This window comes from Stutzerimonas sp. CXK-1 (genome assembly GCF_057738225.1).
The window spans coordinates 1,836,996-2,066,890 of the sequence record NZ_CM173217.1; the positions used below are offsets into that span (position 1 = coordinate 1,836,996).

The 229,895-nt window shown below is 65.1% G+C and carries 185 protein-coding genes, 3 tRNA genes and 1 pseudogene (2 of these 189 cut by a window edge); 95 read left to right on the forward strand and 94 right to left on the reverse strand.

Annotated elements, in window-relative coordinates; genetic code table 11:
- The 6 genes in view from fabI to AC0KXH_RS08730 are tightly spaced (at most 8 nt apart) and all read right to left on the reverse strand, a layout consistent with a single transcriptional unit that may run on beyond the window.
- Nucleotides 1-602: the 5' portion of an enoyl-ACP reductase FabI gene (gene fabI, locus AC0KXH_RS08705; protein WP_043219905.1), read on the reverse strand. It extends 193 nt beyond the left edge of the window; only the first 602 of its 795 coding nucleotides appear in the window; its start codon is at nt 600-602; its stop codon lies beyond the left edge, outside the window.
- Nucleotides 583-2,229 carry an ABC transporter ATP-binding protein gene (locus tag AC0KXH_RS08710; protein WP_488224506.1) on the reverse strand — a complete coding sequence of 549 codons (1,647 nt, stop codon included), beginning with the start codon at nt 2,227-2,229 and terminating at the stop codon, nt 583-585. Before AC0KXH_RS08710 ends, fabI begins: the two co-directional genes overlap by 20 nt.
- 1 nt (nt 2,230) lies before the next feature.
- Nucleotides 2,231-3,250 (reverse strand): ABC transporter permease, encoded by a 1,020-nt coding sequence (locus tag AC0KXH_RS08715; protein ID WP_043219910.1) that lies wholly within the window; start codon nt 3,248-3,250, stop codon nt 2,231-2,233.
- 1 nt (nt 3,251) lies between these two features.
- Nucleotides 3,252-4,325 carry a microcin C ABC transporter permease YejB gene (locus tag AC0KXH_RS08720; protein ID WP_041105780.1) on the reverse strand — a complete coding sequence of 358 codons (1,074 nt, stop codon included), beginning with the start codon at nt 4,323-4,325 and terminating at the stop codon, nt 3,252-3,254.
- Nucleotides 4,325-6,157, reverse strand: a complete 1,833-nt coding sequence (locus tag AC0KXH_RS08725; RefSeq protein ID WP_488224507.1) for an extracellular solute-binding protein — start codon at nt 6,155-6,157, stop codon at nt 4,325-4,327. The genes AC0KXH_RS08720 and AC0KXH_RS08725 overlap by 1 nt, the downstream gene beginning before the upstream one ends.
- Before the next feature lie 8 nt (nt 6,158-6,165).
- Nucleotides 6,166-7,992, reverse strand: a complete 1,827-nt coding sequence (locus AC0KXH_RS08730; RefSeq protein ID WP_041105887.1) for an extracellular solute-binding protein — start codon at nt 7,990-7,992, stop codon at nt 6,166-6,168.
- A gap of 142 nt (nt 7,993-8,134) precedes the next feature.
- Between AC0KXH_RS08730 and AC0KXH_RS08735 the strand changes: the two genes are divergently transcribed.
- Nucleotides 8,135-9,580 carry an HDOD domain-containing protein gene (locus AC0KXH_RS08735; RefSeq protein WP_200292522.1) on the forward strand — a complete coding sequence of 482 codons (1,446 nt, stop codon included), beginning with the start codon at nt 8,135-8,137 and terminating at the stop codon, nt 9,578-9,580.
- Nucleotides 9,581-9,590: 10 nt separating this feature from the next.
- On the opposite strand, the gene AC0KXH_RS08740 is transcribed toward AC0KXH_RS08735, so the two are convergent.
- Nucleotides 9,591-11,129 carry a lytic transglycosylase domain-containing protein gene (locus AC0KXH_RS08740; RefSeq protein WP_404718444.1) on the reverse strand — a complete coding sequence of 513 codons (1,539 nt, stop codon included), beginning with the start codon at nt 11,127-11,129 and terminating at the stop codon, nt 9,591-9,593.
- 99 nt (nt 11,130-11,228) lie between these two features.
- Complete coding sequence (gene gloB, locus AC0KXH_RS08745) at nt 11,229-12,008, reverse strand: hydroxyacylglutathione hydrolase (protein ID WP_488224508.1); 780 nt, start codon at nt 12,006-12,008, stop codon at nt 11,229-11,231.
- Between the two features lie 116 nt (nt 12,009-12,124).
- Here gloB and AC0KXH_RS08750 point away from each other — a divergent pair, with 116 nt between their 5' ends.
- The 8 genes from AC0KXH_RS08750 (at nt 12,125) to AC0KXH_RS08785 (ending at nt 17,829) form a co-directional block, all read left to right on the forward strand.
- On the forward strand, nt 12,125-12,880 hold the full coding sequence (locus AC0KXH_RS08750) for a class I SAM-dependent methyltransferase (protein ID WP_061337393.1): 756 nt from the start codon (nt 12,125-12,127) through the stop codon (nt 12,878-12,880).
- Nucleotides 12,881-12,925: 45 nt separating this feature from the next.
- On the forward strand, nt 12,926-13,381 hold the full coding sequence (gene rnhA, locus AC0KXH_RS08755; protein WP_041105771.1) for a ribonuclease HI: 456 nt from the start codon (nt 12,926-12,928) through the stop codon (nt 13,379-13,381).
- Between the two features lie 12 nt (nt 13,382-13,393).
- Nucleotides 13,394-14,119 carry a DNA polymerase III subunit epsilon gene (gene dnaQ, locus AC0KXH_RS08760; RefSeq protein WP_041105769.1) on the forward strand — a complete coding sequence of 242 codons (726 nt, stop codon included), beginning with the start codon at nt 13,394-13,396 and terminating at the stop codon, nt 14,117-14,119.
- A 390-nt stretch (nt 14,120-14,509) separates the two neighbouring features.
- The gene (gene gacA / locus AC0KXH_RS08765) at nt 14,510-15,154 is read left to right on the forward strand and encodes a response regulator transcription factor GacA (protein WP_041105885.1); all 645 of its coding nucleotides are present in this window, start codon (nt 14,510-14,512) and stop codon (nt 15,152-15,154) included.
- Nucleotides 15,154-16,977 carry an excinuclease ABC subunit UvrC gene (gene uvrC / locus AC0KXH_RS08770; protein WP_488224509.1) on the forward strand — a complete coding sequence of 608 codons (1,824 nt, stop codon included), beginning with the start codon at nt 15,154-15,156 and terminating at the stop codon, nt 16,975-16,977. Before gacA ends, uvrC begins: the two co-directional genes overlap by 1 nt.
- 33 nt (nt 16,978-17,010) lie before the next feature.
- Nucleotides 17,011-17,568 carry a CDP-diacylglycerol--glycerol-3-phosphate 3-phosphatidyltransferase gene (pgsA, locus tag AC0KXH_RS08775; RefSeq protein WP_043219927.1) on the forward strand — a complete coding sequence of 186 codons (558 nt, stop codon included), beginning with the start codon at nt 17,011-17,013 and terminating at the stop codon, nt 17,566-17,568.
- A 68-nt stretch (nt 17,569-17,636) separates the two neighbouring features.
- Nucleotides 17,637-17,712, forward strand: a tRNA-Gly gene (locus AC0KXH_RS08780).
- Nucleotides 17,713-17,755: 43 nt separating this feature from the next.
- Nucleotides 17,756-17,829 (forward strand) — tRNA-Cys (locus AC0KXH_RS08785).
- Between the two features lie 60 nt (nt 17,830-17,889).
- Here the strand turns inward: AC0KXH_RS08785 and AC0KXH_RS08790 are convergent.
- Nucleotides 17,890-18,084, reverse strand: a complete 195-nt coding sequence (locus AC0KXH_RS08790) for a PLDc N-terminal domain-containing protein (protein WP_165563517.1) — start codon at nt 18,082-18,084, stop codon at nt 17,890-17,892.
- Nucleotides 18,085-18,567: 483 nt separating this feature from the next.
- On the opposite strand from AC0KXH_RS08790, the gene AC0KXH_RS08795 reads away from it, so the two are divergent.
- On the forward strand, nt 18,568-18,774 hold the full coding sequence (locus AC0KXH_RS08795; protein ID WP_041105441.1) for a hypothetical protein: 207 nt from the start codon (nt 18,568-18,570) through the stop codon (nt 18,772-18,774).
- Between the two features lie 153 nt (nt 18,775-18,927).
- Complete coding sequence (locus AC0KXH_RS08800; RefSeq protein WP_488224510.1) at nt 18,928-20,118, forward strand: MFS transporter; 1,191 nt, start codon at nt 18,928-18,930, stop codon at nt 20,116-20,118.
- Nucleotides 20,119-20,164: 46 nt separating this feature from the next.
- On the opposite strand, the gene AC0KXH_RS08805 is transcribed toward AC0KXH_RS08800, so the two are convergent.
- Nucleotides 20,165-20,857, reverse strand: coding sequence for an RES family NAD+ phosphorylase (locus tag AC0KXH_RS08805; protein WP_061339595.1), 693 nt, complete (start codon nt 20,855-20,857; stop codon nt 20,165-20,167).
- Nucleotides 20,851-21,255 carry an antitoxin Xre-like helix-turn-helix domain-containing protein gene (locus tag AC0KXH_RS08810; RefSeq protein ID WP_488224511.1) on the reverse strand — a complete coding sequence of 135 codons (405 nt, stop codon included), beginning with the start codon at nt 21,253-21,255 and terminating at the stop codon, nt 20,851-20,853. Before AC0KXH_RS08810 ends, AC0KXH_RS08805 begins: the two co-directional genes overlap by 7 nt.
- Nucleotides 21,256-21,453: 198 nt before the next feature.
- Between AC0KXH_RS08810 and AC0KXH_RS08815 the strand changes: the two genes are divergently transcribed.
- Nucleotides 21,454-21,540: transfer RNA gene (locus tag AC0KXH_RS08815), tRNA-Leu, on the forward strand.
- Between the two features lie 119 nt (nt 21,541-21,659).
- Here the strand turns inward: AC0KXH_RS08815 and AC0KXH_RS08820 are convergent.
- From AC0KXH_RS08820 to AC0KXH_RS08835, 4 genes are all read right to left on the reverse strand, one after another.
- A complete protein-coding gene (locus AC0KXH_RS08820) occupies nt 21,660-23,909 on the reverse strand; it encodes an ATP-dependent DNA helicase (protein WP_488224512.1) in 2,250 nt (749 codons plus the stop codon).
- Between the two features lie 2 nt (nt 23,910-23,911).
- The gene (locus tag AC0KXH_RS08825; protein ID WP_488224513.1) at nt 23,912-25,543 is read right to left on the reverse strand and encodes a VRR-NUC domain-containing protein; all 1,632 of its coding nucleotides are present in this window, start codon (nt 25,541-25,543) and stop codon (nt 23,912-23,914) included.
- 136 nt (nt 25,544-25,679) lie between these two features.
- Entirely contained in the window at nt 25,680-27,068 is a 1,389-nt protein-coding gene (hemN, locus tag AC0KXH_RS08830) for an oxygen-independent coproporphyrinogen III oxidase (RefSeq protein WP_212543173.1), read from the reverse strand.
- Nucleotides 27,069-27,241: 173 nt separating this feature from the next.
- Nucleotides 27,242-28,867: a methyl-accepting chemotaxis protein gene (locus tag AC0KXH_RS08835; protein ID WP_488224514.1), complete on the reverse strand. Its 1,626-nt coding sequence runs from the start codon at nt 28,865-28,867 to the stop codon at nt 27,242-27,244.
- Nucleotides 28,868-29,386: 519 nt separating this feature from the next.
- Between AC0KXH_RS08835 and galU the strand changes: the two are divergent.
- Nucleotides 29,387-30,222, forward strand: a pseudogene (galU, locus tag AC0KXH_RS08840) (UTP--glucose-1-phosphate uridylyltransferase GalU).
- 51 nt (nt 30,223-30,273) lie between these two features.
- Here the strand turns inward: galU and AC0KXH_RS08845 are convergent.
- A complete protein-coding gene (locus tag AC0KXH_RS08845; protein ID WP_041105685.1) occupies nt 30,274-30,702 on the reverse strand; it encodes a VOC family protein in 429 nt (142 codons plus the stop codon).
- Between the two features lie 54 nt (nt 30,703-30,756).
- Between AC0KXH_RS08845 and gorA the strand changes: the two genes are divergently transcribed.
- Nucleotides 30,757-32,115, forward strand: coding sequence for a glutathione-disulfide reductase (gene gorA / locus AC0KXH_RS08850; RefSeq protein ID WP_061339589.1), 1,359 nt, complete (start codon nt 30,757-30,759; stop codon nt 32,113-32,115).
- A 47-nt stretch (nt 32,116-32,162) separates the two neighbouring features.
- Here gorA and AC0KXH_RS08855 read toward each other — a convergent pair whose 3' ends face one another.
- Entirely contained in the window at nt 32,163-32,654 is a 492-nt protein-coding gene (locus tag AC0KXH_RS08855; protein ID WP_041105683.1) for a copper chaperone PCu(A)C, read from the reverse strand.
- Nucleotides 32,655-32,753: 99 nt separating this feature from the next.
- Nucleotides 32,754-32,921: a hypothetical protein gene (locus AC0KXH_RS08860; protein ID WP_165563508.1), complete on the reverse strand. Its 168-nt coding sequence runs from the start codon at nt 32,919-32,921 to the stop codon at nt 32,754-32,756.
- A 251-nt stretch (nt 32,922-33,172) separates the two neighbouring features.
- Here AC0KXH_RS08860 and AC0KXH_RS08865 point away from each other — a divergent pair, with 251 nt between their 5' ends.
- The 3 genes from AC0KXH_RS08865 to glgB all read left to right on the forward strand — a co-directional run bounded on the left by AC0KXH_RS08865 (nt 33,173) and on the right by glgB (nt 40,840).
- On the forward strand, nt 33,173-35,185 hold the full coding sequence (locus tag AC0KXH_RS08865; protein ID WP_488224515.1) for an alpha-1,4-glucan--maltose-1-phosphate maltosyltransferase: 2,013 nt from the start codon (nt 33,173-33,175) through the stop codon (nt 35,183-35,185).
- A gap of 119 nt (nt 35,186-35,304) precedes the next feature.
- The gene (treS, locus tag AC0KXH_RS08870) at nt 35,305-38,631 is read left to right on the forward strand and encodes a maltose alpha-D-glucosyltransferase (RefSeq protein WP_488224516.1); all 3,327 of its coding nucleotides are present in this window, start codon (nt 35,305-35,307) and stop codon (nt 38,629-38,631) included.
- Entirely contained in the window at nt 38,624-40,840 is a 2,217-nt protein-coding gene (glgB, locus tag AC0KXH_RS08875) for a 1,4-alpha-glucan branching protein GlgB (RefSeq protein ID WP_488224517.1), read from the forward strand. The genes treS and glgB overlap by 8 nt, the downstream gene beginning before the upstream one ends.
- Here glgB and AC0KXH_RS08880 read toward each other — a convergent pair.
- From AC0KXH_RS08880 to pqqA (AC0KXH_RS08905), 6 genes are all read right to left on the reverse strand, one after another.
- Entirely contained in the window at nt 40,837-41,691 is an 855-nt protein-coding gene (locus AC0KXH_RS08880) for a dihydroorotate dehydrogenase (RefSeq protein WP_488224518.1), read from the reverse strand. The two genes, glgB and AC0KXH_RS08880, sit on opposite strands and share 4 nt — an antisense overlap.
- Nucleotides 41,684-42,784, reverse strand: coding sequence for a 3-phosphoserine/phosphohydroxythreonine transaminase (gene serC / locus AC0KXH_RS08885; RefSeq protein ID WP_488224519.1), 1,101 nt, complete (start codon nt 42,782-42,784; stop codon nt 41,684-41,686). The genes AC0KXH_RS08880 and serC overlap by 8 nt, the downstream gene beginning before the upstream one ends.
- Nucleotides 42,765-43,268, reverse strand: coding sequence for a urate hydroxylase PuuD (locus tag AC0KXH_RS08890; RefSeq protein WP_041105673.1), 504 nt, complete (start codon nt 43,266-43,268; stop codon nt 42,765-42,767). Before AC0KXH_RS08890 ends, serC begins: the two co-directional genes overlap by 20 nt.
- A 206-nt stretch (nt 43,269-43,474) precedes the next feature.
- Complete coding sequence (gene pqqE, locus AC0KXH_RS08895; protein WP_488224520.1) at nt 43,475-44,620, reverse strand: pyrroloquinoline quinone biosynthesis protein PqqE; 1,146 nt, start codon at nt 44,618-44,620, stop codon at nt 43,475-43,477.
- Complete coding sequence (gene pqqD / locus AC0KXH_RS08900; RefSeq protein ID WP_488224521.1) at nt 44,589-44,882, reverse strand: pyrroloquinoline quinone biosynthesis peptide chaperone PqqD; 294 nt, start codon at nt 44,880-44,882, stop codon at nt 44,589-44,591. The genes pqqE (AC0KXH_RS08895) and pqqD (AC0KXH_RS08900) overlap by 32 nt, the downstream gene beginning before the upstream one ends.
- 59 nt (nt 44,883-44,941) lie before the next feature.
- Nucleotides 44,942-45,016, reverse strand: a complete 75-nt coding sequence (pqqA, locus tag AC0KXH_RS08905; protein WP_074519857.1) for a pyrroloquinoline quinone precursor peptide PqqA — start codon at nt 45,014-45,016, stop codon at nt 44,942-44,944.
- Nucleotides 45,017-45,419: 403 nt separating this feature from the next.
- On the opposite strand from pqqA (AC0KXH_RS08905), the gene exaC reads away from it, so the two are divergent.
- From exaC to nudC, 14 genes are all read left to right on the forward strand, one after another.
- Entirely contained in the window at nt 45,420-46,940 is a 1,521-nt protein-coding gene (gene exaC, locus AC0KXH_RS08910) for an acetaldehyde dehydrogenase ExaC (protein ID WP_043219971.1), read from the forward strand.
- A 217-nt stretch (nt 46,941-47,157) separates the two neighbouring features.
- Complete coding sequence (locus AC0KXH_RS08915) at nt 47,158-48,276, forward strand: oxidoreductase (RefSeq protein WP_043219973.1); 1,119 nt, start codon at nt 47,158-47,160, stop codon at nt 48,274-48,276.
- Nucleotides 48,277-48,428: 152 nt separating this feature from the next.
- Nucleotides 48,429-48,500: a pyrroloquinoline quinone precursor peptide PqqA gene (pqqA, locus tag AC0KXH_RS08920; protein WP_003253598.1), complete on the forward strand. Its 72-nt coding sequence runs from the start codon at nt 48,429-48,431 to the stop codon at nt 48,498-48,500.
- Between the two features lie 53 nt (nt 48,501-48,553).
- Nucleotides 48,554-49,465 carry a pyrroloquinoline quinone biosynthesis protein PqqB gene (gene pqqB / locus AC0KXH_RS08925; RefSeq protein WP_488224522.1) on the forward strand — a complete coding sequence of 304 codons (912 nt, stop codon included), beginning with the start codon at nt 48,554-48,556 and terminating at the stop codon, nt 49,463-49,465.
- A gap of 30 nt (nt 49,466-49,495) precedes the next feature.
- Complete coding sequence (gene pqqC, locus AC0KXH_RS08930) at nt 49,496-50,251, forward strand: pyrroloquinoline-quinone synthase PqqC (protein WP_488224523.1); 756 nt, start codon at nt 49,496-49,498, stop codon at nt 50,249-50,251.
- 64 nt (nt 50,252-50,315) lie between these two features.
- Entirely contained in the window at nt 50,316-50,594 is a 279-nt protein-coding gene (gene pqqD, locus AC0KXH_RS08935; protein ID WP_041105664.1) for a pyrroloquinoline quinone biosynthesis peptide chaperone PqqD, read from the forward strand.
- Nucleotides 50,566-51,720, forward strand: coding sequence for a pyrroloquinoline quinone biosynthesis protein PqqE (pqqE, locus tag AC0KXH_RS08940; protein WP_041105662.1), 1,155 nt, complete (start codon nt 50,566-50,568; stop codon nt 51,718-51,720). The genes pqqD (AC0KXH_RS08935) and pqqE (AC0KXH_RS08940) overlap by 29 nt, the downstream gene beginning before the upstream one ends.
- A gap of 6 nt (nt 51,721-51,726) precedes the next feature.
- On the forward strand, nt 51,727-53,601 hold the full coding sequence (locus AC0KXH_RS08945) for an alpha/beta hydrolase family protein (RefSeq protein ID WP_488224524.1): 1,875 nt from the start codon (nt 51,727-51,729) through the stop codon (nt 53,599-53,601).
- Nucleotides 53,602-53,685: 84 nt separating this feature from the next.
- Nucleotides 53,686-54,849, forward strand: coding sequence for an alcohol dehydrogenase-like regulatory protein ErcA (ercA, locus tag AC0KXH_RS08950; protein WP_041105658.1), 1,164 nt, complete (start codon nt 53,686-53,688; stop codon nt 54,847-54,849).
- Nucleotides 54,833-56,515 (forward strand): PAS domain-containing hybrid sensor histidine kinase/response regulator, encoded by a 1,683-nt coding sequence (locus AC0KXH_RS08955; protein ID WP_488224525.1) that lies wholly within the window; start codon nt 54,833-54,835, stop codon nt 56,513-56,515. The genes ercA and AC0KXH_RS08955 overlap by 17 nt, the downstream gene beginning before the upstream one ends.
- A 90-nt stretch (nt 56,516-56,605) precedes the next feature.
- Nucleotides 56,606-58,855 (forward strand): Orn/Lys/Arg family decarboxylase, encoded by a 2,250-nt coding sequence (locus AC0KXH_RS08960; protein ID WP_043219989.1) that lies wholly within the window; start codon nt 56,606-56,608, stop codon nt 58,853-58,855.
- 193 nt (nt 58,856-59,048) lie between these two features.
- Complete coding sequence (locus tag AC0KXH_RS08965) at nt 59,049-59,861, forward strand: crotonase/enoyl-CoA hydratase family protein (RefSeq protein ID WP_312939181.1); 813 nt, start codon at nt 59,049-59,051, stop codon at nt 59,859-59,861.
- A gap of 37 nt (nt 59,862-59,898) precedes the next feature.
- Nucleotides 59,899-61,563 carry a FimL-related protein gene (locus tag AC0KXH_RS08970; RefSeq protein WP_165563495.1) on the forward strand — a complete coding sequence of 555 codons (1,665 nt, stop codon included), beginning with the start codon at nt 59,899-59,901 and terminating at the stop codon, nt 61,561-61,563.
- The gene (gene nudC, locus AC0KXH_RS08975; RefSeq protein WP_313327720.1) at nt 61,563-62,399 is read left to right on the forward strand and encodes an NAD(+) diphosphatase; all 837 of its coding nucleotides are present in this window, start codon (nt 61,563-61,565) and stop codon (nt 62,397-62,399) included. Before AC0KXH_RS08970 ends, nudC begins: the two co-directional genes overlap by 1 nt.
- Here nudC and AC0KXH_RS08980 read toward each other — a convergent pair.
- The gene (locus AC0KXH_RS08980) at nt 62,367-63,152 is read right to left on the reverse strand and encodes a TSUP family transporter (protein WP_488224526.1); all 786 of its coding nucleotides are present in this window, start codon (nt 63,150-63,152) and stop codon (nt 62,367-62,369) included. The two genes, nudC and AC0KXH_RS08980, sit on opposite strands and share 33 nt — an antisense overlap.
- A 220-nt stretch (nt 63,153-63,372) precedes the next feature.
- Between AC0KXH_RS08980 and AC0KXH_RS08985 the strand changes: the two genes are divergently transcribed.
- Entirely contained in the window at nt 63,373-64,029 is a 657-nt protein-coding gene (locus AC0KXH_RS08985) for a hypothetical protein (RefSeq protein WP_488224527.1), read from the forward strand.
- A 95-nt stretch (nt 64,030-64,124) separates the two neighbouring features.
- Here AC0KXH_RS08985 and AC0KXH_RS08990 read toward each other — a convergent pair whose 3' ends face one another.
- From AC0KXH_RS08990 to AC0KXH_RS09035, 10 genes are all read right to left on the reverse strand, one after another.
- Nucleotides 64,125-64,892 carry an SDR family oxidoreductase gene (locus AC0KXH_RS08990; RefSeq protein ID WP_043220004.1) on the reverse strand — a complete coding sequence of 256 codons (768 nt, stop codon included), beginning with the start codon at nt 64,890-64,892 and terminating at the stop codon, nt 64,125-64,127.
- Between the two features lie 56 nt (nt 64,893-64,948).
- A complete protein-coding gene (locus AC0KXH_RS08995; RefSeq protein WP_488224528.1) occupies nt 64,949-66,016 on the reverse strand; it encodes a phosphotransferase family protein in 1,068 nt (355 codons plus the stop codon).
- Between the two features lie 313 nt (nt 66,017-66,329).
- Nucleotides 66,330-66,830 carry a DUF934 domain-containing protein gene (locus AC0KXH_RS09000; protein ID WP_488224529.1) on the reverse strand — a complete coding sequence of 167 codons (501 nt, stop codon included), beginning with the start codon at nt 66,828-66,830 and terminating at the stop codon, nt 66,330-66,332.
- Entirely contained in the window at nt 66,814-68,472 is a 1,659-nt protein-coding gene (locus AC0KXH_RS09005) for a nitrite/sulfite reductase (RefSeq protein ID WP_488224530.1), read from the reverse strand. The genes AC0KXH_RS09000 and AC0KXH_RS09005 overlap by 17 nt, the downstream gene beginning before the upstream one ends.
- A 351-nt stretch (nt 68,473-68,823) precedes the next feature.
- The gene (locus AC0KXH_RS09010; RefSeq protein ID WP_165563489.1) at nt 68,824-69,039 is read right to left on the reverse strand and encodes a DUF2970 domain-containing protein; all 216 of its coding nucleotides are present in this window, start codon (nt 69,037-69,039) and stop codon (nt 68,824-68,826) included.
- 97 nt (nt 69,040-69,136) lie between these two features.
- Nucleotides 69,137-69,667 carry an Hsp20/alpha crystallin family protein gene (locus AC0KXH_RS09015; protein ID WP_043220013.1) on the reverse strand — a complete coding sequence of 177 codons (531 nt, stop codon included), beginning with the start codon at nt 69,665-69,667 and terminating at the stop codon, nt 69,137-69,139.
- 127 nt (nt 69,668-69,794) lie between these two features.
- The gene (locus AC0KXH_RS09020) at nt 69,795-70,247 is read right to left on the reverse strand and encodes a hypothetical protein (RefSeq protein ID WP_043220014.1); all 453 of its coding nucleotides are present in this window, start codon (nt 70,245-70,247) and stop codon (nt 69,795-69,797) included.
- Nucleotides 70,247-71,569, reverse strand: coding sequence for a leucine-rich repeat-containing protein kinase family protein (locus tag AC0KXH_RS09025; RefSeq protein WP_488224531.1), 1,323 nt, complete (start codon nt 71,567-71,569; stop codon nt 70,247-70,249). The genes AC0KXH_RS09020 and AC0KXH_RS09025 overlap by 1 nt, the downstream gene beginning before the upstream one ends.
- Before the next feature lie 46 nt (nt 71,570-71,615).
- Nucleotides 71,616-72,674, reverse strand: a complete 1,059-nt coding sequence (locus AC0KXH_RS09030; protein ID WP_213150611.1) for an RNA methyltransferase — start codon at nt 72,672-72,674, stop codon at nt 71,616-71,618.
- Nucleotides 72,675-72,727: 53 nt separating this feature from the next.
- Nucleotides 72,728-73,867, reverse strand: a complete 1,140-nt coding sequence (locus AC0KXH_RS09035; protein WP_488224532.1) for an MFS transporter — start codon at nt 73,865-73,867, stop codon at nt 72,728-72,730.
- A gap of 85 nt (nt 73,868-73,952) precedes the next feature.
- Here AC0KXH_RS09035 and AC0KXH_RS09040 point away from each other — a divergent pair, with 85 nt between their 5' ends.
- The 3 genes from AC0KXH_RS09040 to AC0KXH_RS09050 all read left to right on the forward strand — a co-directional run bounded on the left by AC0KXH_RS09040 (nt 73,953) and on the right by AC0KXH_RS09050 (nt 76,488).
- Nucleotides 73,953-74,249, forward strand: coding sequence for a DUF1883 domain-containing protein (locus AC0KXH_RS09040; protein WP_041105638.1), 297 nt, complete (start codon nt 73,953-73,955; stop codon nt 74,247-74,249).
- A gap of 96 nt (nt 74,250-74,345) precedes the next feature.
- On the forward strand, nt 74,346-75,263 hold the full coding sequence (locus AC0KXH_RS09045) for a DMT family transporter (protein WP_488224533.1): 918 nt from the start codon (nt 74,346-74,348) through the stop codon (nt 75,261-75,263).
- Nucleotides 75,264-75,378: 115 nt separating this feature from the next.
- Entirely contained in the window at nt 75,379-76,488 is a 1,110-nt protein-coding gene (locus AC0KXH_RS09050) for an acyltransferase family protein (protein WP_488224534.1), read from the forward strand.
- A gap of 3 nt (nt 76,489-76,491) precedes the next feature.
- Here AC0KXH_RS09050 and AC0KXH_RS09055 read toward each other — a convergent pair whose 3' ends face one another.
- Nucleotides 76,492-76,821: a DUF5629 family protein gene (locus tag AC0KXH_RS09055; RefSeq protein ID WP_488224535.1), complete on the reverse strand. Its 330-nt coding sequence runs from the start codon at nt 76,819-76,821 to the stop codon at nt 76,492-76,494.
- On the reverse strand, nt 76,818-80,510 hold the full coding sequence (metH, locus tag AC0KXH_RS09060) for a methionine synthase (RefSeq protein WP_488224536.1): 3,693 nt from the start codon (nt 80,508-80,510) through the stop codon (nt 76,818-76,820). The genes AC0KXH_RS09055 and metH overlap by 4 nt, the downstream gene beginning before the upstream one ends.
- A 165-nt stretch (nt 80,511-80,675) precedes the next feature.
- On the opposite strand from metH, the gene AC0KXH_RS09065 reads away from it, so the two are divergent.
- Both AC0KXH_RS09065 and nfuA read left to right on the forward strand, forming a co-directional pair.
- Nucleotides 80,676-82,949: a fatty acid cis/trans isomerase gene (locus AC0KXH_RS09065; protein ID WP_312762151.1), complete on the forward strand. Its 2,274-nt coding sequence runs from the start codon at nt 80,676-80,678 to the stop codon at nt 82,947-82,949.
- Nucleotides 82,950-83,044: 95 nt separating this feature from the next.
- Nucleotides 83,045-83,629, forward strand: a complete 585-nt coding sequence (gene nfuA, locus AC0KXH_RS09070; RefSeq protein ID WP_041105633.1) for a Fe-S biogenesis protein NfuA — start codon at nt 83,045-83,047, stop codon at nt 83,627-83,629.
- 56 nt (nt 83,630-83,685) lie between these two features.
- Here nfuA and AC0KXH_RS09075 read toward each other — a convergent pair whose 3' ends face one another.
- The 6 genes from AC0KXH_RS09075 to AC0KXH_RS09100 all read right to left on the reverse strand — a co-directional run bounded on the left by AC0KXH_RS09075 (nt 83,686) and on the right by AC0KXH_RS09100 (nt 88,483).
- Entirely contained in the window at nt 83,686-84,777 is a 1,092-nt protein-coding gene (locus AC0KXH_RS09075) for a DNA topoisomerase IB (protein ID WP_488224537.1), read from the reverse strand.
- Between the two features lie 32 nt (nt 84,778-84,809).
- The gene (locus AC0KXH_RS09080; protein ID WP_165563479.1) at nt 84,810-84,974 is read right to left on the reverse strand and encodes a hypothetical protein; all 165 of its coding nucleotides are present in this window, start codon (nt 84,972-84,974) and stop codon (nt 84,810-84,812) included.
- Between the two features lie 97 nt (nt 84,975-85,071).
- The gene (locus AC0KXH_RS09085) at nt 85,072-85,764 is read right to left on the reverse strand and encodes a DUF421 domain-containing protein (RefSeq protein WP_043220030.1); all 693 of its coding nucleotides are present in this window, start codon (nt 85,762-85,764) and stop codon (nt 85,072-85,074) included.
- Nucleotides 85,765-85,827: 63 nt separating this feature from the next.
- The gene (locus AC0KXH_RS09090; protein WP_043220032.1) at nt 85,828-86,109 is read right to left on the reverse strand and encodes a hypothetical protein; all 282 of its coding nucleotides are present in this window, start codon (nt 86,107-86,109) and stop codon (nt 85,828-85,830) included.
- A 129-nt stretch (nt 86,110-86,238) separates the two neighbouring features.
- Entirely contained in the window at nt 86,239-86,508 is a 270-nt protein-coding gene (locus AC0KXH_RS09095; RefSeq protein ID WP_041105629.1) for a hypothetical protein, read from the reverse strand.
- Between the two features lie 340 nt (nt 86,509-86,848).
- Nucleotides 86,849-88,483: a methyl-accepting chemotaxis protein gene (locus AC0KXH_RS09100; protein WP_488224600.1), complete on the reverse strand. Its 1,635-nt coding sequence runs from the start codon at nt 88,481-88,483 to the stop codon at nt 86,849-86,851.
- Between the two features lie 270 nt (nt 88,484-88,753).
- Here AC0KXH_RS09100 and AC0KXH_RS09105 point away from each other — a divergent pair, with 270 nt between their 5' ends.
- From AC0KXH_RS09105 to AC0KXH_RS09135, 7 genes are all read left to right on the forward strand, one after another.
- The gene (locus AC0KXH_RS09105; RefSeq protein WP_043220038.1) at nt 88,754-89,584 is read left to right on the forward strand and encodes an undecaprenyl-diphosphate phosphatase; all 831 of its coding nucleotides are present in this window, start codon (nt 88,754-88,756) and stop codon (nt 89,582-89,584) included.
- A 281-nt stretch (nt 89,585-89,865) separates the two neighbouring features.
- The gene (tig, locus tag AC0KXH_RS09110) at nt 89,866-91,176 is read left to right on the forward strand and encodes a trigger factor (protein WP_312380313.1); all 1,311 of its coding nucleotides are present in this window, start codon (nt 89,866-89,868) and stop codon (nt 91,174-91,176) included.
- Between the two features lie 89 nt (nt 91,177-91,265).
- A complete protein-coding gene (clpP, locus tag AC0KXH_RS09115) occupies nt 91,266-91,904 on the forward strand; it encodes an ATP-dependent Clp endopeptidase proteolytic subunit ClpP (RefSeq protein WP_041105625.1) in 639 nt (212 codons plus the stop codon).
- Between the two features lie 99 nt (nt 91,905-92,003).
- Nucleotides 92,004-93,284 carry an ATP-dependent Clp protease ATP-binding subunit ClpX gene (clpX, locus tag AC0KXH_RS09120; protein WP_043220042.1) on the forward strand — a complete coding sequence of 427 codons (1,281 nt, stop codon included), beginning with the start codon at nt 92,004-92,006 and terminating at the stop codon, nt 93,282-93,284.
- A gap of 128 nt (nt 93,285-93,412) precedes the next feature.
- Complete coding sequence (gene lon, locus AC0KXH_RS09125) at nt 93,413-95,809, forward strand: endopeptidase La (protein WP_043220045.1); 2,397 nt, start codon at nt 93,413-93,415, stop codon at nt 95,807-95,809.
- Nucleotides 95,810-95,941: 132 nt separating this feature from the next.
- Nucleotides 95,942-96,214 (forward strand): nucleoid-associated protein HU-beta, encoded by a 273-nt coding sequence (gene hupB, locus AC0KXH_RS09130; protein ID WP_003282502.1) that lies wholly within the window; start codon nt 95,942-95,944, stop codon nt 96,212-96,214.
- A 197-nt stretch (nt 96,215-96,411) separates the two neighbouring features.
- Nucleotides 96,412-98,265, forward strand: a complete 1,854-nt coding sequence (locus AC0KXH_RS09135) for a SurA N-terminal domain-containing protein (RefSeq protein WP_488224538.1) — start codon at nt 96,412-96,414, stop codon at nt 98,263-98,265.
- A gap of 112 nt (nt 98,266-98,377) precedes the next feature.
- On the opposite strand, the gene AC0KXH_RS09140 is transcribed toward AC0KXH_RS09135, so the two are convergent.
- The 3 genes from AC0KXH_RS09140 to AC0KXH_RS09150 all read right to left on the reverse strand — a co-directional run bounded on the left by AC0KXH_RS09140 (nt 98,378) and on the right by AC0KXH_RS09150 (nt 102,309).
- The gene (locus AC0KXH_RS09140; protein ID WP_061339564.1) at nt 98,378-99,967 is read right to left on the reverse strand and encodes an ABC-F family ATPase; all 1,590 of its coding nucleotides are present in this window, start codon (nt 99,965-99,967) and stop codon (nt 98,378-98,380) included.
- 407 nt (nt 99,968-100,374) lie between these two features.
- Nucleotides 100,375-101,385: an AraC family transcriptional regulator gene (locus tag AC0KXH_RS09145; protein ID WP_488224539.1), complete on the reverse strand. Its 1,011-nt coding sequence runs from the start codon at nt 101,383-101,385 to the stop codon at nt 100,375-100,377.
- A gap of 9 nt (nt 101,386-101,394) precedes the next feature.
- The gene (locus tag AC0KXH_RS09150; RefSeq protein ID WP_488224540.1) at nt 101,395-102,309 is read right to left on the reverse strand and encodes a GGDEF domain-containing protein; all 915 of its coding nucleotides are present in this window, start codon (nt 102,307-102,309) and stop codon (nt 101,395-101,397) included.
- Between the two features lie 1,125 nt (nt 102,310-103,434).
- On the opposite strand from AC0KXH_RS09150, the gene AC0KXH_RS09155 reads away from it, so the two are divergent.
- The 6 genes from AC0KXH_RS09155 (at nt 103,435) to AC0KXH_RS09180 (ending at nt 111,990) form a co-directional block, all read left to right on the forward strand.
- Nucleotides 103,435-105,918, forward strand: coding sequence for a TonB-dependent receptor (locus AC0KXH_RS09155; protein ID WP_488224541.1), 2,484 nt, complete (start codon nt 103,435-103,437; stop codon nt 105,916-105,918).
- Between the two features lie 76 nt (nt 105,919-105,994).
- Entirely contained in the window at nt 105,995-107,911 is a 1,917-nt protein-coding gene (locus AC0KXH_RS09160) for a phytase (RefSeq protein ID WP_488224542.1), read from the forward strand.
- 81 nt (nt 107,912-107,992) lie between these two features.
- Nucleotides 107,993-108,706, forward strand: a complete 714-nt coding sequence (gene tolQ, locus AC0KXH_RS09165) for a protein TolQ (protein ID WP_165563470.1) — start codon at nt 107,993-107,995, stop codon at nt 108,704-108,706.
- 13 nt (nt 108,707-108,719) lie between these two features.
- On the forward strand, nt 108,720-109,181 hold the full coding sequence (gene tolR, locus AC0KXH_RS09170) for a protein TolR (protein ID WP_213150600.1): 462 nt from the start codon (nt 108,720-108,722) through the stop codon (nt 109,179-109,181).
- Entirely contained in the window at nt 109,178-109,996 is an 819-nt protein-coding gene (locus AC0KXH_RS09175; RefSeq protein WP_488224543.1) for an energy transducer TonB, read from the forward strand. Before tolR ends, AC0KXH_RS09175 begins: the two co-directional genes overlap by 4 nt.
- Before the next feature lie 32 nt (nt 109,997-110,028).
- Nucleotides 110,029-111,990: a PhoX family protein gene (locus AC0KXH_RS09180; RefSeq protein ID WP_041105615.1), complete on the forward strand. Its 1,962-nt coding sequence runs from the start codon at nt 110,029-110,031 to the stop codon at nt 111,988-111,990.
- Between the two features lie 34 nt (nt 111,991-112,024).
- On the opposite strand, the gene AC0KXH_RS09185 is transcribed toward AC0KXH_RS09180, so the two are convergent.
- The gene (locus AC0KXH_RS09185; RefSeq protein WP_011913333.1) at nt 112,025-112,303 is read right to left on the reverse strand and encodes a peptidylprolyl isomerase; all 279 of its coding nucleotides are present in this window, start codon (nt 112,301-112,303) and stop codon (nt 112,025-112,027) included.
- Nucleotides 112,304-112,530: 227 nt separating this feature from the next.
- Between AC0KXH_RS09185 and AC0KXH_RS09190 the strand changes: the two genes are divergently transcribed.
- The 4 genes from AC0KXH_RS09190 to gntR are packed head-to-tail and all read left to right on the forward strand — an operon-like array spanning nt 112,531 to nt 117,073.
- Nucleotides 112,531-113,610 carry a gluconokinase, GntK/IdnK-type gene (locus AC0KXH_RS09190; protein ID WP_080773353.1) on the forward strand — a complete coding sequence of 360 codons (1,080 nt, stop codon included), beginning with the start codon at nt 112,531-112,533 and terminating at the stop codon, nt 113,608-113,610.
- Nucleotides 113,611-113,661: 51 nt separating this feature from the next.
- Complete coding sequence (locus AC0KXH_RS09195) at nt 113,662-114,939, forward strand: TRAP transporter large permease (RefSeq protein ID WP_041105613.1); 1,278 nt, start codon at nt 113,662-113,664, stop codon at nt 114,937-114,939.
- Nucleotides 114,940-114,979: 40 nt separating this feature from the next.
- The gene (locus tag AC0KXH_RS09200; RefSeq protein WP_488224544.1) at nt 114,980-115,996 is read left to right on the forward strand and encodes a TRAP transporter substrate-binding protein; all 1,017 of its coding nucleotides are present in this window, start codon (nt 114,980-114,982) and stop codon (nt 115,994-115,996) included.
- Between the two features lie 57 nt (nt 115,997-116,053).
- On the forward strand, nt 116,054-117,073 hold the full coding sequence (gene gntR, locus AC0KXH_RS09205; protein WP_488224545.1) for an HTH-type transcriptional regulator GntR: 1,020 nt from the start codon (nt 116,054-116,056) through the stop codon (nt 117,071-117,073).
- A 27-nt stretch (nt 117,074-117,100) separates the two neighbouring features.
- On the opposite strand, the gene AC0KXH_RS09210 is transcribed toward gntR, so the two are convergent.
- Complete coding sequence (locus AC0KXH_RS09210; protein WP_041105610.1) at nt 117,101-118,015, reverse strand: LysR family transcriptional regulator; 915 nt, start codon at nt 118,013-118,015, stop codon at nt 117,101-117,103.
- A 139-nt stretch (nt 118,016-118,154) separates the two neighbouring features.
- On the opposite strand from AC0KXH_RS09210, the gene AC0KXH_RS09215 reads away from it, so the two are divergent.
- Entirely contained in the window at nt 118,155-119,381 is a 1,227-nt protein-coding gene (locus AC0KXH_RS09215; RefSeq protein WP_041105609.1) for an acyl-CoA dehydrogenase, read from the forward strand.
- Between the two features lie 63 nt (nt 119,382-119,444).
- On the opposite strand, the gene AC0KXH_RS09220 is transcribed toward AC0KXH_RS09215, so the two are convergent.
- Nucleotides 119,445-120,821 carry a substrate-binding domain-containing protein gene (locus tag AC0KXH_RS09220; protein WP_488224546.1) on the reverse strand — a complete coding sequence of 459 codons (1,377 nt, stop codon included), beginning with the start codon at nt 120,819-120,821 and terminating at the stop codon, nt 119,445-119,447.
- Nucleotides 120,822-120,920: 99 nt separating this feature from the next.
- Entirely contained in the window at nt 120,921-121,733 is an 813-nt protein-coding gene (gene xthA, locus AC0KXH_RS09225) for an exodeoxyribonuclease III (protein ID WP_043220077.1), read from the reverse strand.
- Between the two features lie 174 nt (nt 121,734-121,907).
- On the opposite strand from xthA, the gene AC0KXH_RS09230 reads away from it, so the two are divergent.
- From AC0KXH_RS09230 to AC0KXH_RS09255, 6 genes are all read left to right on the forward strand, one after another.
- Complete coding sequence (locus tag AC0KXH_RS09230; protein WP_041105606.1) at nt 121,908-122,546, forward strand: GNAT family N-acetyltransferase; 639 nt, start codon at nt 121,908-121,910, stop codon at nt 122,544-122,546.
- 146 nt (nt 122,547-122,692) lie between these two features.
- A complete protein-coding gene (locus AC0KXH_RS09235; protein WP_488224547.1) occupies nt 122,693-124,417 on the forward strand; it encodes an autotransporter assembly complex protein TamA in 1,725 nt (574 codons plus the stop codon).
- Nucleotides 124,414-128,091, forward strand: a complete 3,678-nt coding sequence (locus tag AC0KXH_RS09240) for a translocation/assembly module TamB domain-containing protein (protein ID WP_488224548.1) — start codon at nt 124,414-124,416, stop codon at nt 128,089-128,091. Before AC0KXH_RS09235 ends, AC0KXH_RS09240 begins: the two co-directional genes overlap by 4 nt.
- A gap of 364 nt (nt 128,092-128,455) precedes the next feature.
- The gene (locus AC0KXH_RS09245) at nt 128,456-129,808 is read left to right on the forward strand and encodes an alanine/glycine:cation symporter family protein (RefSeq protein WP_200292430.1); all 1,353 of its coding nucleotides are present in this window, start codon (nt 128,456-128,458) and stop codon (nt 129,806-129,808) included.
- A gap of 69 nt (nt 129,809-129,877) precedes the next feature.
- Entirely contained in the window at nt 129,878-130,378 is a 501-nt protein-coding gene (tpx, locus tag AC0KXH_RS09250) for a thiol peroxidase (RefSeq protein ID WP_041105603.1), read from the forward strand.
- Between the two features lie 306 nt (nt 130,379-130,684).
- On the forward strand, nt 130,685-131,875 hold the full coding sequence (locus AC0KXH_RS09255) for an NAD(P)-dependent oxidoreductase (RefSeq protein ID WP_269262606.1): 1,191 nt from the start codon (nt 130,685-130,687) through the stop codon (nt 131,873-131,875).
- A gap of 111 nt (nt 131,876-131,986) precedes the next feature.
- On the opposite strand, the gene AC0KXH_RS09260 is transcribed toward AC0KXH_RS09255, so the two are convergent.
- A complete protein-coding gene (locus AC0KXH_RS09260) occupies nt 131,987-133,225 on the reverse strand; it encodes an ABC transporter substrate-binding protein (RefSeq protein ID WP_043220086.1) in 1,239 nt (412 codons plus the stop codon).
- 278 nt (nt 133,226-133,503) lie between these two features.
- Between AC0KXH_RS09260 and AC0KXH_RS09265 the strand changes: the two genes are divergently transcribed.
- Nucleotides 133,504-135,282: a PQQ-dependent methanol/ethanol family dehydrogenase gene (locus tag AC0KXH_RS09265; protein ID WP_488224549.1), complete on the forward strand. Its 1,779-nt coding sequence runs from the start codon at nt 133,504-133,506 to the stop codon at nt 135,280-135,282.
- A 46-nt stretch (nt 135,283-135,328) separates the two neighbouring features.
- On the opposite strand, the gene AC0KXH_RS09270 is transcribed toward AC0KXH_RS09265, so the two are convergent.
- The 6 genes from AC0KXH_RS09270 to AC0KXH_RS09295 all read right to left on the reverse strand — a co-directional run bounded on the left by AC0KXH_RS09270 (nt 135,329) and on the right by AC0KXH_RS09295 (nt 141,827).
- A complete protein-coding gene (locus tag AC0KXH_RS09270; RefSeq protein ID WP_212543465.1) occupies nt 135,329-136,357 on the reverse strand; it encodes a lysylphosphatidylglycerol synthase domain-containing protein in 1,029 nt (342 codons plus the stop codon).
- Complete coding sequence (gene clsB / locus AC0KXH_RS09275) at nt 136,354-137,595, reverse strand: cardiolipin synthase ClsB (protein WP_041105599.1); 1,242 nt, start codon at nt 137,593-137,595, stop codon at nt 136,354-136,356. Before clsB ends, AC0KXH_RS09270 begins: the two co-directional genes overlap by 4 nt.
- Nucleotides 137,592-138,392, reverse strand: a complete 801-nt coding sequence (locus tag AC0KXH_RS09280) for an endonuclease/exonuclease/phosphatase family protein (RefSeq protein WP_200628449.1) — start codon at nt 138,390-138,392, stop codon at nt 137,592-137,594. The genes clsB and AC0KXH_RS09280 overlap by 4 nt, the downstream gene beginning before the upstream one ends.
- The gene (locus AC0KXH_RS09285) at nt 138,389-139,309 is read right to left on the reverse strand and encodes a DUF72 domain-containing protein (RefSeq protein WP_488224550.1); all 921 of its coding nucleotides are present in this window, start codon (nt 139,307-139,309) and stop codon (nt 138,389-138,391) included. Before AC0KXH_RS09285 ends, AC0KXH_RS09280 begins: the two co-directional genes overlap by 4 nt.
- 18 nt (nt 139,310-139,327) lie before the next feature.
- The gene (locus AC0KXH_RS09290; protein ID WP_200292364.1) at nt 139,328-140,578 is read right to left on the reverse strand and encodes a zinc-dependent alcohol dehydrogenase; all 1,251 of its coding nucleotides are present in this window, start codon (nt 140,576-140,578) and stop codon (nt 139,328-139,330) included.
- Between the two features lie 331 nt (nt 140,579-140,909).
- Nucleotides 140,910-141,827 (reverse strand): LysR family transcriptional regulator, encoded by a 918-nt coding sequence (locus tag AC0KXH_RS09295; RefSeq protein WP_348691585.1) that lies wholly within the window; start codon nt 141,825-141,827, stop codon nt 140,910-140,912.
- A 104-nt stretch (nt 141,828-141,931) separates the two neighbouring features.
- On the opposite strand from AC0KXH_RS09295, the gene AC0KXH_RS09300 reads away from it, so the two are divergent.
- The 3 genes from AC0KXH_RS09300 to AC0KXH_RS09310 are packed head-to-tail and all read left to right on the forward strand — an operon-like array spanning nt 141,932 to nt 143,600.
- Nucleotides 141,932-142,747 (forward strand): DODA-type extradiol aromatic ring-opening family dioxygenase, encoded by an 816-nt coding sequence (locus AC0KXH_RS09300; protein WP_488224551.1) that lies wholly within the window; start codon nt 141,932-141,934, stop codon nt 142,745-142,747.
- Nucleotides 142,748-142,776: 29 nt separating this feature from the next.
- Nucleotides 142,777-143,082: a DUF2218 domain-containing protein gene (locus AC0KXH_RS09305; RefSeq protein ID WP_488224552.1), complete on the forward strand. Its 306-nt coding sequence runs from the start codon at nt 142,777-142,779 to the stop codon at nt 143,080-143,082.
- A complete protein-coding gene (locus AC0KXH_RS09310; RefSeq protein ID WP_312199638.1) occupies nt 143,079-143,600 on the forward strand; it encodes a cytochrome b in 522 nt (173 codons plus the stop codon). The genes AC0KXH_RS09305 and AC0KXH_RS09310 overlap by 4 nt, the downstream gene beginning before the upstream one ends.
- Nucleotides 143,601-143,608: 8 nt before the next feature.
- On the opposite strand, the gene AC0KXH_RS09315 is transcribed toward AC0KXH_RS09310, so the two are convergent.
- The 7 genes from AC0KXH_RS09315 to glgA form a co-directional block, all read right to left on the reverse strand.
- Complete coding sequence (locus AC0KXH_RS09315) at nt 143,609-144,478, reverse strand: M23 family metallopeptidase (RefSeq protein ID WP_041105592.1); 870 nt, start codon at nt 144,476-144,478, stop codon at nt 143,609-143,611.
- Between the two features lie 177 nt (nt 144,479-144,655).
- Entirely contained in the window at nt 144,656-146,812 is a 2,157-nt protein-coding gene (gene glgX, locus AC0KXH_RS09320) for a glycogen debranching protein GlgX (protein WP_488224553.1), read from the reverse strand.
- 69 nt (nt 146,813-146,881) lie between these two features.
- Nucleotides 146,882-147,226: a DUF2934 domain-containing protein gene (locus tag AC0KXH_RS09325; RefSeq protein ID WP_278468981.1), complete on the reverse strand. Its 345-nt coding sequence runs from the start codon at nt 147,224-147,226 to the stop codon at nt 146,882-146,884.
- Nucleotides 147,223-150,045: a malto-oligosyltrehalose synthase gene (locus tag AC0KXH_RS09330; RefSeq protein ID WP_488224554.1), complete on the reverse strand. Its 2,823-nt coding sequence runs from the start codon at nt 150,043-150,045 to the stop codon at nt 147,223-147,225. Before AC0KXH_RS09330 ends, AC0KXH_RS09325 begins: the two co-directional genes overlap by 4 nt.
- Nucleotides 150,046-152,118, reverse strand: coding sequence for a 4-alpha-glucanotransferase (malQ, locus tag AC0KXH_RS09335; protein ID WP_488224555.1), 2,073 nt, complete (start codon nt 152,116-152,118; stop codon nt 150,046-150,048).
- Nucleotides 152,115-153,881: a malto-oligosyltrehalose trehalohydrolase gene (gene treZ, locus AC0KXH_RS09340; RefSeq protein ID WP_488224556.1), complete on the reverse strand. Its 1,767-nt coding sequence runs from the start codon at nt 153,879-153,881 to the stop codon at nt 152,115-152,117. Before treZ ends, malQ begins: the two co-directional genes overlap by 4 nt.
- Before the next feature lie 8 nt (nt 153,882-153,889).
- Nucleotides 153,890-155,440 (reverse strand): glycogen synthase GlgA, encoded by a 1,551-nt coding sequence (gene glgA / locus AC0KXH_RS09345; RefSeq protein WP_488224557.1) that lies wholly within the window; start codon nt 155,438-155,440, stop codon nt 153,890-153,892.
- Nucleotides 155,441-155,725: 285 nt separating this feature from the next.
- Between glgA and AC0KXH_RS09350 the strand changes: the two genes are divergently transcribed.
- Entirely contained in the window at nt 155,726-156,226 is a 501-nt protein-coding gene (locus AC0KXH_RS09350; RefSeq protein WP_061339540.1) for a CinA family protein, read from the forward strand.
- A gap of 11 nt (nt 156,227-156,237) precedes the next feature.
- On the opposite strand, the gene AC0KXH_RS09355 is transcribed toward AC0KXH_RS09350, so the two are convergent.
- Entirely contained in the window at nt 156,238-157,350 is a 1,113-nt protein-coding gene (locus AC0KXH_RS09355; protein ID WP_488224601.1) for a mechanosensitive ion channel family protein, read from the reverse strand.
- Nucleotides 157,351-157,547: 197 nt separating this feature from the next.
- On the opposite strand from AC0KXH_RS09355, the gene AC0KXH_RS09360 reads away from it, so the two are divergent.
- On the forward strand, nt 157,548-158,078 hold the full coding sequence (locus AC0KXH_RS09360) for a ferritin-like domain-containing protein (RefSeq protein WP_041105584.1): 531 nt from the start codon (nt 157,548-157,550) through the stop codon (nt 158,076-158,078).
- Between the two features lie 91 nt (nt 158,079-158,169).
- Nucleotides 158,170-158,445, forward strand: a complete 276-nt coding sequence (locus tag AC0KXH_RS09365) for a DUF2061 domain-containing protein (protein WP_237145767.1) — start codon at nt 158,170-158,172, stop codon at nt 158,443-158,445.
- Between the two features lie 3 nt (nt 158,446-158,448).
- Here AC0KXH_RS09365 and AC0KXH_RS09370 read toward each other — a convergent pair whose 3' ends face one another.
- On the reverse strand, nt 158,449-158,718 hold the full coding sequence (locus AC0KXH_RS09370; RefSeq protein WP_212543454.1) for a DUF1652 domain-containing protein: 270 nt from the start codon (nt 158,716-158,718) through the stop codon (nt 158,449-158,451).
- 273 nt (nt 158,719-158,991) lie between these two features.
- Between AC0KXH_RS09370 and AC0KXH_RS09375 the strand changes: the two genes are divergently transcribed.
- The 3 genes from AC0KXH_RS09375 to AC0KXH_RS09385 all read left to right on the forward strand — a co-directional run bounded on the left by AC0KXH_RS09375 (nt 158,992) and on the right by AC0KXH_RS09385 (nt 163,064).
- Nucleotides 158,992-159,291 carry a hypothetical protein gene (locus tag AC0KXH_RS09375; RefSeq protein ID WP_269262527.1) on the forward strand — a complete coding sequence of 100 codons (300 nt, stop codon included), beginning with the start codon at nt 158,992-158,994 and terminating at the stop codon, nt 159,289-159,291.
- A gap of 18 nt (nt 159,292-159,309) precedes the next feature.
- Nucleotides 159,310-161,847 (forward strand): DNA ligase D, encoded by a 2,538-nt coding sequence (ligD, locus tag AC0KXH_RS09380; protein WP_488224558.1) that lies wholly within the window; start codon nt 159,310-159,312, stop codon nt 161,845-161,847.
- A gap of 167 nt (nt 161,848-162,014) precedes the next feature.
- A complete protein-coding gene (locus tag AC0KXH_RS09385) occupies nt 162,015-163,064 on the forward strand; it encodes a hypothetical protein (RefSeq protein WP_488224559.1) in 1,050 nt (349 codons plus the stop codon).
- Nucleotides 163,065-163,104: 40 nt separating this feature from the next.
- On the opposite strand, the gene AC0KXH_RS09390 is transcribed toward AC0KXH_RS09385, so the two are convergent.
- From AC0KXH_RS09390 to AC0KXH_RS09415, 6 genes are all read right to left on the reverse strand, one after another.
- Nucleotides 163,105-163,332 (reverse strand): DUF2790 domain-containing protein, encoded by a 228-nt coding sequence (locus tag AC0KXH_RS09390; RefSeq protein WP_043220128.1) that lies wholly within the window; start codon nt 163,330-163,332, stop codon nt 163,105-163,107.
- 199 nt (nt 163,333-163,531) lie between these two features.
- The gene (locus AC0KXH_RS09395; RefSeq protein WP_043220130.1) at nt 163,532-164,494 is read right to left on the reverse strand and encodes a LysR family transcriptional regulator; all 963 of its coding nucleotides are present in this window, start codon (nt 164,492-164,494) and stop codon (nt 163,532-163,534) included.
- A 44-nt stretch (nt 164,495-164,538) separates the two neighbouring features.
- Nucleotides 164,539-166,002 (reverse strand): efflux transporter outer membrane subunit, encoded by a 1,464-nt coding sequence (locus AC0KXH_RS09400; RefSeq protein WP_488224560.1) that lies wholly within the window; start codon nt 166,000-166,002, stop codon nt 164,539-164,541.
- A complete protein-coding gene (locus tag AC0KXH_RS09405; protein ID WP_041105455.1) occupies nt 165,999-166,904 on the reverse strand; it encodes an efflux RND transporter periplasmic adaptor subunit in 906 nt (301 codons plus the stop codon). Before AC0KXH_RS09405 ends, AC0KXH_RS09400 begins: the two co-directional genes overlap by 4 nt.
- A 1-nt stretch (nt 166,905) precedes the next feature.
- Nucleotides 166,906-167,109, reverse strand: a complete 204-nt coding sequence (locus tag AC0KXH_RS09410; protein WP_041105456.1) for a DUF1656 domain-containing protein — start codon at nt 167,107-167,109, stop codon at nt 166,906-166,908.
- On the reverse strand, nt 167,106-169,136 hold the full coding sequence (locus AC0KXH_RS09415; protein WP_052813413.1) for an FUSC family protein: 2,031 nt from the start codon (nt 169,134-169,136) through the stop codon (nt 167,106-167,108). The genes AC0KXH_RS09410 and AC0KXH_RS09415 overlap by 4 nt, the downstream gene beginning before the upstream one ends.
- Before the next feature lie 148 nt (nt 169,137-169,284).
- On the opposite strand from AC0KXH_RS09415, the gene AC0KXH_RS09420 reads away from it, so the two are divergent.
- From AC0KXH_RS09420 to AC0KXH_RS09440, 5 genes are all read left to right on the forward strand, one after another.
- The gene (locus AC0KXH_RS09420) at nt 169,285-170,172 is read left to right on the forward strand and encodes a helix-turn-helix domain-containing protein (RefSeq protein WP_488224561.1); all 888 of its coding nucleotides are present in this window, start codon (nt 169,285-169,287) and stop codon (nt 170,170-170,172) included.
- A gap of 91 nt (nt 170,173-170,263) precedes the next feature.
- Nucleotides 170,264-171,253 carry a GlxA family transcriptional regulator gene (locus AC0KXH_RS09425; protein ID WP_488224562.1) on the forward strand — a complete coding sequence of 330 codons (990 nt, stop codon included), beginning with the start codon at nt 170,264-170,266 and terminating at the stop codon, nt 171,251-171,253.
- A gap of 79 nt (nt 171,254-171,332) precedes the next feature.
- Nucleotides 171,333-172,517 (forward strand): MFS transporter, encoded by a 1,185-nt coding sequence (locus AC0KXH_RS09430; protein WP_488224563.1) that lies wholly within the window; start codon nt 171,333-171,335, stop codon nt 172,515-172,517.
- Between the two features lie 407 nt (nt 172,518-172,924).
- Nucleotides 172,925-174,328: a DegQ family serine endoprotease gene (locus AC0KXH_RS09435; RefSeq protein ID WP_041105460.1), complete on the forward strand. Its 1,404-nt coding sequence runs from the start codon at nt 172,925-172,927 to the stop codon at nt 174,326-174,328.
- A 128-nt stretch (nt 174,329-174,456) separates the two neighbouring features.
- The gene (locus AC0KXH_RS09440) at nt 174,457-175,236 is read left to right on the forward strand and encodes a helix-turn-helix domain-containing protein (protein ID WP_052264536.1); all 780 of its coding nucleotides are present in this window, start codon (nt 174,457-174,459) and stop codon (nt 175,234-175,236) included.
- 46 nt (nt 175,237-175,282) lie between these two features.
- Here AC0KXH_RS09440 and fdhE read toward each other — a convergent pair whose 3' ends face one another.
- The 8 genes from fdhE to AC0KXH_RS09480 all read right to left on the reverse strand — a co-directional run bounded on the left by fdhE (nt 175,283) and on the right by AC0KXH_RS09480 (nt 184,955).
- On the reverse strand, nt 175,283-176,221 hold the full coding sequence (gene fdhE, locus AC0KXH_RS09445) for a formate dehydrogenase accessory protein FdhE (RefSeq protein ID WP_488224564.1): 939 nt from the start codon (nt 176,219-176,221) through the stop codon (nt 175,283-175,285).
- On the reverse strand, nt 176,218-176,922 hold the full coding sequence (locus tag AC0KXH_RS09450) for a formate dehydrogenase subunit gamma (RefSeq protein ID WP_488224565.1): 705 nt from the start codon (nt 176,920-176,922) through the stop codon (nt 176,218-176,220). The genes fdhE and AC0KXH_RS09450 overlap by 4 nt, the downstream gene beginning before the upstream one ends.
- The gene (gene fdxH, locus AC0KXH_RS09455; protein WP_041105463.1) at nt 176,919-177,857 is read right to left on the reverse strand and encodes a formate dehydrogenase subunit beta; all 939 of its coding nucleotides are present in this window, start codon (nt 177,855-177,857) and stop codon (nt 176,919-176,921) included. Before fdxH ends, AC0KXH_RS09450 begins: the two co-directional genes overlap by 4 nt.
- A gap of 13 nt (nt 177,858-177,870) precedes the next feature.
- On the reverse strand, nt 177,871-180,936 hold the full coding sequence (gene fdnG / locus AC0KXH_RS09460; protein WP_312572052.1) for a formate dehydrogenase-N subunit alpha: 3,066 nt from the start codon (nt 180,934-180,936) through the stop codon (nt 177,871-177,873).
- A gap of 107 nt (nt 180,937-181,043) precedes the next feature.
- Nucleotides 181,044-181,964: a non-homologous end-joining DNA ligase gene (gene ligD / locus AC0KXH_RS09465; protein ID WP_488224566.1), complete on the reverse strand. Its 921-nt coding sequence runs from the start codon at nt 181,962-181,964 to the stop codon at nt 181,044-181,046.
- 18 nt (nt 181,965-181,982) lie between these two features.
- On the reverse strand, nt 181,983-182,933 hold the full coding sequence (gene ku / locus AC0KXH_RS09470) for a non-homologous end joining protein Ku (protein WP_061337244.1): 951 nt from the start codon (nt 182,931-182,933) through the stop codon (nt 181,983-181,985).
- Nucleotides 182,934-182,983: 50 nt separating this feature from the next.
- Entirely contained in the window at nt 182,984-183,838 is an 855-nt protein-coding gene (locus AC0KXH_RS09475; protein ID WP_488224567.1) for an SDR family oxidoreductase, read from the reverse strand.
- 100 nt (nt 183,839-183,938) lie between these two features.
- A complete protein-coding gene (locus tag AC0KXH_RS09480) occupies nt 183,939-184,955 on the reverse strand; it encodes a zinc-dependent alcohol dehydrogenase family protein (protein ID WP_488224568.1) in 1,017 nt (338 codons plus the stop codon).
- A gap of 252 nt (nt 184,956-185,207) precedes the next feature.
- On the opposite strand from AC0KXH_RS09480, the gene AC0KXH_RS09485 reads away from it, so the two are divergent.
- The 5 genes from AC0KXH_RS09485 (at nt 185,208) to AC0KXH_RS09505 (ending at nt 193,464) form a co-directional block, all read left to right on the forward strand.
- Complete coding sequence (locus AC0KXH_RS09485; protein WP_041105469.1) at nt 185,208-186,125, forward strand: LysR family transcriptional regulator; 918 nt, start codon at nt 185,208-185,210, stop codon at nt 186,123-186,125.
- A gap of 303 nt (nt 186,126-186,428) precedes the next feature.
- Entirely contained in the window at nt 186,429-187,658 is a 1,230-nt protein-coding gene (mexE, locus tag AC0KXH_RS09490; protein WP_488224569.1) for a multidrug efflux RND transporter periplasmic adaptor subunit MexE, read from the forward strand.
- A 95-nt stretch (nt 187,659-187,753) separates the two neighbouring features.
- Complete coding sequence (locus AC0KXH_RS09495; protein ID WP_312380241.1) at nt 187,754-190,924, forward strand: efflux RND transporter permease subunit; 3,171 nt, start codon at nt 187,754-187,756, stop codon at nt 190,922-190,924.
- A complete protein-coding gene (locus AC0KXH_RS09500; RefSeq protein ID WP_488224570.1) occupies nt 190,921-192,303 on the forward strand; it encodes an efflux transporter outer membrane subunit in 1,383 nt (460 codons plus the stop codon). The genes AC0KXH_RS09495 and AC0KXH_RS09500 overlap by 4 nt, the downstream gene beginning before the upstream one ends.
- 171 nt (nt 192,304-192,474) lie before the next feature.
- Nucleotides 192,475-193,464 carry a TRAP transporter substrate-binding protein gene (locus AC0KXH_RS09505; RefSeq protein ID WP_488224571.1) on the forward strand — a complete coding sequence of 330 codons (990 nt, stop codon included), beginning with the start codon at nt 192,475-192,477 and terminating at the stop codon, nt 193,462-193,464.
- Nucleotides 193,465-193,480: 16 nt separating this feature from the next.
- Here the strand turns inward: AC0KXH_RS09505 and AC0KXH_RS09510 are convergent, their stop codons facing one another.
- Genes AC0KXH_RS09510 through AC0KXH_RS09525 form a run of 4 tightly spaced genes read right to left on the reverse strand, consistent with a single transcriptional unit; the run spans nt 193,481 to nt 202,401 of the window.
- Nucleotides 193,481-194,956 (reverse strand): efflux transporter outer membrane subunit, encoded by a 1,476-nt coding sequence (locus AC0KXH_RS09510; RefSeq protein WP_312764281.1) that lies wholly within the window; start codon nt 194,954-194,956, stop codon nt 193,481-193,483.
- Nucleotides 194,953-198,057, reverse strand: coding sequence for an efflux RND transporter permease subunit (locus AC0KXH_RS09515; RefSeq protein ID WP_043220174.1), 3,105 nt, complete (start codon nt 198,055-198,057; stop codon nt 194,953-194,955). Before AC0KXH_RS09515 ends, AC0KXH_RS09510 begins: the two co-directional genes overlap by 4 nt.
- Before the next feature lie 28 nt (nt 198,058-198,085).
- Nucleotides 198,086-201,163 (reverse strand): MdtB/MuxB family multidrug efflux RND transporter permease subunit, encoded by a 3,078-nt coding sequence (locus AC0KXH_RS09520; RefSeq protein WP_488224572.1) that lies wholly within the window; start codon nt 201,161-201,163, stop codon nt 198,086-198,088.
- Entirely contained in the window at nt 201,160-202,401 is a 1,242-nt protein-coding gene (locus AC0KXH_RS09525; protein ID WP_488224573.1) for an MdtA/MuxA family multidrug efflux RND transporter periplasmic adaptor subunit, read from the reverse strand. The genes AC0KXH_RS09520 and AC0KXH_RS09525 overlap by 4 nt, the downstream gene beginning before the upstream one ends.
- Nucleotides 202,402-202,638: 237 nt before the next feature.
- On the opposite strand from AC0KXH_RS09525, the gene murJ reads away from it, so the two are divergent.
- Nucleotides 202,639-204,105: a murein biosynthesis integral membrane protein MurJ gene (gene murJ / locus AC0KXH_RS09530; protein WP_041105478.1), complete on the forward strand. Its 1,467-nt coding sequence runs from the start codon at nt 202,639-202,641 to the stop codon at nt 204,103-204,105.
- A 1-nt stretch (nt 204,106) separates the two neighbouring features.
- Here the strand turns inward: murJ and AC0KXH_RS09535 are convergent, their stop codons facing one another.
- The 4 genes from AC0KXH_RS09535 to pedF are packed head-to-tail and all read right to left on the reverse strand — an operon-like array spanning nt 204,107 to nt 207,217.
- Nucleotides 204,107-205,036, reverse strand: a complete 930-nt coding sequence (locus AC0KXH_RS09535) for a quinoprotein relay system zinc metallohydrolase 1 (RefSeq protein WP_213150567.1) — start codon at nt 205,034-205,036, stop codon at nt 204,107-204,109.
- Between the two features lie 48 nt (nt 205,037-205,084).
- The gene (locus AC0KXH_RS09540) at nt 205,085-205,834 is read right to left on the reverse strand and encodes a quinoprotein dehydrogenase-associated SoxYZ-like carrier (protein ID WP_437270803.1); all 750 of its coding nucleotides are present in this window, start codon (nt 205,832-205,834) and stop codon (nt 205,085-205,087) included.
- Between the two features lie 31 nt (nt 205,835-205,865).
- Nucleotides 205,866-206,774, reverse strand: a complete 909-nt coding sequence (locus AC0KXH_RS09545) for a substrate-binding periplasmic protein (RefSeq protein WP_173425366.1) — start codon at nt 206,772-206,774, stop codon at nt 205,866-205,868.
- Between the two features lie 5 nt (nt 206,775-206,779).
- Nucleotides 206,780-207,217 (reverse strand): cytochrome c-550 PedF, encoded by a 438-nt coding sequence (gene pedF, locus AC0KXH_RS09550; RefSeq protein WP_041105481.1) that lies wholly within the window; start codon nt 207,215-207,217, stop codon nt 206,780-206,782.
- A 309-nt stretch (nt 207,218-207,526) separates the two neighbouring features.
- Here pedF and exaA point away from each other — a divergent pair, with 309 nt between their 5' ends.
- The 5 genes from exaA (at nt 207,527) to AC0KXH_RS09575 (ending at nt 212,872) form a co-directional block, all read left to right on the forward strand.
- Nucleotides 207,527-209,398 (forward strand): quinoprotein ethanol dehydrogenase, encoded by a 1,872-nt coding sequence (gene exaA / locus AC0KXH_RS09555; RefSeq protein WP_041105482.1) that lies wholly within the window; start codon nt 207,527-207,529, stop codon nt 209,396-209,398.
- A gap of 165 nt (nt 209,399-209,563) precedes the next feature.
- Nucleotides 209,564-210,217, forward strand: coding sequence for a pentapeptide repeat-containing protein (locus tag AC0KXH_RS09560; protein WP_041105483.1), 654 nt, complete (start codon nt 209,564-209,566; stop codon nt 210,215-210,217).
- 91 nt (nt 210,218-210,308) lie between these two features.
- Complete coding sequence (locus AC0KXH_RS09565) at nt 210,309-210,773, forward strand: GNAT family N-acetyltransferase (protein ID WP_041105484.1); 465 nt, start codon at nt 210,309-210,311, stop codon at nt 210,771-210,773.
- Nucleotides 210,774-210,776: 3 nt separating this feature from the next.
- Nucleotides 210,777-211,424, forward strand: a complete 648-nt coding sequence (locus AC0KXH_RS09570; protein ID WP_488224574.1) for a 3'-5' exonuclease — start codon at nt 210,777-210,779, stop codon at nt 211,422-211,424.
- Between the two features lie 122 nt (nt 211,425-211,546).
- Nucleotides 211,547-212,872: a methyl-accepting chemotaxis protein gene (locus AC0KXH_RS09575; protein ID WP_043220188.1), complete on the forward strand. Its 1,326-nt coding sequence runs from the start codon at nt 211,547-211,549 to the stop codon at nt 212,870-212,872.
- Nucleotides 212,873-212,923: 51 nt separating this feature from the next.
- Here the strand turns inward: AC0KXH_RS09575 and AC0KXH_RS09580 are convergent, their stop codons facing one another.
- The 4 genes from AC0KXH_RS09580 to AC0KXH_RS09595 all read right to left on the reverse strand — a co-directional run bounded on the left by AC0KXH_RS09580 (nt 212,924) and on the right by AC0KXH_RS09595 (nt 217,989).
- A complete protein-coding gene (locus AC0KXH_RS09580) occupies nt 212,924-215,224 on the reverse strand; it encodes a TonB-dependent receptor (RefSeq protein WP_488224575.1) in 2,301 nt (766 codons plus the stop codon).
- A gap of 398 nt (nt 215,225-215,622) precedes the next feature.
- The gene (locus AC0KXH_RS09585) at nt 215,623-216,282 is read right to left on the reverse strand and encodes a response regulator (RefSeq protein WP_488224576.1); all 660 of its coding nucleotides are present in this window, start codon (nt 216,280-216,282) and stop codon (nt 215,623-215,625) included.
- Nucleotides 216,279-217,541 (reverse strand): sensor histidine kinase, encoded by a 1,263-nt coding sequence (locus AC0KXH_RS09590; protein WP_488224577.1) that lies wholly within the window; start codon nt 217,539-217,541, stop codon nt 216,279-216,281. The genes AC0KXH_RS09585 and AC0KXH_RS09590 overlap by 4 nt, the downstream gene beginning before the upstream one ends.
- 10 nt (nt 217,542-217,551) lie before the next feature.
- Entirely contained in the window at nt 217,552-217,989 is a 438-nt protein-coding gene (locus tag AC0KXH_RS09595) for a cupredoxin domain-containing protein (RefSeq protein WP_041105489.1), read from the reverse strand.
- A 403-nt stretch (nt 217,990-218,392) separates the two neighbouring features.
- On the opposite strand from AC0KXH_RS09595, the gene AC0KXH_RS09600 reads away from it, so the two are divergent.
- From AC0KXH_RS09600 to AC0KXH_RS09635, 8 genes are all read left to right on the forward strand, one after another.
- Nucleotides 218,393-220,561 (forward strand): methyl-accepting chemotaxis protein, encoded by a 2,169-nt coding sequence (locus AC0KXH_RS09600; protein WP_312571296.1) that lies wholly within the window; start codon nt 218,393-218,395, stop codon nt 220,559-220,561.
- A 174-nt stretch (nt 220,562-220,735) separates the two neighbouring features.
- Entirely contained in the window at nt 220,736-221,896 is a 1,161-nt protein-coding gene (locus AC0KXH_RS09605) for an ABC transporter substrate-binding protein (protein ID WP_312358820.1), read from the forward strand.
- Between the two features lie 23 nt (nt 221,897-221,919).
- Nucleotides 221,920-222,402, forward strand: coding sequence for a tetratricopeptide repeat protein (locus AC0KXH_RS09610; RefSeq protein WP_488224602.1), 483 nt, complete (start codon nt 221,920-221,922; stop codon nt 222,400-222,402).
- Between the two features lie 31 nt (nt 222,403-222,433).
- On the forward strand, nt 222,434-223,408 hold the full coding sequence (locus AC0KXH_RS09615; RefSeq protein ID WP_041105838.1) for a YVTN family beta-propeller repeat protein: 975 nt from the start codon (nt 222,434-222,436) through the stop codon (nt 223,406-223,408).
- A complete protein-coding gene (locus AC0KXH_RS09620) occupies nt 223,405-224,217 on the forward strand; it encodes an ABC transporter ATP-binding protein (protein WP_269262549.1) in 813 nt (270 codons plus the stop codon). Before AC0KXH_RS09615 ends, AC0KXH_RS09620 begins: the two co-directional genes overlap by 4 nt.
- Entirely contained in the window at nt 224,214-225,005 is a 792-nt protein-coding gene (locus AC0KXH_RS09625) for an ABC transporter permease (protein ID WP_041105491.1), read from the forward strand. Before AC0KXH_RS09620 ends, AC0KXH_RS09625 begins: the two co-directional genes overlap by 4 nt.
- Before the next feature lie 96 nt (nt 225,006-225,101).
- Complete coding sequence (locus AC0KXH_RS09630) at nt 225,102-225,674, forward strand: PQQ-dependent catabolism-associated CXXCW motif protein (RefSeq protein WP_488224578.1); 573 nt, start codon at nt 225,102-225,104, stop codon at nt 225,672-225,674.
- A gap of 33 nt (nt 225,675-225,707) precedes the next feature.
- Complete coding sequence (locus AC0KXH_RS09635) at nt 225,708-226,370, forward strand: response regulator transcription factor (RefSeq protein ID WP_041105493.1); 663 nt, start codon at nt 225,708-225,710, stop codon at nt 226,368-226,370.
- Nucleotides 226,371-226,449: 79 nt separating this feature from the next.
- Here the strand turns inward: AC0KXH_RS09635 and nahK are convergent, their stop codons facing one another.
- Both nahK and nosP read right to left on the reverse strand, forming a co-directional pair.
- The gene (nahK, locus tag AC0KXH_RS09640; protein ID WP_376748523.1) at nt 226,450-229,035 is read right to left on the reverse strand and encodes a hybrid sensor histidine kinase/response regulator NahK/ErcS'; all 2,586 of its coding nucleotides are present in this window, start codon (nt 229,033-229,035) and stop codon (nt 226,450-226,452) included.
- A protein-coding gene (gene nosP, locus AC0KXH_RS09645) for a nitric oxide-sensing protein NosP (RefSeq protein ID WP_041105495.1) crosses the window boundary here: on the reverse strand, nt 229,025-229,895 show its 3' portion. Its footprint extends 293 nt past the window's final position; the window shows 871 of its 1,164 coding nt (coding positions 294-1,164); the start codon falls outside the window, past its right edge; the stop codon is at nt 229,025-229,027. Before nosP ends, nahK begins: the two co-directional genes overlap by 11 nt.

The window sequence follows — 229,895 nt, forward strand, 5'->3', positions numbered from 1 at the left end:
GAGGCGGCCAGGGTGCGGATCGGGCCCGCGGAGATGCAGTTCACGCGGGTGCCTTCCGGGCCGAGGCTGCCGGCCAGGTAGCGTACGCCGGCTTCCAGCGAAGCCTTGGCCATGCCCATCACGTTGTAGTTCGGCATGGTGCGCTCGGCGCCCAGGTAGGAAAGGGTCAGCAGGCTGCCGTTGCGGCCTTTCATCATTTCGCGACCGGCCTTGGCCAGGGCGACGAAGCTGTAGGCGCTGATGTCGTGGGCGATCTTGAAGCCTTCGCGGGTGGTCACTTCGGTGAAGTCACCGTTGAGCTGGTCGCCCGGGGCGAAACCAACCGAGTGGACGATGCAGTCCAGGCCGTCCCACTTCTTGCCCAGCTCCTCGAAGACCCGCGCGATGTCTTCGTCGTTGGCCACGTCACAGGGGAAGCACAGGTCGGCGCTCGAGCCCCAGCCGGCGGCGAACTCTTCGACGCGGCCCTTGAGCTTCTCGTTCTGGTAGGTGAAGGCCAGCTCGGCACCTTCGCGGTGCATGGCGGCGGCGATGCCGGAGGCGATCGACAGTTTGCTGGCCACGCCTACGATCAGTACGCGCTTACCGGTTAGAAAACCCATGTGCTTTTCCCTCTTCTGGTTGTGCATCGGCTGCCGGGGCCAGAAAGGCCGACTCCAGCAGCTGTTGTGTATATGGATGTTGCGGGGCCGCGAATATTTCGCCTGCCACCCCCTGTTCCACGACCTGGCCCTGCTTGACCACCATCATCTGGTGGCTCAGCGCCCTGACCACCGCCAGGTCATGGCTGATGAACAGGTAGGTCAGGTCGTACTTCTGTTGTAGCGACCGCAATAGCTCGACCACTTGGCGCTGAACCGTTCGGTCGAGCGCCGAGGTGGGCTCGTCCAGCAGAATCAGCGCCGGTTTCAATACCAGCGCGCGCGCAATGGCGATGCGCTGCCGCTGCCCGCCGGAAAACTCGTGCGGGTAGCGGTGGCGGGTGTCCGGGTCGAGCCCGACTTCCACCAGCGCCTCGATGATCGCCGCTTCCTGCTCCTTGGCCGTTCCGATCCGGTGGATGCGCAGGCCCTCGCCGATGATCTGGCCCACCGACATGCGCGGGCTCAGGCTGCCGAACGGGTCCTGGAAAACCACCTGCATCTGCCGTCGCAGCGGGCGCACGTCCCGTTGTGACAGCCTGCTGAGCTCGTGCCCCTGGAAGCGTATCTCGCCACGGCTGCCGATCAGACGCAGGATTGCCAGCCCAAGGGTCGACTTTCCGGAACCGCTTTCGCCGACGATGCCGAGTGTCTGTCCCTTGGGCAGACTGAACGAGACGCCATCGACTGCCTTGACGTGGTCCACCGTCCTGCGCATGACCCCCTTCTTGATCGGGAACCAGACCCGCAGGTCGTTGACCTCCAGCAATGGCGGGCGCTGTTCGACGTCCACCGGACCACCGCTCGGCTCCGCCGCCAGCAGCTCCTGCGTGTATGGATGCTGCGGCGCGCGGAACAATTGCTCGCACGATGCCTGTTCGACGACGCGACCGCGCTGCATGACACATGCACGATGCGCGACGCGGCGAACCAGGTTGAGATCGTGGCTGATCAGCAGCAACGACATGCCCAGGCGCGCCTGCAGATCCTTCAGCAGCTCGAGAATCTTCAGTTGCACCGTTACGTCCAGCGCCGTGGTGGGTTCGTCGGCGATGAGCAGCTCCGGTTCGTTGGCCAGAGCCATGGCGATCATCACCCGCTGGCGCTGGCCACCCGACAGCTCGTGGGGATAGGCACGGAAGCGTTCGCGCGCGTTGGGAATGCCGACCAGCTCGAGCAGCTCGAGCGTGCGTGCACTGGCGGCACGGCCACGCAGGCCCTTGTGGATGCTGAGCACCTCATTGATCTGCTTGCCGACCGTGTGCAAGGGGTTGAGCGAGGTCATCGGCTCCTGGAAGACCATCGCGATGCGATTGCCGCGGATCGCACGCATGCGCTTTTCGTCAGCCTGCAACAGGTCCTCGCCATGAAAGAGGATCTGCCCGGCCGGGTGGCTCGCCAGTGGGTAGGGCAGCAGGCGCAGTATCGAATGCGCCGTGACCGACTTGCCCGAACCGCTCTCGCCGACCAGCGCCAGCGTCTCGCCCTTGCGAATGTCGAAGCTCACGCCTTCGACGACGCGCTGCCGGCTTTCGCCATGGCTGAATTCGACCGCGAGGTCGCGGATTTCAATCAGATTCTCGGCCATGTCACTTCCTTGGGTCGAAGGCATCGCGCGCCGCCTCGCCGATGAACACCAGCAGCGTCAGCATGACGGCCAGCACCACGAATGCGCTGATGCCGAGCCAGGGCGCCTGCAGGTTCGCCTTGCCCTGTGCCACCAGCTCTCCCAGCGAGGGAGCACCGGGTGGCAGCCCGAAGCCGAGAAAGTCGAGCGCGGTCAGCGTGCCGATCGCCCCGGTGAGGATGAACGGCATGAACGTCATGGTGGACACCATGGCGTTGGGCAGGATGTGGCGGAACATGATCGCGCCGTTGCGCATGCCCAGCGCCCGCGCCGCCCGCACATATTCGAGGTTGCGGCCGCGCAGGAACTCCGCACGCACCACGTCGACCAGGCTCATCCAGGAGAACAGCAGCATGATGCCCAGCAGCCACCAGAAGTTCGGTTGCACGAAGCTGGCCAGGATGATCAGCAGATAGAGCACCGGCAGCCCGGACCAGATTTCCAGTACCCGTTGCCCGACCAGGTCGACCCAGCCACCGTAGAAGCCCTGCAATGCCCCGGCAGCGACGCCGATCACCGAGCTGATCAACGTGAGCGTGAGCGCGAACAGCACCGAGATGCGGAACCCGTAGATCACTCGCGCCAGCACATCGCGGCCCTGGTCATCGGTACCCAGCCAGTTATCCCAGGACGGTGGCGCCGGCGCGGGGACCTGCAGGTCGTAATTGATGCTCGAATAGTCGAACGGGATCGGCGGCCAGATCATCCAGCCGTCTTTCTTGGCGATCAGCTTCTCGATGTAGGGGCTCTTGTAGTTGGCCTGCAGCGGGAACTCGCCGCCGAAGGTGGTCTCCGGATAGCGCTTGAAGACCGGGAAGTACCATTGCCCGTCGTAGCGCACCACGATCGGCTTGTCGTTGGCGATCAGCTCGGCGCCGAGGCTCAGCGTGAACAGCGCGACGAACAGCCAGAGCGACCACCAGCCGCGCTTGTGTGCCTTGAACAGCTCGAACCGGCGCTGATTGAGAGGGGACAGCTTCATTTCAGCCCTCCCGGCTTTCGAAGTCGATGCGCGGATCGACCAGGGTGTAGGTGAGGTCGCCGATCAGCTTGACGACCAGACCGAGCAAGGTGAACAGGAACAGCGTGCCGAACACCACCGGGTAGTCGCGGTTGATCGCTGCCTCGAAGCTCAGCAGGCCCAGACCGTCGAGCGAGAAGATCACTTCGATCAACAGCGAGCCCGTGAAGAACATGCCAATGAAGGCCGCCGGAAAGCCGGCGATGATGATCAGCATGGCGTTGCGGAAGACGTGACCATAGAGCACCCGATTCTTGCTCAAGCCCTTGGCGCGCGCGGTGATCACGTACTGTTTGTTGATCTCGTCGAGAAAGCTGTTCTTGGTCAGCAGCGTCAGTGTGGCGAAGTTGCCGATGACCAGCGCGGTGACTGGCAGCGCGAGATGCCAGAAATAGTCGAGGATCTTGCCGCCGAGCGTCAGGTCGTCGAAGTTGGCCGAGGTCAGGCCGCGCAGCGGGAACCAGTTCCAATAGCTGCCGCCGGCGAACAGCACGATCAGCAGAATCGCGAACAGAAACGCCGGGATCGCATAGCCGACGATGATCACCGAGCTGGTCCAGACATCGAAGCTGCTGCCGTGCCGGTTGGCCTTGGCGATACCGAGCGGAATGGACACCAGGTACATGATCAGCGTGCTCCACAGCCCCAGCGAGATCGATACCGGCATCTTTTCGAGAATCAGCTCGGTCACCTTGGCGTCTCGGAAGAAGCTCTCGCCGAAATCCAGCCGCGCGTAGTTGCTGAGCATCAGCCAGAAGCGTTCGGCCGGTGGCTTGTCGAATCCGTAGAGCCGCTCGATTTCGGCGATCAGCTCGGGATCCAGGCCTTGCGCGCCGCGGTAGTTGTTGCCGGCGGCGGCGACTTCCGAGCCACCGCCGGCGATACGGCTGGTCGCGCCTTCGAAGCCCTCGAGCTTGGCGATCGCCTGCTCGACCGGCCCGCCAGGCGCTGCCTGGATGATGATGAAGTTGATCAGCAGGATGCCGAACAGCGTCGGCACGATCAGCAGGAGACGTCGAACGATGTAGGCGAGCATCAGCGTTCCGACTCCGCGGGTGCCTGCGTCGGGGTGGCCGGGGCCGGTTCCTCGGGGCGCGTCCACCAGGTCATCAGGCCGATGTCCTGGCGTGGCGTCACTTGCGGGTGTGCCAGGTGGCTCCAATACGCCACGCGCCAGGTCTTGATGTGCCAGTTGGGTACGACGTAATGCCCCCAGAGCAATACGCGGTCGAGGGCTCGGGTATGGGTAATCAGCTCCTGGCGCGTGTCGGCGGCGATCAGTTGCTCGACCAGCGTGTCGATCGCCGGGTCTTTCAGACCGATGAAGTTGCGGCTGCCGGGGTTGTCGGCGCTGACCGAATGCCAGTACTCGCGCTGCTCGTTGCCCGGCGAGTTGGATTGGCCGAAGCCGCTGACGATCATGTCGAAGTCGCGCGAGCGCAGGCGGTTGACGTACTGCGAGACGTCTACCCGGCGAATTTCCAGCTCGATGCCGAGGTCGGCCAGGTTGCGTTTGTAGGGCAGCAGGACCCGCTCGAATTCGGACTGCACCAGGAGGAACTCGAGTTTCACTGGCTTGCCCTGGGCATCGACCATGCGGTCGTTCTCGACACGCCAGCCGGCCTCGGTGAGCAACTGATAGGCGCGTCGCTGCTGCTCGCGGATGATGCCGTTGCCGTCGGTGACCGGCAGCTCGAACGGCTTCTCGAAGACTTCGTCGGGAATCTGGCCGCGCAGCGGTTCGAGCACCGCGAGCTCATCCTTGCCGGGCAGACCGGAGGAGGCGAGCTCCGAGTTGTCGAAATAGCTGTGGGTACGGAAGTAGGCGCCGTTGAACAGCTGCCGGTTGGTCCATTCGAAGTCGAACAGCAATGCCAGCGCTTCGCGGACCCGCCGGTCCTGCAGCAGCGGACGGCGGATGTTGAAGATGAAGCCCTGCATGCCGGTGGGGTTGTAGTTCGGAATTTCTTCCTTGATCAGGCGACCTTCGTGCACGGCGGGAATGTCGTAGGCGGTTGCCCAGTTCTTTGCGCTGGTTTCCAGCCAGTAGTCGAACTGTCCGGCCTTGAATGCCTGGAGGGCGACGGTGTTGTCGCGGTAGTAGTCGAATACCAGCCGGTCGAAGTTGTAGAAGCCACGGTTCACGGCGAGGTCGCGTCCCCAGTAGTCCTCCACGCGCGCATAGCTGATCGAGCGGCCTGGCTGGACTCGCTCGACGCGATAGGGGCCGCTGCCGAGTGGCGGCTCCAGGCTGCCGGAAGTGAAGTCGCGCTCGGCCCACCAGTGCTTGGGCAGCACCGGCAGCTGGCCGAGGATCATCGGCAGCTCGCGGTTGCCGGCATGTTTGAAGTCGAAGCGAACCTGGCGCTTGCCTTCGACCACGACCCTGTCGACGTCCGCATAGTAGGCCCGGTATTGCGGTGCGCCCTGGCTGATCAGGGTCTCGAAGGTAAAGGCGACGTCCTCGGCGGTGACCGGCTGGCCATCGTGAAAGCGTGCCTCAGGGCGCAGATAGAAACGCACCCAGTCGTTTTTCGGGCCGCGCTCGATCTTCTCGGCGAGCAGCCCATAGACCGTGAAGGGTTCGTCGAGGCTGTTGGTGGTCAGCGTGTCATAGATCAGGCCGATGTCTTCGGCCGATACGCCCTTGTTGATGAAGGGGTTGAGCGAGTCGAAGCTGCCGAAACCGGCCTGCCGCAGGACGCCGCCCTTGGGGGCGTCAGGGTTGGCGTATTCGAAGTGCTTGAAGTTCGCCGGGTACTTGGGCGGTTCGTCGTACAGCGTGAGGGCATGACGGGGCGCGGCGCCTGCCAGCGTGCAGGCGCAGAGCAGGCCGAGCAAGGCGAACTGCTGGGCGAGTCGTTGCATGGGACGGTTCATTGAGCCTTCTCCAGGCCTTTCAGCCACCAGGCGCGCAGCCCCAGGGTGTAGGGCGGCGTGGTCTTGTAGGCGAAGCGGTTACGGTACGCCAGCCGATGATGGCCGATGTACCAGTTGGGAATGGTGTAATGGTTCCACAGCAGGATCCGATCGATCGCGCGCGTCACGGCGATCTGCTCGTCCCGGCTCTTGACGGCCAGCAGCTGGCTCAGCAGATCGTCGATCACTGGATTGGCGACGCCGGCGTAGTTGCGGCCGCCTTTGACGTCCACCTGGCTGGAATGGAAATACAGCCACTGCTCCTGACCCGGGCTCAGGCTCTGCGCCAGCGTGGTGAGAATCATGTCGTAGTCATATTGATCCAGGCGCTGCTTGTACTGCGATGCGTCGACCGTGCGCAGGTTCGCCTCGATGCCAACCCTCGCGAGGTTCTGGGCGTAAGGTTGCAGAATTCGCTCAAGGCGCGGGTTGACCAGCAGTATCTCGAAGCGCAGTGCCTCGCCGCGCTTGTTGCGCAACCCCGATTCGGTGAGCTTCCAGCCCGCATCGCGAAGCAGTTCGAGTGCCTGGCGCAGCGTCTTGCGCGGAATACCGTGGCCGGCGGTGCGGGGAAATTCGATCGGCTCGCTGAACAGTTCGGCAGGTAGTCGGTCCCGGTAGGCCGACAGGGCCAGCCACTCACCGCCCTCGGGCAGCCCGGTGGCGGCGAACTCGCTGTTGGGGTAGTAGCTTTCGCTACGCCGGTAGGCACCGTAGAAGAGGGCCCGGTTGGTCCATTCGAAGTCGAACAGCAGCCCCAGGGCCTGGCGGACACGGCGATCGTTGAAGATCGCGCGGCGGCTATTCATGAACAGCGCCTGGGTCTGAGTCGGGATCTGGTGCGGGATCTCGGCGCGAATCACATCGCCGCGCGTGACCGCGGGGAATTCATAAGCCGTCGCCCAGTTCTTCGCCTGGTGTTCGATATAAAAGTCGAACTCGCCGACCTTGAAGGCTTCGAAAGCGACGATGTCGTCGCGATAGAACTCCACTTCAACGCGATCGAAGTTGTACTTGCCACGGTTAACCGGCAGGTCCTTGCCCCACCAGTTCTTCACCCGCTCGAATACCAGGCGACGGCCGGGTACCACCTGGGCGATGCGATAGGGGCCGCTGCCCAGTGGCGGCTCGAACGTGGTGGCGCGGAAATCCTTGCCCTTCCAGTAGTGCTGCGGCAGCACCGGGAGTTCACCGAGGCGGCTGATCAGCAGGGGATCGGGGCGCTCGAAGACGAAGCGAATACGGTGACGGTTGAGAATATCGACCCGTTTGACGCCCTTGAGGTTGGTACGGAACTGCGGATGGCCTTCCTTGCGTAGCACGCGATAGGAAAACGCGACGTCATAGGCGGTGATTGCCTTGCCGTCGTGAAAGCGTGCCTCGTCCCGCAAGTTGAAGACCACCCAGCTGAAGTTATCGCTGTACTCCACGGACTCGGCGATCAGGCCGTAGCTGGAGGTGGGTTCGTCACCGGAGGGGTCGTAGATGCCACTACCGACCATCAGCGGCTCGTTCATCTCGCTGATGCCGTAGGCGAAGAAACCGGGGGTGGCGCTCGGACTGGTGCCCTTGAAGGTGTAAGGGTTGAGCGTGTCGAAGGTGCCGGAGGCCATCAGGCGTACCCGACCGCCCTTCGGCGCGCGCGGATTGACCCAGTCGAAGTGCGTGAAGCTCGAGGGATACTTGAGATTGCCGAACTGCGCATAGCCATGGCTCTGCGTGATGGTCGCCCAGACCGGCGGGCTGACCAGCAGGCAGCTGATTATCGCTAAAAGAAATCGCATCAGATGGAGGACCCGATCCATGGTGCTTTCAGGCTTTTCGGGTCGGTACAGTAACAGCTTGTCCGTGCTGGAAAAAGCGCGGGCTCCTCGGGCAAACTGAGGGTGATTTCATTGCGCCGCCATCGCGGCAAGGTGGCATTTCTTGCCCGTACATACCCAGGGTCTGCAATCGTGGATCGAGCGCCTCAACCAGTCCGAGTTGCCGGCGCTTGCCTCGGTCGTGACGGACCTCCAGCGCCTGACCCAGGCCGAGCACGCGTCGGTGCAGCAGCTCGCCGACGTGCTGTTGCGCGATGCGGCGCTGACTTCCAAGGTGCTGCGAGTGGCCAATAGCAGCTACTACAACCCCTCGCAGGAAGTGATCAAGACGATCTCCCGGGCGATCGTGCTGATCGGCTTCGACAACGTCCGTCTGATCAGCCTGTCGGTCAGCCTGGTCGACGGGCTGCTCGATCGCGCGCCGCGGCACCAGCTGCTGGAGCTGCTGGCGCGCTCCTTCCATGCGGCCGTGCAGGCGCGCAATCTGTCCGGTTACCTGATGTCGCGAAGCGAGGAAGAGGTCTTCATCGCGGCCTTGTTGTGCCATGTCGGAGAGCTTGCATTCTGGGGCTGTGGGGGCACGCAGGCCGATGAATTGGCCGAGGCCCTGGCGGTACCGGGTGTACTGGCGGACGAGGCTGTGCAACAGGTGCTTGGCACCAGCTTCCGTCAACTCACGCTGGGGCTGGTCAAAAGCTGGAGCCTCGGTGAACTGACGGCGCTGGCCCAGGGGGCGACAACGGTCCAGGACAGCCGCGCGCGGTCGGTGACGCTGGGTGTCAGGATCAGCGAGGCGGCGCTCGACGGCTGGGAGAGTCCGCGGATGGCCGCCTTGGCCGCCGAGTATGCCGATCTGGCCGGCATCAGCGAAGCAGACGCGCTGCAGCAGATCCTGGCCAGTGCCGACGAGGCCGTGCAGGTAGCCTCGACGTTCGGTGCGAGCAAGTTGTGCCGGTTGATCCCCAACACGGATCCGGAACAGATTCGTTTGCAACAGATGCAGCGACAGGCGGCGCTGCTGCAGCCCGATCTGCTGGTGCTGCAACAGGCGATGCAGGACCTGGGGCAGATGGCCTGTGCGGGCAGCGATGTCGCGCTGATCCTCGATGCGTTGCTAAAGGGGCTGCACCGGGGAGCGGGCCTGGAGCGCGTGATGGTGGTCGTGCTCGCCGACAAGCAGACGCGCTTTCGTGCACGGTGCGCCGTGGGGGAGGGTACGCAGAGCTGGCTCGAATCCTTCAGCCTGCCAGCCGAACAGCCGGAATTGCCGCATATCTTCAGTTATGTGCTGCGCCACCGTCAGCCGCTGTGGATGGGTGTGCCGGCCAGTTACAACCTGGCCGAGCTGGTCACCCAGCCGATTCGCCAACTGCTCGGCAACGGAATGTTCTTCGTTGCGCCGCTACTGGCGGGCACCCGGGAAATCGGCGTCATCTACGCCGACAGTCGGCTGTCCGGGCGGGCACTCAAGCACGAGCAGTTCGTCGCGTTTCAGCGTTTCGCCCAGCTGGCCGGGCGCTGCCTGGGCGCTTTGGCCGGTCGGGGTTGACCGGCGCTTCTCAGGGAAGATAGAGCGTCAGCAACTGACCGGGGCGCAGAATGCCTGTGCCGTGCGGGTTCCAGTTCTTCAGGCTGGCGATCTTGACGTTGAAGCGTCTGGCGATCTCGTACAGCGAATCGCCGCTGCGCACCTTGTAGTAGGTCGGCTTGCTCTTGGTGCCAGCCGCGGTTTTCTCTAGGAATAACGCCTGGCCCACCTTCAGCTGGCTGCCCGCCAGACCGTTCCATGCCTGCAGGTCGCGCACCGATACGCCCTGGCTCTTGGCGATATCCCAGAGGTTGTCGCCAGGCTTGACGCGGTAGCTGCGCGGCGTCGTCGCGCCGGAGCGGGCGGCCACGGCGTCCAGCAGGCGCGGCGTCGACCCGCTGGCACTGGGGATGGTCAGCGTCTGGCCGATACGAAGCGTGTTGCTGCGCAGACGGTTCACTTCCTTGAGCGTACGCACGCTGACCTGATGCCGGCCGGCGACTCCACTCAGGGTATCGCCCGGGCGAACCCGGTACTGCTGCCAGTCCACCAGATCCTGCGGCTTCATGCGCGCCAGGTTTGCCGCCAGCGTTTCCGCCTTGCTCAGCGGAACCAGCAGCTGCGGCGGGCCGTCGAGGGTGATCCGGCGCGTGAAGGCCGGGTTGAGCTGGATCAGCTCGTCCTCGTCGATGTCGGCCAGCTTGGCGACGCGGGCCAGGTCCATGCGCTGCTTGAGCGGGACGACTTCGAAATAGGGCTCGTTGGCGATCGGGCTCAGGCTGAGGCCGTAGGACTCGGGCGTCTTGATCAGCTGCGAAAGGGCGAGCAGCTTGGGTACGTAGTCACGCGTTTCGCTGGGCAGCGGCAGGTTCCAGTAGTCGGTCGGCAGGCCCAGCCGCTGATTACGCTCGATTGCCCGGCTGACCGTGCCTTCCCCGGCGTTGTAGGCGGCGAGGGCGAGCAGCCAGTCGCCGTTGAACAGGCCGTGCAGGTAATTGAGGTAGCGCAGGGCGGCGTTGGTCGAGGCGGTGATGTCGCGGCGCCCGTCGTACCAGTTGGTCTGCCGCAGATTGAAATGGCGTCCCGTCGAAGGGATGAATTGCCACAAGCCAACGGCATGCGCGGGCGAATAGGCGAACGGATCGTACGAACTCTCGATGACGGGCAGCAGGGCCAGCTCGAGCGGCATATTCTGCTCTTCGAGGCGTTCGACGATGTAATGAATGAACGGGCTGCCACGTTCGGTGGCGACTTCTACATTGGCCGGGCGGCTGGCGAACAGCAGGCGCTGCTGTTCGATGCGGGGATTACCGTCGACGTAGTCCTGCAGCTGGTAACCGTCGCGGATGCGCTCCCAGATGTCTTCATGGACTACGGGGCGGACGGTATCGCTCAACCAGATGGGATCGGCACGCTGGGTAACCTGACGACCGAGGCTCATATCGTCCTCGGCGTCGTGCCGGGCATTGCTCTGACAACCTGCCAGGGCGATGCACAGGGCCAGTGCAATGGCCCGGCCGGTAGTCACCAAGGCGTCTGGTTCGCAGCGTTTCCTGGGTTGTGGCGGCATGGGCGTGGCCTTCCGGGGCACAAAATTCGGGCGATTCTAGAAATGCCCTCCCGGGGGGTCAAGTTTGCCGGGTCGATTTCGGGATGTCGTCGACGCTGCTCAGAAGCGATCTTTCCAGCTTCGCAGGGCCGCGAATACCGCGACTTCCTCCTTCAGTTCGTGGCCCGCCTGTACGCTTGCCGAGCGGGCTACGGCGGTGTCCGCCGTGCGCAGGAAGGGGTTGGTCTGCTGCTCCAGTGCGAGGGTTGAAGGCAGGCTGCAGCGACCAGCCTCTCTCAGTTGGGAAACATCCTGAAACCGCTTTTCGATCGCCGGGTTGTCCGGCTCCACCGCACGGGCGAAGCGCAGATTACTGAGCGTGTACTCATGCGTGCAGAACACCTGCGTATGCTGCGGGAACGCAGCGAGTCGCGTCAGTGACTGGAACATCTGCTCTGGCGTACCTTCGAACAGGCGGCCGCAACCTGCGGCGAACAGGGTATCGCCACTGAACAGTACGGGTTGGTTGGGGTCTGCGTCGTAGTAGGCGATGTGTCCCAGCGTGTGACCGGGCACGGCGATGATGTGCAGATTGCGACCCAGCACTGCGACCTGATCGCCATCATCGAGCGCCATGTCTCGCCCGGGAATCTGCTCGTGGGCCGGGCCGAGCACTCGGGCACCGGTGCGTTCCTTGAGCGCCAGCACGCCACCGACATGGTCGTGATGGTGATGGGTGATCAGGATGTCGCTGAGTTGCCAGTCCGGATGCTGCTCCAGCCAGCGCAGCACGGGCTCGGCATCGCCGGGATCGACCGCGGCGCAGCGGCGCGAGGCGCTATCCTGCAGGAGCCAGATATAGTTGTCGGAGAAGGCGGGTAGGGCTTCGATGATGGGCATCTCGGGGTGCTCGCCAGACAGTGGACAAAGGCGCATGCTAGCAGCCCGGGGCGAAAGTTGAAGCCGCCCCGCATCTTGCGCAAGCTGTCCGCGTGAACCTGATACGGAGCCTTGCCATGACCGATCATTGCTGCACCAAAGCGCCCGATCAGGCGATGCGGATCGCCGAGTCCGCCAGGCTGTGGTTCGAAACGCCGCCGGGGCAGCAGTTGTTGCGCCAGGAGCAGCAGGCTCTGGAAGAGGCGCTGCAGCGCTGCTTTGGCAGTTATCTGGTGCATTGCGGCCCATTCGCCGGAGCGCCCTTGCAGGCGCAGAAGATCAAGCGCTGCGTTCGCCTCGGCGCACCAATGGACGGGGTCGAGATCCACTGCGACGAGCAGGCCTGGCCGATCGGTGAGCATGCGGCCGATGTGGTGGTCTTGCAGCACGCGCTGGATTTCTGCACCTCGCCACATGGCCTGCTGCGCGAAGCGGCGCGCAGCGTGAGGCCGGGGGGCCATCTGCTCATCCTCGGCGTGAATCCGTGGAGCCTATGGGGCGCCCGCCATCTGACCGCCCGTGACGGCTTTCGCCAGGCGCGCTGCATTCGCGCTTCGCGGGTCGGGGACTGGCTCAATCTGCTGGGGTTCGCGCTGGAGAATCGTCGCTTCGGGTGCTATTGTCCGCCGCTTTCCTCGAGCGACTGGCAGGCGCGACTGGCTCGTCTCGATCGGCTTGGTAATCGCTTGCAGGCCCCGGCCGGCGGCTTCTACTTGCTGATGGCGCGCAAGCTGATGATCGGGCTGCGGCCGCTGCGTCAGCAACGCCGAGAGCGCATGGGCAAGCTGTTGCCGATGCCGGTCGCCAAGGTCAGCCGTCGCAACGCCGAGTAGCCTTGCCGAGCGCACGCCTCGAACCCTTTGGACATACAGCATTTCATGAGTGACGACCTGGTCGAGATTTACACAGACGGTGCCTGCAAGGGTAATCCCGGCCCCGGTGGCTGGGGCGCCTTGCTGATTTACAAGGGCGTCAAGCGCGAGCTGTGGGGTGGCGAGGCGCAGACCACCAACAACCGCATGGAGCTGATGGCGGCGATCCGCGCGCTTGCCGAGCTCAAGCGACCCTGCAAGGTCCATCTTTGCACCGATTCGCAGTATGTGATGCAGGGTATCAACGACTGGCTGCCCAACTGGAAGAAGCGCGGCTGGAAAACAGCCAGCAAGCAACCGGTCAAGAATGCCGATCTGTGGCAACTGCTGGATGAGCAGGTGAATCGCCACGAAGTGACCTGGCAGTGGGTCAGGGGGCATACAGGCCATCCGGGCAACGAGCAGGCCGATCTGCTGGCTAACCGTGGTGTGGTTCAGGCCAAACGACAACCCATTGTGTAACGAGCGAGACCGATGCGCAGCGTAGTTCTGGATACCGAAACGACAGGCATGCCGGTGACCGATGGTCACCGTGTGATTGAAATCGGCTGCGTCGAGGTGATCGGCCGGCGTCTTACCGGGCGGCATTTCCATGTCTATCTGCAGCCTGATCGCGAGGTCGATGAGGGCGCAGTGGCGGTTCACGGGATCACCAACGAGTTTCTCGCTGACAAGCCGCGCTTCCGTGATGTCGCCGACGAGTTCTTCGAATTCATCCGCGACGCGCAGCTGGTGATTCACAACGCGGCGTTCGATATCGGCTTCATCAACAACGAGTTCGCCTTGCTCGGGCAGCGTGACCGCGCCGAGATCACCGACCACTGCACGGTGCTCGATACCCTGTTGATGGCGCGTGAGCGGCACCCGGGCCAGCGCAACAGCCTCGACGCGCTGTGCAAGCGCTATGGGGTCGATAACTCCGGCCGCGATCTGCACGGCGCCTTGTTGGACGCCGAGATTCTTGCCGACGTCTGGCTGACCATGACTGGCGGGCAGACCAACCTGTCCCTGGCTGGGGATGGTGCGGACAATGCCGGCGGTCGTCCCCAGCCCAGCCCGATCCGTCGTCTGCCGGCTGATCGTCAGCGCACGACCGTGCTGGCAGCCAGCGAACAGGAACTCGCCGCCCACGTGGCACGCCTTGCGGCAATCGAAAAGGCCGCTGGTGCGCCTGCCCTGTGGAGCCAGCTCGAGAGCTGACCACTCCCGCTTCCTCGAACAGGCGGCTACTGCATGGCATTGTGCTATCTTTGCCCGCCGTACGGCCTGGCACGTGCTGCGATGCATAACCGTTGACCAAGTCACCGCCCGGTTCGGCACAAATGCCGCTCGTCTTGTTCGGCGTGTGCTTCGTGCCGTCTGTCGGCTGAGCTATGGTTGTTGAGCGAATTTCCTACAGGCGCAATTGTGTAGGAGATCGCCCATGCCTGACGGCTCGCAGTGGTTATTGCGCCGCGCAATTCCCGGACGGGCGGCGTGTGCTTGCGTCGCCAGGGCGCAGGTGGCGGCCGATGTTTTTTGCTAAAGTTCGCGGCCTACGAAAAAGCCAGTAGCCAGCCAGCTTTGGTTCTGATTGACGAGGTGTTCTGCTTGATTAGAGTGCTGGTGGTCGACGACCACGATCTGGTGCGTACTGGTATTACCCGTATGTTGTCCGATATCGATGGCCTCTATGTGGTCGGTCAAGCGGACTCCGGCGAGGAGGCCATTCGCCGGGCGCGCGAGCTCAAACCGGACGTGGTCCTGATGGACCTGAAAATGCCTGGCATCGGCGGCCTGGAAGCCACTCGCAAGCTACTGCGTAGCAATCCGGACCTGAAGGTCATCGCGGTCACCATCTGTGAAGAGGACCCTTTCCCCACCCGTCTGCTGCAGGCGGGTGCCGCTGGATATCTGACCAAGGGCGCAGCGCTTGACGAGATGGTCAGGGCTATTCGCATGGTGTTCGCCGGCCAGCGCTACATCAGCCCGCAGATCGCTCAGCAGCTGGCGCTCAAGTCGTTCCAACCGCAGACCAGTGCTTCGCCGTTCGACCTGCTCTCCGAGCGTGAGATCCAGATCGCGCTGATGATTGCCAACTGCCAGAAGGTCCAGGCCATTTCCGACAAGCTCTGTCTTTCTCCCAAAACCGTGAACACCTATCGCTACCGCATCTTCGAGAAACTGGCGATCAGTAGTGATGTGGAGCTGGCGCTGCTGGCCGTCCGCCACGGCATGGTCGACACCGTCAACTGATGTCCGAGCGGTTCGATGCTTCAGCCTTCCTGGCCGCCTGCAGCGGGCGACCGGGCGTTTATCGAATGCTGGATGCCGACGGCAAGCTGCTCTATGTCGGCAAGGCAAAGAATCTCAAGAAGCGACTGGCGAGCTATTTCCGCAAGACCGGCCAGGCGCCCAAGACGGCTGCGCTGGTTGCGAAGATCGCCCAGGTCGAGACGACCATCACTGGCAATGAAACCGAGGCGCTGCTGCTCGAGCAGACGCTCATCAAGCAGTGGCGGCCGCCGTACAACATCCTGCTGCGTGACGACAAATCCTATCCCTATGTATTTCTTTCTGCAGGTAAATACCCGCGCTTGAGCATTCATCGCGGCGCGAAGAAGGAGCCGGGCCGCTATTTCGGGCCCTATCCCAGTGCCGGCGCGATTCGCGAGAGCCTTGGGCTGTTGCAGAAGGCATTCCTGGTGCGCCAGTGCGAAGACAGCTATTTCCGCAATCGCACGCGGCCCTGCCTGCAGTACCAGATCAAGCGTTGCAAGGCGCCCTGCGTGAATCTCGTCGCCCCGGAAGAATATGCCGAGGACGTCAGGCACTCGGTGATGTTTCTCGAGGGGCGCAGCAATGCGCTGGCCGAGGAGCTTTCGCGCAACATGGAGCAGGCGGCGCTGGCGCTGGATTTTGAGCGCGCTGCGCAGATTCGCGACCAGATCGGCATTTTGCGCCGTGTCCAGGATCAACAGAACATCGAGGGCGGCACCGGCAATGTCGACATCGTTGCGGCCAGTGTCAGCCCCGGCGGGGCTTGCGTACACCTGATCAGCGTGCGGGGCGGGCGAGTGCTCGGAAGCAAGAATTTCTTTCCGCAGGTGGCGATCGAGGAGAGCGTCGCTGACGTGTTGCTGGCATTCCTGGAGCAATATTATCTGGGCTCCGCCGAACGCGATTTGCCAGGCGAGCTGATCGTCAACGCCGCCCATGAGGATTATCCGACGTTCATTGCGGCTATCGCCGAGCTACGTGGCGCCGAGCTGAGCATCGTGCAGCGCGTCAGAGGAACGCGAGCGCGCTGGCAGCAGATGGCGCTGACCAATGCCGAGCAGGCACTGACTGCCCGGCTGGCCAACCGTCAGCACCTTTCGGCACGCTTCGAGGCGCTGGCCGATGCACTCGGGCTGGACGAGCCTCCACAGCGCCTGGAGTGCTTCGACATCAGCCATTCCAGTGGCGAGGCCACGGTGGCCTCCTGCGTGGTATTCGGCCCGGAGGGGCCGCTCAAGTCCGACTACCGACGGTTCAACATCGAAGGCGTAACGGCGGGCGATGACTATGCGGCGATGCATCAGGCGTTGTCGCGGCGCTTTCGCAAGGTGGCCGAGGGAGAGGGCAAGCGGCCGGATATCCTGCTGGTGGATGGCGGCAAGGGCCAGCTCAATATGGCGCGCGAGGTATTGGCCGAGCTTTCTCTGTCCGACCGGATCCTGCTCGGCGTGGCCAAGGGCGTCACTCGCAAGCCTGGCTTCGAGACGCTTTACTTGAACGATGTGGCTCACGAATTCACCCTGCCGGGCGACTCACCGGCACTGCACCTGATCCAGCAGATTCGTGACGAGGCGCATCGCTTCGCGATCACTGGGCACCGGGCTCGGCGAGGCAAGGCGCGGCGGACCTCCAGCCTCGAAGACGTGCCGGGGATCGGTCCGAAGCGGCGGCGAGAACTGCTCAAGCATTTTGGCGGTCTGCAGGAATTGTGCAGAGCCAGTGTCGACGAGATTTCCAAGGCACCGAGCATCAGCAAAAAGCTCGCCGAGTCGATTTATGCTGCGTTGCACAGTGAGTAGAATCAACGTCTTTTCCGCAGCTCAGTGGTACCGATGAATATTCCAAACCTGCTCACCGTACTGCGTGTACTGCTGATTCCCTTCTTCATACTGCTGTTCTATCTGCCGTTTCACTGGAGTTATCTGGCGGCAAGCGCGGTATTTACCGTGGCTGCGCTGACCGACTGGCTCGACGGTTATTTGGCGCGCCGGCTGCAGCAGAGTACGCCGTTCGGCGCCTTTCTCGATCCGGTGGCCGACAAGCTCATGGTGGCTGTGGCGCTGGTGTTGCTCGTGGGCGAGCATGCGAACCTGTGGCTGACTCTGCCTGCGGCGATCATCATCGGGCGGGAAATCGTCGTATCGGCGTTGCGTGAGTGGATGGCCGAACTCGGCGCCCGTGCGCAGGTGGCGGTTTCCAGCCTTGGAAAATGGAAGACGGCAGCGCAGATGGTGGCGCTCGTCATCCTGCTGGCCAACCCGCCAGCCCTTACCGTCTGGGTCGGCCTGGGGTACGCGTTGTTGATCGTCGCCGCGGCGTTGACGCTCTGGTCGATGGTCAACTACCTGGTAGCGGCCTGGCCGCATCTGAGCCCCTCCGAGAATAAATAAACTTTTTTTAATCAAGGGCTTGACGAGGCTTTGCGGAGCGCTACAATGGCGCCCGTCAACACGACAACGCGGGAATAGCTCAGTTGGTAGAGCACGACCTTGCCAAGGTCGGGGTCGCGAGTTCGAGTCTCGTTTCCCGCTCCAGTTTAAGGCGCGCCGCAGTTTAGATGCGGCGTGTGCGTTTTGAGGCCGGTTGGCAGAGTGGTTATGCAGCGGATTGCAAATCCGTGTACGCCGGTTCGATTCCGACATCGGCCTCCATATCAAGAGCCCCGCAGATGATGAATCTGCGGGGTTTTTTGTTTCTGGCGCTAAAGTGCCTCAGCGCAAGCGGCGCACGCCAACTATCAGCCAGAACAATAGGCCGAGCAGCGGAAACAGGGCGATGCCCAGTGCCCATATGGCTTTCGAGCCGACACTGCGTTCGCTCTTGAATACGCTGATGATGGCCAGAAGATCGAGGACGATCACCAGCACAGCACCGGCGATGGCCAGGTAAGTCGTCGTATCGGACATGCGCAGCTGCTCCTCTCAGGCTTTCTGCCTCAGGCCGTACATACATGCCTCGGGTTCCTTGGGCCGGTGCTGTTTGGCCGGTGAATGGCGCCGATGGGGCGAGCGGGTGGTGATCGCGCAGTCCCTCGAATTCGCCAGATGCTGGCTGTCACGGGCGGCTACCGGCTTCGGCTCGATGCAGCTTTTTCGGGCCCTGGGCCCAGGCTCACCGGGGATGATCCTCGGGCTCGGGACCGCTACCAATCCGGATCGTGGCCTGGCCGGAGTGGCTGAGTTCCGCCTGGCTCTGGCGTAACCCTGGACGACCGGGGCGGCGCTGGCGATTCTGCTGATGCGGACGCCTCCATTCGCAGCGGCTTTGTTGTGCGAGAGCCGCGTGACGTTCGTCGCCAGGCTCTAGCCGGCCGATAAGCGGGCATTTGCCGGGGCGTGGCGCTGGCATAATGCCAGTCCCCGCGAGTGCATCGCACAGGATGAATAGCCATGACCGTTGAGCGTTACTCCATCATTCTCGAGGCGCGTGACCAGACGCTGCTGTCGCGCGCCACGCGAGAAGAGGTCGAGCAGTTCTGGGACGAGCACGATGCGCTCTACTTCGGTTTGCGGATGGAAGCCGAAGCACCCGGGCATTGGCTGGTCTACGTGACCGAAGAGATTCCCGAGGACGAACGGCTTCCCTGCGAAGCCTGATCGCGGCTGGGCGGATATCTGCGCACATCGGCTATGGGCGGCGTGCCCGGTGATCGGTAAGCTGTGCGGTTTCTCGTCCATTCGGTCAAGAGTCGTTCTGACTTAGGCAACATTGCCTGGCTTGCCGGATATCGATGGCAGGTAGGCAAAACAATGCGATTGAAGTGGTCTGCGGTTCCCTGGGTGTGTTTCGCCATGTGCGTCGGCGTCATGGGGACCGCACTGATTTCGCCCTTGTACCCGCTCTATCAGACGCTGTGGTCGCTGCGCACCAGTGAGGTGTCGCTGCTCTATATCGTCTACATGCTCGGCGCGCTGGTAGGGCTGCTGTTCATGGGGCGCCTGGCCGATTCCCAGGGTTTTCGCCCGGTCATGCTTTTCGGGCTGGCGCTGGGCTGGGGCGGCACGCTGCTGTCGATGCTGTCATGGGATCTGGGCGCACTTGGCGCCGCTCGCTTCGCTGTGGGCCTGTCGTCGAGCCTCATCGTCACCAGTGCCTCGGTAGGGTTGATGCAGGTCTTGCGCACGCGCAGCCCTCAGTACGTTTCCACGCTGACCAGCTTTCTCCTCGCCTTTGGCTTCGGGCTCGGGCCGATCAGCGGCGGCCTGACGGCACAATGGCTGCCGCAGCCGCTTGTCACGACCTACATTCCGACCCTGCTGCTCGGGGTGTTGGCTATTTACGGTCTGCTCAAAGTGCATACGAATGAGCCTGGTGCTGCCGCAGCGTTTCGTTGGCAGGCACTGGCGCCGAGGCTGACCTGGCCGGAACGTCGCGATACCTTTGCCTTTGTCCTGACCTGTTGCTGCCCGTTCTTCGCGTTTGGTGTGTTTGGCTTGTACGCCTCGATGTCGCCGCTGTTCATCGACAAGATGCTGCCCTGGCATGGCCCTGCTGTCAGCGGTTGCTCAATCGGAGTGATCCTGATGATGTCGGCTGCGGTCCAGCTGCTCAGCGCCCGCCTGAGCCTGCATTGGTGCGGCTCGCTCGGTTTGCTCGCCGTGGTACTGAGCAACGCCTTGCTGGTATTCAATTTCCAGGCGATGTCGGTGGCGCTGTTCGCCGTTGGGGTGCTCGCTGCCGCCGTTGGCCACGGCCTGTGCCTGCTGGCCGGCATCAGCATGGTCAACCGCATCGCCAGCCCGGCGCAGCGCGCCGGATTGATCTCCACCTATCTGGTCAGCGGCTATGTCGGCAGCATCGCGCCACTGCTAGGCGCGGGCTGGCTGGCTGATCATTTTGGCCTGCAAGCCGCGATTACCGCACTGGGCCTGGGCGTGGTCGCCACTGCCTTGCCGGCAGGCGTGGCCTTTTTGCGCCATCCGCGCATGCGCAACGACTGAATCCATAGAGGCCAAGCGCCAGCGCGGGCAGCTTGCCGGCCTGTAGTCAAATGGCGCTGATCGCACTCACGCTGCAAATGCGTCCATTCCATACCATTTCGTAGTGGGCAGCCTGAATGATGGCTGTCACCGGTCGCGGCGTCATTAGCGCCCAGCAAGCGTGCCCCGGATGGCGCACCGAGTGATAAAACAGGCCCGGGCAACCCTCCTGCCTGGCCCGCCGGCCGAGCAGCCGGGCGTCGGTATAGTCGTCCGGGTCATAGATCGGGTCGCTGACGGGCAGGGCGGTGGCATCGAGCATGCCGGCTTCACCGAACTGGCAGGACAGCCCGCGAAAGACGAAGCGCTCGTAGCTCAGCCCATCGACTGCTGACCAATAACGATCCTGGTGGTAGCGCACTTCGGCGATGGCCGTCTCCATGGTATCGGCCAGGTAGAGCACGCCATAGGTGCCGTCGCTGAACCGCGAACCCGCCGGGTTGACGTGCGTAAAGGGCGCCGTCGCATAAGAACAGCCAGGAATACCGAAAGGAATCTCCTGGCGCGGAATCAGCTCGAGCTGGCCGATCTCGTTACGCAGCCGAGGGTTGGTCAGCGCCTGTAGTTGAAACAGCGTTTCGAACTCATCCGCGTCGGCAACGTCATCGAAAAGCGAGATCGGAGGAAACTTCGAGTTGACCAGCCGATAGGCTTGCCGCTGCGCAGGGCCTTTGCGCCGCAGCTGGTGCGGCGCTACCACTGGGCACCGCGCAGGCTGTCGATACGTCTAAATGCCTCATACAGGGAGATCATGTCACCCTGGGCCATGACCTCGAGTGGAGAGCGCCCATTGAAGAACTCGTTATGGTTCGGCAGCCGGGGAAAGCCGTAGACGTTGTCCGGATTGTCGAAGATCAGTCGCAACGCGGCGTGGATATTGAGGATGAAGCTGATGCGCTGCAGCTGATCCGGATCGAGACTGACCGACCAGTCTCGATTGTCCGCCCGGGCCCTTGCATAGGTGCTGCGGGAAATGCGCAGGATGCTGCAGGCCTGTTCGGTGGAGGCCTGCCATTTCTCGAGTACGTTCAGCGCGGCCCGAAGACCGGCCGCGCACTGGTCTTTGGAAAAGGTCGCTGGTTGTAAAATCGCTGACATGTGCCGTTCCTGTGTGTCCATGGATGCAAACATAGCAGATGTTGTATCTGAGGACAAAAAAGAAGGGCTCGATCGTTTACCGAAAAAGCGCCCCGAAGCCGGCGCTGCCGACTGCCAAGCGAAAGCCATACCCGTTCTGCCTCGCCGGTTGCGCCTGCGAGGGAGGCTGGTTATAGTCCTGCGCCCACCACGCATCCCGCCCGGATGGCGAAATTGGTATACGCAAGGGACTTAAAATCCCTCGTCCGAAAGGATATGCGGGTTCGACCCCCGCTCCGGGCACCAATACCCCTGCAAGATTCCGCATGCTTCGCCTGAGAGCCTTGTGCTCGGCGCGCGTCGAGCGTCGTTTTGCCCTATGCGCAGCCTTCCTCTGTTCGCGGTTGCTGTCGCAGCGTTCGTACTCAATCGATCAGCCACCACGACGGCAGCAGGCGCAGGCTTCTTGCTTGGGCGAAGCGGTCGTCGATCAGGTGGATCACGCCGCTATCTTCGGGCGTGCGGATCACTCGGCCGGCCGCCTGGATCACCTTCTGCATGCCCGGGAAGAAGTAGGCGTAGTCATAGCCGGCGCCGAAGCGTTTTTGCATGCGCGCCCTGATCTGCTCGTTGACCGGGTTCACCTGCGGCAGGCCGAGGGTGGCGATGAACGCGCCGATCAGGCGAGTGCCGGGCAGGTCGATGCCTTCGGCGAAAGCGCCGCCGAGCACGGCGAAGCCGATGCCGCGGCCGTCTTCGGTGAAGCGCTCGAGAAAGGCACTGCGGGCCGTCTCGTCCATGTGCCGGGTCTGCAGCCAGCAGGGAATGTCGGCGTGTAGTTGGCAGAACAGATCGGCGACCTGCTGCAAGTAATCGAAGCTGCTGAAAAACGCCAGATAATTACCCGGTCGTTCCCGGTACTGCCGTGCCATGCGCTCGACGATAGGGTCGAGCGAGGCCTGGCGGTCGGCAAAGCGCGTGGACACATCGCGTGCAAGATGCACCGCCAGTTGCTCGCCGCGGAACGGTGGCTCGACGTCGAGCCAGGCGTGCACGGCGGGGATACCGAGCGTGTCCTGGTAGAAGTGCCTTGGTGTCAGGGTTGCCGAGAACAGCACGGTCGAGCATGCCTGAGCTATGCGCGGTTCGAGGAAGGGGGCGGGAACGACATTGCGCAGGCACAGGCGCGACGCCCGCCGCTGGCCCTTGACGAGCAGTGTGCAGTCGATGAGCGAGTGATCGCCGAAGAGTTCGGCGATGCGGCAGAAGCGCATCGCCGAGAAACAGGCCTCGCGCAGTTCAATGCCCAGTGCATCGGGCTTTTCGCCGAGCAGTTCGGTGGCCTCTCCAACCAACTGTTGCAGCGCAGCCAGCAGCTTGGCGGGCAACGCCGGCAGTACGGTGTAATCGTGCAGTTGCTCGCGGTGGACCTCGTTCCAGCAGCGTCCGACCCTGCGCAACGCTTTCGCCAGCGGCGCCGGGGCCTGCCCGGCCAGCCCGCTGAACATGCGCTGGTCGAGCTCGGCACTGTACATGCCGCGAGCGCGTTCGAGCAGGTTGTGCGCTTCGTCCACCAACACGCCGACGCGCCATTCGTTGTCCTGCATCAGGCCGTGGAGCAGGGCGCTGAGGTCGAAGTAATAGTTGTAGTCACCGACGATCACGTCGGCCCAGCGGGCCATCTCCTGGCTGAGGTAGTAGGGGCAGACCTGGTGCGCCAGGGCAATCTCGCGCAGTGTCGCCTGGCACAGCGAGCCGCGGCGAACCGCCGCCAGCCGCGCCGCCGGGAGCCGGTCGTAGAAGCCGCTGGCCAACGGGCAGGACTCGCCGTGGCAGGCTTTGTCCGGGTGTTCGCAGCTTTTCTCCCGGGCGATCAGCTCCAGCACGCGCAGGGTCGGTACCTGAGCGCTTTCCAGACGAGCGAGTGCGTCCAGCGCCAGCGCGCGGCCAGAGGTTTTCGCCGCCAGGAAGTACAGCTTGTCCAGCGCTTGCCCGGGCATTGCCTTGAGCAGCGGAAACAGCGTGCCGAGCGTCTTGCCGATGCCGGTCGGAGCCTGCGCCAGCAAGGGCGTGGCGGTACAGGCAGACTTGTATACGGCTTCGGCGAGTTGCCGTTGGCCCTGGCGAAAGCTGGGGTAGGGGAAGCCAAGGGCAGCCAGCAGCCGATCGCGTGTTTGCCGGTGTTCCAGCTCCTGCTCGGCCCAGGCGAGAAAACGCTCGCATTGAGTTTCGAAGAATTCACGCAGCGCATCGGCGTCGTGATACTCGCTGAGAGTGGTCTCCTTCTGGGTGAGTATGTCGAAGTAGACGAGCGCCAGCTCGACGCCCGGTAGCTGGCGAGCCTGGCACAGCAGCCAGCCGTAGACCCTGGCCTGCGCCCAGTGCAGCTGACGATGATTGGCCGGTTGCCGCGCCAGATCGCCGCGGTAGGTCTTTATCTCTTCGAGGCGATTGCGCTTGGGGTCATAGCCGTCCGCGCGGCCACGCACCGTCAGGCTCCGGTAGCTGCCCTGCAAGGCGACTTCGCGCTCATAGCCGGCTGCGCGCCGGGACGTCACGCGCTGATGCCCGGCAATCCCCTCCTGCGCCGTTGGCGAAGGCGTGAAGCGAAGGTCGAGGTCGCCCTCCTTGGCGCTGAATTCGCACAGCGCACGCACCGCGACGCGGTAGGCCACGTTCAGTCCGCCCGCGTCACGTGGCAGACGCTGATTGGCAGCTCGTGCCGCAGGGCGTATTCGATCCAGCGCTGCTGGTTGTCTTGCAGCCGGTCCCCGGGCCCCTTGACCTCGATCATGCGATAGCGTCGCTCGGCCGGCCAGAACTGCACCAGGTCCGGAAGCCCGGAGCGGTTGCTCCGCACATCGGTGAGCATGCGCTGGAAGATCAGCTTGAGATGGTGCGGCGCGATGCATGTCAGCGCCTGCTCCAGCAGCTGTTCGCCGACTACGCCCCACGCCACGAAAGCGCTGTGGATGCCGGACTTCTCGCGATAGGTTCGCCAGATCCAGCTTCGATAGGCATCAGTGTCCAGACGCGCCAGGCATTGCCGGAAAAGCGCGGCTCGGCGCTGATAGAAGTCCGGCCGGTCCAGGTCCGCTGGCGCCCAGTGGAAGGGGTGGAAAAAGGCACCAGGTAGGGGGGCGAACAGGGCGTCCCAGCAGAGCAGGCCGAACAGTGAGCCGAGCAGGGCGTTCTCCACGTAATGCACGGGCGCCTGAGGCTGGCTCAAGTGGTCGCGCACCGCTTGCTCGACGCGGATGCCGTCCAGGGCCAGCCTGAGATCCAGCCGCTCGACGGTCGTGCGTCGTTGGCGCGGCGCTGGAGCTCGGCCCAGGCAGCGCTGCAGTCGGGGAATGATTCGCTGCAGGTGCTGCGCCTCCTGTTCGCTCTCCGGCGCGGCGGCCGCGCGCTCGGCAAGTTCGAGTGCCGCCTCGGGCTGATCGCAACGCTCGAGTACGCGGATGGCGCGTTCGCGCGCGCCCGCATTGGGGTTTTCGGTGTGAACACGCAAGGCTCCGGCCAGCTCGCCCTGGCGCTCCAGTTGCTGGCCGAGGCGCAGCAGCAGCTTGCCGCGCCGTGCTTCGAGCCAGGGATTGGTGAACGCCTCCCGCGGAATCGCTTCCAGCACGTCCGCCACTGGCTCGCCGCGCTCGAATGCCTCGCGACAGCGATGCAGATGCAGATAGGCATCGATGTCCTCGCGGCGGTGAAAGGCGCGAAAGGCCGGGGAAAAATCCACCTGCTCGTAGCGATAGATGCCCAGGTCGGCGAGCACGAATTCAGACCAGTCCTGGCGTAGATTGCCAAAGAACATCAGTCGCAGGCGCTCGCACCAGTCGCCGATGCATAGCTGGAAGACCCGATCGCCAAGTGCCGGACACCAGTCGCCCAAGGCGCGCTCGCCTGTCAGCCTTTCGCCCAGATGGTCGAACAGCTCGCTTTTGCGCATCCCGCTCATGCCGGTCAGGGCGAAGGCGCGCAAGAGCTCTGTTTTGTTCAGCAAGGCGAACAGCTGTGCGCCGCTCAACAAGGGTGCGGTGTCGAGCCAGCCGAGCGCGGCCAGCGGATCGGCTGCGGCGTGTGGGCAGCCGATCTCGGCGTAGTCGAGCTTGCTGGCGCGAAACAGCTCGCCCTTGCGCATGACCATTCGCACCAGCAGGGCACGTGAAGCTTTCGGCAGGTCGGCAAAGGCCGCGACAAAGGCGCGCTCGGCCTCGTCCAGCAGGTCACCGTGGCGCTGGAACACCCAGTCGAGCACCTGCTGGAAGTTGTCGAGGTAATAGAACGGATTCGGTAGGGATGCGCGCATGACACCGGGGACGCCAGGCCCCAACGACGACTGAATGGGGCTGGCTATTTATACAGGTCTCTGGCGCTTTGGCAATGCCCGGTCGATCAGCGGAGCAGTCGCTACCCCGATGCGTGAGCACCGGGGTAGCCCGGCCTCATACGGTCCGCGAGAAACGGCCTCGTTGTTCGCCGCCGAGGTAGGCGTCGAAGGCCATCGCCACGTTACGCATCATCAGCTGACCCTGCGGCATGAGCTCCAGTGCCTGGTCGGTGATGCGCACCAGGCCGTCGGCGACATGCTCGTCGAGCTTGGCCAGCGAGTCGGCGAAGTACTCGGTGAAGTGGATGCCGTGCCTCGCCTCGATCGCCGCGAAGTCGATCCGTCCATGGCACATCAGCGCAACGATCACGTCGCGACGGATGCGGTCATCCTCGCTCAGCTGATAGCCGCGGTGCACCGGCAGCAGGCCCTCGTTCAGGCGCGCGTAGTACTGCGAAAGCTCCTTGACGTTCTGGCTGTAGCTGTCGCCGACCTTGCCGATCGAAGAGATGCCCAGGCCGATGAGGTCGCAGTCGGCATGGGTCGAGTAGCCCTGGAAGTTGCGTTGCAGCGTGCCGTTGGCGCGCGCCAGGGCCAGCTCGTCATCCGGCAGCGAGAAGTGGTCCATGCCGATATAGACGTAGCCGGCGGCAGTCAGTCGGCGAATGGTCAGCTCGAGCAGCTCGAGCTTGCGCTCGGGCGGCGGCATGTCCTCGGGGCGGATGAGCTTCTGCGCGCGCACCAGCTCAGGCAGGTGTGCGTAGCTGTAGGCGGCGATGCGGTCCGGGCGCAGCGCGATGATCTTGTCCAGGGTCGTATCGAAGCTCTCCACCGTCTGCAGTGGCAGGCCGTAGATCAGGTCGACGCTGACCGACTTGAACTTGGCCGCGCGGGCGGCCTCGACCAGCTCGCGGGTCTGTTCCTCGCTCTGGATGCGGTTGACCGCCGCTTGCACTCTGGCGTCGAAATCCTGCACACCGAAGCTCAGACGGTTGAAGCCGAGTGCGCGCAATTCCTGGATCTGCTGCGGGCTGATGGTGCGCGGGTCGACCTCGAGGGAAAACTCGTGATCGTCGCTGTCGTCCATGTTGAACGCCTGGTGCAGCGTGGCCATCAGGTCGGCCAGCTGCTCGCTGCTCAGATAGGTCGGCGTGCCGCCGCCGAGGTGCAACTGGGTCAGTTTGCGCGAGCGGTCGAACAGGGCCGCCTGCATGGCAATCTCGCGCTTGAGGTAGTCGAGGTACTCGGCGGCCCGCTCGGTCTTGTGGGTGATGATCTTGTTGCAGGCGCAGTAGTAGCACAGGCTCTTGCAGAACGGGATGTGGATGTACACCGACAGCGGCTTGGGCGGCCTAGCCTCGTTGCTGGCGCGTGCGGCGTTGCGGTAATCATCGGCGGCGAAAGCCTGGTGAAACTGCGGGGCGGTCGGGTAGGACGTGTAGCGCGGGCCGGGGCGGTCGTACTTTTCAACCAGCGCGCGGTTGAACGTGGGGGTCTGGTCCATGGAAGCGGTTCACCTTCGAATGCTCTTCTTAAAGGCGGCGCGGTGCACGTAAGGCCGGCCGTTCGTCTAGGCGCGGATTATCACCGATCCGGCCGCATCGACCGACTGTTTCAGATCAAGAAGACCTGAGTTGGCGACCACCTGCAGTCCGGGTGGCCGCCAATCGCCTGGGCTCAGAGGCGGAACTGGCCGACCAGGCGCTTGAGCTCGGCGGCCAGCTGCACCAGTTCTTCGCTGATCTGCGAGGTCTGCGTGGCGTCGGCCGAGGTAGTGTCGGCGATCCGGCTGATGGTGGTGATGTTGCGGTTGATCTCTTCGGCGACCGCGCTCTGCTGCTCGGCGGCGGTGGCGATCTGCGTGTTCATCTCGTTGATCGTGCCCACCTCGTCGGCAATCGCGCCAAGGCTTTGCGCGGCGCGAGCCACGCAGTCCGAGCCGGAGCGCGCACGCGATTGCGCGGCGACCATCGCCTGTACGGCATTGCCGACGCCCTGCTGCAGCTGCTCGATCATGTGCTGAATTTCTTCGGTCGACTTCTGCGTACGCGAGGCCAGCGTGCGCACCTCGTCGGCGACCACGGCAAAGCCACGCCCCTGCTCGCCGGCGCGGGCCGCTTCGATGGCCGCGTTGAGGGCGAGCAGGTTGGTTTGTTCGGCGATGCCCTTGATCACGCCGACCACGGTGTCGATGCTGGCGCTGTCGGCTTCGAGCTGACGCACCACTTCGGCCGCCTTCTCGATGTCCTGGATCAACGTGTCGATGCCATCGAGCGCCTCGCTCGCAACACGCACGCCGGCCTTGGATTCGTTGTCCGCGCCGGTCGAGGCCGTGGCGGTCTGGCTGGCGTTGCGGGCGACTTCCTGCACCGTGGCGCTCATCTCGTTCATCGCCGAGGCGACCATGTCGGTCTCGCTGCGCTGTTCCATCACCGCGCCGAGGGTTTTCTCGGCCACGTTGGAAACCCGTCCCGAGACGTCGGTGAGCTGCTGGGTGACCGCCGCAACGGCCTCCAGGCTGCCGCGGAATTTGCCGATCATGCGATTGAAGGCCGTTGCCATGGCGCCGATTTCGTCGTGCGCGCCGACCGTCACGCTGCGGCTGAGGTCCTCGTCGCAGGTCATGGCTTCCATGGTGTGGCGCATGTCGGTGATGCGGCTGATGATCACCCGGCGCACGGTGTAGATCATCACCGCGACGCCGGCGAGCAGCAGGACCAGCTGTACGGCACCGAGCAGCTGCAGGTTGCGGTTGACCTGCTGGTCGAGTGCGTCGAGGTCGTAGGCGATGCGTACGGCGCCCATGACGCTGTCTTCCGGAACCTGATGGCAGCCCAGGCAGTTGGTGCCGCGATAGTCGCTGTGCGCGAGAATCGGGTTGATGACCGTCAGCACGCGGCGCCCGTCGTCCTGCTTGGTGACCTTGACGATGGCCTTGCCGGTCAAGGCTGCACGATCCAGCGCATCGACCGGCGCCTGGTGATCGAAGCCGGGGCCAAAGGTCTTGATCACCGGCTCGCCGCGGATGATGCGGGCGTCGATCACGCCTGGGCGCGCCAGCGCCTTCTTACGCAGGACTTCGCGCTGGGCCATGGTGCCGGTCAGCATCATGGTGTTGATGCTGTCGAAATAGGAGTCTGCCGCGTCCTTGGTCTGTTGCTCGACGACCTGCAGCACGAGTTTCTTTTCGGCGTCGGCGGCAACGAACAGGGAGGCCGACATGATCAATACCAGCACCGCCAGCAGCGCCAGGTTGATCTTGGTTTGAACGGACATTTGCCGGGAAGCGGAGGTACTGGTCATGGTTTTCCTTGGGTCCACTGCTGCGGGCGTGTGATCCGGCCGCTCGACCTGTTCTTGTAATTCGACGATTCGGCGCGCAGGCGACAGAGCTTGCCTTGTTCGCCCAAGCTATCGGCGCAAAGTCCCTGATCTTTAGGAGGTTTTACGCCCATCCAAAGTTGGATGGTGGCGATATGATATTGAAGCCCGCTCGCCAGGTAAGGGCGGCTTCGACCAATGGCCGACGCAAACGCGCTTGCCTTGATCCAGGTCAGCCGAGGCGGCGGTTTTCCAGCAAGGAGCAGTATTTTTTCGCAAGCGCGAGCGGCAGCATTTACAGCCGCCTGGACGGGACGTAGCTTTGCCGGCGCATCGGCGGGCATCGCCCTGGTGAGCCGGTCGGCTTGCGCCTGCGGGAGGGGCGCGAACCGGCGGGTGATTCGGTGGTCGTAGCCTCAGCGTCGGTTGCCTGCGCGGGCTTCCGAAGTTGCTGCTTTTGCGGGCAGTGCACCAACTGGAACCTTTCTATCAAGGACTCTCATGATCAAGAAATGCCTTTTCCCCGCAGCCGGTTACGGCACGCGTTTCCTTCCCGCGACCAAAGCAATGCCCAAGGAAATGCTGCCGGTGGTCAACAAGCCGCTGATCCAGTACGGCGTCGAAGAAGCCCTGGCCGCCGGCCTCAAGGAGATCGCCATGGTCACCGGGCGCGGCAAGCGTTCGCTCGAGGACCACTTCGACATCAGCTATGAGCTGGAACATCAGATCCGCAACACCGACAAGGAAAAGTACCTGGTCGGCATCCGCAAGCTGATCGATGAGTGCACCTTCTCCTACACCCGCCAGATCGAGATGAAGGGCCTGGGTCACGCAATTCTCAGCGGGCGCCCGCTGATCGGTGACCAGCCGTTCGCCGTGGTACTGGCCGACGACCTGTGCATCAACCTCGGTGGCGACCCGGTGCTGGCGCAGATGGTCAAGCTGTACAACCAGTTCCGCTGCTCGATCGTGGCGATTCAGGAAGTCCCGCCGGAGAAACCAGCAAGTATGGTGTGATCGCCGGCGAGATGATTCGCGACGATATTTTCCGCGTCAGCCACATGGTCGAAAAACCCAAGCCGGAAGACGCGCCGTCGAACCTGGCGATCATCGGCCGCTACATCCTGACGCCTGACATCTTCGACCTGATCGAGCAGACCGAGCCGGGCAAGGGCGGCGAGATCCAGATCACCGACGCGCTGATGAAACAGGCCCAGGACGGCTGCGTGCTGGCCTACAAGTTCAAGGGGCAGCGTTTCGACTGCGGTAGCGCCGAGGGCTACATCGAAGCGACCAACTTCTGCTACGAGAACTTCTACCAGACCGGCAAGTTCTGATCGCCTTGGCGATTTCTTGATCGATAAAGGGCTGCCGGCGGCGGCCCTTTTTCATTTTCCGACCGCTGCAAGCGCCTCGGCACCCGGCCCCAGCGGCTGGCCGTAGCTGAACTCGATGTAGTGGCCGGCCGGATCGCGCACGCCGCAGTAGTAGCCAACCGGGTAGGGCTCGTCGCGCGGTTCCCAGATCAGACAGCCGGCTTCGCGGGCCAGGTCGGCGATCGCATCCACTTCCGCCCGGCTGGCCAGGGCAAAGCCGAAATGGCTGTAATCGTCCGCCGCCAACTGGCGGTCGGTGCCGCCGGGCATGATGACAAAAATGAACTCGCGTTCGCGGCCGGGTTCGGCCATCCAGACGATGCGCGAGCCCTTGCCCGCGCGCTCGTGGAATACCTGCATCCCGCAGAAGCGCTGGTAGAAGGCGATGCAGGCGTCCAGGTCAGCGACGTGCAGGGCCAGATGGGTGAGGGTGGGGCGCATGCGAGGGACCTCCATGGAGGGTATGCTTTCGGTTCTCAAAGGAGACAACGACTCATGGCTTACGACTTCGATCTTTTTGTCATCGGTGCGGGCTCCGGTGGCGTGCGTGCGGCGCGCTTCGCAGCGGGCTACGGTGCCAGGGTGGCGGTGGCCGAAAGCCGCTATCTGGGCGGCACCTGCGTCAATGTCGGTTGCGTACCGAAGAAACTGCTGGTGTTCGGGGCTCACTATGCCGAAGACATCGGTCAGGCGCAGGGCTATGGCTGGACCATCGACGGCGCCACCTTCGACTGGTCGAGCCTGATCGCCAACAAGAACCAGGAGATCCAGCGCCTCAACGGCATCTACCGCAACCTGCTGGTCGACGGTGGCGTGAGCCTGTTCGAAGCACATGCGCGCCTGGTCGATGCCCATACCGTCGAGGTCGCCGGCCAGCGCTACAGCGCCGAGCACATCCTGGTGGCCACCGGTGGCTGGCCTTTCGTCCCCGAGATTCCCGGCCACGAGCATGCAATCACCTCCAATGAGGCGTTCTACCTGGAGCGACTGCCACGCCGCGTGCTGGTCGTCGGCGGGGGCTACATCGCGGTCGAATTCGCCTCGATCTTCCATGGCTGCGGCGCCGACACCAAGCTGCTCTATCGCGGCGAGCTGTTCCTGCGCGGTTTCGATGGTTCGCTACGCGATCACATCAAGGACGAGCTGATCAAGAAGGGAATGGACCTGCAGTTCAAGTCGGACATCGCCCGCATCGACAAGCTGGCCGATGGCAGCCTGCTGGCGACCTTGGAGGACGGTCGCACGCTGGAGGCCGACTGCATTTTCTATGCGACCGGCCGGCGGCCGATGCTCGACGGACTCGGGCTGGCCGAGCTGGGTATCGAACTCGACGAGCGTGGCTTCATCGCCGTCGACGAGGAATATCGGACGTCGGTGCCATCGGTGCTGGCCATCGGTGACGTCATCGGCCGGGTGCAACTGACACCGGTCGCCCTGGCCGAAGGCATGGCCGTCGCACGGCGGCTGTTCAAGCCGGAGGAATACCGCAAGGTCGATTACGCGTTGATTCCGACCGCGGTATTCAGCTTGCCGAACATGGCGACCGTTGGCCTGACCGAAGAGCAGGCGCGTGAGCGTGGCTACAAGGTCACTGTCTACGAGAGCCGTTTCCGCCCGATGAAACTGACCATGACGCAAAGCCTGGAGCGCAGCCTGATGAAGCTCGTGGTCGACGCCCAGACCGATCGTGTGCTCGGCTGCCATATGGTCGGGCCGGATGCCGGCGAGATCATGCAGGGGCTGGCTGTAGCGCTGAAGGCCGGAGCGACCAAGCGGGTGTTCGACGAAACGCTCGGGATCCACCCGACGGCGGCGGAGGAGTTCGTCACCATGCGCACGCCCGCGGCGATCTGAGGCGAGGGGGCGAGGCGGGCCGCTGCCGGGGCGGCCGCTCGCTTCCTTCAGTGATGGCTGTGAGCGCTGCCGGCCGGCGCGTTTTCCTGAATCGGCACCTCGACGGTCTGCTCCCCGGCATGCTCGAACTTCAGCGTGACCGGGAACCGCTCGCCGGCCACCAGCGGCTGTTTCAGGCCGAACAGCATGACGTGATAGCCGCCCGGCGCGAACGCGACGCTGCCGCCGGCGGGAACCTTGACCTCATCGACCTTCACCATGCGCATCACATCGCCTTCGTGCTTGTGCATATGCAACTCGGCACGCTCGGCGCGCGGCGTCTGGGCACCGACCAGGCGATCATCGGTCTGCCCCTGGTTCTGCAACTGGAAGTACACCGCGCCGGTCGGAGCGCTGGGCGGCATCGCGCGCGACCAGGGCTGGGTGATGGTTATCGAACCCTGCATGGCATGACCGGCATGCGCGTGGGATTCATCGGCAGCCGAGGCGGCCAGGCAAACCGCGCTCAGCGCGCCGGCGGTCAGAAGGCGAAGCAGCATGAGAACACTCCCGAAAAGATCGAAGCGCGAACCATAGCATGCGTTCAGCGCACTGGCGTTGACCTGCCGCAGCTGGCCTCCAGCCCTCGAATGAGCCGTTCAGCCCGGCTGCGTCTCCTCGTCCGGATCGCTGACGCTCTGGTTGCCGTACGGTGTTCCGGGCTTGTAGTCATCCAGCTCGTCGGCACAGGGCACTTGCGGAATGTCGCCCGGTTTGTCGTGCAGCACCGGGTCAGGTTGCGGTACATCGGGCTTGGGGTGAGTCATGCCGAAGGTCTCCTTCAAACTGGGCGAACTCCCGCAGTCTAGACGCTGCCCGGGGCAGCCGCCGGGTGTCGCCTGCAGCGCTCGCGCGCTCTGCGTCGCGCTGAACTTTCGCCACCTGACCGGCTCGGAATAGAGAGCCCGGACGATTGCCGGTCGGCCGGGCGCTCCATCGATCACGGATCCGTTTGCCGGCAGGAGGCGAGCGGGTCGGTGTGTCGTTCCGTCACGCCCAGCGCTTCAGGAGCCGTTCGATGACCGATGCCAAGCATTCTGCCTCCCTCCACCCACGACTCACCGAGGCCATGCGAATGCCACGTATCGCCATCGAGTCGAGCGAGCCGGTCATCGACGGCGGTCGCTTCGCGGCAAAAGGCATCGTTGGCCAGCCGGTCAGTGTGGCGAGCAAGATCTTTGCCGACGGTCACGACAAGCTCGCGGCGGCGGTGTGCTGGCGCATCAAGGGCGAGAGCAGCTGGCGGCGTGCGCGGCTCAAGGCGCTGGTCAATGACAGCTGGGAGGGCCACTTCACGCCGACCCAGGTCGCCAGTCATGAATTCATGATCGAAGCCTGGTGGGACGTTTTCGAATCGTATCGTTATGAGCTGTCGAAGAAACACGCCGCTGGTGTGCCGATCAGTGTCGAACTGGAGGAGGGCAAGCGCCATCTGCAGCGTGCCGTGGAACGTGCCCAGGGCGAAGTGCGCGCCGCGCTCAGCGATCTCTTGCATAGGCTCGAAACGGCTCATCTGGAAGACGAGCGGGTGTCGGTTTTGCTGGCCGAGGAAACCGCAGTGGCGATGGCCGCCGCCGACCCACGCGAGCACTGCAGTCGCAGCCCGGTCTATCCGTTGGAGGTCGAGCGAGTCAGGGGGCAGTTCGCCAGTTGGTACGAGCTGTTCCCCCGTTCGGAAACCGACGATCCCAGCCGCCACGGCACGTTCCGCGACGTGCACAAGCGCTTGCCATCGATTCGCGACATGGGGTTCGACGTGCTTTATTTCCCGCCGATCCATCCGATCGGGCGCAAGCACCGCAAGGGGCCGAACAACAGCCTCGAGGCGGGCCCCAGCGACCCCGGCAGTCCCTATGCGATAGGCAGCGAGGAGGGCGGTCACGATGCCATCCACCCGCAGCTGGGAACGCTCGAGGACTTCCGTGAGCTGGTTCGCGCAGCCGCCGAGCACGGCCTGGAAATCGCGCTTGATTTCGCCATTCAGTGCTCGCCAGATCACCCTTGGCTGACGGAGCACCCTGGCTGGTTCTCCTGGCGGCCGGACGGCACCATCAAATACGCCGAAAACCCGCCCAAGAAGTACCAGGACATCGTCAACGTCGACTTCTACGCCGAGGACGCCCTTCCGGGGCTCTGGCTGGCGCTGCGCGATGTGGTGTGGCACTGGGTCGAGCAGGGCGTGAAGATGTTCCGGGTCGACAACCCGCACACCAAGCCGCTGCCGTTCTGGGAATGGCTGATTGCCGATATCCGTGAGCGCGACCCGGATGTGATGTTTCTGTCCGAGGCCTTCACCCGCCCGGCGATGATGGCGCGGCTGGGCAAGGTAGGCTTTTCTCAGAGCTATACCTATTTCACCTGGCGCAACACCAAGGCCGAGTTGGCCGAGTATTTCGGCCAGCTGAACGAGCCGCCGTTGCGCGATTGCTACCGGCCGAATTTCTTCGTCAACACGCCGGACATCAATCCGTTCTTCCTGCAGGAGTCCGGGCGAGCGGGTTTTCTCATCCGCGCCGCGCTGGCCACCATGGGCTCGGGCTTGTGGGGCATGTATTCAGGCTTCGAGCTGTGTGAGGCAGCGGCGATTCCCGGCAAGGAGGAGTACCTGGATTCGGAGAAGTACCAGATTCGCCCGCGCGACTACCACGCGCCCGGCAACATCGTCGCCGAGATCGCCCAGCTCAATCGCATCCGCCGCCAGAATCCGGCGCTGCAGACGCACCTCGGCTTTCAGCCCTACCTGTGCTGGAACGACAACATCCTCTATTTCGGCAAGCGCACGGCCGACCGCTCCAACTTCATTCTCGTGGCGATCAGCCTCGATCCGCACAACGCTCAAGAAGCGCATTTCGAGCTGCCGCTCTGGGAACTGGGCCTGCGCGACGATGCCCAGACCCAGGGCGAAGACCTGATGAACGGCCACCGCTGGTCCTGGTATGGCAAGACGCAGTGGATGCGGATCGAGCCCTGGCATTTGCCCTTCGGGATCTGGCGGCTGACCGCCGAGCAGGTCGATCCAGACTTGAAGTGAATTCTAGGATAACAGCAAAAACGTAGATTATTCAGTTAGATATGAAGCAAACGTAAGACCGTTTATAGCCACTGAAATCGCGGTGGAAACGGCAGTGACGGCGAAAAAGGAACCGGAACATGGCGAAACCGCGCAAGCCCGCAGCCTTCATCAAGGACCCGCTCTGGTACAAGGACGCCGTGGTCTACCAGGTCCACCTGAAGTCCTTCTTCGACTCCAACAACGACGGCGTCGGCGACTTCGCCGGGCTGATCGACAAGCTCGACTACATCGCTGACCTGGGGGTCAACACCATCTGGCTCCTGCCGTTCTATCCCTCGCCGCGTCGCGACGACGGCTATGACATTGCCGAATACAAGAACGTCCACCCCGACTACGGCAGCATGGCCGACGCGCGGCGCTTCATCACCGAAGCGCACAAGCGTGGGCTGCGGGTGATCACCGAGCTGGTCATCAATCACACGTCCGATCAGCACCCCTGGTTCCAGCGCGCCCGCAAGGCGAAGAAGGGCTCGGCGGCGCGCAATTTCTACGTCTGGTCCGACACCGACGACAAGTACCAGGGCACGCGGATCATCTTTCTCGACACCGAGAAATCCAACTGGACCTGGGACCCGGTGGCCAAGCAGTACTTCTGGCACCGCTTCTATTCGCACCAGCCGGACCTGAACTTCGACAACCCGCAGGTGATGAAGGCGGTACTCGGCGTCATGCGCTACTGGCTCGACCTGGGCATCGACGGCCTGCGCCTGGATGCGATTCCGTACCTGGTCGAGCGTGACGGCACCAACAACGAGAACCTGCCCGAGACCCATGTGGTGCTCAAGCAGATCCGCGCGGAAATCGACGCCAACTACCCCGACCGCATGCTGCTGGCCGAGGCCAACCAGTGGCCCGAAGACACCCAGCTGTACTTCGGGGGGGAGAATGGCGGCCCCGGCGATGAGTGCCACATGGCCTTTCACTTCCCGCTGATGCCGCGCATGTACATGGCCATCGCTCAGGAAGACCGCTTCCCGATTACCGATATCCTGCGCCAGACGCCGGACATCCCGGACAACTGTCAGTGGGCGATCTTCCTGCGCAACCACGACGAACTCACCCTGGAAATGGTGACCGACAAGGAACGCGATTACCTCTGGAACTACTACGCGTCGGACAAGCGCGCGCGAATCAACCTTGGCATTCGCCGGCGCCTGGCACCGCTGCTCGAGCGCGACCGCCGGCGCATCGAGCTGCTCAACAGCCTGTTGCTGTCGATGCCCGGCACGCCGGTGATCTACTACGGCGACGAGATCGGCATGGGCGACAACATCTTTCTCGGCGATCGTGATGGCGTACGTACGCCCATGCAATGGTCGGTGGACCGCAACGGCGGCTTCTCGCGCGCCGACCCGCCGAGCCTGGTACTGCCGCCGATCATGGACCCGCTCTACGGTTACCAGACCATCAACGTCGAGGCGCAGCAGCGCGACCCGCATTCGCTGCTCAACTGGACGCGGCGCATGCTCGCCATTCGCAAGCAGTTCAAGGCGTTCGGGCGTGGCACGCTGAAGATGCTCGCGCCGAACAACCGGCGCATCCTCGCCTACCTGCGCGAGTTCACCGGCCCGGACGGGCAGACCGAAATCATCTTCTGCGTGGCCAACGTCTCGCGTTCGGCGCAGGCCGCCGAGCTGGAAATGTCCCAGTACGCCGGCATGGTGCCGGTCGAAATGCTCGGCGGCAGCGCTTTCCCGCCGATCGGCCAGCTGCCTTATCTGCTCACTCTGCCGCCGTATGGCTTCTACTGGTTCCAGCTGGCGACCAGCAATCAGATGCCCAGCTGGCATCAGGAGCCGGTGGAAACGATGCCGGACTTCCAGACGCTCGTGCTCAAGCGCCTGGACACCCTGAACAGCGCCTGCCGCAAGATCCTCGAAAGCGACTCGTTGCCGACCTATCTGCCGAAGCGGCGCTGGTTCGCCAGCAAGGACAGCGCCATCGACGCGGTGCACATCTGCTACGCGGTACCTTTCGGCGATCCGCAGCGGCCGGTGCTGCTCAGCGAGATCGAAGTCAGGAGCGGCGAACGCACCGATGTCTACCAGCTACCGTTCGGCTACCTGCCCGAGGCCGAGTTCGGTACGGCGTTGCCGCAGCAGTTGGCAATGGCGCGGGTTCGCCGCGGGCCTCAGGTGGGCCTGCTGACCGACGCCTTCACGCTGGACAAATTCATCTTCGCGGTCGTGCAGGGGCTACGCGACCAGCTCGTGCTCGACAGCGGAAACGGCGAGATTCGCTTCGTGCCGATGCGCCAGCTCGACGAGATCGAACTGCCGGCCGAACTGGAGGTGCGTTACCTGACCACCGAGCAGTCGAACAGCTCGGTGATCGTCTCCAACCTGGTGATGATCAAGCTGCTGCGGCGTGTGGCCGCGGGCGTGCATCCGGAGCTGGAGATGGGCAGCTTCCTCACCGAGCGCGGCTTCGCGCATATCTCGGCCATGCTCGGCCAGGTCAGCCGCGTCGATCAGCAGGGCAACCCCTATGCCCTGATGGTGGTACAGCGCTACCTGGACAACCAGGGCGACGCCTGGGAGTGGACGGTCAACACGCTCGACCGTGCCGTGCGCGACCAGCTGGCCGGCGGCGTTTCGCTGCACGAGAACCAGTACAGCGCGCTGGACGAACTGGAAGTCTTCAACCGTTTGCTCGGCCAGCGTCTCGGTGAAATGCACCGGGTTCTGGCCAGTGACACCGATGATGCCGCATTCGCCGCCGAGCCGACCGAGCAGGCGCAGGCCCGGGAGATCGGTGAATCGGTGCGCGAGCAGCTCGGCCGAGCGTTCGAATTGCTCGACAGCCGTCGGGGCGAGCTCGAGCGCAAGGACGCCGCGCTGGTCGACAAGCTGTTCGGGCAGCGCGAGGCGCTACTGAGCGAAGTCGATCGTCTGGCCATGCGCACGCTCGGCGGGCTGCGGATCCGCGTTCATGGTGACCTGCATCTGGGGCAGGTGCTGGTGGTGCAGGGCGACGCCTACTTCATCGACTTCGAGGGCGAGCCGGCCCGGCCGCTGGCGCTGCGCCGTGGCAAGTACAGCCCGTACAAGGATGTCGCGGGTATTCTGCGGTCGTTCGAATATGCCGCGGCGATGACCGTTCGCAATGCACAGGTCAGCGACAGCTCGGCCGAAGCCGGTCAGGCACGCCAGACCATCGCCGAACACTACGCGGCGAGCGCGCGCAAGGCGTTCCTCGACGGCTATTGCGAAGCGGTAACCGGAATCGGCCATGCTTGGCGGGACGCAGAGGGCGACACGGCGACGCTGACGCTATTCACCCTCGAGAAGACCGCGTACGAAGTGGCCTACGAGGCTGAGAATCGGCCCGCCTGGCTGTCGGTCCCCTTGCAGGGCCTGGCAGCGCTGGCTCACCAGCTTTGCAGAGGAGAGTCCAATGAGTGATCGTCCGGCCGTGACCATGCCCGGAGAAAACCTGCTGCCCAGCGATGCCGAGGTCGACGCGCTGGTCCGCGCCGAGCATGGCGATCCGTTCTCCATCCTGGGCCCGCACCCCGACGGCGATGGGCTGGTGATTCGTGCCTACCTGCCGAACGCACTCGGTGTCGAGGTGCTCGACCGTTCGGGGGGCACTGCACTGGGCAGCATGGAGCAGGGGCAGGTGCCGGGATTGTTCTTCATTCGTCTGGCCAATCCGCAACCCTACCTGTTGCGCATCCGCTGGGCTGGTGGGGAGCAGGTCACGGAGGACCCGTACAGCTTCGGGCCGCAGCTCGGCGAAATGGACATCTATCTGTTTGCCGAGGGTAATCATCGCCATCTGGGGCGGGCGTTCGGCGCCCAGCTGATGACGGTCGACGGTGTCGAAGGCGTACGCTTCGCGGTCTGGGCGCCGAATGCGCGGCGCGTCTCGGTGGTGGGCGATTTCAATGGTTGGGACGGGCGCCGCCATCCGATGCGGCTGCGCATTCCCGCAGGGGTCTGGGAGATCTTCATCCCCAGGCTCAGGCCTGGCGACCGCTACAAATACGAGATTCTCGGCCCCGGCGGCGTGCTCCCGCTGAAGGCCGATCCGGTGGCGCTGGCCACCGAGCTGCCACCGGGTACTGCCTCGGTGGTCGCTTCGCCACTGGACTACGAATGGCGAGACGACAGCTGGCTGCAGCAGCGCATGGTGCGCCAGAAGGTTGACCAGCCGATGAGCATCTACGAGGTGCACGCCGGCTCCTGGCGGCGCGAGGGCGGCGATGACGGGCGGCTCTACAACTGGCACGAGCTGGCCGAGCGGCTGATCCCTTACGTGGTCGAGATGGGCTTCACCCATATCGAGCTGATGCCGATCATGGAGCACCCGTTCGGCGGTTCCTGGGGCTACCAGCCGCTCTCGCAGTTCGCGCCGAGCGCCCGTTACGGCTCGGCGCACGATTTCGCCGCGTTCGTCGATGCCTGCCACTACGCCGGCATCGGCGTGATCCTCGACTGGGTGCCGGCGCATTTCCCCACCGACGCTCATGGCCTGGGCGACTTCGACGGCACCTCGCTGTACGAGTACGACCACCCGTTCGAAGGCTTCCATCAGGACTGGGACACCTACATCTACAACCTTGGGCGCACCGAGGTGCACGGCTTCATGCTGGCCTCGGCGTTGCACTGGCTGCGCGAGTTCCACGTCGATGGCCTGCGTGTGGATGCGGTCGCCTCAATGCTCTACCGCGACTATTCACGCAAGGAAGGCGAGTGGATTCCCAACCGCCACGGCGGACGGGAGAACCTCGAGGCCATCGAGTTCCTGCGTCACCTCAATGACGTCGTCGCCCTCGAGGCGCCCGGCGCGATGGTGATTGCCGAGGAGTCCACCGCGTTCCCGGGGGTCAGCAAACCGACCAGCGAAGGCGGCCTGGGCTTTGCGTACAAGTGGAACATGGGCTGGATGCACGACACCCTCAAGTACGTCGAGCAAGACCCGGTGCACCGTCAGTATCACCATGACGGCATGACCTTCGGGATGGTCTACGCCTACTCGGAACACTTCGTGCTGCCGATCTCCCATGACGAGGTGGTGCACGGCAAAGGGTCGCTGATCGACAAGATGCCGGGTGACCGTTGGCAGATGTTCGCCAACCTGCGCGCCTATCTCGCGTTCATGTGGACGCATCCGGGCAAGAAACTGCTGTTCATGGGTTGCGAATTCGGCCAGTGGCGCGAGTGGAGCCATGACCGCGAGCTCGACTGGTTCCTGCTGGACGAGCCGGACCACCGCGGCGCCCAGCAGATGCTGCGCGACCTCAACCGCCTGTACGGGCAGGAGCCGGCGCTGTACCAACTGGATGCCGACCCGCGCGGTTTCGAATGGCTGATCGGCGACGATCGGGCCAACAGCGTGTTCGCCTGGTTGCGGCGCAGCGCGGCTGGCGACCCCTTGCTGGTGGTGTGCAATTTCACCCCGGTGGTGCGGGAAAACTACCGGATCGGCGTGCCCCTGGAAGGGCGCTGGCAGGAGATTTTCAACAGCGATGCCGCCTGTTACGGCGGGTCGAATGTTGGGAATGGTGGCAGCCTGGGCGTCGAGGCGACGCCCAGCCACGGCCAGGCGGTTTCGCTGAACCTGACCCTGCCACCGCTTGGGGTGCTGATCTTCCGGCCAGAGGGCTAGCTGGCCGGTGCGCCCCCGGGCAGCAACGAACGGGCGATCCATGGGCCGCGGTGCAGCAGCGCGCTATGCAGCTGCACCAGGTCAGCTCCGGCGACCCGACGAGCCTGCACATGGGCGGCCGTCTGAATGCCGCCGACGGAAAGCAGCGCCATCTGCGGCCCGCAGATGGCCTTCAGGGCCGCGACCTGCGCACAGGCCTCGTACTGCGTGCTTGGTTGCTGCCAACGGCGATAGCGCGCGGCGGTCGCCGGTGGGCCGGGGTCATGCGCCGCGAGCAGGCCGTCGTAGCCTAAGGTCCGCAATCGCTCGGTCAGCTCGAGCGGCACCTCGCCCGGCACACAGCGCAGCTTGACCAGCAGCGGGACGTGTCGCCCGCTCTGCTCGCGCAGTCGATCGATCTGCTGACGCAGCATTCTGAGTACCTCGTGCAGCCGCGCTGGCTCAGCAAGCAGCGCGGCGCTAAGTGGACTCAGCAGGTTGAGCATCAGGTAGTCCGCCGCCTGCCAGGCGCGGGTGATTCCGTTGCGCAATGTCTCGGCGTCCGCCGCTACCGGCAACCCCAGATTGACACCCAGTACGGCATCGCCCGGCTGCGTGCGCCAGCGCGGCAACCTGGCGATGTCGAAGGTGCCGAGTTCGCTGGAGCCGAACCCCAGCCGGGCAGCGCCACGTCCCAGCTTGCCGTGCCTGTCGAAGCCGGCGGCGATGCCCAGCGGCGAAGGAAAGCTCAGCCCCATGACGCGAATGGCCTGGTGCCGCTGCGGCAGCGGGGCCAGTCGCGCCGCCAGGTAGGTCGCCCCATACAGTGTGCGGTGGGCCAGGCGTCGGAAGTCGATCGAGAGGTCAGGCATTGCGTTTCTCGAACGCACGCATGAACGAGACCAGCCGGGCGACGCCCTCCACTGGCATGGCGTTGTAGAGGCTGGCCCGCACGCCCCCCAGGGCGCTGTGACCTTGCAGGTTGTGCAGGCCGCTGCGTTCGGCCTGCTGCAGGAACGGCGCCAGGAGCGAGTCGTCGGTCAGTTCGAAGCAGACATTCACGGTTGAGCGATCCTCGTGGCGGATGGCGCAGCGGTAGAGCCCGCTGGCGTCGATGCAGTCATACAGCTGCCGGCTGCGCTCACGGCAGCGTTGCGCCATCGCCGTCACGCCACCACGCCCGGCGATCCAGTGCAGCATGCGATTGGTGCAATAGAGCGCAAGCGTGGGCGGAGTGTTGAAGCGGCTGTGCTGTTCGGCGAGCACCTGGTAACTGAAGGCGCTGGGCAGCCCCGCGCGTGGGGCATGGAGCAGGTCGCGCCGGATGATCAGCAGGCACAGCCCGGGCACTCCCAGGTTTTTCTGGGTGCTGGCGTAGATCATGCCAAAGCGCTCGACCGGGATCGGCCGGGTGAGCAGGTCCGAGGTCATGTCGGCTACCAGCGGCACCGCCAGCTCGGGAAAAGCCTGCATCTGCAGGCCGCTGCCGGTTTCGTTGCTGGTCACGTGGCAGTAGCCCGCATCGGCTGGCACCTGCCAATCCCGGCTCGGCGGCATGGCGGTGTAGCCGGTGGCCTCGCCGCTCGCGGCCAGCCTCGCCGGCGCGTGGCGGCAGGCTTCGATGAAGGCCTTGCGCGACCAGTGGCCGGTCACCAGGTAGGCCGCCGATTGCCCGGCGGCCAGGAGATTCAGCGGCAGCAGGCCGAACTGGGCGGAGGCGCCGCCCTGGGCGAACAGCACCTCATAGTCGGGCGGTATCGCCAGTAGCGTGCGCAGCAGCCCCTCGGTCTCCTCCATCAATTGGCGAAAGCCGGCGCCGGTGAAGGGCTGCTCGAGCAGCGGCACACCGCAGGCCGGCGCTTGGGTGAGCCAATCGGCCAGCTGCAGGCGCACCTCGGTCGGCAACATCGCCGGCCCGGCGGCGAAGTTGTAGCGCTCGGCGCGCTCAGAACAGATGCAGGCCATGACTGCCGGCCGCCATCGAAAGCAACAAGGGAAAGGACAGGATGGTGTTGCTGCGCGAGGAGAGAAAGGTGATCCGCGAGCAACGAACCCGCTCTTCGAGCGTCGCCGGGACAAAGCCAAGCAGCTTTTTCTGATGCGGCCAGAGCACCAGCCAGAGGTTGAGCAGCATCAGCGTACCGATCCAGGCGCCGAGGCCGATCACCGCCAGCGGCCCTTCGAGCAGCAGCGCATCGGGTAGCCAGCCGCGCTGCCAGAGCATGAACATGCCCGAGGCCCAGACGACCAGCGAGGCGTAGCGGAATATGCCGTGTTCACGTTTCATCCGCGCTTCCAGGTCGCGGTTCAGCGTGGCGACGTCGATTCCGTTCTGCAGCGGAACGAAGCGCGGGTTCTGTATGAAGTTGGCGTAGTTGTGGCCGACCCAGACGAGCGCAAAGAGCAGGTGCGCGTACCGGGCCAGTACGTCGAGCAGTGGCAGTTGCATCGGGCGCCTCCAGGGCGTTGGTCTGTCGAGGTCGGGCCGTCGGCGCATTCGATGCGCCTGGCCTGCGGGCTGTGTGGTTCGTGCATGCTGCCCGCCGGGTGCCGGCGTGCAGCCCCTTGGGTCAGGCCCGCTAGATCACCCAGCTCAACAGCAGGTAGCAGCCGAGCGTCAGCGCAAGACCGACGCTGACGGTTCCGCCGAACGAGTCATGGGGCAGTTTCAAGGTCTACCCCCTGGCTGGCGTGCCTTGCGATCAACTGGCCCGGCGCGCGCGTGGCATCCTCGGCGAGCTGTACGGCCTGCTGGATCAGCTGATGCCTGGGGGACTTGCTGCACGCCGGATCGGTGTTGGCGCCATTGCCGGTCAGCAGCAGGGCCTGGCAGCGGCAGCCGCCGAAGTCCTTTTCCTTTTCGTCACAGCTACGGCAGGGCTCTGGCATCCAGGCATCGCCACGGTAGAGATTGAAGACGGACGAGTCATGCCAGATCTGCTCGAGGCGCTGCTGGCGTACGTTGGGAAACTGGAGATCCTTGAAGTTGCTGGCCTGGGAGCAGGGCAGCACGTTGCCGTTCGGCGCGATGGTCACGTGGATCGCACCCCAGCCGTTCATGCAGGCCTTGGGCCGGCCCTCGTAATAGTCAGGGATGACGAAGAAGATGGTTAGCCGGTCGCCATAGCATTGCCGTGCTCGCTGCACCTCGGCTTCGGCGCCCTGCAGCTGCTCGCGCGTGGGCATCAGTTCGTCACGGTTGAGCAGGGCCCAGTTGTAGTACTGCACGTTGGCCAGCTCGACGTACTCGATTCCCAACTCGACGGCCAGCTCGATGATGTGCGGGATCTGGCCAATGTTCTGCCGGGTGATCGGCACGTTGAGCACCATGGGAAAGTCCAGCGACTTGATCAGTCGGGCCATGCGCAGCTTGCGTTCCCAGGCGTCGACTCCGGCCAGTTGGCGCGCCACGTTGCGGTCGGTGGACTGAAAACCGAGCTGGACGTGCCGCAGCCCGGCGGCTTTCAGGGCGTGCAGCCTGGCTTCGGTCAGGCCGATGCCGGAGGTGATCAGGTTGGTGTAGTAACCCATGCGATCGGCTTCGGCGACGAGGGTTTCCAGATCCTTGCGCAGGGTCGGTTCGCCACCGGAGAAACCGATCTGCATGGCGCCCATGGCGCGCGCCTGGGCCATCACGTCGATCCACTCCGCCGTGCTCAGTTCGTCCTGGCGATAGTCCGCGAAGTTGCGTGGGTTGCTGCAGAACACGCACTGCAGCGGGCATTGGTAGGTCAGCTCCAGCAGCACCCAGACCGGGTTGCCGCTGCCGTCAAGCCTTAGCTTTGATCCAGCCTTTGCCATGGGATACCTCCAGGAAGTTCAGGACGCCGGCCCTTACGGCCGCCGGGTCGGATGCGCTGTAGCTGTGCGCGAGCGATTCGATCAGCTCAGCCACCGTGGTCTTGCCGTCGCAGCGCTTGAGGATTTCGCCGCCGCTGGCGTTGAGCTTCACGATGCCCTCGGGGTAGAGCAGCACATGGGCCTGCTGCGATTCCTCCCAGCGAAACAGGAAAGGCGGGCGAATCTCGTAACGGGTGGTTGGCGATGGGGTTGTTGTTGTCATGGCCAGTTCCTCGTCTGACCGGCGCGGCGATGGCGTGGCGCCGCCGCGCCGGCGTGGGCTCAGCGAACGTAGACGTACGCGGTGACTTCGAAGCCCAGACGCAGGTCGCAGAACTCTGGATCGATCCACTGCATGGCGGTTCTCCTCTAGCGGTTTCAGGGGTGTGTCGCGGTGTCGCGTTTCGAAACTAAGCCGGGACTCTGCTCACCCTAATAGGACTTTTGGGTCGATTCCTTCGGCTGTTGGTCCTGGTTTTTCGCGGGCTCGGATTTATTTGCCGAGCGCGCTGCCAGGCTTGTCTGCGGTCAATGACAGGGCGGGTTTGGCGCCTAGCATGAGCGGTTTTTTTTCGCGTTTTCGCCGCGCTCGGAGGCCGCCGCGCCGCTGCGGCGAACCTTGGCATCTACTACCAAATGAGGAACCCATCGCTGCCATGGGGGCATACCTGGGCCTTCATGGCACTGCCTAAGATCGGTCCATGCCCTGTGCCCGCTGGCGCAGGCTCCACAAGCAGAAAGAAAGAGAGAGGCCGCATCCATGATCTACGCACAACCCGGTACGCCAGGCGCCGTCATTTCCTTCAAGCCGCGCTACGGCAACTACATCGGTGGTGAGTTTGTCCCGCCGGTCAAGGGTGAGTACTTCGTCAACACCTCGCCGGTAAACGGTGAAGTCATCGCCGAGTTTCCGCGTTCCGGTGCCGAAGACATCGAAAAGGCGCTGGATGCCGCCCACGCTGCTGCCGACGCCTGGGGACGCACCTCGGTTCAGGATCGCGCCAACATCCTGCTGAAGATTGCCGATCGCATCGAAGCCAACCTGGAAAAGCTCGCTGTCGCCGAAACCTGGGACAACGGCAAGGCCGTGCGCGAGACGCTGAATGCTGACGTGCCGCTGGCTGCCGACCACTTCCGCTACTTCGCCGGCTGCATCCGTGCGCAGGAAGGCAGCGCCGCTGAAATCAACGAGCACACCGCTGCCTACCATTTCCACGAGCCGCTGGGCGTGGTCGGCCAGATCATTCCGTGGAACTTCCCGCTGCTGATGGCCGCGTGGAAGCTGGCTCCGGCCCTGGCTGCCGGCAACTGCATCGTGCTCAAGCCGGCCGAGCAGACTCCGCTGTCGATCATGGTCCTGATCGAGGCCATCGGTGATCTGCTGCCGGCGGGCGTGCTGAACATCGTCCAGGGCTTCGGTCGTGAAGCCGGCCAGGCACTGGCGACCAGCACCCGCATCGCCAAGATCGCCTTCACCGGTTCGACCCCGGTGGGCTCGCACATCATGCGCTGCGCGGCCGAGAACATCATTCCGAGCACCGTGGAACTGGGCGGCAAGAGCCCGAACATCTTCTTCGACGACATCATGAATGCCGAGCCGGCCTTCATCGAGAAAGCCGCCGAAGGCCTGGTGCTGGCATTCTTCAACCAGGGCGAAGTGTGCACCTGCCCGTCGCGCGCGCTGATCCAGGAATCGATCTACGAGCCCTTCATGGAAGTGGTGATGAAGAAGATCAAGGCGATCAAGCGCGGCAACCCGCTGGATACCGACACCATGGTCGGCGCCCAGGCGTCCGAACAGCAGTTCGACAAGATTCTCTCGTACATGGAAATCGCCCAACAGGAAGGCGCGCAGATCCTCACCGGCGGCGCGGCCGAGAAGCTCGAAGGCGGCCTGGCCAGCGGTTATTACATCCAGCCGACCCTGATCAAGGGCGACAACAAGATGCGTGTGTTCCAGGAAGAGATCTTTGGCCCGGTGGTCGGCATCACGACCTTCAAGGACGAAGCCGAGGCCCTGGCCATCGCCAACGATACCGAGTTCGGCCTGGGTGCCGGCGTCTGGACCCGCGACATCAACCGTGCCTATCGCATGGGTCGTGGCATCAAGGCCGGCCGCGTCTGGACCAACTGCTACCACCTGTACCCGGCGCATGCCGCGTTCGGTGGCTACAAGAAGTCCGGCGTTGGCCGCGAAACCCACAAGATGATGCTCGACCACTATCAGCAGACCAAGAACCTGCTGGTCAGCTACGACATCAACCCGCTGGGTTTCTTCTGATCTGATCGGCCCGGCGCGTTCGCTCCAGCGCGCCGGTTATTTGCAAGCACCCAAGGTGCACGGCTGCCGTCGGCCTCCCTCCCATGCACCCGGCAGCTTTATTGCAACGCGGCTTCGGCCGCGTTCTTTTTTTTCAGCAGGTCCCCGGCCATCGCCCACGGCGAACTCGGCCCGCTTGGCGGTCTCTGAAAGGCATATCCCCCAGCAGGAATCCGATATGCCACGTCTTGCAGACCCATTCGCACTCAAGCACCTGACGCTGCGCAATCGCGCCGTGCTCGCGCCGATGACCCGTGTCAGCGCCGAACCCGACGGGCAGGCCAACGAGCTGATGCGCGACTATTACCAGTCCTTTGCCGAAGGCGGCTTTGCCATGCTGATCAGCGAAGGCACCTACACTGACACCGAGTACAGCCAGGGCTACTTCAACCAGCCAGGGCTGGCCACCGCCGCGCAGCGTGATAGCTGGAAGCCGGTGGTCGAGGCGGTGCACGAAGCGGGCGCGCTGTTCATCGCGCAGCTCATGCACGGCGGTGCGCAAACCCAGGGCAACATCCACCATGCGCGCCACGTCGGGCCCTCGGCCGTGCAGCCCGCGGGCCAGCAGTTGGCTTTTTACGGTGGTGAAGGGCCTTACTCCACGCCTGCCGAAATGAGCGAGGAGGAGATCCAGCAGGCCATAGAAGGCTTTGCCCAGGCTGCACTGCATGCACGCGACGCCGGTTTCGATGGGGTTGAGCTGCACGCGGCCAACGGCTATCTGCTGCATGAGTTTCTCAGCGTCGAGTTCAATCAGCGTAACGACCGCTGGGGCGGTGACTTCAAGGCCCGGCTGGCGCTGCCGCTTGCCGTCCTGCGACGCGTGCGCGAGGTGGTCGGCGAGCGTTTCGTGGTCGGCATGCGGTTATCGCAGGGCATGGTGACCGACGGCCGATTGAAGTGGGACGGCGGCATCGAGGAGGCGAAGATCCGCTTCGCGACGCTCGCCGATGCGGGGCTGGACTATCTGCACGTCACCGAGTACGACGCCGCCCAGCCAGCGTTCGGCGAAGGCCCGAGCCTGGCAGCCATTGCCAGCCGCTGCGTGCCGATACCGGTGATCGGCAACGGCGGCATCACCACCGGCGAGCAGGCTGATGCCTTGCTCGAGCGTGATGATGTGGCGCTGGTGGCCATCGGCAAGGCAGCGCTTGCGAACCACGACTGGCCCAGGCGCATCGAGGCCGGTGCCGGGCTGGCGAGCTTCGAGCAGGCGATGCTCCAGCCCATGGCGACGTTGACCAACGAGCTGGCCTGGCGCAATGCAAACGACCGTCCGGCCACGCTGCGTGCGTGAGCCGGTAGCTGTTCCGCCAGCGACAGGCGCTGTGACTTCAGCACTACCAATGCAGGCTGTTGTCTCCTTCCAAAGTACCATTCTGCTCATGCGGAACAGGGTGCTTAATGAGGTTGTCGGAATCGTCCGGCACAGAAAAAGAGGACCGACCCATGTGGACCAAACCCGCTTTCACTGACCTGCGTATTGGTTTCGAAGTGACCATGTATTTCGCCAATCGTTGATTGGCTGCGCCCCGGTCAGCCGGGGCTTTGCTTTTTTGAAGGGGAGCTGGCCTATGTTCGTACGGATTCTCGGATCTGCCGCTGGAGGCGGCTTCCCTCAGTGGAACTGCAACTGCGCCAACTGCTCCGGGGTGCGCAACGGCACGCTCCGCGCCCAGCCGCGCACCCAGTCGTCCATCGCCATCAGTGACGACGGGCAAAACTGGATTCTCTGCAACGCCTCGCCGGACATTCGTGCCCAGCTCGAGTCGTTTCCCGCGCTGCAACCGGCGCGTCGCCCACGCGATACGGCGATCGGCGCGATCATCCTGCTCGACAGTCAGATCGACCACACCACCGGCCTGCTGACCCTGCGCGAAGGGTGCCCGCACGAGGTGTGGTGTACCGAGATGGTCCATCAGGACCTGACCACCGGTTTCCCCCTGTTCAACATGCTTTCGCACTGGAATGGCGGGCTGCGCTGGAACCCCATCGGCCTGGAAGGGCAGTTCTCCATCGATTGCTGCCCGAATCTGCTGATCTCGCCGATTCCACTACGCAGCTCAGCGCCGCCCTATTCACCGCACCGCAACGATCCGCATCCGGGTGACAACATCGGGCTGCTGATCGAGGATCGCCGCAGCGGCGGGAGTCTGTTCTATGCGCCGGGGCTCGGCCAGGTGAGCGAGGCGCTGTGCGAGACCATGCGCGGCGCCGATTGCCTGCTGGTCGACGGTACGCTCTGGCGTGACGACGAGATGCAGGTGCGCGAGGTAGGCGACAAACTCGGCAGCGAGATGGGCCACCTGCCACAGAGCGGCCCGGGCGGCATGATCGAGGTGCTCGACCGCGTGCCGGGCAAGCGCAAGATCCTCATTCACATCAACAACACCAATCCGATCCTCGACGAGGATTCGGCCGAGCGCAGGATCCTCGACGAGCACGGCATCGAAGTCGCCTTCGATGGCATGGACATCGAGCTGTAGCACCAGACGAACCAGAAAAGGACTGCTTTCATGACGCTGCCGGCCATGAGCCCCACCGAATTCGAGCAGGCGCTGCGCGCCAAGGGCGACTTCTACCACATCCACCATCCGTACCATCGTGCGATGTACGAGGGGCGCGCCACGCGCGAGCAGATCCAGGGCTGGGTGGCCAACCGTTTCTACTACCAGGTGTGCATTCCGGTGAAGGATGCGGCGATCATGGCCAACTGCCCGGATCGCGCGACCCGGCGCGAGTGGATCCAGCGAATCATCGATCACGACGGTCGTCCCGGCGAGGAGGGTGGGATTGAGGCCTGGCTGCGTCTGGCCGAGTCCGTGGGGCTCGATCGCGAGCAGGTGCTGTCCGAAGAGCTGGTGCTGCCTGGCGTCCGTTTCGCAGTCGATGCCTATGTGAATTTCGCCCGTCGCGCCAGCTGGCAGGAGGCGGCCAGCAGCTCGCTCACCGAGCTGTTCGCGCCGACGATCCATCAGTCGCGGCTGGATGCCTGGCCACAGCATTACCCCTGGATCGACCCGGCCGGCTACGACTATTTCCGCAAGCGGCTCAAGGAAGCGCGGCGTGATGTCGAGCACGGCCTGCGTATCACGCTCGAGCACTATCGCACCCGCGAGGCGCAGGAGCGCATGCTCGAGATCCTGCAGTTCAAGCTCGACGTGCTCTGGAGCATGCTCGATGCCATGAGCATGGCCTATGAGCTGGACCGCCCGCCGTACCACACCGTGACCCGCGAGCGGGTCTGGCATCGTGGCATCGCCTTGCGATGACGAGGCCTGGACGTAGTGGAATGCAGATGCCGCCGTGCGTCATGCATCCCCGGAGAACGAATCGATGAGCGACGACATCCTGCTGAAGGTTCCGGCCTTGCGCCGCGGCTATCGCTTTCAGTTCGAGCCGGCCCAGGGCTGTCATGTGCTGCTGTACCCCGAGGGCATGATCAAGCTCAACGAGAGCGCCTCGGCAGTGCTCGAACTGGTCGATGGGGCGCGTACCGCAGGCGCCATCGTCGCCGAATTGCAGGCCCGGTTCCCCGAAGCCGAAGGGATCGAGGAAGACATTCTGGGCTTTCTGGAGGTTGCGCTTGAACGTTTCTGGATCGAGTTTCGCTAAGCCTGACGTGAGTGTCGGCCCGCCGATGTGGCTGCTGGCCGAGCTGACCTACCGCTGCCCACTGCAGTGCCCCTACTGTTCCAACCCGCTGGATTTCGCCGCGCATCAGCAAGAGCTCAGCACCGAGCAGTGGATCGAGGTGTTCCGCCAGGCGCGCGAGCTGGGCGCGGCCCAGCTGGGGTTTTCCGGGGGCGAGCCGCTGGTCCGCCAGGATCTGGTCGAGCTCATCGGTGCAGCCCGCGAACTCGGTTACTACACCAACCTCATCACCTCCGGCATCGGGCTGACCGAGGAGAAGATCGCCAGCTTCGCCGAGGCGGGGCTGGACCATATCCAGATCAGCTTCCAGGCCGCGGACGAGGAGGTGAACAATCTGCTCGCCGGTTCGAAGAAAGCCTTCGCCCAGAAGCTGGAGATGGCTCGTGCGGTCAAGCGCCACGGCTATCCGATGGTGCTCAATTTCGTCACCCATCGGCACAACATCGACAACATCGACAACATCATCCGCCTGTGCCTGGAGCTGGAAGCCGACTTCGTCGAGCTCGCCACCTGCCAGTTCTACGGCTGGGCGGAACTGAACCGCGCCGGGTTGTTGCCGAGCAAGGCCCAGCTGGTGCGCGCCGAGCAGATCACCAACGAGTGGCGTGAGCGGCTGGCTGCCGAAAAGCATCCATGCAAGCTGATCTTCGTCACGCCGGACTATTACGAGGAACGTCCTAAGGCCTGCATGAACGGGTGGGGTAACCTGTTCCTCGACATTACCCCCGACGGTACTGCGCTGCCGTGCCACAGCGCGCGTCAGCTGCCGGTGCAGTTTCCCAACGTGCGCGAACACAGCATCGAGCATATCTGGTACCACTCCTTTGGCTTCAACCGTTACCGGGGCGATGACTGGATGCCCGAGCCCTGTCGCAGCTGCGATGAGAAGGCCCGCGACTTCGGCGGCTGCCGCTGCCAGGCCTTCATGCTCACCGGCGACGCCGCCAATGCCGACCCGGTTTGCAGCAAGTCGGGCCAGCATGAGCTGATTCTCGCCGCGCGCCGCCAGGCCGAGGAGGCGCCCGAGCCGCTCGAGGGGCTGACCTGGCGCAACCCGCAGGCTTCGCAGCTGATCTGCAAGGGCTGAGGGCCGGTGCCGGCTGCGACGTTGCCGTACGGTGACTGGCCAAGCGCCTGGACGGCGCAACGTGCGGCCGAAGCCAGCCGCGACTTTGCCGAACTGTGCGCAGGGCACGGCGGGCTCTACTGGATCGACTACTGCCCGAGCGATTCGCGCTGCACGCTCTGGCATTGGCGCAGCGATGCAGCAGCGCGCTGTGTGACGCCGCGCGGTTTCTCCGTTCGCAGCCGGGTCTACGAGTATGGCGGCGGTGCCTTCTGCCTGCTGCCGCACCAGCTGGCCTTCGTCAACGAGGCCGATCAGCAGATCTGGTTACAGCCGGTGGACGACGCGGCTGCTCCCCCATGGCCGCTGACCTCTGCCGCCGAGCGGCGCTACGGCGATCTGCAGTACGACCCGCTGGCGGAGGCGGTTCTTGCGATAGAGGAGAGCCACGAAGCTGGCGTCGTGCGGCACCGCTTGGTCAGCATCGCAGTCGCTGGCGGGGCGCGACAGGTGGTTGCCGAAGACACGGACTTCTATTCGGCACCGACCCTCAGCCCGGATGGCCAGCGCCTGGCTTGGGTCGAATGGGATCGTCCGCATCAACCCTGGAGCCGGAGCCGGTTGCAGCTTGCGCAACGCAGCGACGGTCGATGGTGCGCTCCGCGCTGCCTGGCTGGCGCGAATCGCGTCGAGTCGGTTCAGCAACCGCGCTTCTCGGCTGACGGCGTACTCCATTGGCTGAGCGATCACTCCGGCTGGTGGCAGCCATGGCGCGAAACGGAGCGCGGGGCCCGCCAGCTGATCGAAGCGCCATATGACCACGCGCCAGCGCCCTGGCAACTGGCGACCCGCAGCTACCTGCCGCTGGGCCATGGCAAGCTGCTGCTCACCCGGCAGGTCGAAGGGTTCGGCCTGTTGCTCGAAGCGGATGGCGCCGGCACCCAGCGCCGCTTGGCCGAAGGCTTCAGCCGCTGTCGACAGCTGGCTGCCGACGCCGAACGCTTCTACTGCATTGCCGGCTCGCCGACGCGCCTGCCCGCCGTTCTGGCCATCGAACGACGCGATGGAACCGTGCGGGTCCTGGCCGGCGGCGCGTCGCCGCTGGCCGACGAAGACGTTTCCCGGCCGGAGCCGTTGGCTTTCGCCACAGCCAACGGCGAGACGGCCTACGCCTTTTTCTTCGCGCCCCGCAATCCTCGCTGCGCGGCGCCGAGCGGCACGCGACCGCCGCTGGTGATCTTTGTGCATGGCGGGCCTACCTCCGCCTGTTATCCGGTATTCGATCCACGCATCCAGTTCTGGACCCAACGTGGATTTGCCGTCGCCGACCTGAATTACCGTGGCAGCACCGGCTTTGGACGCGCCTACCGCCAGCGCTTGCACCTGTCTTGGGGAATAACCGATGTCGAAGATGCGCTGGCGCTGGTCGAGGCGCTGAGCATTCAGCAGCGGGTCGATCCGCAGCGGGTGTTCATCCGCGGTTCCAGCGCCGGCGGTTACACCGCGCTGTCGGCGCTGGCGGCATCGCACCGGTTTCGTGGCGGCGCCAGCCTTTACGGGGTGAGCGACCCGCGGGTGCTGCGCCGGGTGACACACAAGTTCGAGGGCGATTACCTGGACTGGCTGATCGGCGATCCTGAACAGCTGCCCGAGCGCTATCGCGCGCGCTCGCCGTTGCATCGGGCCGGAGATATCCGCAGTCCGGTGATTTTCTTTCAGGGTGGGCTGGACGCGGTGGTACTACCCGAGCAGACCGAGCGCATGGTCGCCGCACTCCAGGCGCAGGGGGTCGAGGTCGAGTACCGCCGCTATCCCGGCGAGCGGCACGGATTCCGTGACGCGGCCAACCTGGCCGATGCGCTGGAGCGGGAGTGGCGCTTCTACCTTCGTCTGCTGGCTTGACCGCTCGCCGTTCGGAGCATTGCATTAACCCCTCAATGCAGTAGGCTTTGCGTTGTTGTTACAAAAAATAAAAAGGCCGTAGTGATGAGCCCGAATATCAGCCTGCAGCGCAAGTTCGTCTCCCCGGAAATCGTATTTGGCGCAGGATGTCGCCACAGTGTCGGTACCTGTGCAGCCAACTTCGGCGCTCGCAAGGTACTGCTGGTGACCGATCCGGGCGTTCAGGCCGCGGGCTGGGTCGATGATGTACAGGCTGCGCTGGAACGTTCTGGCATCGAGCATTGCCTGTTCGCCCAGGTGTCGCCCAACCCGCGTTGCGAAGAGGTGATGCTGGGGGCCGAGCTCTATCGCAGCGAGGGCTGCAATGCGATCGTCGCGGTCGGCGGCGGCAGCCCGATGGATTGCGCCAAGGGCATCGGCATCGTCGCCGCACATGGTCGCCACATCAGCGAGTTCGAGGGCGTCGACATGCTGCGCGTGCCGAGCCCGCCGATCATCCTGATCCCCACGACGGCCGGTACCTCGGCAGATGTTTCGCAATTCGTCATCATCTCCAATCAACAGGAGCAGATGAAGTTTTCCATCGTCAGCAAGGCCGCGGTGCCGGATGTGTCGCTGATCGACCCGGAAACCACCCTGAGCATGTCGCCTTTCCTGTCGGCCTGTACCGGTATCGATGCACTCGTGCATGCGATCGAGGCGTTCGTCTCGACCGGCCATGGCCCGCTGACAGACCCGCATGCACTCGAGGCCATGCGCCTGATCGGCGGCAACCTGATCCGGATGATTGCCAACCCTGGCGATATCCAGCTGCGCGAGCAGGTCATGCTCGGCAGCATGCAAGCCGGCCTGGCGTTCTCCAATGCCATCCTCGGTGCCGTTCATGCCATGTCGCACAGCCTCGGCGGCTACCTGGACCTGCCTCACGGGCTATGCAATGCGGTGCTGGTCGAGCATGTGGTCGCCTTCAACTACGATGCCGCGCCGGAGCGTTTCAAGATCGTCGCCGAAACGCTGGGCATCGATACCCGCGGCCTGACCCAGCGGCAGGTTCGCGAGCGGCTGGTCAGCCATCTGATCGATTTCAAGCGCGCCGTGGGCTTCACCGAGAGCCTTTCGCTGCATGGCGTGAACCTGAGCGACATTCCGTTCCTTTCGCAACACGCGATGCGCGACCCGTGCATCCTCACCAATCCCCGCTCGTCGACTCAGCGCGACGTCGAGGTCGTTTATGCCGAAGCCCTCTGACGGCCAGCACGACGCTTTGGCGCAGTTGCTGGGGTTCGGCAGTCATTCGGCACGCAAGAGTCACTATCCGGAACTGCTGGCGCGCCTCGAGGAGCTCGAGGCCGAGCGCAATCGCTACAAGTGGCTGTTCGAGCATGCGGTCCATGGCATCTTCCAGGCCAACCTGCAGGAGGGTATTCGTGCGGCGAACCCGGCGCTGGCACGAATGCTCGGCTACGACACGCCGGAGCAGGCGCTCTGGGGGCTGACGGATCTGGCGCATCACCTGTTTCTGGGGGGCGAGGCCGAGCTGCGCACGATTCGCCAGATCCTGAGCAGCGAGCGGGCCCTGCTGGGGTACGAAACGCGGCTGCGCCGTCGCGACGGCAGTGCGATCGACGTGATCATGAACCTGCTGGTCAAGCCCGACGAGGACGGACTGGTAGAGGGATTTGTCGCCGACATCACCGAACGCAAGCTGGCGCAGTTGCGCCTGATACAGCTCAACGAGCAACTCGAGCAGCGTGTCGCCGAGCGAACCTGTGAGCTGCGCGAGGCGCGGGATGTGGCCGAGGCGGCCAATCGCAGCAAGGACAAGTACCTCGCCGCGGCGAGCCACGACCTGTTGCAACCACTGAACGCGGCGCGCCTGCTGATCTCCACGCTGCGCGAGCGGGCGCTGCCGGTGCCGGAGCAGACGCTGGTCGAGCGCGCCCATCAGGCGCTGGAAGGCGCCGAAGACCTGCTCACCGACCTGCTGGACATTTCCAAGCTGGACCAGTGCGCGATCAAACCGGACATCGACGCCTACCGGCTGGACGAAATCCTCCTGCCGCTGGCTTCGGAATTCCAGTCCGTGGCCGAGGCCGAGCAGCTGCAGCTGCGCTGCTTCGTGCCGACTTATGCGGTCTACAGCGACTTTCGCCTGCTGAGCCGAATCCTGCGCAACTTCCTGTCCAACGCCTGTCGCTATACCGATCAGGGGACGGTGCTGCTCGGCGCCCGGCGCCGTGGCGACTGTGTACGTATCGAGGTCTGGGACACCGGACGCGGCATCGCCACCGACCAGATCGGCGCCATTTTCCAGGAATTCAACCAGCTGGGCGTGCAGCGGGCCGCTGAACGCAAAGGTGTGGGGCTTGGCCTGGCGATCGTCGATCGGATCGCCAACATGCTCGACTATTCGCTGCAGGTGCGTTCGCAACCCGGGCGCGGATCGGTATTCAGCATCGACGTGCCGCTCGCGCCGCTGCCGGTCCGAGAGCAGCGCACCTCGGCGGCTGCGACGACGTTTGGCGATCCGCTGCCGGGTTGCCGGTTGCTCGTGCTGGACAACGAGTCCAGCATTCTGCTGAGCATGGCCGCGCTGCTCGGGCAGTGGGGCTGCTGCGTGCTCACCGCGGCCAACCTGGAGGAGGCGGTCGAGGCGCTTGGCGATGAGCCGCCTGCCGTCATCCTCGCCGACTATCACCTCGATCACGAGGTCACCGGCTGGGAAGTCGCGCAGGCGCTGCGCGAGCGTTTCGCCCGCGATATCCCCGTCGTGATGATCACCGCCGACCGCAGCGACGAGTGCCGCCAGGCCTTGCAGGGCTTCGGCGTTCCGGTGCTGAACAAGCCGGTCAAGGCCGGCAAGATGCGCTCGGTGTTGTCGCACCTGCTGGGTGAGGGTAAGGCAGGCGGCTGACCCGCCAGGCTTCGGGCTGGCGGTCGTCTGCCCCTACCGTTTTGGCGTGGGCGCTTCTACCCTGAGCCTAACCGTTCAGCTGGAGTCCCCATGTACAAAGAACTGAATTTCCCCGTGCTGATCGTCCATCGGGACGTCAAGGCCGATACGGTCGCCGGCGAGCGCATCCGTGGCATCGCCGCAGAGCTCGAGCAGGATGGCTTCAACATCCTGCCCACGGCGAGCTCGGCGGAAGGGCGCATCGTCGCCTCTACACATCATGGCCTGGCGTGCATCCTCGTCGCCGCGGAGGGCGCCGGAGAAAATCAGCGGTTGTTGCAAGACGTGGTCGAACTCATTCGTGTGGCCAGGCGCCGGGCACCGCAACTGCCGATCTTCGCCCTGGGCGAGCAGGTGACCATCGAGAACGCACCGGCCGAAGCCATGGCCGACCTCAACGAGCTGCGCGGACTGCTCTATCTGTACGAGGACACCGTGCCGTTTCTGGCACGCCAGGTGGCGCGCGCGGCACGCAACTACCTGAACGACCTGCTGCCGCCGTTCTTCCGCGCGCTGGTCCAGCACACCAGCGAATCGAACTACTCCTGGCACACGCCCGGTCACGGGGGGGGCGTGGCTTTCCGCAAGAGCCCGGTGGGGCAGGCCTTCCACCAGTTCTTCGGCGAGAACACCTTGCGCTCGGACCTTTCGGTCTCGGCGCCGGAACTCGGTTCGCTGCTCGATCACACCGGCCCGCTGGCCGCGGCAGAGGCGAGGGCGGCGCGCAACTTCGGCGCCGACCACACCTTCTTCGTGATCAATGGCACCTCAACGGCGAACAAGATTGTCTGGCATTCGATGGTGACCCGCGGCGACCTGGTGCTGGTCGATCGCAACTGTCACAAGTCGATCCTGCACTCGATCATCATGACCGGAGCCATCCCGCTCTATCTGACGCCGGCACGCAATGAGCTCGGCATCATCGGGCCGATTCCGCTGGAGGAGTTCAGCCAGGCTTCGATTCGCGCCAAGATCGAGGCCAACCCGCTGACGCGCGGGCGTGAGCCCAAGGTTCGGCTGGCTGTCGTGACCAACTCCACCTACGACGGGCTCTGCTACAACGCCAACCTGATCAAGAAAGCGCTGGGTGACAGCGTCGAAGGCCTACATTTCGACGAAGCCTGGTTCGCCTATGCGGCCTTCCACGAGTTCTATGACGGTCGCTACGGCATGGATACCCGCGAGCAGGGCCCGCTGATCTTCACCACCCATTCCACGCACAAGCTGCTCGCCGCCTTCAGCCAGGCGTCGATGATCCATGTGCTCGATAGCACCACCCGCCAGCTCGACCGGGATCGTTTCAACGAAGCGTTCATGATGCATATCTCGACCTCGCCGCAGTACGGCATTCTGGCGTCGCTGGACGTCGCCTCGGCGATGATGGAGGGGCCCGCCGGGCGCTCGCTGATCCAGGAGACCTTCGATGAGGCACTGAGCTTTCGCCGCGCGCTGGCGAACCTCGGTCAGCACATCGCACCGGGCGACTGGTGGTTCACGATCTGGCAATCGCCGCGCGCCGATGGTGCCGAGCAGCTGCACAGCCGGGACTGGCTGCTGGAGCCTGAAGCCGACTGGCACGGCTTCGGCGATGTCGCCGAGGACTATGTCCTGCTCGATCCCATCAAGGTCACGCTGGTCACGCCCGGGTTGACCGCCGCCGGGGCGTTGAGCGAGCGCGGCATTCCCGCAGCAGTCGTCAGCCGCTTCCTCTGGGAACGGGGGCTGGTCGTAGAAAAGACCGGGCTCTATTCGATCCTGGTGCTGTTTTCGATGGGCATCACCAAGGGTAAATGGAGCACGCTGCTGACCGAGCTGCTCGAGTTCAAGCGTCATTACGACGCCAACCTGCCGCTGTGCGAAGCACTGCCGTCGATTGCCAGCCAGGGGCGAGAGGCTTACGCCGGGATGGGGTTGCGCGACCTGTGCGATGCCTTGCACGCCTGCTATCGGGACAACGCTACGGCGCGGGCCATGCGGCGCATGTACACGACCCTGCCGGAGATCGCCATGACGCCGTCGGAGGCCTACGAGAAGCTGGTGCGCGGGGAGGTGGAGGCGGTCCCAATCGAGGCACTGGAGGGCCGCATCGCTGCCGTCATGCTGGTGCCGTATCCGCCGGGAATTCCGCTGATCATGCCGGGCGAGCGTTTCAGTGCGCAGACGCGTTCGATCATGGACTACCTTCGCTTCGCCCGCGAATTCGCCAGGCGCTTTCCGGGCTTCGACGCGGACGTGCACGGCCTGCAACACGACGGCGCCGCCGATGGGCTCGGCTACACGGTAGATTGCATCTGTCAGTGACGGCGCTTTTCTCTTCGAGCTCAGCGGTTTACGAGCGGTTTGGCGCGCAGCGCCGGTGTTGCGTGCCGTGTTTCACAACGTCCGCATCCACATTCACCCCCGCAGGCGGTGCTTGTTATAGTTGCGCGGCTTTAACGAGCCGTCGGCGGGCATTGTGCCGACGCTTCCTGCGCCGGCTGTCGAGGATGATAGCGTGAACGAATACAAAGCCTTTCGTGTCGAGTTGGCCGACAAAGTCGCTCAGGTCGTGATCGACCGCCCCGAGAAGATCAACGCGATGAACGCTGACTTCTGGGCCGAAATCATCGATGTATTTCGCTGGGTCGATGACACCGACGAGGTGCGGGTGGTCGTCCTCAGCGGGGCCGGGCCGCATTTCTCGTCCGGCATCGATCTGCAGCTGCTCGCCCAGGTCGGCGCCCAGCTCGGCAAGGACGTCGGCCGCAATGCCGAGCAGCTGCGGCGCAAGATCCTGTCGCTACAAGCTTCTTTCAATGCCGTGGACCACTGCCGCAAGCCGGTCATCGCCGCTATCCAGGGCTATTGCCTGGGCGGCGCCATCGACCTGATTTCTGCTTGTGACATGCGCTACTGCAGCGCCGACGCCCGCTTCTCGATCAAGGAGATCGACATGGGCATGGCTGCCGACGTCGGCACCCTGCAGCGTCTGCCACGCATCATCGGCGACGGCATGATGCGTGAGCTGGCCTACACCGGTCGCACGCTCGATGGTGCCGAGGCCCAGGCGATCGGCCTGGTCAACCGGGTCTATGAAAACCCGAAAGCGCTGATGGAAGGTGTGAACGAACTGGCCCGGCAGATTGCCGAGAAGTCGCCCCTGGCCATCCGCGGCACCAAGGAAATGATTCGCTACATGCGGGACCATCGCGTCGACGACGGCCTCGAATACATCGCCACCTGGAATGCCGCCATGCTGCAGGCCGCCGATCTGCGTGTCGCGGTGGCGGCACACATGGCGCGACAGAAACCGGATTTTGCCGATTGATGCGCCTTTACAACGTTGCGCGGGAGGCGCACTAGGCATGGTTACTGGAGCCACTTCCCTGGGCCTGGTTCGCGACGAGCTGTTCGCCACCATGGAGGAGGCCGAGCAGAGCCTCGAGCACTTCATCATCGACCGCAACAACGGCGGATTGCTGCAGCAGGCGGTCGAGAACCTCAAGCAGGTCCGCGGCACGCTCAACCTCATCGAGCTGACAGGTGCAGAACTGCTCGCCCAGGAAGTGCTGCAGCTGGCGACCGACATTCCTGTCGGCGCCGGCGAAGAGCGCGACGCGCAGCTCGCTGCGCTGAGCAACGGCCTGTACGTGCTGCGACGCTACCTCGAAAGCGTCGATGCCAGCCGCCAGGAGATTCCTGAGCTGTTGCTGCCGGCGATCAATGCGCTACGTCAGGCCGGCACGCAGTCGCTATTGCCGGAGAGCTTCTTCTTCAGCGTTCGCCTCGATCATGCTCGTCCCGACAGCTGGCAGCCCGGGGCCAGGCAGCTCGGTGCGGCCGAGCTGCGCCGCCTGCGCCAGATGTACCAGGTGGGCTTGCTCGGCTTTCTCCGCGAGGACAACAGCGCGGCCAGCCTGAAGTTGATGGGACGGGCGCTGGCACGGCTCGACCAGGCATTGGGCGGCCGCCTGTGCTGGATCGCCGGTGCTGCCATCGAATCGCAGCTCGACGGACAGCTGCTACCCAGGCGCTCGCGCAAGCAGCTCTTCGCACGTCTCGATCGGGAGATCAAACAGTCGATCGTCAGCCCCGGCTACGAGGCTCCGCGCAGCCTGTTGAAAGAGTTGCTCTACCTCGTCGCGCTGGCCGACAGCAGTGGCCCCTTGGCCATGCAGGTCCGCGAGGTCTTCTCACTCTCGCCATTGCCGTTCACCGATCATCTGCTGGAAGACGAGTCGCAGCGGCTGGCTGGCCCGGGCCAAGCGGTCATGCGCTCGTTGTCCACCGCGATTCGCGAGGAGCTGGCCAGCCTGAAGGACCTGCTCGACCTCATCGAACGAGGCACTGCGCCGGCGGATGCCTACGGGAACCTGCACAACCTGCTGGGCAAGCTCGCCAAGACGCTTGGTATGGTCGGCCTGTCCTCGGCGGCGAACACCCTGCACGCACAGGTCTCGATCGTCTCTGGCTGGAGCGCCGAGCAGAGCCCGGATGCGGCTGCCCTGCTGCGCCTGGCCGATGCGGTGCTCTACGTGGAAAGCATGGTGGCCAGCCTCGAACGGGGCGAGCGTCGCGAGCGCCCTCAGGCCGTGGCGCCAGGCGCCGAAGCGGACGCTTTTGCCAGCCATCAGTTGACCGAGGCCTGCATCGTGGTGATCGACGAAGCGAGCGCCGGGCTGGCACTGGCCAAGCGAGCCATCACCGCTTATCTGGAATCCAACGGCGACAAGTTGCATCTGGCCAATGTTCCCTTCAGTCTTCAAGCGGTTCGTGGTGGGTTGCGCTTTCTTGAACAGGAGCGTGCCGCCGACCTGATCGGTGCCTGCGCCGACTTCATTCAGAAACAGATGCTCGAGTCCACCCAGATGCCGCCGGAGCAGATGCTCGAAACCCTCGCCGATGCGCTGACCAGCCTGGAATATTACCTGGAGGGCGGCGCAGTGCTGCGCCGCGACGCTTCGCGCGCGCATGTGCTCGATCTGGCCAGCGAAAGCGTTCGCGCGCTCGGCATGCCGGTGGCGGCCTGATGAGCCTGCGCTGGCAGGCCGCCTTGCTGGATCCGCTGGCGCCCGCCGGCTCGGCACTTGTGCACTGCCGGCAGCAGTTTCTGCTGGATGACAATGGCCTGCTGTTTCCTCGTGACTGGCTGCGTCGACTCGACTTGCCGCTGCTGAGCGAGCAGGGAATCGGTTATTTCGAAGGCGAGCCGGTCTACCTGTTCGAACTGGATTTTCCGGCCGAGGTACCCGGGGCACAGTGGCAGTCGCTGCGGCAACTGATGATGCTCCATGGCGAGGATCGGGATCTGTTTCGCATGCTGGGGTTCGCCGCGCAGATCGGCACGTGGGCCAGCCAGCATCGATTCTGCGGCAGTTGTGGATCGCGCATGGAGCAGCGCCCTGGCGAGCGAGCGATGCATTGCCCGGCGTGCGAGGTGCAGCATTATCCGCGCCTGTCCCCGAGCATGATCGTGTTGGTCACCCGCGAGGACGAGGTGCTGCTGGCCCGCTCACCGCGGTTTGCACCGGGTGTGTACAGTACACTTGCCGGTTATGTCGAACCGGGCGAGTCGGTCGAGGAATGCGTGGTCCGCGAGGTGCGCGAGGAGGTCGGCGTCGAGATCCATACGCCTCGCTACATGGCCAGCCAGGGTTGGCCCTTTCCTCATTCACTGATGCTGGGTTTCCATGCCGAGTACGCGGGCGGCGTGATCGTTCCTCAGCCCGATGAGATCGAAGATGCGCGTTGGTTTTCCATTCACGATCTTCCGCCGTTACCAGCCACGCAATCGATCGCACGCTATCTGATCGAGCTCTACCTCTCGCGCCGCTTAGGCCGCCCCGAGCCAGTGCTGCCAGGCTAGGCGCAGGCTCAGCGCCAGTACTACGACGATGAAGACGGGGCGGATGAACCTGGCGCCGCCCCCGATCGCCGTGCGCGCGCCGAGATAGGCTCCGGCCATCAGCGCCAGCCCCATACCCATGCCCAGCACCCACGCGACTTGCCCGGTCACGATGAACACCGCCAGGGCCATGCCGTTACTGACGAAGTTCATGCTGCGCGCCACGCCACTCGCCCGCAGCAGATCCAGCGGATACATCAGCAGGCTGCTGATCGTCCAGAAGGCCCCGGTTCCAGGCCCCGCCACGCCGTCATAGAAGCCAAGCCCGAGCCCTTGTGGCCACTGCCGGCGCTTGCCAATCCGGGCGGCCTGTTCGGGTGTAGCGTCTGGCAGTTTGCCGAACAGCAGGTAGAGCGCACAGGCGAAAACCACCAACGGCAGCATCTGGTTGAGCCAGTCGGCGGGCATGAGGTGGGCGGTGATCGCTCCTGACGCTGCGCCGATAGCGGTACCAAGCAATGCCCGGCGCCAGACAAACGGGTCGAACAGCTTGCGGCGAAAGAAGGTGTAGCTTGCCGTCGCTGAGCCAAAAGTGGCGCAGAGCTTGTTGGTACCCAGTACGAGGTGAGGCGGCAGGCCTGCCGTCAGCAACGCTGGCAGGGTCAACAGCCCGCCGCCGCCGGCGATGGCATCGATGAAGCCTGCGGCAAAGGCAACCAGACAAAGCAACGACAGGGCGAGGGGATCAAGCGGCAGTTCGAGAAAAGTGAGCATCAGGGCACGCAGCTGGCAGTCAGGTGGACGAGCATAATCAGCTCTGGTCGGCGGGGTAAGAGGCAAGTGTCTTCGGTCGCACGATTGCGCAGGTCCGGCGCATGGCAGCCGCGTGGCATTACGGAACAGGCAGTTGCCACAGGCGTGAACAGCTTCCCAGGCCGGCTATGGCCGTGAGCTGGCGCGCTGCGGATAATCGCGCGCTGCAAAGGAGAGTGTCATGCAATATCTCGGGCTGGCTGTCGTCGTCGGTTTTCTCGCGCTGCTCATCGTTCTCGTCGCGTTGCGGCTATTGTTCGCCGGTCACTGGTTGTTGGGCTGGCTGCGCGGCAATCTGGGCTTGCTGTTTCTCGCTGCTGCCGGGCTTGTCGGGCTGCTCGCCTATGAAGTGAGCCAGTATCACGCGATACCGGCTGACCGAACGCTGGCCGAGGTTTCGTTCGCGCAGCAGAAGGGGCGCCGCTACGAAGCCAGGATCAGCCACGCTGGCCGGCAATACAGTGTTCTGCTCGAGGGCGATCTCTGGCAGCTCGAGCTTCGGCAGCTGCGCTGGGAAGGGCTTGGTGATTTCATAGGGCTCGAGCCTGGCTATCGGTTGGAGAGCCTTTCGGGTCGCTATCTGGCCGTCGAACAGCAGGCTGGCTCGCGCTTTGCCGAAGCGTTGCTGGTCGCGCAGCCGCTGGATCTACCGCTGACACAGTGGCTGGACCGCGTTCAGATCGATCTGCCGTTCGTGGCGCTGCAACACGCGAAGACCAGCCTCATGCCGATCGCCGATGGCGCTGGCTTTGCCGTGGAACTGGCGCCCACCGGGCTGTTGGTGAGGCCTCTGAACGAGGCTGCAAGCAAGGCCGTGAGCGATTGGCGGGTGGAGTGAAGAACGTATCGGACGTGCGAGGAGGGAGCGGACGGGGCCGGGCAGGCACCGCCCGCTGGAGGCTGGCGTCAGGCGGAGCGCCAGCCAATTACCGCTTAGGCCAGATAACCGCCGTCGACGTTTAACGATACGCCGGTGGTGTAGCTGGAGGCGTCGCTTGCCAGATAGAGCACCGCGCCGGCCATTTCCGACGGCTCCGCAACACGGCGCAGAGGGATCTGTTTGAGTGCCATCTCCCGGATCGCGTCGTTCTTCACCAACGCCGAGGCGAACTTGGTGTCGGTCAGGCCAGGCAGCAGTGCGTTGCAGCGGATACCGAACTGCGCGCACTCCTTGGCGAATGCCTTGGTCATGTTGATGACCGCGCCCTTGGTGATCGAGTAGATGCCCTGGAAGTCACCAGGTGACACGCCATTGATCGACGCGACATTGATGATGCTGCCACCGCCGTGCTCGCGCATCAGCTTGCCGGCCTCGATCGACATGTAGAAATAACCGCGAATGTTCACGTCAACGGTCTTCTGGAACGCAGAAAGGTCGGTGTCGAGAATGTGGCAGAACTGCGGGTTGGTCGCGGCGTTGTTCACCAGGATGTCCAGGCGGCCGAAGCGCTCGCGAATCTGCGCGAAGACGGCACTGATCTGCTCCATCTCGCCGATATGGCAGGCGATCGCACTGGCCTTGCCGCCGGCCTCGACGATGGCATCGGCAACGGCCTGGCAGCCATCGATCTTGCGGCTGGAAACGATGACGTGTGCGCCTTGCTGGGCGAGCAGCTTGGCGATGGCTTCGCCGATACCGCGGCTCGCGCCGGAAACGAAGGCGATCTTGCCGTCGAGATCGAACAGGGTGGTCTTGGACATGGGTGATTCCTCTTGTTATGCCGCAGCAGCGGGCCTGGCCGAACGCTGCGTGTCGTTTAGAGCCTGGATTGAGAGATGACTTCCTGCGCCTTCAGTTCGAGCAGCTGGTTCATATGGATGAACTGCCCGAAGCGCTTGTCTTTTGTCTGGCCGTGGTAGTAGCGGTAATAGATCTGCTGGACGATGCCGGCGAGGCGGAACAGACCGTAGGTGTAATAGAAGTCGATGCAGGGAATTTCGATGCCCGCCCGTGCGGCGTAGTAATCGACGAAGCCCTGACGGCTGTGCATGCCGGGCCGGTGACTCGGCTGGCGACGCATCAGCTGCATCGGTTGCGGGTCATCGGCCTGGATCCAGTAGGCCAGAGTGTTTCCGAGATCCATCAGCGGGTCGCCGATGGTCGTCATTTCCCAATCGAGCACGCCGATGATCTGCATCGGGTCCGCGGGGTCGAGGATGACGTTATCGAAGCGGTAGTCGTTGTGCACGATGCCCGGCTTTGGATGGTCGGCGGGCATCTTGTCTGCCAGCCATTCCTTTACCGCCGTCCAGGCAGGCGCGTCCGGCGTGAGGGCGCGCTCATAGCGATCGGTCCAGCCGCTGATCTGGCGCTGGACATAGCCTTCGGGCTTGCCCAGGTCCGCCAGACCACAGGCCTGGTAGTCGACGTTATGCAGCTCGACGAACTTGTCGATAAAGCTCTCGCAGAGTGCGCGCGTCTGGCGCTCGTCGAGATCGAGTTCTGGCGGAAAATCCGAGCGCAGGATGATGCCCTTGACGCGCTCCATCACATAGAACTCTGCGCCGATGACCGATTCGTCAGTGCAGTGCACGTAGGCTTTCGGGCAATACGGAAAGCCCTGGTTGAGCTGGTTGAGGATGCGATACTCGCGGCCCATGTCGTGAGCGGATTTGGCTTTCTGGCCGAACGGCGGGCGGCGCAGCACCAGCTCGCGATTGTCGTACTGCAGCAGGTAGGTGAGGTTCGACGCCCCGCCGGGGAACTGACTGATGCGCGGGGTACCTTCCAGGCCCTCCATATGGGCCTTGAGGTAGCGGTCGATGACGTCGGCTGGGAGTTCTTCACCTTCCCGAATGGCCGTGGTCTGGTCTGCAAGCGCCATGCTTATCCCTTCTGCTTATGATCGGTGCGCTGGATGATTCAGTAATCTAATGCGCGAAGCTCAGGCCACCAAGCCTGGCAACTGTTTATTGGCATCGGTGTTGGCGATTGATCAAGCCGCCTGATTCGTGGGCGCATCCTGTTGCGCTAAAACGGCCGGAAAGGCGCCTGCCGGCCGACGGAAAGACAGGCGACCGAAAGGATGCAGAGGAGGGAAAGCGTGAATCGAATCGCTCGATGTCGCGCCTCATTGCGAGACGCGACCTGTCCCTGAGCGAGCCCGCCACCTGGACGCAACGGGCAGGCGGAACTGCTCAGGCCTGGCGGCGGCGGAACAACGGCATGGGCTCGTCGGCGGCAGCCTGATAGGCGACCGAGAAGTCCTTCAAGCCCTGAAGGGCGTCGTAGGGGTCACGGTCGGCGCGAATGGCGAAGGCGTCGAAACCGCAGCGGCGCAGGTAGAACAGCTGATCGCGCAGTACATCGCCGATCGCGCGGATCTCGCCCTTGAAACCGTAGCGCTCGCGCAGCAGGCGAGCGCTGGAGTAATGACGCCCGTCGGTGAAGCTGGGGAAGTTCAGTGCGATGACCTGAAAGTGCTGCAGGTCTTCGGCAATCTCTTCCACCGGCTCGTCCGAATCCAGCCAGACGCCCAGCCCGCCGTCACGCGCCTTGAGCGCGTGTGCATGGTCCAGCCAGAGGCTCAGCGGCACGATGATATCGTCACAGTTGGACAGGTCGTCAAGCGTCTGTTCCTTGGGCAGCAGATGCCAGGTTTCGTCGACGACCTGGTCGCCCTTAATGATTCGCTGCATAGACGCGCTCCTTGAAAGGCTCGATACCGATGCGACGGAAGGTGTCGATAAACTGCTCATCTTCGGTGCGCTGCTCCACGTAGACGTTGATGATTTTTTCGATCACGTCCGGCATGGCGTCCTGGGCAAAGGACGGACCGAGAATCTGCCCCAGGCTGGCGTCGCGCCCGGAACTGCCGCCGAGCGAGACCTGGTAGAACTCCGCGCCCTTCTTGTCGACGCCGAGAATGCCGATGTGGCCGACGTGGTGATGGCCACAGGCATTCATGCAACCGGAGATGTTCAGGTCCAGGTTGCCGATGTCGAACAGGTAGTCCAGGTCGTCGAAGCGACGCTGAATCGCCTCGGCGATTGGAATCGACTTGGCATTGGCCAGCGAACAGAAGTCGCCGCCCGGGCAGCAGATGATGTCGGTCAGCAGGCCGATGTTCGGCGTCGCCAGGCCCAGTTCGCGCAGTTCCTGCCACAACTCGAACAGCTTCGCCTGTTCGACGTCGGCGAGAATCATGTTCTGCTCGTGGGAGTTGCGCACCTCGCCGAAGCTGTAGCGATCGGCCAGGTCGGCGATGGCTTCGAGCTGCTTGTCGGTCACATCGCCGGGGGCGACGCCCGTCTTCTTCAGCGACAGGGTGACGGCGGCATAGCCGGGCTTCTTGTGCGCAACCACGTTGCGTGTGCGCCAGCGGGCGAAGCCGGGATGCTCGGCATCCAGGCGCGCCAGTTCCGCGTCCTGGTCGGCCAGATCGCGGTAGGCCGGGTCGACGAAGAAGCGGCTGACGCGCTGGACTTCCTCATCGGTAAGGGTTGCCGGCCCATCCTTCAGATGTGCCCACTCGGCTTCCACGCGCTCGGCGAAGACCTCCGGCGTCAGCGCCTTGACCAGAATCTTGATGCGCGCCTTGAACTTGTTGTCGCGGCGGCCGTAGCGGTTGTAGACCCGCAGGATCGCATCGAGATAGGTCAGCAGGTGCTGCCAGGGCAGGAATTCGTTGATGAAACTGCCGACGATCGGGGTACGGCCCAAGCCGCCGCCAACCGAGACGCGGAAGCCCAGCTCGCCGGCGGCATTTTTCACCGCTTCCAGGCCGATGTCATGCACTTCGATGGCGGCGCGATCGCTGACCGCCCCGTTGACCGCAATCTTGAACTTGCGTGGCAGGAAGGCGAACTCGGGGTGGAAGGTCGACCATTGGCGAATGATTTCGCACCAGGGGCGCGGGTCGATCAGCTCGTCACGGGCGACGCCGGCGAACTGGTCGGTGGTGGTGTTGCGGATGCAGTTGCCGCTGGTCTGGATCGCGTGCATCTGTACGGTTGCCAGCTCGGCGAGAATCTCCGGGACTTCCTCGAGCTCCGGCCAGTTGAACTGGACGTTGGTCCGCGTACTGATGTGCGCATAGCCCTTGTCGTAGTGACGTGCGATGTAGGCCAGTTTGCGCAACTGGGTGGACGACAGCAGACCGTAGGGAACAGCGATGCGCAGCATGGGTGCGTAACGCTGGATATAGAGGCCGTTCTGCAGGCGCAGGGGGCGATATTCCTCACCACCCAACTCGCCGCTCAGGTAGCGGCGAGTCTGATCGCGGAACTGCCGCACGCGATCTTCGATGATGTGTTGGTCGTACTGGTCGTAAACGTACATGACGTGTCCTGTGTGCAGGCTGCTACAGCTTCCAGCGGGCACGGCTGCGCGCACCCATTTCAGGTAGGGGCGGCAAGATACCAGCAAGCGGTTATGCGCAAAAGTGATGTTTGGGAATATGTTTAGAACCTGAAGCCCGTTCGTCGAGCAAATCCGGCGTGCCCCTTGCCGCGCTTGCCGAGCTGTTCTTGACTGCAGGAAAGCGCAAGCGAAACAGCCGTGAGGAAAGGGTGATGAGACGAATCGGACCGCACCAACAAGACAGCCTGGCGGATGCTGCAGCCATCTTCATACTGATCCTTCTGGCGGTCGGCACGGCGGTGTTCTGGGTCAGCCATCAGTGAGGCGTCGCTAGACGCCGGCCAGGTGGATCACCAGTTTGACCACGCCGAGAATCACGAGCACGAAGGCGACGGTAAAAATCAGGCCGATCACGATGAAATGGCTGGGTTTGCCATGCTGAAAATCGCGTGCCCGGTTCTTGCCACTCTGTACGCCCAGTGCTGCAGCCAGGACGCTGAGCAAGGTCTGGCGAAGGGTAAGCGGGCGATCTCGTTGTTCGTCCACGGCAACCTCGCGATGACGGTTTTCCGGGAGTCTAGTCGATCCGCTGGAGAGCGCAGGAGCGGGGAAGGCGGGGCGCAGGGCGTCCCGCCAGGGCAGGTCAATCCTTGCTGACTGCGATGGTCCGCTCACCGTCTGCAGCACCCGGCTTCTTCGGCATGCTGAGCATCAGCACGCCCTTGTTGAACCTGGCCTGTATCTTGTCCTTCTCGACCGAGTCGGGGACGTTGAAGCTGCGCTGAAAGCTGCCGTACGAGCGCTCGGACAGGTAGTAGCCCTGCTTTTCCTCCTTGCGTTCCTGGCGCTTCTCACCCTTGATGGTGAGCGTGTTTCCGCTCAGCTTGACCTCGACATCCTTCTCATCCATGCCTGGCAACTCTGCGCTGATCTCGAAGGCGTCGTCCTTTTCGACAACGTCGACGGCCGGTAGCCGTGCCAGCCCGCTTTGCCAGAATGGCCCGGTTTCGACGCCGGTCCTGGCCAAGGGGCGGTGCCAGGACAGATCGAAGTCGTCAAACAGCCGGTCGACCTGGCGGCGCAGGCTTTCGAATGGGCGCCAGGGTTCGTGGGTGGCCGGTGGGGCGGCCTTTTTCTCTTCACCTGCCACGGGTTTGTTTGCAGCATCGTTCATTGCAGAACCTCCTGTCAGAAGCCCTCGGAACTTCAGAGCCTCTGCATTCTTCGCCTGCGTTGGCGGCTGCTGTTTGATGCGGATCAACCGCGAAGGCACTCGCTGCTGCGAGCGACGCCACGGCCGCCTAGAGGTTGGCCTTGAACCAGTCCCACAAACCAAAGGAGAAGCCGGGAATCAGGTCGATGCCCAGCGCGGATTTGAGCAGATAGAGGATCACCAGGCCGACAGCTGCCGAGAACACGAGGAAGAGCGTGATCAGCGCCGCCTTGGCCGCCAGCGAGAGATTTTGCTGGGGGCGCGACAGGTTGCGTTTGTTGCGCCCGGCGAGGATCGCGAAATAGTAGTGGTTGCCGAACAGCTTCAGCGTGCCGCGCAGGTCGAGACGGTGGCGGACCCAAGATCGTGTCCCGAAGATGCCGCGCAAGGCTTCGAGCTGTTCGTCGCTGAACGAGTCGCGCAGGTGCTCGGGCAGACGCTCCAACAGGCCCTGCGTGAATGCGTCCTGCCGCACGGCATCCGCGCCGAAGGGCGAAGGGTAGGGCGCCTGCTCATCGCGGCCGGGTTGGGGTGATTCCATCAGTGATCGTCCAGGTCATGGCGAAGCGCGGCGATCCGCGCTTCGAGCGTTTGGAAATCCGGCCGCTGCATAGGCTCCGTGGCCAGGCATTGGTCGCGCAGAAGGGCAAGGGTGGCGAGGTCGTGGTCGGGTTCGAGCCGAAGCAGCAATTCATCGAGCAGGTGACCGAACGCACGAGCCTCCAGGCGCTGCAGTGCGCCGCCTTGCGGACCGGAGGGATCGAAAAACGAGGCTGCTCCGAAATCGCTGAGCCGGCAATCACCGCTCTCGTCGACGAGCAGATTATGGGCGTACAGATCGCCGTGCAGGATGCCGCGGCGATGCAGGTGGGCCACCGCCGAGGCAGCCGCACTGGCGATGCGCACGACCTGGGCGGCGGTGAAGCCGCGACCCTCGGCATAACAGTCGCGCGTGCAGCTGGCGAACGAAGGCGGGGCGGCAAGCGCCGCGTAGCGTGGGTCGAGCAGCTCCATCAGCAATGCCGGCTCTGCCGGACTGGCGAGCGGCGCGATGACCGGTAACAGGTGCGGATGCGGGCCGGCGGCGATGCAGGCGGCCATCTCGCTACGCGGTAGCCCATCGCTGGTCACGGCACCCTTGAAGCGCTTGAGCGCCACGGGCCGCCCCGGACCATCATCCGGATGCCAGTCGGCGCGTTGGACCACGCCCGACGCCCCCTCGCCCAGCACGGCGCCAAGGCGAAGATGCTTGGGCTCAATCGCGCGCGTAGCGGCATGGGCCTGTGCCAGCTGTTCGAGGCGATCGCTCGGTGGGTTGCCGCCGAATGCCAGCCAGGCAAGGTTCGGCAGTTCCAACAACCAGTCCGGCAGCGCCGGCAAGCGGTTGGCGGCGATGCGCAGCAGCTCCAGGCGATCGCAGTCGGCGAGCGCTTCTGGCAAGGCGCTCAGCCGGTTACCGGCGAGCATGAGCTTCTGCAGATTCGCACGTAGCCCTAGCGCTGACGGCAGCTCCTCGATGTGGTTGTCGGTCAGGATCAGCCAGCGCAGCGATGGTGGTAGCGCGGCCGCCGGGACCCGCTCGATGCGGTTGGCCTTGAAGCCGACCATTTCCAGCCTTTGGCAATCCCCGAGGCACTCGGGCAGCTCCCGGAAGCCGTTGTCCGAGCAGAACAGGATGCGCAGCCGATGCAGGCGCGACAGATCGGCCGGCAGGGTGTCGAGCTGATTGCCGCTCAGGTTGAGTACTTCGAGCGTGTCCGCCAGCGCGTAGATTTCTTCGGGAAAATGGGTCAATCCTGCCGAGAGATCGAGACGCCTGGCGCCTGCCAGCTCTCCGCGACGCAACTGTTCGAGACTGTGCATGCCTGCTTCCTTGCCAGGATGAAATACGCGCCGCCGTCGGCTTCGGTTACCGGGCTGGGACAGCCCCAGGCACGCTGCGTTCCGCTCGCCGGCGCCCGAGCGCGAGTTCGGCCCGGGCACGCAGCTGCCCGCAACCGCCATCGACGTCCTGGCCCGCGGAATTGCGCACCTTGGTCAGTACGCCGCGGCTATGCAGGTAGCGCACGATCTGTACGATGCGCTCGCCCTGTGGCCGCTGGTACTGGTCGTCTTCCAGGCTGTTGTAGGGAATCAGGTTGAGCACGGCGAACTTGCCGGCCAGCAGGTGCAGCAGCGCGTCCATTTCCTGTTGGCTGTCGTTGATGCCGGCCAGCAGCGTCCATTGGTACTGGATCGGATAGCCGACGGTGCGGGCATAGCGCTCGCCCAGTTCGACCAGCTCGGCCGGGTCGATGCGCGGCGCGCGCGGCAGCAATGCCTGGCGCAGCGCGGCGTCGGTGGTATGCAGCGACAACGCCAGGGCCGGCTTGACCCGTTGCGCGGGCAGGCGTTCGAACACCCGCGGGTCGCCGACCGTGGAGAACACCAGGTTCTTGTGGCCAATGCCGCCGTCGGTGCCGAGCAGGTCGATGGCTTCGAGCACGTTGTCGAGATTGTGCGCCGGCTCGCCCATGCCCATGAACACGACTTTCTTCACCGGGCGGAAGCGCCGCGCCAAGGCGACCTGGGCAACGATCTCGGCACTGCCGAGCTGGCGTAGCAGGCCGCTCTTGCCGGTCATGCAGAACACGCAGCCGACCGCGCAACCGACCTGGCTGGACACGCACAGGCCATCGCGCGGCAACAGCACGCTCTCCACCATCTGCCCGTCGCCCAGCTCCACCAGCAGGCGCGCCGAACCGTCGGCGCCCGGGTGTTCGGAGCGCAGGCGTACGAGCCCGTCCAGGCTCGCCTGGAGCGCTGGCAGCGCCTCGCGCACGCTGAGCGGCAGAAAGTCCTCTGCCTGCTGCTGGCGGCGGCCGATGGAAATATCGCGGCCAAGCAGCCAGGCGCGCGTCATGCGCCCGATATGGCGCGGCTTGGCGCCGGCAGCGGCGAACTGCTGGTGAATGTCTTGGATCTGCATAGGGCGCGCATTCTAGCGATGCGCGGGCGTAAAGGGCAGCGCCGGCGGTGCGCTCAGTCGCTGAAACGACGGCTGGCCGGGATGATGCCAAGCAGCAGGAGCATGAGCATGAAGAACGCCGCACCGAGCGAGAACAGCTGCGCGACCACCCCCATCAAGGCGGGGCCTGCGAGCACGCCGGCGAAGCCAATGGTGGTGGCGACCGTCACGGCGGTGTGCATTGGCATGATGGTCTGCCGGCTCAGCGACGAGATCAGCACGGGCGCGACGTTGGCACATCCCAGCCCGCAGAGGCCGTAGCCCAGCAGCGCCAACGGCCAGCTAGTGGTGCTCAGCGTGAGGGCGATGCCCAGGGCAGCTACCAGTCCACCCAGGGCGATGACGCGTGCCGGGCCCAGACGGTTGATCACTGGCGCGCCACCAAAGCGAGCGATCGTCACCATCAGCGTATAGGCGGCGTAACCGAGCCCGCCCAGGGAGACCTCCAGGCTCTTTTCTCCCGTGAGATAGAGCGCGCTCCAGTCCAGCACGGCACCCTCGGCGAGATACACGGCGAAGCAGAGCAGGCCGGCCAGCAGCACCAGGCCGCGCGGGCGCACGAAGGCGAGGCCGCCACCTGGCGCGCGGTCGGGCAGGAAGCCGCGGGCAACCGAAAGATTGGCGATCACCACCACGGCGGTCATGCTCAGCGTGCCGAATTCGGCCGACAGACCCATGCTCAGTTGCAACGTCATCGCCAGCGCGCCAACGATGGCGCCCAGGCTGAACATGCCGTGGAAATTCGACATCATGCGGCGACCGACTGCCGTTTCGACCAGCACCGACTGGATGTTCAACACCACGTCGATCACCCCCAGGCTGCCGCCAAAGCAGAACAGGGCCAGCGCCATGAGCCAGACCGAGTCGGCGAGCGCCATGCCGACCAAGGCAACGCCGAGCAGGGCAACCGCGCCGAGTACCACCGGCCGTATGCCCAGGCGCGATACCAGCAGCCCGGACAACGGCATCCAGCTGAGCGAGCCGATGCCGATGCACAGCAGAAGAACGCCGAACAGTGCATCGCTCATCTCGATCCGCTCGCGAACGTAGGGCACCAGCGGTGCCCAGACGGCGAGCCCGAAACCAGCCATGAAGAAGCCGCAGCGCGTGGCCGTCCGAGCGATCGAGCGGCTGGCGTCAACGGGCGCGGTCATGGAGCACTCCTGGCAGCGGGCCGGCGAATCCGGCGGGGGCATCATGCTATCGTCTCGCCCCCTGCCTCGGAACCATAGGGCCGCCATGAAATTCATCCACCAGCGCGAACACCTCGATGAGGATGACCTTGTCGTGATCGAGTGCGACCAGCCTTGCAACGTCCGCCTGATGAACGACAAGAACTTCCGTGCATTCAAGAATGGCGGGCGGCACAGCTATGTCGGTGGTGCCTTCGACCGCTTTCCCGCGCGCATCCGCGTGCCGAGTGCCGGCTTCTGGAACATCACGCTCGATACGGTGACCCGTCGGGCCATCAGCGTGACGCGCAAACCGAACCTCAAGTACCGGATCAGGGTCATTCGTCGGCAGGCTCCGCAGTAAGGCGGGGTCGCTGTCCGGGGAGTTCTGCTTGTTTCGCCATTTTCATCGCACCCTTCGCATGGTCAACGCTTCGCTTCAGACAGGCGGAGGGCTGGCATGAGCGGCCCGGGCACCGCGCGGCTGCGCGCGCATCTGGGCATGTTGCTGTGGGCGGCCTTCGTCGGGCTGTCGTTTCCGGCAGTGGGCCTGCTCAGCGAGGGGCTGCCGCCCTTGCTGCTGACGGCCATGCGTTTCACCGTCGCCGCCGTCGCGCTGATGCCGCTGGCCTGGCGGCAGAGCGATGCCTGGCCAGCAGCGGGAACGCTGGCGCTTTATGGCGCGATGGGCCTGTGCCTGGCGGGCTTCTTCGGCACCATGTTCTGGGCGGCGCACCGGATCACTGCATTGTCGATGGCGACTCTGTTCGTCAGCGTTCCACTGTTGGCCTACTGCCTGGGCCGCCTACTCGCTGTCGAGCAACGCGCTGGGCGGCTGCTGGCGATCCTGGCACTCGGTGCGCTGGGCGCGCTAGGGCTGGCCTGGGCGGAGAACGGCGGTGACTTCACCGGCATGCGGATCGGCCTGGGCGAGGTCGGTTTCTTTCTTGGCTGCGTGGCGTCGGCGCTGTATCCGGTGCTGACCAAGTGGGGGCTGGCGCATGGCCGGCTGCCGAGGCAGGCCGGGTTGCGTACGTTCTGGAGCCTGGCCGCCGGCGCGCTGCTGATCGGACTGATGGGGATGGTGTGGGAATCCCCGGCGGCGCTGCTGCGCCTGCGCCTGGCCGACCTTGGCCTGGTCATCTACCTGGGCTTGTTCTCCAGCGCCATGACCTTCTTCCTGCAGCAACGTGCTACCGCGACGCTGACGCCTGGCGCAGTGACGGCGTACAGCTATCTGGTGCCCTTTGTCTCCATGATCGTGCTGTTCATCCAGCATCCGGCGCGGATCAGCTGGACCTGGCTGCCGGGAAGCGTGCTGGTGGTGCTGGCTATCGTGCTGTTGCTGCTTCATTCGCCGGACGCCGCCGATAGCTGATGCCGGCGGCTGGTCGCCAGGCGGTTGCACGGCGGAACGATCGGCCGGCGGCCCGGTCTGCAGCTACGACGTGCGAGCGATGTATCGCCGACCGGAGAAGACGTACGGAATCTGCATGACCGAGGCCGACAACCCGCAGCACCCGCATCAGGCGCAGGCAAAGAACCGCAACATTCAGTTTCTACGTGGGCTGGCTATCGTCCTGGTGTTGTTTGCCCATGGCTCGGTGATGTTGGTCGGCGAGCAGGCACAAGGTTGGGACAGGCTCATGCAGCACGTCCTGCCCGGCGTCGGCGTGGATCTGTTCTTCATCATCTCGGGCTTTCTGATGGGCGCGACCTTCCTGCGCAAACAGGACGGCTTCGAGCTGCGCGCGGTGTACCGCTTCTATTGCAAGCGAATCCGCCGTGTACTGGCGCCGACCTGGTTCTGGGCGGCGACAGTGCTGCTGTTGGCGCTGGTGGAGCAGGGGAGCGGCATTGGCCCTTACGGGTTCGACCTGCTGATCGGCGTTGCTACGAGCGCCGCTTTCTTCATGGCCAATGTCTTCAACGGCCTGCACGAGTCCGACTTCGGCTATTTCTGGTCCATCGCGCTCGAGGTCCAGTTCTACCTGTTCTTTCCGCTGTTGCTGACATTGCGGCGCTTCTTCTGGCCGGCGATTGCCGCAATCATCCTGTGGTTCAGCGTCGCCAACCCCTTCGAGCCGGCGTGGCTGTTCAGGGTCAATGGGCTGTTCATCGGGCTGGCGCTCTGGAAGCTCTCGACGCTTGCCGCGTTCGATGAGGTGCAGGCGCAGATCCGTTCGCTTGGCACCGGCCGCAAGGCGCTCGTCGCGCTGATTGCCGTGTTAGCCGCCGCGGTTCTGGGCAGCAGCCTCGAGCCGTTGGAGTCTTTCCGCTGGACGGCGGTGGCACTGATTCTGGCGCTGTGTTTCACGCTTGTGGCGTTCTCGGAGGACGTGGTGTTCGGCGTCCTGTCGCGACCGCTGGAGGCGATCGGCAACGTTTCGTTCTCGCTTTACCTGTGCCATATCCCGGTCTGGCTGCTGACCATGGCCTATGCCGGGCACCTGCCGACGCTTACCCGTGTTCCGCTGTGCCTGGGGTTGTCGCTGTTGGCGGCCTGGTTGAGCTTTCGCTACATCGAGCAGCCGCTGACCAGCCCGGCGCAGCCGAAGGCTTCGCCCGCGCCGGCGGCCTGCGTCGAAACAGGCCGCCGGTGAGGTTCAGGCATCGCCTTCGGCGCTGTACGCCGCCTGACAGCGCAGGCGATGCACCGGCTCCGGGCCGAGCAGCCAGCTGCCGTCGGCTTGCGGCTGCGCCTCCATCACGGTGTTGTAGCTGAACGCCCAGCGCCGTTTCTGCCGGCCATCGACGCATTCGATTTCGACCACCGTCTCGTCGCTTTCGAATGGCTCGCCGGCTTCGGCTGCCGCCTCGGCGCGGTCGAGCAGGGCTTCGTTTAGCGAGAACGACCAGGCATGCAGCCCGTCGATCTCCAGCATGTCGGTCTGTTCGAGTTCGTCGAGCAGATAGCGGGTCACGGCGTCATTCATGCGTCGTAGCCCAGGTTCGGCATCAGCCAGCGCTCGCTGATGGCCTGCTCCTGGCCCTTGCGCTGGCTATAGCTCTCGACCTGATCCTTGTCGATCTTGCCGACGGCAAAGTACTGCGCCTCGGGATGGGCGAAGTACCAGCCGCTGACCGCCGCGGTGGGCAGCATGGCGTAGTGCTCGGTGAGGGTGACCTGGCTGATGCCGTCGGCATCCAGCAGCTGGAACAGCGTGCCCTTCTCGGTGTGGTCCGGGCAGGCCGGGTAACCGGGGGCAGGGCGGATGCCCTTGTACTGCTCGCGGATCAGTTCCTCGTTGCTCAGCTGCTCATCCGGCGCATAGCCCCAGTAGTGCTTGCGCACCTGCTCATGCAGCCATTCGGCACAGGCCTCGGCGAGGCGGTCGGCCAATGCCTTGACCATGATCGAGTTGTAGTCGTCGCCCTTGTCCTGATAGGCCTTGGCCAGCTCCTCGGCACCGATGCCTGCGGTGCAGATGAAACCGCCCACATAGTCGGTGATGCCGGTGCTCTTCGGAGCGACGAAGTCAGCCAGCGACAGGTTCGGCTTGGCGTCCGGCTTGATGGTCTGCTGGCGCAGGTGGTGCAGGGTGGCCAGCTTCTCGCCGTTGTCACCGTACACTTCCAGGTCGTCGTCCTGGACCTGGTTGGCCGGCCAGAAGCCGAACACGGCACGGGCGCGGATCAGCTTCTCGTCGATCAGCTTTTTCAGCATGGCCTGGGCGTCGTTGAACAGCGAGGTGGCCGCTTCGCCAACCACTTCGTCCTCGAGAATGCGCGGGTACTTGCCGGCCAGGTCCCAGGCGATGAAGAAAGGCGTCCAGTCGATGTAGTCGACCAGGGTCCGCAGATCGATGTCTTCCAGCACCTGGCGGCCGGTGAAGCTCGGTTTGACCGGGGCGTAGCCGCTCCAGTCGAACGGCGGCTTGTTGGCGATGGCATCGAGGTAGCTCAGGCGTTCGGTGCGCGCACTGCGGTTGGCGGTGCGCTCGCGGATCATCGCGTACTCTTCGCGGGTCTTGTCGACGAACGCCGGCTTGAGTTCCTTCGACAGCAGAGTGGTGGCCACGCCGACTGCACGCGAGGCATCGGTGACATAGACCACTGCATCGTTGCTGTACTGCGGGTCGATCTTCACCGCGGTGTGCGCCTTGGAGGTGGTGGCGCCGCCGATCATCAGCGGCAGGCTGAAGCCCTGGCGCTGCATTTCCTTGGCCACGTGGACCATCTCGTCCAGCGACGGGGTGATCAGCCCGGACAGGCCGATGATGTCGCACTTCTCGGCGATGGCGGTCTGCAGGATCTTCTCGGCCGGCACCATCACGCCCATGTCGACCACGTCGTAGCCGTTGCAGCCGAGCACCACGCCGACGATGTTCTTGCCGATGTCGTGCACGTCGCCCTTGACGGTTGCCATGAGGATCTTGCCCTTGGCTTCCGGCTTGTCACCCTTTTCCGCTTCGATGAAGGGGATCAGGTGCGCCACGGCCTGCTTCATCACGCGGGCGGACTTGACCACCTGGGGCAGGAACATCTTGCCGGCGCCGAACAGATCGCCCACCACGTTCATGCCGGCCATCAGCGGGCCTTCGATCACCTCGATGGGGCGTGCGCACTGCTGGCGGCACTCCTCGGTGTCCTCCACGATAAAGGCGGTGATGCCCTTGACCAGCGCGTGCTCGAGGCGCTTGTCCACCGGCAGATTGCGCCATTCCTCGGTCTCGGCTTCCTTGACCGAGCCATCGCCCTTGTACTTGTCGGCGATTTCCAGCAGCGCCTCGGTGCCGCCGGCGCTGCGGTTGAGCACGACGTCCTCGACCGCGTCGCGCAGCTCCTTCGGAATCTCGTCATAGATCTCCAATTGGCCGGCGTTGACGATGCCCATGGTCAGGCCCGCCTTGATCGCATGGAACAAGAACACCGAGTGGATCGCTTCGCGCACCGGGTTGTTGCCGCGGAAGGAGAACGACACGTTGGACACGCCGCCCGAGGTCAGCGCGTAGGGCAGGTGGTCGCGTATGTAGGCGCAGGCGTCGATGAAGTCGACCGCGTAGTTGTTGTGCTCTTCGATGCCGGTGGCGATGGCGAAAATGTTCGGGTCGAAGATGATGTCTTCCGGCGGGAAGCCCACCTCGTTGACCAGGATGTCGTAGCTGCGCTGGCAGATTTCGCGCTTGCGTGCAGCGGTATCGGCCTGGCCGGCTTCGTCGAAGGCCATCACCACCACGGCGGCGCCGTAGCGCTTGCACAGGTGGGCGTGGTGCTTGAACTGCTCGACACCTTCCTTCATGGAGATGGAGTTGACGATGCCCTTGCCCTGGATGCACTTGAGGCCCGCCTCGATCACTTCCCACTTGGAGGAGTCGATCATGATCGGCACGCGGGAGATGTCCGGCTCGCCGGCGATCAGGTTGAGGAAGGTGACCATGGCCGCCTTCGAATCCAGCATGCCCTCGTCCATGTTGATGTCGATCACCTGGGCGCCGGCTTCCACCTGCTGCAGGGCGACCTCCAGCGCCTCGGTGTAGTTCTCCTCGCGGATCAGGCGGGCGAACTTGGCGGAACCTGTGATGTTGGTGCGCTCGCCGACGTTGACGAACAGCGAGCTGCGGTCGATGGTGAAGGGCTCCAGGCCCGAGAGCCGGCAGGCCTTGGGAATATCCGGAATCACGCGCGGCGGGTACTTGGTCACCGCTTCGGCAATCGCCTGGATGTGCGCCGGTGTGGTACCGCAGCAGCCGCCGATGATGTTGAGAAAGCCCGACGCGGCGAACTCCTCGACCACCGCGGCCATTTCTGCCGGGCTTTCGTCGTACTCACCGAAGGCGTTGGGCAGGCCGGCGTTGGGGTGGGCGGACACATGGGTGTCGGCCTTGGTCGCCAGCTCCTCCAGATAGGGGCGCAGGTCCTTGGCGCCCAGGGCGCAGTTCAGGCCCACGGAGATCGGCTTGGCATGACGCACCGAGTTCCAGAACGCCTCGGTGGTCTGGCCGGACAGCGTGCGGCCGGAGGCGTCGGTGATGGTGCCGGAGATCATGATCGGCAGCTCGACGCCATCTTCCTCGAATACCTGCTGCACGGCGAAGATCGCCGCCTTGGCGTTCAGCGTGTCGAAGATCGTTTCGATCAGGATCAGGTCGGCGCCGCCCTCGATCAGGCCGCGGGTGGCCTCGGTGTAGTTCTCCACCAGCAGGTCGAAGGTGACGTTGCGGTAGCCGGGGTTGTTGACGTCCGGGGAGATGGAGCAGGTGCGGCTGGTCGGGCCGAGCACGCCGGCGACGAAACGCGGGCGATCCGGCGTCTCGGCGGTCTTGGCGTCGGCCACTTCCCGGGCCAGGCGCGCACCTTCCACGTTCAGCTCGTAGACCAGTTCTTCCATGCCGTAGTCGGCCTGGGAGACCCGGGTGGCATTGAAGGTGTTGGTTTCCAGAATGTCGGCGCCGGCATCGAGATAGGCCTTCTCGATGGCCTGGATGACGTCCGGGCGGGAGAGCAGCAACAGGTCGTTGTTGCCCTTCACGTCGCTCGGCCAGTCAGCGAAACGCTCGCCGCGGTAGTCGGACTCTTCCAGCTTGTAGCTCTGGATCATGGTGCCCATGCCGCCGTCGAGGATCAGGATGCGGTCCTGGAGGGCTTGCTGGAGGGCCTGAAGGCGGGCGGCGCGGTCGGACATTTGGACTACCTGGGTAAAGCCTGGACAAAAGGACGCAAATCATAGCAAAGCTGTACGTTTTTTTAGCCGCTGCGTCTTTCGAATGAATCCTGCTCATGTTCAGAAGGCTCGCCGCTCGCTCGAGCGGAGGCCTACAATGCCGCTTCACTTTCTGGATGGCCTGTCATGCCCTTACGTTTCTGGCTGCTTTGCCTCTGTCTGCTCAGCGGCGTGGCGCATGCCGAAGTGCTTTCCTATCAGCGCGACATTCAGCCGATCTTTACCGCCAAGTGCGTGGCCTGCCATGCCTGCTACGACTCTCCGTGCCAGCTGAACCTGGGCAGCGCCGAGGGTGCACAGCGCGGTGCCAGCAAGCAGCCGGTGTACGACGGAACTCGACGCAGAGCGCAGCAGCCGACACGGCTGTTCTTCGATGCACACGACGAAGCCGGCTGGCGCCGCAAGGACTTCATCTCGGTGCTGGACGGGCAGGGCGCACAGGCGGCGCTGATGATGCGTATGCTCAAGCTCGGTCGCAGCCAGCCGCTGGTGCCAAACGCGAAGCTTCCACCGGGCATGGACGTCAGCATCCGGCGCGAGAACAGCTGCCCAACCCCGGGCGAGTTCGATGCCTACGCCAAGCGGACCCTGCATGGGGGCATGCCGTTCGCCGTGACGGGTTTGACGGACGGTGAATATGGCACGCTACGACGGTGGCTGCAGCAGGGCGCGCCGATCGATGTCGCCGACATGCCAGTCGAGCCCGCCGAGCGGGTGCAGATCGAGCGATGGGAAGCGCTGCTCAACGGAGGGGACAACCGCCAGCGCCTGGTGGCGCGCTGGCTTTACGAACATCTCTTCCTTGCCCATCTGTACTTCGAAAACTCGACGGGTAAGCGGTTCTATCAGCTGGTGCGCTCACGCAGCCCATCGGGGGCGCCGGTCGATGTAATTGCCAGCCGTCGGCCGAACGATGACCCGGGCACCCAGTTCTTCTACAGGCTGCGGCCTATCACTGATGTGATCGTGCACAAGACGCACATCACCTATGCGCTGAGCGATCGCAAGCTCGCCCGGGTTCGCGAGCTTTTTCTCGACGATAGCTGGGCGCTTGCGCAGCTGCCTGGGTATGGTGCCGGGCACCGGGCCAACCCGTTCCTGGCATTCGCAGCGATTCCGGTCCGTGCGCGCTACCAGTTCATGCTCGATGACGCCGAGTATTTCGTGCGCACCTTTATCCGTGGCCCGGTATGCCGCGGGCAGATCGCGACCGATGTGATCCGCGACAACTTCTGGGTGTTCTTCCAGGCCCCGGAGCATGACCTCTATGTGACCGACGAGAGCTTTCGCGAGCGCACGACACCCTTGCTTGCAATGCCCGGGCAGTTCGACGAACTGGGTGACCTGCTGGCGTTCTGGAATACCTACCGCGGCAAGCGCAATCGCTACGAGGAGCTTCGGCGTGACGCTTACGCCGCGCATCCGGCTCAGTGGACGGATATCTGGCAGGGCAACGACAACGCGCTGCTGTCGATCTTCCGCCAGCACGATAGCGCTTCGGTACGCAAAGGCCTGATCGGCGCGGTACCCCAGACGATGTGGTGGATGGATTACCCCTTGCTGGAGCGGACCTACTATCAGCTGGTGGTGAACTTCGATGTATTCGGCAACGTTTCGCATCAGGGGCAGACGCGGCTGTATTTCGATCTCATCCGAAACGGTGCAGAGCTGAACTTTCTCCGTTTGCTGCCGGCGCCAGCACGCCAGGCAATTCTGGACGATTGGTATCAGCAAGGAGGCCAGCTCAAGCTCAAGCTCGCCTACACGCGTGTCGACACGGCGACCGCAACCGGCCTGACGATCGCCGCGGCCAAGCCCAGAGAGGACTTCGCCCACCAGCTTCTCGCACGCTATGCGGCGATCAACGCTCGCCCCGATCCGATCAATCGATGCGAGGCGGGGCATTGTCATCGCGCTGGGCTGACAGCTGAACTGGCGGCGGCGGAGCAGTCGCTCAGCCGCCTGAGTGGACGGCCCGGGGCAGGTATGGCGGTCATCGGCCAGCTGCCCGAGGCGACGCTGATTCGCGTGCAGTTGGCCGATGGGCGCCGAGAGATCTACAGCCTGTTGCGCAACCGGGCGCACAGCAACGTCGCCTTCATGTTCGGCGAGGAGCTGCGCTATCAACCACAGCTGGATACGCTGACCGTCTACCCGGGCATCCTGAGCAGCTACCCGAATTTCATGTTCGCCGTACGTGCGGGCGAAGTGTCCGCGTTCGTCCAGGCCATGGAGCGCGTGCGCTCGGCTGCGGAGTTCGATCAAGTCGTCGAGCGTTGGGGCGTTCGCCGCAGCCATCCTGAATTCTGGACGTACTTTCACGATCTCTCCGCGTACCTGCAGGAGACCGAGCCGCGAGAGGCCGGCGTGCTGGACATGAATCGCTACGAGAATCTCTGATCGGAGAAGCGCCGGATCTAATCCGACCAATTTACTAGGACTTTATCGCTGCCCTGGCTTGGCGTACACTGCCGGCATCATTGCGAGGAGTCACCATGAGCGCGATCACCATTACCGAAGCTGCACACGATTACCTGGCTGGTCTGCTGGAAAAGCAGAACACGCCGGGCATCGGCATCCGCGTCTTCATCACCCAGCCGGGCACGCCGTACGCCGAGACCTGCATCGCCTACTGCAAGCCGGGCGAGCAGAAGCCGGACGATGTCGCCATTGGCCTCAAGAGCTTTACTGCCTGGATCGACAGCGTCAGCGAGCCGTTCCTCGAGGATGCCCTGGTGGACTACGCGACCGATCGCATGGGCGGCCAGCTGACGATCAAGGCGCCGAATGCCAAGGTGCCGATGGTCAACGAGGACAGCCCGCTCAACGAGCGCATCAACTATTACCTGCAAACCGAAATCAACCCAGGCCTGGCCAGTCATGGCGGGCAGGTCATGTTGATCGATGTCGTCGAGGAAGGCATCGCGGTGCTGCAGTTCGGTGGTGGTTGCCAAGGCTGCGGGCAGGCGGACGTGACCTTGAAAGAGGGTATCGAGAAAACGCTGTTGGCGCGTATTCCTGAACTCAAGGGCGTTCGTGACGTTACCGATCACACCAATCGCGAAAACGCCTACTACTGATCGGCCGCGGCGGGAAGGGGCGTCTTGCTGTGGTGCTCCTGGCCCGCCGCTTCACCTCAAGCCGAGCTGGCATAGCGCTGCAGGAAATGGATCAGCCCCACTTCTTCGGCGCTCAGCCACTTGCGGCGCCGAGCTGCGCGCAGCTCGGCCAATTCGCCGCGCAGAAAAGCCTCGATGACTTCGGGGTGCACATAGCACTGCCTGCAGATGGCTGGTGTGTTGCCCAGCAATGATGAGATCTCCCGGATCGCCTCGACCAGCGTTCGGCGTGCCTGAGCTTCTGGCTGCCACGGCTGGCGTCGCAGGCGAGCCAGAGCCTGCGCGCTGCCAGCCCAGGTGCGGTAATCCTTGGCTGTGAAGCTCTGGCCGGTTGATTGTCTGAGATAGTCGTTGACGTCCCCGGAGCTGACAGTGTGCCGTTGCCCCTGGTCATCCAGGTATTGAAACAGGTGCTGTCCTGGCAGCTCCATGCAGCGGCGCATCAGTCGGGCGAGGCGGCGGTCCCGCAGAGTGACCTCGTGCTCGATGCCGCTCTTGCCGCGAAAGCTGAAGCGTATGGCGCTGCCCCGAATGCTGACGTGGCGGTTGCGTAGCGTTGTGAGGCCGTAGGAGCGGCTGTCGCGGGCGTAGCGGGCATTGCCAACGCGAATCAGCGTCGATTCGAGCAGGCGTATCACCAGCGCCATCACCTTTTCGCGCGGCAGGCCAGGGAGCCCGATGTCCCGCTCCAGGCGTGCCCGAAGCCCAGGCAGCGCCTGGCCGAACTGCAGCATCCGCTGGTACTTGCCATGATCGCGAACTTCTCGCCAGCGTGGGTGATAGCGGTATTGCTTGCGGCCCCGAGCATCCCGGCCGGTGGCTTGCAAATGGCCATGGGGGTCGGCACAGATCCAGACGTCCCGATATGCCGGTGGAATGGCGAGCTTGTTGATTCGCTCGACCTCGGAAGCGTCCCTGATGCGCTTGCCATCAGCGGCGAGATAGATGTACTTGCCTCGCGACAGCTTTCGCCGAATTCCAGGCTGGCTATCGTCCGAATAATGCAGTTCGGGCGGCAGGTCGGGGCATAGCGGTGTGTCGGTGTCGTCGATTTCGTCGATTGAGACGGGCCTGGCACCATCAGCGATGGGAGGGGTTTGGATGTCCATGCACGTTGGCCCAGGTCGTCCCGGTTGCTTCCTTAGTCTTCACGTTCCTGGCTGTTGCGCATGAGCAGCTGGATCGCCGCGACGAGCTCGTCGATCGCTTCGCGATACAGTGCCGGCTTGCCCTCGGTTTCCGCCTGGTCGGCGTGCTTGCGGGCGGTCTCGAGATGGTCGTTGATCGAGGAATAGTCACCTAGCATGGGCGATCTCCGGGTTGGGTGCGTGTCTGGGCGGCAATCGCTGCTGCCCCATCCCTATAGCTGACCAGAGCTCCGCGTTACGGTTCGGCCCCGGCGGTCAGCGTGTTCGTTGCGATGCCAGTGCCTTGGACCAGGTCGGATTGCCGCAACGGTGGCATGCCATCGCCTGGTCGGTGTCGATTACCTGGGGAAAACCGCAGTGGGTGCAGGCATAGAGGTCGCTGGCCGGCACATGTCGGTAAGTCGGCCTGTGCTCGGGCGGGAGCACCGAAAGGCCTGGGCGTACTTCTTCGGGACTGTGAAAGTACAGGCTGACTTCGCCATCGGTTTCCAGAATCGCCAATCGTACCTGGCCGAGGTGCTCGACCCCTTGCTGGCGCAGCTCCATGAAGAACTCATCGGCGGATATCTGGTGGCTGTCGAGGTTGCGCAGGTCGTAGATACCGTCACGGATGATGGTGAGCGGCTTGCCTTCGAGCCAGGCGCCAAAGCGCGGGCTTCTGGTCATCAGGGCTACGGTCAGGCGATAGAGGCATAGCAGCGTGATGAACACCGCCGCGACGGGCAACAGTGGGACGTCTTCATAAAACGACACGTCCCCTGCAGCCGAGCCCAGCGTCAGAATGATCACCAGCTCGAATACCGATAGCTGGCGTATACCACGCCGGCCGCTCACCTTCAGGAACACGAATACCGCTATGAAGGCGAACAGCGCTCTTACCGCCACCTCCAGAAGGAACAGGGGAGGGAACTGGTCCAGCAGCATGCGCTGCAGTTCGAGGGGTGTCATCTCAGCGATCGGCCCAAGAGGTCTCGTTTCCCACGAGACGGGGTCACTCGGTGTGGCGCGCCTCTAGCGGACAGCGGCCACCTGGAACTCCAGCTCTATGCCATCGCCGGTGCCATCTCCCACCACCGAGCCCACCACAGGTTTGTGACGGACGTTACGGCCCGGGTAGGCTTCTTCCAGATGCCGCTCGGCAACCTCGGCAATGTGGTTGAGCAACCCCGTGGTTTGTGCGGCGCGGGGCACGATGAACTTCAGGGTGACGGTAAGGGCGTCGGAATCTTGCGGCAGGTTCGCCAGGCCGCTGCTTTGCCATTGATCGTTGACGTAGGCTTCTGCGCCTTTCATCGGAACCTCCTGGTTTGCATGCACGCTCTGTTCAGACCGCAAGAGCCCACCAAGGATTCCAGCGCATACAAAGCAAAAGGCCCGAGGCGGTTGCCGTCAGGCCTTTCTGCACTGAACGCGGTTGCCGCTTTAGGCCGGCATATGCCACTCGGAGAAATGCGCTCCGTTCTGGCTCAGGCGTTCGCGCGTTTGTTCCAGGGTTTGCTCAAGCTGGGCCGGGTTGCTGTAGACGCTGCTGGACATCTTGCAGCGGCCGAGCACGCGAGCATCGCGGCGGTCGATCACGCTGATGCTGACTTCGCCGTTGCCTTCGGGCAGGGTCCAGGCAACACACTGGAAGGGCTTGAAAGCGCGGTCGGTAATGAGGAGGGCGTCGTTGATGCGAAGGGTAGCGTTCATAGGGCAAGGTCTCTCTGAATTCGGTGCGGATATTGGGTTGCCGCCAGTGATTTCGGTGCCATGGCGTTGGCCTTATCCAAATGATGCGCTCAGAGGACCCATGAGTCACATCGGAATTCAAAAAAAACTCCGTTCGTTTCAATTAGCCAAAAGTCTTAGTTCGACGGTGCCTCGTCAGTACGCTGTTTCTTTTGTCTAAGCGACTGAATATAAAGGGATTTGTTTATTTGACGCTCGGGCGCTTCGCCAGCTGTCGCCTTGCCATGCGACAACGCGCCGCAAAGCAAGGAGCCCAGGCTGGAAGCTGCGGCTTGGCGTCGGGGCACCAAGCCGAAAGGGGTCAGATCTTGAACTGCTGCAGGATGTTGTTCAGCCGGTCGGCAAGTTCACCGAGATGCTTGCCGGCTTCGCTCGATTGCTCGGCAGCGTCGGTGCTGTGCTGCGCCAGGCTGGCGGCCTGGGTAACGTTCTGATTGATGTCTTCGACCACGTGCGACTGTTGCAGGGTGGCGCTGGCAATCGAGGCGTTGAGGCCCGAGATGTTGCGCAATGCCTGCGCAATCTGTCCAAGGCTTTCACCGGCCTGGCTGGCCTGCTCGACGGTTGCCTGCGAAGCCCGGTTGCTTTCCATGATGACGTTGACGGCGGCGCCGGAGTTCTTTTGCAGGCGTTCGATCATGGTATGGATCTCAGCCGTGGATTGCTGGGTCCGCTGCGCCAGCAAGCGCACCTCGTCAGCCACTACCGCGAAGCCGCGACCCTGTTCGCCGGCACGGGCCGCCTCGATGGCTGCGTTCAGCGCCAGCAGGTTGGTCTGATCGGCAATCGAGCCAATGACGTCGAGCACGCTGCCGATCTTGCTGGTTTCGTCGGCCAGCGACTGAATGACCTCGACTGCCTGCGCGATGGTCGAAGACAGCTGATCGATCTGTTGCAGGCTGGTCTCGATATTCTGCTGGCCATGCCCGGCCTGGCCCTCGGCGTCGCCGACTTCGTTGGAAGCGTGCTCGGCGTTCTTGGCTACTTCCTGCACTGCATAGGTGACTTCGTTGATGGCTGTGGCGACCAGCTCCATCTGCTGCAGTTGTTGCTGGCTTTGCTCATAGGCCTCGCGGGACACGCTGCCCAGCGTGCGCGAAGACTGAGCCAGTGACTCGGCGGTTTCGAGCAGTTGGCCGATGACGCTGCGCAACTTGCGCGTGAATGCGTTGAAATCCCGGCCAAGGGCGGTCAGCTCGTCACTGCCGGAGACATCCAGCTCATGAGTAAGATCCGCTTCGCCACTGGCGATGTTGGCCATTGCTGCCATGGAATTGCGCAGAGGCGCCGTGATGCTGCGGATGAGGATGGCCACCAGCACAGCCATCAGCGCGGCGATAGCGAGGCCGATGATGGAGAAGCGCGTCAGGTAGTTGCGGAACTCCGCTTCGACATCGTCAACGTAGATGCCTGAACCGATGATCCAGCCCCATGGCTTGAACAATTGGACATACGAAACCTTGGGAACCGGCTGTTCTTCGCCAGGTTTGGCCCACATATAGTCAACGGTGCCTGCGCCGTTGCGCTTGGCGACCGCAACCATTTCGTTGAATAACGCTTTGCCGTTCGGGTCCTTGATGCCGGAGAGGTTCTGCCCGTCGAGCTTGGGCTGCATCGGATGCATGATCATGGTCGGCCCCAGATCATTGATCCAGAAATAGTCGCTCTGGCGGTAGCGCAGTGTACGGACCTGTTCCAGTGCAGCGCGCTGTGCCTGTTCGGTCGTCATCTGGCCGCCGGTTTCCAGGCGATGGTAGTGGTCGAAGATACCCGCGGCTGTTTCCACCACGTTTCGGGTCATCTCCTGCTTGCCCTTGTAGAGGTCCTCGCGAACCTGCTGGATCATGAGCATGCCCAACACGAAGAGCATCAGCGTCGCGACGACGGGTATGAGCCAAAGCCTTTTACTGATGGGGTACTTGCGCAACAGATTCATTTGGTTACTCCCAGTGCAGCTTTCGATTTCTTGTAATGGCAACGGCCGACCTTTCCGGAATCGGGTGTATCCGGAGGCGCTTCTTCGAGCAGGCCGTTTGCAAACTCCCAATAGCTTTTCGGCTGCCCCTGGCTAAAAATGAGCCCCCACTAAAGTCGAGGGTGGAATTAACTTGTCCGCCGTCGGTCAGATCAGCGGCCTGGCCAAGCGCTAGGCGCCTTCCTTTTGTTGTTTTCGAGTGCGATGGGCTTCATCGCTGATGGGGAATAGATGGATCTTTGGCTTGCGGTACAAGCGCTGATACTCGGTGTCGTAGAAGGCATCACTGAATTTCTTCCAATCTCCAGCACTGGCCACCAGATCATCGTTGCCGACCTGATCGGTTTTGGCGGCGAGCGGGCGATTGCTTTCAATATCATCATCCAGCTGGCCGCGATTCTCGCGGTCGTCTGGCAGTATCGAGACAGGGTGCTGGGCGTGATAGTTGGGTTGCCCAAGGAACGTCCGGCTCAGAATTTCACGCTCAACCTGCTGGTGGCCTTCATTCCCGCGGCTGTGCTGGGGGTCGCATTCGCCGACCTGATCCACGAATACCTGTTCAACCCCATCACCGTCGCCACGGCACTGGTCATCGGTGGGGTGATCATGCTCTGGGCTGAGCGACGCGACCACAGCGTCCAGGCCGAGACTGTCGACGACATGAACTGGAAGCTGGCATTGAAGGTGGGTTTCGCGCAGTGCCTGGCGCTGGTACCGGGCACATCCCGTTCCGGCTCGACCATCATCGGAGGCTTGCTATTTGGCCTGTCCCGCAAGGCGGCAACCGAGTTCTCGTTCTTCCTGGCCATGCCGACAATGGTCGGAGCGGCGGTTTATTCCGGCTACAAGTATCGCGATCTGTTCCAGCCGTCCGATCTGCCCGTATTTGCAATCGGTTTCGTCACATCGTTCGTGTTCGCGATGCTCGCCGTCCGGGCTCTGCTCAAGTTCATCGGCAATCACAGCTATGCCACATTCGCCTGGTACCGGATCGTCTTCGGCATCGTGATTCTTGCGACCTGGCAGTTCGGCATCATCGATTGGAGCACCGCTCAAGGCTGACTGACCATGCGGGCCTTTTCGTGTAGCAGAAGCCCTGCCAGATAGGCGGGGCTTTTTCATGTTTCGTTTTGGGGCAACCGCCGCTCTACGCTCGCACGGATATGCCTGTTCGGCCGCTTCCAGGCCGCCCGGATTGCTCAGCCAAGCCGTGTGCGGCATGCGGCTGCTGCGTTCGGGGCGGCTCATTCTGCCGGGGTGACTTCTGTCTATCGAGCCACTAGAATGCTTGCCCATTCTGGGGCCGGAACGCCCGGCTTATGTCTGTGCAACGAGGAAAATCCATGCAAGTTTCTGTTGAAAGCACCTCCGCTCTTGAGCGCCGCATGACCATTGGCGTGCCGGTCGAGCGCATCGAGACCGAAGTCAACAAGCGTCTGCAACAGACCGCCAGTCGTGCCAAGATCCCAGGCTTCCGTCCCGGCAAGGTGCCGATGAGCGTCATCCGCCAGCGCTATGAAGCCGCTGCGCGTCAGGAAATCCTCGGAGACCTCATTCAGGCGACCTTCTACGAAGCCATCGTCGCCGAGAAGCTGAATCCGGCCGGCGCTCCGTCCGTCGAGCCCAAGGTGTTCGAGAAGGGCAAGGATCTTGAGTATGTTGCTACCTTCGAGGTGTTTCCGGAGTTCGAGGTCGCCGGTCTGGACAAGATCGAGGTCGAGCGCCTGCAGGCGGACGTCACCGATGCCGACGTCGACAATATGCTGGACATCCTGCGCAAGCAGAACACCCGTTACGAAACGACTGACCGCGCTGCCGAGAACGGCGATCAGGTGAATATCGATTTCGTGGGCAAGATCGATGGCGAAGCGTTCGCAGGCGGCTCCGCCAAAGGGACTCAGCTGGTGCTGGGCTCCGGTCGCATGATTCCTGGCTTCGAGGACGCTCTGGTGGGCGCGAAGGCGGGTGAAGAGCGCGTCATCAACCCGACTTTCCCTGAGGATTACCAGAACCTCGATCTGGCCGGCAAGACCGCTGAGTTCACCGTGACGGTCAACAGTGTGGCGGCTGCTCAGTTGCCGGAGCTGAACGACGAATTCTTCGCTCAGTTCGGTGTGCAGGAAGGCGGGCTTGAAGGCTTCCGTGCCGAAGTGAAGAAGAACATGGAGCGTGAGCTGCGCCAGGCCATCAAGAACAAGGTGAAGAACCAAGTGATGGAAGGCCTGGTGGCCAACAATCCGATCGAAGTGCCCAAGGCGCTGATCGATAACGAAGTGAATCGTCTGCGCGTCCAGGCCGTCCAGCAGTTCGGTGGCAACATCAAGCCCGATCAGCTGCCGGCTGAACTTTTTGCGGAGCAGGCCAAGCGTCGCGTGCTGCTGGGTCTGATCGTGGCTGAAGTGGTCAAGCAGAAAGAGCTCAAGCCGGACGAGAATCGCGTTCGCGAACTGATCGAGGAAATGGCCTCGGCCTATCAGGAGCCCGAGCAGGTGGTGGCCTGGTACTACAAGAACGCTGAGCAGTTGAACGAAGTGCGTTCGGTTGTGCTCGAAGAGCAAGTTGTAGATACTGTTCTGCAGCAGGCCAAGGTCACCGACAAGACGGTGTCCTATGAAGAAGCGGTCAAGCCTGCGGAAGCCCCGCAAGCCGCCTGATCTCTTCCATTTTCTCGAGTGCACAAACATAAGCCAGCCTCGTGCTGGCTTATGTGTTTGAGGCATGACATAGGGAGTATCGTTGGAACATGTCCCGCAATTCTTTCATGCAGGCTCCGGATGTTCAGGCCGCAGGTGGTCTGGTCCCGATGGTTATCGAGCAGTCCGCTCGTGGCGAACGCGCCTATGACATCTATTCCCGACTTCTCAAGGAGCGGGTGATTTTCATGGTGGGGCAGGTCGAGGACTACATGGCCAACCTCATTGTCGCTCAGCTGCTTTTTCTCGAGGCGGAAAACCCGGAGAAGGACATCCACCTGTACATCAATTCCCCCGGCGGATCGGTGACAGCAGGCATGTCCATCTACGACACCATGCAGTTCATCAAGCCTGATGTCTCGACCATCTGTATCGGTCAGGCCTGCAGCATGGGTGCACTGCTGCTCGCCGGCGGCGCAGCGGGCAAGCGTTACTGCCTGCCTCACTCGCGCATGATGATTCACCAGCCACTGGGCGGATTCCAGGGGCAGGCGTCGGACATCGAAATCCACGCGCGCGAGATCCTGACGATCCGCGAGAGGCTGAACAAAGTGCTGGCTCAGCATACCGGGCAGCCCATCGACGTCATTGCGCGTGACACCGATCGTGACAATTTCATGAGCGGTGACGAGGCCGTGAAGTACGGCCTGATCGATCAGGTCCTGACCCACCGTCAGCTGGCGGTCTGATCTGCATGGCCGTCGGTTCGACGGCCTTCCCTTGGGCTTGAAAAAGCCCACGATTGCCTTCATCTTCTTTTTCCAAGCTTTCCCGATTGGATCGATCGAATGACTGATACCCGCAACGGCGAGGATTCCGGCAAACTGCTTTATTGCTCCTTCTGTGGCAAAAGCCAGCATGAAGTGCGCAAGTTGATTGCCGGTCCCTCCGTTTTCATCTGCGACGAGTGCGTCGACCTGTGCAATGACATCATTCGTGAAGAGGTCCAGGAAGCACAGGCCGAGAGCAGCTCGCACAAGCTCCCTGCGCCTAAGGAAATCAGCGGCATTCTCGACCAGTACGTCATTGGTCAGGAGCGTGCCAAGAAGATCCTGGCGGTGGCTGTCTACAACCACTACAAGCGGCTCAACCAGCGTGACCGTAAGGAAGAGGTCGAACTGGGCAAGAGCAACATCTTGCTGATCGGCCCGACCGGTTCGGGCAAGACCCTGCTCGCGGAGACGCTGGCACGCCTGCTCAACGTGCCGTTCACGATCGCCGATGCCACGACGCTGACCGAGGCCGGTTACGTGGGCGAGGACGTCGAGAACATCATTCAGAAGCTGCTGCAGAAGTGCGATTACGATGTCGAGAAGGCTCAGATGGGCATTGTCTACATCGATGAGATAGACAAGATCTCGCGCAAGTCGGATAACCCTTCGATCACTCGCGACGTGTCGGGCGAGGGGGTGCAGCAGGCGCTGCTCAAGTTGATCGAGGGAACCGTGGCCTCCGTTCCTCCGCAAGGAGGGCGCAAGCATCCACAGCAGGAGTTTCTGCAGGTGGACACGCGCAACATCCTGTTCATCTGTGGCGGCGCCTTCGCCGGATTGGAGAAGGTCATCCAGGCGCGCTCCACGCAGGGCGGGATAGGCTTCAGTGCCGAGGTGCGCAGCAAGGACCCGGGCAAGAAGGTCGGAGAAGCGCTTCGTGCAGTTGAGCCTGACGATCTGGTCAAGTTCGGCCTGATCCCGGAGTTCGTCGGTCGCCTACCGGTGATCGCGACGCTGGACGAACTCGACGAACCGGCCCTGATTCAGATTCTCACCGAGCCGAAGAATGCGCTGACCAAGCAGTATGCCAAGCTGTTCGAACTCGAGGGGGTTGAGCTGGAATTCCGCACGGACGCGCTCAAGGCCATCGCAGCGCGGGCTTTGGAGCGCAAGACGGGTGCGCGTGGTTTGCGTTCGATTCTCGAGGGCGTATTGCTGGATACCATGTACGAGATTCCGTCTCAGAAGGATGTCAGCAAGGTTGTCATCGATGAGAGTGTGATCGAGGGCACGTCCAAGCCCTTGCTGATCTACGAGAACAGCGAGCCGCCTGCCAAGGCTGCGCCTGAGGCGTAAAGAGCGAAGGGGCCCTCGGGCCCCTTTGCATTTATTGCCTTCTTGTTTTTTAACGGGCGTGCCCCCATCTTAGTTTTCATGGGTGCGCCCGTCCGTTTACCGCCGCAAGGCCGTCGTAGAGCTGAATTATGAAGACAATCGTCGAACTGCCCCTCTTGCCCCTGCGCGATGTCGTGGTTTATCCGCATATGGTCATTCCGCTTTTCGTGGGCCGCGAGAAGTCCATCGAGGCTCTGGAGTCCGCCATGGCCGGCGACAAGCAGATCCTGCTCGTGGCGCAACGGAACCCGGCCGACGACGATCCAGCCGAAGACGCCCTGTATCGCGTCGGTACGGTCGCTACCGTATTGCAGTTACTGAAATTGCCTGACGGCACCGTAAAGGTGTTGGTCGAGGGCGAGCAGCGCGGTGCAATCGAAAGCTTTTTCGAGGTTGAGGAACACTGCCGTGCCAAGGTCAGCCTCATTGAAGAGGCGGAAGTCGATGAGCGCGAGGCGGAAGTCTTCACCCGCAGCCTGCTCAGTCAATTCGAACAGTATGTGCAATTGGGTAAAAAGGTACCGGCCGAAGTGCTTTCCTCGCTGACCGGAATCGAAGATCCGTCGCGTCTGGTCGACACCATGGCCGCCCATATGGCCTTGAAGATCGAGCAGAAGCAGGAAATTCTCGAGGTCACCGAGCTGCCGGCGCGGGTAGAGCATGTCTTGGCTCTGCTGGACGCGGAAATAGACCTGCTGCAAGTCGAGAAGCGTATCCGCGGGCGCGTCAAGAAGCAGATGGAGCGTAGCCAGCGCGAGTACTACCTCAACGAGCAGATGAAGGCGATCCAGAAGGAGCTCGGTGACCTCGACGAGGGCCACAACGAGATCGATGACCTGAAAAAGCGCATCGAGAACGCGGGGCTGAGCAAGGACGCCTACGCCAAGGCGCAAGCCGAACTCAACAAGCTCAAGCAGATGTCGCCAATGTCCGCGGAAGCCACTGTGGTGCGGACGTACATCGACTGGTTGGTCAATGTGCCCTGGAAGGCTGCGAGCAAGGTGCGTCTCGATCTGGCCAAGGCCGAGCAGGTGCTCGACGCTGACCATTATGGCCTCGAAGAGGTCAAGGATCGCATCCTCGAATATCTCGCTGTGCAGAAGCGCGTCAAGAAACTGAAGGGGCCGGTCCTGTGCCTGGTCGGCCCGCCTGGGGTGGGTAAGACCTCGCTGGCCGAGTCGATCGCTCGTTCGACCAATCGCAAGTTCGTTCGCATGGCCCTGGGTGGTGTGCGTGACGAGGCCGAGATTCGCGGCCATCGGCGCACCTATATCGGCTCGATGCCAGGACGTCTTATCCAGAAGATGACCAAGGTCGGCGTACGCAACCCGCTGTTCCTACTCGATGAAATCGACAAGATGGCCAGCGACATGCGCGGTGACCCTGCCTCGGCACTGCTCGAGGTGCTGGACCCCGAGCAGAACCACAATTTCAACGACCATTATCTGGAGGTCGACTACGACCTTTCGGACGTCATGTTCATCTGCACGGCGAACTCGATGAACATCCCTGCGCCGCTTCTTGATCGGATGGAGGTCATTCGTCTGCCCGGCTATACGGAAGACGAGAAGGTCAACATCGCCATTCGCTATCTGGTTCCCAAGCAGGTCAAGGCGAATGGGTTGAAGGAAAGCGAACTGGCGTTCCAGGAGCAGAGCATACGCGACGTCATTCGCTACTACACACGCGAGGCCGGTGTGCGGAGCCTCGAGCGTCAGCTGGCGAAGGTATGCCGCAAGGTGGTCAAGGAGCATGCGGCGGAAAAGCGCTTCCACGTGACGGTTACACCTGATTCGCTCGAACACTTCCTCGGCGTGCGCAAGTTCCGCTATGGGCTCGCCGAGCAGCAGGATCAGATTGGTCAGGTTACTGGTCTGGCCTGGACCCAGGTGGGTGGCGAGCTGCTGACCATCGAAGCGGCCGTCGTCCCTGGCAAGGGTCGGCTGACCAAGACTGGCTCGCTCGGCGAAGTCATGGGCGAGTCGATTACCGCCGCACTCACGGTAGTGCGAAGCCGCGCGCGCAGCCTGGGTATCGCGCCGGACTTCCATGAGAAGCAGGATATCCATATCCACGTGCCCGAAGGGGCCACGCCGAAGGATGGACCTAGCGCCGGCATTGGCATGTGTACGGCACTGGTTTCTGCACTGACGCAGATTCCTGTGCGTGCCGATGTTGCCATGACCGGAGAGATCACCTTGCGTGGTCAGGTGCTCGCTATCGGTGGGCTGAAGGAGAAATTGCTCGCGGCTCACAGGGGCGGAATCAAGACGGTCATCATCCCCGAAGAAAATCAACGTGATCTGAAAGAGATTCCTGAAAATATTAAGCAGGACCTGCAGATTAAACCGGTAAAGTGGATTGACGAGGTCCTGCAAATTGCGCTGCAATACGCGCCGGAGCCCTTGCCCGATGCGGCTCCCGAGATAGTTGCAACGGAAGACAAGCGCGAGTCTGATTCCAAGGAGCGAATCAGCACGCATTAGGCGGAGCGGCTGATTGACACTATCGTGTGCCCCATTCATGAGCCGGCCCCTGGTGTCATAAGCCATTCCTGCATAGCTTTGCTTGCACCCAAAAATTAAAGATACGACTCAACAGAAATAAGGGGACTTAGAGTGAACAAGTCGGAACTGATCGATGCTATCGCTGCATCTGCTGATATTCCAAAAGCTGTTGCTGGCCGCGCGCTGGATGCAGTGATCGAGTCTGTCACCGGCGCCCTGAAGGCTGGTGACTCTGTCGTGCTGGTCGGTTTCGGCACTTTCGCCGTCAAAGAGCGCGCCGCACGTACTGGCCGCAACCCGCAGACTGGCAAGCCGATCAACATCGCTGCCGCCAAGATCCCGGGTTTCAAAGCTGGCAAGGCTCTGAAAGACGCTGTCAACTAAGCGTTTTCGATCCCGTCGAGGCCTATTGGGCTTCGACTGGGGCGGAGAGGCGTACAGGCCTGGCCTGTAACGCCAAGGCTTGGGGAACGTCATCCGCTCCAAAGCTCCGAGAAGGCGCATCCCAGGATGCGCCTTTCGTTTATCTGGTTATCACCGACGTCACGTAAGGCACCACGTGGCTGCTCCTCGGGGGATGCATGCTTCAGAACATCAGGGACAACTCTCAGGGGTTGATCGCCAAGACCATCATCGGCGTCATCGTTGTGCTGCTGGCGTTGACCGGTTTCGACGCGATCTTCAATGCTGCAGGGAACAAGCAGAACGTTGCCGAGGTGAATGGTGATCCCATTTCCCGCTACGACCTCGAGCAGGCCGTCAACATGCAACGTCACCAGCTTGCGCAGCAGCTGGGGCGTGATTTCGATGCATCCATGCTCGACGACAAGTTGCTGCGTGAAGCAGCACTGAACGGGCTCGTCGACCGCATGCTGCTGCTTCACGCGGCGCGCGAGGCCGATTTCGCCTTCTCCACGCAGGCGCTTGACCAGCTCATTCTGCAGACGCCGGAATTCCAGGTCGATGGCAAGTTCGATGCGGCGCGCTTTGACCAGGTCATCCAGCAGATGGGCTATTCTCGTCTGCAGTTCCGCCAGTTGCTTGAGCAGGAAATGCTGATCGGTCAGCTGCGTGCAGGCATTTCGGGCACCGGTTTCGTGACGGACCAGCAGGTCGATAACTTTGCGCGGCTCGAAATGCAGACCCGCGACTTCGATGCGCTGACTGTTCCAGCGGCTACCGATGCCGTCCAGGTGACGGACGAGGAGATACAGGCCCATTACCAAGAGCATTCCGATCGTTACCGTTCGCCGGAGCAGGTCGTCCTCGAGTACGTCGAGCTCAGCAAGGATGCCTTCTTCGATCAGGTCGAAGTCGATGAAAAAGCTTTGCAGGCGCTCTATGAAAAGCAGGTCGCCAACCTGGCGGAGCAGCGTCGTGCCGCACATATCTTGATCGAGACCGGCGAGCTGTCCGATGAGCAGGCCAAGGCCAAGCTCGAAGAGGTCGCCAAGCGCCTGCAGGCCGGAGAATCGTTTGCGGATCTCGCCAAGGAGTTCTCGCAGGATCCTGGTTCGGCAAGCGAGGGCGGCGACCTTGGGTACGCGGGTCCTGGCGTCTACGATCCGGCGTTCGAGGAGGCGCTCTACGCCCTGCAGGAGGGCGAGGTTTCGCAGCCGGTGAAGACCGAGTTCGGCTGGCACCTGATCAAGTTGCTCGGCGTGCAATCGCCTGAGGTGCCGACGCTGGAAAGCATGAAGCCGCAGCTGATGCGCGAGCTCAAGGCCCAGCAGGTCGAACAGCGTTTTGTCGAAGCATCCAAACAGCTCGAGGATTCTGCATTCGAATCGTCGGATCTGGCGCAGCCGGCCCAGGAGCTTGGGTTGAAGGTCGAAACCACCCCGGCATTCGGTCGTGAGGGTGGTGAGGGCATTGCAGCGAACCGCCAGGTTCTACAGGCCGCGTTCAGCGACGAGGTATTGGTCGATGGCGCCAACAGCGCGTTGATCGAACTGGATCCGGATACGGTCGTCGTGGTGCGAGTCAAGCAGCACATGCAGCCTGAGCAGCGCCCTCTGGATGAGGTGCGTGAGAGCATCGTCGAGCAGCTGCGCAAGCAGAAAGCAGCGGAGCAGGCACGCCAGAATGGCGAGGCGATGTTGGCGAAGCTGCGCGAAGGTGGCCAGGTCGACGGTAAGTGGGAGACCCACGAAGCCGCAACCCGTGCGCAGGATGGCATCTCCCCGGCCGTGCTGCAGACCGTATTCCGCATGCCGCGTCCCGCTGAAGACGGTAGCCCGACGTTTGCGGGCCAGTCGCTGGATAATGGAGATTACGTGGTCTTGCGTCTGAAGGGCGTCAATGAGCCCGAGCAGGCCCTGTCGGACGAAGAGCGCCGCAACTATCGACGCTTCCTTGCTTCGCGTATCGGTCAGCAGGACTTCGAATCGTTCCGCAAGAAGGAACAGGCTGAGGCCGAAATCGAGCGCTTCTGATTCCAGGTCTGGTCAACGTCATCTCCGTTGCTCGCTGAACGGAGATGGCTCCGGCGGGGGAGTGGGCGTCTGGCATAAGCCAGGCAAACACTCCCCCGTTGCGTTTCGGCCGTTAGATGATCACACCCTGGCTGCGCAGGTAGTCGTCATAGCTACCACTGAAGTCGGTAATGCCGTTCTCCGAGAGTTCGATGATGCGCGTGGCCAGCGAGGAAACGAACTCGCGGTCGTGACTGACGAAAATAAGCGTGCCGGGGTAGTTCTCCAGGGCCAGGTTCAGCGCTTCGATCGATTCCATATCGAGGTGGTTGGTCGGCTCATCCATCACTAGCACGTTCGGTTTGGCGAGGATCAGTTTGCCGAACAGCATCCGCCCTTGCTCGCCACCGGAAATCACCTTCACGGACTTCTTGATCTCATCGTTGGAGAACAGCATGCGGCCCAGGGTGCCGCGTACCAGCTGCTCGCCGCCGGACGTCCACTGGGACATCCAGTCGAACAGGCTCATGTCCTGCTCGAAGTCCTCGGCGTGGTCTTGGGCGAAGTAGCCTACGTCGGCGCTTTCAGCCCACTTCACTTCGCCGCTGGTGGCCGGCATGTCACCGACCAGGGTTCGCAGCAAGGTGGTCTTGCCGATGCCGTTGGGGCCGATGATCGCGATGCGTTCGCCGGCCTCGATCTGCATGGAGAGATTCTTGAACAGCGGTACGCCGTCGTAGCCCTGGGCGACTGCTTCCAGGGTGACCGCCTGGCGGTGCAGTTTTTTCTGCTGCTCGAAACGGATGAACGGGCTCACGCGGCTGGACGGCTTGACTTCGTCGAGCTGGATCTTGTCGATCTGACGCGCCCGGCTGGTGGCCTGTTTGGCCTTGGACGCGTTCGCCGAAAAGCGGCTGACGAACTGCTGGAGTTCGGCGATCTGCGCCTTCTTCTTCGCATTGTCGGCCAGCAGACGCTCGCGCGCTTGCGTGGCTGCCGTCATGTACTCGTCATAGTTGCCCGGGAACAGGCGCAACTCGCCATAGTCCAGATCGGCCATGTGAGTGCAGACCGAGTTCAGGAAGTGGCGGTCGTGGGAAATGATGATCATGGTGGAGTTGCGCGCGGTGAGCACGGTTTCCAGCCAGCGGATGGTATTGATGTCGAGGTGGTTGGTCGGCTCGTCGAGCAACAGCACCTCGGGATCGGCAAACAGCGCCTGCGCAAGCAGCACGCGCAGCTTCCAGCCGGGCGCGACTGCGCTCATCGGGCCGAAATGCTGGTCCAGCGGAATCCCCAGCCCGAGCAGCAGTTCGCCAGCGCGCGATTCGGCTGTGTAGCCGTCGTACTCGGCGAACTGGACTTCGAGTTCAGCGACCTTCATGCCATCGTCTTCGCTCATTTCCGGCAGCGCATAGATGCGGTCGCGTTCGGCCTTGACCTGCCAGAGCTCCTCGTGCCCCATGATCACGGTGTCGATCACCGAGAAGTCTTCATACGCGAACTGGTCCTGGCGCAGCTTGCCCAGGCGCGTATTGGGTTCGAGCATGACTTGGCCGGCCGATGGTTCGAGTTCGCCGCCAAGAATCTTCATGAAGGTCGACTTGCCGCAACCGTTGGCGCCGATCAGGCCATAGCGATTGCCGTTGCCGAACTTGACGGACACGTTCTCGAATAGCGGCTTGGCGCCGAACTGCATGGTGATGTTGGCGGTAGAAATCAAGGGTCTGTCCTGCGTGCTGTATGACGGTGTTTAAGAGGGCTGGTGCGTGGGCGGCCGTTGGCGTGCGCGTTGCGCGCAGAGGGCGGCGCTGCTGGCAGAGGGATGTGGTTGCGTGGCAACAGGGCTTTGCTCGCCGAGGAGCTTGCTGCGGCGCAAAGGGGCGTTATGGTAACACTTGCCGTGCCCGAGTTCAGCCCGCCGTTTATGCAGCAGGTGCCAGCCGAGGCTATGACGGGCTCAGGCGGATTAATCCACAGAATCTGTGGACAACCCGGTGCATAGAAGCGTTACGCCGAGCTGCAGCGCCCATGCGCAGCGGCTTCGCGCTGGATTGCTCATCCTCTGACCAGCAAAAAAGTTCGGCTGATCAATAGGTTAGTGTTAGACGGGGTGCCGTGTCGGCACCTTTACTGGAACAGCTGACGCAACCCGCTTGGCACTACGCCGGTCCAGCGCTTGAACGAACGTCGGAAGTTTGCCGTGTCGTTGAAGCGTAGGTAGGCGGCAACTTCTTCGTTGGTGAAGCCGCGGGTCTGGTACAGATACAGCGCAACGTGCTTGCGCACACGGTCGAGTTCCGCCTGGAAATGTGTGCCGTGCTTCTGCAGCTTTCGCTTGAGCGTGGCAGGGCTGAGGCTGAATGCCTGGGCGACCCGCTCGAGGTTGAGCGGTTCGCGGATGTGTACGTGGAGGTAGTCGTACAGCTCGTCAATGAAGCTGCTGCGCCAGGCGAGCCCGGCAAGACTGTTCTGCTCGGCCACATGCCCGGCGGTCGCCGAAGCATGCGGCCAGGCTTCGTGCAGGCAGCTATAAGGCAGACTCATCATCGTCAACTGGCTATCGAAGGTCAGCGCTTCACCAAGATGGACCCAGTACTGTTCGATGTGCCGTGGTTGCGCGAAATCGAAGTGGAAGCGCCAGGGCAGGCGCTTGCCGGCTAGCTGCCGGCTCATGGCGACGACCGAGGTGACGCCGGCCTCGGCAAGGAATGGCCACTGTTCACCCGCGCCGCAGCAATCGAGCCAGTAAAGATGAGCCTGGTGCTCATCGAACAACAATCGCGGCGTCAGCAGTGGACTTAGCAGCGAGCGCAGTCGCTGCAGCCGCTCGAGTGCCTGCAGCAGGTTGCAGGCATGGCTCAGCGCATGGCTGGCCTCACCGTAGTGCCCCGGCAACAAGCGCTGCCCGAATAGGAAGCTGCTGTCGTCGGCATCGAGCAGACGCCGGGCATTGGCAATAAGGGTGAAGAACTGTGCCGGGCTGACTTGTGCGCCTCCGCAAGTGATGTCTTCGTAGAACAGACCAGTGCCCCGCAACAGCTTGTGGCTGTCCTGTCCGCGTGACAGCGCGAGGTCGATGAGCACCGCTGGCTGATGGTGCGCGGCGATAAAGCGGGTGTCGCATTCGTAGCTGGGCATCGCCTGGCCTCAGGCGCAGCGGGGCAGGGTCTGCTTGGCCCCCGCCAGGCGTAGGTTGAGGGCCTGCAGCAGCTCATCCGCATTCTCGTCAACGGCCATGAGCGCTGAGGTCGTAGCGTGCAGATGGAGGCGTTCGCCATGACGTGACGTCCGGTGCGCAAGGCTGGCGACCGCCGCTTCGAGCTCACCGGCGATGGTCTGCGCCTGGCGCTCTCCGGTGTTCGGCAGCAGCGCGACGAAGCGATCGCCGGCGAGCCGGCAGAGGAGGTCGTGGCGGCGCAGGTTCAGCAGTAGCAACTGTGCGACGGCCTGCAGCACCGCATCGCCTTCGGCTGGCCCGTAGCGTTGATTGATCGCGGCAAAATCATCCAGATCGACAGCGACGAGCGACAGCGGCTGCTCATCCTCGCGGGCCTGTGACAGCGCACGCTGCACCTGCTGACGCAGATACTCGGCCGCGCCCAGCGGGGTCAGCTTGTCGAACAACCGGTGCTCGCGGAAGTGCTTTTCCCGCTTGCTCATCTGCTGGCTGATGGCGCGCTGTTCCTGGTTCAGGTGGTAGATTCCGAAGGTCAGCAGCAACAGACCAGCCGGCATGGGCGCGGTTTCCAGCCAGTTGTCCCAGGCGATGCCGGCGGGAATCTGGATGAACTCATCGAGCAGGTCCATCCACCAGGAAAAGCAGATGCAGGCCAGCCCCAGCGCCAGCAGCCGCGTCACCCGGCCGGCCGGGCGGCTGTGCAGCAGCATGATCAGCCAGGCGAGGGCGAGGGCTGCGCAACCGCCTTCGCCGACGACGTCCATCCAGTCGATCTCGCCCCAGGATTTGACCGTGCCGACGGCGAGCAGCAGCTGCAGGCCGACGTTGGCGGCCAGGGCGAGGCCGAGGAGGGTGAGGGTGTGGAGTTTGAGCAGGGATTTCATCGGGTCTCCGTGGCGAGGGATCGCGCCAGTGCGTGAGGGCACGGAAACAGATGGATGTGACGGTTGGATGAATGGGGTGGGGGTTGAATTGGCTCAGGTTTTTTTTGGTTTGGTTGATTTGCTGGGTGAGAGTAGGTATGTGGTTTGCCCTGCTGGATTTGGATCAGTTCTGGCCGAGGGGCTTGCTGGCATCGAGTCGATGCTGACTGCCGAGTTGCCTGGCGATTCAGGTTTCGCCCTGCTGGGCGAGTCACTTTCTCTTGCCTGGCCAAGAGAAAGTAACCAAAGAGAAGGCCACCCCGACATCCGGGTTTTGCTTCGCAAAACTCCCCTCCCTCCAGCGTTGCTCCGGGGGCCGGGCTCGGCGCCCCCTCACGAAGGGACGTCCCTGTCCCTTCACTCCTCGCTCGGCGTCCTGCCTCGCGTCCCCCTGCGCAACGCCTACGCTCGGCCTCCTGACGGGGGAGTTAGTCCGAGATGCCTGACAGATAGAGAGGCTTGGTTTGTAGTTTTTGATCGATTGAAAACTATCAGGCGACTCCAATCGCCCCTTCAGGAGGGTGAACGGAGTCGTCGCGGAGAGGGGCGAGCGGCATGGATGCCGCGAGAGCCGTAAAGGGCCATGGATGGCCCTTGTACGGCGACCCTCGGAGCGACGGCGGAGAGAACGAACCCCGGCGAAGCCGGGGCCGGATGCAGGGGCAAGACTTTTTGGTTCCTTTTGGGGCGATTGCCAAAAGGAACTCGCGCAGCAGCGCGAAACAAAAGTATCGGAACACTCGGAAAAAGGACTGGCGCTCTTCCGTCATCTTGATGGTCGTGCGTCTGGAACAGGCAGCAGCCGAGGCGTGGCAGAACCGATGATTGGTTTTTCCAGAGGAGGTGAGACCCATCAGGTAGCTGCTTGGGGTAGGCAGAAAATGAAGTGCTCTATCTATCCGTCTGACTAGCCTATGCACCCCCTGACAACAGGTCATATCAGCTCAACCCCACCCCCAATATCCCCCAAAACTCCCTGTTCCAAGCCCTGCCCGAACCCCCTGTCACAGAACCGCCATATCCCCCACCTACCGTCCGCTGCAGTTCCGGGATGCACCCGGCAAACACCATTCGGGGGAATCGTTCATGAACACATACCGCAGCGGCATCCGCCATGCAGGATTCCGCATCAGCCTGCTGGCCCTGGCCGTCAGCGCCGGTTCGGCCTGGGCCGAGGAGCCGCTTGTCATGGAGCATGTCGAAGTCATCGGCCAGGCGGTCAGCATCGACGAAGCACTGAAGGACCAGCGCAATTCCGACAGCGTCGAAAGCGTGGTGCATGCAGATGGCATCGGCCAGCTGCCGGACGACAATGCCGCCGAGGCGCTGCAGCGCATTCCGGGTATCTCGGTCGAGCGCGACCAGGGCGAAGGGCGTTTCGTCAGCGTGCGTGGCATCGCGCCGGACCTGAACAGCGTCACCATCAACGGCACCCTGGTCCCATCGCCGGAGAGCGATCGCCGTGCCGTGGCGCTCGACGTGCTGCCCTCGGAGCTGGTGCAGTCGCTGTCGGTGGTCAAGACGCTGACGCCGGACATGGATGCCAACTCCCTGGGCGGCACCATCGAGGTAGAAAGCCTCTCGGCCTTCGACCATGACGGGCTGTTCTACAGCCTCAGCGGCGAGGGCAGCTATGACGACAACGTCGACAAGACCAGCCCGAAATTCTCCGGCGCCATCAGCGACCGCTTCAGCCTCGGCGATGGCGTCGACAACTTCGGTGTCGCCGCGGCCGTCAGCTGGCAGGAGCGCGACTTCGGCTCGGACAACGTCGAGACCGGCGGCAAGTGGGACTTCGCCGACGACGGCGCGCGGCTGGAGGAACTCGAGCAGCGTGACTACGAGATCACCCGCGAGCGCACCGGCTTCGGGCTGAACTTCGACTACAGGCCGGACGACGTCAGCAGCTACTACCTGCGCACGCTGTACAGCCGCTTCAAGGACACCGAAACGCGTAACGCCGCCGGTGTCGCCTTCGAGGATTCGCAGCTGCCGGGCGAGATCGGTGACGCCGAGGGCTGGCGCGAGCTGAAGTCCCGCGAGGACACCCAGACCGTGCAGTCCTACGTGTTCGGCGGTGAACGCATGATGGGCCTGTGGACCCTGAGCGGGCAGGCCGGTTACAGCCAGTCGCGCGAGCGCAATCCGGGCGGCATCGCCAGCGCGACCTTCGAGGGCGATTTCGCCGATGCCGGTTTCTCCAGCAGCCGCAAGCCGCGCCTGACCATCGATTCGTCCTTCTACGACCCGGCGTCCTTCGAGCTGGATGAAGTGGAGTGGGAGAAAAGCGACACCCGCGACCGCGAGAAGAACATCCGCCTGGACCTGGCGCGTGAGTACGACATCCAGGGTTACGCCGCGCAGGCCAAGTTCGGCGGCAAGCTCAGCCGCCGGCACAAGGACAACGATAACGAAGTCTGGAAGTACGACGATTTCGACGACCTGACCCTGGCCGATTTCCAGGGCGGCAACGTCGACTACGCGCTCGGCCGCTTTGGCCCGGGCATCAGCGCCTCGGCCATCAAGGGCGCGATTGGCGGTCTCGATGCCAGCGAGTTCTACGATGAGGAGGAGTCGCGCATCAATGACTTCGACATGCACGAGGACATCAACGCCGCCTACCTGATGAACACCGTGGACATCGACCGCTGGCGCGTCATCGCTGGCCTGCGCTACGAAGGCACGCGCTTCAGCGCCAAGGGCACCGGCCTGCGCGACGGCCAGTTCGAGTCCATCTCCAGCAGCAATGACTACCACCACTGGTTGCCCGGCCTGCACCTGCGCTACCAACTGACCGACGACACCATGATCCGCGCCGCCTGGACCAACAGCGTGGTGCGCCCGACCTTCGGTCAGCTGGCGCCCGGTTTCGTCATCGACGGTGACGACGCCGAGTTCGGCAACCCCGATCTGAAGCCGCTGGAGTCGATCAACTACGACCTCGGCATCGAGCACTACATGGGCCGCGCCGGCGTGGTGTCTGCCTATCTGTTCTACAAGGACATCGACAACTTCATCTACAACACCGATCTGGCCGGCACCGGCCAGTGGGCCGCGTTCGACGAAGCGCTGAGCTTCCAGAATGGCAGCAGCGCGAAGCTCTACGGCCTGGAGCTGGCCTACTCGCAGAAGCTCGACTGGCTGCCGGCGCCGTGGAATGGCCTGCTGCTGGGCGCCAACGCCACCTTCAGCCAGTCCGACGCGGACATCGAAGGGCAGGGCATGCAGCGCAGCATCGACCTGCCGAACCACTCCGACACGGTCGGCAACCTGATGCTCGGCTGGGAGAACGACCGGCTCAACCTGCGCCTGGCTGCGAACTACAAGTCGGACTACCTGTACGAGGTAGCCGGTATCGACGACGAGGCGCACGACCTGTACGTCGACGATCAGCTGTTCGTCGATTTCAAGGCCGGCTACTTCATCACGCCGAGCCTGCAGCTGACCTTCGAGGCGCTGAACCTGACGGACGAGACGTACTACGTCTACAGCGGCCGCCACGCCTACAACGCCCAGTACGAAGAGTACGGCCCGACCTACAAGCTCGGCCTGACCCTGACCCACTTCTGACCCCTATGCCGCTCCGGTGCCCGCCGTTCCCCTTTACGGCCGGGCGCCGGCCCGCGGCAGCCTGAATGGATACACCATGAACGCATTACCCAAAACCATGCTGCTCGGCCTGTGCATCGCATTGGCGGCCTGCCAGTCCACGCAACCAGATACGCCGGCGAAGTCGGCCCGGCTGACCATCAGCGAACCGCTGCTGGCCGGCCTCGAGTACGCCCAGCTGCTAGACGGCGATACCCCCTGGGCCGGCGCCGACCGTGTGCAGGTCGATGACCAGGGCCTGCAGCTGCTGGACGCCGCCGGTAACAGCCTGGCGCGCCACGCCGGGCGCTTCGAAGGACTGGACCATCGCGTCGACCGCCAGGGCCTGCTGCTGGCCACGGTCGAGCGCAAGCGCCAGCAGGCGATGCTGATCGGCCTGAATGCCGCGCGTGCCTGGAGCCAGCCGCTGTACCTGCCGCGCACCGCATTCGCCATCGAGGGGCTGTGCCTGTACCGCGACAGCGCGCGCAACGACTTCCTGTTCCTGCTCGGCGAGGAGGGTGTCGGCGAGCAATGGCTGGTGGGCAGCCAGGGCCGCCTGCTCGGTGAGGCACGGCGGGTGCGCGGGCTCAGCCTGCCGCCGCAGAGCGCCTTCTGCCAGGCCGATGACAGGGCCGGGCAGCTCTACGTCAACGAGGAGAACGTCGGCTTCTGGCGCTACCCGGCCGACGCCGAGGCGCCGTTGCAGCGTGAGCCGGTCGATCTGCGCCAGCCGTTCGGCAGCCTGACCCATGCCGCAGCGGGCATGAGCCTGGTGCCGGGCGGACTGCTGGCGCTCGATCCCGAAGCCTCGGTGCTGCATCTGTACCGGCAGAACAAAGCCGGCTGGCAAGCCGATGAGGTCATCGCACTGGATGGCTTCGACGAACCGGAGCGCATCAGCGCCCGCCGCAGTGCCGAGGGCGTCGAGCTGCTGATGGCGGACGAACGTGGCCTGCAGTCGGCCCGTCTGGACTGGCAACCGACCGCGCTGTCGCAGCCCGAGCCGATCGTCAGCCTGCCGGCCGCGGTGGAGACCGGCCCGGTGCCGAGCCTGGGTGATGCCGCCGATGATCCGGCGATCTGGCTCCATCCTCGCGATCCGGCTGCGAGCCGCGTGCTCGGCACCGACAAGAAGGGCGGCCTGGTGGTGTACGACCTGGACGGCCGTCAGGTGCAGGACCTGCGCGCCGGCCGGCTGAACAACGTCGATGTGCGCAGCGGCTTTCGCCTTGGCAGCACGCGCGTGGACCTGGCAGTGGCCAGCAATCGCGATCACAACAGCCTGCACCTGTTCGCCATCGACCGGGCGAGCGGGGTGCTCCGCGATGTCGGCGAGGTCGCCACGCCGCTGAGCGAAATCTATGGCCTGTGCATGTTCCAGGATCGCCAGGGCACCACCTACGCCATCGCCAACGACAAGGACGGCACCTTCCTGCAGTACCGCCTCGATGGCCGCTCCGGCCAGCCGCGTGGCGAGCTGGTGCGGCGCTTCAAGCTGGACAGCCAGCCCGAGGGTTGCGTGGCCGACGACCGCAGCGAGCGGCTGTTCGTCGGTGAAGAGGACGTCGCGGTCTGGGTGGTCGATGCCCGCGCCGATGTGCCGGCGGTGCCGGAGCAGGTCATCGGTGTCGGCGGGCCGGTCTACGACGACATCGAAGGTCTGGCCATCTACCACGGCGAGCGCGGCGACTACCTGGTGATTTCCAGTCAGGGCAACGACAGCTACGTGGTGCTCGATGCCCAGGCGCCCTACGCCGTGCGCGGCGCCTTCCGCATCGGCCTGAACGCCGAGCGCGGCATCGACGGCGCGTCCGAGACCGATGGGCTGGAAGTCACCTCGGCAGACCTCGGCGGCATCTGGAACCGCGGCATGCTGGTGGTGCAGGACGGCCGCAAGCGCATGCCCGAAGGCACGCAGAACTACAAGTACCTGCCCTGGTCGGCGGTTGCCGATGCGCTGGGGCTCGACTGAGCCCTTTCCCGCGGCGTCACGATTTCGTAACCCGCATGCCATCCAATGAACGCCGTCCGCGAGACGGCCGGAGTACACGAGATGCACGATTCGCTTGAACAAATGTCGGTCTGGGGGCTGGTCAGCGAGGCCAGCCTGGTGGTGCAACTGGTCATGGCCGCGCTGGTACTGGCCTCGCTCTGCAGCTGGTACCTGATCGTCCAGCGTGGCGTGGCCCTGCGTCGCTGGGAGCAGGCCTCGCGGGGGTTCCTGCAGCGTTTTCGAAGCAGCGATGAACTGGCGCCGCTGTACCGCGATGCAAGGGCGCGACCCGCGCACGGGAATGCGCCGCTGCAAGGGATCTTCGAGGTCGGCTACCAGGCCTTCGACCAACTGCAGCGCGAACCTGGCATTGCCCCGGAAGCTGTCATCGAAGGCGTCGAGCGCAACCTGTATGTCGCCATCGCCGAGCAGGAGGCACGGCTGGAGGTCGGCCTGCCGTTGCTCGCCACCATCGGTTCGGTGAGCCCCTACATCGGCCTGTTCGGCACCGTCTGGGGAATCATGAATTCGTTCCTCGGCCTGTCGCAGGTGCAGCAGGCGACCCTGTCGACCGTGGCGCCGGGTATTGCCGAAGCGCTGATCGCCACTGCGATCGGCCTGTTCGCCGCGATACCTGCGGTGATGGCCTACAACCGTTTCGCCGCCCGCGGTCAGCAGCTGGCTGGTACCTATTACAGCTTTGCCAACGAGCTACAGGCGCGGCTGCATCGTCGTCTGCACGCCAGGGTGCCAAACGTCGCCGCCGCTGCCTGAGGAGGACGCCGTCATGCTGGTCAAACCTCAGCGCAAACACGGCCCGAAGGCCGAAATGAACGTTGTCCCCTACATCGATGTGATGCTCGTGCTGCTGGTGATCTTCATGGTCACCGCACCGATGCTGGTGCAGGGCGTGAAGCTCGAGCTGCCGAAGGTCGCCGCCGAAGCGATGCCGGTGGAAAACGAGCGGCAGATTCTCACGCTCTCGGTGAAGGCCGACGGCACCTTCTATTGGAATCTGGGCCCGGCGCTTGACGTCGAGAACCAGACCGACAGCGCGGTCGACCTGGCCGAGCTGCGTGACAAGGTGGCGGCCATCATCGTGGCGAACGGCGATACGCAGGTTTACGTCCGCGCCGATCAGGCCGCCGACTACGGTCGTGTGGTCGCAGGGATCGCCGAGCTGCAGCGTGGCGGTGTGGTCAACCTCGGGCTGATCACCGAAGCCCCGGCCGAGCCCGCCGCGCCATGAGCAGCCTCAGCGTGATGCCGCCTACGAACTGCCTCGCGGAGCATGGCGCCTGGCGCGGTCGCGTCGGTGCTGCAGGCGTCGCCCTGGCGCTGCATGCCGGCGTGCTCGGCGTGCTGCTGCATGGCTGGACGCCGGCGCTGGAAACGGCCGGCGTGCCCGAGGTGATGCGAACCCAGTTGGTCAGCCTGCCACCCCCGGTGGAGCAAGCCGCACCGCCTGTGGCCGCCGAACCGCCGCCGGCTGAGCCGGTCGTCGAAGCCGCGGAGGCCCCGGTCGAGCCGCAGGCGCGACAGCTCGAGCAGGCCGAGCTTGCGTTCAAACGGGCCGAGCAGCAGCGCCTGGAGGCGGAGCGGGTCAAGCGCGAGCAGGCACGCGAACGCCGCGAACAGGCCGAGCGCGAGCGGCAGGAACGCTTGCGCGAAGAGCGGCTCGCCCAGCAAGCGCAGGCCCGCGCCAAGGCCCAGGCCCAAGCGCGTGCCGAGGCCGAGCGTCAGGCCGAGGCAGCCGCCGCCGAGCGTGCGCGGCGGGACGCCGAAGCGCTGGCCAGCCGGAGGTATCTGCCGATCGAAAAGAAGGCGCCGGCCTATCCGGCACGGGCCCTCGACCGAGGCCTGGAAGGCAGCTGCACGGTCGCCTACGCCGTCAACGCGCAGGGCAGGATCGAACACCCCCGAGCCCTCGATGACTGCCACCCGCTGTTCGTGCAGCCGTCGCTGACCGCAGCCCGCAGCTTTCGCTATCGCCCGCGCATCATCGACGGCCGTGCCGTCGCGGTGCCCGAAGTCAGAAACACCTTTCATTACCGCATCCAGTGATGCGCCCGACTCAAAGAGCAGACGAGCCCCCGATGAAACAGGACTTCAAGGATTTCCACGCCGCGCTCGCGGCGCTCGACGACGATTCCATCAACCCCAGCCACAATCCGAGCCTTGGCCAACTGGCCGACCGTGGTCGGCGCAACCTGCTCAAGGGTGGCCTCGGCCTGACTGCGATCGCCTTCCTCGGCGGCGGCCTCGCAGCCTGTCGCAGCGCGACCGGGCGCGAGTCGTTGCTGGGCTTCGAGGGCATCCCGCCGAAGCTCGACCCTGCCTTCGACGGGGTTGAGGTGGCCCCCGGCTATAACGCGCGGGTGTTTTTCTCCTGGGGCGATGCGGTGCTCGCCGACGCCCCGCAGTGGCAACCCGATGCCAGCGATGACTGGCAGGCCCAGCTCAAGCAGGCCGGTGACAATCATGACGGCATGCACTTTTTCCCGTTTCCCGACGACCCCAACGGCCATGGCCTGCTGGCGATCAACCACGAATACGTCAACCCGCCGCTGCATCCCGACGGCATGCAGGTGGTTGACGGCAAACGACCGCTGGATGAGGTGCGCAAGGAGCAGGCCGCCCATGGCATCAGCATCATCGAGGTGAAGAAGGATGCCGAGGGTCGTTGGCAGCGCGTCATGCCGTCTGCCTACAACCGGCGCCTCACGGCCATGACGCCGATGGCCGTGAGTGGGCCGCTGGCGGGCCACGAAGCGCTTAGAACCGCCTCCGATCCAAGCGGGCAAGAGATCCTGGGAACGTTGAACAACTGCTCGAGCGGCTTTACGCCGTGGGGCACCTACCTGGTTTGCGAGGAGAACTGGCACAACTACTTCGTCAATCGCGACGCCGACGATCTGGCGCAGCGTGTCTCGCACAAGCGCTATGGAATCGCCGGCCAGGGGCCGAGCAAGCTCTATGGTTGGGAAACCGCCGATCCCCGCTTCGATGCCACCCCGGACCCGACCCAGCCCTACGGCGGGCATGTACATGAACCGAACCGCTTTGGCTGGGTCGTCGAAGTCGATCCGTTCGACCCGCGCAGCAAGCCGGTCAAGCGCACCGCCTTCGGCCGCTACTGCCGCGAATGTGCAGTGCTGTCGCTTGGCGAGGATGGCCGCATGGCGTACTACTCCGGCGATGACACCAAGGGCGAGTATATCTACAAGTTTGTACCCGACGGTCGCTACGTCCCCGGCGCCGACCAGGCCAACCGCCGCCTGCTCGACAGCGGCACCCTGTACGTCGCGCGCTTCGATGCTGATGGCAGCGGCCGCTGGCTGGCGCTGGTGCATGGGCAGAACGGCCTGACCGCCGCCAATGGTTTCGCCGACCAGGCCCAGGTGCTGCTCAATGCCCGGGCCGCAGCCGACAGGGCTGGAGCGACGCCGATGGACCGCCCCGAATGGGTCGCCGTACACCCGCGCAGCCGCGAGGTCTACGTGACCCTGACCAACAACGACGAGCGGGGCGGCAAGCAGCCGACCGACAAGGCCAACCCCCGGCCGCATAACCTGCACGGCCAGATCCTGCGCTGGCAGGAAGCTGCGGGAGACCCGACGGCGACAACCTTTACCTGGGAGCTGTTCCTGCTGGCCGGTGAACGGTCCGGCGCTCGGGACAAGGCGGGGCAGCCGCTACCGGCGAACCTGATCGGCACCATCGATGGCGATATCTTCTCCTCGCCGGACGGTTTGGCATTCGACGCCGACGGGCGCCTGTGGATCGAGACGGACTACGGTGACGACGAGCCGGCCATGCAGGCGATGGGGACCAACCAGTTGCTCTGCGCCGACCCGACCACCCGCGAGGTCCGGCGCTTTCTGGTCGGCCCGCGCGGCTGCGAGATCACCGGCATCACCTGGAGCCCCGACTACCGCGCCATGTGGATCAACGTGCAGCACCCTGAACTGAGCTTCCCGGCTGGCGACGGCAAGACACGCCCACGCGCTTCGACGGTGCTCATCACCAAGAATGACGGCGGCGTGATCGGTACCTGAAGCCGCCAGCGGCGGCTCGCGGGGGCCGCCGCTGTCAGTCGCGGTAGAACACCTGCACCAGGTGGTAACCGAACTGGCTCTTGACCGGGCCATGCACCTCGCGCAGCGGCTTTTTGAAGATCACCTGATCGATGCTGCGCACCATCTGCCCCGGGCGCACCTCGCCGAGGTCGCCGCCTTTCTTCCCGGACGGGCAGGTCGAATACTTGCGCGCCAGCACGTCGAACGCCTCGCCATTGGCCAGGCGCTTTTTCAGTTGCGCGGCTTCGGCTTCGGTCTTGACCAGAATATGGCGGGCCATGGCTTTGGGCATGTCGCGATCCTCGTGCATTGAGGGGCGCGATTGTAGTCGCCCTGGCGCGGTTGTCGATTGCGCCGCCGCTGCGCTTTGCGGAGCGTCCTGCCAGGCTCGACGAACGGTAGTTCTGTGTTCGGTGCTGGTAGCGCTAACATCCAGCCCGACAAACACAACAACAACGGATTTCCCGCATGCCTTCAAAGCAGCCTTTCCGGGCTACCGCATTGCCGGTCCTGGTCGTCATGGGCGTGAGCGGTTCGGGCAAGACCGATACCAGCCACGCCGTCGCCGACGCGCTCGGCCTGCCACACATCGAGGCGGACAACTTTCACCCTGCGGAAAACGTCGCGCGCATGCGTGCCGGCACGCCGCTGTCCGACGCTGACCGCGTGCAATGGCTGCACGCCCTGATCGGCGAGATGCAGCGCACGCTCGAGAGCGGCAGTGGCTTCGTGCTGGCCTGCTCGGCGCTCAAGCGCAGTTACCGCGAACTTTTGCGCAGCGCCGTCCCGGGACTGCGCTTCGCCCATCTGGCCATCGATTACGACACCGCGGTGCAGCGCGTCGGTGCGCGCCCGGGGCATTTCATGCCGATCTCCCTGGTCGATAGCCAATTCGCCACGCTGGAATCACCGGAGGGCGAACCCGGCGTATTGACCGTGGATGCCAGCCAGCCCCGCGAAGTCGTTCTGCGCCAGATCGTCGAATGGATGCAGGGCGCCGGTCTGGATGAGCTGATCGAAACCCGGGTCGATCTTTCTTCGCGCCCGTTTGATAGCGCTACCACGGCGCCGCCGCTGACCAACGAGCCGATCTACCGCGGCGCGGTCGCCCAGCAGTTCGACCGCCTGACCGATTGGCTGATGGCTGCGTTGATGGCCTTCATGGTCATCGTGGTGTTTTCCAGCGTGGTGCTGCGCTACGCCTTCGGCACCGGCTGGACGGGCGCGGAAGAGCTGTCGCGGCTGGCGTTCGTCTGGCTGGTTTTCGTCGGCGTTGCGTCGAGCATGCGTCGCGGCGAGCTGATGAGCTTCGCCATGTTGCGCGATCGCTTCCCGCATCTGCTGCGCCGACTGGTCGACTCGCTGAGCTGGTTGCTGGTGGCGGGCGCGAGTTGCCTGGCGGCCTGGGGCGGCTGGAACCAGATGCAGTTCGGCTGGACCATCAACAGCCCGGTGGTCGGCTACCCGCTGGGGCTGGCGATGTTGCCGGTGGCCGCCAGCATGGTCGCGCTGGCGGTACTGGCGTTGCTGCAACTGGTGAATGTCTGGCGGCGCGACCAGCCTTCGGCGGTTGCCGCTGCGAATGTCACCGCGGACTGAAGCGACGCCGCGCTCAGAACAATACGGGCACTGCCCAACCGAGGACCTCTCATGACCGTCGTCGTCTTTCTTTCATCGCTGCTGGGCTTCATGACGCTCGGCATGCCGATCGCCTTCGCGCTGCTGCTGACCGGCTCGGTGCTGATGTGGTACCTGGATTTCTGGGACGTGCAGCTGCTCGCGCAGAACCTCCAGGCCGGCGCCGACAGCTTCCCGCTGCTGGCCGTGCCGTTCTTCATCCTCGCCGGCGAGCTGATGAACGCCGGCGGCATCTCGCGGCGCATCATCGCCATGGCCCAGGCCTATTTCGGCCACAAGCGCGGTGGCCTGGGTTACGTGGCGATTGCCGCCTCGGTGCTTCTGGCCAGCATGTCCGGCTCAGCCCTGGCCGATACCGCCGCGCTGGCCACGCTGCTGCTGCCGATGATGCGCGAGCGCGGCTATCCGCTGAGCTCGTCCTCGGGGCTGGTGGCGGCGGGCGGGATCATCGCGCCAATCATCCCGCCATCGATGCCGTTCGTGATCTATGGCGTGGTGACCGGCACCTCGATCAGCCAGCTGTTTCTCGCCGGCATGGTGCCGGGGCTGATCATGGGCATGGGCCTGGTGGTCGGCTGGACGCTGATCGCCCGGCGCATCGACGAACCGAAACAGGAAAAGGCCAGCGGCGCCGTACGCCGGCGCGTGCTGGTCGACGGTGCGGCGGCGCTGATGTTGCCGGTGATCATCGTCGGCGGCCTGCGCGGTGGGCTGTTCACCCCAACCGAAGCCGCCGTGGTCGCCGCGGTCTACGCGCTGGCGGTCTCGACCCTGCTGTATCGCGAGCTGACCTGGGCCGGGCTGGTCGAGGTGCTCACGCGTGCCAGCCGCACCACGGCCTCGGTGATGTTTCTCTGCGCCGCGGCGACGGTGTCGGCGTACATGATCACCCTGGCACAACTGCCCGACGAGATCGCGGCGATGCTCGGCCCGCTGGCGCAGGACCCCAGGCTGCTGATGGTCGCCATCATGCTGCTGATGATCGCCGTCGGCATGGTCCTGGACCTGACTCCGACCATCCTCATCCTCGGTCCGGTGCTGGCGCCGATCGCGACCAAGGCCGGAGTCGACCCGGTGTACTTCGGCGTGATGTTCGTGCTGATCGGTTCCATCGGGCTGATCACCCCGCCGGTAGGCACCGTGCTCAACGTAGTCGGCGGCATCGGCCGGTTGCGCATGGAAACCCTGGTGCGCGGCGTGACGCCGTTCTTTCTCGTCTACCTGGCGATCGTCGGGCTGCTCATCGCCGTGCCCTCGCTCGTCACCGTGCCCCTGGCCTGGCTGCGCTAGGGGGGCCGTCCCACCGCCAACAACAAGAAGGTACCGTCTCATGAAACGACTCCTCATCGGCACCCTGACAGCCGCACTGCTCGGCAGCACGCTTGGGCTTGGCCATGTACAGGCGGCCGACGACATCCGCCCGCGGATGATCCGCTTCGGCTACGGCCTCAACGAAGACAGCAACCAGGGCAGGGCGGCCAAGCTGCTTGCCGAGGAAATAGCCAAGGCCTCGGGCGGCAAGCTGAAGGTGCGCACCTTTGGTTCGGCCAGCCTGGGCTCGGACGACCAGATGCAGAACGCGCTGATCGGTGGTGCGCAGGAAATGATGGTCGGCTCGACGGCGACGTTGGTCGGCATCACGCCGGAAATGGCGGTGTGGGACACGCCGTTTCTCTTCAGCGATCCACACCAGGCCGATCAGGTGCTGGATGGCCCGGTGGGCCGGCAGATCATGAACAAGCTCGAGGAGAAGGGCCTGGTCGGGCTGGTCTACTGGGAGAACGGCTTTCGCAACGTGACCAACAGCACCCGGCCGATCGAGAAACTCGAGGACTTCGACGGCATCAAGCTGCGCGTGATGCCCAACCCGGTGTTCATCGACACCTTCAAGCTGATGGGCGCCAATGCAGTACCGCTGCCGTTCTCCGAGCTGTTCACCGCGTTGGAAACGGAGGCGGTCGACGGCCAGGAAAACCCCTACAACACCATCCTCTCGTCCAAGTTCTACGAGGTGCAGAAGTTCCTCAGCGTGACCAATCACGTCTACAGCCCCTGGATCGTCACCGCGTCCAAGCGCTGGTGGGACGGCCTTTCGCAAACCGAGCAGGGGATCATCATGGCCGCCGCCGAGAAGGCGCGTGACGCCGAGCGCGAGGACACGCGGCGCGAGGCCAGCCAGGCACTGGCGGCGCTGAAAGAGCACGGCATGCAGGTCAACGAGGTCAGTCCGGAGCAGATCCGGCGCATGCGCGAACGGGCGCAGCCGGCGATCCAGACGGTGATCGACGCCGTTGGCCAGGAGCTGTTCGACCAGGTCCGCGCCGAGGCGGAAAAGGCCGCGCGCTAGGCGCGACCGGCCCCCGCCCGCTGCTAGAATCCGCCGCTTTGAACCCATGGAACGCGCATGACCACACGCCGTCGCCGCTCTGCCGAGCGGGTCACCCTGTCCGATGTCGCACGCCGCGCCGGGTGCTCGTTGATGTCCGCGTCGCGCGCCTTGTCGCAACCGGAAAGGGTGTCAGACGCGCTGCGCGAGCGCGTCGACGAGGCTGTCAAGGCGCTCGGCTATGTGCCGCATCCGGCGGCGCGCAGCCTGGCCAGCTCACGCTCCAATCTGGTCGCGGTGATCATCCCTTCGCTGTCCAACGCAGTGTTCGTCGATACGGTCGAGGCCATTCAGCGGGTACTGATGCCGGCGGGCTACGAGATGATGATCGGCGTCAGCCACTATCGGCCCGAGGAGGACGAACGCCTGCTGCGCGCCTACCTGGCCCATCAGCCGGCCGGCCTGCTGATCACCGGCTTCGAACGCAGCGACGCCGCCCGTGCGGTGCTGGCCAGCTACACCGCGCCGATGGTCACGCTGATGGAGCTGAGCGAGCGGCCGGACGACTACTGCGTGGGCTTCTCGCAATTGCAGGCCGGCGCGGCCATGACCCGCACGCTGCTTGCGCGCGGCTACCGTCATGTCGCTTTCGCCGCGGCGCAGCTGGACCCGCGCACCTTGCAGCGCGCCGAAGGCTATCGCCAGGCCATGCGCCAGGCCGGTCGCTATGAGCCGACCCTGGAGCTACTGACGCCGCAGCTGTCGTCCATCGGCCTTGGCGCGGAGTTGCTGGATCGCCTTCTGGCGCAGCATCCGCAGATCGACGCGGTGTTCTTCAACAACGACGACCTGGCCCTCGGTGCGCTGTTTCGCGCCCATCAGCTGGGGCTCGAAGTGCCGGGGCGGTTGGCGATTGCCGGTTTCAACGATCTGCCGGCGGCGGCCTGGGTGCACCCGGCGCTGAGTACCGTGCGCACGCCGCGTGGCGAGATCGGCACGCTGGCGGCGCAGATGCTGCTCGGCCTGATGCGCGGTCAGCAGCCCGCCGAGCGTTGCATCGACGTGGGCTTCGAAGTGGTCATGCGCGACAGCGCCTGAGCCGGACAGACGACGTCGGCTGCCCCCTCAGGCCTGGGCTTCCTGAGCGCTGACCTGCTGGGCGATCTCGATCATCTGCTCGCGCATCCAGCGGTTGGCCGGGTCCTGGTCGGTACTCTCGTGCCAGTAGATGTGAGTTTCCAGCGGTGCGACGTCGACCGGCAGGTCGACCTGATGCAGATCGTGCCGACGGGCGAAGCGTTCCGGCACGGTCACCACCATGTCGGTCTGTTCGATCACCTGGGTCGCCATCAGGTAATGCTGTGAGCGCAGGGCGATCTTGCGTTGCAGGCCCATCTTGCCCAGTGCCAGGTCGACCAGGCCGAGGCCGCTGCGACGGCTGGAAATGTGGATGTGCGACAGCGACAGGTACTGCTCGAGCGTCAGCTTGTCCTTGGCCAGCGGGTGGCCGCGGCGCATGGCGCAGATGTAGCGATCTTCCAGCAGCTTGACGTGGCGCACCTGCGGGTCGGTGTTGAGCGGCGCGTCCATGGCGAAATCCAGGCGGCCGGCGGCCAGTTCCTTGGTCGTCTCGCGGCGCTTGGCCAGCATGCTCTCGATCTTCACGCCCGGCGCCAGGCGGCGCAGGCGCTGGAACAACGGTGGCAGCATGACCGCCTCGGTGAGGTCGGTCATGCTGATGCGAAAGGTCTTGTTCGCCTGCGCCGGGCTGAACGTCCGGCTTTCCTGAACCGAGACGCGCAACAGCTGCAGCGCGTTGCGCACCGGGCCGATGATGTTCTGCGCCATCGGCGTTGGCACCATGCCTTGTGCGGTGCGCACGAACAGGGGGTCATTGAAGGTTTCGCGCAGGCGGGCCAGGGCGTTGGACACCGCCGGCTGGGTGATGCCGACGATCTGCCCGGCGCGGGTCAAGTTGGCTTCGGTGTAGATCGCATCGAAGACGATGAAGAGGTTCAGGTCGACCTTGTTCAGGTTCATTGTTGTGGCTCTCCGGCATGAACGGGCGCGTCGATCATATATGGGTTATGAATGTTAATACACGGGCAAAATAGCTTCGATAAATCCAGGGGCGTCCTCTAGCATTCTCATCACAACAACCCGGCATAAGGTAGTTCCCATGGATTTCGCCTATTCCCCCAAGGTCCAAGCGCTGCGCGAGCGCGTGCAAGCCTTCATGGACGAGCACGTCTATCCATCCGAGAAGCTGTTCTATCAGCAAGTCGCCGAAGGTGATCGCTGGCAGCCGACGGCCATCGTCGAGGAGCTCAAGGACAAGGCGCGGGCGGAGGGGCTGTGGAACCTGTTTCTGCCCGAGTCCGATTACGGCGCGGGGCTGACCAACACCGAATACGCGCCGCTGGCCGAGATCATGGGCAGCTCGCTGCTGGGCCCGGAGGCCTTCAACTGCTCGGCGCCGGATACCGGCAACATGGAAGTGCTGGTGCGCTACGGCTCCGAGGCGCAGAAGAAGCAGTGGCTCGAGCCGCTGCTACGCGGCGAGATCCGCTCGGCATTCGGCATGACCGAGCCGGGTGTGGCCTCCTCGGACGCCACCAACATGCAGGCCCGCGCGGTGCGTGAAGGCGATGAGTGGGTGATCAACGGGCGCAAGTGGTGGACTTCCGGTGCCTGCGATCCGCGCTGCAAGGTGATGATCTTCATGGGCCTGACCAATCCGGACGCGCCGCGCCATGCCCAGCACTCGATGATCCTCGTGCCGATGGATGCGCCGGGGGTGAAAGTACTGCGACCGCTGCCGGTGTTCGGCTACGACGACGCGCCCCATGGGCATGCCGAAGTGCTGCTGGAAAACGTCCGGGTGCCTTACGACAACGTCATCCTCGGCGAAGGCCGCGGCTTCGAGATCGCCCAGGGGCGCCTCGGGCCAGGCCGCATTCACCACTGCATGCGCTCGATCGGCATGGCCGAGCGTGCGCTCAAGCTGCTCTGCGAACGTTCCGTAAGCCGTACTGCCTTTGGCAAGCCACTGGCGCGCCTGGGCGGCAACCTCGACCACATCGCCAACAGCCGTATCGAGATCAACATGGCGCGGCTGCTGACCCTCAACGCGGCCTACATGATGGATACCGTGGGTAACAAAATCGCGGCCAGCGAGATCGCGCAGATCAAGGTCGTGGCGCCGAACGTGGCCCTGCAGGTGATCGACCGGGCCATCCAGATCCATGGTGGTGCGGGCGTCTCCGACGACTTCCCGCTGGCGCACTGGTATGCGATGCAGCGCACGCTGCGCCTGGCCGATGGACCGGACGAGGTGCATCGCGCGGCAATCGGCAAGTTCGAACTTGGACGCTATGTGCCGCGCGAGCTGCTGCGCGGGCATTGAGTCTGCCAGCCGGTTGAGGAAAAGGCCGCACTAGCGGCCTTTTCGATCGGGCACCGTTCCCGCTCAATACACCCAGATCTCGACCCGCCGGTTCTTCACCCGGCCGCTGGTTCCTTCGTTGGAAGCCACCGGAAGTTCGGCTCCCAAGCCATTGATTTCTCTGACATAGACGCCGTGCTTGATCAGCTCGCGGCGAACCGTCATGGCGCGCAGCTTGGAGAGCAGGGCGGCGCGGCTCGGGTCGTTCTTCGGGTCACCGAAACCGACCAACGCGGCGCTGCCGATCGCCTTGTTCTGCGCATGCAGGTAGGCGGCGACCCGCTCGATGTCGCGCAGTGCCTTGTTGTCCAGCTGCGCGCTGCCTTCATCGAAGCGGAAATTGACCGTCAGCCGTTGGGCCTCTTCGCCGAGCTGGCGGTAAAAGGCGGGCATGTCGGCCTGCGGCTGGCTGCGCACCGCGTCGATGCGCTGGGCGACATAACCGGAACGCCCGACGATGCGCTGGCCGGCCTCGCTGTGCACGAAGTCGATGAAGGCCCGGGTCCAGGGCGATTGGTCGTTTGGCGCGGCGTAGAAGAACAACCGGCGCGACAGCGGATAGTCCTCGGTGGCCACGGTCGTGAGCTCGGGTGCCATCGGCTGCGAATCACCGTCGGTGATGCCCAGCGCTTTGGCCTTGCCGATGGAGGCCAGGCCGACGAAGCCGATGGCGCCGCGATCACGCGTTACCGCGGCGGCCAGTTCGTCATTGGATTCATAACGCCGTGCCGTCGGGGTCAGTGCCTTGCCGTGGGCGCCCAGGACCAGTTCCTTGAAGGTGTCATAGGTGCCGGAGCGGTCGTCGCGGGCGTGAATGCGCACCGGGGCGTCCATGCCGCCCAGCTCGCTCCAGTTGCTGATATCGCCAGCGAACAGGCGCGCGACCTCATCCGTGCCAAGCGCGCCGACAGGGTTGTCCGGATGCACGACGATGGCCAGCCCGTCGATGGCGATGACCTGTTCGGCGGCGGCGCTGCTGAGGTCGCCCAGCCCGGCGAGAGCCTGGCGCTCGCTGGCCTTGATCGGGCGTGACGCGGCTGCCAGGTCCGTACGGCCCTCGGCCAGGGCCGTGAAGCCGGTGCCGGTCCCGTGCGCGGCGACCGTCGCATGCAGGCGGTGCCCCTGGTCGTCCCTGGCGTCGATGCGCTGCTCGTTGGCGACCGCCGTGCTGCTGACTGCCACGTCCTTGAGGCCCTGGGCCTCGAAGAAGCCGCTCACCAGCATCGGCACGAGCTTGGCACCGACCGTGTTGGAGCCCTGGATGCGCAGCACCGCAACGCCCTCGGCCGGCACCGGCAGCGCGGCGAACACCTGCCAGGGCAGGCCGTAGCAGATCGACCCCAACAGGACCAAGGACAGAACGCGCGACCAGATTTCGCGCTCGGATCGACTGGGTGACATCTCGCGACTCCTTTCTCAGATGGCCGCGAGATTAAGACGATACGGTGACGAAACGATGACAGCGAAGGCTCTGCGACGAGCCTTTCAGGGCGGCTGGGGTCAGCTGAAGTCGATCCACACCGGGCAGTGGTCGGACGGCTTTTCCATCGCCCGGATGTCGTAGTCGACCCCGGCATCGTGCACCCGCGCGTGCAGCGCGGCGGTGGTCAGGATCAGGTCGATGCGTAGCCCGCGGCGCGGATCGTCCTCGAACCCGCGGCTGCGGTAGTCGAACCAGCTGAAGCGGTCGGCGACCTCGGGATTGAGCGTACGGAAGCTGTCGGTCAGGCCCCACGCCTTGAGCCGGCAGAGCCACTCGCGCTCCTCGGGCAGAAAGCTGCACTTGCCCGTGCGCAGCCAACGCTTGGCGTTGACCTCGCCGATGCCGATGTCGCAGTCCTCGGGCGAGATATTGAAGTCGCCCATCACCGCTACCGGATGCTCCGGGCTGAAGCGTTCCTCCAGCAGCGCCTGCAGGTCGGCGTAGAACTTGGTCTTGGCGGGAAACTTCACCGGGTGCGCGCGGCTTTCGCCTTGCGGGAAATAGCCGTTCATCACGGTCACGGCCTGTCCGTTGCGATCGGCGAAGCGCCCCCAGATGAAGCGCTTCTGCGACTCCTCGCCGTCGTTAGGGAAGCCTTTGTGGATCTCCAGCGGCGCCTGGCGCGAGAGCAGGGCGACACCGTAGTGACCCTTCTGCCCGTGGAAGTGGACGTGATAACCCAGGGCCTCGATCTCCGCCTGCGGAAACTGCTCGTCGGAGACCTTGGTTTCCTGCAGGCCGATCACGTCGGGCTGGTGCTTTTCGATCAGCGCGGCGAGCTGATGCGGGCGGGCGCGCAGCCCGTTGATGTTGAAAGAGACGATTTTCATCAAAAGCTGTCCGACAGAAACGAACGGCGATTCTAGGGCGACCACGCCGCTCAGGCGAGCCCGGGCGGCTCGCGTCCGCCGGTGCTATCGTGCTGAAAGGCCGGCCAGTCGGGGTTGCCGGCCGTCCTTGGTGCCCTCTCTGAGGGCGATGCTGACCGAAAGAGGAGAGTGGCCATGGCCGATGTCGCCGAAGTGCGCATGCTCGACAGCAGCTACGCGAGCGAGGCGCGATCCCTGCTGTATCACGCCTATCGGCATGAGCCGACGTTCGGCTACCTGTTCGAGGCCGAGCGGCCGGGTTTCGACCAGCGTGTGCGCGCCACGGTGCGCGAGTTGGTCAACCAGCATTTCCTCCAGGCCCAGCCGGCGATCGGCCTGCTGCTGGAAGATCGTCTGATCGGCGTGGCGCTGATCGCACCGCCGCAGCGGCGCCTGGAGATCACCGAAAGCTGGGCCTGGCGCCTGCGCATGTTGCTCAGCACCGGGCTGCGCTGCACCCGCCGCTACCTCGACTATCACGCCGTGGTGCTTGGCGCCTTGCCGCCGGGGCGCTTCCACGTATTGCCGTTGCTCGCCGTGCACCCGCGCTACCAGGGGCGCCACTACGGCGAGCAGCTGCTGGAAGCCGTCCACAACTGGTGTGCCGAAGACGCGACCTCCAGCGGCCTGGTGATCGACACCGGCAACGCCCGTTACCTGAACTTCTATGCCCGTCAGGGCTACGAGGAAATCGCCCAGGTGGCCATCGGGCCGGTGGTCGAGCACGTGTTTTTCCATCCGGCGCCGCAGCATGTCGTTTCCGCTGCGAGCTGAGGGGGAATTGCGCGTCGTTTCGCCTGTCCGAACCAGGGCCGTCGCCGTCGAAGCCCCCGATGTTGCCAGCCGTTTCCGCACCCCGCCGTGCCTGCCCGCGCCGACCCTGCCCGGGGCCCGCCAGAGCCGTGCTAGCATGCCGCGCCATGCTTAAGCTGACCCTGCGCGGCGTATTTGCCGGTCTGATCCTGTCGTTTGCTTCGCCGTTGTTCGCCGCCGAGCTGCAGGTGCGTGTCGAGCCGGCCAACGGTGATGTTCGGCGCAACGTCGAGAATTACATCGGCGATCTGGGCGAACGCAACGCGCGCGAGCTGCTGCGTTACAGCCGCGTCGCCCGCGAGCAGGCGACCAAGGCCCTGCAGGCGCTCGGCTTCTATCGCGCCGACATCGATATCGAAGTGGCCGATGGCGACGAGCCACGTCTGATCGTGCGCGTCGCACCGGGCGAGCCGGTGCGCTTGCGCGACGTGCAGGTTCGGCTGCAGGGCCCGGCGACCGGGCTGCCAGCGTTCCACACTCCCGACCAGTTGCTGCGCCCCGGTGATGTGCTCAACCACGGGCGTTATGAAGAGGCCAAGGAGCGTTTTCTCACCCAGGCCTCGCGCTACGGCTATTTCGACGGTCGTTTCACCCAGCAGAGCCTGCGCATCGACCCGCAGCTGGGGGTGGCCGACGTGGAGCTGGTGTACGACAGCGGTGAGCGCTATCGGCTGGGGCGGGTTCAGTTTCAGGGCGACGCCCCGTTCGATGACGACCTGCTCGCGCGCATGGTCCCGTTCGAGCCGGGTACGCCCTACGACTCGGCGCTGATCGCCGAGCTCAATCGGGCCTTGCAATCGAGCGGTTACTTCGACGGCACGCGTGTCGATGCCAACCCGACCGCCGCTGTCGAACGGCGCATTCCGGTTGACGTCATGCTGGCCACGCGCGAGCCGCGCACGCTCGGGCTTGGCGTGGGATTTTCCACCGACGTCGGGCCGCGCCTGCGCTTCGACTGGACCCGGCACTGGGTCAATCCCCAGGGACACAGCTATGGCGCCGAAGCCGAGCTGTCGGCGCCGCGGCAGAACGTCGGCTTGTACTACGACGTGCCGCTCGACCCGCCGCTGACCGACAAGCTGCGCTACGTCGCCGGTTACCAATATGAGGAGCTGGCCGACACCGACAGCCTCAGCCGCCTGCTGCGGCTTGGCCCTGAATGGCACAGTCAGCTGGACAGCGGCTGGCTGCGCGTGGTCTCGCTCAAGTGGCAGCGTGAGGAGTACCGGCTGGGCGACGATTCGGGGCTGAGCACCTTGCTGCTGCCCGGCATTGCCTACAGCTACCTGCGAAGCGACAACCGCATCGACCCCAGCGAAGGCTACCGGCTGCAGTTCGAGATTGCCGCAGCGAAGGACGGCGTGCTCTCGGACGCCAACCTCGTACATGCCAACGCCCAGGCCCGCGGGTTGACCACGCTCGGTCGGCGGCATCGCTTTCTCGGTCGCGTGCAGCTCGGCGGCAATTGGACCGACGAATACGTCAACGTGCCACCCTCGTTGCGCTACTTCGCCGGCGGCGACCAGAGCGTGCGCGGCTACGACTACCAGAGCCTGTCACCGACCAACTCCGACGGCGACCGCATCGGCGGCCGCTACCAGTTCGCCGCGAGCGTGGAGTACCAGTTTTCGCTCACCGAGCGCTGGCGTATCGCAGCGTTCGCCGATCAGGGCAATGCCTTCAATGATCTGGAGCTGCCGACGCTCAAGCAGAGCGTCGGCGTGGGCGTGCGCTGGGTATCGCCGGTCGGCCCGATTCGCGTCGACCTCGCGCACCCGCTCGACGGCGACCAGGGTGTGCGCCTGCACTTCTCGATGGGGCCCGAGCTTTGAAGCGTGCGGCCAAGTGGGTGGCGGCGGTCCTGTTGGTGCTGGTGTTCGGCCTGGTGGCTGCGGCTGGCTACTTGCTCGGTAGCGAGAGCGGCAGCCGGCGCCTGCTGGGCTGGGTTCCGGGGCTGACGGTGGAAGGCTTCGAGGGTCGGCTCGCCGGCCGCTGGCGGGCCGAGCGCCTGCGCTGGCAGGGAGGCGCCGATCACGTGCAGATCGAGGCGCCTCGGCTGGACTGGTCTCCGAGCTGCCTGCTGCGCCTGACGCTGTGCATCAACGAGCTGGTCACCGGGGACATCGAGGCGAGTTTTGCGCCCTCGCCGCAGACCGAGCCGAGCGAGCCATTCAGCCTGCCGGATCTGTCGTTGCCACTGGGCCTGCGCGTCGGCCTGATCGAGATCGGGCGGGTGCGTCTCGACGGCGTGGAGCAGTTGCAACAGGCGCGTCTGAGTGCTGACTGGCGCAGCGACGAGCTGGTGATCGAGCAACTGTCGGTAAAGCGCGACGACCTGTCGGCAGAGCTGTCCGGCCAGCTGCAGCCCGCCGGTGACTGGCCGTTGAGCCTGCAGGGCGAGGCGGCGCTGAAGCTGATCGAAGGGTCACCCTGGACGCTCGAACTGAACGCCGAGGGCGCGTTGCAGCAGCAGCTCAGGCTGGCGGTACTCAGCCATGGCTATCTGCAGGGGCGGCTGACCGGCACGCTGCAGCCACTCGACGATGCACTGCCGGCCGACGTGAAGCTGGTGGTCAGCGACTTCAGCGCGAGTGACGACTTGCCTGCGAACCTGCGTCTGGAACGTGCCGAGCTCAGCGCCAAGGGCGATTTGCAGGCGGGTTATCGGGTGCAGGGCGACGGCCAGCTCGCCGGCGACGGCAAGCCGGTGCAGTTCCGGCTCGCCGGGCGGGCCGACCGCAGTGCCGCAACGCTCCAGGAGCTGGTGCTGGACGCCGGTGACGAGCAGCGGTTCAGCCTGCAGGGCAATGCACAGTGGAGCGAGGCGCTGCGCGGCGAAGCCAGGATCGACTGGCACGAGTTCCCCTGGCAGCGGCTCTACCCGACAGAGGCGCCGCCGGTCACGTTGCACAGGTTCACCGGCGAACTGCAGTACGACGACGGCAGCTACCTGGGCCATTTCGACTCCGCGCTGAGCGGCCCGGCCGGGCCCTTTACGCTCGCGAGCCCGGTCAGCGGCGATCTGGAGCAGATCCATCTGCCGCAGCTGGAGCTGCGCGCGGGGCAGGGCGAGGCGACCGGCAGCCTGAGTGTCGGCTTTGCCCAGGGCATCGGATGGAAGACCGATCTGCAGCTACGCGCACTCGACCCCGCCTACTGGGTAGCCGAGTTGCCAGGCCAGCTCGGCGGCAGCCTCAAGAGCGCGGGGGCCTGGCAGGACGAGCGCCTGGAGGCGAGTGCTGCGCTCGACTTGCAAGGGCGCCTGCGGCAGCAGCCGGCCACTTTGCGCGCACGGCTTTCCGGTGCCGGCGAGCGCTGGATGCTGGAGGACCTGCTGCTGCAGCTGGGGGACAACCGTGTCGAGGGTGGAGGAGGCTGGGGCGAGCGGCTCGACGGGCAGTTGCAACTCGAGCTGCGGCGCCTGGCGCAGCTATGGCCGGGTTTGAGTGGACAGGCCCGGGGGCGGCTGCAACTGGCCGGCACCGCAGAGCGGCCGGCTGGCGAGTTGCGGCTGGACGCCGAGCAGATTGGCTATGAGGACTACCGGCTGCGTCAGTTGCGCCTGGACGGGCGCCTGCAGAACGGCGAGCGGGCATCGCTTGGCCTGACGGCCAACGGCGCTGCCGCCGGCGATACCGCGCTCGGTGAAGTGACGCTCGAGGCAGGCGGCACGCGCGAGCAGCACAACGCGAGCCTGCGCGTGCAGGGGCCCCTGCTGGATCTGGACCTGGCGCTGCGCGGCGCTTTGGAGGGCGAGGCCTGGCAGGGGCGCCTGACTTCGGCCGTGCTCGAGGCCAGCGGTCAGCGCTGGCGCTTGCGCAACCCCACCGGCATCCGGCGCACCGCTGACGGGAGCGTCGAGCTGGCTGCGCATTGCTGGGTATCGGGCGAGGCCAGCCTGTGTGGCAGCGACCAGCGCCTGATGCCCGAGCCGCGGCTGCGCTATCGCTTGCGCGACTTCCAGATGGGCAGCCTGGCCGAGCTGTTCCCGGACGACTTCGCCTGGCAGGGCGAGCTGAATGCCGACCTGAGCCTGGACCTGCCAGCCAGCGGGCCCAACGGCACGTTGCGCATCGACGCGGGCAGCGGCGTGCTGCGCATGCGCGAAGCCGACACCTGGCACGATTTCCCCTACCAGGCGCTGGCATTGAACAGCCGCCTGTTGCCCCAGCGCATCGACAGCGAACTGCGCTTCGATGGCGGCGAACTGGGCGAGCTGACCGTCGAGGCCCGCATCGATCCGCGTGGCGAAGCCAAGCCGCTCGACGGCCAGTTCCGCCTCGACGGCCTCAGCCTCGCGGCGGCGCGACCGTTTCTGCCAATGGTCGAGCGCATCGAGGGGCGTTTGCAGGGCAGTGGGCGGCTGCATGGCAGCCTCCGTGAGCCCGAGGTCAGCGGCCGCCTGAGCCTGCGGGGCGGTGAGCTATCCGGTAGCGCGTTGCCGACCAGCTTCGAGGATCTGCAGCTGGATCTGGCCATCGACGGCCAGCGCATGCGTTTCGATGGCAGCTGGCGCAGCGGCGAGAGCGGGCAGGGGCAGCTGGACGGCACGTTCGGCTGGCAAGGGCAGCCTGATCTCGCGCTGAACGTACGCGGGCAGCGCTTACCGATCGTAGTCGAACCCTACGCCGAGCTCGAGGCAGCGCCGGACCTGAAAATCACGCTGGAGAATTCGGAGCTGATGATCCGCGGTCAGGTGAAGGTGCCGCGCGGTGAAATCACGGTGCGCGATCTGCCGCCCTCGACCGTGACCGTGTCCAACGATGCAGTGATCGTCGGCGAAGAAGCCGAGCAGCCTGCGACGCCGGTGCAGGTGCGAATGGACGTCGACGTCGAAGTCGGCCAGGAGCGTCTGCGCTTTTCCGGATTCGGCCTCACCGCCGACCTCGCGGGCTATCTGCACATCGGCGATGACCTCGATACGCGGGGTGAACTGCAGCTCAACAATGGCCGCTACCGCGCCTATGGGCAGCGCCTGACCATTCGCCGTGCGCGCCTGCTGTTCACCGGGCCGCTATCGCAGCCGTACCTGGACATCGAAGCGATCCGCCGCGTCGAAGCGCACGACGTGGTCGCCGGGCTGCGTATCACCGGCAGTGCCCAGCAACCGCGCGTCGACGTCTTCGCCGAGCCGGCGATGAGTCAGGAGCAGGCGCTTTCCTACCTGATCCTCGGTCGGCCCCTGGGTAGCGACAGCGGTGACAACAACCTGCTCGCGCGCGCGGCGATCGGCCTCGGCCTGGCCGGCAGCTCGTCGCTCACCAGCGGCCTGGCCAGCCGCCTGGGCATCGAGGACTTCCAACTGGACACCGAGGGCAGTGGCACTCAGACCAGCGTCGTCGCCAGCGGCCAGCTGACCGACCGGCTGACCCTGCGCTACGGCGTCGGCGTGTTCGAGCCGTCGAATACCATCGGCCTGCGCTATCGATTGACCAAGCGTCTGTTCCTCGAGGCCGCGAGCGGGCTGGCCAGCTCGCTGGACCTGTTCTACCGCCGCGATTTCTGAGCCCGCTGCAACGTCGTGAGGATTGGCTACGCTGAACGAGCCCGTCAGGGCGCTGGTGCGTAGCGACCGTCGAAGGCCAGGCAGTAGTTCGGCATAAGTGGCGTAAATCGCCGACGCCAGCCGGGAAAAGCGGTGGTAGCATCCGGCGACACGCCTGTGTGGAGATCCCGCCCGGGCGTCTAGCACGTGTCTTGCAAGGTGCAGCCGTCGTTGCGGTCATCCCGCAGCGCAGACACGAACCGTCATCACCCGGGCCGCGGAAAGGGGCTGCGTTACCCCGCAGTGAACCGTTCCAAGGTCTCGTATGGAGATACGGGCCCATAACACGCGAGCGAACCTCGCCCAAGAAGAACAGGTGCCACGAATGGAATTGCTGCAAAACCTCGTCAATAGCGTCAACGGCCTCGTCTGGGGCCCGCCAATGCTGGTGCTGATTCTCGGTACCGGTCTTTTCCTGATGTTCATGCTCAAGTTCATGCCGCTCGCCCGCATCGGGACCGGTTTTGCGCTGATGTGGCGCGGCCGTGCCAAAGGTGATGACGAAACCGGTGAGATCAGCCCGTTCCAGGCCCTGATGACCTCGCTGGCGGCAACCGTGGGGACCGGCAACATCGCCGGTGTGGCCACCGCCATCTTCCTCGGCGGCCCAGGGGCGCTGTTCTGGATGTGGTGCACCGCGCTGGTCGGCATGGCCACCAAATACTGCGAGGTCGTGCTGGCCGTGCATTACCGCGAGAAGGACGATCGCGGCGAGCATGTCGGCGGCCCCATGTATGCCATCAAGAATGGCCTGGGTTCGCGCTGGGCCTGGCTCGGCGGGGCGTTCGCGATCTTCGGCGGGCTCGCCGGCTTCGGCATCGGCAACATGGTGCAGGTCAACAGCATGGCCCATGCCCTGGAAACCACCTTCGCAATCCCGCTGTGGCTGACCGGCGTGCTGACCATGGTCATCGTCGGCCTGGTGATCCTCGGCGGTATCCGCCGCATCGGGGTGGTCGCCGCGTCCCTCGTGCCGTTCATGTGCCTGGCCTACATCATCGCGGCGATCGTCGTGCTGGTGGTCAATGCCGAGGCCATTCCCGCTGCCTTCGACCTGATCTTCACCCATGCCTTCACGCCGATCGCCGCGACCGGCGGCTTCGCCGGCGCAGCCGTGATGGCAGCGATCCGCTTCGGTGTCGCCCGCGGCATCTTCTCCAACGAGGCGGGGCTGGGGACCGCCGGTATCGCCCAGGCCGCCGGCACCACCACCAGCTCGGTTCGCTCGGGGATGATCGGCATGCTCGGGACTTTCATCGACACCATCATCGTCTGCTCGATGACCGGTCTGGCGATCATCTGCACCGGCGTGTGGACCAGCGGTGAAAGTGGCTCGGCGCTGTCCGCCGCAGCCTTCGAGGCAGCCATGCCGGGCATCGGCGGGATCATCCTGACCATCGCCCTGGTGGTCTTCGCCTTTACCACCATCCTTGGCTGGAGTTATTTCGGCGAGAAGTGCTGGGAGTTTCTGGTCGGCACCAAGGCCATCCTGCCGTTCCGCGTGATCTGGGTACTTGCCGTACCGTTCGGCGCCATCGCCCAGCTGGATTTCGCCTGGCTGCTGGCGGATACCTTGAACGGCCTGATGGCGATCCCCAACCTGATCTCGCTGCTGCTGCTCAGCCCGGTGGTGGTCAAACTGACCCGTGAATACTTTGCCGACAGCGCCAATCGCTGAAGACAAACAAGGCCGTGGGCGATACGCCCGCGGCCTCTCGCAAGCCCTGCATGCACATAAGGAGTTCCCATGAGTGAAGTTACCCTGCGCGGCAACCCGATCCAGGTGGTCGGCGACTTCCCGCAGCCCGGCCAGCAGGCCAAGCCTTTCCGCCTGGTCAATGGCGACCTGGCAGACATCGAGCTGTCGGCCTATGCCGGCAAGCGCAAGGTGCTGAACATCTTCCCGAGCGTCGATACACCGACCTGCGCCACTTCGGTGCGCAAGTTCAACAGCCAGGCCAGCTCATTGCAGAACACCGTGGTGCTGTGTATCTCCGCCGACCTGCCGTTCGCCCAGAAGCGTTTCTGCGGGGCCGAAGGGCTGGATAACGTGGTCAACCTGTCGACCATGCGCGGCAGCGAATTCCTGGTCGACTACGGCGTGGCGATCGCCAACGGCCCGCTGGCAGGAATCGCTGCCCGTGCCGTGGTAGTGCTCGATGAGCAGGACAAGGTGCTGCACAGCGAGCTGGTCAGCGAGATCGGTTCCGAGCCGAACTACGACGCGGCGATCGCTTCGCTGAGCTGATCGAGCGGCGATGCAAACCAGCGAACGGCGCCTCTTGGCGCCGTTTCGTTTTTGACGACGAGAAATGGACACACCGTTCGTCGAACCTCGCGCCCTTCAATTAGCGCGAGTGCCCAAAGGCCACTAGTTTCAACGCTGCTGGCCCCGCACTTCGGGCTGGCCTCACGACCGCGATGTCACTTGGCAATTAATTTGCCAGCTGCCGAATTTTTTTCGCACTGCCGCGGTCATAAAGCCGATGCCCAAGAATGGATTCACTTTATGTCTAACCCCAGCGTTAAAAGAATCGGTGTGTCCGGGACCGGCATGATCGCTCATGGCTTCGTGCGGCTGATCAAGCAGCACTATCAGGACATGGAGATCAGTCGCGTGCTCACGCGTCGGCCACTCGGCTCCCTTACCGATTTCCCTCTTCCTCACGCCCTCACCAATTCCGTCGACGACCTGATCGACCACAGCGACCTGATCGTCGAATGCAGCGGCGACGTGTTCCATGGCACAGCGGTCATCGAGCGAGCCTTCGAGGCCGGCTTGCCGGTGGTGACGGTCAATGCCGAACTGCAGGTGACCACCGGTTCCTACCTGGCCGGGCGTGGTCTGCTCACCGAGGCGGAAGGCGACCAGCCGGGCTCGCTTGCGGCACTGCATGAAGACGCCCTGCAAATGGGCTTCGAGCCGGTGGTGTACGGCAACATGAAGGGCTACCTGAACCACGACCCGTCTCCGGAAGACATGGCCTACTGGGCGGCCCGGCAAGGCATCAGCGTCGATCAGACCACTTCGTTCACCGACGGCACCAAGGTGCAGATCGAGCAGGTGATCGTCGGCAACGGTCTCGGCGCGACCATCACCCGCCAGGGGCTGGAGGGCTTGGCTTCGACCAATCTGGACGACAGCGCCAGCCTGCTCGGGATGATGGCTGAACGCCTTGGCCAGCCGATCGTCGACTACGTCGTACCGTCCGGCTATCCCGCCGGCGGCGTGTTCCTTGTCTGTCGCCACGATACCGAGCAGGCGCCCGCGATCGAATACTTCAAGCTCGGCCGCGGCCCGTTCTATACGTTGGTCCGGCCGTTCCACCTCTGCTCGCTGGAGGTTGGCAAGACTGTACGTCGCGTGCTCAATGGCGGTGGCGTGCTGCTGAACAACTCGACCACGCCGACCCTCGGCGTCGCCGCGATCGCCAAGCGCGCAATGCGGCCGGGTGAGCTGATCGAGCGCGGTATCGGCGGCTTCCAGTTCCGCGGCGAGGCCGTCCGGCTTGCCGATCAGCCGGACTACGTACCGATCGGCCTGCTGCGCAAGACCGCGCTCAAGCGCGCCGTCGAGCCGGGCCAGTTGATCACCTTCGACGACGTCGACATCCTGCCAAGCCGTGCGCTGGATATCGTGCTGCAGCAGCGCCAGGCGCTGTTCGGCTCCGGCGCCGGTAGCAGTGGCGAGGGCTGGGATGCACAGGCGGCCAGCCCGCTGGGCCTGGTTGCGCTCGGCGGCTGACGGACAGGTAGCTGGGCATCGCGCGCCACGCATGGCGTGACAAGGCAAAAGCCCCGGTTCGACCGGGGCTTTTGCTATTCAGCGCCAACGGTGTCTGCGTCGAATCGGGATTTACTGCAGGGTGAGGTCATCGCCGCGCTCCTGCTGCCAATCGTCGAGATCCGGCGCGGCTTCTTCGCCGTCCATGCGGTGAATGATCGTGAAATAGTCCTGCTTGAAGCGGTCCTGCATGATTTCGCTACGCGGCCTCACGCGCACCGCGTAGATGCTCTGCACGTTCTGGTGGTCGAAGTCGCGCCAATACTGCTCACCCTTGAGCAGCTCGTAATGGTGGTTCTCCAGCGCCGCGATCACTGCTTCGCCGTCGAGCGATCCGGCGCGCTGCACCGCGGCCGCCCATTGCCTGACGATCGAGTAGGCCGAAGCCGCCGTGCTGCCAGGATAGGCCTGGTGCGCTTCGATGTAGCGTTCGACGAAGGCCTGGCCTTCGGTGCTTTTTTCCAGCGCCGGGACCTGCCAGGTCCAGGCTTCCGTGCCGATCACGTGCTCCATGACCAGGGGGCCGGCCTGCTCGACGATGCTCTGGGTCAGGTTGGGCACGATGATCTGCATGCGCCGGCCGAGCTGCAGGTCATGCGCCAGGCGCATGGTCTGCACCAGGTCCTGGCCCAGAAGCACGATGACCAGCGTATCGGCGTCGCTGGCGGCGGCCTTTTGCAGCGCGCCGAGATAGTCGTCGCGGCGAGCACCGTGGGCGGCGATCCGGGTGTAGCCGTGACGGGCGCGGTCGCGGCTGCGGGTCGCCTCGCGCAGGGCCTGCTCCATGCTGTTGCCCCAGGCGTCGTCCAGGCTGATGTAGTAATAGCGGCGGTTGGGCATGTGCCAGCTCAGGTACTGGCCCAGTACCTTGGCGCTCATCCAGGCGCTGTTCGACTCGCGAAACAGGTAGCGGTGGCCATCCCGGCCAGTGATCTCGTTGGCATAGGCGAGCGTGGGGAAGAAGGGCAGGCCGAGTTCGCGCGCGCGCTTGCCGGCGGCGATCGCTTCCTCGCTGTTGGCCCCGCCGAACACCATCCTCACACCTTCGCTGGCGAAGCGTTCGACATTGGCCCGTGCCTTTTCCGCACGCGCGGCGGAATTGAGGCTCATCAGCTCCAGCGGCCGGCCCAACAGGCCGCCTTGGCTATTGATCTGGTCTACGGCGAGCAAGGCACCGCGGCGCAGTTCGAGGCCTTCGGCCTTGTAGTTGCCGGTCTTGGGGTAGTTCAGGCCGAGGCGGATCGGTTCGGCGGCCAGCAGCCAGGCCGAATGGGTGAACAACAGCAGCACGATCAGAACGTGACGGAGCATGGCTCGTTTCCTTATGAGCGGGGCCGTCCGTTGTAAGAGCCAGGCCTGGCCAGCGAAATACTCTTATCAGGCCAAAACCCTGCGACTTCCGTGCTGGCCCGGTGTCATCGCCCGCCCTGCAGACCCCGATTTTCGGGCCTGGCAGGCGGGTATTGCTACCAAGGGACTAGTTAAATCGGTACTGCGGGCAATTGTTGGCAAGACGGGTCGAACCAAGAATTTCGACCAGACCGGGAGAATTTCCCGGCGACAACAATGAACCCGCAGAGGTAGCCGCAATGAAGCACACCGGTCTTCGCAAGCCCCTTGCCCTGACTGCACTGTCTGCCGCAATGGCACTGTCCAGCCTGTCGGCCTGGGCAGTTACCGATCAGGACATCCTCAACGACACCAAGACCCCGGGCGACATCGTCACCAACGGCCTGGGCCTGCAGGGCCAGCGTTACAGCAGCCTCGATGCACTGAACACCCAGAACGTCAGCCAGCTCCGCCCTGCCTGGGCCTTCTCCCTGGGCGGCGAGAAGCAGCGCGGCCAGGAATCCCAGCCGATGATCAAGGACGGGGTGATGTACGTCACCGGTTCCTATTCGCGGGTCTACGCCATCGATGCGCGCACCGGCAAGGAACTGTGGCAGTACGACGCGCGCCTGCCCGACGGCATCATGCCGTGCTGTGACGTGATCAACCGCGGTGTCGCGCTGTACGACGATCTGGTGATCTTCGGCACCCTCGACGCCAAGCTGGTCGCACTGAACAAGGACACCGGCAAGGTCGTCTGGAAGAAGACCGTCGCCGACTACAAGGCTGGCTACTCGATCACCGCCGCTCCGCTGATCGTCAAGGGCAAGCTGATCACCGGCGTCTCCGGTGGCGAGTTCGGTGTGGTGGGCAAGATCGAAGCCTACAACCCGAAGAATGGCGAGCTGCTGTGGACCCGTCCGACCGTGGAAGGCCACATGGGCTACGTCTACAAGGACGGCAAGAAGGTCGAAGCCGGCATCTCCGGCGGCGAAGCCGGCAAGTCCTGGCCGGGCGACCTGTGGAAGACCGGTGGTGCAGCCACCTGGCTGGGCGGCTACTACGATCCGGACACCGATTCGCTGCTGTTCGGTACCGGTAACCCGTCGCCGTGGAACTCGCACCTGCGCCCGGGCGACAACCTGTTCTCGTCCTCGCGTCTGGCGCTCAACCCCGAAGATGGCTCGATCAAGTGGCACTTCCAGACCACGCCGCACGACGGCTGGGACTTCGACGGCGTCAACGAGCTGATCTCCTTCGACTACAAGGACGGCGGCAAGACCATCAAGGCAGCCGGTACGGCTGACCGTAACGGCTTCTTCTACGTGCTCGACCGCACCAACGGCAAGTTCATCCGTGGCTTCCCGTTCGTCGACAAGATCACCTGGGCCAAGGGCCTGGACAAGAACGGCCGCCCGCTCTACGTCGAAGAAAACCGTCCGGGCAACCCGGGCGAGGCTGACAAGGGCAAGTCGGTATTCGTCGCACCGTCGTTCCTCGGCGGCAAGAACTGGATGCCGATGGCGTACAGCCAGGACACCGGGCTGTTCTACGTGCCGTCCAACGAGTGGGGCATGGACATCTGGAACGAAGGCGTCGCCTACAAGAAGGGCGCGGCCTACCTGGGTGCCGGCTTCACCATCCACCCGCTGAACGAGGAATACATCGGCGTACTGCGCGCGATCGATCCGAAGACCGGCAAGGAAGTGTGGCGCTACAAGAACTACGCGCCGCTGTGGGGCGGTGTGCTGGCGACCAAGGGCAACCTGGTCTTCACCGGCAACCCGGAAGGCTACCTGATGGCGTTCGATGCCAAGACCGGCAAGAAGGTCTACGAGTTCAACACCGGCTCGGGCATCGTCGGTTCCCCGGTCACCTGGGAAATGGACGGCGAGCAGTACGTCTCGGTGCTGTCCGGCTGGGGTGGTGCGGTCCCGCTGTGGGGTGGCGAAGTGGCCAAGCGCATCAAGGACCTGAACCAGGGTGGCATGGTCTGGACCTTCAAGCTGCCGAAGGACGCGACCGTCGCCAAGCGTTGATCGCTTAGCAAGTGAAGAAAGCCGGCCTCGAGCCGGCTTTTTTCATTCAGCGCTGGCCGGCACCCGAAGTACCGGCTGCGCTGCCGTCGTCCGTCTGGGCACCCTGGTTGCGGCCGCGCAGGCGTTTGGCACCGGCTTCCAGAGCCACATAGACGGCGGTGGCCAGCAGCAGCGGAATCAGAAAGTAGATGACCCGGTAGCCGATCAGGCCGGCGACGATGGCGCCGCGACTCATCTCGTCGGCCAGCATCGCGACGAACACGGCTTCGATCACCCCCAGCCCGGCCGGAATGTGCGTAATGACCCCGGCGATGCTGCTGATCATCAGGATGCCGAGGACTTCGGGGTAGGCCACCTTCTGCGAGAGCATGAAGTACACCACCAGCGCCATCAGCCCCCAGTTCACCGCGCCCAGCACCATCTGCACCAAGGCCATGCGCAACGACGGCAGGCGGATGTCGTGGCCGCGAATGCTCCATTCGCGGCGCTTGGAGTAGCCGCACAGGCCGAGGTACACGAGGCAGGCGAGCAACAGGGCGGCGCCGAGCACGCGCAATGCGCCCATGCCGATCTCCCAGCCCGAGGGCGGCGTGATGCCACCGAGCACGAAGATCAACCCCGCCAGCCACATATAGCCCAGCCAGTTGGTCAGCAGACTCAGGGTGAAGACCCGGGTGATCTGCGATGGGCGCAGGCCGAGCCGCGAGTAGAGGCGATAACGCAACGCGATGCCGCCGACCCAGGCGCTGAGGTTCAGGTTGAAGGCGTAGCAGACAAAGGTGATCGGCAACACCTGGCGCACCGGAATGTCGTGGCCGGTATAGCGCTTGCCGAGCACGTCGAAGAAGCAGTAGACGACGTAGCTGCCGGCGGCCGCGACGCCGGCGAGCAGCAGCGTCTGCGCGTTGTAATTGCGCAAGGTGTGCCATACCTCACCCCAGTCGAGCTTGCGGGCCAGGCTGACCAGCAACACGGTGACCAGCAGGAAGAAGGCGTAGGTGAGGACCTTCTTCACCAGCGGCCAGCGGCGGCGCCATGTGCTCTGCGAATGTTCTTCGTTGGGCGTTGCGGTCATCGCTGGTCTCGCTGAAGCGGAGGGGAGGTGGCGGGCTCGGCGCTTGACGTCTGCGCCTGGAGCGTCTGCAGCTTGGGCTTGTGTGCCGGCAGCAGGCCGACCAGTTCGGGGAAATGCCGCAGGAAGTGGAAGATCACGAACGCCAGCGGCGCGCGCCACCAGTAGCCGCGCACGATGCGCTCGAGCGGAATGCGGCGGCAGTCGACCTGCAACAGGTGATCGAGGCGTTCGTGCAGGTGGCGATTGAAGGCATGGTCACGAATGATCAGGTTCGCCTCGAGATTCAGCGACAGGCTCAGCGGGTCGAGGTTGCTCGAGCCGACCGTGGACCATTCGTAGTCAGCCAGGGCGACCTTGCCGTGCAACGGGCGCCGACAGTATTCATGGACCTCGACGCCGTCGCGCATCAGGTAGTTGTAGAGCATGCGCGCGCCGAACTTGGCGATCGGCATGTCCGGTTCGCCCTGCAGGATCAGCCGCACACGCACGCCGCGCCGCGCCGCGTTGCGGATCTCGCGCAGCACGCGATAGCCCGGAAAGAAATAGGCGTTGGCGATCAACAGCCTTGAGCGGGCATCACGAATCGCCTGCAGATAGTGTTCCTCGATGTCGTCCTTGTGCTCGTCGTTGTCGCGCGTGACCAGCAGCGCACGGGCCTCGCCACGGCTGGCGCCGACATAGCTGTTGGCCTGTTCGCGCGCACGGCGCTGCCACCAGCGGCGCGGCTGGACCGGCGCGATGGTGCGCAGCGAGAAACGATGGATGTCGTGAACCACCGGGCCCTCGACGCGCATGGCGTAGTCCTGTTTGGCTTCCGGGCCGAAGTCGCCGAGATGGTCGGCGGAGAAGTTGATGCCGCCGATGAAGGCGACTTCCGCGTCGACCACGACGATCTTGCGATGCAGGCGCCGGAACACGTTCAGGCGCTTGCCGAGCAGGCGCTTGCCGGGGTCGAACATGTGGATCCGCACGCCGACGCGGGTCATCTGCTCGATGAAACCGGGTGACAGGTCGGCCGAGCCAAAGCCGTCCACCGTCACATCGACGCTCGCGCCGCGTTCGGCCGCGGCAATCAGTGCCTGCTGCAGCTCGAGGCCGACCTTGTCCTCGAACAGGATGAAGGTTTCCAGCAGCACTTCCTTTTTCGCATTGGCAATGCTTTCGAAAACGGCAGGAAAGAACTCTTCGCCGTTTTCCAGCAACTGAAGACGATTCCCATCTCTCCAGTGGAATTTCATAGGTGTATCTCCACCGCCAGGGGCAGATGATCGGACAAGTGCGTCCAGGGTTTGTTACCAAGGATGCGCGGCTGGTGGCTGGTGGCATTGCGCACGTAGATGCGATCGAGCCGCAGCATTGGCCAGCGTGCGGGAAAGGTCTTGGCCAGCTGGCCGTGGTTCAGCGCGAAGACTTCATGCAGCCCGGCGCAACGGTCGAGCGTCTTCGTGGCGCGCAGGCGCCAGTCGTTGAAGTCGCCCGCGACCACCACCGGGGCGCCTTCTGGCAGCGAGTCGAGCAGGTCGCAGAGCAGCTCGAGCTGACGCTGGCGGTGCGACTCGCGCAGCCCCAGGTGCACGCAGATGGCATGCAGTTCGTGGCCCGGCACCTGCAGCACGCTGTGTAGCAGGCCGCGGCGCTCGGGGCCGGCGATGGACACATCGAGGTTCTCGTAGCGGATGATCGGAAACTTCGAGAGCAGCGCGTTGCCGTGGTCGCCATCGGGGTAGACGGCGTTGCGCCCGTAGGCGAAGTCGGTCCAGATGCTGTCGGCGAGGAATTCGTACTGCGGGGTCTGCGGCCAGTTGTGAAAGCGCAGGGCATGTTTTTCATGGGTGCCGAGCACTTCCTGGAGAAACACTACGTCGGCCGAGACGGCGCGCACCGCCTCGCGCAGCTCAGGCAGGATGAAGCGGCGGTTGAACGAGGTGAAGCCCTTGTGCGTGTTCACGGTGAGCACGCGCAACGCGTTCACCTCGCTGGCCATGTGGGCGTCCAGGTGTTTGCTGTCGATGGGGTGATCTTTCGGCAAGGTCACTCAAAGGCTCCTTCTTCCAGCTGGCCGGGGGTGGTCTCGAGGCCCTTGTCCAGGCCGAGCAGTTGCAAGAGTCGGCGCGCGTCATAGGGCGCACGGACTTTCACGTCGTTGTCGAAGTAACAGTAGAGGTCGCGCGCCTTGCGCCGCGGCGGGGCGGCGTCGCTGATCAGCTGGGCATCCTCCGGCTGCATGCCATTGGTCCAGGCACGAATGCGCTCGCCCCAGCGCTCCAGCGCAGCGTCGGAGTAACCGCTGGTATAGAGCTGTTCGGCGCCATGCAGGCGCAGATAGAGGAAGTCGCTGGTGAGGTCCTCGCGGTACGGCCACTTGCCCGCGGTATCGGCCACCACCAGCGCCACGTCGTAGCGGCGCAGCAGGGCGACGAAGGCCGGATCGACGAAACTGTCGTGGCGGATCTCGACCGCGTGGCGCAGGCGCCGCTTGCGGTCGATCGACAGCAGGCTGCGCCCCTCCATGCGCGGTTCGCAGTGCTTGGCCAGTTCCAGCGCCGCCTCGGTGTCGTGCGGAAGCCTGGCGAGAAACGCCTCGAAGCGCTCCGGATCGAAGCGAAACGACGGCGGAAACTGCCAGAGCAGCGGGCCGAGCTTGTCCTTGAGCGCGAAAAGGCCCGAGGCGAAAAAGTTCGCCAGCGGCCCTTCGATATCGCGCAGGCGTTTGACATGGGTGATGAAGCGCGGCGCCTTGACGCTGAAGACGAAGTCGTCGGGCGTCTGCTCATACCACTCGGCGTAGCGTTCCGGGCGCTGCAGGGCATAGAACGAGCCGTTGATCTCGATGCTGTTCACCGCGCGCGAGGCGAAGCGCAGCTCGTTCTTCTGCGTCAGTCCCTTGGGGTAGAAGTCGCCGCGCCACGGCGCGTAGCGCCAACCGGATATGCCGATGTGAATCGCTGCCATCGCCCGTCCTCGGCCGGATTACCGCGGCTCCTGCATGCTGGTCGGGTCGCTTGCCGGAAAGGTATCGGCGACCGCCTTGTCCATGACCTGTTCTTCGCTGCCGCTGCTGTCCTGGCGCTGCGGTTGCAGCTCGACCTTGATCCAGCCGCTCTCGCGGCGGTCGAAGGCTTCGAAGGCGGCGATCGCGTCGTTCATCGGTTTGACCTGGGTGAGAATCTTGGCCGGGTCGATGCGCCGTGCAAGTACCATCTCGATCAACCGCGGTATGTACTTGCGGTGGTGGCAGTTGCCCATGTTGATCGTCAGGTTGCGATTCATCGCCATGCCGATGGGAAAGGTCATCGCATCCGGCGGGTAGACGCCGATGATCGACAAGGTGCCGGCCTTGGCCAGGCACTGCACGGCCCATTCCAGCGCCTGCGACGGCGCATCGCCGGGCTGCCACTGGCCCTGACGCGGCGTATGTCGTTCCGGATGGCCGCAGCAGCCGTGTTCGGCGTCGATACCTACCGCATCGATGACACGGTCGACGCCGATGCCGCCGGTCAGGCGCTTGAGCGTTTCGACCGGATCTTCGCGGTTGAAGTCGATCGTCTCGGCGCCCTGGCTGCGTGCGGCGCGCAGGCGGTCCTCATACTGGTCGATGGCGAATACCCGGCCGGCACCGAGCAGCTTGGCGCTGGCGATGGCGAACTGCCCGACCGGCCCGCAACCGAGCACGGCGACGGTGTCGCCACTCTCGATCTCGGCCATTTCCGCGCCGAAATAGCCGGTGGGAAAGATGTCCGACAGCAGAATCGCCTGGTCGTCGCTGATCTCCGGTGGCAGCTTGACCAGCCCGATGTTGGCGAAGGGGATTCGCGCCTTTTCCGCCTGTAGCCCGTGGAACGGGCCGGTCGCCGAAGGCCCGCCGTAGAATGCGGTGCCGGCCGACTTGCCGTTCGGGTTGGCGACGTCGCACTGGGCGAAATAGCCGGCCCGGCAATAGGCACAGTTGCCGCAGGCGATGGTGGAGGGGATCACCACGCGGTCGCCGACCTTCAGGTTGCGCACGTCTTCGCCCAGTTCCTCGACGATGCCGACACCCTCGTGCCCGAGAATGGTGCCCGGCTGCATGCCGCTGAAGGTGCCCCGCACGAAGTGCAGGTCGGTGCCGCAGATGGCCGAGGCCGTGATGCGCACGATGGCGTCGGTCGGTGCCTCGATACGTGGTTCGGGTACATCTTCCAGTCGGATATCCCCGACATCGTGATAGACAACAGCTTTCATGGCGTCTCCGGGTCGGGCTGCGAACTGGTCCTGCGCGCCGCAGCCGGAATGAAGTGTCAGGAGCGTGCCCAGCTTCGCGCACCCTCTTGCGGATGCAGGCCGTACCGCCCGCTAGCTCAGCCGAGAAGTCCGGAATTGGCAGGGGCTCCAGCGTCAAGGCCTTGCTCGCCGATGTCCGTTTCGCGTCTGGCAAAGCGCCCCACTTATTCTTCCGACTGGTGTCGGCCTTGGCGGTTCATCTTTTTCTGGGCGCAGGGGGCGCACAGCGGACGGCATGGCGCTTCGGCTCCAGGGCGCCGAGCGCGGCGAGGCGGAAATGCCATCGCGCCTTTCAGCGGCCCTGGAGATCCCAGGGTGCAGGCCCGGCGAACGCGTCGACGAGGTAGTCGATCATCACGCGCACCTTCGCCGGTGGCCGCCGGTCGGGCGGGTAGACCGCGTGAATGCCGCCCAACGCCTGCGTGGGCTGGTCCAGCTGCAGGGCGACCAGCTCGCCCCGGCGCAAGGCGGCGGCGACGATGAACTGCGGCTGATAGATCACGCCCTGGCCGCCGACGGCCGCGGCGACCAGCGCCGGACCGTTGTTGGCGACGAGGTTACCCTGCACGGTGACGCGCACATCGCCCTCCTGGCCGAACAGCCAGTGCTGGTGGCCGGCTTGCGAGAGCGTGTAACCCAGGCAGTTGTGGCGGGTCAGGTCGGCGACCTTGCGCGGCACGCCATGGCGATCGAGGTAGGCCGGTGCGGCGCACACCAGCAACGGGCAGTCGGCCAGCCGGCGTGCCTGCAAGGGGCTGTCGCCCAGGCGGCCGATGCGCACGGCCATGTCCCAACCGCCGTCGATCAGGTCGACCTGGCTGTCGGTGAGCCCGAGCTCCACCGCCACCGCCGGGTGGCGTTCGCTGAAGGTCGGCAACAGCGGCGCGATGTGCCGTGCGCCAAAAGTCAGCGGCACATTCATGCGCAGCAGGCCTGTGGCTTCGACCCGTCGGGAGGCGATGCGGGCCTCGGTTTCCTCGATTTCCGGAAGAATCCGCTGGCAGGCCTCGAGGTAGTCGTTGCCGGCCTCGGTGAGTGTCAGGCGCCGGGTGCTGCGATGGAACAGTTTGACGCCCAGGCGTGCTTCCAGCGCATCGACGTGCTTGGTTGCCATCGCCGGCGACATGCCCAGGTGTCGCGCCGCCGCGGACAGGCTGCCGGCACTGGCGGTACGGACGAAGACGCGCATACCGGTGATACGGTCGAGCATGTGATTTACTCCTCTGGGTAGGAACTGTTGCGCTGGATTGCCCTGTTCTGCTGCTGAAAGATGGCGCTCATACTGCCTCGCGTCAAACCCACCGGGGCCAGTTCATGACCATTCAACGCCCAACACTGATGCCCACGTTGTTTGTCCCGCACGGCGCCGGGCCATGCTTCTTCATGGAGTGGAGCCCGGCCGATGCCTGGACGGCGATGGCCGATTTCCTTCGCGGCATTGCCGCGACACTGCCGCGCACGCCTGAAGCCATCGTGTTGATCTCCGGCCATTGGCTGGCGCCCGAATTCCAGGTGACGGGCGCCCGCCAGCCGGACCTGATCTACGACTACTACGGTTTTCCCGCGCATACCTACGCGCTGCGCTATCCCGCACCCGGCGAGCCGGCCCTGGCGGCTCGGCTCGCCAGCCTGTTGAGCGACGCCGCGCTGCCTTGCGCGATCGACCACGAGCGCGGCTTCGACCACGGCGTGTTCATTCCGCTGAAGCTGATGTTCCCCCAGGCGCAGATCACGGTAGTGCAGCTGTCGCTGCGCCAGGATCTCTCGCCCGCGGCGCACCTGGCCGCCGGTCGGGCGCTGGCCGCGCTGCGCGAGCAGGATGTGCTGATCGTCGGCAGCGGCATGAGCTTTCACAACATGCGGGGTTACGGCGACCCGCGCTTCGGGCCGATCTCGGAGCGCTTCGACGCCTGGCTGACGGAAACCGTCGAGGCACCTGCCGACGAGCGCGACGCGCGCTTGCGCGACTGGCAGCAGGTACCCGAGGCGCGGCTGTGCCATCCGCCGCGCGCCGAGGAACACCTGATTCCGCTGCTGGTTGCGGCCGGGGCCGCAGGTGAGAGCCGCGGGCGGCGCGTCTTCAGCGATCGCGTCATGGAAACCGCGTTGTCGGCGTATCGGTTCGGCTGACCCCCTTTTCTGAGACGGAGGATTTCTCTATGCACCTGTCCTTTGCCCACATCGCCTGTGCGAACCCCGGCCGACTGATCAACCGGCTGTGCAAGCACTGGGGGCACAAGTTTCCGGTCGAGCTGGACGACGCGCTTGGCCGTATCGAGTTGCCGATTGGCGAATGCCGTTTGCGTGACGCAGGCGAAAGGCTCGAGGCGCAGCTGCAGGCCGCCGATGCCGCGGCGCTGGCACGCCTGCAGCAGGTCGTGACCGATCACCTCGAGCGAATGGCCAGCGGCGAGGCGCTGACGATCGTCTGGCAGCCCGGGGAAAGTGGGAGGGCGACGGCATGATCCTGGATTCGGCCAAGCGTTACGGCCTGGTCAGCCGCGTGCTGCACGGGGCCATGGGGCTGCTCATCCTCTGGCAACTGCTCAAGTTCTTCGACCGCATCGCCGAGGGCGAGCATTGGGTCGGGAAGACGCTGGTGCCCTGGCACCTGTCCATTGGCGCGCTGCTGTTGCTGCTCGCCGTGCTGCGAACCGGCTGGGCGCTGTCGCAGCTACCGAGCCGGCCTCGCCACGACCCGGCCACGGCCTGGCTGGTCAAGGCCGGGCACCTGGCGCTTTACCTCGCCATGCTCGCGCTGCCGGTCACCGGCGTGCTGTACATGCTGGGCAACGGCTACGGTCTGGAGGTATTCGGCATGCCGCTGGCGGCCAAGGGCGACGAGATCGCCTGGATGGCGGCGCTTGGCAGCCTGCATTCGCCGCTGGCCTGGCTGCTGTTGCTGCTGCTCGTCGGGCATATCGGCGCCGCGCTCTACCACAGGCTGGTCAAGCGTGACGACATCCTGCAGCGGATGTTCTGAGGCCTCGCTCAGTCGCCGTTGAGCGCGACGTTGGACAGTGACTCGACCGGCTGGGCGAAGCGAAAGGGGATGGACACCAGGCCCGCGCCGATCTTCTTCTGCACCACGAAGTGCAGGTGCGGCCCGGTGCTGCGCCCGGTGTTGCCCGACTTGCCGAGCAGCTCGCCCTTGTCCACGCGCGCTCCGCTGCGCACCACTACCGAGCCGCGTTGCAGGTGCAGGTAGGCGCTGTGGGTACCGTCATCGTGCAGGATGCGCACGTAGTTGCCGGCCGGATCGGGAAAGCGGCCGCCCTGGCCGTCGCGGGCCTTGAGCACCGTTCCGGCGCGCGCCGCGACGATCGGCGTGCCGACCGGCATGGCAACATCCACGGCGTAGCGGCCCTTGGGCGTGTTGTGGCTGTAGTCGCCGCCCGCGCCCTGGGAGATGCGGAACGGGCCGCCGCGCCAGGGCAGGGCGTAGGCATGCCCGCCGACTGCCGCGTTGCCCAGGCGCCGAGCCGGGTCGGGCGAAAAGATCAGGCCATAGCTGAAGCTGTGCCGGTACATCAGCGGGTAGCCCGACTGCCGCTTGCTCAGCGTCGCGATGCGCAGCTGGCTGCGCGGCGGGACCTGCTTGCGGATCACGCCGCCGCGCACCCCGGCGACGTTCACCAACCGGCTCAGGCGCAGGGTCGCCTCGATCGGTACGTCCAGTTCGTTGCGCACGTCCATGGCCTTGCCGGAGCCGGCCCGGTTGATCAGCAGGCGCACGGTGGCCGGGCGGGTCTTGGAGACTTCGATAGGCCTGGCTGCCTCGGCAGCCGAGGCGCTCGCTGGCGCCGCGAGGGTGCCCAGCACGAGCAGGAGCGGGAAAAGAAGAATTCGGGTGGTTTGCATGGCCTGTGATCCGTCACGGAAAAGACAGCCCGCCCGCGGCTGGCAGGACGAATCCGCTTGTCGTTATCGATTGCCGCGCGGTTTCGGACTGCCGGAATGCGACAGGGTTCACTGCTCCATCGCGTTCGCGGCGTGCCTGCCGACCGAGCAGCCACGCAGCGGTCGGCGGGGCAGGGCTCAGGCCTCCTCGGGAACCTTGTACAGCTCGAGCAGCAGCAGCGAGCGGCCGGTGACGGCGTACTCGTCGCCGAAATCGAAGCGTTCGGGGCGTGCGGTCGGATTGTTGGTGTCGATCAGGCGATTCCAATAGATGCCCTGCGGGACGTCCGGCAGCGTGAAGTTCACCAGGTCATGGTGTGCGTTGACGATCAGCAGCAGCGTGGCGTCCGAGCCGGCCCGGCGGATTCCGGTGGGCTGGGCGCGGCCGTCGAGCAACATGCCCATGCAGCGGTTGTGCGCGTCCTCCCACTGCTCGATGGTCATTTCCTCGGCGTTGGGCGCAAGCCAGGTGACATCCTTGACCCCCAGTTCCTCGTTGTAGGCGCCGACCAGGAAACGGCCGCGACGCAACATCGGGAAGCGCTGGCGCAGGCGGATCAGCTTGCGGGCAAAGCCGAGCAGGCCGTAACTGTCCTCGCTGATGTCCCAGTTCACCCAGCCGATCTCGCTGTCCTGGCAATAGGCGTTGTTGTTGCCGTGCTGGGTGCGGGCGAACTCGTCACCAGCCACGATCATCGGCGTGCCCTGGGAGAACAGCAGGGTGGCCAGCAGGTTGCGCATCTGCCGGTAACGCAGCGTGATGATCTCGGGATCGTCGCTTGGCCCCTCGACACCGTGGTTCCACGACAGGTTGTTGTCGCTGCCGTCGCGGTTGTCCTCGTCGTTGTCTTCGTTGTGCTTGTGGTTGTAGGACACCAGGTCCTTGAGCGTGAAGCCGTCGTGGGCGGTGACGAAATTCACCGAGCTGAACGGCCGGCGCCCGCGCTGGTTGAACAGGTGGCCGGAGCCGGTCAGGCGGCTGGCGAAATCGGCCAGCTGGCCATCGTCACCCTTCCAGAAAGCACGCACCGTATCGCGGAACTGGTCGTTCCACTCCGCCCAGCCGGGCGGGAAACCGCCGACCTGATAGCCGCCGGGCCCACAATCCCAAGGCTCGGCGATCAGCTTGGTCTTGGCCAGCACCGGGTCCTGGCGGCAGGCGACGAGAAAGCTGTGACGCTCGTCGAAGCCGTCGTGCTCGCGCCCGAGAATGGTCGCCAGGTCGAAGCGGAAACCGTCGACGTGCATCTCGGTGGCCCAGTAGCGCAGCGAGTCGGTGACCATCTGCAGCACGCAGGGGTGGCTCATGTCCAGCGTGTTGCCGGTGCCCGAATCGTTGATGTAGTAGCGCTTGTCGTCCGGCATCAGCCGGTAATAGGTGGCGTTGTCGATGCCGCGCATCGACAGGGTCGGCCCCAGCTCGTTGCCTTCGGCCGTGTGGTTGTAGACCACGTCGAGAATCACCTCGAGGTCGGCGTTGTGCAGGTGCGCGACCATTTCCTTGAACTCGGAGATCTTGCCGCTGGCCAGGTATTTGGGATGCGGGGCGAAGAAGGCGATGCTGTTGTAGCCCCAATAGTTGGTCATGCCCTTTTCCAGCAGGTGCTGGTCCTGGACGAAACCGTGGATCGGCAGGAACTCGATCGACGAGACGCCGAGCTTGCGGATGTAATCGATCACCTCCGGGGTCTTGAACCCGGCAAAGGTGCCGCGCAGGTCCTCGGGAACGGCCGGATGGCGCATGGTGTAACCGCGCACATGGGTCTCGTAGATGATCGTCTTGTCCCAGGGCACTTGCACGGGGTGGTCGCGGCCCCAGGTGAAGGCCGGATCGATGATCTTGGACTTGGGTACGAAGGGCGCGCTGTCGCGCTCGTCGAAGCTGAGGTCGGCGTCCTTGTGGCCGATGGTGTAGCCGAACAGGGCTTCGGACCAGCGCAGCTCGCCCACCAGCTGTTTGGCATAGGGGTCGATCAGCAGCTTGTTAGGGTTGAAACGATGGCCGGCGTCCGGCTCGTAGGGGCCGTAGACGCGATAGCCGTAGATCTGCCCCGGGTGCGCGTCGGGCAGGTAGCCGTGCCAGATCTCGTCGGTGTACTCGGGCAGCTCGATGCGCTCGATCTCGGTCTCGCCCTTGTCGTCGAACAGGCACAGCTCGACCTTTGTCGCGTGCGCCGAGAAGATGGCGAAGTTGACGCCAAGGCCGTCCCAGGTGGCGCCCAGCGGGAAGGGCAGCCCCTCGCGGATACGCGAAGGGGTCATGACGTGAGGCGCGTGCGGCTTTTTCTTGCTCATGAGAACTCCATAGGCAGACTCATCCAGCGGCCTGTCTGGTGGGACGGCGGTGGCGCGGGGTATCAGGCGTCAGCTCTGGGCCTTGCCGCGAGTGGCGCGTGGCTTCTTGATCTTTTCCGGTGCACCGGCCTGTGCGTCGGTGTCGCCTTTCGGTGCGGCTGCGGTGGCCTTGGTGCTGCGCGTTGCGCGCGGCTTGCTGGCGCTGGCGCTGGCGCCGGGCTCGGCCGGCTTGGCAGCGGCTGGTTTGCGCGTGCGGCTGGTGGCGGGCTTGGCGACGGCACCGGCGGGCGTGCGCTCGGCCTCGACCAGTTTGCGCGCCATTTCCCAGTGGCGCTCGTCCTGCCCGTGCGGGCAGCCCTCCGATTGCCAGATCTGGTAGGCGAACTCGCGGATGCGTTGCTCTTCTGAAGTCATTGTTTGGATTCTCCTGGTGAACTCACGTTGTGCAGTACCGCCACGGACAGACAGTCCAGCACTTGCGCCACGCTCAGGCTGGCTCGTTCCGATCTGACTGTCGTCGCGCAAAAAAGTCGCTCCCATTGATGACCGTCCAGCGCCTCGGGCAGCAGGACCTGCGTGTCCTCCCAGCGCTCGGCGGCAATCTGTGGCAGCTGCTCGGCCCCGATCAGTGCAGCGGCCAGGCGCGGCACGATCACGATCAGCCATTGCCCCTCATGCTCGCGGGCGAAGGCGAGGATGCGACCGGCCTGTGCGCCCCGGACTTCCAGGGGCAGGTAGCGCCCCTCGCTGAACAGCCGCGGCGCGCTGAGGCGCAGGCCCAGCGTCCGCCCGATCAGCCATTGCTTGATGCGACCGTCGTGCCAGCTTTGCAGCAGCGCGTCGGCGGGCTCGTCGGGGGCGAACGCCGCACGCCGTGCAGCGAAGTCCACCGGCCGGCGGTTGTCCGGGTCGACCAGGCTGAAATCCCAGTAGTCGGCGCCCTGGTAGAGGTCCGGAATGCCCGGGGTGGTCATGCGCAGCAGGGTTTGCGCCAGGCTGTTCAGCGCACCGGCCGGAGCCAGCTCCAATGCCGCCGCGGCGACCTCGTCGCGTACCGCGCGGCCTTGCTCGCTTTGCAGCAGCCACTGCACATAGTCACGGCAGGCCGTCTCGTAGGCGCCGTTCGGCGCGGCCCAGGTGGTGCGCAGCTTGGCTTCGCGCAGGGCCTTTTCCTGCCATTGCAGGATGCGCTCGCAGTACAGCTGCATGCGGGCCGCGTCATCGCTTCGCAGCGTCAGCGGCCAGGAGCCCAGCAGCGTCTGGTAGAGCATCATTTCATCGGCCGGCGACGGCGCGGCACCCTCATCCAGCTGGCTGACCTGCTCGCTGGCCAGCTCACGCCAGCGCCGCAGCCTTTCGGCGAACCAAGGGGCGCGTTCGCTGAGCACGGCCATGCGGGCGCGGGTATCTTCGCCACGCTTGTGGTCGTGGGTCGCCGTGGTCAGCAGGTTGCGTGGAAAGTGTTCGGCGCGCTGCAGGCATTCGGCGTGAAATTCCTCGGCCGATGCGCTGAAGCGCTGCGGGTCGAAGCCCACGTCGTTACGTGACAGCAACACCCCGGAGCGGTAGCAGGCGGTATCTTCCACGGCCTTGGCCGCTGCCGGCGAGGTGAGCTGCTGAAAGCGCGCGCAGGCGTAGCGGCGCAGGCGACGCAGCGGGCCCGGAGGCACGTTGCGCAGGTGCTCGCCGCCGAGCCAGCGTGCCAGGTGATCGAGCAACGGCCAGTCGGCTTCGTTGAGCGTGGTGCGCGCGCCGGCCAGCGCTTGCTGGAAGAACGGCTCGTCGGCGGGCCGGCGGCCGGGGGCGGCGATGTAGGTGCGATACACCGGGAAGTGCACGATCAGCTCGAGCAGCGCCCGGCGAATCGCGCCGAGGGTGATGTCGCGCGTCATCACATCCCCGCGGGCGATCGCCAGCAGCGTCTGCGCAACGGTTTCGAAATCGCCTGCCAGCGGGCCGGTCAGCACCAGCTGACGGGCCTGGCGGACCTCCTCCATGAAGTCGGCCGGGCGGCCGCTGGTCTCGCTCCACAGGGCACAGAGCGGCTCGCGCCCCGCCGGGTCGTGCTGCAGCAGCGACACCTGGTTCATGAACTCGTAGCCGGTGGTGCCATCCACGCCCCAGTCATCGTGCAGGCGCTCCCCGGCGGCGAGGATCTTTTCCACGTAGATGGGCAAATGGACGCCTTGTTCGGCCGGCGCGGCGCCGCTCCGCCGGGCGGCGCTCAGGCGATCGACGCGACGACGCAGGCGCCGGCAGTAGCCGCGCGGGTTGGCCAGGCCATCGATGTGGTCGATGCGCAGACCGTCGACCAGGCCATCGCCGATGAGCTGGAAGATCTTTTCATGGGTCTGTTCGAATACCACGGGTCGCTCGACCCGCAGGCCGCCGAGCTCATTGATATCGAAGAAGCGTCGCCAGTTGATGTCGTCGGCCGCGGTGCGCCAGCTGGCCAGGCGATAGTGCTGGCGTTCGAGCAGGGCATGCAGGCGCCTGAAGCCTTCTGCCGTGGTGCCGTCGTAATGCTGCAGCGCGGCTTCCAGCTGGCGGCGGGCCTCGCCGTCCTCGAGCAGCTGGGCAAGTTCGCTGCGCAGCTGCCGGGCGGTGACATAAGGGGCCGGCTCGGTTTTCAGGGCGTCGAAGTGACCGCCAAGGGTACGCAGCGCCGGGTGCTCGGTCAGGCGCAAGACCTCGCCGTAGCTTGGCGGCGTGATCGGGAACCGATGATCGTAATGCTTGGCATAAAGCGCGCCGTTTTCCACGTCCAGCTGCAGGGTGACGGTGCCCTGCTGCAGCGCCTCGCCATAGTCGCTACCGAGAAACGGCACCAATAGCTGGCCCTCGAGCAACGGGTCCGGCGAGTTCCACTCGATGTCGAAGAATTGCGCGTAGGGGCTGCGGCGGCCCCATTCGAGGACGTCGAGCCACCAGGGGTTGCCGTCGCCACCGACTGCCATGTGGTTGGAAACGATATCCAGGATCAGCCCCATGCCGTTCTCGCGCAGCTTTGCCACCAGACGCTGCAGGGCCTGCTCGCCGCCAAGCTCGGGATTGATGCGGGTCGGGTCGATGACGTCGTAGCCGTGCATCGAGCCCGGGCGCGCGGTCAGCAAGGGCGAGGCGTACAGGTGGGAGATGCCCAGCGCGGCGAAGTAATCGACCAGCTCGGCCGCGTCGTCGAGGGTGAAATCGCGGTGAAACTGCAACCGCAGGGTGGCGCTCAGTTCTTTCATCTAGGCATGACTCCCACGGGACTGCTGGCGGGCCTGGCGCAGGCATTCGAGACGGTGGTTGCTGGCCTCGGCATCGAGCAGCGTGGCGCTGTCGCCGGGGTAGCGGCGCCGCCAGTTGGGATGCTTCTCGACTACGCCGGGCATGTTGGTCTGCTCGGCCAGGCCAAGCGCGTCCTCGACCGGCACCAACACCAGCGGCGCCGGGGTGTGGCCGAGAAAGCAGACCGCGGCATCGACCGCCTGGTCGGGGCTGAGCAGCTCTTCACCGGGCAGGCCGGCGTCTTCGCGCAGCGTCCGGTTGAGGTTGGCGCGTTCCTGCTCGCGCTCGCGCAGCTGCGCCTCGCGCGCACTCTCGTCGAACTGCCCGACACGGATCCGCCAGTCGATATCGTGCGCCTGCCACCAGCCATGCATGGTGGGCATGTCGTGCGTGGTGGTGGTCGCCAGCGCCTGGCTCGACCAGTGCGCCGCCGGGAAGAAGCGCAACTGGTGGTCGCGCTCGAACAGCAGTACGCGCATGCCGAGGATGTTGCGTGCGGCGAGCGTGTCGCGCAGGCCATCGGGAATGGTGCCGAGGTCCTCGCCAAGGATCACCGCCTGGTGCCGCCAGGCCTCTAGGCTGAGCAGGCGCAGCATGTCTTCGAACGGATAGTTGAGGTAGGCGCCGTGCCGCGGGTCGGCACCGGCCGGCATGACCCAGAGGCGCTTGAGGCCCATCACATGATCGATGCGCATGCCGCCGGCGTGCGCCAGGTTGGCCCGCAGCATTTCGATGAAGGCGCGGTAGCCGGTGCGCTTGAGCCCGGTCGGCGAAAAGGCCGCGAGCCCCCAATTCTGCCCGGCGCGGTTGAGCACGTCGGGCGGAGCACCGATGCTCAGCGTGTCGAGGACTTCGTCCTGGCGGCTCCAGGCCTGGCTGCCGCTGCCATCGGCGCCGACGGCCAGGTCGCTGATCAGGCCGATGCGCATGCCGGCGCCCGTCGCGGCGACCTGGGCGCGCTCCAGGCCACGTGCCATCAACCACTGGGCGAAGGCGTGGAAGCGCACCTCGTCGGCATGCTGTTCGGCGAACTGCTGCACTTCAACACTGCGGGGGTTGCGGTAGGCCTCGGGCCAGCGGCGCCAGTGCTGCGGATGGCCGTCGGCGTCGGTCATCGCGCTATGCAGCGCCTCGAACCGGCAGTGATCCTCGAGGGCCTCGCCACCGGCGGCGCGAAAACTGTCGAAGTCGGCCTCCAGCGCGTTGCCGCCGGTTCGGAAGTCCTCGTAGAGGGTGCGCAGCAGACATTGCCTCGCCCGGCCGACGCCCGGCCAGTCGACCAGTTCGAGTTCCTCCAGGCGCAGCAGCTCGGCCTCCAGGCCGCACCGCTCGATCGCCTGGCGCAGCGCGCGCTCACCGAGAATGCTGCCCGGCGCGCTGTGCAGCACGTTGAAGAACAGCCGGCTGGACGGCGAGTAGGGGCTGTAATGGTCGACATGCTCGCTGAACATCGCGTGTACCGGGCTGATGCCCAGCGCATCGGCGCCATGCGCGGCGGCGTTGCGCGCCAGCGCCTCCAGCGCCTGGGTGTCGCCCAAGCCGCCGTCACCCGGGCGGCGCAGGCTGTAGAGCTGCACGGTGACGCCCCAGCACGGGCCGCCGGCACGTTCGGTCACGCTCGGGCAGGCCGGCGGTGCGATGGCCAGCGTCAGGCTGGCCTCGCCAGCCAGCAGCCGGTGGTAGCCGGGCTCGGCAATGCCCGGCAGGCGCGCGTGTTCGTCAAGCGTGCCGGTCAGTGTCTGGCCATCCTCCAGCTCCAGCCGATAGGGCGTGCCGGCAGTGAACCAGGCGCCCAGCTCGAGTGGCCGATGCTGGTCGCCGGTCAGCAGGGCCGGAATGGTCTGGCGCGCCTGCTCGTCGAGCGTGCGCAGGCTCGCTTCGATCTGCTCGTCGCCTTCGGCCGGCAGGCCGAGGCCGGCCAGCACGGCGCGCAGGATTTCGGGGGCGACGCGCTGATGATGGCCGTCGGCGTCGATCCAGTCGATCGACAGCCCGGCCGCTTCGGCCAGGTGGTGAAGGGAATGCTCGCTCATTGCGCGCCCTCCAGGTGAACCAGGGTGGAGTGGGGCGGCAAGCGCTCGCCGGCAGCCTCCCCGGTACTGGCGAACAGTAGCTGCGCGGCTTCGCCGGCCGGTTCGAGCGTGACCGCGTCGCGCCCCAGGTTGACGGCGATGCGCAGCCGGCTGCCGTCGCCCAGCTGCCAGCGCGCCAGCACGGCCCCGTCGCCAAGCACTTGCGCGCCGGCAAAGGCGGACCCTGGCAGCCGCGGGACGATTTCGCGGTGGCGGATTTGCAGCAGCTGCGCGTACAGCGCCAGCCATTCGCGGTGCCCCGGTTCCTGACGTGCGCCGAAATCCGGCCGCGAGGCTTCAAAGGTGGCCACGTCGTTGGGGTCGGGGATGCGTGCGCGGGTCGCTTCGTCAGCGAACTCGGCGAACTCGGCGAATTCGCCGCGGCGACCTTCGCGCACGGCATCGGCCAGTTCGCCGTGGTGGCTGGTAAAGAACAGGAACGGCTGGCGCGCGCCCCATTCCTCGCCCATGAACAGCAGCGGAATCATCGGCGAGAGCAGCAGCACCGCGGTCGCCGCGCGCAGGGCATCGGCCTCGGCCAGGCTCACCAAACGTTCGCCGAAGGCGCGGTTGCCGGTCTGGTCGTGGTTCTGCAGGAACAGGACGAACGCGGTCGGGCAGAGATGCGCGCTGGGCTCGCCGCGTGACTCGCCGCGCCGGTTGTTCTGCCCCTGGTAGATGAAGCCCTCGCCGAGGCAGCGTGCCAGCTTGGCGGTCGGCTCGCTGGCGTACTCGGCGTAATAGCCCTGACGCTCGCCGGTCAGCAGCACGTGCATCACGTTGTGGCCGTCATCGTTCCACTGCGCGTCGTAGCCCTGGCCGAGCAGGCTGGCGCGGTTGTCTTCGTTCTCCAGCACCAGGTGCACATGGCGGCCGGGCGCCGTCTCGCGGCGGACCCGTTCGGCCAGTTCGAGCAGGAAGCTGCGATCCGGAATCGCGTGGACGGCGTCCAGGCGCAGCCCATCGAAGCGGTAGTCGTTGAGCCACATCAGCGCGTTGTCGATGAAGAACTCGCGCACCTCGGGGCGGCGAAAGTCGATGGCGTCGCCCCACGGCGTCTGCTGATCGTGGCGGAAGAAGTGCTTGGCGTAGCGGCCGAGGTAATTGCCGTCCGGGCCGAAGTGGTTGTAGACCACGTCGAGGAATACCATCAGCCCCAGCCCATGTGCGGTGTCGATCAGGTGCTTGAGTTCGGCCGGCGTGCCGTAGGACGCCTCCGGCGCATAGGGCAGAACGCCGTCGTAGCCCCAGTTGCGATCGCCCGGAAATTCGGCCAGAGGCATCAGCTCGATGGCCGTCACCCCGAGCGCCGCCAGGTCGGCGAGTTGCCGCTCGACCGCGGCATAGCCGCCGAGCGTGCCCACGTGCAGTTCGTAGAGCACCGTCTCGTGCCAGGGGCGGCCCTGCCAGTCGTTGTGTTTCCACAGGTGGTCTTCGTTGGCGACGACGAGGCTCGGGTCGTGCACGTCGCCGGCCTGGGCCCGCGAGGCCGGGTCGGGAACATGCAGCTCCTCGTCGATCCAGAAGCGGTATAGCGTGCCGGCACCGTAGGGTGCTTCGAGGCAGTACCAGCCGTCATCTTCGGCCTGCATCGGCAGTGTCTCGCCGCCTGCGATGGCCAGGTGGACGCTGTTGGCGTCCGGAGCCCAGAGTCTGAAAAGAGTCCTGTTGGCATCGATCGGCAGCGCTCCATGTCGCCGGGTATGAGCACGCTGGTTCGGCATTGATGACCTCAGGCAGGGTGTAGGAGAACCTCGCGCGACTCGGCCAGCAGCTGCTGGTAAAGCCGGTCATAGGGTTCGATCGCGTGACGCCAGAAAAATCCTGCGTTCATCGCGCGACAACGCATGGCACTGAGCAGGTCCTGCCGGCGATGGACGTCCAGCGCGCGTTCGACCGCCTGCCGATAGCTGTCGACGCTGGGCTGATTGAAGAGAAAGCCACTGATGCCATCATCGATCGAGTCGGCCAGGCCGCCCGTGCGTCGCGCGATCGGCAGCGATGCGTAGCGCTGGGCGTACATCTGGCTCAGCCCGCAGGGCTCGTAGCGCGACGGCATGAGGAGGAAGTCGCTGCCGGCGAACAGGCGCCGTGCCTCGGTTTCGTCGAAGCCGATGCGGGCGGCCACGCGGCCGGGGTAGCGGGCGGCAAGCGCACGAATCTCCTGCTCGATGCCGTGGTCGCCCTGGCCGAGCACAGCGATCTGGCCACCGCCTTCGACGATGGTCTGCGCCACACCCAGGGTCAGGTCGATGCCCTTTTGCTGAACCAGGCGCGAAACCACGGCGAACAGCGGGCTGTCGTCCTGGTCGAGCCCGAACAGGTGGCGCACGTAGGCCGCATTGGCCTGCTTGCCGTCCCAGTCGCGCGCGCCGAAGCGCTCGACCAGCTGCGGGTCGCGCTGTGGCTCCCAGCTTTCGTCGATGCCGTTGAGCAGGCCGCTGAGCAGCCCCTGGCGCGCTTTCATGCGCAGGAAGCCGTCCATGCCGCAGCCGAACTCGGGCGTGGTGATTTCCTCGGCGTAGGTCGGGCTCACCGTGGTCACGCGCTGGGCGTAGGCGATGCCGGCCTTGAGCAGCGAAAGCTTGCCGTAGAACTCCATGCGATCGAGGCCGCAGGCTTCGTGGGGAATGCCCAGCTCGCGGCGCAGCCCCATGTCGATGTTGCCCTGGTAGGCGAGGTTGTGAATGGTGAACACGCTCGGCGTGCGCAAGCCGCGCCAGTGCATGTAGGCCGGGGCCAGCCCGGCTGGCCAGTCATGGGCATGCACCAGGTCGGGCACCCAGCGGATCGAGGCATTACCCGCGGCCAGCTCCGCGGCGGCCAGGCCCAGGCGGGCGAAGCGCAGCGGGTTGTCCGGCCAGTCGTCGCCCTCCGGCGAGCCGTAGGGCGAACCGTCGCGGTCGTAGAGTTCGGGGCAGAGCAGGACATAGATGATCAGCCCATCGGGCATGTCCATGCGCCCGAGCTGGCAGCCGGGAATGCCGGCATGCGGGGCCAGGCTGCCCACGGTCAGAATCGGATGGCCCGACTCGATCACCTTGCGATAACCCGGAATCAGTACGCGCACGTCGTGCCTGGCACAGAGCGCGCGGGGCAGGGCGGCGGATACGTCTGCCAGCCCGCCCGTCTTGATCAGGTCGGTCAATTCCGAGGTGACGAAAAGAATCTGCTTCTTGCTGTCCTGGGAGCTTCCGAGCCGCAGGGCCGGCCGGCTGACGCCTGGCTGCACTGGATGACTCAGGTTCTGGCGGACCGGCCCGGCGTTCACAGCGATACTCATCACGATCTCCCCAACGCGTCGGAATAGGCGTTCCGAGCGAGCATATTTTTCCCGTGCGACCGTCTGGTGACGGCGCGACCATGAACACGCAGGAAATGGATTGTTATCGCGCCCACAGGCAGAACGCCTGGGGACAGCTGGGCTTCTCCGGCCCCGCTAGAAGAACCAGACCGGGCGGCCCGGCATAAGTTCTGGCTCATTTGGAAAAGTAAAGGACAGGAACTCGCCAGGGACAAACCGATTCGAAACCGCGTTGGATAACGATTTGGCATATAGGGCCGCACCATGCAGAACATCGAAGACGTACTCCGGCTCCTGCAGCGCAGGGAGCTGACTCTCTCCACCGCCGAATCCTGTACCTGCGGCCTGATGGCGTCGCTGCTCGGCGACCTGCCCGGGTGCGGGCAGGTGCTGGACAGCGGTTTCGTGGTGTATTCACCCAAAGCCAAGAACCGGCTGCTGGGCGTGAGCTTCGAAACGATCGAGCAGTTCGGCCTGACCAGCGAGGAAGTCGCGACGGAGATGGCCGTCGGGGCGCTCAATGCCAGCGGCGCCATGATCGCGGTGGCCAACACCGGTGTCGCCGACGATGCCCAGGAGGACGAGGGCGGCACCCAGTGCTATGCCTGGGCGCTGATGCGCGGTGAACGCCAGGTGGTGGTCAGCGAGACGGTGCGCTTCGACGGTGACCGGGTGGAGATTCGCAAGCAGGCCGCACGCCACGGGCTGATGCAGATTCCCGAGCGCCTCGCGCAGCTGGAGCGCAAGCTCGCCGAGCAGCCCTGAGGCGCAGTCGCTCAGACCGGCGGCTGGCGCTCGGGCTCGAGCGTGCTCGGCGGCTCCTTGTCGGTCGGGTGCCGCCGCGCCACCGCCAGGTCGGCGCGCAGCTGTGGCAGGGCATGCGGGTATTGGCGCTGGATGAAGCCCAGCAGGTTCTCGCGGATGTGGCAGCGCAGGTCCCAGTTGCGCGAGGAGTCCGGTGAGCTGACCAGCACGCGCAGCTGGATGGCCTTTTCGCTGGTGTCGGTGATCTGCAGCACGCAGACCCGGCCGTCCCACAGCTCCGGCACCTCCTTGCACAGCCGGCGCAGTTCCTCGCGCACGGGTTCGAGCGGCAGCGAGTAGTCGACCCAGATGAACACCGAGCCGATCAGGTTGGAGCTGCGCCGCGTCCAGTTCTGGAACGGCTGCTCGATGAAGTACTGCAGCGGCACCACCAGCCGGCGGTCGTCCCAGATGCGCACCACCACGTAGGTGCCGGTGATCTCTTCGATGCGGCCCCACTCGTTCTCGACGATGACGACGTCGTCCAGGCGGATGGGCTGGGTAATGGCGATCTGCAGCCCGGCGATCAGGTTCGCCAGTACCGGGCGCGCGGCAAAGCCCACCGCAAGGCCGGCCAGGCCGGCGGACGCCAGCAGGCTGGTGCCGAACTGGCGCGCCGAGGGAAAGGTCATCAGCATCGCCGCGGCGCCGATCAGCACGATGAACAGGCTCAAAGTGCGCAGCAGTACGCGCGACTGCGTCTGGATCTGCCGGGCGCGCAGGTTGTCGGCGACGTCCACCGGATTGCTGATCACGATGACCTGCCGCAGGCTGCGCAGCACGCGCAGCCCCAGCCAGGTGACGCAGGCGATGATCAGCAGGCTGGTGAGGTGGCGGGCGAAGGCGATCAGGGGCAGCTCGTCCAGTGCGGCATGCCAGACGCCCTGCAGGCCGAGCAGCGGAAGCAGGACGCGCACCGGATGCTCCAGATGTACGGCCAGTTCCCGGGTCAGCAGAAAGCCACGCGCCAGGCGCAACGTGACGGCGGTCAGCAGCCGCCCGAAGAGGGCGAACACCAGCAGCACGCTGAGCGCCATGACCAGGGTGCGCAGCCCGGGTTGGGTGATGTAGTTCTCCCATTGCAGGAAGAAAGCCGGCAGTTCGATGGGAAACCCCCGTTGCATGCACGTGTGCCCAGTGACTGGACCGGGCCGGCAAAGTTCAGGCGCAGCCACCAGGGTGCAGCCAGTCGGGTGGCTGGAACTTGCCTTGCCGGTCAGCCCTCACACCTGACAGGTGGGCGAACCTGCCCTTCGAGCTTTCAAGCATAGGAGACGACACCATGCAAAGCGCCCAGACCGGCAACGATGTACGAGTGGAGCGACTGATCGAATGGCTGCGCGATGCGCATGCGATGGAGGCCCAGGCCGAAACCATGCTCAACAAGCAGGCGAGCCGGATCGAGAACTACCCCGACCTCAAGGCGCGGATCGAACAGCACATCGTCGAGACCCAGAACCAGGCCAAGCTGATCGAAGGCTGCCTGCGTCGCTACGACAAGTCGTACTCCGGCTTCAAGGACATGGGCGGCAAGATGATGGCGATGGGGCAGGCCATGGGCGGCATGATGGTCAATGACGAGATCGTCAAGGGCGCGCAGATGGGTTACGTGTTCGAGAACCTGGAGATCGCCTCATACACCATTCTCATTGCTGCGGCCCAGGCCGTGGGCGACACCGAGACCCAGCAGGTCTGCGAGCGCATCCTCGAGGAGGAAGTCGCCATGGCCGAATGGCTGCGCCAGCACCTGCCGCAGCTGACCCAGGCCTACCTGACCCGCGCCGCGACGCCGGACGTCGAAGCCAAGCGCTGATCATCTGCCGGCCGCAGGGAACCGCAGCCGAGGCCGGCTCACTGTGAACGTCGCCGCCCCCGGGTAGGGGCGGCGGGCGTGGCGGACCTTCATGAAACAACGACCCCTGCTCAAGACCTTCACCTTCGCGATCCTGCACTTTATGACCGCGTTCGTGGTGGTCTACGCATTGACCGGCAACTTCGCCATCAGCGGCGCGGCCGCACTGATCGAGCCGGTCGTCAATACCTTCGTTTTCTACTTGCACGAACGCGCCTGGCAGCGGCTCGGTCATCGCCGGAGCACGCGCAGCCACAGTTATGGGCACGACCTGTTCGCCAGATTCCTGCGCCGCTCGGGGCCGCGCGGGGCATCGCTGCGCCGCTGACGCTCAGTCGAGCGCCGCGGGCTCGGCCGGCAGTTCGCTGCGCGTGGCGTAGAGCTCGATGCGCAGCTCCTGGGCCAGGCGCACCAGGTTGGCCGCATCGCGGCACTGGTCGTAGCGGATGCCGAGCACGGTCAGCTCCTCGCGATCGGCCTGGTCGCCGTAGAGGCGCACGGTCATCGAGCTGTCCGATTGCGGCTGGCATTCGCAGCGGTAGGGCTGCAGGTGGTCATGCAGGATCGCTTCGATCTTGAGCAGAGGTAGCCGAGTGCTCATGGGGCCTCCTTTTGCTGGGAGGTGACTGGGCCATGCGCAGGACTGACAGCGCATCGTTGAGGGCGGACCACGAAGATGAACCCTAGCACCCTCGTGACAGATGTAAATCGCCAACTTTGTCACAGCATTCGCCCGGATCGCCGAGTGGCCGTATTCCGGCGCCTCACGCGGCGACCATTGGTCAGTTGGCCTTCGAGCGCAACGCGGATCCGCTGTCACAACCGATACCAGTCAAAGATGACAGCCGCGTAACGGTCGCGCTGGGGAGGTTGCATGAATCGCGTCGTTCTGACGTTTGCGCTCACCGCACTGGTGGCGCTTCCCGCCGCGGCCCAATGGCCGGCCGGCACGCCGCGCGATGACCAGGGCTCGCGCCCGAGCCCGATGGGCAATCCGACGCCGCAGCAGGATGTGGAAACCCATCGCGACGACCAGGGGCGAGTCGTCACCGAGGACGGCAAGCCGGTGCGCAGCGGCGCCGGCGCGGACGCCGAGGCCTCGGAGCGCTCGACACGTCATGACGACCAGGGCGGCCCGCATGACGAGTCGACCTCGTCCGGTTCCGTCGAATGATCGTCGCCGAGGTGCAAGATGCCACTGGAAGAATACAACCGCAGGCGTGACTTCGCCGCGACCCCCGAGCCCAGCGGAACGCCGCGTCGCACCGGGCGTGCCAAGGCGCGGGCGCTGCAGTTCTGCGTGCAGAAGCATGACGCGACGCGCCTGCACTACGACTTCCGCCTGGAACTGGACGGCACGCTAAAGAGCTGGGCGATTCCCAAGGGGCCGAGCCTGGACCCCAAGGTCCGGCGGCTGGCGGTGCACGTCGAAGACCATCCGCTGGATTACGCCAACTTCGAGGGGCGCATCCCGGACGGGCACTATGGCGCCGGGGAGGTGATCGTCTGGGATCGCGGTATCTGGATTCCACAGGGCGACGCCGCCGAGGCCTATCGCAAGGGCAAGCTCAAGTTCGAACTGCAGGGCGAAAAGCTCGCCGGCGTGTGGAATCTGGTGCGCACGCACATGCAGGGCGACAAGGAGCAGTGGTTCCTGATCAAGTCCAACGACGAGCAGGCAAGGCCGCAAAGCGAGTACGACATCGTCGCCGAGCAGCCTGATAGCGTGCTCAGCGAGCGCACGCTGATTCCCCGTCGCCGCGGTGCGGCCAAGCCTGCGGCGGCGCCCACCAGCAAGGGGGCAGGCCGGCGCAAGAGCAAGGCGGCCGCGCCAGCGCTGCCTGAGGGCGCCGTGCCCGCCGAACTGCCGGCGAGTTTCAAGCCGCAGCTGGCGACGCTCGTCGAATCGGTACCCGAGGGTGACTGGCGCTACGAGATCAAGTTCGACGGCTACCGCCTCTTGGCGCGTATCGAGGGCGAGCGGGTGCAGCTGTTCACCCGTAATGGCCACGACTGGACGGCGAAGATGCCGCGGCAGGCCGAAGCGCTGGCCGGGCTCGGGCTGGATTCGGCCTGGCTGGACGGCGAGGTGGTGGTGCTGGGCGAGGAGGGCGCACCCGACTTCCAGGCGCTGCAGAACGCGTTCGAGGCCGGGCGCAGCGGCAGCATCCTCTACTACCTGTTCGATGCGCCCTATCTGGAAGGCCACGACCTGCGCCAGGTGCCGGTCGAAGAGCGCCGAGCGCTGCTGGCCCGGTTGCTCGAGGGCAGCGACAGCGAGCTGCTGCGGTTTTCCGCCGACTTCAGCGAGCAACCCGAGAGCATTCTCGAGAGCGCCTGCCAGATGCGTCTGGAAGGGTTGATCGGCAAGCGTGCGGGGAGCTGCTACGTGTCCCGCCGCAGCAACAGCTGGGTGAAGATCAAGTGCAAGAATCGGCAGGAATTCATCATCGTCGGTTATACCGAACCCAAGGGCGCGCGCAGCGGTTTCGGGGCGCTGCTGCTGGGTCTGCATGACGATGACGGCAAGCTGCAGTACGCCGGCAAGGTCGGCACCGGCTTCAATCAGGCGACGCTGAAAAGCCTGCACGCCAAGATGCGGCCGCTGGAAACCGAACGCTCGCCGCTGGCCAAGGCGCCGCCGGCCGCGGATGTGCGCGGGGCGCACTGGCTCGAACCGCAGCTGATGTGCGAAGTGGCCTACGCCGAGATGACGCGCCAGGGCGTGGTGCGGCATTCGGTGTTCCATGGGCTGCGCTCGGACAAGCCGGCCAAGGCGATCACCCGTGAGGTCGCCCGCACGGCGCCCGCCCGGCAGGGCACCAGCGATGCGCTGGCAGCCACGCGCGTGCGCATCAGCAACCCGGAGCGGGTCATCGACCCGGCGATCGGCGCGACCAAGCTCGAACTCGCGCGCTTCTACGCCGAAGTGGCGCCCTGGGCGCTGCCGCACCTGCAACGGAGGCCGCTGGCACTGGTGCGCGCGCCGGAAGGCATCGACGGCGAGCTGTTCTTCCAGAAGCACGCCGACAAGCTGAGCATTCCGCACATCACCCAGCTCGATCCATCGCTGTACCCCGAACATGCGCCGCTGCTGGTGATCGAGGGTGCCAAGGCGCTGGTCGGCGCCGCGCAGATGGGCACGGTCGAATTGCATACCTGGAATGCCAAGGCGCCGGCGCTGGACCACCCGGACCGCTTCGTCCTCGACCTCGACCCGGACCCGGCACTGCCGTGGAAGCGCATGCTCGAAGCGACCCAGCTGACCCAGACGCTGCTCGACGAGATCGGCCTGGAGTCCTATCTGAAGACCAGTGGCGGCAAGGGCATGCACATTCTGGTGCCCTTGCGCCCGGTGCATGGCTGGGCGGAGGTCAAGGCCTTCAGCCAGGCCGTGGCGCGCTACCTGGCCAAGCTGCTGCCGCAGCATTTCTCTGCCGTCAGCGGACCGAAGAACCGGATCGGCAAGATCTTCATCGACTACCTGCGCAACAGCCAGGGTGCGAGCACGGTCGCGGCATTTTCCGTTCGCGCGCGTGAAGGCTTGCCGGTGTCGGTGCCCATCGCGCGCGAGGAACTGCCGGAACTGCGCGGCGCCAACGTCTGGACGGTGCGCAATCTACTGCCGCGGCTGGAAGAACTGGGGCGCGAAGACCCCTGGGAAGGGTTCTGGAACAGCGAGCAGCAGATCAGCGCCGAGATGCGGGAGCGACTCGGCATGAAGGATTAAGCCGCCATCCGTCCGGATGGGGGGCTGCCTGCACCGCGAGGGCGATACACAAGCCGGCCAAGCGCAGCGAACAATCGGCCGGTTCACGGAGCTGTTTCGGCGAGCGGAGCGCCAGGCCAAGGCCAGCATGACGTCGGCCCAAAAAGAGAATCAAAGGAGTGCTCTGCATGTTTCCACACAAACCGCTGTATATCTGCCTTCTTCTTGGCGCCTTGCCAAGCCTGGCGCTGGCTCAGGTCGCGGTGGACCAGACCGGCACCGACAACGAAATCATTCTCGAGCAGGGAGGCGGCACGGGTAATTCGGCGAGCCAGACCCAGGACGGCGTACTGAACCGCTCACGGGTGGTGCAGACCGGCAACGGCAACGAGGCGACGACCAACCAGTTCGGTGTCGAGAACCAGGCGCAGATCATCCAGACCGGCGACCTGAACCAGGCCAGCATCTACCAGGCCAACCTGGATTACGTGCACAGCGCCGCGGTCGAGCAGGTGGGTAGCGCGAATGTCGTCGAACTGACGCAGACCGGCGGCAACGGCTCGGGAGCAGTGCTGTACCAGGAGGGCGCTCGCAACGTGCAGCGCGTCGATCAGTTCTACTACGTGAACTCGCTGGACGCGTCCTCACAGGGCGACGATAACCTCATCGAGGTCACGCAGAACGGCGGTGGCTCGGCGACGCTCCGCCAACTGGGCGATGCCAACCGCATCGCCGTCTATCAGGAAACGCCGGCCTACGGCGGTTCGGTCTACATCAACCAGGACGGCACGCAGAACCAGGCAGCGGTGAGCCAGGTCGGCGGGCGTTACTACACCGGCGAGGTGCGGCTCGATCAGCGCGGCGAAGCGAATGCTGCCCGTGTCGAGCAATGGTCGGGGTTCAGTACGGTTGCCTTCAGCCAGGACGGTGTCGGCAACGCCCTGGTCGTGCAGCAGAGCACGCGCAGCGGCACGGTCCGCGGCAGTTCGGTTGGCAACGACAACCGTGTGAATGTCGAGCAGGGCTACGATGGGCCGACGCTGGACATCGCACAGAACGGCTCGACCAATGAAATCGACGTGGTGCAGGAAGCGGCCTACGGCACCGCGTCGATCACCCAGACCGGCGATGCCAACGTTGCGGTGCTGAACCAGGTGACCGGGTTCGCCCTGCAGCCGCCGAGCGCGACCATCGTGCAGAACGGCACGGGCAACAGCGCGACGGTGACCCAGCGCTAGGTCCGGTGGCCGGCGAGGTGGCTCGGGTTGGCCGCCTCGCTCAATGGTCGAAGCAGTCGCTGCCCTGGCGCAGGTAGGTGACGCTGTGTGGCTGCCCCTGCGAATCGAGGTAGGTCATCTTCGCTTCGACCACCGCGCAGCCGCCGGCCGGCACCTCGATGGAAACCACCTTGGCGATGTCCGCCGGCGGGGCTTGCCGGGCAGGTTCCTGCGCCCAGGCGGGGGTGGTGAACAGGGTGATGATCGCCACGTGTGCAAGCCATTTCATATCGATCTCCTCGAACGCCGGATAGGCGAAGCCGCTCACCCGGCATGGAATTAAAAAAGGCTGCCGCGCGGGCAGCCAGGATGACGTGCCGTTCACCAAAGGAGCGATTCATGGAACGGGGCAGCGTGACGGTACGGCCGCTGCCTGTCATGCCGGATAGCTTAGGGCCCGGCGGGGTGCGGAAAAACCGCGCGCCGGTTCAAGCACCGTTGCGTGGGAGGTAACAATCGGCCCAGTACGCCCGGTCTTCGAGCACACTGTGGTAGGCCTGCATCGCCTCGGGCAACGCCTGGCGGAGGAAGTCGACCCAGGTCTTGATCTTCGCATCGAGAAAGCGCCGTGACGGGTACAGCGCGTAGATCGCCTTTGCCTGCAGGCGGTGCTCGGGCAGCAGGCGAACCAGGCCGCCGCGTTGCAGAGCGGGCGCGGCCACGTAATCAGGCAGCTGGCAGATGCCCATGCCGGTCTGCGCCGCGTTGACCATGGCTTCGGCGACATTGACCTTGAAGCGCTCGCCAGGCTCGAACACCCGCTCGCCGTCCGTGCCGAGAAAATGCCAGGCGTCGCCCAGCGACGGGTCGGCCAGGCGCAGGCAGCGATGCGCGGCGAGCTCGCTCGGCTCGCGGGGTACGCCGTACCTGGCCAGGTAGGCGGGCGCGGCGCACAGCACCTGCACCACGTCGCCCAGGCGTTGCGCGATCAGCTCGGAGTCCTGCAGCTCATGGCGCAGGGTGATGACCACGTCGAGCCCGTCCTGCAGCAGGTCGGGGCGATGCTGGGACAGCGTCAGGTCGAGCTCCACCTCCGGGTATCGCTCGGCATAGCGGCCGGCCAGCGGTGCCAGCAGCTGGATGCCGAGCCCGGTGATCGAGTGCACGCGCAAGCGGCCGCGTGGCTCGATGCGCGCACAGCCGGCCTCCAGCTCGGCCTGCTCGAGCTGGGCGAGGATCTGCCGGCAGCGCTCGACATAGCGCGAGCCGGCTTCGCTCAGGGCCAGGCGCCGTGTGGTGCGGTGCAGCAGCCTGGCCTGCAGATGGTTTTCCAGCTCCGAGACCAGCCGCGACACCTGTGCGGTCGACATGCCGCACTGCTCGGCGGCGGCGGTGAACGAGCCGGCATCGACGACCCGGACGAAGGTCCGCATGGCGTGCATCAGGTCCATCGATTGTTACCTCTGACGTAAACGCTGACGCTCGGCGCGCGCTCTCAGTGGCTGACCGCGGGTGCCGGGCCGGGTTCGCTGTTCTGCCAGCCGCCGCCCAGGGCGAGGAACAGCGCGACCTGATCCTCCGACAGCTCGGTGTCCGAGCGTGCTAGCGCGGTTTCGGTGGCGGCCAGCGTGCGCTCGCTGTCGAGGCTGGCCAGATAGTCCAGGCGGCCCTCCTGATACAGCCGCCGGTTGTAGCGGGCCGCGTCGCGCGCGGCGTCCCGCGAGTCGCGCAGCGCCTGGTTGCGCTGCAGGTCGTTGGCGTAGCGGGCGAGCAGTGTCTGGGTTTCGCGCAGCGCTTCGAGCACCACGCCGTCGAAGCGGGCCAGCGCGGCATCGGCGCCGGCCTGCATGGCACGCACGCGGGCGCGGTCGACGCGCGTAGGGATGTGCCAGGCGATGCGTGGGCCAAAGGTCCAGCGCCGGGTGATCGGGTCACCGATATGCTCGAGCATGCCGGTGAAGCCAGCGTCGCCGCCGAGGCTGATCTCCGGGTACATCATCGCCGTGGCCACGCCGATATCGGCGGTCGCCGCAGCCAGCTGGCGCTCGGCCGCCCGCACATCCGGACGCCGTTTGAGCAGCGCGGCGCCGTCGCCGACCGGAATCGGCTGGCCCGGCTGCGGCGCCTGGCTGCAGGCGGCGACGGCGGTCGGCAATTCGCCGGGTGTGCGGCCGAGGAGAGCGGCGAGCCGGTAGAGGGCCGCCGCCTTCTTCGTTTCGAGCGGCGGCAGCTCGGCACGCAGTGCTTCGACCTGGGCGCTCGCGCGCGAGACGTCTACCTGCGTTCCGCGGCCGCCTTCGAGCAGGCGCCGGGCGACCTCGAACTGGCGGGTCTGGATGTCCAGCGAATCGGCGGCGATGGCCAACTCGTGGCTGGCATGGCAAGCGTCCATGTAGCTGCGCACCACCTGGGCGACAACGGTGATGCGCGCGGCATCGAGCGCGGCCTGCCCGGCTTCGGCCGTCGCTGCGGCGGATTCGGCGGCGCGCCGGAGCTTGCCGAACAGGTCGAGCTGGTAGCTCACCGCCAGGCCGACGTCGGCGAGGTTCATCACCGGCAGTTTTTCCTGCAGCGCCAGGGCCTCGCTCGACAGCTGGCCGCGTGCCGCGGACGCCTCGCCGTCGATCTCCACTTCCTGCGCATGGTGGGCCATCTGGTAGCTCTCGAAGGCCTGGCGCAGGTTGTGATAGGCCAGGCGCACATCGGTGTTCTGCTGCAGCGCCTGGCCGACCAGCCGGTCGAGCAGCGGATCGTCGTAGAGCTTCCACCAGTCCGCCGGCAGCGGCGCGACGACGGTCTTCGGATTGGCCGCCAGGTCGAACGCAGCGCCGGCGCTGTCGCGCTTGATCACCGCCTGATCCGGTACGCGGTAGTCGGGGCCTACGGCTGCGCACGCCGCGAGCATGCCGACGGTCACCGCGAGCGCGCCGTGGCGCAACCTCTGCGCGGCGCCGCTCATTGCGCGGCGACCTCTGCCTGGCCGGCGCCCGACGGCCAGGGCAATACCGACAGTGTCGCGGTCCGCCCGACCACCAGGCGTATGTCGCTCTGCTGACCCTCCTCGAGCACCACACGCACCGGAATGCGCTGGGCGAGCCGCACCCAGTTGAAGCTCGGGTCGATGTTCGGCAGCAGCGAATTGCCACGCGCACGATCACGGTCCTCGATGCCGGCGGCGATGCTCTGCACGTGCCCGCGCAGGTGCTGCGACTCGCCCATGATGCGGATGTCCACCGGCTGGCCGATCTCGATCGCGTGCAGCTTGGTTTCCTCGAAGTAGCCTTCGACCCGCAGCGAGGCGGTGTCGACGATCGAGAGCACGGGAACGCCGGTTTTCACATAGTCGCCGACGCGCATCGTCTGGTCGCTGAGATAGCCGTCCACGGGGCTGCGCACCGTTGTCCGCTCCAGATCCAGCCGCGCCACGCCAAGGGTTGCCTCGGCGGTCGCCAGCGCGGCCTCGGCACGCTTGACCTGGGTGTCGCCGATTTCCAGCGTTTCGGCGGCGATCAGGTCCTTGAGCACGCGGTTGCGCCGGGCTTCGCGCTGCGCCTGCTCGAGCTGGGCACGACGTTCGAGCACGGCGGCCTCGGCTTCGGCGACCGCCAGCTCGAAGCGGGCGCGGTCGATGACGAACAGCACCTGGCCACGGCTCACCCTCTGGTTGTCGCGCACCTTGAGCGTCGTCACCAGGCCGGAAACGTCCGGGGCGACCTGAACGATGTCGGCATGCACGTGGCCGTCGCGGGTCCAGGGCGACTCCATGTAGTAGTCCCACAGGTGAACGCAGACCAATCCCGCTGCGGCGACCAGCGTGAGGGTGAGCAGCACCGAGCCGGCGCCGGATAACCATTTCTTCATGTCAGCTCCGTGGTATCAGGTTGAACAGGCCGCCCAGGAGAACGAGGTAGAGCGCCAGGTTGAACAGAGGCGGGTGCCAGACCCAGCGGTAGAAGCCCAGGCGCCGGAGACCGGCCGTGAGCAGGCTGTTGAGCGCATAGGTCGCCAGCATCGCGACCAGCAGCAGCGGCACGTAGACGCCATAGAGATCCAGGTGACCGGTCATGCGCTGGCTCCCGCGGTCAGCGGCAGGGCATTGCCGCCGGGGTGATTCGGTGCCTGCAGCGCCAGGCGCAGGCCGTGCAGGGCGCGAGCGGCCTGGCGGGCGCTGCGCATCGGCTGCTGCTGCAGGCCGTCGAGTGTGCGGTCGAGGGTCAGGGCCAGCCCCGCCGGCAACGGCAGCTGCCGCCGGGCCCTGGCGCAGGCCTGGAAATGGTCGCCCAACTGGCCGAACAGCGCCTCGAGCGCGCCTTCGGTGTGCGGGCGGGCCTGCTGCAACTCCAGCAGGCGGAAGCAGATGCGCAGCTCCTGGATCGCGTCGCCAAAGGCCTGGCCACCGTCATCCAGCTGGGCGATGCGAGGCAGCAGCTGGCTGACGCGGTCGATCACCCGCGACACCACCTGGGTGAAATCATGGCGGCGGCCTTCGGTCAGCTCGGCAAGGCTGGCCCAGCCTTCGCGGGCCAGGCGCTGCACGGCCCAGAGCATGCCGAACGGGCGAGTCAGACGCACCCAGATCAGCGCGAAAACCACGCCGCTGGCGGTGGACAGCGCCATGTCGGCGAACAGCGGGAAGTCGGCCCGGTAGCTGTCCTGGATGGTAATGGTCGAGATCGTCTGCACCGCCAGCAGCACCACCGTGCCGGCATATTGCGGGCGGCCGGCCAGCGTGCCGAGCAACAGCAGCGGTACGGCGAAGAGCGCGGCCAGGCTGCCGAAGTCCTGCACGTTGGGCATCAGCGCGAACAGATAGGTCGCCGCGGCGAGCGTGGAGATCAGCGTGGCGACCAGAAACGAGCGGATGAACGGCGCCGGGTTGTCCTGGCCGGCAAAGAAGCAGCTGGCCACGGCCGCGATGAATACCGCGGCGTAGCCGTGCTCCCAGCCGGACAGAAACCACAGCACGCAGAGCAGGAACACGCCGAGTGCAACCGAGGCCGCGCTGAAGGCGAGCAGGCCGTGATCGTAGTAGCGCGGGCCGCCGACCAGTTGCTCGACACGGTAATGCAGCACGGGCGAACGCTCGGGGTGGCCTTCGGCAAAGCTCTGGCGCAGGTCGATGCTGTCCTGCCAGAGGTCGATCAGGGCGCGCAGCTGGCGCAGTGCACTTTCGATCGCCAAGGCCTGGCGCGGGTGCTCGTCGGCCAGCCAGACCTCCAGCTGCCGGCTGCGCTCCTGCAGCTGACGGCCGCTGACCTGCAAAGCCGAGCCGTCGATCCAGAGCGCCACCTGCTGCAGGTACTCCGCCAGTTCCGGCAAGGGTTGCGGGAGCTCCCGTCGCATCGCCTGCAACGCGTCGCCCAGCGAGACCAGCTGTGGAATCAGCATGGCCATGCGGGCGCGAAAGTCGCGTGCATGGCGGGCCGGCAGGTGGCTGCTGCTGTCGTAACTCAGCTGCACGATCATGCCATCGAGCCCCATCACATCCACCAGCAGGCGGTTGAGCGTGGCCTGGTCGGCGGCATCGAGTGCCTTGGACGCGAGCAGGCGGGCGGCCACTTCGCGGCCGTCGGCGAGCAGCCGGTCCATCCGCGCGCCAAGGATGGGGGCTATGCGACTGGGAAAGACCACCGCGTTGACCAGGCTGGCGCAGACGATGCCGAGCAGGATTTCCTCGGAGCGCGCCAGGGCCACGTCGAACAGGGTAGCGGGATGGTTGACCTCGCTGAGGCTGATCAGCGGCACCGTGTAGGCGGCCAGCATGAAGATGTAGCTGCGCGGCGTGCGGTCGAGCAGCGAGAGAAAGAGCAGGGCGCCGATCCAGGCGGACATCGCCAGGCTCATCATCAGCGGCTGCTGAGCAAAGGTCGGAATGATCGCCACCGAGGCCGCTGCGCCAAGCAGGGTGCCTAGCGCACGGTACAGCGCCTTCGAGCGCGTCGCGCCGGAAAGCGGGTGCGAGACCACATATACGGAGGCCATCGCCCAGTAGGGGTTGTCCAGCGGTATGGCCAGCGCGATGTAGAGCGCCAGCAACGCCGCAAGCAGCGCCTTGGCTGAAAACAGCCATTCGCGCCAGGTCGGCATAGTCATGGGATTCTGTTCTGTCGAAGGTGCCGCCGGAGGGAGTGACGAGGCGACACGGGCACACACAAGTGGTTACATTTAACGCCAAGTCGACAGGACAAATTGATCAAGCATCAGGACGAATCGAAAAGATTCACCGCCAGCCGGGCCTACGATGAAAAAACGCATTCCCAATTACGCGCTCTATGGCGAGGCCGCACTGCCGACCTGGCAGGACCTGCTGCACCTGGAATGGATCAACCAGGGGCGGGCCAGCGATCTGCGCGAAATTTCGCCGCACTGGCATGACAGCCTGCTGCAGCTGATCTACATCCGCCGCGGCGAGGGCGAGGTGTCGCTGGAAAACAGCCGGCTGTCGTTCAGGGCCCCCTGCGTGATCCTGCTGCCACAGCGGACGGTGCATGCCTTCAGCTATTCGGCCGACACCGACGGGCCGGTGATTACCGCGGCGCAGCGGCCGCTCGAGTCGATCGCACGCATCCTTTCGCCGCGCCTGCTCGCCTTGCTCGGGCAACCGCGCGTGCTGACCCTGCCGTGGCCGGCGGATGGCCAGGAGCCTATCTGGCCGCTGTTCGAACTGCTCGAGCGCGAAGTGAGCGCCGGGGAGGGCGTCGAACTGGCGGCGGGGCAGGCTCTGCTGGTAACGCTGCTGGCGAAGATCGCCGACCTGGCCGAACCGGCGGCGCCACCCCGGCGCCCGAGCGGCCGGCGCGCCGCACTGGTCGCGCAGTTCCGCGAGTTGGTCGACGCCCAGTTCCGTCGGCACTGGACGCTCGGCCGCTACTGCGAAGCGCTTGGCGTTACCGCGGTGACCCTCGGCCGTGCCTGCCGCGAAGAGACCGGCGAAGCGCCGCTGGCGATCGTCAACGAGCGGCTGGCGCGCGAGGCGCAGCGTCAGCTGGCCTACACCGATCTCGACGTGCAGCAGATCGCCCGTGATCTCGGCTTTGCCGACGCCGCCTATTTCAGCCGTTTCTTTCGCAAACAGGCAGGTGTCACACCCAGCGCATTCCGCGCGGCATTCCTGGGCACGACGGGCTGAATACGCGCTGGCAAGATCTGTGGGGTGCTTGTCATTGCTGCCGCCGCCACCCGCGCGCAGACTGCAGGCTGAATCGCCTGGAGCCCCGCCGATGAGCATCCAACGCAAGATTTCCTGCCTGGTCTTTCCCGACGTCATGAGCCTGGACGTGACCGGCCCGGTACAGGTGTTCGCCTCAGCCAACGTCGAACTGCAGCGCCAGGGCAGGGCGGCCGTCTATCAGCCGCTGCTGCTGGGCGAATCGCTTGAGCCGGTGGCGAGCTCCTGCGGCATACGCCTGGGCGTCGATGCCTGCTGGCACGACCTGGCGCCTGCCGAGCTGGATACGCTGCTGGTCCCGGGTGGGCAGGGCGTGGACATGCAGCGACAGAACCCGGCGCTGCTCGCCTGGCTGCGTCGGGCCGAAGGCGAGGTGCGCCGGCTTGGCTCGGTGTGTTCCGGCGCGTTGCTGCTGGCCGAGGCCGGCTTGCTGCAAGGGCACCGGGCGACCACGCACTGGGCCGATGTGCCGAGCCTGCAGCGCTTTGCCGACGTGGAGGTACAGGGCGACCGATTGCATACCTTCGATCCCGAGGATGCGCAGGCCAGCCATCTGTTCACCTCAGCGGGCGTCACCGCGGGCATCGACCTGGCCCTGGCCCTGGTCGAGGCCGATCTCGGGCGACCCTTGGCCCTGGCAGTCGCCCAGCGCCTGGTGATGTTCCTGCGCAGGCCCGGTGGCCAGGCGCAGTTCAGCCCGTTGCTGACGCCATCGGCCGGCCGCGTGCAGCGGCTGGCGCGGCTGCTGGAGTGGATTCCGGCGCACCTTGCCGACGACCTGTCGATCGAGGCGCTGGCGTTCCAGGCGCACATGACGCCACGCACGCTCTGTCGGCTGTTCAAGCAGGAAGTCGGCTTGGGCCCTGGCCGCTATGTCGAGCAGGTTCGCCTCGAGGCGGCGCGCAATCTGTTGCTCGATGGCCAGGCGTCGGTGGCGACGACCGCACGCCTGACCGGCTTCGGCCACCCGGAAAACCTGCGGCGAACCTTCCAGAAACGGCTTTCGGTAAGCCCGAGCGAACTGGCCGAACGATTCGGCTGACACTTCCCGCGCGATGAACCCATCGGCTGCCCCGGCTGGCCGAAGGCTTCGTTCGCGCCTCATAAAGCGAGGCTCTGCAATGCGTGTGTCATTCGAGAAGGCGCCCTTGGCGCGGTTGTTCCTGGCTCAGGCGCTGTACTGGTCCTGCGCGATCATGGGCGTCATTCTGAACGCCGTGGCCGGCCTTGAGCTGGCCGGAACGGCAGCGTTGGCCACCTTGCCGCTGGGCCTGATGGCGCTGGGTTACCTGGCGAGCGTCCAGCCCCTGGCGCGGCTGATGCAGCGTCGCGGGCGTCGGCTCGGCTTCATGCTGGGCTCGCTCGCCGGTGTTGGCGCCGGCTTGGCTGCGGCGCTGGCCTTGCAGCTGAGCAGCTTCATTCTGTTCTGCCTGAGCATGTTGGTGTTCGGTATCTACCAGGCGTCGGCCATGTTCTATCGCTTCGCCGCCGTCGAGGCGGTGCCCGAGGCGTTTCGGGGCCGTGCTACGGCCTGGGTGATCAGTGGCGGGGTGCTGGCGGCGCTGTGCGCGCCGGGGCTCGCTGGCTTCAGCCAGGGCGTACTGGCGACGCCGTTCGTGGCCAGCTACCTGTTGTTGGCGATGCTCGCCGTGTTGGGCCTGCTGGTGCTGGCCGGGCTTGCCGAGCCGAGCCGAGGCCAGGCACCAAGCGCGACGGGCGCCGCACCAGGCTACCGGGAACTGCTCAAGCGACCAGCCGTGCGTGCCGCCATCGTGACCACCGCGGTGGGTCATGGCCTGATGATCCTGGTGATGAACGCAACACCGCTGGCGATGCATGGCCACGGCATGAGCGTCGAGGCCAGTGCCGAGGTGATTCGTTGGCACGTGCTGGGCATGTTCCTGCCGGCTTTCGTCGCCGGGCCGCTGATCGACCGCCTGGGCGGGCGTCGGGTCGCGGTAATCGGCGCCGTGACCATGGCGGCCAGTGCGCTGGTTGCCCTGAGTGGCAACGAACACGGCGCCTTTCTGTTGAGCAGCTGTCTGCTGGGGGTGGCCTGGAATCTGATGCTGGTCGCCGGGACGACCTTGCTCGGCAGCGGTCACGACGCGAGCGAGCGCGCCAGCGCACAGGGCCTGATGGAACTGCTCAACGGCGGCGCAGCGACGGCCATGTCATTCGCCTCGGGGGCGCTGATCGCCAGCGTCGGCTGGAGTGCGGTCAATCTGGGCGTGCTGCCATTGATCATCTGGGTGCTGGCGCTGCAGATCCGTGGCCGGCAGGCACAGCAGCGCGCAGTGGCGTAAGCGAATATCGATGGCGATCGTCTCGGCCATGCGGTGGATTTCACGGCACGGCCGAGGTGCCGGAGATGCTGGCAGGACGAAAGCCGGATGACTCGGCCTGACCTCCGGATGTCTGACTTCGCATAATCTATATTATGTTAAATCACGTATTCGCTTGGCTGTCGCTGCGCATGGCAACCGCCACCAAAGCCCATCTCCCTTTCTCTGGCCCGATTGGCCTATCCTCTGTGTTCGGGCGCTATGCCGCGCCACGTCTGGTGCGATGCTTACTTTCCCTTTACATCCGCATCACACGAATTTGACCTTCGCTGGCGTAGATTGTGTGTCGTCGCCATGCAATCCACGTTGGCTCGCTGTCGAACAGACACGCCCGCCATCCATGCTTCACAAGGGAGAACACGAAGCCCATGTGCCTTCAAAAGAAACTGCTGGGAATCACCGCCGGCATTGTCCTGCTCGGCCAGGCATTCGCCGCTCATGCCCAGTTGCCAGACTTCACGCCGCTGGTCGAACAGGCGTCGCCTGCGGTCGTCAATATCAGCACCAAGCAGACCCGGCCGGCTCGCGGGCCTGCCATGCAGATGCCTGACCTGGAAGACATTCCGCCGCCGTTCCGCGAGTTCTTCCGCCGCGGCTTTCCGCCGGGACAGGACCAGCCGCGCGAGGCGCAGTCGCTCGGCTCGGGTTTCATCATTTCCGATGACGGTTATGTGCTGACCAACAACCACGTGGTGGCCGACGCCGACGAGATCATGGTGCGCCTGCCCGATCGCAGCGAGCTCGAAGCCAAGCTGGTCGGTGCCGACCCGCGTACCGACGTGGCGCTGCTGAAGATCGATGCCGACGACCTGCCGACGGTCAAGGTTGGTAAGTCCGACGACCTCAAGGCCGGCGAATGGGTGGTGGCGATCGGCTCGCCCTTCGGTTTCGACCACACGGTGACCGCGGGTGTCGTCAGCGCCACCGGCCGCAGCCTGCCCGGCGAGAGCTATGTGCCCTTCATCCAGACCGACGTGGCGATCAACCCCGGCAACTCCGGTGGGCCGCTGTTCAACCTCGAGGGTGAAGTCGTCGGCATCAACTCGCAGATCTTCACCCGTTCGGGCGGCTTCATGGGGCTGTCATTCGCCATCCCGATTGACGTCGCCATGGATGTGGCCAACCAGCTGCGCACCAGCGGCAAGGTCAGCCGTGGCTGGCTGGGTGTATCGATCCAGGAAGTGAACAAGGACCTCGCCGACTCCTTCGGCCTCGAGCGTCCGGCCGGCGCCCTCGTCGCTCAGGTCATGGACGGCAGCCCGGCTGCCAAGGGTGGCCTGCAGGTCGGTGACGTCATCGTCAGCATGGACGGCAAGCCGATCATCATGTCGGCCGACCTGCCGCATCTGGTCGGTGCGCTCAAGCCGGGAACCGAGGCGACCTTCCAGGTAGTGCGCAACGGTGAGCGCAAGAAGCTGGAGATCAAGGTCGGCGCCATGCCCGATGACGAGAGCCTGGCGGGCATCGAGGACGGCAGCGGCGCGGCAGCCAGCAGCAACCGCCTGGGTGTGACCGTGGCCGAGCTGTCGGCTGAGCAGAAGCAGGGCCTGGAGATCGAGTCCGGGGTGATCATCCGCGAGCTGCAGAACGGTCCGGCGGCGATGATCGGCCTGCGTCCAGGTGACGTCATCACGCACCTGAACAACCAGGCGATCAACTCGGTGAAGACCTTCAGCAAGGTTGTGGCGGACCTGCCAAAGAATCGCTCGGTGTCGATGCGCGTACTGCGTCAGGGCCGTGCGAGCTTCATCACCTTCCGCCTGCCGAACTGATACTCCCCCCACTAGGCCCGCGATCACCGCGGGCCTTCTGCTTTTCAGCACTCTGATCATGGCGCGGTGCGATTTCTGCTCTAGATTTATCGGTGAGTCGCTATGCAAAGACTCCCAAGGAGCTAGACATGCAGAACACCGATACCGCTGCGCGAAGCCAGCCGGTGAACCTCAACAAGTGTCACAACTGCGCACTGCGCAGGAGCTGTCTGCCAAGCGGCCTGCAGGATGCGGCCATGCTGGCGCTGGAAGGCATCATCAAGCACAACCGCCGCTTGTTGAGAAACGAACACCTCTACCATGCCGGCGAGCCGATGCAGCAGATCTATGCGGTGCGATCCGGTGCGTTCAAGACCTACCTGTTCGGCGCCGATGGCAGCGAGCTGATCACCGGCTTCGTCATGCCCGGCCAGTTGCTGGGCCTGGATGCGCTCAGCGATCGGTACTTCCCCAGCCATGCAGTGGCCCTGGAAACCTCCGTCGTCTGCCTGATTCCGCTGCCGCAGCTCGAACTGCTGGCCGGGACCGATGCGCACCTGCGCATGACCTTGCTGCGCTCGCTGAGCCGGGAGCTGCAGGGCGAAAAGGAGCACCTGGGCAGCAACCGTGAGACCGCCGGGCCGCGGCTGCTCGCATTTCTGCTCGAAATGTCGGCACGCCAGAGCCGGCGCGGGCTCTCCCCTGCCTACCTCAACCTCCCGATGACCCGTGCGGAGATCGGCAATTACCTCGGCCTGACGACCGAGACGATCAGCCGTCTGTTCACCCGCTACCGGCAACTCGGGCTACTCGAATGTACCGGTCGCGAGGTGCATCTGCTGGACCTGGACGCGCTCCACCAGCAGCTGCAGTATCGGCCCCGGCGCCTGCAGAACTGGCCGGCCGACAGCGCCTCCCTGGCAAGCTGAGCCAGCCATCGCGCGTGGCGGCGGGACGGGCAGCCGGTTCTGCGGTTCAGTCGCCCATTACCAACAACGGATTGAGCCCGCCGCGCGCATACTCCCCACCCTCCCCCAGCGCCAGGTCCAGCGCCAGGCTGGCGAGGTCATCGGCCAGCGGCTCGGCATGCCCGTCCTGGTCGCGGGCGATCAGCTTGCGATAGCCGTGACAGTCCCCGCAGGCCTCGGCCTGGACCGGCAGGTAAGGCTTGCCGTGCTCATCGTCGAGAGTCAGATAGCGCAGCTTTGCGCCTTCGCCACACAGGCTGCAGCGCAGCCGTTCCAGGTGCCACTGGCTCGAGCACAACCCACAGTGCAGGTAGCGCACGCCGCTACGGTGCTGTTCGTTGTGCACCACGCTGACCACCGCCTCCGCCCCGCAGCATGGGCAGAGCGTGCGGGCCTCGCCGAAGAGCCGCGCCGGTGGCCTGGGCAGGTTGACAGCAAGCCGTACCCAGCTGACCTGCAGCGCCGCCGCAACCAGGGGCTGCAGGCCGCGCAACGCCGGCTCGGCGGCCCGACCGTCCAGCGCCTGCTCGGCGAGCGCTTCCAATGTCGGCTCGGGGAGCTGTCGCAGCTGCTGCAACAATGGTCGCTGCCGTTGCCCGGCATGCAGGTCAAGGCTCTCGAGAATGGCCTGAAGGTCGGCGCGCCAGTCCAGATCGCGACGCAGCGCTGTGTGGCCCAGCGGTGGCAGGCCGTGTTCGAGTGCGGCGTCAAAGGCATCCGCGGGGGGCTGCCAGGCCAGCTTGCGCTCGCTCAGCGCCAGGTGCTGGGCCTGGACGACGCGGGCCATGAACGACAGGTACTCGTCGAGCGCCGGCACGCGGATGACCAGATCTCGCAGCCGCGCCGCGCGTCGTGCGAAGACCTCGCCATCCGGCAGGACGACCTCCGGTGGCTCCATGATCAGCGATGGTGCGCTACCAAAATCGTGGCTTCCCTTCTGCCTCATGTGTGGCGTCTCCTGGTGTTCTCGTCGTCAGGTTCGTGCCCCGGCAGCGCGCTACCGTCGCCGTGGCACTCGCCGCGCATCACTTCTTCGTACCACAGCGAATGGTGATGGCGGGCCCAGGCATGGCTCACGCGCCCCCGGGTCATCGCGCGAATCGAGCCCTTGACCCAGATCGCCGAGTACACGTGGATGATCAGCGTGACGATGGCGACAAAGGCGACCAGGGCATGCAGCATCGCCGCGAAGCGCAACAGGTTGCGTGGCATGGCCATGGCGAAGTACGGCTGCCAGATGATGATTCCGGTCACCAGCAGCGCGGGCACGCAGAGCAGGAATATCCAGTACACGAGCTTCTGCCCGGCGTTGTTCTGCCCCACCGGCGGCAGGCGGTCATCGCGATTGTTCAGCACGTCGCCGATCTGCCGCGCCCACTGCACGTCATGGCGGCGAAACAGATTGGCCTTGAAGAAGCGCACCGCCTGGATCACGAAGAACAGGCACATGAACACCCCGATGAAGGGGTGAACGATGCGCGTGGCCTGCGGCCCGCCAAACAGCGCGGTCAGCCAGAAGAACGCCGGGTAGAACAGCGCCAGGCCGCTGAGCGTGAGCAGTACGAAGCTGATCGCGATGATCCAGTGATTGGCCCGCGACCAGGGTCCATAACGCAGGATGCCCTTGCGTGCGTTGGAATGGCTCATGGGCGCCGCTCCTCGTCGCGGCGGTCACGCTCGCGCTCAGCCGCCGCCTGCTCTGCATCGGGATCGTCCTCGGGCTCTTCCTTCGGTCCCTTGGTCATGTAATGGAAGAAGCCGGCGAGCACCGAAACGCCGAGCACGGCCGACATCACCGGCTTGGTGATGCCCTTCCAGACCTCGACCATGGGGCTGATGTGCGGGTCTTTCGGCAGGCCGCTGTAGATCTCCGGTTTGTCCGCATGGTGCAACACGTAGACCACATGGGTGCCGCCGACCCCGGCGGGGTCGTAGATGCCGGCATTGTCGAAGCCGCGCTGCTTGAGCTTCTCGACCCGGTGGGCGCCGTAGTCCAGCATCTGGTCCTTGGTGCCGAACATGATCGCCGAGGTCGGGCAGCTCTTCACGCAGGCCGGTTCCAGCCCGTGGTAGACACGGTCCGAGCAGAGCGTGCACTTGTAGGCGCGGTTGTCCTTTTTCGAAATGCGCGGAATGTTGAACGGACAACCGGCCACGCAGTAGCCGCAGCCGATGCAGTTCTCCTGGTTGAAGTCGACGATGCCGTTGGCGTACTGCACGATCGCCCCCGGCGACGGGCAGGCCTTCAGGCAGCCCGGCTCGGCGCAGTGCATGCAATTGTCCTTGCGGATCAGCCACTCGAGGTCGCCGGCCTCGTTCTCGTACTCGGAAAAGCGCATCACCTCGAACGACGAAGGGGTCAGGTCCTGCGGCGCGTTGTAGGTGCCGTCGCATTCGCCGACCTCGTCGCGCAGGTCGTTCCATTCCATGCAGGCGACCTGGCAGGCCTTGCAGCCGATGCACACCGACACGTCGATGAGCTTGGTGACCTTTTCCACGCCACCTTCGCGCAGATGCGGCGAAGGCGTCGTGGTCGCCGAGCGGGCGATGATGTTCTGCAGGTTGATCTGGCTACCTTGCATCCGTCGCCTCCTCTCAAATCTTCTCGACGTTCACCAGGAACGACTTGAACTCAGGGGTCTGGGTGTTCCCGTCGCCGACGAAGGGCGTCAGGGTGTTGGTCAGGTGCGCCTTTTTCGCCACGCCGGTAAAACCCCAGTGAATGGGGATGCCGACCTGGTGCACGGTGCGCCCGTCGATCGTCAGCGGGCGCAGACGCTTGGTCACCACCGCCACCGCATCGATGTAGCCGCGCTTGGAGCGCACCCGGACCTTGTCGCCGGCGGCGATGCCGAGTTCCTCGGCCAGCTGCGCGCCGATCTCGACGAACTTCTCCGGCTGGACGATCGAGTTGAGCAGCACGTGCGTCGTCCAGTAGTGGAAGTGCTCGGTCAGCCGGTAGGTGGTCGCCGCGTAGGGGAAGTCGCGATTGCTGCCAAAGCTGTCGCGGTCCTCGGCGAACACCCGCGCCACCGGGTTGTGATAGGCCAGCGGGTTGTTCGGGCTCAGCGGGTTGTTGTCGATGGGCGACTCCAGCGGCTCGTAGTGCTCGGGGAATGGCCCTTCGCCCAGCCATTCGCTGGAGAAGAAATGCCCCGTGCCGCTTTCGGTGAGGATGAACGGCTTGACGCCCTGCTCGGGCGCCGCCGTGACCGGATAGTCCGGCACATCGGCGCCGACCCAGCGTTCGCCGTTCCACCACACCAGCCGCCGCGCCGGGTCCCAGGGCGTACCGTCGGGGCGCGCCGAGGCGCGGTTGTAGAGGATTCGCCGGTTGAGCGGCCAGGCCCAGGCCCAGCCGAGCGTCACGCCGATATCGTACGGGTCGGAATTGTCGCGCCGGTCCATCATGTTGCCCTGCTCGGTCCAGGCGCCGGAGTAGATCCAGCAGCCGCACGAGGTGCTGCCATCGGCGCGCAGCTCGCCGAAGTCGTTGAGCAGCTCGCCCTTGCGACGGACCAAGCGGCCCTGGTCCTCGACATCCGCCAGCGCGCGGCCGTTGTATTCCTGCGCCAGCTCGGCCGCCGAGGGATGCGCTTCGTCGCTGTAGTTCCAGGTGAGGTTCAGGATCGGCTCGGGGAAGGCGCCGCCCTCCTCCCGATAGAGCTGCTGCAGGCGGCGGAAGACGCCGGCGAGGATACCGGTGTCGGTCATCGCCAGGCCGGGTGGCGGCGCGGCACGGTGGTGCCACTGCAGCCAGCGCGAACTGTTGGTGATCGAGCCGTCATCCTCGGCGAAGCAGGTGGTCGGCAGGCGGAACACCTCGGTCTGGATTTGCGCCGGGTCGACGTCATTGAAGTCGCCGTGGTTCTTCCAGAACTCGCCGGTCTCGTTGGCCAGCGGGTCCATCACCACCAGCCACTTGAGCTTGGACAGCCCGTCGAGCACCTTCGCCTTGTTCGGGAACGCGGCGAGGATGTTGAAGCCCTGGCAGAAGGCCCCGGTCATCTTGCCGTTGGTCATGTCGTTGACGGCGTAGAGCACGTCATAGAGCGGTTCGGACAGCTTTGGCAGCCAGTCGTAGCACCAGTTGTTCTCCGCCCTGGCGGCGTCGCCGTAGAAGGCCTTCATCATGCTGACGAAGAAGCGCTCGTAGTACTTCCAGTAGGACACCTGGTTCGGCAGCAAGGGCTCGCGCACGCGCTGCTGGATGTAGTCCTCATAGCGCTGCGCCTTGGCGTTGGGCAGCACCATGTAGCCGGGCAGGAGGTTCGACAGCAGGCCGATGTCGGTCAGCCCCTGGATGTTGGAGTGTCCGCGTAGCGCATTGACCCCGCCGCCAGGCATGCCCATGTTGCCCAGCAGCAGCTGGACCATGGCGCCGGTGCGAATGATCTGCGAGCCCACCGAATGCTGTGTCCAGCCGAGCGCGTAGAGAATGGTCATGGTCTTGTCCGGCGCGGCGCTCCCGGCGATCAGATCCCAGATCTGCAGAACGGTCTTCTGCGGGATGCCGCAGACCTTCTCGACCATTTCCACGCTGTAGCGGCTGTAGTGCCGGCGCATCAGCTGGAACACGCAGCGTGGGTGCTGCAGCGTTTCATCGCGGCGGACGAAACCCTGCTCGTCCAGGTCGAAGTTCCAGCTCGACTTGTCGTACTGATGGCGCACTTCGTCGTAGCCGGTGAACAGGCCATCCTCGAAGCCGAAGCCTTCCTTCACCAGGTGCGCGGCATCGGTATAGCTGCGCACGTATTCATGCGCGTAGCGGTCCTGCTCGATCAGGTAACTGATCAGCCCGCCGAGAAAGACGATATCGGTCCCGGTGCGAATCCAGGTGTGGTAGTCCGCTACCGCCGTGGTGCGGTTGTAGCGCGGGTCGATGGAAATCAGGATCGCATCGCTGCGCTCCTTGGCGTGCATGACCCAGCGGAAGCCCACCGGATGCGCCTCGGCCGAATTGCCGCCCATGGACAGCACGATGTTGGCATTGCGGATGTCGACCCAGGAATTGGTCATGGCACCGCGACCGAATGAAGGGGCAAGACCTGCCACCGTCGGTCCGTGTCAGACGCGCGCCTGGTTGTCGAGTTTCAGGATGCCCAGCGCCCGGGTGATCTTCTGCGTGAGGTAGGCCGTCTCGTTGGTGCAGGCCGAAGCCGCGACCATCGAGGTGGTCATCCAGCGGTTGACCAGCCTGCCCTCCTCGTCGTGGGTCTCGAAATTGCGGTCGCGGTCGTCCTTCATCAGCCGTGCGATGCGGCCAAGCGCCTCGTCCCAGGAGATGCGCTTCCACTCGTTCGAGCCGGGTTCGCGTACCTGCGGGTAGCGCACCCGCGAGTCGCTGTGGATGAAGTCGAGCACGCCGGCGCCGCGCGGGCACAGCGAGCCGCGGCTGACCGGATGGTCCGGGTCGCCCTCGACGTGGTAGATCTCGTCGCGCACGTTGATCGCGCCATCGCCTCGTGAGTACAGCAGCATGCCGCAGCCGACCGAGCAGTAAGTGCAGATGTTGCGCGTGGCGCGCGCCCCGCTGAGCTTGAAATGCCGCACGGAAGCGACCGCTTCGTCCGGCGCAAAGCCCATCATGGCCATGCTCGACGCACCCAGCCCGGCTGCGCCGAACTTCAGGAACTGGCGTCGGGAAACTCGGACTGCCATGGCGTTCTCCTCGTTGTTCTCTGGCTATCTGAGGAGTCGACTTTGCGTCTGCATTCAGGGTTCCAGCGGTATGACAGGCGGCGCGACCGCCTGGCGCGCCGGGTCGCTCAGCTGGCGTCGCGCAGCTGCTCGAGCAGCCTGCAGGTCAGCCGCTGGCGCGTGTGCGCATACGCGGCCCAGGGGTCTTCGCGCTCGGCGAGGTACGCGCGCACGTTGTCCAGCCGCCACTGATCGGCGCCTTCGAGTCGCTGCACTTCGTCCAGGCTTACCGGCAGGGACACGCCAAGGCCCGGCCGGGCACGCACCGAGTACGCCGCCACGGTGCTGGCACCCCGCTGGTTGCGCAGGTAGTCGACGAAGATGCGCCCGACCCGGTTCTGCGCGCCCATCTTGCAGGCGATGCGCGCGGGCTGCTCGCGGCCGAGGCGCTGGGTCACGCCCTGGGCGAAGGTGCGCGCGCAATCCCAGTCGGAATACCGATCCAGCGGCACCACGACATGCATGCCGCGCCCGCCGCTGGTCTTGAGAAAGGCCTTAAGGCCGAGTTCGTCCAGCAGTGCCAGGGTCAGTTCGGTCGCTTCGACCATGCGCGCCCAGGGCAGCGCGGGATCAGGGTCGAGGTCGAAGATCACCCGGTCCGGCCGCTCGATGCGATCGCTGTGGGCATTCCAGGTATGGAACTCGAGGGTGCCCATCTGCACCGCCTCGATCACGGCGGTGATCTCGTCAGCCTGGATCAGGCGCGCGTGCTCGGGGTCCAGCTTCTTGGGCAGGGCCCGCATGTGCGGCATCTTCAGGCGTCCACGGTGACGCTGGAAAAAGCTCTCGCCGGCAAGCCCTTCAGGAGCTCGCACGATGGAGAGCGGCCGCCCCGCCAGCTGTGGCATCAGCCAGTCGGCCACCTGCAGGTAGTACTCGGCGAGCGCCAGCTTGGTGGTGCCGCTGGCCGGGTCGATGACCCGCTGCGGGTTGCTGATCCCTACCCCGCCAACCAGCGGGCGCGCGCGCCCTTTGCCCTGTGCCGCCATGGCACCTCCGTAACCGGATCAGCCGGCCTTCTTGCGCGACGACCCCTTGCGCGGCTCATCAGACGCAGCTTTGCGCGTTCGCGTGCTCGATTTGGCGGCCGGCTTGGATTTGGACGCCGGCTTGCGAGTGCTCGCGGCGGCTTCCGGCTCGTCGTCTTCGCTCGCGGCGCGCTTGCCAGGCTTGGCCGCCAGGCTGCGCTTGAGCAGCTCGGTGAGGTCGATGACGTCCGCGCTGCGTTGGTCGACAGCCTCCTCCGGCCCGCCGACGGCTTCGAGTTTGCCCTCGCGCGCCTTTTTCTCGACCAGGTCCATGATCTGGTCCTGGAAGGTGTCCTTGTACTGCTCCGGTTTCCACTTCTCGGTCATGTCCTCGACCAGCCGCTTGGCCATGTCCAGCTCGCGTTCGGCCAGGTCGGGGTCGAGGGCCTCGTCCTTGAGTTCCAGATACTCGACGCCGCGCACCTCTTCGGCCCAGCGCAGGGTGTTCATCACCAGCGCCTTGCCCAGCGGCATGACTACCGCCAGATGCTGCTTGTTGCGCAGCACCACATTGGCGATGCCGACCTTGCCGGTCTGCTCGAGGGTCTCGCGCAGCAGCGCGTAGACCTTTTCGCCGCGCCGCTCGGGCGTCAGGTAATACGGCGTGTCGATGTACAGAAAGGAGATGTCGCTGGCGTCGACGAACGCGATGATGTCGAGCGTCTGCGTAGCCTTGGGGTGCGCGGCCTTGATCTCCTCGTCGCTGATGACGACGTAGTGTCCCTTCTCGTACTCCACGCCCTTGACGATGTTCTCGCTGTCGATGTCCTCGCCGGTGGTCTTGTTGATGCGCTTGTAGCCGACGCGGTCCATGCTGCGTTTGTCCAGCCAGTCGAAGTCGATGCCCGAACGCGTAGTAGCCGGTACCAGCGCCACGGGAATGTGCACCAGACCGAAACTGACCGCGCCTTTCCAGATCGTGCGTGGCATAGCCGCTCTCCTCTCTTGCGGGCCGGGCCTTGGGCCCGGCGCACGCCTGCTCAGCCGTTGACCACCGTACCGCCGTTGACGTGCAGTACCTGGCCGCTGACGTAGGACGAATCGCTGCTGGCCAGGTAGACATAGGCCGGCGCCACTTCCTCCGGCTGCCCGGGGCGCTTCATCGGTACGTTGGAGCCGAATTCGGCGACCTTGTCCGCATCGAAGGTCGACGGAATCAGCGGCGTCCAGATCGGCCCTGGCGCGACTCCGTTGACCCGGATGCCGCGCTCGGCCAGGTGCATGGCCAGCGCGCGGGTGAAACCGACGATGGCGCCCTTGGTCGAGGAGTAGTCGATCAGCATCGGGTTGCCCTTGTAGGCGGTCACCGAAGTGGTGTTGATGATCGACGCGCCCTCCTTCAGCTGCGGCAGCGCGGTCTGGGTCATCTGGAACATGCCAAAGACGTTCGTTCGAAAGGTGCGCTCCCACTGCTCCGGCGGAATGTCCTCGAAGCGCTCGCGTGGATGCTGCTCGGCCGCGTTGTTGACCAGGATGTCGAGCTGGCCGAGGGTGGCGATCGTCTCGTCCACGACCTTGCGACACACGGCGGGGTCGGCGACATCCCCGGCGAACGTCAGGCAGCGCCTACCCTGCTCCTCGACGACCTTGCGGGTTTGCTCGGCATCCTGATGCTGGTCGAAGTAGAGGATGGCCACATCGGCGCCTTCGCGGGCGAACAGCACCGCCACCGAGCGTCCGATGCCGCTGTCCCCGCCCGTGACAATGGCAACCTTGCCCGCCAGCTTGCCGGCCGCCTTGTAGTCCTCGCCGCGGAACTCCGGGCGTGGGTGCATCTGGCTTTCCTGGCCGGGTTCGGGTTGCTGCTGGGGTGGCAGGGTCTGGTTGTCAGCCATGCAAAAATCCTCCGTCAACGGGTTGGAACCTGTGTTCGGAGGACTGAGGGCGCCTGGCAAAAGTTTCTGCCCGGCGATGAGAGGTGGCTGGCGTGGCGTTCTAGCCGAGCATGAGCACCACGCGGCCGCGCGGCTCGCCGCTTTCAACGTAACGGTGCGCTTCGACCGCCTGTTCAAAGGCAAAACGCCGGTCGACCTGCGGCTTGATCAGCCGATCGGCAGTCAGCTGGTTGATGTGCTGCAGGGCGCGCTCGACGGCCTCGCGGTTCTGCTCGATACCCAGCTCCGGCTGGCCGGTGAAGTCGCACAGGCAGTGGAGAAAGAACTTGAAGTTCTTCTTGAACGCCGCGCAGACCGGCAGCGCGGTTTCGTTGCCGCCGTTCATGCCGTACAGGATCAACTTTCCCAGCGGTGCCATGACGTCGCCCAGCAGCTTCATCTGCGAGCCGCCACAGGCGTCCAGGACCACCTCGACACCGCGGCCTTCGGTCACCTTCTGCAGGCGGCCGACCAGGTCTTCTTCCTCGGTGACGATCACCGTCTCGGCACCCAGTTCACGCAGGTAGTCACGGTCCTCGCTGGTGTCACAGGTGGCGATCACACGGCCGCCCAGCGCCCTGGCCAGCTGTACGGCAGCCGGGCCGGTGCAATGCGCGGCCTGGTTGATCAGCACATGCTGGCCGGGCTCCAGTTGCGCCAGCTCGACCAGCGCGAAGTAGCTGACCAGCATCGGCGTGTAGTGGATCGCTGCCTCGCTGGCCTCGAGCATGTCCGGGTAGTGCACCAGCGCCTGCTGCGGCAGCAGCGCATGCTCGGCATAGAGCGGGTACTGATTGAGATCATGCGCGGGAAAGCCGGCCACCCGATCGCCGACGACAAAGCCCTCGACGCCCTCGCCCACAGCGAGCACCTCGCCGGCGACCTCGCTGCCGAGCCCCGCCGGCAAGCGCGCGTGGCGCGGCGCCAGATCCTGGCGCCAGAGCACGTCGTTCCAGCTGACACCGATGGCGCGCACGCCGATCAGCACTTCCCCCGGCCCTGCCACGGGCACGGGCCGTTCTTCGTAACGCAGAACTTCGGCCGGACCGAACTGGTGGAAACGGATGATGCGGGACATCGCGACCCTCGTCTTACTACTACTGTGCCTGTGGACTCTATCGTCAGTGCGGGCACAACTCCAGCGAGGCACCCGGATTCGCATCGATAGTCGCCATGCGCCGAAATGATGGGGCGCTGTATGTAACGCCGGTGGCGCCACTTCGAAAGCGCGATTTGTCATTGACCCGCTTGCCGCCCCGGCTACTAGAATGCTCGCCTCTCTCGCCGAGCCGCTCTACGCTGCACGGCTCAAGGACCGAAGTGACCAGGCATGAACCGCAACGATCTTCGCCGCGTCGACCTCAACCTGCTGATCGTCTTCGAAACGCTGATGCACGAGCGCAGCGTGACGCGCGCAGCGGAAAAGCTGTTCCTTGGCCAGCCGGCGATCAGCGCGGCGCTGGCTCGCCTGCGCACCCTGTTCGACGACCCGCTGTTCGTGCGCACCGGGCGCAGCATGGAGCCGACCGCCCGCGCCCAGGAGATCGCCCAGCTGTTGTCGCCGGCGCTGGACTCGATCTCGACGGCGGTCAGTCGCGCTTCGTCTTTCGACCCGGCGACCAGTACCCAGGTGTTTCGCATCGGGCTTACCGATGAGGTCGAGTTCGCCCTGCTCCCGCCGCTGCTGCGCCGCCTGCGCGCCGAGGCGCCTGGTGTGGTGCTGGTGGTGCGCCGCGCCAATTATCTGTTGATGCCCGGCCTGCTGGGCTCCGGCGAGATTTCCGTGGGCGTCTGCTACACCGAGGAACTGCCGGCCAATGCCAAACGCAAGGTGCTGCGCCGGCCCAAACCGATGCTGCTGCGCGCCGACAGCATTCCCGGGCGCCTCAGCCTGGAAGACTACTGCGCCAGGCCGCACGCCATGGTGTCCTTCGCCGGCGACCTCAATGGCTACATCGACGAGGAACTGGCGCTGCACGGCTGCCAGCGCAAGGTGGTGCTGGCGGTGCCGCAGTTCAATGGCCTGTCCAACCTGCTGGCCGGGACCGACATCGTTGCCACGGTGCCGGATTACGCCGCCGCCGCGCTGGTGGCCCATGGTGGCCTGCGCGCCGAGCCGCTGCCGTTCGAGACCAGCCAGGACTTCGAACTGTCGATGGCCTGGCGCGGCGCCCAGGACAACGACCCGGCCGAACGCTGGCTGCGCTCGCGCATCCAGATGTTCGTCGGCGACCCGGACAGCCTGTAGGGTGGAAAACGGCGCAGCCTTTTCCACGCGTCTCCCCGCCCCTGCACGCCGTCACGCCTTTCTCGACGTCATTGCCGATTGCTAACGCAGCACCGGCTGCCAGCCGACGCAGCCGATCCACGCCGCGATTCGGTGAAAAAGACCTGGCGGTCGTTTTCCTCCCCTACCGTTATTGCCTGCTGCTGATGATCGATGCGCAAACATCATCGCCAGTGATATTCACCTTCGGCTCGTTCGATTTCTGCCTGAGAACCTGACCGCGCAGACTTCCGCCATCGAAAAAACCGACTTGCGGAGTCAAGCATGGAACGTTCGCTCAACGCCTTGCGTTTTTCCCTTATTGCCCTGACGGTGCTGATCACCGCCGCCTGCGGCAAGGCACCGGAGGCCACCCAGTCGGGTACGCCGCCGCCTGCGGTCAGCGTGGCCGAAGTCATCGAGCAGCAGGTGACCGAGTGGGACGAGGTCACCGGGCGCCTGGAGGCGCCGGAGTCGGTGGAGATCCGCCCGCGCGTTTCGGGCTTCATCGACAAGGTGGCCTTCGAGGAAGGTGCGCTGGTGAAAAAAGGCGACCTCCTGTTCCAGATCGATCCACGCCCGTTCCAGGCCGAGGTCAAGCGTCTGCAGGCGCAGCTGCAACAGGCCCGCGCCACCCAGCAGCGCACCGCCGCCGAAGCCGAGCGTGGCGAGCGCCTGCGGCAGAAGAACGCGATTTCCGCCGAACTGGCCGATGCCCGAGTCAGCGCCGCCAGCGAAGCGAAATCCGCGGTCGCGGCGATCCAGGCGCAGCTGGACAAGGCCCAGCTGGACCTCTCCTTCACCCGCGTGACGGCGCCCATCGACGGCCGTGCCGGCCGCGCACTGATCACGGCCGGCAACCTGGTCAACGCCGGCGAGGCCCTTCTGACCACGCTGGTCTCCACCGACAAGGTCTACGCCTACTTCGAAGCGGACGAACGTCTGTACCTGAAGTACCGCGAGTTGGCGCGCCAGGGCGACCGTGGCGAGGCGACCCCGGTCTATCTCGGCCTCTCGGACGAGGACGGCCACCCGCATCTGGGCCACATGGATTTCATGGACAACCAGGTCGACCCGCGTACCGGCACCATTCGCGGCCGCGCCGTGTTCGATAACCGCGACGGCAGCTTCACCCCCGGCCTGTATGCACGGCTGAAGCTGGTCGGCAGCCCGACCTACGAGGCCGTGCTGATCAAGGACGTGGCGGTGGGCACTGACCTGGGCAAGAAGTTTGTCCTGGTGCTGGCCGAGGACGGCACCGTCGCCTACCGGCCGGTCGAGCTCGGGCCCAAGCTCGAAGGGCTGCGCATCGTGCGCGATGGCCTGGCCAAGGGCGAGCGCATCGTGGTCAACGGCCTGCAGCGCGTACGCCCGGGTAGCCCGGTGCAGCCCGAGTCGGTGCCGATGGCCGACGCCGAGACGCTGGCGTCGCTGAAGCAGCAGAACCGTGCGATCAGCGAGGCGATGAAGCCGCAGGTCGACGAGCGCACCCTGGCCCAGCGCCCGAGCAGCTGACCGTCCGACAGCAGTCCTGAACTCCGGCGCGCCAGCCGCGCCCATCCGATCGATCCGCCAGGGCGCGCCCGCCGCGCCCTCCCCCGGAGTGCGCCATGAATTTCTCGCAATTCTTTATCAAGCGGCCGATTTTCGCCGCCGTGCTGTCGTTGGTGATCCTCATCGGCGGCGCCATCTCGCTGTTCCAGCTGCCGATCAGCGAATACCCTGAAGTCGTTCCACCCACCGTGGTGGTACGGGCCAACTTCCCTGGCGCCAACCCCAAGGTGATCGGCGAAACCGTTGCCTCGCCGCTGGAACAGGCCATCACCGGCGTCGAGGGCATGCTCTACATGTCGTCCCAGGCGACCGCCGACGGCAAGCTGACGCTGACCATCACCTTCGCCCTCGGCACCGACCTGGACAACGCCCAGGTGCAGGTGCAGAACCGCGTGACGCGCACCATGCCGACCCTGCCCACCGAGGTGCAGCGCCTCGGCGTGACCGTAGACAAGGCCTCCCCCGACCTGACCATGGTGGTGCACCTGACCTCACCGGATAACCGCTACGACATGCTCTACCTGTCCAACTACGCCGCGCTCAACGTCAAGGACGAGCTGGCGCGGCTGGACGGTGTGGGCGACGTGCAGCTGTTCGGCCTCGGCAACTATTCCCTGCGCGTCTGGCTCGACCCGAACAAGGTCGCCCAGCGCAACCTCACCGCCACCGACGTGGTCAACGCCATCCGCGAGCAGAACCGTCAGGTCGCCGCCGGCGCCCTGGGCGCCCCGCCGGCACCGGGCGCCACCGACTTCCAGCTGTCGATCAACACCCAGGGCCGCCTGGTGGACGAGGAGGAGTTCGAGAACATCATCGTGCGCGCCGGCGAGGACGGCGAGATCACCCGCCTGAAGGACATCGCCCGCATCGAACTGGGTTCCAGCCAGTACGCCCTGCGCTCGTTGCTGAACAACCAGCCGGCGGTGGCCATCCCGATCTTCCAGCGGCCGGGCTCCAATGCCATCGCCATCTCGGACCTGGTGCGCGAGCGCATGGCCGAGCTCAAGCAGAGCTTCCCCCAGGGCGTGGACTACGAGATCGTCTACGACCCAACCATCTTCGTGCGCGGCTCCATCGAGGCGGTGGTGCACACCCTGCTCGAGGCCATCGTGCTGGTGGTGCTGGTGGTGATCCTGTTCCTGCAGACCTGGCGCGCCTCGATCATTCCGCTGGCCGCGGTGCCGGTGTCGCTGATCGGCACCTTCGCGGTGATGCACCTGCTCGGTTTCTCGCTCAACGCGCTGTCGCTGTTCGGCCTGGTGCTGGCCATCGGCATCGTGGTGGATGACGCCATCGTCGTGGTGGAGAACGTCGAGCGCAACATCGGCCTCGGCAAGTCGCCGGTAGAGGCGACCCGTCAGGCCATGAAGGAAGTCACCGGGCCGATCATCGCCACCGCCCTGGTGCTCTGCGCGGTGTTCATCCCGACTGCGTTCATTTCCGGCCTTACCGGGCAGTTCTATCAGCAGTTCGCACTGACCATCGCGATTTCGACGGTGATCTCGGCGTTCAACTCGCTGACCCTGTCGCCGGCGCTGGCTGCGACCCTGCTCAAGGCCCACGATGCGCCGAAGGACGGATTCTCACGGCTGCTCGACCGGCTGCTCGGCGGCTGGCTGTTCCGCCCGTTCAACCGCGTGTTCGACCGCGCCAGCCATGGCTACGTCGGCGTGGTGCGGCGCATCCTGCGCGGCAGCGCCGTGGCACTGCTGGTCTACGTCGGCCTGGTCGGCCTGGGCTACATGGGCTTTGCCAGTACCCCGACCGGCTTCGTTCCGCAGCAGGACAAGCAGTATCTGGTCGCCTTCGCCCAGTTGCCGGACGCCGCCACCCTGGACCGCACTGAGGACGTGATCAAGCGCATGTCGGAAATCGCCGGCAAGCATCCGGGCGTGGAGAACACCGTGGCCTTCCCGGGGCTGTCGATCAACGGTTTCACCAACAGCCCGAACAGCGGCATCGTCTTCACCCCGCTCAAGCCCTTCGATGAGCGCAAGGACCCGTCGCTCTCGGCCAACGCCATCGCGGCAGATCTGAACGGCCAGTTCGCGCAGATCCAGGATGCCTTCATCGCCATCTTCCCGCCGCCACCTGTGCAGGGCCTGGGCACCATCGGCGGCTTCCGCGTGCAGGTGCAGGATCGCGGCAACCTCGGCTATGAGGAGCTGTACAAGCAGGTGCAGAACGTCATCGCCAAGAGCGCCGACTATCCGGAGCTGGCCGGCCTGTTCACCAGCTATCAGGTCAATGTGCCGCAGGTGGACGCCGATATCGACCGCGAGAAGGCCAAGACCCACGGCGTGGCCATCGATGACATCTTCGACACCATGCAGGTCTACCTCGGCTCTTTGTATGCCAACGACTTCAACCGCTTCGGCCGCACCTATCAGGTCAACGTCCAGGCCGACCAGAAGTTCCGCCTGGCGCCCGAGCAGATCGGCCAGCTGAAAGTGCGCAACAACCGCGGCGAGATGGTCCCGCTGTCGACCTTCGTCAGCGTCACTGACAGCGCCGGCCCGGACCGGGTGATGCACTACAACGGCTTCCTCACCGCGGAGATCAACGGCGCCGCCGCACCGGGCTACAGCTCAGGGCAAGCCGAGGCCGCCATGGAGCGCCTGCTTCAGGCCGAGCTGCCCAACGGCATGACCTACGAATGGACCGAGCTGACCTACCAGCAGATCCTCGCCGGCAACACCGCAGTGTTCGTCTTCCCGCTCTGCGTGCTTCTGGCCTTCCTGGTGCTGGCCGCGCAGTACGAGAGCTGGAGCCTGCCGCTGGCGGTGATCCTGATCGTGCCGATGACGCTGCTCTCGGCCATCACCGGGGTGATCCTGGCTGGCAGCGACAACAACGTCTTCACCCAGATCGGCCTGATCGTGCTGGTGGGCCTGGCGTGCAAGAACGCGATCCTGATCGTCGAGTTCGCCAAGGACAAGCAGGAAGAAGGCATGGACCGGCTTGCCGCCACCCTGGAAGCCTGCCGCCTCCGTCTGCGGCCGATCCTGATGACCAGCTTCGCCTTCATCATGGGCGTGGTGCCGCTGGTGCTTTCCAGCGGAGCCGGTGCCGAGATGCGCCATGCCATGGGGGTCGCGGTGTTCAGCGGCATGCTCGGGGTGACGTTCTTCGGCCTGCTGCTGACCCCGGTGTTCTATCTGGTGATTCGCGCCTTCGTCGAGAAGCGTGAAGCGCGCAAGGCGGTATTCAAGGAGGCCCGCGCATGAAGTTCTTCGCCCTTTCCCTGCTCACTCTGGCGCTGAGCGCCTGCGCGGTCGGCCCCGATTACCGCGCGCCGCAGCCGGAACCGGCGCGCATCGAGCGGGCTGCCGCGGCCGGCTTCGACCGTGAGCGCTTCGAGGGCGCCTGGTGGCAGCAGTTCGAGGACCCCACCCTGGACCGCCTGGTGGCCCATGCGCTGGCGGAGAACCGCGAGCTACGCATCGCCTTCGCCCGCCTGGGCAGCGCCCGGGCGATCCGTGACGACGCGGCCAATGACCGTTTCCCGACGGTCACGGCAGGCGCGGGTGCCGAAATCGGCAAGGCGCAGCAGCCGGGTTTTGGTGATCGGCGGGTTGACATCGAACGCTACGACCTGGGGCTGGACATGGCCTGGGAGCTGGACCTGTTTGGCCGCATCCAGCGCCGTCTGGAGGCCAGCGAGGCGCAGGCCGAGGCGGCCGAGGCCGACCTGCAGCAGTTGCAGGTCAGCCTGATCGCCGAGCTGGTCGATGCCTACGGCCAGCTGCGCGGCGCCCAGCTACGCGAGCGCATCGCCCGCGCCAACCTGGACAACCAGCGCCGCTCGCGCGAGCTGACGGTACAGCTGCGCGACGGCGGCCTGGGCAGCGACCTCGACGTGCTGCGCGCCGATGCGCGCCTGGCCGCGACCGAGGCGACGCTGCCGCAGTTGCAGGCCCAGCAGGCGCGTGCGCGCAATCGCATCGCCACGCTGCTTGGCCAGCGCGCCGACGGGCTCAGTGTCGACCTCTCGCCACGCGAGCTGCCGGCGATCGCCAAGGCCTTGCCGATCGGCGATCCGGGCGAACTGTTGCGCCGCCGGCCGGACATCCGTGCCGCCGAACGGCAACTGGCGGCGGCGACCGCCAATGTCGGCGTGGCCACGGCGGACCTGTTTCCGCGGGTAAGCCTGTCCGGATTTCTCGGTTTCATCGCCGGGCGCGGCTCGCAGCTCGGTTCCAGCGCAGCCGAGGCGTGGAGCGTGGCTCCGGGCATCAGCTGGGCGGCGTTTGACCTGGGCAGCGTACGCGCCCGCCTGCGCGGCGCCGAGGCCGAGGCCGAGGGGGCTCTGGCGGCCTACGAGCAGCAGGTGCTGCTGGCACTGGAGGAGTCGCAGAACGCCTTCAGCGACTACGGCCATGCGCAGCAGCGCCTGCTGGCACAGCTGCGCCAGTCCGAAGCCAGCCGTGCCGCAGCCGAGCAGGCGCGCATCCGCTATCGCGAGGGCAGCGAGGATTTTCTCGTGCTGCTCGACGCCGAGCGCGAGCGCCTGGCTGCCGAAGACGCCCAGGCGCAGGCGGAGGTCGAGGTCTACCGCGGCATCGTCGCGCTGTACAAGGCGCTGGGGGGCGGCTGGCAGAGCTGAGCCCCGCGCCGGCCAAACTGTGATCTGGTGCAGGTCCCTTCCGGTTGGTGGTCCCGGGCGCTTTCGGTTGTCATCCGTCTTTGGCATAAGAAGCGGTTGAAAGTCCGAAAGCGTCCGCAGGCCCTGGTCCGCGCGATGCGCTGCCAACCAACCAGAAGAAAAGAGTCTTTCATGAAGCCGATCATTACCCTTGCCGGGCTCGTGCTGGCCGTTGCCAGCGCGTTTGCCCAGGCGGAGCCCATCGTCATCAAGTTTTCCCACGTGGTCGCCGAAGACACGCCCAAGGGCAAGGGGGCGCTGCTGTTCAAGCGATTGGCCGAAGAGCGCCTGCCGGGCCAGGTGACCGTCGAGGTCTATCCGAACTCCTCGCTTTACGGCGACGCGGATGAGCTCGAGGCGTTGCGTGAGGACAAGGTGCAGCTGCTGGCACCGTCGCTGGCCAAGTTCGAGCAGTACACCAAGCAGGTCCAGGTGTTCGACCTGCCCTTTCTGTTCGACGATCTCGATGCGGTCAATCGCTTCCAGAAGCGCGCCAAGGGGCGCCAGCTGCTGCGCTCGATGGAAACGCACAACATCACTGGCCTGGCCTACTGGCACAACGGCATGAAGCAGCTCTCGGCCACCCGCCCGCTGCATCGACCGGCCGATGCCGCCGGCCTGAGCTTCCGCATCCAGCCATCGGCCGTGCTCCAGGCCCAGTTCAACGCGGTCGGCGCGAACAGCCAGAAACTGCCCTTCGCGCAGGTCTACAGCGCGCTGAAAGCCGGCACCGTACAGGGCGCGGAAAACCCCTGGTCGAACATCTACAGCAAGAACATGCATCAGGTGCAGCCCTACATCACCGAGACCAACCATGGCGTGCTGGACTACATGCTGGTGACCAACACCCGTTTCTGGATGAGCATGCCGCACAAGGTGCGTTTCGAGCTGGAAGCGATCATCGACGAAGTCACCTACATGGTGAATCAGGAGGCCGAGCAGCTGAACCAGGCCGACCGCGAGCGCATCCGTCAGGCCGGCACCAGTCAGATCATCGCCCTGAGCGACGAAGAGCGGCAGGCCTGGCGCGAGAAGATGCGCCCGGTCTGGCAGCAGTTCGAGCCGGTGATCGGCGCCGACATCATCAAGGCCGCCGAACACGTCAACCGCAGGAGCCGCTGAGCGGTCGGCAGCCGCCTTACCGCGTCTGCCCCTGGCTGGAGCCCGTCGTCAGCGCCGGGTCCTCCAGCCGGCTGCTGTCCCAGCCCCCGCCGAGCGCGGCGATCAGCTGAACGCTGGCCAGCAGGCGATCCCCTAGCAGGCCCAGATGGGTCCGCTCGTTGTTCAGTGCGGTGGTCTGCACGGTCGCCACGCTGAGGAAGTCGACCATTCCGGCGCGGTACTGGTTTTCGATCAGGCGCAGTGATTCCTGCGCCGACTCCAGCGCCTCGCGCTGTACCCCAACCTCCTCATCCAGCACGCGCAGCTGCACCAGCGCATCCTCCACTTCGCGCAAGCCGTCGAGCACGGTCTGTCGATAGCTCGCCACGGTCTGGTCGTAGGCGGCTTCGGCGCGTTCGACTTCGGCGCGCCGCGCGCCGAAATCCAGCAGCGTGACCGCCAACTGCGGGCCAAGCGACCAGAAGCGGTTGGGCACCTCCACCAGGTTGCTCCAGGCACTGTTGCGGTAACCTCCGGAAGCCGAGAGCGTCAGGTCCGGAAACCAGGCGGTCTTGGCTATCCCGATCTCGGCGTTGGCGGCCATCACGTTGCGTTCGGCCGCGGCCACGTCCGGGCGGCGTTCGAGCAGCTGCGAGGGCAGCGCCACCGGCAACTGCGGCAGCTGCGGAATGCCCTCGCGCCGCGCCAGGTCGAGTTCGCTGGGCGGCACGCCGACGAGCACGGCAATGGCATGCTCGAACTGTGCACGTTGCCATTGCAGGTCGATGGCCTGCGCCTGGGTCTGCTTGAGCTGGGTGCGTGCCTGCGCCACGTCCGACTTAGGCACGATGCCGGCGCGGTACTGGTTCTCCGTCAGGCGCAGCGAGCGCGCGTAGGCATCTACCGTCTGATCGAGCAGGCGCTGCTGGGCATCCATCACCCGCAGCTGCAGGTAGGTCTGCACCAGCTCGGCCTGCAGGCTCAGGCGCAGGGCGGCCAGATCGGCCGCGCTGGCCTGCATGTCGGCACGGCTGGCTTCGAGGTTGCGTCGCAGCCGCCCCCACAGGTCGACCTCCCAGGCCGCATCCAGCCCCAGCTGGTAGCTCTCGCTGATCCCGCTCGCGCCAGTCGTGCCCTGCGACCCGCTACCCTGCCCGCTGCGGGTAGCCGATGCACTGCCGGATACGCTGGGGAACAGCTGCGAACGGGCGCTGCGCACGAGGGCGCGGGCCTGGCGGTACTGCGCTTCGGCGGCGGCGAGGTTCTGGTTGGACAACTCGAGCCGAGCGACCAGCGCATCGAGCTCGGCATCGCCATAGAGCGACCACCAGGGGCCGCGCGCGAGCAGATCGCCCGGTGCGGCGCTCTTCCAGCCTTCGGCCTGCTTGAACGCGCTGCCGAGCGCGAGCTCCGGCCGCTGGTAGTCGGGGCCAAGGGTGCAGCCACCCAGCAGCAGTCCCAGGGTGAGCATGGCCAGTGGGCGCAGGTGGAAACGTCGAGCGGAAACGGTCATAGCGGATTGTCCAGGGCGGCGTCGGTACGCACTCCACGCCAGTGGTTGAAGCGATGGCGCAGACGGTCGAGGTAGAGGTAGACCACCGGCGTGGTGTAGAGCGTGAGGATCTGGCTGAGCACCAGGCCGCCGATGATCGCCAGGCCCAGTGGCTGACGCATTTCGGCGCCTTCGCTACCGCCGACCAGCAGCGGCACGGCGCCGAGGATGGCGGCCAGGGTGGTCATCAGGATCGGCCGGAAGCGCAGCAGGCAGGCGCGGTGGATCGAGTCAGCCGGTGCCAGGCCGTCGTTGCGCTCGAACTGCAGGGCCAGATCGATCATCAGGATGGCGTTCTTCTTCACCACGCCGATCAGCAGGAACAGGCCGAGCAGCGAGATCAGGCTGAACTGCTCGCCGGTGAGAATGATCGCCAGCAGCGCGCCGACGCCCGCCGAAGGCAGTGTCGAGAGGATCGTCAGAGGGTGGATGTAACTCTCGTAGAGCACGCCGAGCACGATGTAGACCAGCAGCAGTGCACCGAGAATCATCAGTGGCTGGCTTTCCTGCGCCGCCTTGAACACGTCGCCGGTGCCGCCCAGCCGCCCCTGCACCTCGCTCGGCAGGCCGATGGCCGCCACCGCGCGTTCGATCGCCAGCGTCGCCTGGTCGAGGCTGACGCCCGGTGCGAGGTCGAAGTCGATATTCTCCGCGGCGAACTGGCCGTCGTGCTGCACGCGGTCTTCTTCCAGGCTGCGCTCGTAGCGTGCGAAGGCCGACAGGGGCACGCGCTGGCCGTCATCGGTGATCACATGGACCTGGTCGAGCACCTCGGGGTGCTGCGCATAGGCCGGGTCGAGCTCCATCACCACGCGGTACTGGTTCAGCGCCTCGTAGATGGTCGAGATCTGTCGCTGGCTGAAGGCGTTGTTCAGCAGCGTGGTCACGGTGCTCATGTCGATGCCCAGCCGCTTGGCCGCATCACGGTCCACGACCAGGGTGATCTGCTGCGCGCCCTCGCCGTCGTTGGCGTCGATGCTGGTCAGCTCGGGCAAGGCCTTGAGCGCGGCGATGACACGTGGCGTCCAGGTGCGCAGATCGTCGAGGTCGCCGGCCAGCAGCGAGTAGGAGTACGCCGAGCTGCTCTGCCGCCCGCCGCCGAACTGCAGATCCTGGTCAGCCATGAGGAACATGCGCCCGCCCGGCACCTTTGGCTGGTTGCGGCGGATGCGCTCGATCACCTCCTGCGCCGAGAGGTGCCGCTCGGCCAGCGGCTTGAGCCGCACGATCATGAAGGCATTGTTGATGCCGCCCTGCCCGCCGATGAAACCGGCCACGCTTTCCACCGCCGGGTCGGCCAGCACCGCCTTGCGGAACACCTCCATTTTCGGCTGCATGACCTGGAACGACAGGCCGTCATCGCCGCGGATGAAGCCGGTCAGCTGGCCGGTGTCCTGCTGCGGCAGAAAGGTTTTCGGCACCTGGACGTAGAGCACAACATTCAGCGCGACGGTCGCCAACAGGCTGAGCAGGGTGATCCGCCGGTGGCGCAGCGCCCAGGCCAGGGAACGGTCGTACCAACCGACCAGCCGCTCGTGCAGCCGGTGGCTCCAGACATGCAGGCGGCTGTCGTGCTGTGGGTCGTGGCGCTTGAGCCAACGGGCGCAGAGCATCGGCGTGAGCGTCAGCGAGACCAGCAGCGAGACCAGAATGGCCGCCGCCAGGGTCAGGCTGAACTCACGGAACAGCCGCTCCACCAGCCCGCCCATGAACAGGATCGACACGAACACCACGACCAGCGAGACGTTCATCGACAAGAGCGTGAAACCCACCTCGCGGGTGCCGATGTAGGCCGCGCGCAGCGGCGGCACGCCGTCGTCGATGTGCCGGGCGATGTTCTCCAGCACCACGATGGCATCGTCGACCACCAGGCCGGCGGCGAGGATCAGCGCCATCAGCGACAGCGTGTTGAGCGAGAAGCCGGCCAGGTACATCACGGCGAAGGTGCCGACCAGCGACACCGGTACCGCCAGGGCCGGAATCATCGCGGTGCGCAGTTTGCCGAGGAACAGGAACACCAGCAGGATCACCAGTGCCACGGCGATCAGCAGCGTGCGTTCGGCCTCGTGCAGGGTCGCGCGGATCACCGGCGAGCGGTCCATCGCCACGTCCAGCGCGACGCTGCCCGGCAGTATCGCCTGCAGCGCCGGCAGTTCGGCGCGGATGCCCTCGATGGTTTCGATGATGTTGGCGCCGGCCTGGCGATTGACGATCAGCAACACCGCCGGCTCGTTGTTGAAGAAACCGCTGTTGTAGCGGTCCTCGACCGAATCCTTGACGCGCGCCACGTCGCCCAGGCGCAGTGCCGCGCCGTCCTGATAGCGGATGATCAACGGGGTGTAGTCGGCGGCCTCGTGCAGCTGGTCGTTGGCCGCCACCTGCCAGTGACGGTGGTCATCCTCGACCATGCCCTTGGGCCGCCGCACGTTGGCGTTGGCGATGGTCTGGCGCACTTCGTCGAGCGACACGCCGTACTGCTCGAGCTGCTGCGGCTGCAGCTCGACGCGCACGGCCGGCAGCGAGCTGCCGCCGACCTGGACCTCGCCAACTCCGGGCACCTGCGACAGCTTCTGCGCGAGGATGGTCGAGCCGATGTCGTAGAGCTGGCCCTTGTCGAGCACCTCGGAGGTTAGCGAAAGCACCATGATCGGCGCCTGCGACGGGTTGATCTTGCGGTAGGTGGGCATGCTGCGCATGCCGCTCGGCAGGAGGTTGCGCGCGGCGTTGATCGCCGCCTGCACGTCGCGGGCGGCACCGTTGATGTCGCGGCTCAGGTCGAACTGGATGATGATCCGCGTCGAGCCCTGGCTGCTGCGGCTGGTCATCTGGCTGACCCCGGCGATGCTGCCGAGCGAGCGCTCCAGTGGCGTTGCGACGCTGGACGCCATGATCTCCGGGCTGGCGCCGGGCAGGCTGGCCTGCACCGTGATCACCGGGAAATCCATATTCGGCAGCGGCGAGACCGGTAGCAAGGTGAAGCTCACCCCACCGAGCAGGAGGATCGCCAGGCTCAGCAGCATGGTCGCTACCGGGCGGGCGATGAACGGCGCCGAAAGATTCATCGCCCGCCCTCGTCCAGGCTCTCGCGAGTCATGCGCCGGCCTCGGCCGGTTCGGCCTGGCGCCGCCAGCGCTGGCCCAGGCGGTCGAAGAACAGGTAGATCACTGGCGTGGTGAACAGCGTCAGCAACTGGCTCATCAACAGGCCGCCGACCAGCACCAGGCCCAGCGGCTGGCGTAGCTCGGCGCCGGAGCCGGTGGCGAGCATCAGCGGAATGGCGCCGAACAGTGCCGCCAGGGTGGTCATCAGGATCGGCCGGAAACGCAGCAGCGCGGCGCGGTAGATCGCCTGCTCCGGCGTCATGCCCTGGTGACGTTCTGCCTCCAGGGCGAAGTCGATCATCATGATCGCGTTCTTCTTGACGATGCCGATCAGCAAAATGATGCCGATGATCGCGATCAGCCCCAGATCGTTGCCGGTCAGCAGCAGGGCGAGCAGCGCGCCCACGGCGGCCGAGGGCAGCGTGGAAAGAATGGTGATCGGGTGGATGTAGCTCTCGTAGAGCACGCCAAGCACGATGTACATGGTCACCACGGCGGCGAGAATCAGCAGCAGCGTGCTCGACAGCGACGCGCGGAAGGCTTCGGCGGCACCCTGGAAGTGCGTCTGGATACCGGCCGGCAGGCCGATCTCCTGTTCGACCTGCTCGATCACCTCGACCGCGTGGCCAAGCGACATGCCTTCGGCGAGGTTGAACGACACCGTCGCCGCCGGGAACTGGCCGATGTGATTGATCAACAGGGGCGCCGAGCGTTGTTCGATCCGCGCCAGGCTCGACAGCCGCACCGGATCGCCCTCCCCGCTCTTGACGAACAGTTGCTCGAGCGCCTGCGGGCCGAGCCGCGAGCCGGCCCCAACTTCCAGCACCACGCGATACTGGCTGGCCTGGGTGAAGATGGTCGAGATCTGTCGTTGGCCAAAGGCGTCATACAGCGCGTCAGTGATGGCCGAGACCTCGATGCCCAGGCGCGCGGCGGCGTCGCGGTCGATGTCCAGGTAGACCTGCAGGCCATCGCTTTGCAGATCGGTGGCCACGTCGGTCAGTTCCGCCCGCTGGCGCAGCGCTTCGACCAGGCGCGGCGTCCACTCGTTGAGCAACGCGCTGTCGGGCGACTCGAGGCTGAACTGGAACTGCGTGCGGCTGACACGATCTTCGATCGACAGGTCCTGCACCGGCTGCAGGTACAGCTCGATGCCCGGAATGCGCGCCAGCTCGGGACGCAGACGGTCGATGATCTCGCTGGCCGTGGCGCTGCGCTCGGCGTGCGGCTTGAGGTTGATCAGCAGGCGCCCGCTGTTGAGCGTGACGTTGTCGCCGTCGACACCGATGTAGGACGACAGGCTGACCACGTCCGGGTCGGCCAGCAGTACCTCGGCCAGGCGCTGCTGGCGCTCGCTCATTTCGCGGAACGAAACCGATTGCGGCGCCTCGCTGATCCCCTGGATCACGCCGGTGTCCTGCACCGGGAAGAAGCCCTTGGGCACCATCAGGTACAGCACCACGGTCAGCGCCAGCGTGGCCAGCGCGATCAGCAGCGTCAGCGTCTGGTGGCCGAGCACCCAGCCCAGCCAGCGCGCGTAACCGCCGATCAGCCGCTCGACCCAATCCGGCCCGTGCTCGTTGGCCTTGTGCGGTTTGAGCAGCCTGGCGCACATCATCGGCGTCAGTGTCAGCGAGACCACCAGCGACAAGAGAATGGCGACGGCCAGGGTGATTGCGAACTCGCGGAACAGGCGTCCGACCACGTCCTGCATGAACAGCAGCGGAATCAGCACGGCGATCAGCGACAGGGTCAGCGAGATCAGCGTGAAGCCGATCTGCTTGGCGCCCTTGAGCGCCGCGTTGAGCGGTGTCTCGCCCTCCTCCACGTGGCGGGCGATGTTCTCCAGCATGACGATGGCGTCGTCGACGACGAAGCCGGTGGCGATGGTCAGCGCCATGAGCGTCAGATTGTTCAGCGAGAAGCCGCAGAGGTACATCACCGCAAAGGTGCCGACCAGCGACAGCGGCACCGCGATCGAGGGAATCACCGTGGCCGAAAGCTTCTTCAGGAAGACAAAGGTCACCGCGACCACCAGGATGGTCGCCAGGATCAGCTCGTGCTGCACGTCGGTGACCGCGGCGCGGATGGTCTGCGTGCGGTCGGTGAGGATGGTGACGTCCAGGCCCGCCGGCATGCTCGCGGTGACTTCCGGCAGCAGTGCCTGGATGCGCTCGACCACTTCGATGACGTTGGCGCCCGGCTGGCGCTGGATATTCAGCAGCACCGCCTGACTACGGTTGGCCCAGGCGGCCAGGCGCTCGTTCTCCGCACCATCGACGATGCTGGCGATGTCCTTCAGGCGCAGCGCCGCGCCGTTCTGGTAGGTCAGGATCAGCTCGGCGTATTCCTCGGGCGACTTGAGCTGATCGTTGGCGTCAAGCATCGAGACGCGGGTCGGGCCATCGAAGTTGCCCTTGGGCTGGTTGACGTTCGCCTGATTGATCAGCTGCCGCACATCGGCCAGGGACAACCCATAGGCGGCCAGCGCCTCGGGATTGGTGCGAATGCGCACGGCCGGGCGCTGACCGCCGGCGATGCTGACCATCCCCACGCCGTTGATCTGCGCGAGCTTCTGCGCCATGCGCGTATCGACCAGGTCGTGCAGTTGCGGCAGCGGCAGCGTCCTGGAGGTTATCGCCAGGGTGATCACCGGCGTGTCGGCCGGGTTGACCTTGTTGTACACGGGCGGCGCCGGCAGGTCGTTTGGGAGCAGGTTGTTTGCCGCATTGATCGCCGCCTGCACCTCCTGCTCGGCCACGTCCAGCTCCACATCCAGGGAGAACCTCAGGGTGATGACCGAGGCGCCGCCGGAGCTGCTCGAAGACAGCTGCGTCAGTCCCGGCATCTGCCCGAACTGGCGCTCGAGTGGTGCCGTGACTGCGCTGGTCATCACTTCGGGGCTGGCGCCCGGATAGAGCGTCATGACGCGGATCGTCGGGTAATCGACCTGCGGCAGCGCCGCCACCGGCAGCAGCTTGTAGGCGATCAGGCCGGCCAGGAGGATGGCGACCATGGTCAGGGTCGTCGCCACCGGCCGCAGGATGAACAGCCGCGAGACGTTCATCGAACCGGGCGCTCCCCTTTTTCCTCGACGCCGACCTTCGGCTGGTCGGCCGCCTCGCGCGCCATGGTGGCCGGGTCAACGACCTCGACCTCGCTGCCGTCACGCAGCCGATCGGTCCCTTCCATGACGACGCGTTCGTCGGGCTTCAGGCCTGCGGTGATCACCGTCAGCTCGCCGTTGCTCGGGCCGACTTCGACGTTGCGCAGCTCGACCTTGCTATCCGCGTTGACCACATAGGCGAAGTTGCCGCGCGAGCCGAACTGCAGCGCAGCCGAGGGGATCAGCGTCACGTCCTTGAGCGTTTCCACGCGCAGGCGCACGTTGACGAACTGGTTGGGCAGCAGCAGCTCGGCCTCGTTATCGAAGCGCGCCTTGAGCTTGAGGGTGCCGGTGGTGACGTCGATCTGGTTGTCGATGCTCTCCAGCACGCCCTCGCCGAACAGGGTGCGCTCGCCGCGATCCCAGGCCTGCACGCCAAGGGCTTCGCCCTGGCGGAAGCGGGTCAGCACCGGCGGCAGATCGGTTTCCGGCAGCGTGAAGGTGACTGCCATCGGCTGGGTCTGGGTGATTACTACCAGCGGCATGGTGTCGTTCGCCGCGACCAGGTTGCCGAGGTCGAGCTGGCGCAAGCCCAGGCGCCCGCCGATCGGCGCGCGGATCTGGGTGAATTCGAGGTTGAGCTTGGCTTCGTTCACGGCCGCCTGGTTGGCCGCCAGGGTGCCCTGGTACTGGCTGACCAGCGCTGCCTGGGTATCGAGGGTCTGCTTGGCGATGCTGTCCTCGGCATACAGGCCCTGGTAGCGCTGCAGGTCGAGCTGGGCATTTTTCAGCTGCGCCTGGTTCTGCCGCAGCGTGCCTTCGGCCTGTTGCAGCGCCACGCGATAAGGCCGCGGGTCGATCACCGCGAGCAGGTCGCCCGCCTTGACCCGCTGGCCCTCCTCGAAGTGCACCTCGACCAGCTCGCCCGCCACCCGGCTGCGCACGTTCACGGTATTGAGCGGCGTAACCGTGCCCAGCGCCTTGTAGTACACCTCGAAATCACCCTGGCGCACCGGCGTGACGCGTACCGGCACGGGGCCACCGAAGGCGCCGAAGCCTGGCCGGCCACCGGGTCGCTGGGCCTGCTCGGCGTTGCTGTCGGGCCAGAGCCACCAGAGCAGCGACACGGCGGCCAGCACCGCGACGGCGAGCAGCAACCAGCGGAAACGGGGAGACGAGGAAGCGGGGACGACGGGCATGATGATGTTCGCAGCGAAAGGAGCCTGAACCTTAAGCAGTCGCAGCGCTCTCGCAAAGCGGATTTACGGCATTTTTACAGTATCGAAAGTTGTCGGCCGGGCGCCTTGCGGCCGGAACCATGGCCGCGCCTGCCAGTCTATCTAGCGCCTGCCCTTGGTGGCGCGTCGTCCGATCGCGCCGCCAGCGTGCCGAAATACCAGTTGGGCCCGTAGTACGGCCTGTCACAGGATCAAGGAATGAACGCATCACTGGTCATACTGGCGCTTACCGTCGCCAGCTTTCTTCTCGGTTTTCTTCGCGACCTGTTCATCGCCAGGGCCTTCGGCCTGAGCTGGCAGGCCGACCTCATCTTTGTCGCGCTGGTGCTGCCCCTGTTCTTCGAGAACTTTCTCGGGCTGGCCCTGCGCGACACCATGATTCCTTACCTGCAGAAGCTGCGCAGCCAGTCGGAAGGCCTGTTCGAGGCAGTCAGCCGCTGGCTCTACTGGCGCGTGATGCTGCTGGGGATCGCCTCGAGCGGGCTGATCGTGCTCGCCAGCTATCCGATACTGACCGCCCTCGCCCCTGGCTGGACGCCCGCCCAGGTCGAGGCCGGGCAACTGGTGTTCTGCTTCGGTGCCCTGCTGATTGCGGTGCAGGCGACGCTCTACTGCCAGGGCGCGCTGCTGAACATGGACCAGGTGTTCATCATGCCGATGACTCGCACCGTGCTGCTCAATGCCGGCGCCATCGTCGGCATCTTGCTGTTCGAGCCGAGCGGGCTGGTGATCTTCCTCGGCATGTTGCTGCCGCAGCTGGCGCTGATCGTGCTGCAGCATCGGCGCATCCACTACCTGCGCGGCGAGGCGATGGCCGTCGAAAAGGGCCGCGGCGGCGAATTCGGCCTGGCCTTCGCGCCGGTGCTGCTCGCCGCCGGTGCGCAGCAAGCATGCATCCTCGCCGAGCGGGTGTTCGCCTCGTTTCTCGATGAAGGCAGCATCACCATGCTGTCGTTCGCCTTCCGCATCGTCACCATTCCCCTGACGCTCTATGCGATGTCGGTGCTGTCGGTGCTCTTCCCGCAGTTTTCCTCCAGCTGGAACGACAAGGACCACGCCGGCCACGCCGCGGTGATTCGCAAGGGCCTGTTGGCGACCCTGCTGTTTCTGGTGCCGGCCAGCGTGGTGCTCTGCTCGTTCCCCGAAGCGGTGGTGGCGGTGCTTCTGGAGCGCGGCCAGTTCGGCGCCGCGCAGACCGAGGCGACCGCCGCGCTGGTGGTCATCTATGCCGCCGGGCTGCCGGCGCTCGGCCTGGCGCTGCTCTGGGGGCGCGCGTTGCTGGCACAGAATCAGGCCCGGTTGTTCCTGGTCATCACGCTGATCGCCTCGGCCGTGACCATCGGGCTCGACGCCATCCTCTACCGCAGCCACGGGGCCCAGGGGCTGGCGACGGCCTTTGCCAGCGGTGCGGTATTGCAGGCCTTGCTGATGGGCTTGTACGTCTACCGCGCCGTGCCGCGTGCACTGGGCGCGACCTTGCTGCTGCGCTGGCTGGCGACCGCCGGAGCACTGGGGCTGGCGCTACGCTATGCGCCCCAGCCGGACGGGCTGCTGCAGCTGTGCCTGTACATCTCCCTGGTGCTGGTCGCCTTTGCCGTGGGCGTCGTGGTGCTCGGCGAACGTGACCTGTTCAAGCGCAGCTACTGGTCGATGCGCCGCGCCTGAGCTACTGGTCGACGCGGCTCAGCGCCTGCGCTTCGTATTTCGGATACAGGTGCGTGGCGCTGCGGATCAGCTCATAGCGGGTCAGGCTGATGCCGGCGAAACGTGGCGGAATGGGCGCCTGGGTCACCTCTCCCATCTCGGCGCCCTGCTCGGCGCTCGTTCTCATCAGCTCGTCGAGCCAGCCCAGGTAGTCGCGCATCTGTTCGAATGGCTGGGCGTTGTCGCTCACCGGGCCGTGGCCGGGCACGAGCAGTTTAAAGGGCAGCGCCTGCAGCGTGTTCAGGTCGGCCAGCCAGACATCCAGCCCCGGGCTGTTCGGCGTGGTCAGGGCACGCTGATAGAAGACGATGTCGCCAGCCAGCAACACGCCGGTCGTTTCATCGAATACCGCCAGGTCGGCGCCGGTATGCCCGCGCAGGGCCAGCAACTGCAGGCGGTGGTCGCCAACCTGAAGCTCGCCGGGGGTAAGGGTTTCGCTCGGCAGCACCACCTCGGTGCCGCGCATCCAGTCGCCGACCATGCGGTACATGTTCTCGGCCATGGCATCGCCCTGCTCACGTAGCAGTTCGGTGGTGCCCTCCAGCGCCGCGATGGGCACATCGGCAAAGGCTTGGTTGCCCAGGACATGATCAGGGTGATGGTGGGTCAGCAGTACCTTGACCACCGGCTTGTCGGTCACCCGCGAGATGGCTTCGCGCATCTCTTCGCCATAGCGGCGCGAGGGCCCGGTGTCGATCACCACGACGCCCTCGGCGGTCACGATGAAGGCGGTGTTGACGATATTGGCGCCGTTGGACTTTTCGAAGTTTTCCGTACTGCCCTCGAACAGCCAGGTGCCTTCGGCGATCTGGCGGGGTTCGAGTCGATAGCGAAGTTCGGCATGGGCCGAAACGCCGAGGCATAGCGCGACGGCAAGAAGAATCAGGCGCATGGGGCCTCCCGAAGCGGGGAACGGTAGGAAGATTGAGGTGCGCGCCCGTCAGAGCGCGGCTTCGAACTCGTTGCCGTTGTTGTCGCGCAACCAGAGCTGCGCCGGCTCGTCGGTCTTGAGCTCGAGGCTGATGGTCGGGTTCTCGGCGACCGCCGGATACAGTTCAAGGGTGGCCAGCGGCTGGCCGTCGGCGCCGCGCAGCACCGCCTGATTCAGAAAGAACTCGGGGATGCCGCCGACCAGGCCATTGTCCATCGGATGCGAGATCTGCATGCGCAGCCGGCTCGCGTCGCCGCGCGGGAAGCGACCGCCCAATACCTCGCCCAGGTGATCCTCCCAGCCTGGTTGTGCACGTACCACACTGGGCGCCGTGCAACCGCCGCCAGCGGCATCGACCTTGGCGCCGCCCATGTGCCAGACGCCGTCGCGGGTCAGCACGGCGGCGCGCACGGGGGTCGCCTGCTCGACGCGGATGCGGATCGCCACCAGCGGCAAGGCCTTTTCGCCCGGCTCGAAGGTGAAGATTCGTGGGATCGGGTTGAGATCGGCCCAGGCTTCGATGCGCACCACGTCCTCGCTCAGTTCGCGGGCGTCGATCAGCACCGGCACCTGGCGCGCATCCTCGGCGAAGGGAGGCAGCTGCACCCGCACGCGCTCATCGAATACGTAGGGTTCGCCCTTGAGCAGGTTGCGATGGTGGTGTTCCCACATCACCGATTGCAGGGGGTCGGGCTCGCCGGCCTGCAGATAGGCCGGCCCCAACAGCAGCAGTGTCAGCATCAGCGTTCGCATCGGCATCTCCAGCCTCCTTTTGACGCCCGACCGGCACTCAGCGATTGACCACCTCGCCCTGCCCTTGCTGGTACAGCTCGGGTTTTTCGTAGCGCATGCCGTAGGCCGCGTAGATCTGCTCCATACCGCCGTCGTTGACCAGCGGCTCGAGTATCTCTTCCAGAGCGTAGGCCAGCTGGCGGTTGGATTCATGTACCGCCATGCCCAGATCCCAGGCCTGACGGCCCATGTTGGGATAGGCGTTCTCGGCCAGCTTGAGGTGGCTGTCGGCGGCCTGGGCGACCAACCAATCGATTTCCCCGCGCATGGCCATGGTGGCATCGACCTCGCCCTTGACCATCGCGTCGAAGGCCAATCGCGGCGTGGGGTAATGATGGGTATTGGCAGCCATCCGGCCGTTGAAGACCGAGGTCATGTAGAACGAGGGCACGCTCTCGACCTCGACCCCGATGGGGTGGTACTGGAACACCGCGACGCTCGGCACGTCATCCATCCGCCGGTCGTCATAGGCCATCTGCCAACGTTCACGTTGGTAGGGGCCGAACATGGCGACCAGCTCGTTGACCAGCTCGCCGACGTCGTTGCGCCGCAGGGAGAACTCGCGGTCGTAGGGTACGCGCAGCATCACGTCGGCGAGCACGTCGCGGCGCAGGTAATGCCCCTTCCAGATGAAGTTGCGCAGGTCGTCATCGAGCGTTTCGCCGGGGGTCACCCAGAGCAGCTCGAGCTTCAGACCCAGGCCCTCGGCAAGCTTGGCGGCGAGATCGACATCCACACCGCGAGGCTTGCCGTCGGCCCTGTAGCTGTAAGGCGGGAAGTTGTCGTACACCGCCACCTTCAGCACGCCAGATTCGACGATATCGTCGTACGACCGGACCTGCGCGGCCTGCGCCGGCATCATCGCGCAAGACAGAATCAGCCAGACCAGCAACAGGAACCGGTGCATGGCGATCACCGCTTGGCCGCTTCGCTTTCGATATAGGTACGGATGGCCCACAGCGCTTCCTGGCTGAGGGTGTCGGCCATGCGCGGCATGTACACCGCACCGTCACGCACCGCGCCGTTGATCACGCGCTCCTTGAACCACTCGTCGCCGTCCATGTTCGCTTCCAGGTCGCGCAGGTCCGGTGCGATGCCGCCGGAAATGGCTTCCAGGCCGTGGCAGCGGGCGCAGTTCTGGTTGTACGCCGACGAGCCGATTTCCACGGCGCGGTCATGGTATTCGCTGGGCGCGCGGAAGGGGTTCTCATCGGCCCACTCTTCGCCCAGATCGGGCAGTCCCTTGGTTTCCACAGGCTGCGGCGTGACGTCGCCGTGGGCCAGAGCGAGGCCCGATACGCCGATGAAGCCTGCAGCCAGCAGAGCACGCAGAAGATTGTTCTTGTTCATGGACTACCACCCTTGGTTCGTTGAATCTGAGCAAGGCTGCTCCTGAACGGAGCGCATGGCAGGCATCTTGAAACCGGCGGCGTCCCGGCAGAATCCTGCTTTGGATGCCATGCCCTACTCCCTTGGTAGTAGCGCCTGCGACCTGCGGGTGAGCGCCTGTAGTAGCAAGGCGAAATCACAGGGGTTCGGGAACGCATCCCGGGATCGCCGGGCGTTTTTCCGTTTCGACGCGCAGGGCGCGCTCCCACTATTCGAAGCGCCAGGCCACCAGACGGCGGCCTCGTTCGACTAGACAAGGGAAACGCAACCATGACAACAAGATCGCACCCCGGCAGCAAACGCCCCCTCGCCCTCGCCGTGCATTGCCTCGCCCTGGCCGGCAGCCTGGCGCTGGCCGGCGCCGTGCAGGCCAAGACCGTCAGCTGGGAAGACATCGCCAACGACCACCTCACCACCCGCGACGTGCTGCAATACGGCATGGGGACCAGCGCACAACGCTACAGTCCGTTGGCGCAAGTCAATACCGAGAACGTCTTCAAGCTGACACCGGCCTGGTCCTACTCCTTCGGTGACGAGAAGCAGCGCGGCCAGGAGTCGCAGGCCATCGTCCACGACGGCGTCATCTACGTCACCGGCTCCTATTCGCGGGTCTTCGCCATCGACGCGAAAACCGGCAAGCGGCTGTGGAACTACACCCATCGCCTGCCCGACGACATCCGCCCGTGCTGCGACGTGGTCAACCGCGGCGCCGCAATCTATGGCGACAAGATCTTCTTCGGCACGCTGGACGCCGCGGTGGTCGCGCTGAACAAGGACACCGGCAAGGTGGTGTGGAAGAAGAAATTTGCCGATCACGGCGCCGGCTACACCATGACCGGCGCGCCGACCATCGTCAAAGACCAGAAGACCGGCAAGGTGCTGTTGATTCACGGCAGCTCGGGCGACGAGTTCGGCGTGGTCGGCCAGCTGTTTGCGCGCGACCCGGACACGGGCGAGGAAGTCTGGATGCGCCCCTTCGTCGAAGGGCACATGGGGCGTCTCAACGGCAAGGAGAGCACGCCGACCGGCGACGTCAAGGCGCCCTCCTGGCCGGATGATCCCAACCACCCGACCGGCAAGAAGGAAGCCTGGAGCCACGGGGGCGGCGCTCCCTGGCAGAGCGCCAGTTTCGATCCGCAGACCAACACCATCATTGTCGGCGCCGGCAACCCGGCTCCCTGGAATGGCTGGGCGCGCACTGCCGACGGTGGCGATCCGAAGGACTACGACAGCCTTTACACCTCCGGTCAGGTCGGCGTCGACCCGAGCACCGGCGAGGTCAAATGGTTCTACCAGCACACGCCGAACGACGCCTGGGACTTCTCCGGCAACAACGAACTGGTGCTGTTCGACTACAAGGACAAGAACGGCAAGACGGTGAAAGCCACGGCCCATGCCGACCGCAACGGTTTCTTCTATGTCGTCGATCGCACCTCCGGCAAGCTGCAGAACGCCTTCCCCTTCGTCGACAACATCACCTGGGCAAGTCACATCGACCTGAAGACCGGTCGCCCGGTGGAGAACGAGAACCAGCGCCCGCCGCTGCCCGAGCCCGGCGAGAAGCATGGCAAGTCGGTGGAAGTCTCGCCGCCGTTCCTCGGCGGCAAGAACTGGAACCCCATGGCCTACAGCCAGGACACCGGGTTGTTCTATGTTCCGGCCAACCACTGGAAGGAGGACTACTGGACCGAAGAGGTCAGCTACAAGAAGGGTTCGGCCTACCTTGGCCAGGGCTTCCGCATCAAGCGGATGTACGACGACCACGTGGGGATCCTGCGGGCGATGAACCCGACCACCGGCAAGGTGGCCTGGGAGCACAAGGAAAAACTGCCGCTGTGGGCCGGCGTGCTGGCCACCAAGGGCGGCCTGGTGTTCACCGGCACCGGCGACGGTTTCTTCAAGGCCTTCGACGCCAAGACCGGCAAGGAGCTTTGGAAATTCAACGTCGGCACCGGGATCATCGCCCCGCCGATCACCTGGGAGATGGACGGCGAACAGTACATCGGCGTAACGGCCGGCTACGGCGGCGCCGTGCCGCTGTGGGGCGGCGACATGGCGGTGTTGACCAAGCCGGTCGCCCAGGGCGGCTCGTTCTGGGTGTTCAAACTGCCTGAATGGGACAAGAAGACCGCGCAACGCTGACCGGCCAGGCCGTGCCGAGCAGGCACGGCCCTCGCCGCCCTACCCGGCCGGCGAACACCGCCCGCCCTTCGGTCCCGAGTTGGCGCTCTCGCCGAAGGGCGAGGCGGTGTTTCGCCAGGCCTTCCCGGGTCGCCCGGTGCGACCGGAACTGCCGGAGCCATCCCCATGAAGACAATCAACGCCCTGCTGTTGCCCCTGGTCCTGCTGGGCAGCGCCCATGCGCTGGCCGAAGACGACGCGCGCCTGGTCATCAACGGCTGCGTCATCGAGCCGGACAGCCAGTGTCCGAATGCCGACCTGCGCGGCGCGAACCTCGCCAACCAGGATCTGCGCCGGATCAACCTCGCCGGCGCAGACCTCAGCGGTGCCGACCTGCGCCATGCCAATCTCGATCTGGCCAATCTGGAAAAAGCCAGGCTCAAAGGCGCCAACCTCACCCGTGCCAGCCTGCAACAGGCCAATCTGCGCCTGGCCGACTTCAGCGAGGCGCGGCTGGTCGCCATACGCGGTTGGGGCCTGTTCGGCCAGGCCGCGCAGTTCCGCCAGGCCGACCTGACCGGCGCCTTTCTGGAGTTCGCCCGCCTGAGCGGTGCAAAGCTGCACGACAGTCGCCTGATCGCGGCAGACCTGGAGATGGCCTGGCTGAGCAAGGCCGACCTCAAGGGCGCGGACCTCAGCGATGCCAACCTGCAGGAGGCCAAGTTCAACGATGCCAACCTGGCCGACGCCAACCTCAGGGGCGCGCGCCGCCATTACGCCACCTTCCAGGGCACCAACATGGAAGGCTGTCGTGACTGCCCGATCGGCTGGGAGCGCTGAGCGCGCCGGCATGGACTCGGTCCACATCTGCCGCTAGGGTTGCCCGATGAGCGGCGCCACCCGGCGCCGACAGCCGGAGCGAGGCAGGTCAATGCCCGATATCACCGCGGCAAGGTTTCCCGAGGACCGCGATGCGGTTCTGGCAATCTTCACCGAGTACGTTCGCAGTCCGAGCGTCAGCCTCGACTATCAAGGATATACACGCGAGTTCGCCGAACTGCCCGGCGCCTATGCGGCACCGGCGGGCTGCCTGCTGCTGGCTCGCGTCGGCCGCGAGGTGGTGGGCTGCGCCGCCCTGCGCCGGGTCGACGACACCACCTGCGAGATGAAGCGCGTCTATGTGCGTCCGCAGGCGCGTGGCCAGGCGCTCGGCCGGCAGTTGGTCGAGCGCATCCTTGCCGAAGCGCGTCGGGCTGGCTACCAGCGCATCTGCCTCGATGTGTTGCCGGAGTTCACCGCGGCACGCCAGCTCTATCATTCGCTCGGCTTCGTCGCTGCTGAACCGGTGAGCGTCAATCCGGTGCCGGGCACCGCCTTTCTCGGCCTCGAGCTGTAACCGATGGCCAATCTGCCGATTGTTCGCCTCAAGCCTCCTGGCGAAGCCGCCGAACTGGCGCCGTTCGCCGGCATGCCGCCGGAGCGGATCTTCATGCCTGACAGTGCGGCGAGCTGCGAAGCGGCACTGCGTGAGCTGCTCGCCTGGCCAGGTCCGATTGGCTTCGATACCGAGTCCAAACCCACGTTTCGCGTCGGTGAGCATTCGGACGGCCCCCACCTGATCCAGTTCGCAACCCCGCAGCGCGCCTACCTGCTGCGGGTCGCCATTGCTGAATGCCTGCCGGTCGCCAGGGCCGTACTGGAGAACCCGCGCCTGGTGAAGCTTGGCTTTGGCCTGAAGTCCGACCGCAGCCGTCTGCAGGGCCGGTTGGGCATCGCCTTGCGCGCCGGTATCGACCTGGGCAGCGTGTTGCACTACGAGGGGCGCAAGGGCCAGGTCGGCTTGCGCGGTGCGCTGGCAGCCCTGCGTCAGGAGGCAATCGCCAAGTCGCGGCGGCTGTCGACGTCCAACTGGGCAAGCCTGCAACTGAGCGAGGCGCAGCAGCGTTATGCCGCCGACGACGCCTATGGCGCGCTGCAGATATTCGTGGCGCTGGAGGACGAGGTGCAGCAAAGGCTCCTCGCGCTCGCCCGTACGCCGGAGCGGTGATGTCATTGCGACAGCCTATCGGGCCGATAGAGCAAATTGTCGTCCGGGGTCTCTCCAGTTCGCCGTAGCGCGGCCGAATTACACAGTGGGCGGTAGGTCCCTCCCTTCACTGGATGCCAAGAATGTTCAACAACCAACTCAAGCGGGAGCTGTCGGCGCTTCGCGAGGAAGCCTCGATCAGCCGACAGATCAAGGACTCGCTGTACCGCGAGATGATGGTCCTCGAAGTGGACCCGCAAGGACGCATCCAGCACGCGAACGAAACCTTTCTCGCCGAAATGGGCTACCGCCGCGACGAGTTGCTCGGCCGGCCGCTCGACGGCCTGTTTTCCGCGCAGTTTCGCAGCGAAGCCAACTATTCCAGGCTGCAGACCGCGATACGCCAGGGCGAGCATTTGTCCGGCGCCTACCGCCTGTTGCGTGCCGATGGCAAGGAGGCCTGGCTGCGCTCGATCTGGCAGCCGATCAAGGCGGCCGATGGCGCGCTGCTGCACATCACGCTCTGCGCCAACAACCTGACCCGCACCATCGAGTCCTCGCGCGAGGCCGAGAGCGTGATCAACGCCCTGCAGCGTTCGACCGCGGTGATCGAGTTCGACCTGAGCGGCCACGTGCTGACCGCCAACCAGCGCTTCCTCGACGGCATGGGCTATCGCCTGGAGCAGATCCAGGGCAAGCACCACCGAATGTTCTGCGAACGAGAGGAAGCCGAGTCGGCCGAGTACCGCGCCTTCTGGGAGCGCCTCAACCGCGGCGATTTCGTGGCGGCCCGCTTCAAGCGCATCGATGCCCTTGGCCGTCCGGTATGGCTGGAGGCTTCCTACAATCCGGTGCACGACGCCTACGGCAAGCTGTACAAGGTGATCAAGTTCGCCACGGTGATTACCGAGCAGGTCCAGCGCGAGATGGCGGTGGCCGAGGCGGCGACGATCGCCTACAGCACGTCGCAGCAGACCGACCTCAGCGCCCAGCGTGGTGCGCAGGTGGTGCAGCAGACCGTCGAGGTCATGCATCAGATCGCCCAGCAGATGCAGGACGCGTCCGATGGCATCGAGGCGCTGGACAAGCAGTCGCAGCTGATCAGCGCGATCCTCAAGACCATCAGCGGCATTGCCGACCAGACCAACCTGCTCGCGCTCAACGCCGCCATCGAGGCCGCGCGTGCCGGTGACCAGGGGCGTGGCTTCGCTGTGGTGGCCGACGAGGTACGCCAGCTCGCCGCGCGAACCAGCAAGGCGGCCGAGGAAATCGTCGGGGTGGTGCAAAAGAACCAGGACCTGGCGCAAGCCGCCGTGCACAGCATGTCGGCCAGCCGCAGCCAGGCCGAGCAGGGCCTGGAATTCGCCAATCAGGCCGGCGCGGTGATCGTCGAAATCCAGGACGGTGCGCAGCGGGTGGTGAGCGCGGTCGGTCAGTTCGCCAGCCAGCTGAACAGCGACAATCGCTAGCGGCGCACGTTGCCCGCACGGCCAGACAACCTGCCTGGCCGTGCGCTCGCGTTACAGCGCGTCCCAGGCATAGCGCACGCCCAGCCAGCCGGCACGCGGCGCCCCCGGGGCGATGAACTGCTCATGGCGCCATTCGTCCGGGTCGCTGGCGAAGGCGTTGCCGGCGCCGACGAAGGGGTTCTCCGCGAGCGCGCCGGATGTCGCGTAGCGCTTGTCGAACAGGTTGTCGACTCGACCGAACAGCGTCCAGCCCGGTGCGAACCGGTAATCGGCGGTGAGATTGACCACCGCATAGCCCGCCAGCTTTCCGCTGCCTTCGAATTCGTCGTTGGGCCGGTGACGGTTGTTCTCGTTGCCGCGCACGTACTGATCCGAGTAGGCCAGCACGGTGGTGCCCAGCCGCAACCGGTCGTTCAGGTTCCAGTCCAGGCCGAGCTTGAGGTTGTGTCGGGGCAACCCTGGCAGGTAGTCGCCGCTGGCGATGCGGATTTCGTCGTCCGGGCAGCCGCCCTCGCCTTCGGTGCTGTTGTTCTCGGCAAGAATGCAGGCCGAAGAGCGGAAGGTCGCATGCAGCCAGGTGTAGTCGACCCGCCAGTCCACCGGCCCCTGCGTGCCGGCCAGGCCGAACTCGATGCCCTGGCGCTGCGTGCGGCCGAAGTTGGTGAAGTAGCCCTGGCTGCCGCCGGTGCCGACGAACAGCAGGTCGTCATGGTTGATGCTGCGGAAAGCCCCGAGATTCCAGCGCGTGCCGCCGGCCAGCTCGCCGCGCAGGCCGAGCTCCAGCGTGCGCGTGACGACCTGTTCGAGGAAGGGGTCGGCGGCCATGGCGTTGGGCAGGCTGCAGGGATTTTCGGGGTCGGCGCAGCCGAGTTCGATCGGCGTCGGCGCACGGTTGCCCTGCGAAAAGCCGCCATACAGCGTCAGCGCCGGCTGCAGCTGCCAAGCAAAGCCCAGGGCCGGGTTGAGTTTGTGGTAGGTGAAGTCGCCGTCGAGGTCGTCACCCATGCGGTCGGAGTTGACCACGCGCGTGCGGTTGTAGCGCAGCGAGCCGGTCAGCTGCAGGCGCTCGGTCAGCGACCAGGTGTCGGTCGCATAGAGGCTCGAGGTGCGGGTGCGGCCCAGCAGGCTGTTGACCTGCTCTTCGTCCTCGCTGGCAAGGATGCCGCGCTCGTCGGTCAGCTCGCCGCCCTGCTCGCTTTGCTGGAAGCTGGCGCGGGTGTTGTCATGCGTCAGGCCGAAGGCAAACTGGTGGGCGCCGGCGTAGTGCGTCCATTGCAGCGCCAGCCCGTAGGCGCGCTGCGTGGTCTGGGTGCGGTTCAGCACGCCGCTTTCCGGGCCTTCGCCGATAAAGCCGTCGTCGGCCCACTCCTCGTATTCATCCTCGTATTCGTCGTTGCCGTCGCCATTGAGCGTCTGCGTGCGGGTGCGACGCAGGTAAAGGGTGCCCGATAGCCGATCGCGCTCGCTCAGCCAGTGGCTGGCCGAGAGTGCCATCAGGTGGCTCCTGTTCTCGGTCTGGTCGGGATAGGTAAAGATCGCGTCGTCGTCCCGATCATGCAGGCTTTCAGGCAGCAGGCCGTTGCCGATCAGGTCGTTGTCGGCATGCGCCAATGTCAGCGCCACGTCGGTGCTGTCGCTGGTCCAGGCGAACTTGCCGAACAGCTGCCGCACTTCGGAGGGCGAATGGTCACGCCAGCCATCTTCGTCCATGCCTTCGGCCGCCAGGTACCAGGAGAAATTCTCGTGGCTGCCGCCCTGCTCGACCGCCGCGCCGTAGCGCCCGAAGGAGCCGCCGTACACCTCGGCCGAGCCGCCCGGATGGGTATCGCCGCGCTTGGTTTGCAAGGCCAGCGCCCCGCCCAGGGTGTTGAGCCCGTAAAGCGGGTTCGAACCGGGCACGAGCGTGGCGCTGGCGAGCGCGGTATTGGGTATCAGGTCCCAGTGCACCACGTCACCGAAGGCTTCGTTGATCCGCACGCCGTCGAGAAACACCGACATGCCCTGCGGCGTGCCCAACAGCGGAGAGGCGGAGAAGCCGCGGTAGTTGAGGTCCGCCTGGTAGGGATTGCCCTGGGTTTCGTTGAGATTCACGCTCGGCAGGCCGCGCTGCAGCTTTTCGGCCAGCGATTGCCCTCCCAATCGATCGAGCTGCCGCTCATCGAGTGTCTGCACATTGGCAGGCACCTGGTCCTTCGGCAGGTCGATGCCCGGCAGTGGGGTCGTGGCGACGACCTCCGCAGCCTCCAGTTCGAGTGGCTCGTCGGCGTGAGCCAGGCCGGGCAACAGGCCGGCGATGGCCAGGGAAAGCAGCGTGCGCCGGGGCAGCCGGCGACTACTGAACTGAGATTGCATCGGGTAGTTCCTTGTTCTTGTCAGGCGGATCGAGGCCGAACGAGCCGGCGGGCGGCTCCCTACGTCGGTTTGGGCAGGCCGTGCTGGCAACCTGCCAGGGCGATTATCAGAAGGAGCCTGGCTGCGCCGACAGGGAAGATTTCCCGGTTCGTGCGGGAAAACTTCCCGGCGCCGCGGAGATTGGTCGTACGACCTGCGCACTAGGTCTACGCCGCCTTTCGGGCACATCCAGGCAGCAGCGGCACGGCCGTGCGGCGCTGTTTGCCGGCCGGCGGGAATGGGTGAATTCGGAGGCACGCCAGGCGGCCGAAGGCTGCCGGGCGCGGGGCGGTAACGGGACGCGGCGGTCGGCAGGTGGCCTGCCACCTGCCCGTCGACGGAGTTGAAGCGGCTGGTGGTCAGGCTTCGCAGAGCATGCGTTCGCCGACCCGCAACAGGCCCTGGTCGATGGCCAGGTGTACCAGCTCGGCCTGGGAGCTTACCTCGAGCTTGTTCTTGAGCAATGCCATGTGGTTGGACACGGTCTTGCTGCTGATGCACAGACGCTGGGCGATCTCACGGGTGCTGATGCCGCGCGCGAGCATGATGAACACTTCCATCTCGCGCGGCGTCATGTCCGCCAGCCGCCCCTGGCTGGCCGAACTCGACGCGCGCTGGCAGGCCAGCTCGACGGCCAATGGCTGTTCGATGAACGGCTGCCCGGCCAGCACCTTGCGCACCGCCTCGACCAGCACGTCCGGTGCGCAACGCTTGGTCAGGTAGCCGGATGCGCCGGCATCGAGGGCCTGCCGAACGAGAGCCTGCTCATCGTGCATGCTGAAGATCAGCACGGGCAGCAGCGGCAGGCGCTGGCGCAGGCGCCGGCAGGTTTCCAACCCGCTGATGCCCGGCAGCCCGAGGTCAAGAATTACCAGGCTGGGCACCTCGTCCTGCACGCTCTGCAGGGCCTGCTCGCCGCTCGCGGCTTCGGTTACCACCACTTCAGGCAGCAAGGCGGTCAGCAGGCTGGCGTAGCCCTGACGGACCACTGCGTGATCGTCGACCAGCAGAATGTTCATGTTGTCGCTCCTGTGCAGGGCAGGTTGAGATAGAGCGTCCAGCCGCGCCCCGGGCAATGCCGCAAGCGCAGCCGGGCGCCGAGACAGCGGGCGCGCTCGCGCATCGAGCGCAGGCCGACGCCGGTGCCCCCGGGCGGCTGGCCGTGGCCGTTGTCGGCGACCAGCAGGCTCAGGCCGCGAGTGCCGCCACGCAGCTGCAGGCTGACCTGGCTGGCCTGCGCATGCCGCGCGACATTGGTCAGCGCCTCCTGGGCCAGCCGGTAGAGGTGCAGCTTGTCGTCCATGTCCAGCGAGGGCATCGTGCCGCGCAGGCGAAACCGGCATGCGATGCCCTGCGAGGCCTGCCACTGCTCGGCAAGCTGGGCGATGGCCTGCTCCAGGCTGAGATGCTCGAGCATGACCGGATACAGGTCGCGGACCAGCCCGCGAAAGCCGTTCTGCAGGTCGAGGCTGTGCTGCTCAAGGTGCGCGGCGGTCTCGCGCACGGCTTCGGGGCGGTCCGCCTGGACACGGAGCAGGCAGGCGCGAGCACGGATGCCGGCGACATACTGGCCGAGATCGTCGTGCATCACCTGCGCCAGGCGTGTGCGTTCGCGCTCCTGCAGCTCCATCAGGGTACGGTTGAGCCGCAGGTTGTCGGCTTCGGCCGCTTCCAGCGCGCCGGCCATCTGGTTGAACTGCCCGGCCAGCCGCTGGGCCTCCGGCAGACGTCGTGCCACCAGGCGTGTGGCCAGCTGCCCGCGCGATATGCGCAGCAGCCCGCCGAGCAGGTCTTCCAGCACGCCCAGTGCATGGCCGACGGCCCAGCGAATGGTCAGCAGGCTCAGCGCCAGGGCCAGGCCGAACAGCGCCAGCAACTGCAACAACGAGTCCCAGACTTCCTCGACCTCGTCGTCCGGGTTGACGGTCAGGCGGATCTGCTGGCCATCTTCGAACTGCACGGTTTTCGCTGGCATCACCTGGGGATACAGCCACTGGCTCAACCAGCGGCGATGCTGCCCTTCGGCTGTGGCTACCGGCTCTGCCCCGGCCGCGATGCGCTCGACCCGGATGTGCCGGAGGCTGTCCTGCAGGCCGCTGGCCAGGGCCTGCGGGTGGCCGCGCAGGCTGAGCGCGAGGTAGTCGACGACCTGTTGCGCGGCATCCATTTCGCGTTGCACGTCGTGCGCGGCCTGGCGCAGCAGGACGCTCATGCACACGAGTGTCACCGCCGCGAAGAACAGCGCCACCAGCAGGTAGGTGCGACCAAGGGCATTCATCGCGCCGCCCTCACTTGACTACGAAACGCCCTTCCATGCCCTTGTTCTGCAGGCCCTTGCAATAGAAGGGGTAGCTGCCGGGCTTGATCGGCAGGAAGAAGATCTCCGCTTCGCCGGCGTCCTCGAATTCCAGTTCGGTAAGGGTCATCGCCTTGATCTCGACGCCGCCGGCCTCGACCTTGCGCAGAAAGATCGAATGCGCGAATTCCGGGGCCTGGAAAGCGCACTCCTTCTGACCGTCGGAGATCACCTTGAGCTGGTAGGCGACGCCGGTTTCCAGCTGGTATTCCTTCTGCGAGACCGCGTAGTCGCTTTCTTCGGAGCCGAACTTGAGATCCGGCAGGGCCTGGGTGCGGCGCGTCAGGTCGCCGGCGGCATGACATTGATCGAAGCCGATCAGGCTGGCGATGAACAGGGCGTTGAGCAGCAGCGCTTTGCAAGTGGGCATGGGACGGCCTCGTTATTGTTATCGGTCTCGCCATCCTAAGGCGCGGCGCCTGCGTCTTCCTCCTACCTTGGTAGCGATGGTGCCGACGCCAACCGGCATTGGCGGGCACCTACGGGCCGCACGCAAGGACCGCGCGGCAACCTCGCAGCGCCCGAAAACCCGGGCTGGCAAGGCTGCATCGGCCCTCGCACCAGGCTTGCAGCGGGCCGTCTTGCGCGGCCAGTCCCTCGGCAGCGCTACCAAGGTAGCGACACCAAGGTAGCGATCCATTTCCCAGCTCTGCCGCCGCAATATCCCTGTATTCGTGATGCCAATTGGACATCAGTCGGCCCCGGCCGCCCTGCTCCAGCGCTTGCAGCAGGCCCTTGAGTTTTCCTTAGTATTTTCAGGAGTGCCAAGCATGATCCCCCTGCGATCCATACAACACCGAATCGCGCTCATCGGCGGGCTGTGCCTGCTGGTGACGGCGGGCATACTCATCGGCTACAGCGTGTTTCTTGCCAGCTCGACGCAACGGCTGGTCTCCGGCCGCGTCAGCCAGCAGGCTCAGGACGATGCGCTGCAAACCCTGCAGCACCTGGGCGGCAAGTACGCCGGCGAGATCCGCTCGGAGTTCACCGAGGCGCTGGAGGCCGCACGCGGCATGGCAACCACCTTTGCCGTCGCGAAGATGAGCGGTGCCGCCAGTGGCGGCCTGCAGATGGGCCGCGATGAGGTCAACGCCGTTCTGCTGAACGTGCTCAAGCGCTACCCGAACTTCAACGGCACCTACGCCTGCTGGGAGCCGGACGCCATCGATGGCCAGGACCTGCTGTTCCAGGACGGGCAGAACGGCAACAACCTCCAGACCGGGCGTTTCACCCCGTACTGGACGCGCGCAGCCGATGGCACCATCGCGGTCCAGCCACTGGTCGAGTACGACACCCTGGACAAACACCCCAACGGGGTACTCAAGGGCGGCTGGTACATCGGGCCGAAGGAAACCCAGCGCGAGAGCGTGCTCGCCCCCCTGCCCTACATCGTCCAGGGCAAACAGGTGTGGCTGGCAACCCTGTCGGTGCCGATCGTGGTCGACGGTCGCTTCCTCGGCGTGGCGGGCACCGACTACAACCTTGATTTCGTGCAGAAGGTCAGCGAGGAAGTCTCGGGCAAGCTGTTCGACGGCCAGGGCGAAGTGGCGATCATCAGCGACCAGGGGCTGATCGTGGCCGAGAGCCGCAAGCCGGAACTCATCGGTCAGCATTTCCAGAAGATTCTTCCGGACTGGCAGGCGCTGCTGGGCTCCATCCAGGGCGGTGAAGAGCTTGCGCGGCTCGACGACGACGGCATGGTAACGGTGTTCGCGCCCATCGAGCTGGGGCGTACCGGCAAGCCCTGGTCGATGATGCTGCGCATCGACAAGGACATCGTGCTGGCCCAGGCCGCCGAGCTGGAGCGCGAGATGAGCGCACAAAGCGAGCGCAGCGTGCTGCAGCAAATCGGCGTAGGCGTCCTTATCTCCCTGCTTGCCGTGGTGGCGCTGTGGTTCTCCTCGCGTTCGGTGGCACTGCCCATTCGCAAGGCGGCCAACCTGGCACGAGCCATTCAACAGGGCGATCTGTCCCAGCGGCTGGGCCATCGCTCGGCGGACGAGGTTGGCCAGTTGTCGCTCAGCCTCGATCGCATGGCCGACAGCCTGCAGGAGCAGGTAGCCGTAGCCGAGCGGATTTCCCAGGGCGACCTGGCGGTCGACGTGCGCCTGGCATCCGAGCGCGATCAACTGGGCCTGGCCTTGCGGCGCATGGTCGAGAACCTCAACGGGCTGGTGTCGCAGGTGCAGCTCAGCTCGCAGCTGATCAACGACAAGGCTGGCCAGGTGACCCACCTCAGCCAGGAGCTGGCCGGCGGGGCGACCGAGTCCGCCTCGGCGGTGACCGAGATCAGCGCCACCATCAGCCAGATGGCGACGCAGATCCGCCAGACCTCCGGCTATGCCAGCGAGGCCAACGGGCTGTCGCGCAGCGCCGAACAGGCCGCTCGCGGCGGCAACGAGCTGATGGCGACGCTCAAGGCCGCGATGCAGGAGATCAACCAGTCCGGCCAGGACATCACCAACATCATCCGGGCGATCGAGGAGATCGCGACGCAGACCAACCTGCTGGCGCTGAATGCGGCCATCGAAGCGGCGCGTGCCGGCGAGCACGGCCGCGGCTTCGCCGTGGTGGCCGACGAGGTTCGCCAGCTCGCCGGGCGCAGTGCCGAGGCCGCACAGCGCTCGACGCGTCTGATCGAGGAATCCAATGCGCGCACCATCAAGGGCATGGAGCTGACCGACGAGACCGCGCAAGCGCTCGAAGCGATCGTCCAGGGCGCCGCGCAGGTGTCGCAACTGGTCGATGAGATCGCCTCGGCATCCAGCCAGCAGGCGTCAGGCATTGAGCAGGTCAGCCTCGCCATCGGTCAGATCGACGAGGTCGTGCATCACAACAGCAGCAATTCCGAGCAGACCAGCCAGACGGCGCAAGAGCTTACCCAGCAGGCGCAGCAGATGATCGTTCAGGTCGGCCGCTTCACCGTCAAACGCCTGGGCTAGGCCCACGGGCGGCCTCTGCGGAGGCCGCCATGCAGCGTTGCATTTCTACGACCTTGGTACACAGCGACTGGTACTTTCTGCATATTTCCCCACCCCGAGTCGGTTCCTATGCTGGCCGCAACCCCTGAGGAGTTGCCCATGCGACCGCTCGCGATCCGCACCCTGTTTTCACTGATGGCGCTCGGCGGCGTGCTGACTTCCGTGCAGGCCGCCCCTCCCCCGGCGCCCGCACCGCTGGAGGTGCGCATCGGCTATCTGGGCTATCGGCCCGATCCCGGGCCGCTGCTTTCCAACGTCATCCCCGAACCTGCGGACGCCGGCCTGCGCGGCGCCGAGCTGGCGATCACCGACAGCAACACCACCGGGCGCTTTCTCAAGCACAGTTACAGCCTGGAAGCGGTCAGTGCAGAAGACCCCGAGGCGCTGCTCGCCGGCGCCCGCCGCCTGTACGAGGCCGGCTTGCGCCTGATGGTGGTCAACGCGCCGGCGCAGGAATTGCGCCAGCTCGCCGAGGCCTTTCCCGACGCGCTGCTGATGAATGCCGGCAGCGCCGACGATGCACTGCGTCAGGCCTGCCTGCCGAACGTGCTGCATACCTTGCCCAGCCGCAACATGCTGGCCGATGCGCTCGGCCAGTTTCTCGCCGCACGGCGCTGGAACCGCTGGCTGCTGATCGTCGGCAGCACGCCAGAGGATCAGGCCTACGCCGCGGCGCTCAAGCGTGCGGCCAAGCGTTTCGGCCATCGCATCGTCGCCGAGAAGCCCTGGACGTTCGATAACGATCAGCGCCGCACGGCGCAGGCGGAAATGCCGTTGTTCACCCAGACCGCCGAGTACGACGTGGTGCTGGTGGCCGACGAACGTGGCGACTTCGGCGAGTACGTGCCCTACCAGACCTGGTATCCGCGCCCGGTGGCCGGTACCCAGGGCCTGACGCCGACCGGCTGGCACAAGACCGTCGAGACCTATGGCGCGGCACAGCTGCAGAATCGCTTCGAGGCGCATGCGGGGCGCTGGATGAACGACCGCGACTTTGCCGCCTGGATCGCGGTGCGCAGCCTTGCGGCTGCGGTCACCCGTCTCAGAACCACCGACGTGACAGAGCTGCGCGCGCTATCGCTTACCGATCAGCTGCCGCTCGACGGCTTCAAGGGGCGCAAGCTGAGCTTTCGCCCCTGGGACGGCCAGCTGCGCCAACCCATCCCGCTGGTGCACCCGCGCGCGCTGGTTTCCACCTCCCCGCAGGAGGGCTTTCTGCACCCGACCAGCGAGCTGGATACGCTGGGCCTGGACGCGCCGGAAAGCCGCTGTCGGCTGAGCGAGGTGGGCTTGTGAGAGGCCCTGCCCAGCTTGCCGCGCTGGCGGGCCTGTTCGCGTTCCAAGGCAGCGTCGTGGCGGACGAGCTCGGCTACGAGGCCTACCTGGACAGCCCCAAGCGCATCAAGTGCCTGTATGGCTACGTCACCGCCAAGACCGGCAACTTCGATGCGGCCCGGGCGATCTTCGAAGACTGCGTGGCACGCTGGAACGATGTCTATTCACTGATTTCGCTGGCGCAGATGTACGAAAGCGGCAGCGGCGTGCCGGTCGACCTTGGCAAGTCCGCCGAGCTGCTCAAACAGGCAGCGGCCCAGCCGGACGACGCGAGCTACGTCAGCCTGGCGCGCTATCACTGGGGCGTGGCGCTCGCCGAGGGGCGTGGCGTCGCGCCTGATCTGGCACAGGCGCGCCATTGGCTTCGCCGTGCCGCCGAAGGTGGCCAGGAAGAAGCCCTGCAGTACCTCGCCGAGCTTGACCAGGGATCGCGTGCCGGCGATGCCGGTGCCGCCGTCAGACCCTAACGACCAGACAAACAACAACAAGGACCACCACATGCCTCGCCACCCGCTCGCCGCTGCCGTTCTCTGCGCCCTGGGCTGTGCCCTGATCGGATCGGCGCATGCCGCCACGGCCTATGTGTCCAACGAAAAGGACGACAACATCAGCGTGATCGATCTCGATCGCATGGAGACGATCGAGACCATCGACGTCGGCATGCGCCCGCGCGGGCTGACGCTGTCGCACGACAACAAGCTGCTCTACGTCTGCGCGAGCGATTCCGACACCGTCCAGGTCCTGGACCTGGCGACCCGGCAGATCATCAAGCAACTGCCTTCGGGGGCGGACCCGGAGCAGTTCGCCCTGCACCCGAACAACAAATGGCTGTACATCTCCAACGAGGACGATGCGCTGGTCACCGTTGTGGATGTCGACAAGGAAGAGGTGCTCGCGCAGATCGACGTCGGCGTCGAACCGGAGGGCATGGCGGTCAGCCCGGACGGCAAGTGGGCGGTCAACACCAGCGAAACCACCAACATGCTGCACTGGATCGATACCGCCACCAACCAGCTGGTCGACAACACCCTGGTCGACCAGCGGCCTCGGCACGTCGAGTTCACCCGCGACAGCAAGCAGCTCTGGGCCTCGGCCGAGATCGGCGGCACCGTCAGCGTGGTCGATGTCGACAGCCGGCAGATCCTCAAGACGCTCCACTTCCAGATCAAGGGCGTGCACCCGGACAAGGTGCAACCGGTTGGGGTCAAGCTGACCTCCGACGGCAAGTACGCCTTCGTCGCGCTGGGGCCTGCCAACCATGTCGCGGTCGTCGACGCGAAGACCTTCGAAGTGCTCGACTACCTGCTGGTCGGGCGCCGCGTCTGGCACATGGCTTTCACCCCGGACGAGCGCATGCTGCTGACCACCAACGGCGTCAGCGGCGACGTTTCGGTGATCGACGTGCCTTCGCTGAAGGTGACCAAGTCGATCAAGGTCGGCCGGTATCCGTGGGGCGTGGTGGTCAAGCCATGAACGCGCTGGAAGTCGAGGGCATCGGGTTCAACTACGGGGCCCGCCGCGCGCTGGATAACGTCGGCTTCGTGACCGAGCGCGGCCGCTTCACCGCCCTGCTCGGGCCCAACGGGGCGGGAAAGTCCACGCTCATCGCCCTGCTCACCCGCTTGTACGACCTGCAACAGGGCGAAATTCGCGTCGAGGGCTACAGCCTCAAGAGCCAGCCGCGCCAGGCCCTGCAACGCATGGGCGTGGTGTTCCAGCAGAGCACGCTGGACCTGGACCTGACCGTGGAACAGAACCTGCGCTACCACGCCGCCCTGCATGGCTTGTCCAGCGCCAGGGCGCGCTTGCGCATCGACATGGAACTCGAGCGGCAGACCCTCACCGAGCGCCGCCGTAGCAAGGTGCGCGAGCTCAACGGTGGCCATCGCCGGCGGGTGGAAATCGCCCGCGCCCTGCTTCATGAGCCCAGCGTGCTGCTGCTCGACGAAGCCAGCGCCGGGCTGGACCCGGCCAGCCGCCAGGGGCTCAACGATCATGTTCGCCAACTCTGCCGCGACGATGGCATGAGCGTGCTGTGGACCACTCACCTGCTCGACGAGGTGCTGGCCGACGATCATCTACTGGTTCTCAAGCAGGGCCGGCTGGTGGCGCAGGGCCCGGCTGCCAGCCTGGTCGACGATGAGGAGGATCTGGCCGCCAGCTTCTCGCGGTTGACCGGCGAAGGCGTCGCCTCCACAAGCCGTGCGCGCCCGGTCGGCACGGCGGGCGGGCCCAGGGATACGGCGTCGCGTGACGCCACTGCTTCGCAGGTGCGCTCATGAATGCCTATTGGGAATGTCTGCGCGGCATCGTGGCCCGCGAATGGCTGCGTTTCGTTCAACAGCGTTCGCGCTTTCTCAGCGCCCTGGTACGCCCGCTGCTCTGGCTGCTGGTGTTTGCCGCCGGATTCCGTGCGGCGCTGGGCATCGCCATCATCGAGCCGTACGACACCTATATCACCTACGAGACCTACATCGTCCCCGGGCTGGCCTGCATGATCCTGCTGTTCAACGGCATGCAGGGTTCGCTATCGATGGTCTACGACCGCGAGATGGGCAGCATGCGCGTGCTGCTGACCAGCCCCCTGCCCCGTGCGTTTCTGCTGGCGAGCAAGCTGCTGGCCACGGCCTTGATCTCGCTGCTGCAGGTCTATGCGTTCTTTGCCATCGCCTGGCTCTATGGCGTGCAGCCACCGGCGTCCGGCCTGCTCGTCGCACTGCCGGCGCTGCTGCTGGTGGCGCTGCTGCTCAGCGCGCTGGGCCTGCTGCTGTCCAATGGCATCCGGCAGCTGGAAAACTTCGCCGGGGTGATGAATTTCGTGATCTTCCCGATGTTCTTCCTCTCCTCCGCGCTCTATCCGCTGTGGAAGATGCGCGAAGCCAGCGAATGGCTGTACTGGATCTGCGCCGTGAATCCTTTCAGTCACGCCGTCGAACTCGTGCGTTTCGCGCTCTACGAGCAATTCAACGCACTGGCGCTGGCTGTCTGCCTGGGGCTGACCCTGTTGTTCAGCCTGCTGGCGGTGCTGAGCTTCAATCCGCAGCACGCGGCGCTGCGTCGCGCTGCCTGAATTACTACTTTCGTACCGCTTCGGCTGTCCAACGTAGGATTTGCACGGGGCGCCCATTGTTCTGTAATCGCTCAACGAAAGGATGGGACCAGAACCATGAGAATGCGGATGCTCACCGGCCTGCTGATGGCGCTTCCCCTGTTCGCTGCGGCTGCCGGCACCGGAGCTGCGGATGCTGCGCTGTTCTCCGCCGAAGGCTATCGGCAGGACCAGTACCGCAGCCCCACGCCCGATACGGCCGAAGGCGCGCGTACCCTGTCGACCGAGCAGCTCAAGGCGCTGCTCGAGCAGGACCCCAGACCCGTGCTCGTCGACGTTTACCGTCGCCAGTGGCTGGCCGGCCAGTTCATCGACAGCGAGCCGCATGCCAACCTGCCGGGCAGCATCTGGTTGCCGAACACCGGTGATGGCAATCTGGCGCCGGAATGGGCAAGCTACTTCACGCGCAATCTGCGGCAGGCCACCGGCGGCGATAAAGACCGGGCGCTGGTGTTCTACTGCCGATCCGACTGCTGGCTGAGCTGGAATGCGTCGATGCGCGCACACCGGCTGGGTTACACGGACATCTACTGGTATCGGGATGGCGTGGACGCCTGGGAGCAGGCAGGCCTGCCACTGCAACCGGCGCGACCCGTGCCGCTGGAGGCGACTGCCAGCGCCGCCCGATAAGCTCACCATAATCACAACAAGAGGTGCCCAGCCTTGTACAAGATTCTCATAGCCGATGATCACCCGCTGTTTCGTGAGGCGATCCACAACGTCATCCGCGATGGCTTTCCCGACAGCGAAATTCTCGAAACCGCCGATCTGGACAGCGCCCTGGCACTGACCCAGGAACACGACGATCTCGATCTGGTACTGCTGGACCTGAACATGCCGGGCATGCACGGCCTCAACGGGCTGATCAACCTGCGCAACGAGGCCCCTACCATTCCGGTGGTGATCGTCTCGGCCGAGCAGGACAAGCAGATCGTCCTCCAGGCCATCACCTACGGCGCCGTGGGCTTCATCACCAAGTCGTCCCCGCGCGCACAGATGACCGAAGCCATCGAGCAGATCCTCAATGGCAACGTCTATCTGCCCTCGGACATCATCCGCAGCCAGAAGCCCACCACTCGCCACCATCACAGCGAGCCGTCGATTCCGCCGGAGCTGCTGCAAGCACTCACGCGCAAGCAGCTACTGGTGCTCGAACGCATGACCAAGGGCGAATCGAACAAGCAGATCGCCTACAACCTCGACATCGCCGAGACCACGGTCAAGGCCCATGTCTCGGCCATCCTGCGCAAGCTGAACGTGCATAACCGCGTACAGGCCATTCTCTCGGCCAGCGATATCGACTTCTCCAGCTACCTGCGCCGCTAAACAAGCCGCCGGCCGCCAGATTTCCCCAACCGCTGCCCCTGGCAGCGGTTTTTTTATGCCGCCGCCAGGGAGCGTTGCATCAGGCGGGAGCCTGACCGTGCTCGAGCAGGTGGCACATCGCGGTCTTCAACTTCATCGGCCGTACCGGCTTGTGCATCAGCATGTAGCCGAGTTCGCGCACTTGCTGTTTCAGGTCGTTGCTGTAGTTGGCGGTGATCATCAACGCCGGTAACGGGCTGGCACGGCGGTCGTTCACCGTGGTGACGACGTCGATGCCGGTGTGCCCGTTGTCCAGGTGGTAGTCGGCGATCATCAGGTCGGCCTCGGCATGGAAGTTATCGACCTGGCGCGCCAGGTCCTCCTCCGAGAGCGCCGTGGTCACCACGCAGCCCCAGCCTTCGAGCAGGGTGCGCATGCCAGCACAGATCGCCGTGTCGTTGTCCAGCACCCAGACCCGCGCGCCGTGCAGGCGCTCGAGCGCGAGTTCCGCGGTGCCCGGCTCCGGGCGAGCCTTGGGCGCGCGTTTGGCCAGTGGTACTTCGATCGAGAACTTCGAACCACGCCCTGGCTGCGAGCTGACCTGGATGCGATGCCCGAGCATGCGCGCGATCTTGTCGACGATCGCCAGCCCGAGTCCCAGGCCACGGTCCTGATTGGGCCGCACGCCCTCGCCGCGCTTGAATTCCTGGAAGATCTCCTCGAGCTTGTCGCTCGCGATGCCGACACCCGTGTCCCAGACTTCGATCGACAGGCTCTGGCGACGCCGCCGGCAGCCCAGCAGCACCCTGCCCTCCGGCGTATAGCGGATGGCATTGGTCAGCAGATTGCGCAGAATCCGCGCCAGGAGCTGGATGTCGCTACGCACCAGCGCTGAGCACGGAATGAAGTCCAGCACCAGGCGCTCGGCGCCGGCGATCTGGCGGAACTCCATGGCAAGGTTTTCGAGCAGTTCGCTGACGGCGAACGGCGCGATGTCCGGTTTGATCACCCCGGCGTCGAGCTTGGAGATATCCACCAGGGTGCCGAGCAGGTTCTCGACGTCTTCCAGCGAATTGCTGATGTTGCGCACCAGCCCGCCGTTGGCCTGTGGCGTCGGCTGTTCGAGCAACGCGCTGGTAAACAGCCGCGCGGCGTTGAGCGGCTGCAGCAGGTCATGGCTGACCGCGGCAAGAAACTTGGTTTTCGACAGGTTGGCCAGCTCGGCCTCGCGCTTGGCCTCGCGCAGGCGTGCCTCGACGCTGCTGCGCTCGTCGATCTCGCGCAGCAGCTGATCATTCAGGCTGGTCAGCTCGGCGGTGCGCTCGCGCACCCGCTGTTCGAGGTTCTGGTAGGCCTGGTGCAGCGCCTCGGCGGTGCGCCGGCGATCGGTGATGTCCTGGATCAGCACGAAGATGCCCGCCACCTCGCCGTTGGCCAGGCGATTGGGCACGTAGGAGCGCAGCATGTAGCGCTGCTGGCCGTTGTGGTTGCGCTCTGCCATCTCGAAGCTGACGCTTTCACCGGACAGCGCCCGGTCGATATAGGGCTCCAGCTGCCGCCAATGTTCGCCACTGTGCACCTCACGCAGGCTCTGGCCGAGCATGCCGTCGCTCGGCCAGCGATACCACTCCTCATAAACCTTGTTGGTGAATTCGTAGGTCAGGTCCGAAGACACATAGGCGATCAGTGCAGGTACGTGGTCGGTGATCAGACGAATCCAGCGCTCGCTCTGGCGCAGGGCTTCGGCATGCCGATAGCGCTCGGTGATGTCGGTGAAGGTATTGACGAAACCGCCGGTGGGCAGCTCGTGGGTACGAATTTCCAGCACGCGCCCATCGAACAGACGCTGCTCCAGCACCCTCACCGGCTGCCCGGCGCTGTCGAGCGTGTTGGGCGTCAGCAGGCTCAGTTCGCTGTCGACCATGACCTCGTCGAACGGTCGATGCGCTTCGATCGGCGCCAGGCCGCAAAGCTCGAGGAAACGGTGGTTCCACAGCTCCAGTGCACCCTCGGCGCTGACCATCGCCACGCCCTGCGACAGGCTGTCGACGGCTCGCTGCAGCAGGCGCGACTTCTGCGCCAGCGCCTGCTCGCGGCGCATGGTTTCACTGACCTTGACCTCGGTGATGTCGGTATAGAGCACCACCAGGCCGCCTTCCTGGGTCGGCCGCTCGCTGACCTGCACCCAGCGTCCGTTGTTGAGGCGGTACACGGTCGGCTCGTCACCCTTGCCGCGGTGTTCTTCGACGATCAGCCCGGTGCTTTCGGCCAGCCGGCGCACTTCGGCCAGGCGCGTTCCGGCATTGATGCGCGCGCGGGTACGGCTCCACAGCGACTTGAAGCGGCGATTGAACAGCACGATGCGCTGATCGCGGTCGAACAGCACGAAGGCGTCGGAAATGCTCTCGATGGCATCGATCAGATGCTGATGCGCTGTCTCGGCGCGCAGGCGCGCGTCGCTGAGCAGACGGTTGCTGGCCTTGAGCTCGGCCATGGCCTGGTTCAGCGCATCAGTGCGCTCGCGGACCTGCTCGGCCAGCTCCACCGAATGCTGGAAGGCTGCATAGGACGCATCGCGCCCCGGGCCGCTGCTCTCGACGCGCTCGATCAGGGCGGCGTTGATGCGACGCAGTTTCTGGTTTTCGCGTTCGAGCTCGGCCAACCGGGCCAGCGGATCAACGGACACATCGTCCTCCTGGGCGGCCAATGGCGACGCCGGTGAAGGTCTGGTTGATGTGCATGCCGTTGTACTGCTCGCCGTAGGTGTTGAAGCCAATCACCTGCTGCCGGCGCAGAAGCTCCGAGGCCGCTTCGCCAAGCCCGCGCTCCTCGACCTCCAGGCGACGCAGGAAGCAGTCGCAGCCGATGGTCAGCAGCGGCGCGCCCAGGCGCTGCTCCAGGCGCTCGAACAGTGCGGTCAGGTTCGGCAATAGCGGGCCGGGCTCCATGGCGGTGAGCACGATGCCGTTTTCCACCGCACAGTAGAACGTCAGGCTGAGGTCGTCGTTGACCTTCTGGATCGCGCGCACGTAGTAATGCTCGTTGATGCGCACGGCCAGTGGGTGCGCGGCGAACAGGCGGTGATCCAGCTGTTCCACAGGAACGCCGATCAGGCGTGCATATTCCTTGGCGGCCGGCTCCGCGTTGAGTTCGTATACCCGGCGCGCCTGGCTGTCAGCCTCGGTCACGACGAGCTTTTCGCTGCGCGGCAGGATGTGGTGGGTGGTGAAAACCTCGAAATCGAGCCAGGTATTGACCAGCACGACAATCGCGGCTCCGGCATGGAAGCGGCCGTTGTAATAGACGTGGGTGCGGGTCAGATGGTTGTCGTCGCCGGCCGAGCCGCCAAAGTGCGGGATGCTGCCGAACGCGGCGCTGAGTGCGGCGAGCACGACCTCCTCGCGGCTGGACAGGCCGTCGAGCAGGGTCAGGGCGAAGCTGTGGTCCTTGATTGGCGCGAGCGAATTGCTCCGGCAGTCGGCGCCCAGGCGCTCGACCAGTTGCTGCGCGTCGACCAGGCCAAAGCGGTCCATTTCGTCGATCAGC

Coding starts and splice junctions, on each gene's coding strand:
- AC0KXH_RS08980 (WP_488224526.1), bottom strand. CDS start 63,152: ATGCTCACTTTTCTCGAACTGCCGCTTGATCCCCTCGCCCTGTCGTTG.
- metH (WP_488224536.1), bottom strand. CDS start 80,510: ATGTCCGACCGCGCCGCCCGCCTTCAGGCCCTCCAGCAAGCCCTCCAG.
- AC0KXH_RS08740 (WP_404718444.1), bottom strand. CDS start 11,129: ATGCCGCCACAACCCAGGAAACGCTGCGAACCAGACGCCTTGGTGACT.
- AC0KXH_RS09535 (WP_213150567.1), bottom strand. CDS start 205,036: ATGCGCCTGATTCTTCTTGCCGTCGCGCTATGCCTCGGCGTTTCGGCC.
- tolR (WP_213150600.1), top strand. CDS start 108,720: ATGCTGGTCAAACCTCAGCGCAAACACGGCCCGAAGGCCGAAATGAAC.
- gloB (WP_488224508.1), bottom strand. CDS start 12,008: ATGCCCATCATCGAAGCCCTACCCGCCTTCTCCGACAACTATATCTGG.
- AC0KXH_RS08835 (WP_488224514.1), bottom strand. CDS start 28,867: ATGACCAGTACCTCCGCTTCCCGGCAAATGTCCGTTCAAACCAAGATC.
- AC0KXH_RS09285 (WP_488224550.1), bottom strand. CDS start 139,309: ATGGCAGCGATTCACATCGGCATATCCGGTTGGCGCTACGCGCCGTGG.
- AC0KXH_RS09395 (WP_043220130.1), bottom strand. CDS start 164,494: ATGGACCTGATGCACGCCATGCGGACCTTCGTCCGGGTCGTCGATGCC.
- AC0KXH_RS08990 (WP_043220004.1), bottom strand. CDS start 64,892: ATGTCCAAGACCACCCTGTTCGATCTCGACGGCAAGATCGCCTTCGTT.
- AC0KXH_RS09065 (WP_312762151.1), top strand. CDS start 80,676: ATGCCCTTACGTTTCTGGCTGCTTTGCCTCTGTCTGCTCAGCGGCGTG.
- AC0KXH_RS09310 (WP_312199638.1), top strand. CDS start 143,079: ATGATCCTGGATTCGGCCAAGCGTTACGGCCTGGTCAGCCGCGTGCTG.
- AC0KXH_RS09370 (WP_212543454.1), bottom strand. CDS start 158,718: ATGAGCACTCGGCTACCTCTGCTCAAGATCGAAGCGATCCTGCATGAC.
- AC0KXH_RS09580 (WP_488224575.1), bottom strand. CDS start 215,224: ATGCAATCTCAGTTCAGTAGTCGCCGGCTGCCCCGGCGCACGCTGCTT.
- AC0KXH_RS08955 (WP_488224525.1), top strand. CDS start 54,833: ATGCCGAAGCCCTCTGACGGCCAGCACGACGCTTTGGCGCAGTTGCTG.
- AC0KXH_RS09005 (WP_488224530.1), bottom strand. CDS start 68,472: ATGTACGTTTACGACCAGTACGACCAACACATCATCGAAGATCGCGTG.
- AC0KXH_RS09505 (WP_488224571.1), top strand. CDS start 192,475: ATGAAGCCGATCATTACCCTTGCCGGGCTCGTGCTGGCCGTTGCCAGC.
- dnaQ (WP_041105769.1), top strand. CDS start 13,394: ATGCGCAGCGTAGTTCTGGATACCGAAACGACAGGCATGCCGGTGACC.
- AC0KXH_RS09080 (WP_165563479.1), bottom strand. CDS start 84,974: ATGCTAGGTGACTATTCCTCGATCAACGACCATCTCGAGACCGCCCGC.
- AC0KXH_RS08845 (WP_041105685.1), bottom strand. CDS start 30,702: ATGCGCCCCACCCTCACCCATCTGGCCCTGCACGTCGCTGACCTGGAC.
- AC0KXH_RS09160 (WP_488224542.1), top strand. CDS start 105,995: ATGAACGCATTACCCAAAACCATGCTGCTCGGCCTGTGCATCGCATTG.
- AC0KXH_RS09145 (WP_488224539.1), bottom strand. CDS start 101,385: ATGCCCAGCTACGAATGCGACACCCGCTTTATCGCCGCGCACCATCAG.
- AC0KXH_RS09040 (WP_041105638.1), top strand. CDS start 73,953: ATGAAATTCATCCACCAGCGCGAACACCTCGATGAGGATGACCTTGTC.
- AC0KXH_RS09295 (WP_348691585.1), bottom strand. CDS start 141,827: ATGCTCGACCGTATCACCGGTATGCGCGTCTTCGTCCGTACCGCCAGT.
- AC0KXH_RS09545 (WP_173425366.1), bottom strand. CDS start 206,774: ATGCACCGGTTCCTGTTGCTGGTCTGGCTGATTCTGTCTTGCGCGATG.
- treS (WP_488224516.1), top strand. CDS start 35,305: ATGGCGAAACCGCGCAAGCCCGCAGCCTTCATCAAGGACCCGCTCTGG.
- AC0KXH_RS08865 (WP_488224515.1), top strand. CDS start 33,173: ATGACCGATGCCAAGCATTCTGCCTCCCTCCACCCACGACTCACCGAG.
- AC0KXH_RS09290 (WP_200292364.1), bottom strand. CDS start 140,578: ATGAAAGCTGTTGTCTATCACGATGTCGGGGATATCCGACTGGAAGAT.
- AC0KXH_RS09045 (WP_488224533.1), top strand. CDS start 74,346: ATGAGCGGCCCGGGCACCGCGCGGCTGCGCGCGCATCTGGGCATGTTG.
- malQ (WP_488224555.1), bottom strand. CDS start 152,118: ATGAGCGAGCATTCCCTTCACCACCTGGCCGAAGCGGCCGGGCTGTCG.
- AC0KXH_RS09135 (WP_488224538.1), top strand. CDS start 96,412: ATGCTTCAGAACATCAGGGACAACTCTCAGGGGTTGATCGCCAAGACC.
- AC0KXH_RS09220 (WP_488224546.1), bottom strand. CDS start 120,821: ATGTCACCCAGTCGATCCGAGCGCGAAATCTGGTCGCGCGTTCTGTCC.
- exaC (WP_043219971.1), top strand. CDS start 45,420: ATGATCTACGCACAACCCGGTACGCCAGGCGCCGTCATTTCCTTCAAG.
- AC0KXH_RS09025 (WP_488224531.1), bottom strand. CDS start 71,569: ATGCACAGTCTCGAACAGTTGCGTCGCGGAGAGCTGGCAGGCGCCAGG.
- AC0KXH_RS08995 (WP_488224528.1), bottom strand. CDS start 66,016: ATGGCGCTTGCAGACCAGACCACGGCCATTCGGGAAGGTGAAGAACTC.
- fdxH (WP_041105463.1), bottom strand. CDS start 177,857: ATGCAAGGTAGCCAGATCAACCTGCAGAACATCATCGCCCGCTCGGCG.
- AC0KXH_RS09305 (WP_488224552.1), top strand. CDS start 142,777: ATGCACCTGTCCTTTGCCCACATCGCCTGTGCGAACCCCGGCCGACTG.
- AC0KXH_RS09075 (WP_488224537.1), bottom strand. CDS start 84,777: ATGGACATCCAAACCCCTCCCATCGCTGATGGTGCCAGGCCCGTCTCA.
- AC0KXH_RS09450 (WP_488224565.1), bottom strand. CDS start 176,922: ATGAGCCATTCCAACGCACGCAAGGGCATCCTGCGTTATGGACCCTGG.
- AC0KXH_RS08800 (WP_488224510.1), top strand. CDS start 18,928: ATGCGATTGAAGTGGTCTGCGGTTCCCTGGGTGTGTTTCGCCATGTGC.
- AC0KXH_RS09300 (WP_488224551.1), top strand. CDS start 141,932: ATGACCATTCAACGCCCAACACTGATGCCCACGTTGTTTGTCCCGCAC.
- gorA (WP_061339589.1), top strand. CDS start 30,757: ATGGCTTACGACTTCGATCTTTTTGTCATCGGTGCGGGCTCCGGTGGC.
- uvrC (WP_488224509.1), top strand. CDS start 15,154: ATGTCCGAGCGGTTCGATGCTTCAGCCTTCCTGGCCGCCTGCAGCGGG.
- AC0KXH_RS09585 (WP_488224576.1), bottom strand. CDS start 216,282: ATGAACATTCTGCTGGTCGACGATCACGCAGTGGTCCGTCAGGGCTAC.
- AC0KXH_RS09570 (WP_488224574.1), top strand. CDS start 210,777: ATGGCCAATCTGCCGATTGTTCGCCTCAAGCCTCCTGGCGAAGCCGCC.
- AC0KXH_RS08710 (WP_488224506.1), bottom strand. CDS start 2,229: ATGGCCGAGAATCTGATTGAAATCCGCGACCTCGCGGTCGAATTCAGC.
- AC0KXH_RS08985 (WP_488224527.1), top strand. CDS start 63,373: ATGCAATATCTCGGGCTGGCTGTCGTCGTCGGTTTTCTCGCGCTGCTC.
- AC0KXH_RS09155 (WP_488224541.1), top strand. CDS start 103,435: ATGAACACATACCGCAGCGGCATCCGCCATGCAGGATTCCGCATCAGC.
- glgB (WP_488224517.1), top strand. CDS start 38,624: ATGAGTGATCGTCCGGCCGTGACCATGCCCGGAGAAAACCTGCTGCCC.
- AC0KXH_RS08725 (WP_488224507.1), bottom strand. CDS start 6,157: ATGCAACGACTCGCCCAGCAGTTCGCCTTGCTCGGCCTGCTCTGCGCC.
- AC0KXH_RS09255 (WP_269262606.1), top strand. CDS start 130,685: ATGATCGCTCATGGCTTCGTGCGGCTGATCAAGCAGCACTATCAGGAC.
- tig (WP_312380313.1), top strand. CDS start 89,866: ATGCAAGTTTCTGTTGAAAGCACCTCCGCTCTTGAGCGCCGCATGACC.
- AC0KXH_RS09515 (WP_043220174.1), bottom strand. CDS start 198,057: ATGAATCTTTCGGCGCCGTTCATCGCCCGCCCGGTAGCGACCATGCTG.
- AC0KXH_RS09260 (WP_043220086.1), bottom strand. CDS start 133,225: ATGCTCCGTCACGTTCTGATCGTGCTGCTGTTGTTCACCCATTCGGCC.
- AC0KXH_RS09100 (WP_488224600.1), bottom strand. CDS start 88,483: ATGAATCTGTTGCGCAAGTACCCCATCAGTAAAAGGCTTTGGCTCATA.
- fdhE (WP_488224564.1), bottom strand. CDS start 176,221: ATGAGGCAGAAGGGAAGCCACGATTTTGGTAGCGCACCATCGCTGATC.
- AC0KXH_RS08790 (WP_165563517.1), bottom strand. CDS start 18,084: ATGTCCGATACGACGACTTACCTGGCCATCGCCGGTGCTGTGCTGGTG.
- AC0KXH_RS09560 (WP_041105483.1), top strand. CDS start 209,564: ATGAAGACAATCAACGCCCTGCTGTTGCCCCTGGTCCTGCTGGGCAGC.
- AC0KXH_RS09440 (WP_052264536.1), top strand. CDS start 174,457: ATGCAGAACACCGATACCGCTGCGCGAAGCCAGCCGGTGAACCTCAAC.
- pqqC (WP_488224523.1), top strand. CDS start 49,496: ATGACGCTGCCGGCCATGAGCCCCACCGAATTCGAGCAGGCGCTGCGC.
- AC0KXH_RS09330 (WP_488224554.1), bottom strand. CDS start 150,045: ATGAAAGAACTGAGCGCCACCCTGCGGTTGCAGTTTCACCGCGATTTC.
- AC0KXH_RS09620 (WP_269262549.1), top strand. CDS start 223,405: ATGAACGCGCTGGAAGTCGAGGGCATCGGGTTCAACTACGGGGCCCGC.
- AC0KXH_RS09485 (WP_041105469.1), top strand. CDS start 185,208: ATGAACCGCAACGATCTTCGCCGCGTCGACCTCAACCTGCTGATCGTC.
- AC0KXH_RS09105 (WP_043220038.1), top strand. CDS start 88,754: ATGGATCTTTGGCTTGCGGTACAAGCGCTGATACTCGGTGTCGTAGAA.
- gntR (WP_488224545.1), top strand. CDS start 116,054: ATGACCACACGCCGTCGCCGCTCTGCCGAGCGGGTCACCCTGTCCGAT.
- AC0KXH_RS08825 (WP_488224513.1), bottom strand. CDS start 25,543: ATGCGCGCATCCCTACCGAATCCGTTCTATTACCTCGACAACTTCCAG.
- AC0KXH_RS09510 (WP_312764281.1), bottom strand. CDS start 194,956: ATGACCGTTTCCGCTCGACGTTTCCACCTGCGCCCACTGGCCATGCTC.
- xthA (WP_043220077.1), bottom strand. CDS start 121,733: ATGAAAATCGTCTCTTTCAACATCAACGGGCTGCGCGCCCGCCCGCAT.
- tpx (WP_041105603.1), top strand. CDS start 129,878: ATGAGTGAAGTTACCCTGCGCGGCAACCCGATCCAGGTGGTCGGCGAC.
- treZ (WP_488224556.1), bottom strand. CDS start 153,881: ATGCCGAACCAGCGTGCTCATACCCGGCGACATGGAGCGCTGCCGATC.
- pqqE (WP_488224520.1), bottom strand. CDS start 44,620: ATGGCAAAGGCTGGATCAAAGCTAAGGCTTGACGGCAGCGGCAACCCG.
- AC0KXH_RS08970 (WP_165563495.1), top strand. CDS start 59,899: ATGGTTACTGGAGCCACTTCCCTGGGCCTGGTTCGCGACGAGCTGTTC.
- pqqD (WP_488224521.1), bottom strand. CDS start 44,882: ATGACAACAACAACCCCATCGCCAACCACCCGTTACGAGATTCGCCCG.
- AC0KXH_RS09230 (WP_041105606.1), top strand. CDS start 121,908: ATGGCCGATGTCGCCGAAGTGCGCATGCTCGACAGCAGCTACGCGAGC.
- pgsA (WP_043219927.1), top strand. CDS start 17,011: ATGAATATTCCAAACCTGCTCACCGTACTGCGTGTACTGCTGATTCCC.
- AC0KXH_RS08795 (WP_041105441.1), top strand. CDS start 18,568: ATGACCGTTGAGCGTTACTCCATCATTCTCGAGGCGCGTGACCAGACG.
- AC0KXH_RS08855 (WP_041105683.1), bottom strand. CDS start 32,654: ATGCTGCTTCGCCTTCTGACCGCCGGCGCGCTGAGCGCGGTTTGCCTG.
- AC0KXH_RS09315 (WP_041105592.1), bottom strand. CDS start 144,478: ATGCAAACCACCCGAATTCTTCTTTTCCCGCTCCTGCTCGTGCTGGGC.
- ligD (WP_488224566.1), bottom strand. CDS start 181,964: ATGGCGGCACAGGGCAAAGGGCGCGCGCGCCCGCTGGTTGGCGGGGTA.
- AC0KXH_RS09020 (WP_043220014.1), bottom strand. CDS start 70,247: ATGGAATCACCCCAACCCGGCCGCGATGAGCAGGCGCCCTACCCTTCG.
- pqqD (WP_041105664.1), top strand. CDS start 50,316: ATGAGCGACGACATCCTGCTGAAGGTTCCGGCCTTGCGCCGCGGCTAT.
- clsB (WP_041105599.1), bottom strand. CDS start 137,595: ATGAAATTCCACTGGAGAGATGGGAATCGTCTTCAGTTGCTGGAAAAC.
- AC0KXH_RS08915 (WP_043219973.1), top strand. CDS start 47,158: ATGCCACGTCTTGCAGACCCATTCGCACTCAAGCACCTGACGCTGCGC.
- glgA (WP_488224557.1), bottom strand. CDS start 155,440: ATGAGTATCGCTGTGAACGCCGGGCCGGTCCGCCAGAACCTGAGTCAT.
- tolQ (WP_165563470.1), top strand. CDS start 107,993: ATGCACGATTCGCTTGAACAAATGTCGGTCTGGGGGCTGGTCAGCGAG.
- pqqB (WP_488224522.1), top strand. CDS start 48,554: ATGTTCGTACGGATTCTCGGATCTGCCGCTGGAGGCGGCTTCCCTCAG.
- AC0KXH_RS09190 (WP_080773353.1), top strand. CDS start 112,531: ATGGGCGTGAGCGGTTCGGGCAAGACCGATACCAGCCACGCCGTCGCC.
- AC0KXH_RS09150 (WP_488224540.1), bottom strand. CDS start 102,309: ATGAAATCCCTGCTCAAACTCCACACCCTCACCCTCCTCGGCCTCGCC.
- clpP (WP_041105625.1), top strand. CDS start 91,266: ATGTCCCGCAATTCTTTCATGCAGGCTCCGGATGTTCAGGCCGCAGGT.
- hemN (WP_212543173.1), bottom strand. CDS start 27,068: ATGGACCAGACCCCCACGTTCAACCGCGCGCTGGTTGAAAAGTACGAC.
- AC0KXH_RS08860 (WP_165563508.1), bottom strand. CDS start 32,921: ATGACTCACCCCAAGCCCGATGTACCGCAACCTGACCCGGTGCTGCAC.
- AC0KXH_RS08715 (WP_043219910.1), bottom strand. CDS start 3,250: ATGAAGCTGTCCCCTCTCAATCAGCGCCGGTTCGAGCTGTTCAAGGCA.
- nfuA (WP_041105633.1), top strand. CDS start 83,045: ATGAGCGCGATCACCATTACCGAAGCTGCACACGATTACCTGGCTGGT.
- AC0KXH_RS09385 (WP_488224559.1), top strand. CDS start 162,015: ATGTTTCCACACAAACCGCTGTATATCTGCCTTCTTCTTGGCGCCTTG.
- ercA (WP_041105658.1), top strand. CDS start 53,686: ATGAGCCCGAATATCAGCCTGCAGCGCAAGTTCGTCTCCCCGGAAATC.
- AC0KXH_RS08890 (WP_041105673.1), bottom strand. CDS start 43,268: ATGCAACTGCCACTGCTCGACGTACTGGCCCGGTACGCGCACCTGCTC.
- AC0KXH_RS09625 (WP_041105491.1), top strand. CDS start 224,214: ATGAATGCCTATTGGGAATGTCTGCGCGGCATCGTGGCCCGCGAATGG.
- AC0KXH_RS09200 (WP_488224544.1), top strand. CDS start 114,980: ATGAAACGACTCCTCATCGGCACCCTGACAGCCGCACTGCTCGGCAGC.
- AC0KXH_RS09375 (WP_269262527.1), top strand. CDS start 158,992: ATGAATCGCGTCGTTCTGACGTTTGCGCTCACCGCACTGGTGGCGCTT.
- AC0KXH_RS09405 (WP_041105455.1), bottom strand. CDS start 166,904: ATGAAGAAATGGTTATCCGGCGCCGGCTCGGTGCTGCTCACCCTCACG.
- AC0KXH_RS09050 (WP_488224534.1), top strand. CDS start 75,379: ATGACCGAGGCCGACAACCCGCAGCACCCGCATCAGGCGCAGGCAAAG.
- AC0KXH_RS09235 (WP_488224547.1), top strand. CDS start 122,693: ATGCTTAAGCTGACCCTGCGCGGCGTATTTGCCGGTCTGATCCTGTCG.
- AC0KXH_RS09035 (WP_488224532.1), bottom strand. CDS start 73,867: ATGACCGCGCCCGTTGACGCCAGCCGCTCGATCGCTCGGACGGCCACG.
- AC0KXH_RS09325 (WP_278468981.1), bottom strand. CDS start 147,226: ATGACTTCAGAAGAGCAACGCATCCGCGAGTTCGCCTACCAGATCTGG.
- AC0KXH_RS09500 (WP_488224570.1), top strand. CDS start 190,921: ATGAAGTTCTTCGCCCTTTCCCTGCTCACTCTGGCGCTGAGCGCCTGC.
- AC0KXH_RS09630 (WP_488224578.1), top strand. CDS start 225,102: ATGAGAATGCGGATGCTCACCGGCCTGCTGATGGCGCTTCCCCTGTTC.
- AC0KXH_RS09350 (WP_061339540.1), top strand. CDS start 155,726: ATGCAGAACATCGAAGACGTACTCCGGCTCCTGCAGCGCAGGGAGCTG.
- AC0KXH_RS09605 (WP_312358820.1), top strand. CDS start 220,736: ATGGCGCTCGGCGGCGTGCTGACTTCCGTGCAGGCCGCCCCTCCCCCG.
- AC0KXH_RS09525 (WP_488224573.1), bottom strand. CDS start 202,401: ATGCCCGTCGTCCCCGCTTCCTCGTCTCCCCGTTTCCGCTGGTTGCTG.
- AC0KXH_RS09000 (WP_488224529.1), bottom strand. CDS start 66,830: ATGCAGCGAATCATTAAGGGCGACCAGGTCGTCGACGAAACCTGGCAT.
- AC0KXH_RS08730 (WP_041105887.1), bottom strand. CDS start 7,992: ATGCGATTTCTTTTAGCGATAATCAGCTGCCTGCTGGTCAGCCCGCCG.
- AC0KXH_RS09575 (WP_043220188.1), top strand. CDS start 211,547: ATGTTCAACAACCAACTCAAGCGGGAGCTGTCGGCGCTTCGCGAGGAA.
- AC0KXH_RS09495 (WP_312380241.1), top strand. CDS start 187,754: ATGAATTTCTCGCAATTCTTTATCAAGCGGCCGATTTTCGCCGCCGTG.
- AC0KXH_RS09180 (WP_041105615.1), top strand. CDS start 110,029: ATGAAACAGGACTTCAAGGATTTCCACGCCGCGCTCGCGGCGCTCGAC.
- AC0KXH_RS09360 (WP_041105584.1), top strand. CDS start 157,548: ATGCAAAGCGCCCAGACCGGCAACGATGTACGAGTGGAGCGACTGATC.
- ku (WP_061337244.1), bottom strand. CDS start 182,933: ATGCCACGCACGATCTGGAAAGGCGCGGTCAGTTTCGGTCTGGTGCAC.
- AC0KXH_RS09090 (WP_043220032.1), bottom strand. CDS start 86,109: ATGAAAGGCGCAGAAGCCTACGTCAACGATCAATGGCAAAGCAGCGGC.
- AC0KXH_RS09540 (WP_437270803.1), bottom strand. CDS start 205,834: ATGCCGATGCGAACGCTGATGCTGACACTGCTGCTGTTGGGGCCGGCC.
- AC0KXH_RS09590 (WP_488224577.1), bottom strand. CDS start 217,541: ATGAATGCCCTTGGTCGCACCTACCTGCTGGTGGCGCTGTTCTTCGCG.
- AC0KXH_RS09365 (WP_237145767.1), top strand. CDS start 158,170: ATGAAACAACGACCCCTGCTCAAGACCTTCACCTTCGCGATCCTGCAC.
- AC0KXH_RS09085 (WP_043220030.1), bottom strand. CDS start 85,764: ATGACACCCCTCGAACTGCAGCGCATGCTGCTGGACCAGTTCCCTCCC.
- AC0KXH_RS09480 (WP_488224568.1), bottom strand. CDS start 184,955: ATGTCCCGCATCATCCGTTTCCACCAGTTCGGTCCGGCCGAAGTTCTG.
- AC0KXH_RS09420 (WP_488224561.1), top strand. CDS start 169,285: ATGAAAAAACGCATTCCCAATTACGCGCTCTATGGCGAGGCCGCACTG.
- AC0KXH_RS08960 (WP_043219989.1), top strand. CDS start 56,606: ATGTACAAAGAACTGAATTTCCCCGTGCTGATCGTCCATCGGGACGTC.
- AC0KXH_RS09270 (WP_212543465.1), bottom strand. CDS start 136,357: ATGACCGCAACGCCCAACGAAGAACATTCGCAGAGCACATGGCGCCGC.
- rnhA (WP_041105771.1), top strand. CDS start 12,926: ATGAGTGACGACCTGGTCGAGATTTACACAGACGGTGCCTGCAAGGGT.
- ligD (WP_488224558.1), top strand. CDS start 159,310: ATGCCACTGGAAGAATACAACCGCAGGCGTGACTTCGCCGCGACCCCC.
- serC (WP_488224519.1), bottom strand. CDS start 42,784: ATGGCCTGCATCTGTTCTGAGCGCGCCGAGCGCTACAACTTCGCCGCC.
- AC0KXH_RS09415 (WP_052813413.1), bottom strand. CDS start 169,136: ATGACTATGCCGACCTGGCGCGAATGGCTGTTTTCAGCCAAGGCGCTG.
- AC0KXH_RS09400 (WP_488224560.1), bottom strand. CDS start 166,002: ATGAGCGGCGCCGCGCAGAGGTTGCGCCACGGCGCGCTCGCGGTGACC.
- AC0KXH_RS09265 (WP_488224549.1), top strand. CDS start 133,504: ATGAAGCACACCGGTCTTCGCAAGCCCCTTGCCCTGACTGCACTGTCT.
- AC0KXH_RS09185 (WP_011913333.1), bottom strand. CDS start 112,303: ATGCCCAAAGCCATGGCCCGCCATATTCTGGTCAAGACCGAAGCCGAA.
- AC0KXH_RS09095 (WP_041105629.1), bottom strand. CDS start 86,508: ATGAACGCTACCCTTCGCATCAACGACGCCCTCCTCATTACCGACCGC.
- AC0KXH_RS09390 (WP_043220128.1), bottom strand. CDS start 163,332: ATGAAATGGCTTGCACACGTGGCGATCATCACCCTGTTCACCACCCCC.
- exaA (WP_041105482.1), top strand. CDS start 207,527: ATGACAACAAGATCGCACCCCGGCAGCAAACGCCCCCTCGCCCTCGCC.
- glgX (WP_488224553.1), bottom strand. CDS start 146,812: ATGAGCAAGAAAAAGCCGCACGCGCCTCACGTCATGACCCCTTCGCGT.
- clpX (WP_043220042.1), top strand. CDS start 92,004: ATGACTGATACCCGCAACGGCGAGGATTCCGGCAAACTGCTTTATTGC.
- AC0KXH_RS09210 (WP_041105610.1), bottom strand. CDS start 118,015: ATGAACCTGAACAAGGTCGACCTGAACCTCTTCATCGTCTTCGATGCG.
- AC0KXH_RS09615 (WP_041105838.1), top strand. CDS start 222,434: ATGCCTCGCCACCCGCTCGCCGCTGCCGTTCTCTGCGCCCTGGGCTGT.
- AC0KXH_RS09015 (WP_043220013.1), bottom strand. CDS start 69,667: ATGAACGATGCTGCAAACAAACCCGTGGCAGGTGAAGAGAAAAAGGCC.
- AC0KXH_RS09055 (WP_488224535.1), bottom strand. CDS start 76,821: ATGAATGACGCCGTGACCCGCTATCTGCTCGACGAACTCGAACAGACC.
- AC0KXH_RS08720 (WP_041105780.1), bottom strand. CDS start 4,325: ATGCTCGCCTACATCGTTCGACGTCTCCTGCTGATCGTGCCGACGCTG.
- pedF (WP_041105481.1), bottom strand. CDS start 207,217: ATGAACAAGAACAATCTTCTGCGTGCTCTGCTGGCTGCAGGCTTCATC.
- murJ (WP_041105478.1), top strand. CDS start 202,639: ATGAACGCATCACTGGTCATACTGGCGCTTACCGTCGCCAGCTTTCTT.
- AC0KXH_RS09595 (WP_041105489.1), bottom strand. CDS start 217,989: ATGCCCACTTGCAAAGCGCTGCTGCTCAACGCCCTGTTCATCGCCAGC.
- AC0KXH_RS08810 (WP_488224511.1), bottom strand. CDS start 21,255: ATGTCAGCGATTTTACAACCAGCGACCTTTTCCAAAGACCAGTGCGCG.
- AC0KXH_RS09565 (WP_041105484.1), top strand. CDS start 210,309: ATGCCCGATATCACCGCGGCAAGGTTTCCCGAGGACCGCGATGCGGTT.
- AC0KXH_RS09520 (WP_488224572.1), bottom strand. CDS start 201,163: ATGAACGTCTCGCGGCTGTTCATCCTGCGGCCGGTGGCGACGACCCTG.
- AC0KXH_RS08880 (WP_488224518.1), bottom strand. CDS start 41,691: ATGCCTGACCTCTCGATCGACTTCCGACGCCTGGCCCACCGCACACTG.
- AC0KXH_RS08750 (WP_061337393.1), top strand. CDS start 12,125: ATGACCGATCATTGCTGCACCAAAGCGCCCGATCAGGCGATGCGGATC.
- mexE (WP_488224569.1), top strand. CDS start 186,429: ATGGAACGTTCGCTCAACGCCTTGCGTTTTTCCCTTATTGCCCTGACG.
- AC0KXH_RS09030 (WP_213150611.1), bottom strand. CDS start 72,674: ATGCAGATCCAAGACATTCACCAGCAGTTCGCCGCTGCCGGCGCCAAG.
- nudC (WP_313327720.1), top strand. CDS start 61,563: ATGAGCCTGCGCTGGCAGGCCGCCTTGCTGGATCCGCTGGCGCCCGCC.
- AC0KXH_RS09245 (WP_200292430.1), top strand. CDS start 128,456: ATGGAATTGCTGCAAAACCTCGTCAATAGCGTCAACGGCCTCGTCTGG.
- AC0KXH_RS09215 (WP_041105609.1), top strand. CDS start 118,155: ATGGATTTCGCCTATTCCCCCAAGGTCCAAGCGCTGCGCGAGCGCGTG.
- lon (WP_043220045.1), top strand. CDS start 93,413: ATGAAGACAATCGTCGAACTGCCCCTCTTGCCCCTGCGCGATGTCGTG.
- AC0KXH_RS09475 (WP_488224567.1), bottom strand. CDS start 183,838: ATGGCTGACAACCAGACCCTGCCACCCCAGCAGCAACCCGAACCCGGC.
- AC0KXH_RS09195 (WP_041105613.1), top strand. CDS start 113,662: ATGACCGTCGTCGTCTTTCTTTCATCGCTGCTGGGCTTCATGACGCTC.
- AC0KXH_RS09175 (WP_488224543.1), top strand. CDS start 109,178: ATGAGCAGCCTCAGCGTGATGCCGCCTACGAACTGCCTCGCGGAGCAT.
- AC0KXH_RS09410 (WP_041105456.1), bottom strand. CDS start 167,109: ATGACCGGTCACCTGGATCTCTATGGCGTCTACGTGCCGCTGCTGCTG.
- AC0KXH_RS09435 (WP_041105460.1), top strand. CDS start 172,925: ATGTGCCTTCAAAAGAAACTGCTGGGAATCACCGCCGGCATTGTCCTG.
- AC0KXH_RS09430 (WP_488224563.1), top strand. CDS start 171,333: ATGCGTGTGTCATTCGAGAAGGCGCCCTTGGCGCGGTTGTTCCTGGCT.
- AC0KXH_RS09425 (WP_488224562.1), top strand. CDS start 170,264: ATGAGCATCCAACGCAAGATTTCCTGCCTGGTCTTTCCCGACGTCATG.